Annotated in this window: 222 protein-coding genes, 5 tRNA genes and 1 riboswitch (2 of these 228 only partly in view); of the genes, 96 read left to right on the top strand and 131 right to left on the bottom strand. The window is 61.5% G+C overall.

Features of this window, described 5'->3' with window-relative positions:
- From C5F53_RS10330 to queC, 3 genes are all read left to right on the top strand, one after another.
- Positions 1–79, top strand: partial view of a DUF4139 domain-containing protein gene (locus tag C5F53_RS10330; RefSeq protein WP_105261291.1) — the 3' portion only. It extends 1,364 nt beyond the left edge of the window; 79 of the gene's 1,443 nt are visible here — the last part of the coding sequence; the start codon falls outside the window, past its left edge; the stop codon is at positions 77–79.
- A gap of 371 nt (positions 80–450) precedes the next feature.
- The gene (locus C5F53_RS10325; RefSeq protein ID WP_105261290.1) at positions 451–795 is read left to right on the top strand and encodes a hypothetical protein; all 345 of its coding nucleotides are present in this window, start codon (positions 451–453) and stop codon (positions 793–795) included.
- Between the two features lie 56 nt (positions 796–851).
- The gene (gene queC, locus C5F53_RS10320) at positions 852–1,592 is read left to right on the top strand and encodes a 7-cyano-7-deazaguanine synthase QueC (RefSeq protein WP_105261517.1); all 741 of its coding nucleotides are present in this window, start codon (positions 852–854) and stop codon (positions 1,590–1,592) included.
- On the opposite strand, the gene C5F53_RS10315 is transcribed toward queC, so the two are convergent.
- The 4 genes from C5F53_RS10315 to gspF all read right to left on the bottom strand — a co-directional run bounded on the left by C5F53_RS10315 (position 1,547) and on the right by gspF (position 5,815).
- Complete coding sequence (locus tag C5F53_RS10315) at positions 1,547–3,337, bottom strand: ABC transporter ATP-binding protein/permease (RefSeq protein ID WP_105261516.1); 1,791 nt, start codon at positions 3,335–3,337, stop codon at positions 1,547–1,549. The two genes, queC and C5F53_RS10315, sit on opposite strands and share 46 nt — an antisense overlap.
- A 70-nt stretch (positions 3,338–3,407) precedes the next feature.
- The gene (locus tag C5F53_RS10310) at positions 3,408–3,623 is read right to left on the bottom strand and encodes a hypothetical protein (RefSeq protein ID WP_105261289.1); all 216 of its coding nucleotides are present in this window, start codon (positions 3,621–3,623) and stop codon (positions 3,408–3,410) included.
- A gap of 77 nt (positions 3,624–3,700) precedes the next feature.
- Positions 3,701–4,594, bottom strand: coding sequence for a 5'-nucleotidase (locus C5F53_RS10305; protein ID WP_105261288.1), 894 nt, complete (start codon positions 4,592–4,594; stop codon positions 3,701–3,703).
- A 6-nt stretch (positions 4,595–4,600) separates the two neighbouring features.
- Positions 4,601–5,815 (bottom strand): type II secretion system inner membrane protein GspF, encoded by a 1,215-nt coding sequence (gene gspF, locus C5F53_RS10300; protein ID WP_105261287.1) that lies wholly within the window; start codon positions 5,813–5,815, stop codon positions 4,601–4,603.
- A gap of 231 nt (positions 5,816–6,046) precedes the next feature.
- Here gspF and C5F53_RS10295 point away from each other — a divergent pair, with 231 nt between their 5' ends.
- On the top strand, positions 6,047–6,979 hold the full coding sequence (locus tag C5F53_RS10295; protein ID WP_105261286.1) for a triacylglycerol lipase: 933 nt from the start codon (positions 6,047–6,049) through the stop codon (positions 6,977–6,979).
- Positions 6,980–6,994: 15 nt separating this feature from the next.
- Entirely contained in the window at positions 6,995–7,963 is a 969-nt protein-coding gene (locus tag C5F53_RS10290; RefSeq protein WP_105261285.1) for a lipase secretion chaperone, read from the top strand.
- Positions 7,964–8,020: 57 nt separating this feature from the next.
- Here C5F53_RS10290 and C5F53_RS10285 read toward each other — a convergent pair whose 3' ends face one another.
- Positions 8,021–8,581: a DUF4148 domain-containing protein gene (locus C5F53_RS10285; protein WP_105261284.1), complete on the bottom strand. Its 561-nt coding sequence runs from the start codon at positions 8,579–8,581 to the stop codon at positions 8,021–8,023.
- Between the two features lie 201 nt (positions 8,582–8,782).
- Here C5F53_RS10285 and C5F53_RS10275 point away from each other — a divergent pair, with 201 nt between their 5' ends.
- The gene (locus C5F53_RS10275; RefSeq protein WP_105261282.1) at positions 8,783–9,715 is read left to right on the top strand and encodes a LysR family transcriptional regulator; all 933 of its coding nucleotides are present in this window, start codon (positions 8,783–8,785) and stop codon (positions 9,713–9,715) included.
- A gap of 12 nt (positions 9,716–9,727) precedes the next feature.
- Here C5F53_RS10275 and C5F53_RS10270 read toward each other — a convergent pair whose 3' ends face one another.
- From C5F53_RS10270 to gspG, 10 genes are read right to left on the bottom strand one after another with little or no spacing between them, the layout of a single operon-like run.
- The gene (locus C5F53_RS10270) at positions 9,728–11,116 is read right to left on the bottom strand and encodes a GspE/PulE family protein (RefSeq protein ID WP_105261281.1); all 1,389 of its coding nucleotides are present in this window, start codon (positions 11,114–11,116) and stop codon (positions 9,728–9,730) included.
- A gap of 3 nt (positions 11,117–11,119) precedes the next feature.
- Positions 11,120–13,246: a type II secretion system secretin GspD gene (gene gspD / locus C5F53_RS10265; RefSeq protein ID WP_105261280.1), complete on the bottom strand. Its 2,127-nt coding sequence runs from the start codon at positions 13,244–13,246 to the stop codon at positions 11,120–11,122.
- Between the two features lie 3 nt (positions 13,247–13,249).
- Positions 13,250–14,074: a type II secretion system protein N gene (gspN, locus tag C5F53_RS10260; RefSeq protein ID WP_105261279.1), complete on the bottom strand. Its 825-nt coding sequence runs from the start codon at positions 14,072–14,074 to the stop codon at positions 13,250–13,252.
- Positions 14,071–14,559: a type II secretion system protein GspM gene (gene gspM / locus C5F53_RS10255; RefSeq protein ID WP_105261278.1), complete on the bottom strand. Its 489-nt coding sequence runs from the start codon at positions 14,557–14,559 to the stop codon at positions 14,071–14,073. Before gspM ends, gspN begins: the two co-directional genes overlap by 4 nt.
- Positions 14,560–14,564: 5 nt before the next feature.
- Positions 14,565–15,824, bottom strand: a complete 1,260-nt coding sequence (gene gspL, locus C5F53_RS10250; protein ID WP_105261277.1) for a type II secretion system protein GspL — start codon at positions 15,822–15,824, stop codon at positions 14,565–14,567.
- Between the two features lie 46 nt (positions 15,825–15,870).
- Positions 15,871–16,827 carry a type II secretion system minor pseudopilin GspK gene (gspK, locus tag C5F53_RS10245; protein ID WP_105261276.1) on the bottom strand — a complete coding sequence of 319 codons (957 nt, stop codon included), beginning with the start codon at positions 16,825–16,827 and terminating at the stop codon, positions 15,871–15,873.
- On the bottom strand, positions 16,824–17,498 hold the full coding sequence (locus tag C5F53_RS10240) for a prepilin-type N-terminal cleavage/methylation domain-containing protein (protein WP_105261275.1): 675 nt from the start codon (positions 17,496–17,498) through the stop codon (positions 16,824–16,826). The genes gspK and C5F53_RS10240 overlap by 4 nt, the downstream gene beginning before the upstream one ends.
- Before the next feature lies 1 nt (position 17,499).
- Complete coding sequence (gene gspI, locus C5F53_RS10235; RefSeq protein WP_105261274.1) at positions 17,500–17,868, bottom strand: type II secretion system minor pseudopilin GspI; 369 nt, start codon at positions 17,866–17,868, stop codon at positions 17,500–17,502.
- On the bottom strand, positions 17,865–18,299 hold the full coding sequence (locus C5F53_RS10230; RefSeq protein ID WP_105261273.1) for a prepilin-type N-terminal cleavage/methylation domain-containing protein: 435 nt from the start codon (positions 18,297–18,299) through the stop codon (positions 17,865–17,867). The genes gspI and C5F53_RS10230 overlap by 4 nt, the downstream gene beginning before the upstream one ends.
- Positions 18,300–18,318: 19 nt before the next feature.
- Positions 18,319–18,750 (bottom strand): type II secretion system major pseudopilin GspG, encoded by a 432-nt coding sequence (gspG, locus tag C5F53_RS10225; RefSeq protein ID WP_105261272.1) that lies wholly within the window; start codon positions 18,748–18,750, stop codon positions 18,319–18,321.
- A 73-nt stretch (positions 18,751–18,823) separates the two neighbouring features.
- Here gspG and C5F53_RS10220 point away from each other — a divergent pair, with 73 nt between their 5' ends.
- Entirely contained in the window at positions 18,824–19,288 is a 465-nt protein-coding gene (locus C5F53_RS10220; RefSeq protein ID WP_146097335.1) for a general secretion pathway protein C, read from the top strand.
- A 39-nt stretch (positions 19,289–19,327) separates the two neighbouring features.
- On the opposite strand, the gene ilvA is transcribed toward C5F53_RS10220, so the two are convergent.
- Entirely contained in the window at positions 19,328–20,950 is a 1,623-nt protein-coding gene (gene ilvA / locus C5F53_RS10215; protein ID WP_105261270.1) for a threonine ammonia-lyase, biosynthetic, read from the bottom strand.
- Between the two features lie 124 nt (positions 20,951–21,074).
- On the opposite strand from ilvA, the gene C5F53_RS10210 reads away from it, so the two are divergent.
- On the top strand, positions 21,075–21,524 hold the full coding sequence (locus C5F53_RS10210; protein ID WP_105261515.1) for an OsmC family protein: 450 nt from the start codon (positions 21,075–21,077) through the stop codon (positions 21,522–21,524).
- Between the two features lie 6 nt (positions 21,525–21,530).
- On the opposite strand, the gene coq7 is transcribed toward C5F53_RS10210, so the two are convergent.
- Complete coding sequence (gene coq7, locus C5F53_RS10205) at positions 21,531–22,148, bottom strand: 2-polyprenyl-3-methyl-6-methoxy-1,4-benzoquinone monooxygenase (protein WP_105261269.1); 618 nt, start codon at positions 22,146–22,148, stop codon at positions 21,531–21,533.
- 241 nt (positions 22,149–22,389) lie between these two features.
- On the opposite strand from coq7, the gene C5F53_RS10200 reads away from it, so the two are divergent.
- Together C5F53_RS10200 and C5F53_RS10195 are read left to right on the top strand one after the other, a co-directional pair.
- On the top strand, positions 22,390–23,367 hold the full coding sequence (locus C5F53_RS10200) for a porin (RefSeq protein ID WP_105261268.1): 978 nt from the start codon (positions 22,390–22,392) through the stop codon (positions 23,365–23,367).
- Between the two features lie 304 nt (positions 23,368–23,671).
- Positions 23,672–24,763: a porin gene (locus tag C5F53_RS10195; protein WP_105261267.1), complete on the top strand. Its 1,092-nt coding sequence runs from the start codon at positions 23,672–23,674 to the stop codon at positions 24,761–24,763.
- Positions 24,764–24,881: 118 nt separating this feature from the next.
- On the opposite strand, the gene C5F53_RS10190 is transcribed toward C5F53_RS10195, so the two are convergent.
- Positions 24,882–25,730, bottom strand: a complete 849-nt coding sequence (locus C5F53_RS10190; RefSeq protein ID WP_105261266.1) for a MurR/RpiR family transcriptional regulator — start codon at positions 25,728–25,730, stop codon at positions 24,882–24,884.
- Between the two features lie 70 nt (positions 25,731–25,800).
- The gene (zwf, locus tag C5F53_RS10185; protein WP_105261265.1) at positions 25,801–27,267 is read right to left on the bottom strand and encodes a glucose-6-phosphate dehydrogenase; all 1,467 of its coding nucleotides are present in this window, start codon (positions 27,265–27,267) and stop codon (positions 25,801–25,803) included.
- Positions 27,268–27,409: 142 nt separating this feature from the next.
- Here zwf and tal point away from each other — a divergent pair, with 142 nt between their 5' ends.
- The 4 genes from tal (at position 27,410) to C5F53_RS10165 (ending at position 32,034) form a co-directional block, all read left to right on the top strand.
- Positions 27,410–28,357: a transaldolase gene (gene tal / locus C5F53_RS10180; protein WP_105261264.1), complete on the top strand. Its 948-nt coding sequence runs from the start codon at positions 27,410–27,412 to the stop codon at positions 28,355–28,357.
- Between the two features lie 48 nt (positions 28,358–28,405).
- Positions 28,406–29,974 (top strand): glucose-6-phosphate isomerase, encoded by a 1,569-nt coding sequence (gene pgi, locus C5F53_RS10175; RefSeq protein WP_105261263.1) that lies wholly within the window; start codon positions 28,406–28,408, stop codon positions 29,972–29,974.
- Between the two features lie 162 nt (positions 29,975–30,136).
- The gene (locus C5F53_RS10170) at positions 30,137–31,387 is read left to right on the top strand and encodes a winged helix-turn-helix domain-containing protein (RefSeq protein WP_105261262.1); all 1,251 of its coding nucleotides are present in this window, start codon (positions 30,137–30,139) and stop codon (positions 31,385–31,387) included.
- A complete protein-coding gene (locus tag C5F53_RS10165) occupies positions 31,384–32,034 on the top strand; it encodes an HAD family phosphatase (RefSeq protein WP_105261261.1) in 651 nt (216 codons plus the stop codon). The genes C5F53_RS10170 and C5F53_RS10165 overlap by 4 nt, the downstream gene beginning before the upstream one ends.
- Positions 32,035–32,259: 225 nt before the next feature.
- On the opposite strand, the gene groL is transcribed toward C5F53_RS10165, so the two are convergent.
- From groL to C5F53_RS10150, 3 genes are all read right to left on the bottom strand, one after another.
- Positions 32,260–33,906, bottom strand: coding sequence for a chaperonin GroEL (groL, locus tag C5F53_RS10160; RefSeq protein WP_105261260.1), 1,647 nt, complete (start codon positions 33,904–33,906; stop codon positions 32,260–32,262).
- 162 nt (positions 33,907–34,068) lie between these two features.
- Entirely contained in the window at positions 34,069–34,359 is a 291-nt protein-coding gene (gene groES / locus C5F53_RS10155; protein ID WP_105261259.1) for a co-chaperone GroES, read from the bottom strand.
- Between the two features lie 249 nt (positions 34,360–34,608).
- The gene (locus tag C5F53_RS10150; protein WP_105261258.1) at positions 34,609–34,890 is read right to left on the bottom strand and encodes a hypothetical protein; all 282 of its coding nucleotides are present in this window, start codon (positions 34,888–34,890) and stop codon (positions 34,609–34,611) included.
- Positions 34,891–35,078: 188 nt separating this feature from the next.
- On the opposite strand from C5F53_RS10150, the gene C5F53_RS10145 reads away from it, so the two are divergent.
- The gene (locus C5F53_RS10145; protein WP_105261257.1) at positions 35,079–36,053 is read left to right on the top strand and encodes a tripartite tricarboxylate transporter substrate binding protein; all 975 of its coding nucleotides are present in this window, start codon (positions 35,079–35,081) and stop codon (positions 36,051–36,053) included.
- A 38-nt stretch (positions 36,054–36,091) separates the two neighbouring features.
- Positions 36,092–36,183, top strand: a riboswitch (cyclic di-GMP riboswitch).
- 57 nt (positions 36,184–36,240) lie between these two features.
- On the top strand, positions 36,241–36,678 hold the full coding sequence (locus C5F53_RS10140; RefSeq protein ID WP_105261256.1) for a hypothetical protein: 438 nt from the start codon (positions 36,241–36,243) through the stop codon (positions 36,676–36,678).
- Between the two features lie 4 nt (positions 36,679–36,682).
- Here the strand turns inward: C5F53_RS10140 and C5F53_RS10135 are convergent, their stop codons facing one another.
- From C5F53_RS10135 to C5F53_RS10085, 11 genes are all read right to left on the bottom strand, one after another.
- Positions 36,683–38,614: a YhgE/Pip domain-containing protein gene (locus C5F53_RS10135; protein WP_105261255.1), complete on the bottom strand. Its 1,932-nt coding sequence runs from the start codon at positions 38,612–38,614 to the stop codon at positions 36,683–36,685.
- Positions 38,611–40,227, bottom strand: coding sequence for a mechanosensitive ion channel family protein (locus C5F53_RS10130; RefSeq protein ID WP_105261514.1), 1,617 nt, complete (start codon positions 40,225–40,227; stop codon positions 38,611–38,613). Before C5F53_RS10130 ends, C5F53_RS10135 begins: the two co-directional genes overlap by 4 nt.
- 84 nt (positions 40,228–40,311) lie before the next feature.
- Positions 40,312–41,439, bottom strand: coding sequence for an FAD-dependent oxidoreductase (locus tag C5F53_RS10125; protein WP_105261254.1), 1,128 nt, complete (start codon positions 41,437–41,439; stop codon positions 40,312–40,314).
- Positions 41,440–41,532: 93 nt separating this feature from the next.
- Positions 41,533–43,833 carry a selenide, water dikinase SelD gene (gene selD / locus C5F53_RS10120; RefSeq protein ID WP_105261253.1) on the bottom strand — a complete coding sequence of 767 codons (2,301 nt, stop codon included), beginning with the start codon at positions 43,831–43,833 and terminating at the stop codon, positions 41,533–41,535.
- A 39-nt stretch (positions 43,834–43,872) separates the two neighbouring features.
- Entirely contained in the window at positions 43,873–46,056 is a 2,184-nt protein-coding gene (locus C5F53_RS10115; protein ID WP_105261252.1) for an FAD-dependent oxidoreductase, read from the bottom strand.
- The gene (locus C5F53_RS10110; protein ID WP_105261251.1) at positions 46,053–46,658 is read right to left on the bottom strand and encodes a CDP-alcohol phosphatidyltransferase family protein; all 606 of its coding nucleotides are present in this window, start codon (positions 46,656–46,658) and stop codon (positions 46,053–46,055) included. The genes C5F53_RS10115 and C5F53_RS10110 overlap by 4 nt, the downstream gene beginning before the upstream one ends.
- An 18-nt stretch (positions 46,659–46,676) precedes the next feature.
- Positions 46,677–47,216 (bottom strand): TlpA disulfide reductase family protein, encoded by a 540-nt coding sequence (locus C5F53_RS10105; RefSeq protein ID WP_105261250.1) that lies wholly within the window; start codon positions 47,214–47,216, stop codon positions 46,677–46,679.
- Between the two features lie 62 nt (positions 47,217–47,278).
- Complete coding sequence (locus tag C5F53_RS10100; RefSeq protein ID WP_105261249.1) at positions 47,279–47,917, bottom strand: ATP-binding cassette domain-containing protein; 639 nt, start codon at positions 47,915–47,917, stop codon at positions 47,279–47,281.
- The gene (locus C5F53_RS10095) at positions 47,914–48,315 is read right to left on the bottom strand and encodes a Rieske 2Fe-2S domain-containing protein (RefSeq protein WP_161499921.1); all 402 of its coding nucleotides are present in this window, start codon (positions 48,313–48,315) and stop codon (positions 47,914–47,916) included. The genes C5F53_RS10100 and C5F53_RS10095 overlap by 4 nt, the downstream gene beginning before the upstream one ends.
- Positions 48,312–48,920: a TetR/AcrR family transcriptional regulator gene (locus C5F53_RS10090; RefSeq protein WP_161499920.1), complete on the bottom strand. Its 609-nt coding sequence runs from the start codon at positions 48,918–48,920 to the stop codon at positions 48,312–48,314. The genes C5F53_RS10095 and C5F53_RS10090 overlap by 4 nt, the downstream gene beginning before the upstream one ends.
- Complete coding sequence (locus tag C5F53_RS10085) at positions 48,917–49,456, bottom strand: peroxiredoxin (protein WP_161499919.1); 540 nt, start codon at positions 49,454–49,456, stop codon at positions 48,917–48,919. Before C5F53_RS10085 ends, C5F53_RS10090 begins: the two co-directional genes overlap by 4 nt.
- 169 nt (positions 49,457–49,625) lie before the next feature.
- On the opposite strand from C5F53_RS10085, the gene C5F53_RS10080 reads away from it, so the two are divergent.
- Positions 49,626–50,549, top strand: a complete 924-nt coding sequence (locus tag C5F53_RS10080; protein WP_105261513.1) for a ZIP family metal transporter — start codon at positions 49,626–49,628, stop codon at positions 50,547–50,549.
- 30 nt (positions 50,550–50,579) lie between these two features.
- Here the strand turns inward: C5F53_RS10080 and C5F53_RS10075 are convergent, their stop codons facing one another.
- Positions 50,580–52,229, bottom strand: a complete 1,650-nt coding sequence (locus tag C5F53_RS10075; RefSeq protein WP_236635333.1) for an ABC transporter permease — start codon at positions 52,227–52,229, stop codon at positions 50,580–50,582.
- 189 nt (positions 52,230–52,418) lie between these two features.
- Here C5F53_RS10075 and C5F53_RS10070 point away from each other — a divergent pair, with 189 nt between their 5' ends.
- The gene (locus tag C5F53_RS10070) at positions 52,419–53,171 is read left to right on the top strand and encodes an SDR family NAD(P)-dependent oxidoreductase (RefSeq protein ID WP_105261245.1); all 753 of its coding nucleotides are present in this window, start codon (positions 52,419–52,421) and stop codon (positions 53,169–53,171) included.
- 30 nt (positions 53,172–53,201) lie between these two features.
- Here the strand turns inward: C5F53_RS10070 and C5F53_RS10065 are convergent, their stop codons facing one another.
- Positions 53,202–54,065 (bottom strand): AraC family transcriptional regulator, encoded by an 864-nt coding sequence (locus C5F53_RS10065; protein WP_105261244.1) that lies wholly within the window; start codon positions 54,063–54,065, stop codon positions 53,202–53,204.
- A gap of 127 nt (positions 54,066–54,192) precedes the next feature.
- Here C5F53_RS10065 and C5F53_RS10060 point away from each other — a divergent pair, with 127 nt between their 5' ends.
- Positions 54,193–55,152 carry a phytanoyl-CoA dioxygenase family protein gene (locus C5F53_RS10060; RefSeq protein WP_105261243.1) on the top strand — a complete coding sequence of 320 codons (960 nt, stop codon included), beginning with the start codon at positions 54,193–54,195 and terminating at the stop codon, positions 55,150–55,152.
- Between the two features lie 126 nt (positions 55,153–55,278).
- Here the strand turns inward: C5F53_RS10060 and C5F53_RS10055 are convergent, their stop codons facing one another.
- Genes C5F53_RS10055 through C5F53_RS10045 form a run of 3 tightly spaced genes read right to left on the bottom strand, consistent with a single transcriptional unit; the run spans position 55,279 to position 57,129 of the window.
- Positions 55,279–55,911, bottom strand: a complete 633-nt coding sequence (locus C5F53_RS10055) for a LysE family translocator (protein WP_105261242.1) — start codon at positions 55,909–55,911, stop codon at positions 55,279–55,281.
- Between the two features lie 9 nt (positions 55,912–55,920).
- Positions 55,921–56,166, bottom strand: a complete 246-nt coding sequence (locus C5F53_RS10050; RefSeq protein ID WP_105261241.1) for a hypothetical protein — start codon at positions 56,164–56,166, stop codon at positions 55,921–55,923.
- A 21-nt stretch (positions 56,167–56,187) separates the two neighbouring features.
- Positions 56,188–57,129, bottom strand: a complete 942-nt coding sequence (locus tag C5F53_RS10045) for a class I SAM-dependent methyltransferase (protein WP_105261240.1) — start codon at positions 57,127–57,129, stop codon at positions 56,188–56,190.
- Positions 57,130–57,330: 201 nt separating this feature from the next.
- On the opposite strand from C5F53_RS10045, the gene C5F53_RS10040 reads away from it, so the two are divergent.
- Complete coding sequence (locus tag C5F53_RS10040; protein ID WP_161499918.1) at positions 57,331–57,915, top strand: outer membrane protein; 585 nt, start codon at positions 57,331–57,333, stop codon at positions 57,913–57,915.
- Between the two features lie 102 nt (positions 57,916–58,017).
- Here the strand turns inward: C5F53_RS10040 and C5F53_RS10035 are convergent, their stop codons facing one another.
- On the bottom strand, positions 58,018–59,058 hold the full coding sequence (locus tag C5F53_RS10035; RefSeq protein ID WP_105261239.1) for a DMT family transporter: 1,041 nt from the start codon (positions 59,056–59,058) through the stop codon (positions 58,018–58,020).
- A gap of 141 nt (positions 59,059–59,199) precedes the next feature.
- Here C5F53_RS10035 and C5F53_RS10030 point away from each other — a divergent pair, with 141 nt between their 5' ends.
- Positions 59,200–59,418 carry a DUF2835 domain-containing protein gene (locus C5F53_RS10030; RefSeq protein WP_105261238.1) on the top strand — a complete coding sequence of 73 codons (219 nt, stop codon included), beginning with the start codon at positions 59,200–59,202 and terminating at the stop codon, positions 59,416–59,418.
- Positions 59,419–59,525: 107 nt separating this feature from the next.
- Here C5F53_RS10030 and C5F53_RS10025 read toward each other — a convergent pair whose 3' ends face one another.
- From C5F53_RS10025 to ftsY, 7 genes are all read right to left on the bottom strand, one after another.
- Positions 59,526–60,785, bottom strand: a complete 1,260-nt coding sequence (locus C5F53_RS10025; protein ID WP_105261237.1) for an Hsp70 family protein — start codon at positions 60,783–60,785, stop codon at positions 59,526–59,528.
- Between the two features lie 2 nt (positions 60,786–60,787).
- The gene (locus tag C5F53_RS10020; RefSeq protein ID WP_105261236.1) at positions 60,788–61,459 is read right to left on the bottom strand and encodes an alpha/beta hydrolase; all 672 of its coding nucleotides are present in this window, start codon (positions 61,457–61,459) and stop codon (positions 60,788–60,790) included.
- A gap of 99 nt (positions 61,460–61,558) precedes the next feature.
- Positions 61,559–62,038, bottom strand: coding sequence for a DUF4410 domain-containing protein (locus tag C5F53_RS10015; protein WP_105261235.1), 480 nt, complete (start codon positions 62,036–62,038; stop codon positions 61,559–61,561).
- Positions 62,039–62,157: 119 nt separating this feature from the next.
- The gene (locus tag C5F53_RS10010; protein WP_105261234.1) at positions 62,158–63,270 is read right to left on the bottom strand and encodes an SMP-30/gluconolactonase/LRE family protein; all 1,113 of its coding nucleotides are present in this window, start codon (positions 63,268–63,270) and stop codon (positions 62,158–62,160) included.
- Positions 63,271–63,341: 71 nt separating this feature from the next.
- Complete coding sequence (locus C5F53_RS10005; RefSeq protein WP_146097334.1) at positions 63,342–64,799, bottom strand: cache domain-containing protein; 1,458 nt, start codon at positions 64,797–64,799, stop codon at positions 63,342–63,344.
- 15 nt (positions 64,800–64,814) lie between these two features.
- The gene (locus tag C5F53_RS10000; protein WP_105261232.1) at positions 64,815–66,014 is read right to left on the bottom strand and encodes an ABC transporter substrate-binding protein; all 1,200 of its coding nucleotides are present in this window, start codon (positions 66,012–66,014) and stop codon (positions 64,815–64,817) included.
- 60 nt (positions 66,015–66,074) lie between these two features.
- On the bottom strand, positions 66,075–67,187 hold the full coding sequence (ftsY, locus tag C5F53_RS09995) for a signal recognition particle-docking protein FtsY (protein ID WP_105261231.1): 1,113 nt from the start codon (positions 67,185–67,187) through the stop codon (positions 66,075–66,077).
- Between the two features lie 29 nt (positions 67,188–67,216).
- Between ftsY and C5F53_RS09990 the strand changes: the two genes are divergently transcribed.
- Together C5F53_RS09990 and C5F53_RS09985 are read left to right on the top strand one after the other, a co-directional pair.
- Positions 67,217–68,653 (top strand): pitrilysin family protein, encoded by a 1,437-nt coding sequence (locus tag C5F53_RS09990; protein WP_105261230.1) that lies wholly within the window; start codon positions 67,217–67,219, stop codon positions 68,651–68,653.
- 16 nt (positions 68,654–68,669) lie between these two features.
- Positions 68,670–70,010, top strand: a complete 1,341-nt coding sequence (locus C5F53_RS09985) for a pitrilysin family protein (protein ID WP_105261229.1) — start codon at positions 68,670–68,672, stop codon at positions 70,008–70,010.
- Between the two features lie 106 nt (positions 70,011–70,116).
- Here the strand turns inward: C5F53_RS09985 and C5F53_RS09980 are convergent, their stop codons facing one another.
- Complete coding sequence (locus C5F53_RS09980; RefSeq protein ID WP_161499917.1) at positions 70,117–70,815, bottom strand: GGDEF domain-containing protein; 699 nt, start codon at positions 70,813–70,815, stop codon at positions 70,117–70,119.
- A gap of 101 nt (positions 70,816–70,916) precedes the next feature.
- Here C5F53_RS09980 and rsmD point away from each other — a divergent pair, with 101 nt between their 5' ends.
- Genes rsmD through C5F53_RS09960 form a run of 4 tightly spaced genes read left to right on the top strand, consistent with a single transcriptional unit; the run spans position 70,917 to position 72,834 of the window.
- Positions 70,917–71,534: a 16S rRNA (guanine(966)-N(2))-methyltransferase RsmD gene (rsmD, locus tag C5F53_RS09975; RefSeq protein WP_105261227.1), complete on the top strand. Its 618-nt coding sequence runs from the start codon at positions 70,917–70,919 to the stop codon at positions 71,532–71,534.
- 26 nt (positions 71,535–71,560) lie between these two features.
- Positions 71,561–72,049 (top strand): pantetheine-phosphate adenylyltransferase, encoded by a 489-nt coding sequence (gene coaD / locus C5F53_RS09970; protein WP_105261226.1) that lies wholly within the window; start codon positions 71,561–71,563, stop codon positions 72,047–72,049.
- Between the two features lie 18 nt (positions 72,050–72,067).
- Entirely contained in the window at positions 72,068–72,511 is a 444-nt protein-coding gene (locus C5F53_RS09965) for a universal stress protein (RefSeq protein WP_105261225.1), read from the top strand.
- Positions 72,512–72,552: 41 nt separating this feature from the next.
- Positions 72,553–72,834: a YfhL family 4Fe-4S dicluster ferredoxin gene (locus C5F53_RS09960; protein WP_105261224.1), complete on the top strand. Its 282-nt coding sequence runs from the start codon at positions 72,553–72,555 to the stop codon at positions 72,832–72,834.
- A gap of 45 nt (positions 72,835–72,879) precedes the next feature.
- Here C5F53_RS09960 and C5F53_RS09955 read toward each other — a convergent pair whose 3' ends face one another.
- From C5F53_RS09955 to C5F53_RS09920, 8 genes are all read right to left on the bottom strand, one after another.
- Complete coding sequence (locus C5F53_RS09955) at positions 72,880–73,260, bottom strand: hypothetical protein (protein ID WP_146097333.1); 381 nt, start codon at positions 73,258–73,260, stop codon at positions 72,880–72,882.
- 4 nt (positions 73,261–73,264) lie between these two features.
- The gene (gene pth / locus C5F53_RS09950; RefSeq protein ID WP_105261222.1) at positions 73,265–73,909 is read right to left on the bottom strand and encodes an aminoacyl-tRNA hydrolase; all 645 of its coding nucleotides are present in this window, start codon (positions 73,907–73,909) and stop codon (positions 73,265–73,267) included.
- Positions 73,910–74,000: 91 nt separating this feature from the next.
- A complete protein-coding gene (locus C5F53_RS09945; RefSeq protein WP_105261221.1) occupies positions 74,001–74,630 on the bottom strand; it encodes a 50S ribosomal protein L25/general stress protein Ctc in 630 nt (209 codons plus the stop codon).
- A 104-nt stretch (positions 74,631–74,734) separates the two neighbouring features.
- A complete protein-coding gene (locus C5F53_RS09940) occupies positions 74,735–75,706 on the bottom strand; it encodes a ribose-phosphate pyrophosphokinase (RefSeq protein ID WP_105261220.1) in 972 nt (323 codons plus the stop codon).
- A gap of 77 nt (positions 75,707–75,783) precedes the next feature.
- A tRNA-Gln gene (locus C5F53_RS09935) sits at positions 75,784–75,860 on the bottom strand.
- Positions 75,861–75,891: 31 nt separating this feature from the next.
- The gene (ispE, locus tag C5F53_RS09930; RefSeq protein ID WP_105261219.1) at positions 75,892–76,782 is read right to left on the bottom strand and encodes a 4-(cytidine 5'-diphospho)-2-C-methyl-D-erythritol kinase; all 891 of its coding nucleotides are present in this window, start codon (positions 76,780–76,782) and stop codon (positions 75,892–75,894) included.
- 32 nt (positions 76,783–76,814) lie between these two features.
- Entirely contained in the window at positions 76,815–77,318 is a 504-nt protein-coding gene (locus tag C5F53_RS09925; protein WP_105261218.1) for an outer membrane lipoprotein LolB, read from the bottom strand.
- Positions 77,318–79,054, bottom strand: coding sequence for a tetratricopeptide repeat protein (locus C5F53_RS09920; RefSeq protein ID WP_236635332.1), 1,737 nt, complete (start codon positions 79,052–79,054; stop codon positions 77,318–77,320). The genes C5F53_RS09925 and C5F53_RS09920 overlap by 1 nt, the downstream gene beginning before the upstream one ends.
- Positions 79,055–79,093: 39 nt before the next feature.
- On the opposite strand from C5F53_RS09920, the gene mutM reads away from it, so the two are divergent.
- The 3 genes from mutM to mutY are packed head-to-tail and all read left to right on the top strand — an operon-like array spanning position 79,094 to position 82,985.
- Positions 79,094–79,909 (top strand): bifunctional DNA-formamidopyrimidine glycosylase/DNA-(apurinic or apyrimidinic site) lyase, encoded by an 816-nt coding sequence (gene mutM / locus C5F53_RS09915; RefSeq protein ID WP_105261216.1) that lies wholly within the window; start codon positions 79,094–79,096, stop codon positions 79,907–79,909.
- A gap of 50 nt (positions 79,910–79,959) precedes the next feature.
- Complete coding sequence (locus tag C5F53_RS09910) at positions 79,960–81,939, top strand: dynamin family protein (protein WP_105261215.1); 1,980 nt, start codon at positions 79,960–79,962, stop codon at positions 81,937–81,939.
- The gene (mutY, locus tag C5F53_RS09905; protein ID WP_105261214.1) at positions 81,936–82,985 is read left to right on the top strand and encodes an A/G-specific adenine glycosylase; all 1,050 of its coding nucleotides are present in this window, start codon (positions 81,936–81,938) and stop codon (positions 82,983–82,985) included. Before C5F53_RS09910 ends, mutY begins: the two co-directional genes overlap by 4 nt.
- On the opposite strand, the gene rapZ is transcribed toward mutY, so the two are convergent.
- From rapZ to C5F53_RS09890, 3 genes are read right to left on the bottom strand one after another with little or no spacing between them, the layout of a single operon-like run.
- Positions 82,977–83,861, bottom strand: a complete 885-nt coding sequence (gene rapZ, locus C5F53_RS09900; protein WP_105261213.1) for an RNase adapter RapZ — start codon at positions 83,859–83,861, stop codon at positions 82,977–82,979. The two genes, mutY and rapZ, sit on opposite strands and share 9 nt — an antisense overlap.
- Positions 83,861–85,510, bottom strand: a complete 1,650-nt coding sequence (recN, locus tag C5F53_RS09895) for a DNA repair protein RecN (protein WP_105261212.1) — start codon at positions 85,508–85,510, stop codon at positions 83,861–83,863. The genes rapZ and recN overlap by 1 nt, the downstream gene beginning before the upstream one ends.
- A 16-nt stretch (positions 85,511–85,526) precedes the next feature.
- Entirely contained in the window at positions 85,527–86,423 is an 897-nt protein-coding gene (locus tag C5F53_RS09890; RefSeq protein WP_105261211.1) for an NAD kinase, read from the bottom strand.
- 39 nt (positions 86,424–86,462) lie between these two features.
- On the opposite strand from C5F53_RS09890, the gene hrcA reads away from it, so the two are divergent.
- Both hrcA and C5F53_RS09880 read left to right on the top strand, forming a co-directional pair.
- Complete coding sequence (gene hrcA / locus C5F53_RS09885; RefSeq protein ID WP_105261210.1) at positions 86,463–87,467, top strand: heat-inducible transcriptional repressor HrcA; 1,005 nt, start codon at positions 86,463–86,465, stop codon at positions 87,465–87,467.
- 35 nt (positions 87,468–87,502) lie between these two features.
- Positions 87,503–87,579, top strand: a tRNA-Ile gene (locus C5F53_RS09880).
- Positions 87,580–87,634: 55 nt separating this feature from the next.
- Here C5F53_RS09880 and C5F53_RS09875 read toward each other — a convergent pair.
- Together C5F53_RS09875 and C5F53_RS09870 are read right to left on the bottom strand one after the other, a co-directional pair.
- Positions 87,635–88,456: a hypothetical protein gene (locus tag C5F53_RS09875; protein ID WP_105261209.1), complete on the bottom strand. Its 822-nt coding sequence runs from the start codon at positions 88,454–88,456 to the stop codon at positions 87,635–87,637.
- 174 nt (positions 88,457–88,630) lie between these two features.
- Positions 88,631–88,951, bottom strand: a complete 321-nt coding sequence (locus tag C5F53_RS09870) for a hypothetical protein (RefSeq protein ID WP_105261208.1) — start codon at positions 88,949–88,951, stop codon at positions 88,631–88,633.
- A gap of 233 nt (positions 88,952–89,184) precedes the next feature.
- On the opposite strand from C5F53_RS09870, the gene C5F53_RS09865 reads away from it, so the two are divergent.
- Positions 89,185–91,257 carry an AsmA family protein gene (locus C5F53_RS09865; RefSeq protein WP_105261207.1) on the top strand — a complete coding sequence of 691 codons (2,073 nt, stop codon included), beginning with the start codon at positions 89,185–89,187 and terminating at the stop codon, positions 91,255–91,257.
- A gap of 72 nt (positions 91,258–91,329) precedes the next feature.
- Here C5F53_RS09865 and C5F53_RS09860 read toward each other — a convergent pair whose 3' ends face one another.
- Both C5F53_RS09860 and C5F53_RS09855 read right to left on the bottom strand, forming a co-directional pair.
- A complete protein-coding gene (locus C5F53_RS09860) occupies positions 91,330–91,812 on the bottom strand; it encodes a MerR family DNA-binding transcriptional regulator (protein WP_236635330.1) in 483 nt (160 codons plus the stop codon).
- Positions 91,802–92,098 carry an SCP2 sterol-binding domain-containing protein gene (locus C5F53_RS09855; protein WP_105261205.1) on the bottom strand — a complete coding sequence of 99 codons (297 nt, stop codon included), beginning with the start codon at positions 92,096–92,098 and terminating at the stop codon, positions 91,802–91,804. The genes C5F53_RS09860 and C5F53_RS09855 overlap by 11 nt, the downstream gene beginning before the upstream one ends.
- 151 nt (positions 92,099–92,249) lie before the next feature.
- Here C5F53_RS09855 and C5F53_RS09850 point away from each other — a divergent pair, with 151 nt between their 5' ends.
- The 13 genes from C5F53_RS09850 (at position 92,250) to greB (ending at position 109,199) form a co-directional block, all read left to right on the top strand.
- Entirely contained in the window at positions 92,250–93,860 is a 1,611-nt protein-coding gene (locus tag C5F53_RS09850; protein WP_105261204.1) for an acyl-CoA carboxylase subunit beta, read from the top strand.
- Between the two features lie 30 nt (positions 93,861–93,890).
- Positions 93,891–95,057, top strand: a complete 1,167-nt coding sequence (locus C5F53_RS09845; RefSeq protein ID WP_105261203.1) for an acyl-CoA dehydrogenase family protein — start codon at positions 93,891–93,893, stop codon at positions 95,055–95,057.
- Positions 95,058–95,274: 217 nt separating this feature from the next.
- Positions 95,275–96,741, top strand: coding sequence for a site-specific integrase (locus tag C5F53_RS09840; protein ID WP_105261202.1), 1,467 nt, complete (start codon positions 95,275–95,277; stop codon positions 96,739–96,741).
- On the top strand, positions 96,734–98,659 hold the full coding sequence (locus C5F53_RS09835; RefSeq protein ID WP_105261201.1) for a hypothetical protein: 1,926 nt from the start codon (positions 96,734–96,736) through the stop codon (positions 98,657–98,659). Before C5F53_RS09840 ends, C5F53_RS09835 begins: the two co-directional genes overlap by 8 nt.
- Positions 98,656–100,707 carry a hypothetical protein gene (locus tag C5F53_RS09830; RefSeq protein WP_105261200.1) on the top strand — a complete coding sequence of 684 codons (2,052 nt, stop codon included), beginning with the start codon at positions 98,656–98,658 and terminating at the stop codon, positions 100,705–100,707. Before C5F53_RS09835 ends, C5F53_RS09830 begins: the two co-directional genes overlap by 4 nt.
- Positions 100,700–101,110: a hypothetical protein gene (locus tag C5F53_RS09825; RefSeq protein WP_105261199.1), complete on the top strand. Its 411-nt coding sequence runs from the start codon at positions 100,700–100,702 to the stop codon at positions 101,108–101,110. The genes C5F53_RS09830 and C5F53_RS09825 overlap by 8 nt, the downstream gene beginning before the upstream one ends.
- 38 nt (positions 101,111–101,148) lie before the next feature.
- Positions 101,149–103,401: a P-loop NTPase fold protein gene (locus C5F53_RS09820; RefSeq protein ID WP_105261198.1), complete on the top strand. Its 2,253-nt coding sequence runs from the start codon at positions 101,149–101,151 to the stop codon at positions 103,399–103,401.
- 211 nt (positions 103,402–103,612) lie between these two features.
- Positions 103,613–104,452: an enoyl-CoA hydratase/isomerase family protein gene (locus tag C5F53_RS09815; protein ID WP_236635329.1), complete on the top strand. Its 840-nt coding sequence runs from the start codon at positions 103,613–103,615 to the stop codon at positions 104,450–104,452.
- A gap of 135 nt (positions 104,453–104,587) precedes the next feature.
- On the top strand, positions 104,588–106,549 hold the full coding sequence (locus tag C5F53_RS09810; protein WP_105261196.1) for a biotin carboxylase N-terminal domain-containing protein: 1,962 nt from the start codon (positions 104,588–104,590) through the stop codon (positions 106,547–106,549).
- Positions 106,546–107,424: a 3-keto-5-aminohexanoate cleavage protein gene (locus C5F53_RS09805; RefSeq protein ID WP_105261195.1), complete on the top strand. Its 879-nt coding sequence runs from the start codon at positions 106,546–106,548 to the stop codon at positions 107,422–107,424. The genes C5F53_RS09810 and C5F53_RS09805 overlap by 4 nt, the downstream gene beginning before the upstream one ends.
- Positions 107,425–107,519: 95 nt before the next feature.
- Positions 107,520–107,596: transfer RNA gene (locus C5F53_RS09800), tRNA-Arg, on the top strand.
- Between the two features lie 128 nt (positions 107,597–107,724).
- On the top strand, positions 107,725–108,549 hold the full coding sequence (locus tag C5F53_RS09795; RefSeq protein ID WP_105261194.1) for a GGDEF domain-containing protein: 825 nt from the start codon (positions 107,725–107,727) through the stop codon (positions 108,547–108,549).
- An 86-nt stretch (positions 108,550–108,635) separates the two neighbouring features.
- Positions 108,636–109,199 (top strand): transcription elongation factor GreB, encoded by a 564-nt coding sequence (gene greB, locus C5F53_RS09790; protein ID WP_105261193.1) that lies wholly within the window; start codon positions 108,636–108,638, stop codon positions 109,197–109,199.
- On the opposite strand, the gene C5F53_RS09785 is transcribed toward greB, so the two are convergent.
- The 4 genes from C5F53_RS09785 to C5F53_RS09770 form a co-directional block, all read right to left on the bottom strand.
- Positions 109,196–111,430: a bifunctional (p)ppGpp synthetase/guanosine-3',5'-bis(diphosphate) 3'-pyrophosphohydrolase gene (locus C5F53_RS09785; RefSeq protein ID WP_105261192.1), complete on the bottom strand. Its 2,235-nt coding sequence runs from the start codon at positions 111,428–111,430 to the stop codon at positions 109,196–109,198. The genes greB and C5F53_RS09785 overlap by 4 nt on opposite strands.
- Positions 111,431–111,516: 86 nt before the next feature.
- Positions 111,517–111,720, bottom strand: coding sequence for a DNA-directed RNA polymerase subunit omega (gene rpoZ / locus C5F53_RS09780; protein ID WP_105261191.1), 204 nt, complete (start codon positions 111,718–111,720; stop codon positions 111,517–111,519).
- A gap of 16 nt (positions 111,721–111,736) precedes the next feature.
- On the bottom strand, positions 111,737–112,357 hold the full coding sequence (gene gmk / locus C5F53_RS09775) for a guanylate kinase (RefSeq protein WP_105261190.1): 621 nt from the start codon (positions 112,355–112,357) through the stop codon (positions 111,737–111,739).
- Positions 112,358–112,395: 38 nt separating this feature from the next.
- The gene (locus C5F53_RS09770; protein WP_105261189.1) at positions 112,396–113,313 is read right to left on the bottom strand and encodes a YicC/YloC family endoribonuclease; all 918 of its coding nucleotides are present in this window, start codon (positions 113,311–113,313) and stop codon (positions 112,396–112,398) included.
- Positions 113,314–113,392: 79 nt separating this feature from the next.
- Between C5F53_RS09770 and C5F53_RS09765 the strand changes: the two genes are divergently transcribed.
- The 6 genes from C5F53_RS09765 (at position 113,393) to C5F53_RS09740 (ending at position 118,704) form a co-directional block, all read left to right on the top strand.
- On the top strand, positions 113,393–114,400 hold the full coding sequence (locus C5F53_RS09765; RefSeq protein WP_105261188.1) for a serine/threonine-protein kinase: 1,008 nt from the start codon (positions 113,393–113,395) through the stop codon (positions 114,398–114,400).
- Entirely contained in the window at positions 114,397–115,314 is a 918-nt protein-coding gene (locus C5F53_RS09760) for a PP2C family serine/threonine-protein phosphatase (protein WP_105261187.1), read from the top strand. The genes C5F53_RS09765 and C5F53_RS09760 overlap by 4 nt, the downstream gene beginning before the upstream one ends.
- A gap of 91 nt (positions 115,315–115,405) precedes the next feature.
- The gene (gene rph, locus C5F53_RS09755; protein ID WP_370446725.1) at positions 115,406–116,083 is read left to right on the top strand and encodes a ribonuclease PH; all 678 of its coding nucleotides are present in this window, start codon (positions 115,406–115,408) and stop codon (positions 116,081–116,083) included.
- Positions 116,084–116,125: 42 nt separating this feature from the next.
- Complete coding sequence (locus tag C5F53_RS09750; protein WP_105261185.1) at positions 116,126–116,731, top strand: non-canonical purine NTP pyrophosphatase; 606 nt, start codon at positions 116,126–116,128, stop codon at positions 116,729–116,731.
- Between the two features lie 6 nt (positions 116,732–116,737).
- A complete protein-coding gene (gene hemW / locus C5F53_RS09745; RefSeq protein WP_105261184.1) occupies positions 116,738–117,976 on the top strand; it encodes a radical SAM family heme chaperone HemW in 1,239 nt (412 codons plus the stop codon).
- A gap of 41 nt (positions 117,977–118,017) precedes the next feature.
- Positions 118,018–118,704, top strand: a complete 687-nt coding sequence (locus C5F53_RS09740) for an HPP family protein (protein ID WP_161499916.1) — start codon at positions 118,018–118,020, stop codon at positions 118,702–118,704.
- A 17-nt stretch (positions 118,705–118,721) separates the two neighbouring features.
- Here C5F53_RS09740 and C5F53_RS09735 read toward each other — a convergent pair whose 3' ends face one another.
- From C5F53_RS09735 to ureE, 8 genes are all read right to left on the bottom strand, one after another.
- On the bottom strand, positions 118,722–119,951 hold the full coding sequence (locus tag C5F53_RS09735; RefSeq protein WP_105261182.1) for an MFS transporter: 1,230 nt from the start codon (positions 119,949–119,951) through the stop codon (positions 118,722–118,724).
- Positions 119,945–120,835 (bottom strand): FecR family protein, encoded by an 891-nt coding sequence (locus C5F53_RS09730; RefSeq protein WP_105261181.1) that lies wholly within the window; start codon positions 120,833–120,835, stop codon positions 119,945–119,947. Before C5F53_RS09730 ends, C5F53_RS09735 begins: the two co-directional genes overlap by 7 nt.
- Before the next feature lie 16 nt (positions 120,836–120,851).
- Positions 120,852–121,964, bottom strand: coding sequence for a FecR domain-containing protein (locus tag C5F53_RS09725; protein ID WP_105261180.1), 1,113 nt, complete (start codon positions 121,962–121,964; stop codon positions 120,852–120,854).
- 9 nt (positions 121,965–121,973) lie between these two features.
- Positions 121,974–123,329 (bottom strand): surface lipoprotein assembly modifier, encoded by a 1,356-nt coding sequence (locus C5F53_RS09720; RefSeq protein ID WP_105261179.1) that lies wholly within the window; start codon positions 123,327–123,329, stop codon positions 121,974–121,976.
- A gap of 160 nt (positions 123,330–123,489) precedes the next feature.
- Positions 123,490–123,579: transfer RNA gene (locus C5F53_RS09715), tRNA-Ser, on the bottom strand.
- Positions 123,580–123,633: 54 nt separating this feature from the next.
- Complete coding sequence (ureG, locus tag C5F53_RS09710) at positions 123,634–124,293, bottom strand: urease accessory protein UreG (protein WP_105261178.1); 660 nt, start codon at positions 124,291–124,293, stop codon at positions 123,634–123,636.
- 57 nt (positions 124,294–124,350) lie between these two features.
- Positions 124,351–125,028: an urease accessory protein UreF gene (locus C5F53_RS09705; RefSeq protein WP_105261177.1), complete on the bottom strand. Its 678-nt coding sequence runs from the start codon at positions 125,026–125,028 to the stop codon at positions 124,351–124,353.
- A gap of 8 nt (positions 125,029–125,036) precedes the next feature.
- Entirely contained in the window at positions 125,037–125,663 is a 627-nt protein-coding gene (gene ureE, locus C5F53_RS09700; RefSeq protein WP_105261176.1) for an urease accessory protein UreE, read from the bottom strand.
- A gap of 64 nt (positions 125,664–125,727) precedes the next feature.
- On the opposite strand from ureE, the gene C5F53_RS09695 reads away from it, so the two are divergent.
- Positions 125,728–125,952 carry an AbrB/MazE/SpoVT family DNA-binding domain-containing protein gene (locus tag C5F53_RS09695; protein ID WP_105261175.1) on the top strand — a complete coding sequence of 75 codons (225 nt, stop codon included), beginning with the start codon at positions 125,728–125,730 and terminating at the stop codon, positions 125,950–125,952.
- On the top strand, positions 125,949–126,335 hold the full coding sequence (locus tag C5F53_RS09690; RefSeq protein WP_105261174.1) for a type II toxin-antitoxin system death-on-curing family toxin: 387 nt from the start codon (positions 125,949–125,951) through the stop codon (positions 126,333–126,335). The genes C5F53_RS09695 and C5F53_RS09690 overlap by 4 nt, the downstream gene beginning before the upstream one ends.
- A gap of 3 nt (positions 126,336–126,338) precedes the next feature.
- Here the strand turns inward: C5F53_RS09690 and C5F53_RS09685 are convergent, their stop codons facing one another.
- The 5 genes from C5F53_RS09685 to ureA are packed head-to-tail and all read right to left on the bottom strand — an operon-like array spanning position 126,339 to position 129,781.
- Positions 126,339–126,797, bottom strand: coding sequence for a GNAT family N-acetyltransferase (locus C5F53_RS09685; RefSeq protein ID WP_105261173.1), 459 nt, complete (start codon positions 126,795–126,797; stop codon positions 126,339–126,341).
- 6 nt (positions 126,798–126,803) lie between these two features.
- Entirely contained in the window at positions 126,804–128,522 is a 1,719-nt protein-coding gene (gene ureC, locus C5F53_RS09680) for an urease subunit alpha (protein WP_105261172.1), read from the bottom strand.
- On the bottom strand, positions 128,522–128,851 hold the full coding sequence (locus C5F53_RS09675) for an urease subunit beta (protein ID WP_105261171.1): 330 nt from the start codon (positions 128,849–128,851) through the stop codon (positions 128,522–128,524). Before C5F53_RS09675 ends, ureC begins: the two co-directional genes overlap by 1 nt.
- A gap of 10 nt (positions 128,852–128,861) precedes the next feature.
- Positions 128,862–129,455 carry a HupE/UreJ family protein gene (locus tag C5F53_RS09670; RefSeq protein ID WP_255413704.1) on the bottom strand — a complete coding sequence of 198 codons (594 nt, stop codon included), beginning with the start codon at positions 129,453–129,455 and terminating at the stop codon, positions 128,862–128,864.
- Positions 129,456–129,478: 23 nt separating this feature from the next.
- Positions 129,479–129,781, bottom strand: a complete 303-nt coding sequence (gene ureA / locus C5F53_RS09665) for an urease subunit gamma (RefSeq protein WP_105261169.1) — start codon at positions 129,779–129,781, stop codon at positions 129,479–129,481.
- A 101-nt stretch (positions 129,782–129,882) separates the two neighbouring features.
- Here ureA and C5F53_RS09660 point away from each other — a divergent pair, with 101 nt between their 5' ends.
- The 12 genes from C5F53_RS09660 to C5F53_RS09610 all read left to right on the top strand — a co-directional run bounded on the left by C5F53_RS09660 (position 129,883) and on the right by C5F53_RS09610 (position 139,865).
- Positions 129,883–133,395, top strand: a complete 3,513-nt coding sequence (locus tag C5F53_RS09660; RefSeq protein ID WP_370446724.1) for an ATP-binding protein — start codon at positions 129,883–129,885, stop codon at positions 133,393–133,395.
- A complete protein-coding gene (locus C5F53_RS09655) occupies positions 133,376–134,359 on the top strand; it encodes a response regulator (protein WP_105261168.1) in 984 nt (327 codons plus the stop codon). The genes C5F53_RS09660 and C5F53_RS09655 overlap by 20 nt, the downstream gene beginning before the upstream one ends.
- Positions 134,360–134,429: 70 nt before the next feature.
- Positions 134,430–134,906, top strand: coding sequence for a GNAT family N-acetyltransferase (locus C5F53_RS09650; protein WP_105261167.1), 477 nt, complete (start codon positions 134,430–134,432; stop codon positions 134,904–134,906).
- Positions 134,907–134,922: 16 nt separating this feature from the next.
- Entirely contained in the window at positions 134,923–135,210 is a 288-nt protein-coding gene (locus C5F53_RS20775) for a DUF1697 domain-containing protein (protein ID WP_370446721.1), read from the top strand.
- Positions 135,207–135,419: a hypothetical protein gene (locus tag C5F53_RS20770; protein ID WP_370446720.1), complete on the top strand. Its 213-nt coding sequence runs from the start codon at positions 135,207–135,209 to the stop codon at positions 135,417–135,419. Before C5F53_RS20775 ends, C5F53_RS20770 begins: the two co-directional genes overlap by 4 nt.
- Before the next feature lie 28 nt (positions 135,420–135,447).
- Entirely contained in the window at positions 135,448–135,711 is a 264-nt protein-coding gene (locus tag C5F53_RS09640) for a VF530 family DNA-binding protein (protein ID WP_105261166.1), read from the top strand.
- Between the two features lie 129 nt (positions 135,712–135,840).
- Positions 135,841–136,419 carry a cytochrome b gene (locus C5F53_RS09635; RefSeq protein ID WP_105261165.1) on the top strand — a complete coding sequence of 193 codons (579 nt, stop codon included), beginning with the start codon at positions 135,841–135,843 and terminating at the stop codon, positions 136,417–136,419.
- A gap of 44 nt (positions 136,420–136,463) precedes the next feature.
- A complete protein-coding gene (locus C5F53_RS09630; RefSeq protein ID WP_105261164.1) occupies positions 136,464–137,036 on the top strand; it encodes a YceI family protein in 573 nt (190 codons plus the stop codon).
- A gap of 56 nt (positions 137,037–137,092) precedes the next feature.
- Positions 137,093–137,665 carry a YceI family protein gene (locus C5F53_RS09625; protein ID WP_105261163.1) on the top strand — a complete coding sequence of 191 codons (573 nt, stop codon included), beginning with the start codon at positions 137,093–137,095 and terminating at the stop codon, positions 137,663–137,665.
- Positions 137,666–137,822: 157 nt separating this feature from the next.
- On the top strand, positions 137,823–138,479 hold the full coding sequence (locus tag C5F53_RS09620) for an ATP-binding cassette domain-containing protein (RefSeq protein WP_236635324.1): 657 nt from the start codon (positions 137,823–137,825) through the stop codon (positions 138,477–138,479).
- A gap of 20 nt (positions 138,480–138,499) precedes the next feature.
- Positions 138,500–139,303: a class III extradiol ring-cleavage dioxygenase gene (locus C5F53_RS09615; RefSeq protein ID WP_105261162.1), complete on the top strand. Its 804-nt coding sequence runs from the start codon at positions 138,500–138,502 to the stop codon at positions 139,301–139,303.
- Positions 139,304–139,451: 148 nt separating this feature from the next.
- The gene (locus C5F53_RS09610; protein ID WP_105261508.1) at positions 139,452–139,865 is read left to right on the top strand and encodes a hypothetical protein; all 414 of its coding nucleotides are present in this window, start codon (positions 139,452–139,454) and stop codon (positions 139,863–139,865) included.
- A gap of 218 nt (positions 139,866–140,083) precedes the next feature.
- Here the strand turns inward: C5F53_RS09610 and C5F53_RS09605 are convergent, their stop codons facing one another.
- Positions 140,084–141,019, bottom strand: coding sequence for an AraC family transcriptional regulator (locus C5F53_RS09605; protein WP_105261507.1), 936 nt, complete (start codon positions 141,017–141,019; stop codon positions 140,084–140,086).
- A gap of 227 nt (positions 141,020–141,246) precedes the next feature.
- Between C5F53_RS09605 and C5F53_RS09600 the strand changes: the two genes are divergently transcribed.
- Positions 141,247–142,356, top strand: a complete 1,110-nt coding sequence (locus C5F53_RS09600; RefSeq protein ID WP_105261161.1) for an alpha/beta hydrolase — start codon at positions 141,247–141,249, stop codon at positions 142,354–142,356.
- Here the strand turns inward: C5F53_RS09600 and C5F53_RS09595 are convergent.
- On the bottom strand, positions 142,290–142,520 hold the full coding sequence (locus C5F53_RS09595; RefSeq protein WP_105261506.1) for a LysR family transcriptional regulator: 231 nt from the start codon (positions 142,518–142,520) through the stop codon (positions 142,290–142,292). The two genes, C5F53_RS09600 and C5F53_RS09595, sit on opposite strands and share 67 nt — an antisense overlap.
- 108 nt (positions 142,521–142,628) lie before the next feature.
- Between C5F53_RS09595 and C5F53_RS09590 the strand changes: the two genes are divergently transcribed.
- Entirely contained in the window at positions 142,629–143,396 is a 768-nt protein-coding gene (locus tag C5F53_RS09590; protein ID WP_105261505.1) for an SDR family oxidoreductase, read from the top strand.
- A gap of 213 nt (positions 143,397–143,609) precedes the next feature.
- On the opposite strand, the gene C5F53_RS09585 is transcribed toward C5F53_RS09590, so the two are convergent.
- The gene (locus C5F53_RS09585; RefSeq protein ID WP_105261160.1) at positions 143,610–144,383 is read right to left on the bottom strand and encodes an SDR family NAD(P)-dependent oxidoreductase; all 774 of its coding nucleotides are present in this window, start codon (positions 144,381–144,383) and stop codon (positions 143,610–143,612) included.
- A gap of 101 nt (positions 144,384–144,484) precedes the next feature.
- Here C5F53_RS09585 and C5F53_RS09580 point away from each other — a divergent pair, with 101 nt between their 5' ends.
- The 6 genes from C5F53_RS09580 (at position 144,485) to urtE (ending at position 151,230) form a co-directional block, all read left to right on the top strand.
- Positions 144,485–145,393 carry a LysR family transcriptional regulator gene (locus C5F53_RS09580; protein ID WP_105261159.1) on the top strand — a complete coding sequence of 303 codons (909 nt, stop codon included), beginning with the start codon at positions 144,485–144,487 and terminating at the stop codon, positions 145,391–145,393.
- 207 nt (positions 145,394–145,600) lie between these two features.
- Positions 145,601–146,863 (top strand): urea ABC transporter substrate-binding protein, encoded by a 1,263-nt coding sequence (urtA, locus tag C5F53_RS09575; protein ID WP_105261158.1) that lies wholly within the window; start codon positions 145,601–145,603, stop codon positions 146,861–146,863.
- Between the two features lie 91 nt (positions 146,864–146,954).
- Positions 146,955–148,535 (top strand): urea ABC transporter permease subunit UrtB, encoded by a 1,581-nt coding sequence (gene urtB, locus C5F53_RS09570; protein WP_105261157.1) that lies wholly within the window; start codon positions 146,955–146,957, stop codon positions 148,533–148,535.
- Positions 148,532–149,647 (top strand): urea ABC transporter permease subunit UrtC, encoded by a 1,116-nt coding sequence (gene urtC, locus C5F53_RS09565; RefSeq protein ID WP_105261156.1) that lies wholly within the window; start codon positions 148,532–148,534, stop codon positions 149,645–149,647. The genes urtB and urtC overlap by 4 nt, the downstream gene beginning before the upstream one ends.
- Positions 149,644–150,525: an urea ABC transporter ATP-binding protein UrtD gene (gene urtD, locus C5F53_RS09560; protein ID WP_105261155.1), complete on the top strand. Its 882-nt coding sequence runs from the start codon at positions 149,644–149,646 to the stop codon at positions 150,523–150,525. Before urtC ends, urtD begins: the two co-directional genes overlap by 4 nt.
- Positions 150,526–150,537: 12 nt before the next feature.
- On the top strand, positions 150,538–151,230 hold the full coding sequence (urtE, locus tag C5F53_RS09555) for an urea ABC transporter ATP-binding subunit UrtE (RefSeq protein ID WP_105261154.1): 693 nt from the start codon (positions 150,538–150,540) through the stop codon (positions 151,228–151,230).
- On the opposite strand, the gene C5F53_RS09550 is transcribed toward urtE, so the two are convergent.
- The 10 genes from C5F53_RS09550 to C5F53_RS09505 all read right to left on the bottom strand — a co-directional run bounded on the left by C5F53_RS09550 (position 151,227) and on the right by C5F53_RS09505 (position 161,648).
- Positions 151,227–152,891, bottom strand: a complete 1,665-nt coding sequence (locus tag C5F53_RS09550; protein ID WP_105261153.1) for a tetratricopeptide repeat protein — start codon at positions 152,889–152,891, stop codon at positions 151,227–151,229. The two genes, urtE and C5F53_RS09550, sit on opposite strands and share 4 nt — an antisense overlap.
- A gap of 86 nt (positions 152,892–152,977) precedes the next feature.
- Entirely contained in the window at positions 152,978–153,808 is an 831-nt protein-coding gene (locus tag C5F53_RS09545) for an urease accessory protein UreD (protein ID WP_105261152.1), read from the bottom strand.
- A gap of 28 nt (positions 153,809–153,836) precedes the next feature.
- On the bottom strand, positions 153,837–154,310 hold the full coding sequence (locus tag C5F53_RS09540) for a nucleoside deaminase (RefSeq protein WP_105261151.1): 474 nt from the start codon (positions 154,308–154,310) through the stop codon (positions 153,837–153,839).
- Complete coding sequence (locus C5F53_RS09535) at positions 154,310–155,077, bottom strand: ABC transporter permease (protein ID WP_105261150.1); 768 nt, start codon at positions 155,075–155,077, stop codon at positions 154,310–154,312. The genes C5F53_RS09540 and C5F53_RS09535 overlap by 1 nt, the downstream gene beginning before the upstream one ends.
- 9 nt (positions 155,078–155,086) lie before the next feature.
- Positions 155,087–155,914, bottom strand: coding sequence for an ABC transporter ATP-binding protein (locus C5F53_RS09530; RefSeq protein ID WP_105261149.1), 828 nt, complete (start codon positions 155,912–155,914; stop codon positions 155,087–155,089).
- 3 nt (positions 155,915–155,917) lie between these two features.
- Entirely contained in the window at positions 155,918–156,946 is a 1,029-nt protein-coding gene (locus C5F53_RS09525; protein ID WP_105261148.1) for an ABC transporter substrate-binding protein, read from the bottom strand.
- Positions 156,947–157,022: 76 nt separating this feature from the next.
- On the bottom strand, positions 157,023–158,255 hold the full coding sequence (locus C5F53_RS09520; protein ID WP_105261147.1) for an ArgE/DapE family deacylase: 1,233 nt from the start codon (positions 158,253–158,255) through the stop codon (positions 157,023–157,025).
- A complete protein-coding gene (gene uraD, locus C5F53_RS09515; protein ID WP_105261146.1) occupies positions 158,252–160,072 on the bottom strand; it encodes a 2-oxo-4-hydroxy-4-carboxy-5-ureidoimidazoline decarboxylase in 1,821 nt (606 codons plus the stop codon). Before uraD ends, C5F53_RS09520 begins: the two co-directional genes overlap by 4 nt.
- A gap of 5 nt (positions 160,073–160,077) precedes the next feature.
- Positions 160,078–161,016 (bottom strand): allantoinase PuuE, encoded by a 939-nt coding sequence (puuE, locus tag C5F53_RS09510; protein WP_105261145.1) that lies wholly within the window; start codon positions 161,014–161,016, stop codon positions 160,078–160,080.
- Complete coding sequence (locus C5F53_RS09505) at positions 161,013–161,648, bottom strand: GntR family transcriptional regulator (RefSeq protein ID WP_105261144.1); 636 nt, start codon at positions 161,646–161,648, stop codon at positions 161,013–161,015. The genes puuE and C5F53_RS09505 overlap by 4 nt, the downstream gene beginning before the upstream one ends.
- Positions 161,649–161,715: 67 nt before the next feature.
- Here C5F53_RS09505 and uraH point away from each other — a divergent pair, with 67 nt between their 5' ends.
- Positions 161,716–162,081, top strand: a complete 366-nt coding sequence (uraH, locus tag C5F53_RS09500; protein WP_105261143.1) for a hydroxyisourate hydrolase — start codon at positions 161,716–161,718, stop codon at positions 162,079–162,081.
- Positions 162,082–162,088: 7 nt separating this feature from the next.
- On the opposite strand, the gene C5F53_RS09495 is transcribed toward uraH, so the two are convergent.
- Positions 162,089–162,619, bottom strand: a complete 531-nt coding sequence (locus tag C5F53_RS09495) for a hypothetical protein (RefSeq protein WP_105261142.1) — start codon at positions 162,617–162,619, stop codon at positions 162,089–162,091.
- Positions 162,620–162,708: 89 nt separating this feature from the next.
- Here C5F53_RS09495 and xdhC point away from each other — a divergent pair, with 89 nt between their 5' ends.
- From xdhC to C5F53_RS09465, 6 genes are all read left to right on the top strand, one after another.
- On the top strand, positions 162,709–163,533 hold the full coding sequence (gene xdhC / locus C5F53_RS09490; RefSeq protein ID WP_105261141.1) for a xanthine dehydrogenase accessory protein XdhC: 825 nt from the start codon (positions 162,709–162,711) through the stop codon (positions 163,531–163,533).
- Between the two features lie 24 nt (positions 163,534–163,557).
- The gene (locus tag C5F53_RS09485; RefSeq protein WP_105261140.1) at positions 163,558–164,790 is read left to right on the top strand and encodes a urate hydroxylase PuuD; all 1,233 of its coding nucleotides are present in this window, start codon (positions 163,558–163,560) and stop codon (positions 164,788–164,790) included.
- 256 nt (positions 164,791–165,046) lie between these two features.
- The gene (locus tag C5F53_RS09480; protein WP_161499915.1) at positions 165,047–165,463 is read left to right on the top strand and encodes a type II secretion system protein; all 417 of its coding nucleotides are present in this window, start codon (positions 165,047–165,049) and stop codon (positions 165,461–165,463) included.
- Between the two features lie 17 nt (positions 165,464–165,480).
- Positions 165,481–166,068 carry a PEPxxWA-CTERM sorting domain-containing protein gene (locus C5F53_RS20500; protein WP_105261138.1) on the top strand — a complete coding sequence of 196 codons (588 nt, stop codon included), beginning with the start codon at positions 165,481–165,483 and terminating at the stop codon, positions 166,066–166,068.
- Between the two features lie 75 nt (positions 166,069–166,143).
- Positions 166,144–166,500, top strand: coding sequence for a helix-turn-helix domain-containing protein (locus C5F53_RS09470; protein WP_105261137.1), 357 nt, complete (start codon positions 166,144–166,146; stop codon positions 166,498–166,500).
- On the top strand, positions 166,497–167,768 hold the full coding sequence (locus C5F53_RS09465) for a type II toxin-antitoxin system HipA family toxin (RefSeq protein WP_105261136.1): 1,272 nt from the start codon (positions 166,497–166,499) through the stop codon (positions 167,766–167,768). The genes C5F53_RS09470 and C5F53_RS09465 overlap by 4 nt, the downstream gene beginning before the upstream one ends.
- Positions 167,769–167,846: 78 nt before the next feature.
- Here C5F53_RS09465 and C5F53_RS09460 read toward each other — a convergent pair whose 3' ends face one another.
- The 24 genes from C5F53_RS09460 to epsA all read right to left on the bottom strand — a co-directional run bounded on the left by C5F53_RS09460 (position 167,847) and on the right by epsA (position 193,347).
- Positions 167,847–168,335: an FxDxF family PEP-CTERM protein gene (locus tag C5F53_RS09460; RefSeq protein ID WP_105261135.1), complete on the bottom strand. Its 489-nt coding sequence runs from the start codon at positions 168,333–168,335 to the stop codon at positions 167,847–167,849.
- Between the two features lie 99 nt (positions 168,336–168,434).
- Positions 168,435–169,871: a phosphomannomutase gene (locus C5F53_RS09455; protein WP_236635322.1), complete on the bottom strand. Its 1,437-nt coding sequence runs from the start codon at positions 169,869–169,871 to the stop codon at positions 168,435–168,437.
- A 118-nt stretch (positions 169,872–169,989) separates the two neighbouring features.
- Positions 169,990–171,312: a UDP-glucose/GDP-mannose dehydrogenase family protein gene (locus tag C5F53_RS09450; protein WP_105261133.1), complete on the bottom strand. Its 1,323-nt coding sequence runs from the start codon at positions 171,310–171,312 to the stop codon at positions 169,990–169,992.
- A 43-nt stretch (positions 171,313–171,355) separates the two neighbouring features.
- On the bottom strand, positions 171,356–171,856 hold the full coding sequence (locus C5F53_RS09445) for a GDP-mannose mannosyl hydrolase (RefSeq protein ID WP_105261504.1): 501 nt from the start codon (positions 171,854–171,856) through the stop codon (positions 171,356–171,358).
- Positions 171,846–172,604, bottom strand: a complete 759-nt coding sequence (locus C5F53_RS09440; protein WP_105261132.1) for a WecB/TagA/CpsF family glycosyltransferase — start codon at positions 172,602–172,604, stop codon at positions 171,846–171,848. The genes C5F53_RS09445 and C5F53_RS09440 overlap by 11 nt, the downstream gene beginning before the upstream one ends.
- Positions 172,597–173,727 (bottom strand): glycosyltransferase family 4 protein, encoded by a 1,131-nt coding sequence (locus C5F53_RS09435; RefSeq protein WP_105261131.1) that lies wholly within the window; start codon positions 173,725–173,727, stop codon positions 172,597–172,599. Before C5F53_RS09435 ends, C5F53_RS09440 begins: the two co-directional genes overlap by 8 nt.
- Complete coding sequence (locus tag C5F53_RS09430) at positions 173,724–174,350, bottom strand: CatB-related O-acetyltransferase (protein ID WP_105261130.1); 627 nt, start codon at positions 174,348–174,350, stop codon at positions 173,724–173,726. The genes C5F53_RS09435 and C5F53_RS09430 overlap by 4 nt, the downstream gene beginning before the upstream one ends.
- Positions 174,351–174,400: 50 nt before the next feature.
- On the bottom strand, positions 174,401–175,660 hold the full coding sequence (locus C5F53_RS09425) for an EpsG family protein (RefSeq protein WP_105261129.1): 1,260 nt from the start codon (positions 175,658–175,660) through the stop codon (positions 174,401–174,403).
- Positions 175,657–177,675, bottom strand: a complete 2,019-nt coding sequence (locus C5F53_RS09420; protein ID WP_161499914.1) for a right-handed parallel beta-helix repeat-containing protein — start codon at positions 177,673–177,675, stop codon at positions 175,657–175,659. The genes C5F53_RS09425 and C5F53_RS09420 overlap by 4 nt, the downstream gene beginning before the upstream one ends.
- 101 nt (positions 177,676–177,776) lie before the next feature.
- The gene (locus C5F53_RS09415) at positions 177,777–178,679 is read right to left on the bottom strand and encodes a glycosyltransferase family 2 protein (RefSeq protein WP_105261127.1); all 903 of its coding nucleotides are present in this window, start codon (positions 178,677–178,679) and stop codon (positions 177,777–177,779) included.
- A gap of 116 nt (positions 178,680–178,795) precedes the next feature.
- Positions 178,796–180,049: a glycosyltransferase family 4 protein gene (locus C5F53_RS09410; protein WP_105261126.1), complete on the bottom strand. Its 1,254-nt coding sequence runs from the start codon at positions 180,047–180,049 to the stop codon at positions 178,796–178,798.
- Between the two features lie 16 nt (positions 180,050–180,065).
- Positions 180,066–180,662: a DapH/DapD/GlmU-related protein gene (locus tag C5F53_RS09405; RefSeq protein WP_105261503.1), complete on the bottom strand. Its 597-nt coding sequence runs from the start codon at positions 180,660–180,662 to the stop codon at positions 180,066–180,068.
- Between the two features lie 16 nt (positions 180,663–180,678).
- Entirely contained in the window at positions 180,679–182,193 is a 1,515-nt protein-coding gene (locus tag C5F53_RS09400; RefSeq protein ID WP_105261125.1) for a lipopolysaccharide biosynthesis protein, read from the bottom strand.
- A gap of 7 nt (positions 182,194–182,200) precedes the next feature.
- Positions 182,201–183,187, bottom strand: a complete 987-nt coding sequence (locus C5F53_RS09395) for a GDP-L-fucose synthase (RefSeq protein WP_105261124.1) — start codon at positions 183,185–183,187, stop codon at positions 182,201–182,203.
- Between the two features lie 11 nt (positions 183,188–183,198).
- Complete coding sequence (gene gmd / locus C5F53_RS09390; RefSeq protein WP_105261123.1) at positions 183,199–184,314, bottom strand: GDP-mannose 4,6-dehydratase; 1,116 nt, start codon at positions 184,312–184,314, stop codon at positions 183,199–183,201.
- Positions 184,311–185,003: an exosortase-associated protein EpsI, B-type gene (epsI, locus tag C5F53_RS09385; RefSeq protein WP_201740828.1), complete on the bottom strand. Its 693-nt coding sequence runs from the start codon at positions 185,001–185,003 to the stop codon at positions 184,311–184,313. Before epsI ends, gmd begins: the two co-directional genes overlap by 4 nt.
- A complete protein-coding gene (gene xrtB / locus C5F53_RS09380; protein ID WP_105261502.1) occupies positions 185,003–185,902 on the bottom strand; it encodes an exosortase B in 900 nt (299 codons plus the stop codon). The genes epsI and xrtB overlap by 1 nt, the downstream gene beginning before the upstream one ends.
- A gap of 8 nt (positions 185,903–185,910) precedes the next feature.
- A complete protein-coding gene (gene epsG / locus C5F53_RS09375; protein WP_105261121.1) occupies positions 185,911–186,759 on the bottom strand; it encodes a chain length determinant protein tyrosine kinase EpsG in 849 nt (282 codons plus the stop codon).
- Positions 186,756–188,132, bottom strand: a complete 1,377-nt coding sequence (gene epsF / locus C5F53_RS09370; RefSeq protein WP_105261120.1) for a chain length determinant protein EpsF — start codon at positions 188,130–188,132, stop codon at positions 186,756–186,758. Before epsF ends, epsG begins: the two co-directional genes overlap by 4 nt.
- Positions 188,133–188,146: 14 nt before the next feature.
- Entirely contained in the window at positions 188,147–188,953 is an 807-nt protein-coding gene (gene epsE, locus C5F53_RS09365) for a polysaccharide export protein EpsE (RefSeq protein ID WP_105261119.1), read from the bottom strand.
- A gap of 24 nt (positions 188,954–188,977) precedes the next feature.
- A complete protein-coding gene (locus C5F53_RS09360; RefSeq protein ID WP_105261118.1) occupies positions 188,978–189,922 on the bottom strand; it encodes an EpsD family peptidyl-prolyl cis-trans isomerase in 945 nt (314 codons plus the stop codon).
- 14 nt (positions 189,923–189,936) lie between these two features.
- Positions 189,937–191,133: an XrtB/PEP-CTERM-associated polysaccharide biosynthesis outer membrane protein EpsL gene (epsL, locus tag C5F53_RS09355; RefSeq protein ID WP_105261117.1), complete on the bottom strand. Its 1,197-nt coding sequence runs from the start codon at positions 191,131–191,133 to the stop codon at positions 189,937–189,939.
- Between the two features lie 2 nt (positions 191,134–191,135).
- Positions 191,136–192,557 carry an undecaprenyl-phosphate glucose phosphotransferase gene (locus C5F53_RS09350; RefSeq protein WP_105261116.1) on the bottom strand — a complete coding sequence of 474 codons (1,422 nt, stop codon included), beginning with the start codon at positions 192,555–192,557 and terminating at the stop codon, positions 191,136–191,138.
- The gene (gene epsA / locus C5F53_RS09345; protein WP_105261115.1) at positions 192,550–193,347 is read right to left on the bottom strand and encodes an XrtB/PEP-CTERM-associated transcriptional regulator EpsA; all 798 of its coding nucleotides are present in this window, start codon (positions 193,345–193,347) and stop codon (positions 192,550–192,552) included. The genes C5F53_RS09350 and epsA overlap by 8 nt, the downstream gene beginning before the upstream one ends.
- 373 nt (positions 193,348–193,720) lie before the next feature.
- Between epsA and galE the strand changes: the two genes are divergently transcribed.
- From galE to C5F53_RS09325, 4 genes are all read left to right on the top strand, one after another.
- Positions 193,721–194,737 (top strand): UDP-glucose 4-epimerase GalE, encoded by a 1,017-nt coding sequence (gene galE, locus C5F53_RS09340; protein ID WP_105261114.1) that lies wholly within the window; start codon positions 193,721–193,723, stop codon positions 194,735–194,737.
- Positions 194,738–195,841 carry a sugar phosphate nucleotidyltransferase gene (locus C5F53_RS09335; RefSeq protein ID WP_105261113.1) on the top strand — a complete coding sequence of 368 codons (1,104 nt, stop codon included), beginning with the start codon at positions 194,738–194,740 and terminating at the stop codon, positions 195,839–195,841.
- Between the two features lie 29 nt (positions 195,842–195,870).
- Positions 195,871–197,316 (top strand): mannose-1-phosphate guanylyltransferase/mannose-6-phosphate isomerase, encoded by a 1,446-nt coding sequence (locus C5F53_RS09330; protein ID WP_105261112.1) that lies wholly within the window; start codon positions 195,871–195,873, stop codon positions 197,314–197,316.
- Between the two features lie 127 nt (positions 197,317–197,443).
- A complete protein-coding gene (locus tag C5F53_RS09325; RefSeq protein WP_105261111.1) occupies positions 197,444–197,959 on the top strand; it encodes an FxDxF family PEP-CTERM protein in 516 nt (171 codons plus the stop codon).
- Between the two features lie 69 nt (positions 197,960–198,028).
- Here C5F53_RS09325 and C5F53_RS09320 read toward each other — a convergent pair.
- Positions 198,029–198,105 (bottom strand) — tRNA-Pro (locus tag C5F53_RS09320).
- 24 nt (positions 198,106–198,129) lie between these two features.
- Positions 198,130–199,059, bottom strand: coding sequence for a polyprenyl synthetase family protein (locus C5F53_RS09315; RefSeq protein ID WP_105261110.1), 930 nt, complete (start codon positions 199,057–199,059; stop codon positions 198,130–198,132).
- A gap of 208 nt (positions 199,060–199,267) precedes the next feature.
- Here C5F53_RS09315 and rplU point away from each other — a divergent pair, with 208 nt between their 5' ends.
- From rplU to proB, 4 genes are all read left to right on the top strand, one after another.
- Positions 199,268–199,579: a 50S ribosomal protein L21 gene (rplU, locus tag C5F53_RS09310; protein WP_105261109.1), complete on the top strand. Its 312-nt coding sequence runs from the start codon at positions 199,268–199,270 to the stop codon at positions 199,577–199,579.
- 12 nt (positions 199,580–199,591) lie between these two features.
- Entirely contained in the window at positions 199,592–199,849 is a 258-nt protein-coding gene (gene rpmA / locus C5F53_RS09305; RefSeq protein ID WP_105261108.1) for a 50S ribosomal protein L27, read from the top strand.
- Positions 199,850–199,921: 72 nt separating this feature from the next.
- Entirely contained in the window at positions 199,922–201,013 is a 1,092-nt protein-coding gene (gene cgtA, locus C5F53_RS09300) for an Obg family GTPase CgtA (protein WP_105261107.1), read from the top strand.
- A gap of 54 nt (positions 201,014–201,067) precedes the next feature.
- Positions 201,068–202,204, top strand: coding sequence for a glutamate 5-kinase (proB, locus tag C5F53_RS09295; RefSeq protein ID WP_105261106.1), 1,137 nt, complete (start codon positions 201,068–201,070; stop codon positions 202,202–202,204).
- A 16-nt stretch (positions 202,205–202,220) separates the two neighbouring features.
- Here the strand turns inward: proB and C5F53_RS09290 are convergent, their stop codons facing one another.
- Positions 202,221–202,748 carry a CNP1-like family protein gene (locus C5F53_RS09290; RefSeq protein WP_161499913.1) on the bottom strand — a complete coding sequence of 176 codons (528 nt, stop codon included), beginning with the start codon at positions 202,746–202,748 and terminating at the stop codon, positions 202,221–202,223.
- Positions 202,741–203,367: an RNA pyrophosphohydrolase gene (locus C5F53_RS09285; RefSeq protein ID WP_105261104.1), complete on the bottom strand. Its 627-nt coding sequence runs from the start codon at positions 203,365–203,367 to the stop codon at positions 202,741–202,743. The genes C5F53_RS09290 and C5F53_RS09285 overlap by 8 nt, the downstream gene beginning before the upstream one ends.
- A gap of 91 nt (positions 203,368–203,458) precedes the next feature.
- Between C5F53_RS09285 and C5F53_RS09280 the strand changes: the two genes are divergently transcribed.
- Both C5F53_RS09280 and C5F53_RS09275 read left to right on the top strand, forming a co-directional pair.
- Positions 203,459–205,201: a proline--tRNA ligase gene (locus C5F53_RS09280; RefSeq protein WP_105261103.1), complete on the top strand. Its 1,743-nt coding sequence runs from the start codon at positions 203,459–203,461 to the stop codon at positions 205,199–205,201.
- On the top strand, positions 205,198–205,842 hold the full coding sequence (locus C5F53_RS09275; RefSeq protein ID WP_105261102.1) for a lytic transglycosylase domain-containing protein: 645 nt from the start codon (positions 205,198–205,200) through the stop codon (positions 205,840–205,842). The genes C5F53_RS09280 and C5F53_RS09275 overlap by 4 nt, the downstream gene beginning before the upstream one ends.
- Here C5F53_RS09275 and C5F53_RS09270 read toward each other — a convergent pair.
- Both C5F53_RS09270 and grxD read right to left on the bottom strand, forming a co-directional pair.
- Complete coding sequence (locus C5F53_RS09270) at positions 205,839–207,731, bottom strand: bifunctional diguanylate cyclase/phosphodiesterase (RefSeq protein WP_105261101.1); 1,893 nt, start codon at positions 207,729–207,731, stop codon at positions 205,839–205,841. The two genes, C5F53_RS09275 and C5F53_RS09270, sit on opposite strands and share 4 nt — an antisense overlap.
- A 75-nt stretch (positions 207,732–207,806) precedes the next feature.
- Entirely contained in the window at positions 207,807–208,133 is a 327-nt protein-coding gene (grxD, locus tag C5F53_RS09265; RefSeq protein WP_105261100.1) for a Grx4 family monothiol glutaredoxin, read from the bottom strand.
- 113 nt (positions 208,134–208,246) lie between these two features.
- On the opposite strand from grxD, the gene C5F53_RS09260 reads away from it, so the two are divergent.
- A complete protein-coding gene (locus C5F53_RS09260; RefSeq protein ID WP_105261099.1) occupies positions 208,247–208,723 on the top strand; it encodes a peptidylprolyl isomerase in 477 nt (158 codons plus the stop codon).
- 166 nt (positions 208,724–208,889) lie between these two features.
- Positions 208,890–210,623 carry a 2-isopropylmalate synthase gene (gene leuA / locus C5F53_RS09255; protein ID WP_105261098.1) on the top strand — a complete coding sequence of 578 codons (1,734 nt, stop codon included), beginning with the start codon at positions 208,890–208,892 and terminating at the stop codon, positions 210,621–210,623.
- Between the two features lie 24 nt (positions 210,624–210,647).
- Here leuA and C5F53_RS09250 read toward each other — a convergent pair whose 3' ends face one another.
- The 3 genes from C5F53_RS09250 to prmC all read right to left on the bottom strand — a co-directional run bounded on the left by C5F53_RS09250 (position 210,648) and on the right by prmC (position 212,790).
- Positions 210,648–211,478, bottom strand: a complete 831-nt coding sequence (locus tag C5F53_RS09250; protein WP_105261097.1) for an ABC transporter substrate-binding protein — start codon at positions 211,476–211,478, stop codon at positions 210,648–210,650.
- A 95-nt stretch (positions 211,479–211,573) separates the two neighbouring features.
- Positions 211,574–211,915 (bottom strand): zinc ribbon domain-containing protein YjdM, encoded by a 342-nt coding sequence (locus tag C5F53_RS09245; RefSeq protein ID WP_105261096.1) that lies wholly within the window; start codon positions 211,913–211,915, stop codon positions 211,574–211,576.
- A 59-nt stretch (positions 211,916–211,974) separates the two neighbouring features.
- On the bottom strand, positions 211,975–212,790 hold the full coding sequence (gene prmC, locus C5F53_RS09240) for a peptide chain release factor N(5)-glutamine methyltransferase (protein ID WP_105261095.1): 816 nt from the start codon (positions 212,788–212,790) through the stop codon (positions 211,975–211,977).
- A gap of 196 nt (positions 212,791–212,986) precedes the next feature.
- Between prmC and C5F53_RS09235 the strand changes: the two genes are divergently transcribed.
- The gene (locus C5F53_RS09235; protein ID WP_105261094.1) at positions 212,987–214,954 is read left to right on the top strand and encodes a methyl-accepting chemotaxis protein; all 1,968 of its coding nucleotides are present in this window, start codon (positions 212,987–212,989) and stop codon (positions 214,952–214,954) included.
- Between the two features lie 187 nt (positions 214,955–215,141).
- Here the strand turns inward: C5F53_RS09235 and prfA are convergent, their stop codons facing one another.
- Together prfA and hemA are read right to left on the bottom strand one after the other, a co-directional pair.
- Positions 215,142–216,251 (bottom strand): peptide chain release factor 1, encoded by a 1,110-nt coding sequence (gene prfA / locus C5F53_RS09230; RefSeq protein ID WP_105261093.1) that lies wholly within the window; start codon positions 216,249–216,251, stop codon positions 215,142–215,144.
- A gap of 71 nt (positions 216,252–216,322) precedes the next feature.
- Positions 216,323–217,582, bottom strand: coding sequence for a glutamyl-tRNA reductase (gene hemA, locus C5F53_RS09225; protein WP_105261092.1), 1,260 nt, complete (start codon positions 217,580–217,582; stop codon positions 216,323–216,325).
- Positions 217,583–217,658: 76 nt separating this feature from the next.
- Here hemA and C5F53_RS09220 point away from each other — a divergent pair, with 76 nt between their 5' ends.
- Together C5F53_RS09220 and C5F53_RS09215 are read left to right on the top strand one after the other, a co-directional pair.
- Positions 217,659–217,928 (top strand): hypothetical protein, encoded by a 270-nt coding sequence (locus C5F53_RS09220; protein ID WP_105261091.1) that lies wholly within the window; start codon positions 217,659–217,661, stop codon positions 217,926–217,928.
- A gap of 25 nt (positions 217,929–217,953) precedes the next feature.
- A complete protein-coding gene (locus C5F53_RS09215) occupies positions 217,954–218,616 on the top strand; it encodes an HAD family phosphatase (RefSeq protein WP_105261090.1) in 663 nt (220 codons plus the stop codon).
- A gap of 60 nt (positions 218,617–218,676) precedes the next feature.
- Here C5F53_RS09215 and ugpQ read toward each other — a convergent pair whose 3' ends face one another.
- From ugpQ to ugpE, 3 genes are all read right to left on the bottom strand, one after another.
- Positions 218,677–219,456, bottom strand: coding sequence for a glycerophosphodiester phosphodiesterase (gene ugpQ / locus C5F53_RS09210; RefSeq protein ID WP_105261089.1), 780 nt, complete (start codon positions 219,454–219,456; stop codon positions 218,677–218,679).
- Positions 219,457–219,459: 3 nt separating this feature from the next.
- A complete protein-coding gene (gene ugpC / locus C5F53_RS09205) occupies positions 219,460–220,488 on the bottom strand; it encodes a sn-glycerol-3-phosphate ABC transporter ATP-binding protein UgpC (RefSeq protein WP_105261088.1) in 1,029 nt (342 codons plus the stop codon).
- Positions 220,489–220,762: 274 nt separating this feature from the next.
- Positions 220,763–221,220, bottom strand: the 3' portion of a protein-coding gene (ugpE, locus tag C5F53_RS09200) for a sn-glycerol-3-phosphate ABC transporter permease UgpE (protein WP_105261087.1). Its footprint extends 394 nt past the window's final position; only the last 458 of its 852 coding nucleotides appear in the window; its start codon lies beyond the right edge, outside the window — the gene reads right to left on this strand; the stop codon is at positions 220,763–220,765.

Here is a 221,220-nt window from a genome sequence, read left to right as displayed (position 1 = left end):
CAATACCGCCGTCTGGAAGATCACGGTGCCTGCCGAAGGCAGCACGGTGCTGACCTACCGGGCTCTGGTGCGCTACTGACCCGAGCCCGCGCTGCGGGCGGATTTTTCGGGCCTTGGGGCCCAGGGTACCCTGGCGGTTTGCACCGCTTTGGTGCCTTTTTTGCATTTTGGGCGACCGGTTTCATCCATTTTTTTGAGAAATTTTAAAAATAGGCCTAAATAAGCCCCTAAATCTGCCGTTAAGAAACGTACGTCAACTCCTAAAAGTAACCGGAGGGGCCGCAAGGCCTACCCAAAATGCAACTGCCATCCATTGATCGAAACCCAAATGTGCGCCCCACCGGCGCAGATTTGGCTTCGTCTGGGGCACATAGGGTTATCCCAGTTGCTCCGGTCAACCCTGTCGCGAGCGCCAGCCCGTCGGTCGAGTCCTCCCCAGGAGTCATCGACATGGTGAACCCTGCACTCAAGAGTCCGGAAGGCCAGGCGCCCCGCGTCGTGGTGCCAGACCCTACGGAGCGCGGCGCAGAGGCGGCTACGGCACCTAAAGACTGGACGATCCATCGCCCAGAACCGGAAAAAGTGGAAGACCCACCGCCCAAGCCGATTTCGCAAGTGCTGCTGGACCACCTGAAAACCATGTGGACCGCCAGTGCCAGCGCCATCCAGATTGAGCAGGTCAAGATCCAGCTCACGCCACCGCAACCCCTGACCCCTGCCGAAGTGCCGGGTCAGCTCGCCAAAGAAGTGCTGGTCTACGCGCCCAGCAAGATCAAAAAGACCGAAAACATCTGAGCCCGGCACCGCCGGGCCCAGCCACGGGTCTTCCGCCTTGCTCTACCATGGCGGCCATGCACACCACCGCACTCGTCCTTTTCTCTGGTGGCCAGGACTCCACCACCTGCCTGGCCCATGCCCTGGCGCGCTACGAGCGTGTCGAAACCATTGCCTTTGACTACCGCCAGCGCCACAGCGTGGAGCTGGATGCACGCCTGAACGTGCTGCGCGAACTGCGTGCGCGTTTTCCGCAATGGGCGGCCAAGCTGGGCGAGGATCACCTGCTGGACCTGGCCGTGCTGGGCGAAGTGAGCGAGACCTCACTTACGCGCGACACCGCCTTTCAGATGGAGGCCAACGGCCTGCCTAACACCTTTGTGCCCGGGCGCAACCTCCTGTTCATGACGCTGGCGGCGGCCCTGGCCTACCGGCGCGGGCTGCAGGTCATCGTCACTGGCGTGTGTGAGACCGACTTCTCGGGTTACCCCGATTGCCGCGATGACACCATGAAAGCGCTGCAGCTGGCCTTGTCGCTGGGCATGGACAAACGCTTTCTGATCGAAACCCCGTTGATGTGGATCGACAAGGCGCAGACCTGGGCGCTGGCCCATGCGTTGGGCGAGCAGTCTGGTGTGCCCGGCGGCGGCGAGGCGCTCGTGGACCTGGTGGTGGAGCACACCCACACCTGTTACCTGGGTGACCGCACGCACCGCCAGGCCTGGGGCTACGGCTGTGGCAGCTGCCCGGCCTGCGAGCTGCGGGCCAAGGGTTATGTGCGTTTTTCGGACAAGGTGAACAAGGCCCCTTCGCCCTGACGGGGCGTGAGCACCCACTGCCGGCTGTGGAAGGCCGCCACGGCCGGGCGGTGGGCAATCGACACCAAGCCGCCGCCGCGTTGCGCCACCAGGTCGCTCAGGCGCTGGTACAGCGTGTGTTCTGCTGCTTCGTCCAGCGCACTGGTGGCCTCGTCCGCAAAAATCCATTGCGGTTGTTTGAGCAACACACGCGCAATCGCCAGGCGTTGTTGTTCGCCGCCTGAGAGTTTTTGGCTCCAGGCATCCACCCGGTCCAGATCGTCCACCAGCCCCGGCAGCAGGGCATCGCGCAGTGCCTGCTGCAGCTGGGCGTCGGTGTAGGTTGTGGGCGCCTGCGGGTAGGCCAGGGCCTCGCGCAGCGGGCCATTGGGAAAGTAAGGCCGCTGCGGGATGAACATGGTGTCGGTAGGCAGGTGCACCGCGCCGCTGGCAAACGGCCAAATGCCCGCCAGTGTGCGGAACAGGCTGGACTTGCCGCTGCCCGAGGGGCCCTGCAGCAGGATGCGGTCGCCGGGCTGCGCCTGCAGTTGGGTGGGGGCCAGCAGCACCGTGCCATTGGGCAGGGCCACCGACACATCCGAGCCGATCAAGGTGTCGGGTGATGCTATGGTTTCAGGAGCTGCTTGCGCAATATCCACGGGGGCTAAGGCCCTAAATGATGCTTCAAAGCTGGTCAGGCGGTCGGTGGTGGCGCGCCAAGTGGCCAGGCTACCGTAGTTGTCGACAAACCAGCTCAAGGCGCCTTGCACCTGGCCGAATGCACTGGAAATTTGCATGAGCTCGCCGAGTTGAATGGCGCCGCTGAAAAAACGCGGTGCTGCCACCACAAACGGGAACACCACAGCCGCCTGGCCAAAGAAGCTGGTGAACCAGATCAGGCTTTTTTGTGCCTTGATCAAGGCCAGGTAGTTGCCCAATACCTTGTCAAACCGGTCCCCAAGCTGGCGGCGTGCCACGGTCTCGCCACGGTCCAGCGCAATCGATTCGCTGTACTCGCGCACCCGGATCATGGTGTGGCGGAAGTCCGCCTCCACACGCTGCTGGGCAAAGTTCAACGGGATTTGTTTGCGGCCGATGTAGTGGGTGATGATGCTGCCTGCGGCGCAGTACAGCACCGCCATCCACACCATAAAGCCGGGAATGTTGTAGTCGTGGCCCGCCACGTTGAAGGCAAAACCGCCCGACAAGCTCCACAAGATGCCAATAAAACTGGCCAGCGTAACCACGGCGTTGAGCAGGCCCATGGTCAGCGAAATGGTGTAGCTGGTGAACTGGTTGATGTCTTCCTGGATGCGCTGGTCCGGGTTGTCGGGATTGGCATCGCTGTGGGCCGTATGGGTAAAGCGGGCCAGCTCCAGCCGGTAGAAGGCCTGGCCGCTGAGCCAGCGCTGCAGGTAGTGCGCCGTCATCCAGGCGCGCCAGCGCATTTCCAGCAGTTGGGTCAGGTAAAACTTGTAGACCGCAATGACGATGAAGGCGAATGCGAGGTAGGTGAAGCGGCCCAGTTGGGCCCAGAAGACACCGGCATTCTTCTCTTGCAGCGCGTCGTAGAACAGCTTGTTCCAGTCGTTGAACAACACCGCCATGTAGACCAAGCCCAGGTTCAGCGCCACGATGGCGGCCAGCATGCCGCGGGCTTTCCATTTGTCCTCGGAGTGAAAGTAGGGTTGGGTCAGCGCCCACACGCGGCGTGCAAACTGCCCAAACGCGCGGAGCTTGTCGCCCGCCGTTGCCACAAAAGCCATGTCCATCATCCTTGTTTGAAATGGCAGCGGCCAAGCGCCCTGCGAAGGGGCCATGGTAGCGGCTGCAAGCCTAGCGGTGGGAGGGAGTGTCGATGTCGCGCTGCAGGGGTGCGGGTTGCGAGGCACGCACCTGCTCTGCGGTGCGGTCGTATCCATCACGGGCCAGGCGGCGCCACATCTGCGCGTTGGCGGAGAGGGGAGGACTGTGCTGCAACTGTTCGACCGTGCGAATACCTTCTGCGACAGCGGCGGAGGGAACACGGGCAGACTTGAACCAAGACATCATGCGCCTAGCTTAGGCACGCGCCCTGGCCTTGTCAGCCAGTTTTACATTGGTTTACCAAAGCTTTTCGCGCCGTTAGCTCAGTTGCGCACGCCGCTGGCCACATGGCCCGACGGTACATGGCGTGCGGCGGATTCGATGTGGCCGGTCTGGTCGTCAAAGAAAAAGTCGGGCTCAAACTCGCGCAGGAATTCACCTTTGTCCAGCCCGCCCAGGAACATGGCTTCGTCCACCTCAATGTTCCAGTCCATCAGCGTGCGAATGGCGCGTTCGTGCGCCGGCGCGCTGCGCGCGGTCACCAGCGAGGTGCGGATGCGCATGTGCGGAATGGCCGCCTGCTGCATGCGGTGCAGCGCCACCAGCAAAGGCTTGAAGGGGCCGTCGGGCAGGGGCTGGGCCACGTTGTCGGTTTCGTGTTTCTGAAACGCAGACAAGCCGCCGCTTTGGTAAATTTGCTCTGCTTCATCGCTGAACAACACCGCGTCGCCGTCGAAGGCAATGCGCACTTCGGAAGGGTGGGCATCGCTGGCGTGGGCGCTGTGCGGGTACACCTGCGCCGCGGGCACGCCAGCGGCCAGTGCCGCGCGCACATCGCTCAGGTGGGTGCTCAAAAACAGGTTGGCGTGCAGCGGCTTGAGGTAGCGCCAGGGCGCCTCGCCGCGGGTGAACGAGCAGCGGATGATGGGCAGCGCGTAGTGCGCTGCGCTGCGCATGACACGCAGGCCGCTGACCGGGTCGTTGCGCGAGAGAATGACCACTTCCACCCGCTGGGTGTGCGCATCGTTGAAGGCCAGCAGCTTTTGCACCAGCGAAAACGCCACGCCGGGTTTGGCCGGAATGTCCAACCGGTCGCGCTGGAGTTGCATGTAGGCGCGGTCGTCGCCCTGCTCGAAGATCTGGTTCTCTTCTTCAAAATCAAAGAGTGCGCGGCTGGAGATGGCGACGACCAGTTTGCCGTCGAGGGTGAGTGCCATGGGTTGTTACTTCACTAATTGATTCAATTGAATGATCGGCATGAGCACCGCCAGCACGATCAGCATGACCACCACGCCCATGGCCACGATCAGCAGCGGCTCCAGCAGCGTGGCCAGTTGCAGGGCGCGGCGTTGCACGTCGTTGCGCAACTGCAGGGCGGCGCGGTCCAGCATGTGGGGCAGGCGCCCGGTTTGTTCGCCCAAGCGGGCGAACATGGCCAAGAGCGGCGGAAAACGTTTCTCGTGCGCCAGTGCGCTTGCTAGCGGCGCGCCTTCACGCACCAGGGTTAGTGCCTGCAAGGCATCGGCACGCATGGCGCGGTTGGACAGGGTTTCTGCCGCCGCCTGCAATGCCTTGAGGATGGGCACCCCCGCTGCCGCCAACATGGCCAGCGTGCTGGCAAAACGCGCAGCGTTGTAGCCCCGGGCCAAGCGACCCAGAATCGGCAGGCGCAGCCAGGTCGCGTCCACTTTTAAGCGAAATGAGGCTCCAGACCATGCCAGACGTGCGCCACCAGCTACTAAAAAAATAGCAATAAGGGCCGCCCATCCATACGAACGTACTGCCGCGCTGATGCCCAGCATGATGCGCGTGATCAGGGGCAGCGCCTGTTTGGAGCCCGCAAACACCCCCGCCACCTGCGGCACCACATAGGCCAGCAAAAACAGCACGATGGCCAGTGCCACCACGCTCACCACCGCCGGGTAGAGGGCGGCCCCCAGCAATTTGGACTGCAAGGCGTGTTGCTCTTCCAGCTCATCGGCCAGGCGCTCCAGCACCAGACCTAGCTGGCCGCTGTGTTCGCCTGCGCTGATCACGCCCACATAAATTTCGGAGAACTCACGTGGGTGCTGCGCCAGCGCCGCACCCAGGGTGGTGCCGCCATTGACCTCCGCGCGGATGGTGGCCACCACATCACGCTGGGCGGGGGTCTCGGCCTCTTCGGTTAGCGAGCTCAGTGCGCGCTCCAGCGGCAGCCCGGCCGACACCAGCCCGGCGAGCTGGCGTGTCCACACGGCGCGCTGGGTGTTGCTGAAGGCCCGACCACCGCGGCGCACCGGGCTGCCGGGAGTGGGGGCGGTGCTGAGTTCCTGCACGCTCAGGGGTACCAGTTGCTGCTGGCGCAGCTGGCTGCGCGCGGCGCGCGGCGCATCGGCTTCCAGCACGCCGCTGCGGGTTTTACCGTCGGCATCCAGGGCTGAGTACGTGTAGGCAGGCATGGCGCAATGGTAGCGGCAGCAGGGTGCGCGGGTTTTCCACCATGACAAGAAACACGGGGGGCTTTAAGCTTCATTAAAAGCACGACCGTGCTATTTTGAGTTTCACCCACCGACACAAACCGTGGGCCGCAGCTCGCCCGCGACAGCGCCCCCACCCCAGAGGTCGCACCGGTTATCCACCTTGACATCCCTTCAACACCATCGACCCTGAGAGGTCCCGAGGAGACAAGCATGAAGAGAATCGTGACGGGCTGGCTGGCGGCGTGCGCGCTGGCCATCGGCCTTTTCCCCGCCGCAGCGTCCGCTGCCGGCTACACCCAGACCAAGTACCCCATCGTGCTGGTGCACGGCCTGTTTGGCTTTGACAACATTGGCCCCGTGGAATACTTCTATGGCATCCCATCGGCCCTGCGCGCAGACGGCGCCAAGGTCTATGTGGTGCAGGTGGCCGCCGCCAACAGCACCGAGGTACGCGGCGAACAGCTGCTCACCCAGGTGAAGCAGATCTTGGCAGCCACGGGTGCCAGCAAAGTGAACCTGATGGGCCACAGCCATGGCGGCCCGACCACACGGTATGTGGCATCCGTACGGCCCGATCTGGTAGCTTCTGTCACCTCCATCGGCGGGGTCAACAAAGGCTCCACGGTAGCCGATGTGCTGCTGGGCGTGGCACCCGCGGGGACCTTCAGCAACACGGTGCTGGTGTCCATCACCAACGGCCTGGGCACCATCATCAACTTCCTGTCGGGTGGTGGTGGCCTCACCCAGAACTCCCTGGCTGCGGCACAGTCGCTCAGCACCGCGGGCAGCAAAAAGTTCAATGCCGCCCATCCACAGGGTGTGCCCACCAGTGCGTGCGGCGAGGGCGCCTACAGTGTCAACGGTGTGGCCTATTACTCCTGGAGTGGCGCCAAGCCCTACACCAACCTGCTGGACATTGCCGACCCCGCGCTGACACTGACCTCGCTGGCCTTCTTGGGGGCTAAAAACGATGGTCTGGTGAGCAGCTGTTCTTCGCGTCTGGGCAAGGTGATTCGTGATGACTATGCGATCAACCACCTGGACGAAGTGAACCAGACCGTGGGCTTGACCAACCTGTTTGAGACCAGCCCGGTCACGCTGTTTCGCCAGCAGGCCAACCGCCTGAAGAACGCGGGTCTCTAAGCCTTGCTGCCTTCGATGCGAAGCCCGGCGGGTGTGAGCCTGCTGGGCGGTGTGGTGGTAGCGGCAGCCTTGGGCTGGTGGGCCTGGTCATCCACGCCCGAGGCGGTGGTTCTGTTGCCTGCGCCAGGTGAACATGCCTCTGCCCTTGCTGCTGCGTCCCTGCAGGGCACGGTGCCGGATGGTGCTGCCAGTCTGCGCGGCCTCAACCCCCTGCCCGGTGCGGGCAGTGGTGGCCTGGCCTATGGCGCCTTGCGCCGTTTGTTTGACTATTACCTGAGCACGGTGGGCGAGTTGCCGGTGGAGGCGATTGCGCAGCAGATACGCAGCGAGCTGGACAAAACCCTGGCCCCCGAGCAGGCCGAAGCGGCCAAGCGTTTGTTGTTTCGGTATATGGATTTCAAACGCGAGTTGTTTGCGCTGGAGCAGCAGTTTGCCAAGCAAGCTGCAGGACCACACAGCCTGCGTCAACGTTTTGAAGGCATGCAGGCCCTGCGCTCCCGCTTTTTTAATGCCGAGGAAGAACACGCCATGTTTGGCTTGGAAGATGCTGCCGACCTGGATGCACTGGCACGCCTGGAGATTGCCAACAACCCGGCGTTGGATGCGACACAGAAAAAAGCGCAACTGGCCGCGGTGGATGCTGCCATGCCGCCCGCCTTGCGCGCAGACCGCGAGGTGCCACGTGCCCTGATTCATCTGGAAGATAAAACACGCACCTTGCGTGCACAAGGCGGCAGCGAGGACGATGTGTATCGCCTGCGGGCTCAGGCGCTGGACGCTTCTGCGGCTGCGCGCTTGGCCGAGGTGGACCGCGAGGAGTTGGCCTGGAAGGGACGTATTGACCGGTATGTGGCTGAACGCACACAGGTACTCAAGACGCTGGCGGATGCCCCGGAGTCAGAGCGCGCGGCGGCTTTGGCACGCCTCCAGCAAGACCAGTTCTCGGAGCTGGAGCGCAAACGGCTGGTGGCCTACGAGCCCTGACATAAAAAAGCCTCCACAGCGGCAAGGCTGTGGAGGCTGAGAAGAAGCGCTTGGCGCTTAGTTGGTGCGTGTGGCGGGGTAGAGGTTGGGGAACAGTTCGTTGAGCTTGCGGCCTGCACCGGACGCGTACTCGTCTGTACCCACATCTTTGCCAGCCACGATGTCGCCGGTGCGTTGGGCTTCGGCCAATTCGGCGCGGACTTGTTCACGGGTCTTGCCTGCTACTGCGGGTTTTGCAGGGTAGGCAGCAGGGTTCAACTCATTGAGCTTGCGGCCCACACCGGAGGCGAATTCGTCGGTGCCCATGTCCTTGCTGGCGGCGATGTCGCCGGTGCGCTGGGCTTCGGCCAATTCGGCGCGGACTTGTTCACGGGTCTTGCCTGCTACTGCGGGTTTTGCAGGGTAAGCGGTGGGGTTCAGCTCGTTGAGCTTGCGGCCGGCGCCGGATGCGAATTCGTCGGTGCCCATGTCCTTGCTGGCCACGATGTCGCCAGTGCGTTGTGCTTCGGCCAACTCGGCGCGCACTTGTTCACGGGTCTTGCCAGTGTCGGCGGCTTGGGCGTGGCCAGTGACCAAAGCGGCGACGGCCAAAGCGATAGATGCGGTTGCGTATTTCATGATTCAAATCCTTCTCTAGATGATTGATTCCGTTCGCAGGACACAGCGTCCTGTAAACGGTATCGAGGGGGCGTTTCAGGTTCGTCTCATCGATGGGTTGGACTTTAGAGAAAGCTGTGCATTTAAAAAATACCTCGTCAAGCAGTGGTGCATTACGTGGTTTGAAATAATCCAGACCTTGATTTGCGAAGAAAGAGCTCCATGGATCGATTGACGTCAATGCGGGTATTCCAGAAGGTGATTGACGAAGGGGGATTTGCGGCAGCGGCACGCGCGCTTGACATGTCCTCGGCCGGTGTGACACGGCAAATTGCGGATCTGGAGGACTACCTGGGCACGCGTCTCTTGCACCGCACGACACGCCGCGTGTCCCTGAGTCCGGCTGGCGAGACCTACCTGGGGCGGGTGCGCGCCATCCTGCAAGACATTGACGAGGCACACGAAGTGGCCAGCTCCCAGACGCATGGCCTGAGCGGTGAACTGCGCGTGTTGGCGCCGCCGGTGTTGGCCACACATGTGCTGGCGCCGCTGCTGGCAGGTTTTGGCACCGAGTACCCGCACATCACACTGAACATCGATGTGGAGTCGTTCCGCGAACCACAGATCGAGGACTACGACGTCACGCTGCTGCCTACCGAAGGTTTTTTTGATGGTGACGTGATTGCCCGCAAGGTGTCCACCACGCAGGCGGTGCTGGTGGCGTCGCCAGACTATTTGAAACGCAAGGGCGCCCCCAAAGACCCCACCGAGCTGCTGCAGCACGACACCTTGCGGCTCAAAACACCGAGCGCGGTGTTTGGCCAATGGCGTTTGTTGAACGCAGAGCAGAACGACGCGCCGAGCGACTTCGAGGTCAAACCCAAACTCTGGGCCAACCACACAGACACCCTGCTCAAAGCTGCGATTGATGGGGCTGGCATTACCTCCGCGGCGGTGGACCTGGTGGCGCCCTTGCTGAACCGCGGTGCCCTGGTGCGTGTTTTGTCGCCCTGGATTGCGGGGCGCCTCACGCTGTATGCGGCCTTGCCCAGCCGCAAGTTCATCCCGGAGCGCACGCGCGTGTTCTTGGAGTACCTGACCGAGCAAACCCGCATGCAGTCCGACGCAGCCATGCGCGCCTGTACGCACTGCTAGGGCGGGTGGGCCCTAGTCCCGCACCACCCGCACCAGCTCTTCACGGCTGGTCAAGCCGCTGTGCACCAGGCGTTCACCGTCGTCACGCAGCGCCACCATGCCATCCGCCAGGCCGGCCGTGCGGATCTCGGCCTCGGATGCGTTGTGGTGCACCAGCTCGGCAATCGCGTCGGTCACGCGCAACAGTTCGAACACCCCTGTGCGTCCGGTGTAGCCGGTGTGGGCGCAGGCTTCGCAGCCCTTGCCGCTGCAGCGTGTGCACAGCTTGCGCACCAGGCGCTGGGCGAGCACACCGCGTAGCGACGAGCTCAGCAGGAATGGCTCCACCCCCATGTCGATCAGGCGTGTGACCGCGCTGGCCGCATCGTTGGTGTGCAGCGTGGCCAGCACCAGGTGGCCGGTCAGCGAGGCCTGGATGGCGATCTGCGCGGTCTCGAAGTCGCGGATCTCGCCGATCATGATCACGTCCGGGTCCTGGCGCAGGATGGCGCGCAGGGCCTTGGCAAAGCTGAGGTCGATCTTGGGGTTGACCTGGGTCTGGCCCACGCCGGGCAGCTCGTACTCGATCGGGTCTTCGACCGTCATGATGTTCTGGCGCGCCGCGTCCAGCTTGGAGAGCGATGCGTAGAGCGTGGTGGTCTTGCCCGAGCCTGTGGGCCCGGTCACCAGGATGATGCCGTGTGGCTGCGCGATGAGGTCTTCAAAACGCTGCAGCACCGTGCCCTGCATGCCCACCGACTCCAGGCTGCGCTGGTCTTGGCTCTTGTCCAGGAGACGCAGCACCGCACGTTCGCCATGTGCACTGGGCAGGGTGCTCACACGCACGTCTACGGCACGTGTGCCAATGCGCAGGCTGATGCGCCCGTCTTGCGGCAGGCGCTTCTCGGAGATGTCCAGGTCGGCCATGATCTTGAGGCGTGAGATCAGCGCTGCATGCAGTGCGCGGTGCGCCTGCACCACTTCACGCAGCGTGCCGTCCACCCGAAAGCGCACGCTGCTGTGGCGCTCATAGGGTTCGATGTGGATGTCGCTGGCGCCATCGCGCGCCGCCTGCGTCAGCAACGCATTGAGCATGCGGATGATGGGCGCGTCGTCCGCGGTTTCCAGCAGGTCTTCCACCGCAGGCAGCTCTTGCATCATGCGGCTGAAGTCGGCCTCGCCCTGCACCTCGTTCATCACCGTGGCCGCGCTCGATTCACCCTGGGCGTAGGCCGCGCTGATGCGCTGCGTGAGGGTGGCGGCCTCTTGTGTTTGCACGCTCTGCACGCTGTGTTTGCGCATCACTTCACCAACGGCGGAGGGCGGCGTGGAGGTATGCACCCACAGTGTCAGGGCCTGGCCGTTGTCTTCCAGCAAGAGCTGCTGGCTGCGCGCAAAGGCGTAGGGCAGGGGGTAACGCATGGCTTACTGCGCGGCCGGTACCGTGGCTGCAGCAGGGGCCGCAGCGGGCGGGCTGGTCGGGCGCGCGGGGGCTGGCGGCAAGGCAGGCAATACGGGGGCCTCGTTGATGGGTACCAAGCTGCTGGGGGCTGGCTGGCCAGCCTGTTGGCCACTGCGCATTTGTTCGTAGCGGTCGTTAGACAGAGCCTGGGTGGCATTGGCGTCGCGTACCACCACGGGCCGCAGAAATACCATCAGGTTGGTCTTTTTGCGGCTGCGGGCCTCGCTCTTGAACAGGTTGCCAAAAAACGGCACGTCGCCCAGGCCGGGCACCTTCTCCTGGTTGCCCGCGAATTCGTCTTGCAGCAGGCCGCCCAGCACCACCACGGCACCGTCTTCCACCAGCACATTCGACTCGATGGTGCGCTTGTTGGTGGTGGGCCCATTGGTGGCGTTGGCGGTGGACGCCAGAACGCTGGACACTTCCTGGAAGATGGTCAGCTTGACGGTGCCGTTCTCACTGATCTGCGGCTTGACCTTGAGGGTCAGGCCCACATCCTTGCGCTCAATGGTCTGGAAGGGGTTGACCGTGCCCGTGCTGCTGCCGGTGTTGGTGAACTGCCCGGTCACAAAGGGCACGTTCTGGCCGATCACGATCTTGGCCTCCTCGTTGTCCAGCGTGAGCAGGTTGGGCGTGGAGAGCACATTGCCGCTGCCCGACTCTTCCAGAAAACGTGCCAGAAAGCCCAGCACGTAGACGCCATTGGTCTTGGTGGCGGCACCCAGGTTAAATCCCCGCGAGGGTGACACGGTGCCGGCCGCGCCCTGCGTGGCCAGGTTGATGATGTTTTTGCCTGCGCTGCCAAAGTTGGTGCCCAGGAGGCCAATCACTCCGTCGCCCGCGTTGCCCAGCGCACCCTGCCACTGGATGCCAAACTCGGCCGCCTTGTCGGCGCTCACCTCGGCAATCAGGCTCTCCACAAACACCTGGGCGCGGCGGGCGTCGAGCTTGTCGATGACGGCGCGCAGTTGGCGGTACTGCGGTTCGCTGGCGGTGATGATGAGGGAGTTGGTGGTCGGATCAGCCTGAATTTGGCCGCCCGTGCTGGGCTGGGCCGCCGCCGCTGTGTTGGCCGTTGCTCCGGCGGCTGGTGTGGCCGCAGCAGTGCTGCTGCCACGGGTGTCGGCGCTAATGGCAGCCCGCAGGGTGGTGGCCAGCTGCGTGGCGTTGGCGTTTTTCAGGTAGACCACATAGATGTTGCCGGCCGCCCCGTTGCTGGTGTTGGCGCTGGGCTGGTCCAGCCGCTGGATGAGCGAGCGGGCCAGCGCCAGGCGCGCCTGGTTGGCAGCCCGCACGATGAGGGCGTTGGAGCGCGGCTCCACCAGGATGGTGGTCTTGTAACTGGCATCGGCCTGGCCGCCAGGGGCGCTGCCGCCCGAGGTCTCCAGCAACCGTGTGGCCAGCTGGGCCAAGTCTGAGGCAATGGCGTGCTGCAGCGGAATGATCTCCAAGTCGGTTGCGTTGGGCACGTCCAGCGCCTGCACGATGCGCGCAATGCGGCGCAGGTTGTCGGCGTAGTCGGTGATCACCAGCGAGTTGTTGCCGGGGTTCACGTTGATGACGTTGTTGGGCGTGATCAACGGACGCAACACGGGCACCAGGTTGCTGGCGTTCTCGTGCGCGATTTTGAAAATCTGGGTCTGGATCTGGCCGGTGGTCACCGGTCCCTTGTTGCTGTCGTCCACCGACACCGCGGTGCCCTGCAGCTTGGCATCGGCCTCGGGCACTACTTTGTCCAGGCCATCCACCTGCACCACGGTAAAGCCCTGCATGCGCAGCGTCGTCAGGAACAGGTAGTAGGCGCGCGCCGGCGAGGCCGGGCTGTCGGTCACCAGCGTCATGGTGCCCTTGACGCGCGGGTCCACCACCACATTGCGCCCGGTCACCGTGGCCATGGTGCGGGCCACGGCCTCAATTTCGGCGTTGTTGAAGTTCAGGGTGACGGGCTCGGCACGCTTGGGGGTATTGGCCTGGGCCCAGGTTTTAGTGCCAAATAGGCCTGTAGCGCTCATGAATAGTGCGCAAACAGCTATCAAATGCATAGCATTTGACGGGCGCCCTGGGGGCCGGGTGACAGGAATGGTTGGCATGCGTTAACCCACTTGGATGACGGAGCGCGCGCCGTCGCGCCGTCCAATGATATTGAGCAAATTGGCCAGTGCCTCTTCGCGGCCTGCGGTGGCGCTGGCAAAGCCCGTAAATTGCAGGCGCCCGGCCTGCAGGCGGCCGCTGCCCTGCAGCTGCAATGCACCTTCCAGCGTTTGCAATTCCAGCGTGGGTTCGGCCCCGCCCTGCACGCGCAGCTGGTAGCTGCCGATGGGCTGCAGGGTGGACAGGCTGGTGGACAGGCCCAGGGCCTGCAGCTGCAGCTGGCCCTGCAGTTGCAGCTGCCCGGGTGCCAGCGACACGGCCAGCGCTTGGGTAGACAGGGCCAGCATGCCCTGCAACTGCAGGGTGTTCCACGGGGTGCCCAGGCTTGCCAACAGCTTGGCGGGCAGACGTAGTGCCTGCTGCGGGCTGCGGTCCTGGGCTTGTAATTGCAGGCCGCCACTCTGGGGTTGCAGAGTCCAGGCCCAGCTGCCGTCCAGGCAACAGGGCATTTGCAGTTCCAGGCGCAGGCCGCGCCAGCTTGGCTGCAGCTGCCAGGCCACGCGGCCAGGCAGGGCGCTGCGTGGGGCTTGGGGGTCGGCCGTGCCCAGGGTGAACTGGGCGGTGCCGTGCCAGACCGTGCCTTGGGCATCGTGCAGCTGCACGCGTTGTTGGCTGGCCTGTGCCAGGCCCCAGGCCAGCCAGTGCGCGGGTGCGGCCAGGCCCAGCACCAGAGCCAGGCCCAGCACCGATCCCACTGCGGCCCAGACCCAGGGCGCGCGGGCATGTGCAGCGGCTGTGGGTGTTGGCCTGGGTGCACGGCGGGTCATGTGGGCCCCAACAATAGGCGTACGGTGCCACTCCAGCCTTGTGGGCTGCGTTGCAACTGGGCTTCGTGCGGCACCAGGCGGGCGCTGGTGCGGGTGCGGGCCAGCCACTGGGCCAGCGCCTCGGGGCTGGCCTGGCGCAGGGTCACGGTGGCCACATTGCCCTGCACCTGCAAGCTGCCTTGGGCCCCCAAAACCTCGGTCACCGCCCGTTGCAGGGCTTGCTGGCTGCCCTGGGCGTTTAGTGTGGGCAGGGCTTGCAGGCGTTGCGCTTGTGCCTGCAGCTGCAGCATGCGCTGCAGCTGGGTGTCCAGCGCGCTGCGCTGGGCTTCAAAGCTGCGTACCGTGCGCCAGGCCGGGGCCAGCAGCTGGGTCCAGAGCAGAGCAGCGCCCAGCAGCAGGGCTGCGGCCAGCAGCAGGCGCTGTTCGCGCGGTGGGCGCTGGGCCCACCACGTGGCGGCGGCAGGGGGGGATGAAGAGCGGGCCATGGTGGTCAGGGTGTGGTGGCGCGCAGGCGCAGGCGGTTGCCTTCGGCCTGCAGGGTGTAGCCCACATCGGCGAGTTGGCGGCGCAGTGCCTCCACTGGTTCGGGGCTCAGGGGCAACGCATCTATACGCAGTTCGCCTGCTACAAATTCCATAGCTGCTTGCGCAGGTCCGGTATGCATCAGGGGCTCAAAGTTCTCTGATCCGCCGAGTGCTGCGAGCAGGCTTTCCAGGTCGCCGCGGGCGGCATTGCCGCCCGACTGGCGCAGGCTGGCCACTGCACGCTCCATTTGCAGCGGGGCGTCAATCACCACGGTGGTGGCCGGAAAGGTGGTTTGCAGCACGTTGTGCAGTGCAGTGCGGCGCTGGGCCAGCTGTTGCTGCGCCCACCAGGCGTAGCCCTGCACACCCAAGAGTTGCACCAGCACCAGGGCCAGGGCCGCCCAGCGCGCCGGGCGCCAGGCCGGGGCTTGCCACAGGCTGACCAGGCTTTGCCGCAGGCTGCCCCAGCCCGGGTGGCTGGGCGTCAGTTCGCCCTGCGCCAGGTTCCAGGGGCTGTGGCTACAGTCCAGCAGGCGCTGGGCGCGAGGCTGCACCTGCACTTCGCGCTGCAGGCTGTGTTCTGCGTTGGCGGCCAGGGGGGCCTCGGCCCACACCGGGCCCTGGGTCGCCTCGTCGGGCAGGGCGGGCGGGCTGTGGCCGTCCCAGGGGCGGCGGTGCACGCCTTGGTCGTTGATCCATACCCAGTGGGCATCGTGGTCATTTCCCGTGCACCACAGGCCACTGGCGTCGTCGCTAGGCGCCCACTCGGGCACGATGGCCTGGATGCGGTGGCCCGCGTGGGCCAGTGCTGCCAGATGGTTGCGCAGCCACTGCTGCCGGCACACCGCCACCCACATTGGCGCGGTGTCTTTGGCGTGGGGCGGCAGGGCGAAATGCAGCTGGGCGGGCTCGTCCAGCAGCTGGTCTTCTAGCAAACCTTCGAGGATGTTGCGCAACCGGCCAGCGCCACTGCTGCGCCAGCCACCTCGCAAGGTGCCGGCGGGCAGTTGCACGCGGTGCCATGACAGGGCTGCTGCCGGCACGATGGCTACGGTTTCTGCGGTGCTGGCCCGGTGGGCTAAGACGGGCAATTCGGGCAGGGCCAGGTGTTCGGTGGCATGCAGGCCGTCAGCACTGCGCACACTTTCCCACAAGCCATCGGCCTGCACGCTGGTGCCCGCAGGCACGTCCTGCAGCAGGGGGAGCAACACGGCGTGGCGGGTCATGGAGATACAAACATCCTGGGGTGGGCAGTGGGGGCTGGGTTGCGCTTCATTGTACGGACGCCCCCTGTGGCGTCTCCCGTGTGGTCCATAGGGCTTTCACCAGCAGGCCTTCGCGTTGCATGCGGGTGTGTTCCTGGCTCAGCACGCTGCCCAGCCGCAGGCGCACGCGCACATCGAAGTAACGCGAGCCCACGCTGTGCATGCCGTCGTTCAGGGCCAGTTCGGCAATACCTGATGCCTGCACCACATCAGCCAGGGACCGAAAGTGGTTTTGTGCCCGGCTTTGCACCAGGCGTTGCGCGAGAGCCAGGTCCAGCGCCGGGATGCTGGCGTGCAGCACCAGGGCCGAGGCGGTATTGAGGTTGACCGGGGTGCGCTCGGGCAGAACCACCACATGGGTTTGCAGGCGCGCCACGGTGCCGGCCGAGAGGCCCAGCCAGGCCAACTGCTCGGGGCTGCGTGGCAGCAGCGGGTGCAGCAGGTTGCCCGCGGAGGTGCTGGTAGTGCTTTCTGGCGCGGCCAGTGCGGCCTGCAGCTGCGCTACCAGCACCATCAGTTCGGCAGGGGGAAGTTGCAGGGCTTCAAACAGACGCCCAAAGGCCTGCAGGGTGGGTGCGTGTACGCGGCCGTCCTGCACCAGGTTGAGCACATTCAGGCGGGACTGCAGGTCGGTGATTTGCCCCGAGAGGTAGGCGCCTTGCAGGTTCTCGCCCAGGGCCTCGGTGCTGTTGCCCAGAAAGCTGGAGAGTTGTGCCTCTTGAAGGGTCACGGCCCAGGGTTCTCCCAGGTGGTCTACCGTTGCGTTGCGTGCGTCTTCGCGCAGGATCAGGCGGGCCCAGTCGGCCGCCCCCTGCAGCAGCCAGCGCGACTGGGCGCTGGCGCGTTCGGCCGTCTCGACCTCGATGGCGCGCCACTGCTGCCACAGGGCCGCCGCACTCAGCGTGGCCACCAGCGTGACCAGCAACATGGCAGTGAGGATGGCGGCGCCACGCTGCGCTTTCATGGCATGGCCCCCGCGCTGTGTTTACGGGCCCAGTCCCGCACCAGCGTGCCGGGCAGGGCGTGGGCGGCGGGCAGCGTCAGCACCAGGCGTATGCCTTCGGGCAGGCTGGCGTTGGCCTCACCGCCGGGGCTGCTGCCGGCGCTGGAGAGCGGGTTGCTCCAAGCGCCGGTGCGGTAGTAAAACAGCTGCCACTGCGGCATCGCGGTGATGCGGACTTCGCGCGTGCGGGTGCTGGTGTCGGCCCCTTGCACCCAGGCGTTGGCCGCGGCCCAGGCGGTGAGCCAGGCCTCACGCGTGGACACGGGGGCCGACTGCCAGCGTAGCCACTGGGCTACGCCATCGCGTTCGGCGCGTGTCCAGCACACCACCACAGCACCCTCGTCACCGGGCAGGCGGCGCGTCAGGCGCAGGGCGCGGCCGTCCCATTCCAGCGTGCGGGTCTGGGGCAGGGCGACCAGGGCGTCCAGGTCGGCGCTCCATTGGCCTAGTCCGGCCTCCAGGGTGAGCACGGCATCGGCATGCTGGCGGTTCACCTCCAGCGCGGTTTGCATGCCGGCCAGCACGCGCCAGGCCATGCCCGCCATCAGCGCCATTAGGGCCAGCGCCACCAACAGCTCGACTAAGGTGAAGCCGGCCTGTCGTCCATGGCGTTCGCGTGTGATTCCGTGCATGTCAGAAGCGCCCCACCACGGTGCTGAGTTGCAGCAGCGGCGTGCCATCGCGCGCCAGGCGCGCCTCCACGCGGCGGAAGTTGGGGTTGGGCGTGGTCTGCACCAGCAGGCGCAGCTCCAGCACGCGGCCGGCCTGCTCGCAGGGGCGAGTGCTGTCACTCACGTCGGGCAGTTGCTGGGATAGGCGTACCTGGGCCAGCGCGTTTTCGGCGCACAGCTGGGCCAGCAGCCGGTCGGCCTGGCGCTCGGCGTTGCGCGTGAGGGACGAGGTGGCTTGCAAGCCGGCCAGCAGGGTGACCGCCACGATGGCCAGCGCCACCAGGACCTCCACCAGCGTGAAGCCCGCCATGGGCCGGTGGCGGGTGGTCATGGCGCGGTGTTCTGCACGGAAAAAGGCCGCAGACCATCGGTGGCCACCCACAGGCTGCGCGTGGGCGTGTCCTGCAACCACAGCCGCACCTGCTGGGCGCCAATCAGGGGTTCGGGGCCCAGCACTACGGGGGCGCTGCTGTGGGCCTGGGTTTCGGGGTGCTGCCAGGCGGTGGGCAGTGCGGTTGTGCCAGCTGCCGATCCATCGAACACAAACCCTTGGGGTGTCACGCGCCAGCGCATGGGCACACCGCTGGCGCGGGACTGGGCGCGGCCGGACTCCAGCAGGGCGGCCAGGCGCTGGGCCTCGCGGTCCAGGCGGGTACGCGAGGCATCTTGCAGGCTGAACGCGACACCTGCTGAGGCGATGGCGACGATGGCCACCACGACGAGCAGTTCGAGCAGGGTGAAGCCTGTGGCGCGCCGGGGCATGGGGTGCGCGGCGGTGGCCCTACCAGTTGCCGATGTCGGCGTTTTTGCCTTCGCCGCCAGGTTGGCCGTCGGCGCCCAGGCTCAACACGTCAATCTCGCCTTTGAGGCCGGGGTTCATGTACAGGTAGGGGCGTCCCCAGGGGTCGTTGGGCAGCTTGTCCACATAGGGGCGCCAGTTGGGTGGCACCACCCCTGCCGTGGGCTTTGTCACCAGGGCTTGCAGGCCTTGTTCGCTGCTGGGGTAGCGTTGGTTGTCCAGCTTGTAGAGCTTGAGCGCCTGGCCCAGGTTGGCAATGTCGGTTTTAGCGGCGGTCACGCGGGCGTCGTCGGCACGGTCCAGCACATTGGGCACGATGAGCGCAGCCAACACGCCGATGATGACCAGCACCACCATCAGCTCGATGAGGGTGAAGCCCCGCGTGGGGATGCGTGAAGGTGACAAATGGCGCATGGCTGGTGGTGGTGAAAGAGTGGATGCGGGGCACACAGGGTGCGAGGGCTTGGCTTCCATGATAATGCGCCGCATGGCACTGTCTGTAACCCTTGGTACATCGCTGTGGCCAGCCCGCTTGGCGGCGCTGTTGCTGTCGGCCGCTGCGGCGGCCAGTGCGGCGTATTGGGCGCTCAAGCTCAGCGGCCCGGCCCCCGGCCCGGCTGTAGCGGCGGTGCAAGCACCCGAGGCGACGCTGGACACCGGTTTGGTCGCGCGTGCGCTGGGCGGCGCTGCCAGCGATGCTGGCGTGGCGTCCGCAGCAGGGGCACCTGTGCCGGTGGCCGAGTCGGCACGCTTTGTCCTGATGGGTGTGGTGGACCAGCAGGCCGGCGGTGCTGCGCTGATTGGGGTGGATGGCAAGGCGGCCAAACCGGTGGCGGTGGGCGCTCCCGTGGCCGACGGCTGGATGCTGCGCGCGGTGCAGGGCCGCAGCGCCACGCTGGAACGCAGCGGTGCCCAGCTGCTATTGGAGCTGCCGCCGCGCGTTAAGGGTTAAATCAGGCTCTAGCCCGCATGGAATATGCGCGAGCAGCTATCATTTTTGTAAAAACATCCGGTATACCGGGTTGTCGGTTTCTTCCACATAGGGGTAACCCAGCGTCTCCAGAAACTGCGCGAAGGCCCGGTCGTCTGCCTTGGGCACTTGCAGGCCCACCAAAATGCGGCCGTAGTCGGCGCCCTGGTTGCGGTAGTGGAACAGGCTGATGTTCCAGCCCGGGCGCATCAGGCTCAAAAACTTCATCAGGGCCCCAGGTCGCTCGGGGAACACAAAGCGCAGCAGGCGTTCGTCCTGCGCCAGGCTGGAGATGCCGCCCACCATGTGGCGGATGTGTTCTTTGGCCAGCTCGTCGTGCGTGAGGTCCAGGGTTTTAAAGCCGTGTTTCTCGAAGTTTTTGGCCACCTTGGCCGACTCGCCTTTGCCCTGCGTGCTCAGGCCCACAAATACATGCGCTTTGGCGGCGTCGCTGATGCGGTAGTTGAACTCGGTCACATTGCGCGTGCCCCCGGGCAACTCGCCAATCAACTCGCAAAAGCGCTTGAAGCTGCCTCGTTCTTCGGGGATCGTGACTGCAAACAGCGCCTCACGCTCCTCGCCCACCTCGGCCCGCTCGGCCACAAAGCGCAGCCGGTCGAAGTTCATATTCGCACCGCACAAGATGGCGGCGTAGGTTTCGCCCTTGGTCTTGTGGGTGGCCACGTATTGCTTGATGGCCGCCACCGCCAAGGCGCCCGCGGGCTCCACGATAGAGCGGGTGTCGATAAAGATGTCCTTGATGGCCGCGCAGACCGCGTCAGTGTCCACGGTCACGTAGTCGTCCACCAGGTTGCTTGCGATGCGAAAGGTTTCTTCGCCCACCAGCTTCACAGCGGTGCCGTCGGAGAACAGGCCTACATCCGGCAAGGTCACGCGTTGCTTGGCGCCCACCGACTGGATCATGGCGTTGGAGTCGTTCATCTGCACGCCGATGACTTTCACGCCCGGCGCCACGGCCTTGATGTAGTTGGCCACACCCGAGATCAGGCCGCCACCACCAATCGCCACAAACACCGCGTCAATGCCAGGGCCGGTTTTGCTGCCGGTTTTGTGGCCGGACTTGGCCGCCTTGTCGGCGCCTAGCGTCTGCACTTGGCGCATGATTTCCATGGCCACAGTGCCCTGGCCGGCAATCACGTCCGGGTCGTCAAACGGGTGTACAAAGGTCAGGCCCTCTTTGGCCTGCAAGGTCACGGCGTGGCCGTACGCATCGGAATAGCTCTCGCCAAACAGCACCACCTCGCCACCAAAGCCACGCACGGCGTCCACTTTGAGCTGGGGGGTGGTGGTTGGCATCACGATGACTGCGCGCACGCCCATGCGGCTGGCCGACAGGGCCACGCCCTGCGCATGGTTGCCGGCAGACGCACAAATCACACCTTTCGCAATCTGCTCTGGAGGCATCTGCGCCATCTTGTTGTAGGCGCCGCGCAGCTTGAAGCTGCGCACGGGTTGCTGGTCTTCACGCTTAAACAGCACGGTGTTGTGCAGGCGGCGGCTCAGGGCGCGTGCTGGTTCCAGGGCTGTCTCGCTGGCCACGTCGTACACGCGGGCGGTCAGAATCTTCTTGAGGTAGTCCGCCGGGGTGAGGTGGGGGGTTGGGGGCGGTTTGGGAGAACTCACGGGGCTACACTCCGGTATGGATATGCGAAAACGCAATTAACCAGCTCCGCGCGGGGCTGTTTAATTGCATTGTAGCGAACTATTTTTGGCCCCGCGCGGGGCAATTTATTGAAGGATGAACACCATGGAATGCACAGTGAGCTGGACCGGCGGCTTGAATACCCGCTCTGGCATGGGTTTTGTGGCTGAGACGGGCAGCGGCCACACCTTGATGATGGATGGCGCGCCGGATGCGGCCAAGCCCGAAAACGGCGGCCAAAACCTGGCACCCCGCCCGCTGGAAACCGTGCTGGCCGGCACCGGTGGCTGCACCGCCTATGACGTGGTGCTGATTTTGAAGCGTGGCCGCCACGATGTGCAGGGCTGCACCGTCAAGCTCACGGCCGAACGCGCTGAGGTGGATCCCAAAGTGTTCACCAAAATCCACATGCAGTTCACCGTGACTGGCAAAGGCATTCCCGCCAGCGCCGTGGAGCGCGCCATTGCCATGAGCCACGAAAAATACTGCTCTGCCAGCATCATGCTGGGCAAAACCGCCGAAATTACGACCGGGTTTGACTTGGTCGAGGCGTAAAAAGCCCTAGATCCGCTCCGCCACGGTGGTCATCACTTTGGCGGCGGCGCGCATCATGTCTTTGACAGGTTGCGGCAAATCTGCGGCACCGGCTTCTTCTGCTTCATGCGCGTGGCGCAACTCGTCATCGTGCATTTGCGCCACGATGGCGCGAGAGGCATGGTCACCTTCGGGCAGCAACTCCAGGTGACTTTGCAGGTGGGCGCCCACCTGTTTCTCGGTTTCCACCACAAAGCCCAGGCTGATAGCGTCACCCATACGGCCCGCCAGCAGCCCCAGGCCAAAAGCGCCCGCGTACCACAGGGGGTTCAACAAAGAGGGGCGAGAGCCCAGTTCCTTGAGCCGCTGCGCGGTCCAGGCCAGATGGTCGGTTTCTTCTGTGCAGGCTTGGGTGAAGTGCTCGCGCAACGCCTTGTTGGGCGTTGCCAGGGCCTGCGCTGTATAGAGTGCCTGTGCGCAGACTTCACCCACGTGGTTCACGCGCATCAGTCCCGCTGCTTTGCGTTTCTCGGTGTCCGTCAGCTGGGTTGCATACTCAGCTACGGTGGGACAGGGGGTAGCAGCATGTGGCTGTGCAAACAGGGTGCGCAGGGCCGTATCTGCAGCGGTGAAGAGTGCGTCCATTGGGTGCTTTCCAGTATGGGAAGAGTCTACCGGGGATGACGTTAAGGTGAGCTGGATGACAGTCAAACAATTTGTTGCAACCCAACAACGGTAACTCGTAGGAACCCTAATATTTCAGGCTTTTCCTTTGCCAAACGCCCCCCCGTCTGGTGCAATACATCCAACTTCCTGAATAGGAGGTTGGCCCGGAGTTCCGAACAATCGGTCCGGAGCTCTATGTTTAACCTTGGAGTATTTCTACATGAAAAAGACCCTCATCGCCCTGGCCGTTCTGGCTGCTTCCGGCGCTTCTTTCGCTCAAGTGACTATCACTGGTAACTACACAGCTGGCTACCGCGCTTCCTCCGCACCCGCTGGTGACACCTCCGGTTTGGGTAACGACACTTCCTTGGTGACTTTTGAAGCCAAAGAAGACTTGGGTGGTGGTATGGCTGCTGGCGCCAAGATGGCTATCGACGGCTTGACCCGCGGTGGTGTTTCTGGTGGCGATTCCGGCATGTACATTTCCGGTGGCTTCGGTAAGATTGCACTGGACACTGGCCGTGGTTCTGACTACCTGTCTGGCGGCACCTCCGGTGTTGGCGGCGTTGGCTTGGATGACAAAGTGTTTTCTCGTCTGGACGCTTCCGACTCTATCTCCTACTCTTCTCCTTCTTTTGGTGGTTTGACTTTTGGTTTGAGCCACGACGAAGGCGCTATTAATCGCGCTTCTGAACTGACTTCCCCCGTTGGTCTGGGTGTTGGCGCCACTGGTACTCCCGTTGGTGACACGTACCAACGTGGTGCAGGTGTGACCGTTGGTTACGCTGCTGGCCCATTGGCTGTGAATGGTAACTACAAGGTTTGGGATCAGTCCGGAACAGTTGCAAATAACAGCAAAAACCGCATCAGCATCCGTGGTTCTTATGATTTCGGTGTTGCTAAGTTGGGTGCCGGTTTTCGTAACCAGCAATTCGTGACTGGCACACGTCAAGATACATTCTTGGCTGTTGGCGTTCCATTGGGTGCCTTGACTCTGGGTGCTGACTGGGGTAGCCGCGTTCAGAACGATCGTGCTACTGCTACTGATAACGGTACACGCACTGGCTACGGTTTGAAGGCTGAATACGCTTTGTCCAAGCGCACTTCCCTGATCGCTTCTTACGCTAAGTGGGATGCTACAGTTGGCCCAGTTTCGGCTAACACAGAAACCAACCTGTTGGTTTCCCACTCGTTCTAATTTCTCGCTGGCGTAAGCCAGCTTGAGATTTGAAAGTTAAAACCTGCTGCAGAAATGCGGCAGGTTTTTTTACGTCTTAAATCTCAAAAAGTTCACAATGTGGAAAAAATATTGATGTTGGTGCTAATACAACAAAATTTGTTTTTTGAGGTTGGCACCTACGTTTTGTCCCTTCAATTACATGACGTGAATGTGAATTTTTGTTTCAATACAAGCTACTTCTGAATTAAGAAGTAGGAGCTGCGGCTGTTGTTCTTTGTGGCAATGGCTGCTCACCATCTAACTCAAACTGAAGAGACACCACATGAAAAAATCTTTGATCGCATTGGCAGTTTTGGCTGCTTCTGGCGCTTCTTTCGCGCAAGTCACCATCACTGGTAACTTCACTACCGGCTACAAACAAACATCTATCGCTGCTGCGACCACTACAGCTCAAGGCGTCACGCAAAATTTGGCCGGTGGTACTGGTGGTAATGCTGCTGGTGACTCGTCTGGCTTGGGTATTGATACATCTCTGATCACTTTCTCCGCAAAAGAGGATTTGGGCGGTGGCATGAGCGTAGCGGCGGAAATGAGCATCGATGGATTGAGTCGTGGCGGTGTGGCCGGCGGTGACTCTTCCTTAAAGCTCACTACATCTGTTGGTCGTGTCACGTTGCAAACTTACAAGCCCGTTGACTATTTGTCGGGTGGTATCTCTGGTGTTGGTGGTGCTGGTATGGACAACAAAGTGTTTCCTGCTCGCAGTCTGAAGGACGCCATTGGTTTTGATACCAAGATCGGCCCTGTATTTGTGGGCATTGCGCACATGGAGCAAGCTTCCACTTCTGGGGCCAGCGGTACCACTGGCGTTGGTGCTGGTTTGGGTGTTGGTGCCAGTGGTTCGGCTACCACTGTCGGTCAGCGTTTGAACAGCTTTTCTGTGACCTATGTTGGCGGACCCCTGATCGCTAACTTGAACTACTTGGTGTACGACAACCGCTCTGACGGCAATTTGGGTAACGTGTCTTACAAAGACGTGATTCGTACTGCAGCTTCGTATGACTTTGGGTCATTCAAGCTTGGTGGCGGCTTTTCTCAACTGACAACTGTGTCTGGTGCAACTTTGGCTGACGGCTTGGTGGCTGTTTCGGTCCCTGTGGGCAAATTGACACTGGGCGCAAACTTTGCATCTGAAACCGCAAATGGATTCACTGCTGGTGTGTACTCTGGCTCACCATTGATTGTCTTGGGTGCAGGTGCTGTCGACCAATCTCGCACCGGTTATGGTTTGTCAGCAAGTTATGCTTTAAGCAAGCGCACCAGCTTGATCGCAAATTATGCAAACTGGCAAGCTTTCAACGGTGCAAGCCAGCGAAACAACGAAACCAATTTGCTGGTTTCCCACTCATTCTAATTCCCGTACTGGCATAAGCCAGTTGTCGGTTTAGATAAAAACCCCGCAGTAGCGATACAGCGGGGTTTTCGTTTACTGAACTGTCGTGAATATGCAGGAGGCAGGTTGACTTGGTGATTCAGGCGTATCGCTTGTTCCGTAAATTGTGCTTCATCTCGCGCAGCAAGGGTTGCAGCTTGTTGCTGCCGATGCGCAGGGCGACGCAGGTGGCGAGGATGTCGATGATCATCAGGTGCAGCAGGCGTGAGACCATGGGGCTGTAGCGGTCGAAGCCTTCGGGGTGGTCGGCGCTCAGGTGGATGTGGCCGGCACTGGCCAGCGGCGAGCCGCTTGCGGTGATGACGATGGTGGTTGCGCCATTTTTACGGGCAATGTCGCAGGCGTCCATGAGGTCACGGGTGCGGCCGGAATTGCTGATGACGACCACACAGTCGCCAGGGCCCAGGATGGAGGCACTCATTACCTGCATATGGCCGTCGCTGTAGGCGGTGGTGTTGATACCCAGACGGAAGAACTTGTGCTGCGCGTCTTGCGCCACGATGCCGGAATTACCGACACCAAAGAACTGGATTTGCCGGCCCGCACCGTAGGCGTCTACCAGTGCCAACACGGCTTTTTCAATCGCCATCGTGGATGCATCGTTGCGATATTTGAGGAAGGCGGCCACCGTGTTGTCGATGACTTTGACCATGACATCGCCCGTCTTGTCGTCCGTGTCCACACTGCGGTGGATGAAAGGCACACCTTCGTTCACAGTGCCTGCCAGCTTCAGTTTGAAATCCGAGAGGCCGTCGTAACCCACGCTGCGGCAAAACCGCACCACGGTAGGTTTGCTCACATGGGCGCGGTCGGCCAATTCACTGACAGGCAGTTTGGCAAACGCGCGCGGGTCTGCCAGGCAGAGCTTGCCCACCCGTTGCTCGGCGGGGGCCAGCGATGGCAATGAGGCTTTGATTCGGTCCAACATAGTCACAGTTCCTCAGGCAGCAGCCTGTGGCGGAAGGCCACAGCACTGCTACACAACACAGTTCAACAACTCAGGACTCTTCGCTCCAGCAAAAGCCGTCGCGTGCAATCATGGCGCTCGATGCACTTGGGCCCCATGTGCCAGCTGCATACAGGCGTGGGCCTTGTGTATCGGCAGCCCAGTGTTCCAGCATGGGTTCAACCCAGCGCCAAGCTTCTTCCTGCTCATCGCTGCGCACAAACAGGTTTAGGCGGCCGTCAATCACGTCCAGCAACAGGCGCTCGTAGGCGCCCACACGTTCGGAACCGAAGCGCTTGTCAAAGTCCAGGTCCAGCTGCACCGGCGCCAGCGTTTGCGAGGCAGTGCTGCGCGACTGGCGGTTGTCCTGGCCCTGGGCCAGCAAATGCAGCTCCAGGCCGTCCTTGGGTTGCAGGTTGATGATGAGGCGGTTGGCCGCACCTTCGTTGGAGTCGTAGATGGCGTGGGGCGTGGGGCGGAAGTTGATGACGATGCGTGCATCGCGACCCGCCAGGCGTTTGCCGGTGCGGATATAGAAGGGCACGCCAGCCCAGCGCCAGTTGGCGATCTCGGTGCGCAGGGCGACAAAGGTTTCGGTATTGCTCTTGGGGTCAACCCCGGTTTCTTCGCGATAGCCGGGTACTTTGTTGCCGCCGCTGGTGCCTGCGGAATACTGGCCGCGCACCACGTCCTGTTTCAGCGTTTCCGCCGTCCAGGGCTTGAGGGAACGCAATACCTTGAGTTTTTCGTCGCGGATGGCATCGGCGTGTGAATTGATCGGAGGTTCCATTGCAATCGCGCACAGCAGTTGCAGCGCGTGGTTTTGCACCATGTCGCGCAGGGCGCCCGTGGTCTCGTAGAACGCGCCGCGGCTTTCCACGCCCAGGTCTTCTGCGATGGTGATCTGGATGTTGGCGATGTGCTCACGGCGCCACAGCGGCTCAAACAGAGCGTTGCCAAAACGCATGGCAAACAGGTTTTGTACCGAGGGCTTGCCCAGGTAGTGGTCGATGCGGAAGATCTGCTTTTCTTCAAAGAAGCGGCGCACGGTCTGGTTGATCGCGCGGTTGGAGGCCAGGTCATGGCCCAGTGGTTTTTCTAGCACCACGCGGGTTTTGGGCGTGTTCAGACCCGCGGCGGCCAGCTGCTCACACACATTGGTGAACAGACTGGGTGCGGTGGCCACGTAGATCACCACGCTGTCGGCATTGCGGGCGTTCAGGGTTTCGGCCAAGGCCGCGTAGTCATCCGGCTTGGACAGGTCCATGCGCTGGAATTCGAGGATGGCGGCAAAGCGGGCAAACTCTTCGGCACTGGGGCGCTTGGCCAGCTCCACTTTTTCGAAGCGGGACTGGATCAGGGCGCGGTATTGCTCGTGGCTGAGGTTGTCACGGCCGACGCCGATAATGCGCCCACCCTCTGGCAGCGAGCCATGGCGAAACGCCTGAAACAACGCGGGCATCAACTTGCGCCAGGCCAAATCGCCGGTGCCGCCAAACATGACTAGATCAAAGCTCATAAGACAGGTGGTACGTTTAAGAGTTACATGAAAGATGACGTTGTAATGTAACTTTGTTTCATTGATAATTCAAGGGAACAAACCACAAGAAATTGCTGGTTTTCCCCTAGTCTTCAACCTTGGCCTTTGGCCCGCGCCCTCCATGAACCAACTCGACGCACTCAAACAATTCACCACCGTGGTGGCCGACACCGGCGACTTCAAGCAGCTCGACGCCTTCAAGCCGCAAGACGCGACCACCAACCCGTCGCTAATCCTGAAGGCCGTGCAGAAGGCCGACTACGCGCCGCTGGTGAAAGACACGGTGAACCAGTTCCGTGGCCGCCCCATGGACGAGATCGTGGACCGCTTGCTGGTGCGCTTTGGCTGCGAAATCCTCTCCATCATTCCCGGCCGCGTGTCCACCGAAGTGGACGCCCGTCTGAGCTTTGACACCAACGCCACCGTGGCGCGTGGTGAACGCCTGATCGAGCTGTACCAGGCGCAAGGCATCCACTCCGACCGCGTGCTGATCAAGGTCGCCTCCACCTGGGAAGGCATCAAGGCCGCCGAGCAGTTGGAGCGCAAGGGCATCCGCACCAACCTGACCTTGTTGTTCGCGTTCTGCCAAGCCGTGGCTTGCGGCCAGGCCAAGGTGCAGCTGATTTCCCCGTTCGTGGGCCGCATTTACGACTGGTACAAAAAGAGCGCCGGCGCCGCCTGGGTGGAAGCCGATAACGCGTTGGCCAACGACCCCGGCGTGAAGTCCGTGGCGCAGATCTACAACTACTACAAGAAGTTCGGCATCAAAACCGAGGTGATGGGCGCCAGCTTCCGCAACGTAGGCCAGATTACGGCCCTGGCCGGCTGCGACCTGCTGACCATCAGCCCCGACCTGCTGGCCATCCTGGCCGCCACCGACGCACCATTGACCCAGGCCCTGAACGCCGACACGGCCAAGGACTTGGCGCTGGAACCCATCAGCTACGACGAAGCAAGCTTCCGCCTGGCGCTGAACAACGACGCCATGGCCACCGAGAAACTGGCCGAAGGCATCCGCGCGTTCTGCGTGGACGCGGTGAAGCTGGAACAGCTGTTGCTGGCGGCTTGATACTTTGCGGGACAGACCTTCAGCTCTGTCCTCAACTGATTAAAGACTATGACACGTACCCGTTGTGACCGAACGCCCGCCTGGGGCGCCCTGCAAGCCGCTTATGACGCCACCGGCAAGGCGCTGGATGTGCGCGAGGCCTTCAAGGCGGACGCCCAGCGCTTTGGCCGCTTCAGCCAGGAGGCGCCCTATGTGTTTGCCGATCTGTCGAAGAACCGCATCGACGCGGCGACTGAAGCCTTGTTGTTCGACTTGGCGCGCCAAAGCGGCGTGTTGGAACACCGCGACGCCATGTTCGCCGGCCAGAAGATCAACAACACCGAGCAGCGCGAGGTGTGGCACGTTTTGTTGCGTAATCCGCCCGGAGCCCCCGTCAACTATGCGGGAGCAGCTACCGAATTTGTAGCGGGCGAGCAGGCCAAGGTGCACAGTACGCTGGACGCCATGCTGGCCTACGCCGAGAAGGTGCGCGCCGACAAGGCCATCACCGACGTGGTGAACATCGGCATCGGCGGCTCCGACCTGGGCCCGCAGATGGCGGTGCTGGCGCTGGACGCGTTTGCCACCACCGGCAAGCGCCTGCACTTTGTGAGCAATGTGGACGGCCATGAACTGGCCGCCAAGTTGCCGCACCTGAAGGTGGAGAGCACGGTCTTCCTGATTGCCAGCAAGACCTTCACCACCATCGAAACCATGACCAACGCCGCCTCGGCCAAGGCCTGGTTCGAAGCACAAGGTGGTACCGACATTGCGCGCCACTTCGCCGCGCTGACCACCAATGTGCCGGCGGCCAATGCCTTTGGCATCACTACCACCTTCGGCTTCTGGGACTGGGTGGGCGGCCGTTACTCCATGTGGTCGGCCATCGGTCTGCCCTTGGCGATTGCCATTGGCGCTGCGGGCTTCCGCGAATTTTTGGCCGGTGCCCATGCGATGGACGAGCACTTTCGCACCGCGCCGCTGGAAAGCAACCTGCCGGTGCGCCTGGGCTTGCTGGACGTCTGGTACCGCAACTTCCACGGCTTCACCAGTCGCAGCATTGCGCCGTACCACAGCGCGCTGCGCCGCGTGCCGGCCTACCTGCAGCAGCTGGAGATGGAAAGTAACGGCAAGCGTGTGGACGCATCGGGTGAAGCGCTGCCGTTTGGTACCTCCCCCGTGCTGTGGGGCGAGCCCGGCACCAACGGCCAGCATGCTTACTTTCAGATGCTGCACCAGGGGACCGATGTGGTGCCCATGGAGTTCATCGCCGTCAAGAAGGCGCGCCATGATCTGAAGGGTCACCAGCCGCTGTTGCTGGCCAATGTGCTGGCGCAAGCCCAGGCCCTGTTGCAGGGCAAGAGCGATGCGGGTGGCCACAAGCATTTCACGGGCAACCGCCCCAGCACTTTCCTGTTGCTGGACGACCTGACCCCGGCCGCGCTGGGCGCCCTGATTGCGCTGCAGGAGCACCGCGTGTTTGTCAGCGGCAGCCTGTGGGGCATCAACAGTTTTGACCAGTGGGGTGTGGAGCTGGGCAAGGTGCTGGCCAAGGAGATTGAGCCGCGTCTGGCTTCCGGTGATGTCACTGGGTTGGATGGTTCCACCGCCGGTTTGCTGGCGCGCCTGCGGAGCTGACCTTTTGCCTGTGCGTTGTCTGGCACTCGCACAGCACGCAGGCGCACGGCGGCGGGCTCATACTGCCGAACCGCAGAAAACGCAGTTTCGGCGAAGCCAAATCGCCCGCCACCGCGCCCCTGCATGCTGCGGGGCGTTGGGTGGCCTAGGCTCCATGCATCCATGAGTATTTCTCTCTCGCTTGCGCAAGCCCGCAACCTGCACCTCGCAGTGCAGGGCCTGCTGCAGCCGCCCACGCGCGTAGCCAAACGCGCTGATGTTGCGGCCTGCATCCAGCGCATGGCGCTGCTGCAGATCGACACCATCCATGTGGTCTCGCGCAGTCCCTACCTCGTATTGCATTCGCGTCTGGGTGACTACCCGCGTGAATGGCTGGAAGACACGCTGGCTACCGCCAAGGTGTTTGAAACCTGGGCGCACGAGGCCTGCTTTGCGCATGTGGACGACTTGCATGTTCACCGCGCCTACAACCGGCACGCCCGCCAGCATTGGGGTGTGGCTAATGCACGCAAACTGGCCTCAGCGCAGCGCCCGCACCTGGACAAGCTGCTTGAGCACATCCGCACCAACGGCCCCGTGAAGTCATCCGACTTTGAGCGACCCGAGGGCAAGGGTGGCGCCTGGTGGGGCTGGAAGGACGAGAAACGTTGGCTGGAGGCATTGTTCGGGCTGGGTGAGCTGATGATTGCGCGGCGCGAGAACTTCCACCGCGTCTACGACCTCAGCGAGCGCGTGGCGCCGCAGCTGCAGCAGCAGGCTCCCCAGCACAGCGAGGCCACACTGCACACCCACCTCATCGAAAAAGCCATCGCCGCACTGGGTATCACCCAGGCGCGTTGGGTGAACGACTACTTCCGCACCAAACCGCGTTTCAAAGATGTGGACCTGGACGCGCTGGTGGACGCCGGCACCGTGCAGCGCGTGGCGGTGGAGGGCTGGGACGCTCCCGGCTATGTGCACACCAGCCACGCCGCGCTGCTAAAAAAGGCCAGCGCTGGCAAGCTACAGGCCACGCACACCGCGCTGCTCTCGCCGTTTGACCCCGTGGTGTGGGACCGCGAGCGCGCCTCCACCTTGTTTGACTTTGACTACCGGCTGGAGTGCTACACGCCCGAAGAGAAGCGCGTGTACGGCTACTTTGTGCTGCCCATCCTCTGCCGCGGTGAGCTGATTGGCCGGCTGGACGCAAAAGCGCACCGGGCCGAGGGCGTGTTCGAGGTGCGCGCACTGTATGCCCAGCCCGGTCTGGTGTGGACCAACGATCACCTGACCGATGTGGCCCAGGCCATCCAGCGCAGTGCTGACTGGCACGGCACACCGCAGGTGCGCATCACGCGCACCCAACCGGCCAAGCTGGCAGCGCCGCTGCGGCGCGCCCTGAAGAATCTGAAACTTGAAAGACCTGACGCATGAATGTGGTGTTTGACTTTGGCGCGGTGTTATTCACCTGGCGCCCTGTGGACCTGGTGACCGAATGTTTTCCCGACCACGCGCCCACACCGGCGCTGGCCGGCCATCTGGCACACGAGGTGTTTGGCCATGCCGACTGGCAGGGGTTTGACCGCGGCACGGTCTCCATGCCCGAGGTGATTGACCGTACCGTGGCCCGCCTCGGGCTGGACCGGGCGGCGCTGACCAAGCTGGTGGAAGGCATTGGCGAACGCCTGGTGCCCATGCCCGAGTCAATCGCGCTGCTGAACCGGCTGGACGCGTTGCGCACCCAGCAGCAGGCCAACGGTGGCGAGCCGCTGCATCTCTACTTCCTGTCGAACATGCCTGTGCCCTACGCGCGCACGCTGGAGCGCCTGCACTCCTTCCTCAAGGCGTTTGACGGCGGCATTTTTTCGGGCGATGTGCTGCTCATCAAACCCGAAGCGGCTATCTACCAGCTGCTGCAAAACTGCTACGCGCTGGAGCCCGCCAAGACCATCTTTATCGACGACTTGCTGGGCAACATCGAGGCCGCACAGGCACAGGGCTGGCACGGCATTCACTTCAAGAGTGCACCGCAAGTCACACAGGCGCTGCAAGCCGCAGGTTTAAGCAAAATAGGCCTCTAGCCCACGTCGATACTGCGCAATTAGCTATTAAAAACATAGTAAACCAGACGTAAAAAAGCCCCGCAAGGCAAAACCTTGCGGGGCTTTTTATTTGGCGTAGGGTCGAGCGCAACAACGCTACAACGACGCAGCATGAGGGTGCAGGGCAAGGCGCAAACGCGCTGACAGTACCTCTGGTACGGCAAGCGTTTGCAACGCCGCCATGCGCCCTCAGGCAAGGAGCAATTACATGCCCATGCCGCCCATGCCGCCCATTCCACCCATATCAGGCATACCGCCACCGGCAGCGTCATCCTTCGGGGCTTCAGCAACCATGCACTCGGTCGTCAGCATCAGGGATGCCACGGATGCCGCGTTTTGCAATGCAGTACGTGTCACCTTGGTGGGGTCCAGGATACCCATTTCGATCATGTCGCCGTAGGTTTCGTTCGCAGCGTTGTAGCCGTAGTTGCCTTTACCGGCCAACACAGCAGCCACCACCACGGAAGCTTCGCCGCCGCCGTTGAACACGATCTCGCGCAGAGGCGCTTCGATGGCCTTCAACACCAGCTTGATACCGGCTTCCTGGTCCGCGTTGTCACCCTTGATGGCGCCAGCAGCTTGCTTGGCGCGCAGCAGAGCCACACCACCACCAGCCACAATGCCTTCTTCCACAGCAGCGCGGGTAGCGTGCAGAGCATCTTCCACGCGGGCTTTCTTTTCCTTCATTTCGACTTCGGTGGCAGCGCCCACCTTGATCACGGCAACACCGCCAGCCAGCTTGGCCACGCGCTCTTGCAGCTTTTCACGGTCGTAGTCGGAAGTCGCTTCTTCGATTTGCACGCGGACTTGTTTCACGCGGGCTTCGATGTCAGCAGCAGCGCCAGCACCGTCGATGATGATGGTGTTTTCCTTGCCCACTTCGACGCGCTTGGCGGAACCGAGGTCGGCCAAAGTCACTTTTTCCAGGGTCAGGCCCACTTCTTCAGCGATCACCTTGCCGCCGGTCAGGATGGCGATGTCTTCCAACATGGCCTTGCGGCGATCGCCGAAGCCAGGAGCCTTCACAGCCACAACCTTCAGGATGCCACGAATGGTGTTCACCACCAGAGTTGCCAGGGCTTCGCCTTCGACATCTTCAGCAATGATCAGCAGGGGACGGCCAGCCTTGGCGACTTGTTCCAGGGTAGGCAGCAGGTCACGGATGTTGCTGATCTTCTTGTCAAACAACAGCACGAAGGGGTTGTCCAGCAAGGCAGCTTGCTTTTCGGGGTTGTTGATGAAGTAGGGGGACAGGTAGCCGCGGTCGAATTGCATGCCTTCAACGACATCCAGTTCGTTTTGCAGGGACTTGCCGTCTTCCACGGTGATCACGCCTTCTTTGCCCACTTTGTCCATCGCGTTGGCGATGATTTCGCCGATGCTGGAATCAGAGTTGGCGGAGATAGAACCCACTTGGGCGATTTCCTTGGAAGTGGTGGTGGCCTTGGAAGCCTTCTTCAGCTCTTCGATCAGGGCAGTCACTGCCTTGTCGATACCGCGCTTCAGGTCCATGGGGTTCATGCCAGCGGCAACGTACTTCATGCCTTCGCGCACGATGGCTTGTGCCAGCACGGTAGCGGTAGTTGTACCGTCACCAGCGTTGTCAGAAGTCTTGGAAGCAACTTCCTTGACCATCTGCGCGCCCATGTTTTGCAGCTTGTCTTTGAGTTCGATTTCCTTGGCCACGGACACACCGTCCTTGGTCACGGTGGGGGCGCCGAACGAGCGCTCCAGAACCACGTTACGGCCTTTAGGGCCCAGGGTTACCTTGACCGCGTTGGCCAAAATGTTCACGCCTTCAACCATGCGTGCGCGGGCTTCGCCGCCGAAAATTACGTCTTTTGCTGCCATGTTATGACTCCAAATTTAAGTGAAATATGCCGCTAGCCCGCATAGATATTGCGCAACCAGCTATTTATTTGATAGTGACTTGTTTTTGGTTCTGGCCGGGGCTTTGCCCCTTAACTTTGCTTCGCAAAGTGAGCCGTCACCGAAAGTAAATCGCTATGCGATTTACTTTTCAACAACCGCGAACAGGTCGTCTTCTTTCATCACCAGCAGCTCGTCGCCGTCGATCTTCACGGTCTGGCCGGAGTACTTGCCGAACAACACACGGTCGCCAACCTTGACGGTCAAAGCCTTGGTTTCGCCCTTGTCGTTGGTCTTGCCGGGGCCTACAGCCAGCACTTCGCCTTGGTCAGGCTTCTCTGCAGCGTTGTCGGGGATGTAGATGCCGGAGGCAGTCTTGGTTTCGCTTTCGACGCGTTTGACGATCACGCGGTCTGCCAAAGGACGCAGTTTCATGAGGAATCTCCTAGGTTTTGAAACGAGAAAGGGAACAGGTGCCCACCCGGGGGCGAACACACATGAACTTGTAGGATGGGTGCTGTTAGCACTCCACACCAACGAGTGCTAATGATAAGGCCTTTTGTGGACGTTTCAAGGGCACGGACTTTGATCCGACCTTCCCTCTAGGGCCAGAAGTGCCGCCATGCCGTTCTTGCAGGCATAAAAAAAGCGCCCCCAGGAGGGCGCTTTCAGGGGCGCGGGCGATCAGATGTTGTGCGCAGCAATGGCCGCGCGTTCCACGCGGTCGGCCAGGGCGTACAAGTCTTGGGCAAAACCAGGGTCGGACGCTGCGGCATCGTCGGCCATGGCACGCAGTTGGCTGGCTTCGTCCAACTCCACGGGCGCCGTGGCTTGGCTCTGGAAAGCGGCTGCCCACAGGGCCACACTCAGGGCGCGTGCAGACACCAGCAGGTCGCGCAGTGCCTGGCCCACGCTGGGCTGTTGGGCGGGGGCGAAATGGGGGGTACGGATTGCAGTGCTGGCCATGGTGAAACCTCCAAAATGAACGATGTTGCACTGCAGTATAGGGTAAACCCTATATGCCTTCAAGTCTGCTGTTGCACTGGCCGCACACGGTGTGCGGGTATCCCGCAAGATGAAACTTTGGTCCTTGGGGCAGAATCGCCCGGCGCGGGGTCCAAGGCCCGTGCCCTCATTTTTCTGGAGAAATTGCCATGTTGTTGAAGAAGCTGTTGGTGTGGAGTCTGGTGTCTTTGGCGGCGGTGAACGTGGCCCATGCCCAAAACGCTGCCTACCCGACCAAACCCATCCGCCTGATCATTCCGTTTCCTCCTGGCGGCGGCACCGACATCCTGTCCCGCCTGGTGGCACAAAAGCTGACCGAGGCCAACAAGTGGTCCGTGGTGCCCGACAACCGCGCCGGTGCAGGCGGCACCATCGGCATCACCGAGGCGGTGAAGGCGGCGCCCACGGGTTACGACATCGTGATGGGCCAAAAGGACAACTTGGTGGTGGGCCCCTGGCTGTATGGCAACTTGCCCTGGGACCCGACCAAGGACCTGGTGGCCGTGGCCCATGTGGCTTACACCCCGGTGGTGATTGCCACCAGCGCCAATTCCAAGTTCAAGACCTTGGCCGATGTGGTGGCCGCGGCACGTGCCAACCCCGACACCATCACCTACGGTTCGCCCGGCAACGGCACCACCATCCACCTGGCCGGCCACTTGTTTGAGAAAGCCGCCAATATCAATATCCGCCACATCCCCTATAAGGGCTCCAACCCCGCGCTGATGGACGCACTGGCGGGTAATGTGGACTTGCTGGTGTCCTCCGTGCCTTCGGCCATGGCCCAGATCAAGGCCGGCAAGCTGCGCCCCCTGGTCGTGACCTCGGCCGCGCGCAGCAGCTCCCTGCCCGATGTGCCCACCGTGGCCGAGTCGGGTTACAAAGACTTTGACGTGAGCACCTGGTACGGCCTGCTTGCGCCTGCTGGCACGCCGGCTGCCGTGGTCACCACGCTGAACACCGAAGTGAACAAGCTGTTGGCCAACCCCGAGGTCAAGGCCGCCATCCTGGCGCAGGGCGCCGAGCCCGTGGCCATGAAAGTGGACCAGTTCTCCACCCTGCTCAAGACTGACTACGCCAAGTGGAAAGGCATCGTGCAGGCCTCGGGCGCCAAAGTCGAGTAGCGTTTGACGCGCGATTTTTCTACAATCGCGCTTTAGCAAAAAAATCCGGGCAAACCTGCCGAAAGGCAGGGACGCAAAGCCTCCGGTCCCCGTCCGCGCTTTGCACGGAAGGGATAGCGGGGTTGCCAGCAGTGTTCCATTGCTGTGGCAATGCGTGTGCGCCTGGATCTGTACCAGGGAGCCGCACATGAAACAAACCAAACCCTTTGGGCGGGCGTATTTGCCCGCCGCCAGTACCGCTGCATCTGCTGCCGTGGACGCTGAGGACGAGCCCAGCACCATTCTCGAAACCCATGCCGCCGGTGTGGAGCTGTTCAGCCTGGGGGCCGGCCATTTGCCACAGACCCCGCAGGTTCCTGCCGCGCCCTGGCGCAAGGCCGCACGGGATGCTTCCGCGCTCTTGGTGCTGGTGGTGGTGGCCTTGGTGATTTATGTGGGCATGCGCGACAGCTTGATGCTGGCCAATTTGCTGCAGCAAGTGTCAACAGAAGACACTGTGATGGTGTGCAAAGATGGCAAGGTGCAGTACGCCGATAACAGCATTGCCGACCGCCTGTTGGACCGCGGGCACTTTGTGTGCACGGAGTGGAAGGTCCAGCCCACCTTCATGCGGCTGCCGCGCTAGCTGCCTAAATGTCCACCGCCGGGCGCATCGCCGTGGTTTTGACAAAGCGCCAGCGTCCCACCACCATGGACAGCAACATGGCGGCAACCCCAGACGCCGCCACGTAGACCAGGGGGCGGGCCCACTGCCCATCAAACGCGCCAAACAGGCTCGCCTTGACCGCCCGCACTACCCAGGTCATGGGTAGCCAGGGGCTGATCTGGGTGAACAGGCCCCCGCTCAGCTCCACCGGCATCACCCCGCCCGATGAAGAAAGCTGCACCGCCAGCAGCACCATGGCCATGGCCTTGCCCGCATCGCCAAAGGCCTTGGTCAGCAGCAGCACCATGGCTAGAAAACTCAGGCCCGACACCACCAGCGTCAGCATAAAAGCCGGGCCGTTGGCCACGCGCATGGTCAGCACCCCTTGTGCCGCCAACCCCAGCAGCAGCGCCTGCACCACCACCACCGCAGCGGGCAAGCCCATCTTGCCCAGCAGCTGTGCCGGGCGCGAGAAATGCTGGGCCCGCCGGGGCAGCGTGCGCACATGGATGAGGAAGGCCGCAATGCCGGCGCCCAGCCACAGGGCCGCGGGCAGGATGTTGGGAGCAAAACCACTGCCGCTGTTGGACACTGGGGCGCTGAGCTCCATCACCGGTTGCACCGAGCTGGCCATGCCTGCCGCGCTGCCGCCGGGTGTGTCCAGCGCGGCGGGCAACGAATTGGCCAACAGGTCCAGCCCGCCCGAGAGGCCCTGGGAGCCTGCCCGGATTTTTTGCAACCCGTCGGCCAGTGCAAAGTTGCCATTCGCCAGAGCACTGGCGCCGCGGTTCAGTTCATCCAGCTGGGAGTCTTCAGGCAGCTTGCCCACGGCGGTGCGAATGCCACCGTTGAGCGTGCGCATGCCAGTAGTTAGTGCGCCCACACCCACGCTGACCTTGTCGGCCCCATCCGTCAGCTCACGCTGTGCGTGGGCGGCGCTCTTCAGGCCCTCGTCGAGCTGGTTCACACCGTTGACCAGCTGGTTGGCGTTGTCTTTCACGCGGGTCGACACCAGCAGGCTGCCATTGGCTTCTTCCTGAAACCCGGCCACACCCTCGCGGATTTTTTGCGACCCCACCTGCAATTCATCCAAACCACGGGACAACTCGCCGTGCCCGGCCGCCAGGCTCTCGGCACCTGCTTTGAGCCGGTTGAGTTCGGAGTTGGGCGGGCGGCGCGCGTCCATGGTGCGCAGGCCGGTGCCTAGTTGGCGCATGCCGTCGGTCAGTTGCTCCACACCGCCCTGCAGCTTGCCAGCGCCGCCGGAGAGTGTTTTGGCCGCACTGGCGGTTTGTTCGCTGCCGGTTTTGAGCTGTGCCGCACCCAGGCGCAGCTGTTCCACCCCTTGCCGGAGTTGGTCCACACTGTGCTGGGATCCCGCCGCATTGCTCAGCACCAGGGCCCAGCGCCGTTCGTTCAGGCTTTCGTTCACCTCGTGGCCCAATTCGGTGGCGAACTGGCGGGCAATCACCGCGGTTTCGTAGTTGTTGCCCTCGGCGCTGTAGATCACCAACTTGCCACCGCCCGGTTGTGCGCCGGGAATGGCGTTGGAGCTGAAGTCCTTGGGGATGATGAGCGCAAACGCCAGGGTGCCCTGGCGCACCCGGTGCCGGGCTTCCTCGGCATCGTGCAGGTCCACATAGCCAAAGCGGTGGCTGCTGCGCAGTTTGGACACCACCTGCCAGCCCACGTTGAACACGTGGTCGCGGTACTCCACCCCTTCGTCCAGGTTCACCAGCGCTACCGCCAGCGACTGCGTGTTGGAGGCCGGGTCCCACACGCTAGAGAGATAAATCAGCGCGTACAGCGCCGGTAGCAGGGCCACGGCTGCGGTGGCCACCAGCATCTTGGGGTAACGCACAAACGCCCGCAGCTCAGTGCGAACGATGTAGGCGATTTGCTGCGCTGGCGTCATGGGCGATGGGGGTGAGGGGCCGGTGCGGGGTACCACTGGTCCGGCGGCACCTGTTTGGGCGCTTGCGGGTCGGCAATGTACTGTGGCGACATGATTTGTACGCCATAGGTGTTGAACACGTCCTGGATGTTGGCGTGCAGCGCACTTAGCAGCAGCGCGCGCGGGCGTGGCTCCGAAGGCACGGCCTGGCACACCAGGCGGTACACCGGGTACCAGTCGGACAGCGCCGTCTGGAAGACTTGCGGGGCCGGTGTGGTCAGCACCCCTTCGGTCCGTGTGGCGGCTTCTTCCAGCATGGCATGCACCTGGCGCCACGGGGTGTCATAACCAATGGTGACCGTGGTGTCCAGCACATACCCCGCGCCCTGCACGGCACGCGAGTAGTTTTTGGTGGTGCTGCCCAAGATGGTGGTGTTGGAGATGGTGACCTCTTCGCCCAGGCCGGTGCGGATGCGGGTGGCAAACATGCCCACGTCGGTCACCGTGCCCTCCTGGTCGGCAATGCGTACATATTCACCACGGCGAAACACCCGGCCGTAGGTCAGGATCAGCCCACTGGCCGCCTGCCCCACCAGGTTGGAGGCACCCAGTGAAATCATCAGCCCCACCAGCACCGACAGGCCCTTGAACGCCTCGGTCTGCGCACCGGGCAGGTAGGGGTAGGCCATGGCCAGGGCAAACAGCCACACCACGGCGGTGGCAATGCGCCGCGTGGGTACGGCCACATCGGCATCCAGCCAGGCCAGGCTGTGTTCACCCTGCTGGATGCGGTCAAAAAAGCGGCCCAGCATGCCGGTGGCGGCACGGGCCAGGTAGAAGATCACCACTGCGGTAAACAGGCCCGGAACCGCGCCCACTACCGCGCTACCGATCAGGCCCAGCAGGTTCAGCAAATAGCTGTTGAGCGTTTCACCCCAGGCGCGGGTGAACGGAAACCGCGCCAGCACAAAACTCAGCCACTCGTACACCAGCAAGAGCAGCACCAGGCTGTGCACGCCGCCCAGCAGCTTGCGCACCACGGTGGCGGCACGTTCGCGCTGCAGCAGTTCTATACCGCCCCACTGCAGCTTGCGCGAATGCCATTCGGACAGCGTGACTAGGCGCCGCGCCAGTGCCGCGTGGCCGTGCCGCAGCACCCAGGCCAGTGCCAGGGCCAATGCGGTGGCCAGGGCCGACCAGCCCAACGCCCGCACCATGGCCTGCCAGTCGCGGGCCTCGCGGCTCTCGGCAATCACCAGGTCCAGCGCCTGGGCCGCGCGCTGGGCACTGGCCTCCAGGGTTTCCTGCTGCAACACGTCCACGTCGTTCGCGGTAACCACAAAGGTGGTGGCGCCGTTAATCTGTACCAGCACCCCCATGGCATCGGGCTTCTGGCTGACGCGGTGGGGGCCTTGGCCGCCGAGTTGTTCGCGCAGCCGCGCGGCAGCCCGTTGGGTGCGGTCTGCCGCCGACACCCCGGACAGCGCACTGCGGAAGGTGAACACCGGGCGGTTGAAGTAGTGCAGGGTGCTTGCCGCATCAACCGTGGTGGCGGGTACAGGCAGGGATTCAGCAGACCAGCCGGTGCTGGCCATGGACAGGCCCAGGCAGCAGGCAATGAGGAGTCGTTTCATGGTGAAAATCATTGTCGCTCAAGGGAGCGAATCCCGGGTTACCGGGCAGCAACAGCTGGCGCACGGCACTGCCGCGCCCACGCTTCAAGGCGTGTTTTGCAAGTACCGCGCCACAAAGCGGCGGTCGGCCCATTCCTTGAGCCAGCTGATGGGGCGGCCCTGGGCGCTGTAGGTGCCCCAGCCGGCCACCGCCTGCTGTGCACCACCAAACAGCAGGTGCAGGGCGTTGGCCTCGTTGCGGCTGGCGTGCAAGGTGCCGCCGGTGGTGGCGGCCGGCAGGTTGCGTGCCAGTGCCATGCTGTTGTCGGTCACGGCAAACACCTGCGGGTGGCTGGTGCTGCGCTGGTAGTGGTCGGTGACGATCTGGCCTTGTGGCGACAGGGCCAGGGCGCTTTGTGCCTGCCAGGCCGGGGTCTGGCCTTCGATGGCCAGCAGCGGCACATCACAGGCCAGGCGGGCACCACACCCCAACTGCACCTCGTCGGCTTTCAGACCCACCGCGGTGTCATGCAACACGGTGATGCGCTGCGCCTTCATGGTGGTACTCAGGCGCTGCTGCAGCGGGCTGGGGGTGCTGGCGCCATCGGCCAGCGGGCCGGCCACCAGTGTGACGGCGCTGTTAGGCAGGCGCTGGCGCACGGCCATTGCCAGTTCCATGGCTGCCGTGCCCGCACCGATGACGGCAATGCGCAGCGCCCGTGTTTCGCCCAGCTCACACACACGCGGCCACAGGGCGGCAAAGGTCTCCATGGGGTGCACAAACAGGCCGTGTTCACGCGCACCGGGCATGTCACGCTCAATCTGCTCGCGGTTTTGCACCGGCCCGGTGTTGACCGACAGCCAGTCGTAGTGCTGGGTGCTGCCGTCGTCCAGCAGCAGGGTTTGGGTGGCGGCGTCCAGCGCTTTCACATTGCGCTGCAGCCAGCGGATGCCGGCACGGCGCACCAGCGGCTCCAGCGGGATGGCGCATTCGTCCAGCGCGTAGTGGCCCGCCACAAAACCGGGCAACATGCCGGGGTAAATGCTGCGGGGGTGGGGCGCCACCAGGATGATGCGCATCTCGGCCAGCGGGTGCGCGGCCAGGTTGGACAACACCTGCAAATTCGCCATGCCACCACCCAACAAGACCAGCTGGCGCGGCTGGTAACCCCGTGCGTCGTGGTGCGGCACAGAGTCCACATGGTTCTTGAGGTGCGCGGCCAAAGCGTTCATGGCGCTATTGTTTCACGAGTTTGGGGTTTTTAATAGTCAAAAAGGCCTCTAGCCCATATGGACTATGCGCAAGCAGCTATTGAAAACATAGCGTTACAGGGCTACCAGCACCGGCGCCTGCCCGGCCGGCAGGGCCTGCACCTGGCCGATGGCGCAGGCTGCGGCGTAGCCTTGTGCCTGCAGCGCGGCCAGGCAGGCGGAGGCCTGTGCGGCGGGCACACTGGCCAGCAGGCCGCCTGCGGTTTGCGGGTCCACCAGCAACGGCCAGCGCACGTGGGCCATGGCCTCGCTGGCGTTCTGCACCCCATGCTGTTGGCGCGCATTGGCGCTGTGCAGGGAGCTGAGCAGGCCTTGCTGCACACAGTCCAGCGCGCCGTCCAGCAAGGGCAGGGCGTTCACGTCCAGCACCACCTGCACGCCGCTGGGGCGCGCCATTTCCACCGTGTGGCCGATCAGGCCAAAACCGGTCAGGTCGGTGCAGGCGGTGGCACCATACACGCGCAGGGTGTCGGCGGCAGCTCGGTTGCTTTGCACCATGCTTTGCAGAGCGGCCTGCACCCAGCGCCCGCTGGCAGCTGCTCGTCCGTGGGCAGCAAACAGGGCGCCGGTGCCGATCGGCTTGGTCAGCAGCAGGACATCGCCCGGCTGCATGCCGCCCTTGCGCATTACGCCGGTCAACTGTCCGTTCGTATCGATATCCACCAGTCCATTCACGGCAAAACCCAGCGCCAGCTCGGTGCCTTCGCCGCTGTGGCCGCCTATCAGCGTGCAGCCCGCGGCATTGAGCACCTGCACCGCGCCGGCCATCATCTGGCGCAGCGTGGCCTCCACCTGCCGGTCCACGCCGGGGGGCACGGTGGCTATTGCCGATGCCGTGTGCGGCTGGGCACCCATGGCAAACAGGTCGCCCAGCGCGTGGTTGGCGGCAATCTGGCCGAAGACAAACGGGTCGTCCACAAAGGCCCGGAAAAAGTCCACGCTGTGCACCAGCGCCTTGCCCGCGGGGATGCGCACCACGGCGGCGTCGTCGGGGCTGTCCAGGCCCAGCAGCACATCGGGGTTGGGCGCCACCCACAGGTCTTGCAGCGCACGCGACAACACGCTGGCGCCCACCTTGGCACCGCAGCCGCCGCAGCGCATGGCCACAGCGGCCTGGGCCTGTTGGGATTCTTCGGCAGAGAGTTGCAGGGGCGCAGGAGCGGCAGCTGCGGCCAGCGCTGACATGCCCGCTAAACCGTTGGCTCCTTGCACGCTAAAGCGCTGCATAAAGCGCCGGTCTATCCAATCCTTCCAGCGCCAGACCCAGGCACCGGCAAACCCGAGGGCGCCGCGCGAGGCCACGGCATATTGGTCGCCGGTGCTGATCAGGGCCAGCCAGCGGCGCTGCGGCCGGTAGGGCGCAAGCGAAAGGCCCTGCACCGCGCGCTGCAGGTTGCGCGCCAGCGGCATGCCCATGCGCACGGCAAACACCCCGGCTTTTTCCAGCGCAAAATTTTCCATGGCCGCCACATCGCCCGCCGCAAACACGCGCGGGTCGGTGATGCTTTGCAGTGTGTTGTGCACGCGCACGCAATGCTGGGCGTTCAGCGCCAGGCCGGTGCCCTGCAGCCAGGCGCCGCCGCCGGCCTGCGTGACCCACAACACTTCATCGGCGGCAAACCAGCTGCCCTGGGCACTGCGCAGGCGCCCGGCCTGCACTTCGGTAATGGGGGTGTGCTGGTGCACCTGCACACCGCGTTGCGCCAGCACGCGCGCAAAACGGCCGCGCACGCCGGCGTTGTGTGTGGGCAGCAGGCCTTCGGCGGTGAACAGCTGGAACTGCAGGGTTTCGGTATCACGGCCGGCGGCCTGCAGCACGGCGCGCAGCCGGTACTGCAGGGCCAGGCACAGCTCCACGCCCCCCGCACCACCGCCCACCAGGGCGATAGCCAGCGGGCCCTGGTGCTGCTCCACCCGCGCCAGCAGCGCCAGCCAGCGCTGCTGGAAACCGGTGATGGGTTTGACGGGTACGGCATGCGCCGCCGCACCCACCACCAACATTTGCGGCGTGGAGCCGGTGTTGATCGACACCAGGTCGTAGTCCACATCGGGCCGGCCGCGCAACTGCACGGTGCGGGCCTCGCGGTCCAGCCCGGTCACCTCGGCTTGGATAAAACGTGCCCCGGTGGCCGCGCACAGGCGGACCAGGTCGATGTGCACCTCGTCATACGTGTAATGCCCCGCCACATAGCCCGGCAGCATGCCGGAGTAGGGCGTGTGGGCGTCGGTACAGATGAGGGTGAGGCGCACGCCGGGCAGCGGGTGCATGGCGAAGTGGCGCAGCACACCCACATGGCTGTGGCCGCCGCCCACCAACACAATGTCTCTAACAATGGGTGTGGTGGGTATCTGCATGGGGCCCGATTGTGCCGCGGCCGCTGTGCCGCCTCTGGGCTAGCCTCGTCTCCAGTCGTGGAACTTGCGCACCCAGGCCAAGAGTGTGTGTGGCTGGTGCGCGCGTTTCCATTCGCCTGCGGCGTATTTGTTGGCCTCGGCCAGCGTGGGGTAGGTGTGGATGGTGCCCAGAATTTTGTTCAAGCCCAGGCCGTGTTTCATGGCCAGCACGTACTCGGCCAGCAGGTCGCCCGCATGGGTGCCGACGATGGTGACGCCGAGAATTTTGTCTTTGCCCGGCACGGTCAGCACTTTCACAAAACCGTGCGCCTCGCTGTCCGCAATCGCACGGTCCAGATCGTCGATGCCGTACTTGGTCACCTCGTAGGCAATACCTTGTTCCTTGGCATCCTGCTCGTTGAGGCCCACACGCGCGACCTCGGGGTCGATGAAGGTGGCCCAGGGGATGACGGAGTAGTCGGCCTTGAACTTCTTGAAGTCCCCGAACAGCGCATTCACCGCCGCATACCAGGCCTGGTGTGCCGCGGTGTGGGTGAACTGGTAGGGCCCGGCCACATCGCCCGCCGCAAAAATGTTGGGGTAGATGGTTTGCAGGTACTCGTTGGTTTGCACCGTCTTGTGCGTGGGGATGCCCAAGTCTTCGAGGCCATAACCGGTCAGGCGCGCGCTGCGGCCTACGGCGCACAACAGCTGGTCAAACGCAATGCGTTTTTCCACGCCCGCGTGCTCCACCACCAGCACCTTCTCGCCATTCATCAGCTCGCAGCGTAGGGCCTTGTGGCCGGTGAGCAGGTCCACACCATCGGCGCGCAGGGCTGCAGCGGCCAGCTCGGAGACTTCTTCGTCCTCCCGCGCCATGATGCGCGGCGCCATTTCCACCTGGGTGACGTGTGAACCTAGGCGCGCAAAACTCTGCGCCAGTTCGCACCCAATCGGCCCGCCACCCAGCACCACCAGCCGTGGCGGTACCGCGTCCAGCTTTGCGAACACGTCCCACAGGGTGTCGCTGGTCACGTAGCCCACATTCTCCAAGCCCGGCAGCGGTGGCACAAACGGCCGCGCACCGGCCGCGATGACGATGCTGCGTGTGGTCAGGGTTTGTTTGTTGCCATCGTTGAGGGCAATCTCCACCGTCCACGGGTTGGTGATCTTGGCGTAACCCTGCAGCACCTCCACACCCAGGCCGGTGTAACGTTTCACGCTGTCATGCGGCTCAATGGCGGCAATCACGTCGTGGATGCGCTGCATCACTTTCTTGAATGAAAAGAGTGCTTGGCCCCCGTCCTCTGTGCGCAAGCTGCTATATAAACCATAGCGCTCTGCGTGCTGCATCTGGTGGGCCAGCTTGGCGCTTTTGATGAGGGCCTTGCTGGGCACGCAGCCGTAGTTGAGGCAGTCGCCGCCCATTTTGTGGGCTTCCACCAGCGTCACCTTGGCTTTGACGGCGGCCGCAATGTAGGCCGACACCAACCCGCCTGCGCCAGCACCGATGACGATCAGGTTGCGGTCAAAACTCTTGGGGCGCACGGCGTTCCAGCGCGCGTAGACCTTGCGTTTCTGGAGGTAGTTCATGGCAGCCTTTGCAAACAAGGGGAACAAACCCAGCAGCACCAACGCGCCCAGCAGCCCGGGGCTGGCCACGTCCTGCAGGCTGCGGATGTCGGCCAGCTGCGTGCCGGCATTCACATACACCGCAGTGCCCGCCAGCATACCCAGCTGGCTGACCCAGTAAAAGGTCCAGGTGCGCAGCGTGGTCAGGCCCATGGCCAGGTTGATCACAAAAAACGGCACCACGGGAATCAAGCGCAGGCTGAACAGGTACAAAGCGCCCTCACGCGCCACCCCGGCGTTGATGTCGGCCAGGCGTTTGCTAAACCGCGCTTGCACCGCGTCACGCAGCACAAACCGCGCGGCCAGAAACGACAGCGTGGCACCGATGCTGGAGGCAAACGACACCAGCAGCAAGCCCCAACCCAGGCCAAAAATGCCGCCGCCGGCCAGCGTGACAATCGCCGCGCCGGGCAAGGAAAGACCGGCCACGGCCACGTAGATCGCGAAGTACGTAGCCCGCACTGTCCACGGCTGCTCGGCATACAGCGCGGCAAACGCCGCCTGGCTGGACTGCAGGTAATCCAGCCGCAGAAAACGGCCCAGGTCCAGCCATACAAACGCCGCAATGGCCGCGGCCACCACCGCTAGCAGCAAGATTTTGGACAGCTTCATTGGAAGGTTCTCCAGCCCCACCAGATGCGGGTGACGATGGTGATGCCGCACAGCGCGGCAAAGGCATAGGCCAAGGTGGCAAAGTGCGCGGGCCACAGGCACATGGCCACAAAAAAGGCCAGTGTCTCGGTGGCCTCGGTCAGCCCGCCCAAAAAGTAAAACGACTTGCCCGGCGTGGCCAGGTCTTGCAGTCCGCGTTTGGCGGCCAGCACCGCAAAGGCCAAAAAGCTGCTGCCCGTGCCCATAAACGCGGCCAGCAGCACGGCGGCTGGCAGTGCGTTGTCGGCTGGCTGGGCGATGGCAAATGCCAGCGGAATGCTGGCGTAAAACAAAAAGTCCAACGTGATGTCCAGAAAACCCCCGGCGTCGGTGGCCTGCGTCTGGCGCGCCACGGCACCGTCCAGTCCATCACACAATCTTGAAGCCAAAATGGCCAGAGCACCCATGGCATATGCGCCACTAGCTATCAAAATAGCAGCAAAAATGCCAATGCCAAAACCCAACAAGGTGATGGTGTTGGCGCCCAGACCGGCGCGCACCAGTACGCGGGCGGTGGCGGTGAGGGGGGGGCGAATCAGGGCAATGGCGTAACGGTCGAGCATGGGTGAGAGGGGCGGGGTTCAGGGCAGGAGTTCGGCCACGCCGTCCCACACCTCGGGGGCCAGGCGGCCTTCAAAGCGCTGAATGATCTTGCCCTGGGTGTCTACCAGCAGGGTGAGTGGCAGGCGCTGGCCTGTGGGCGCCGCACCCTCCAGCCGCAGCGACTGCCAGTTTTTCGCCGGCATCAGCGTTTGCCCCACCAGCGTTTCGTAGCGGCTCCAGTCCTCGGTGCGCGCGTCCACATTCACCGCCAAGAGCGTGAACGGCTTGGCCTGCCAGCCCGCGGCGTTGGCGCGCAGCTCGGGCAGGCTGTCGCGGCACACCGCGCAGCCGGTGGACCAGACAAATACCACTACCACCTGTTTGCGCAGCTTGGCCACATCGAGGCGCTGGCCTTTGGCGTCGACCGCATTCAACGCCAGCATGCTGCCCTTGGTCCACAAGGGGGCTGTGGCCTGGCTGTGGGCCGGGGCGCTGGACAAGGCTGCAGCAGCGGCCAGCAGTGCCGCCAGCATCCAGCGCAAGGGGGAGGTAGACGGCGTGGCGGTGTTGGTGTGCATGAGGGGGCAGTCTAGGCGAGGTGGTTCGGATCTGCCTATAGGTCGCGCAAAACCGGGGTTTCTTACACCGTGCCGGGCGGGCGCAGCTGCGTCAGGCACTGGGTGTCGGCCACATCGGCGGCATCGTGCGTGACCAGCAGGGCCGGAATCTGGCGGCGCTGCACCAGGCCAAACACCAGCGCACGCATGCGCTCGCGCAGCGCGGCGTCCAGTTTGGAAAACGGCTCGTCCAGCAGTAGGGCCTGTGGCTGGGCCAGCAGCGCGCGCGCCAGCGCCACGCGGGCACGCTGGCCGCCTGACAGCGTGGCCGGGTTGGCGTGCAGGAAGGCGCCCATCTCCACATCGGCCAGCGCGGCCAGCACTGCCGCTTCGCGCGCAGGCTGCGGCCCGGCGGGCACGGCAAACAGCAGGTTTTCGCGCACCGTCATGTGGGCGAACAGCAGGTCTTCCTGAAACAGAATGCCCACCTTGCGGGCCTGCGTGGGCAGGGTGTCGATGCGTTGGCCGTTGAGCGTCACTGTGCCGTTCCACTGCAGGGCCTCGTCCAGCGTGCCACACACAGCCGCCAGTACGCTGCTTTTGCCCGACCCGCTCTCGCCCATCAGCGTGTGTACGGTGCCCGGGGCCACGCGCAGGTCCAGGCCCTGCATCAGCGTATTGGTGGGGGTGGTCAGGTGGGCGATGTGGATGTGCAGGCTCATGGGCTGGGGGCAATACAAATGCGACCTTGCGCGTCCACCACCACGGGAATCGGCAGCAGACCCACGCCATCACACTCGCCGCCGGCACAAGCGCCGTCGCTCCAGCGGTAGCGTGCGTAGTGCACATTGCAGGTGATGCTGGTGTGCGGCACAAAGATCAGCAGGTCCTGCCGCGCCGCCAGCGGGACACCAAAGTGGGCGCAGCGGTTCACATAGGCCTTCACTTCGCTGCCACTGCGCAGCAGCAGGTAACGAAAGGGCGGCTCGGTGCCGGCCTGAGGGGCGGGCAGCGCCTGCAGGGTGGCGCTGCCGTCGGCCAGCGCGTCCAGCCGGCCCAGCAGTGTGCCGACCGGCGGGGCATGGGGCAGCTGGTGCCAGTGGGTGGGGGTGTCGCTCATGCCGCCGCGGGGGGGGGGAGCACGCTGCGCAGCCATTGGCGCGCAGCCTGGGCTTGCCGGTCCACCAGGGTCGGGTCGCGAAAGGCGTGGGCCATGACTGCGGCGCCTTGCAGCAGCGTGAGCAGGTGCTCGGCGTGGGCCTGCGCGGCGTCGGGGGGCAGGGCCCGCGCAAACTGCGCACCCAGCCAGTCGGCCAGCGCCTGCAGGATGCGCGAGGCATAGGGCTGCAGGCTGGGGTCGGTCTTGCCCAGTTGGCTGGCCAGGGTGCCCACGGGGCAGCCCACGCGGGCCAGTTCATGGGCCGAGTCCTGTGTCACCTGCACAAAGGCTTCCAGCGCTTGCAGGGGGGTGGGGTCGGCTGGCAGGCGCTGCTGCAGCCGGCCAAACAGCTCCTGCATGCGCGCCTCGGACACCGACTCCAGCATCTCGGCCTTGGTCTTGAAGTAGTAGGACAGATTGCCCTTGAGCAGACCGGCGTGTTCGGCCACATCCCCAATCGAGGTCTCGGCGTAGCCGCGCTCCATGAACAGGTGCAGCGCCGCCTCAACAATGCGCTGCCGGTTGGCCACGCCCTTGGCGGGCGGTGGTGCCAGAGGGGGTATCAAGGGTGCTGGGTGCGGAGCCATTGCGCAATGGTACCCAGTGGCACGTGGTCATCAATATGGCTGCCGTAGTGCGCCAGCGCAATGCGGCCTTGTGTGTCGATCAAAAAGTCTGCCGGTGTGCGCTGGAAGGGGCCGTCTACCCGGCCTGGCAAAAAACCTTGGCGAAACGCTTTCAGTGCCGTCAGCATGCCCTTGGGCGACAGCAGGCCACTCCAGTGGGCCTCGACCCCGAAGCGCCGGTACAGCGCCATGCCGGGGTCGGGCACGATGGGAAAAGGCGCGTCCTGGCGGCCCACGTATTGGGCGATGGACTCGGTGGGCGACTGGAACACCGCAATGACAGCCAAACCCTGGGCCGCCCACTCCGGGTAGGCCTGGATGATGGAGTGCATGCGCAGGTTGCACACCGGGCACGAGGCATAGCGGTAAAACGATAGCAGCACCGGCCGGCCGCGTAGGGCGGCTAGGTCGACAGGGTCGCCCAGGAAGTCGAGGGTGCTGAGGGCGGGTGGGATGGAGCCAACGGGGAGCTGCATGGGAATCCTTTTATGGTTTGGTCGGTTGTCCAAATATATCAGGACATCCGTCCAAATCTGCATACATTGAATTCCCCTATTCATAGTTTTAATAAATTGACTTATACAAATTAATGTCAATTAACTACCATCTGGCTCACCCGCCTTTGGCGCACCTGGACTTATGCCCATGCACACCGCTTCCACCGTCCCCTCCTGGTCCCAGTCACTGAGCGCCCATGCCCGCGCCCATCCTCTCGCGCTGGCCGGCCTGGGGGTGGCGGTGCTGGGCTTGCTGGCCCTGTGGGTCCAAGGTGGCGTAGTCCCCGCGGGTCAGAGCAGCCAGTTCGTCGCCTGGGCGCTGCTGGGTGGCACTGCGGGTTTGGTGGCCACTACGGTGGGGGCCTTGCCCGCCTTGTTGTTTGGCAGCCTGCAGCAAAAGACCGAAGACGTGATGCTGGGCTTGGCCGCCGGCATGATGCTGGCCGCCGCGGCCTTCTCGCTTTTGTTGCCGGGTATTGCAGCCGGGCGCGAGCTCACCGGTAACGCTGGTTTGGGCGCGGGCCTGGTGGTGCTGGGCATGGCCCTGGGGGTGTTGCTGATGCTGGGGCTGGACGCTTTTACGCCGCACGAACATGACCGCAGCGGCCCCTGCGGCCCTGGCTACGCGCGTTGCAACCGGGTGTGGCTGTTTGTGTTTGCCGTGGCCATCCACAACCTGCCCGAGGGCATGGCGGTGGGCGTGGCGTTTGCGCAGGGCGACATGGGGGTGGGCCTGCCGCTGGCCACCGCCATTGCGCTGCAAGACATCCCCGAAGGCCTGGCCGTGGCCATGACCCTGCGCTCCATTGGCACCCCGGCCTGGAAGGCGGTGGGCATTGCCGCGCTGGGCGGGTTGCTGGAGCCGCTGGGCGCGCTGGTCGGCATCAGCCTGGTAGGCAGCTCCGCGCTGGCCTACCCGGTGGGCCTGGGATTGGCGGCGGGCGCCATGCTGTTTGTGGTCTCGCACGAGGTGATTCCAGAGACCCACCGCAACGGCCACCAGACCGCGGCCACCCTGGGCCTGATGGCTGGTTTTGCGCTGATGATGGTGCTGGACACCACGCTGGGCTGAGCCCGCCCCATCCAACGCTGCCGACACTGTTTAGAAGCGGCGCGCCCGGCCCAACCGCGCAGCCACAGCAAACACCAGCACCGGCAGCAGCCACTGCAGCCAGGCAAAGGCGGCGGTGAGTGAGCGCTGGCCACCGGCGGCTAGCGTCACGGCCTCGGTGGTCACGGTGGTAAAGCGGCCCGCACCTACATACAGCGTGGGCAGGTACTGCGCCACGCTCACCGCAAAGCCAATCGCCACGCTGGCTGCCAGTGCACTGCGCAATAGGGGCCATTTCACCCGCAGCAAAAACACGGCGTGGCTGTGGCCCAGGCTGGCGCTCACGTGGCGCAGGCGGGGGTCAAAGCCCTGGTAGGGCCCCTGCAGCGCAATCAGCACATAGGGCAGCGCGGCCAAGGTGTGGGCCAGCCACAGGCCGGTGCCCGTGGTGTCCAGGCCCCAGGCCAGGCTGAGCCGGTGCAGGCCCACCACCCACAACACGGCCGGCAGCACCAGCGGCAGCATGAGCACAGGGCGGGCGCGTAACTGCCAGCGTGCGGGCGCCCATTCCAGCCAAGCCACGGCCCACAGCAGCGCCGCCATGCTGCTGGTCAGCGCCAGCCACACGGTGGTCCACAGGGTGTGGCTGCTGCGCGCCACGCCCAGCCAGGCGGCCCCGGTGAAGGTATCGGGCAGCAGCTGCGGAAACGGCCAGGGTCCGATCACGCTGCCTAGCAGCAGCGCCAGCATCACTGCGCCGTACACCCCTAGCAGCCATGCCAGCGCCGTGGGTCCATCCGCTGTGAGGGCGCGGCTTGTGTGTTCAGAGGCACCACGTGTCCAGCGCCGGCGCCTTAACGGCGTGTGCAGTAGCCCCCAGGCCAGCGCGGCGCCCAGCACCAGCACGATCGCCAGCAGCCACGCGGCGGCGGCGCCTTGCGCGTTGACGGCCGGGCTGGCATCCTGCAGCCACTGCCAGGCCAGCACCGCCAGCGTGGGCGGTGTGCTGGGCCCAATGAGCAGCGCCACGTCCACCACCGTCAGCCCATAGGCCAGCACCGCCAGCAGGGGCGCAGCCAGGCGCGGCAGCAGCTGTGGCCAGCCCACGCACCACCAGGCCGCATGCGCGCTGTAACCCAGCGTGTGCGCCAGCCGCAGCTCCTGCTGCAGGCGGCGCGCTACATCGGGCCGCTGCAGGTGGGCCAGTGCGGCCCACAGCAAAAACGGAATCTCTTTGCACACCAGTACCGCAATCAGGCCCAGGCCCCAGGGGTCTTGGGTGGTGGGCCAGGGGGGGGGGGCGCTGAGCCCGGTGGCCCAGGGTGACAACAGGCGCATTAGCCAGCCGCTGGGTGCCAGCAGTGCCAGCAGCCCAATGGCAAAGGCCGCGTGCGGCACCGCCAGCAGCGGTGCCAGCAGGCGTGTGAGCCGGTTGCCCTGTGCCCTGCTGTGCAACTGCCCCACCGTGGCCGCCAAGATGCCTGCCGTGGCTGCGGTAGCCAAGAGCGTGGAGGCCACACCGGTCCACACACTGGCGCCCAGCGCTGCCGCGGTGTGCGGCGCCCGCACCAGCGCGGCCCAGGCCGCAGCGTCTAGCCCGGCGGCCACGGCGCCCCACAGGCTCCAGCCCAGCGGCAGCAGCACGGCCGCCAGCAGCGCAAGGGCTACGGGGAAGCGGTGAGTGGGGTGGGCGCGCTGCATCGGTAAATAGTAGTCAAATTGGCCTCTAGCCCTTTTGGAATATGCGCAAGCAGCTATTGAAAATATAGCAATATGGTGCCCTCTCCAGATACTTTCCCTGCGCTGCATCAATGTGCGGTGGGCAACAGTTGAAGACGATAGACGCTGTCATTGTCGGATCGTTCCCTTACACACTTCAGGAGAAACACCATGCGTTTGCAGGGCAAGAGCATTTTGGTCACGGGCGGCGCCAGCGGTATTGGCCTGGCCACGGTAGAGCGCTGCATGCAAGAGGGCGCCAATGTGGTGATGGCCGACCTGGCTGGCACCCAGGGTGCCAAGCTGGCAGAGGCGCTGGCACAGATGTATAGCGGGCGATGCCTCTTCATGAGCGCTGACGTGGCGTCCACGTCCCAAGTGGACCAACTCATCGCAGACACGGTGACTGCCTTTGGCCGTCTGGACGGCGTGTTCAACAACGCCGGCATTGGCGGCATGAGCCCCGCAGAGGCGTACACCGACGAAGACTTCTTGCGCATCATCGACATCAACCTGATGGGCGTGTTCCGCGTCGCGCGGGCTGCGCTGCGCCCGATGTACGCACAGGGCAGCGGCAGCATCGTCAACTGCGCGTCCATCCTCGGGGTGTTCGGCCAAAGCATGACGGCGGCCTACAGCGCGGCCAAGGGCGGTGTGGTCAACATGACGCGCACCCTGGCGCTGGAGGCGGCGGTCAAAGGCGTGCGCGTGAACTCCGTGGGGCCGGGCTACATCGACACGCCCCTGCTCGCCGGGCTGGATGCGGCCATGAAACAGGGGCTGATTGCTCTGCACCCGCTGGGGCGCCTGGGACGGCCCGAAGAGGTGGCCAACCCGGTGCTGTTTTTGCTGAGCGACGAGGCCAGCTTTATAACCGGCGCCAACCTGCTCGTGGATGGCGGCTTTACGGCCGGCAAGTCCTAGGCCTTGCGTCCCCGCTTGTGCGGGCGGTGGCTAGGCTGCGGCCCCTTGGTAGCTGGCACGAAACGCGCGCGGTGTCATGCCCTTGCGCGCCAGAAACTGGCGGTTGAAATGCGCCAGCGTGCCGTAGCCCACATCGCTGGCAATCACGTTGATGGGCAGCGGGGTGTTGATCAGCAACTGGCAGGCCTGGCCGATGCGCAGCTGGGCTACGTAGTCCAGCACCGTCATGCCCGTATGGCGCTTGAAAAAGCGGTGGAACGCGCCGACCGACATCGCCACTTCCGCGGCCAGTGCGGGGGCCGACACCGTGTCTGCCGGCTGCGCATGCAAGCGGTGCAGGATCTTGCCGATGCGATGGCCCACCTTGTCGCCCGCGGGTGTGTAGGCATGCGTGGCCAGCGGCCGGGCCGCTGTGTCCTTGGCCAGCAGCGTCAGGATCTGTAGCAGCGTGGGCAGACGCAGCGCAGGCTCTTGCGCCTGCAGTGAGAGGATCAGCGGCTCCACCTGCGCACGCGCTGCATCCGAGAACTTGAGCCCGCGCCCGGCCTGGGCCGACAAGGCTTGCAGCCCACCCAGTTCGGGCCAACCGGCCAGCGCGCGCTCCAGCCAGTCGGTGGTGAACCACATCACCACGGCCAACATGGGTTGGCGGGTATCGGGCCGCTCGGTCGCGGCCCAGGTGTGGGGCTGGTTGGGGCCGGTGAGCACCAGGTCGCCGGACGTGAAGTCTTCCAGACTGTCGCCCACATAGCGCTGGCCCTGGGCGTTCAGCGTCAGCGTCAGCTCGAACTCGGGGTGGTAGTGCCACAGAAAGGGCAGCTCCGGCAGCTCGCGCCACAGCAGGCTCCAGGACTCGCCCAGCGGTACGGTGACCTGCTCAAACTGTGGTTTCATGACCTTGGTTGGGTTAATTTGGTCAGAATCGTACCAGTTTCAGGCAGTCTGCAGGTACTCCAAAAGCGAGCGTGTTTCCACAATTCACTCCATCCCCACCACGCAAAACAACCTGCAGGAGACCGACATGAACGACCGCTACCGCTACGGCGACCAACGCCCCGGCAACCCCACCCTCTCGTACACCGCCAACGAACAGCTGCGCGACATCCAGAAGCAATTGCCGCTGCGCGTGTTGTCCGAGGCCGACTTTGCGCACTGGCAAACCTATGGCTACGTGGTCATCAAACAAGCCATCCCGGCGGAGCAAGTGAAGGTCACCACCGATTTCCTGTGGGCGTTTCAGGACTGGGACCCGAAAGACCCCAGCACCTGGAACCAGATCGAGCGGCGCGGCCACGAGATGAAAGAGCTCAACGGCTCTGGCATGGTGGAGACCTACCAGCACCAGACCCTGTGGAACAACCGGCAGACGCAGCGTGTGTACGACGCGTTTGTGGACATCTGGGACCGTGAAGACCTGTGGGTCAGCATCGACCGCGCCAACCTCAACACGCCCAACCGCGGCGCGCGCCAGTTCACCGGCTTCATCCACTGGGACGCCGACACCACACTGGACCCGCTGCCCGTCAACGTGCAGGGCGTGCTGGCCTTGTCCGACACCAGCCCGGAGAGTGGTGGTTTTCAGTGCATCCCCGAGCTGTTCAAAAATTTCATCGCGTGGCGCAAGACCGCGCCCGCCGACCGCAACCCCTGGCGCCCTGATGTGGACAGCCTGCCCTGGCCGGTGCAGTTCATCGCCATGCAGGCGGGTGACTTGCTGATCTTCAACAGCCTGCTGGCCCACGGCATCCGCCCCAACACCAGCGACCACCTGGTGCGCGCCGCGCAGTACATCGCCTTCACCCCTGCCAACGAGGGCGACGCCATGCTGCGCGATGCACGCGTGACCTCTTGGCGCGAGCGCGAAGCTCCCCAGGGCTACGCCTTTCCGGGGGACCCGCGTGAGTGGGAAAAGAAGAAGTACCCCACCGCCACGCTCACCCCGCTGGGCGAGCGCATCCTGGGATTAACCGACTGGCCTTGAGTGCTGCGAGCGCAAACCCTCCGAGAGTCTGGGGGCTGGGCGTTCTGCGCAGGTAAAGGAGGAGCCCGCGCAGCGGGCGGGGGACACGGAGCAGAACGTCCGGCCCCCAGGCTCTGGCGCTCTAGCTCACACGCTGCGTGACTTGAGCGTGAGCACCGTGAGGCCAGAGGCGATGAAGGTCAGCCCTGCACCGATGTTCAGGCCCGAGGTGACGCGCGGGTGCGCCTTGAGCCAGGTCGCCAGGCCATTGGCAAAGCTGCCGATCAGCGCAAACAATACCGTGGTCATGGCGGCAAAAATCGCGCCATACACCAGCATCTGCACCGGCACCGAGCCGCGCTGGGCATCCACAAACTGCGGTAGGAAGGCCAGCACAAACAGGCCCGGCTTGGGGTTGAGGATGTTGGACAACGCGCCACTGATGAAGATGCGGTGCAGCGGCAGGTGCGCCGCTGGCGTGAAGGTGATGAGGTTCTGGGCGCGTAGCGCCTTGTAGCCCAGCCACATCAGGTAGACCGCGCCCACCACCTTGATCGCCCAGAACGCGGTGGCCGAGCTTTGCAGGATGACCGACAGCCCCAGCGCCGCCGTGAGCGTGTGGAACAGAATGCCCACCCCCGCACCCAGCGCGGACAGCGCCGCCGCCGCACGCCCCTGGCTCAGGCCGCGGCCAATGGCCAGAATGTTGTCAGGCCCGGGCGCCAGCACCACCAGCAGGCAGGCGGCCAGGTAGGTCAGCAATACGTCGGTGGGAAACATGGCGTGGCCTCAGGTAATTTTGAAAACGGTGAGCACTTTTTTGCCGCCGGCCTTCTCTTCAAAAGCCGACCACTGCTTGATGCCTTTGACCAGCACCGTGTTGCTCACGTCCTTGACGGGCTGTTTGGCCTTGAGTTTGGCGGTCACCCAGTCCTGCACATGGGGCAGCAGCGGGCCTTCCTGTCCCGTGGGGACGAGCAACAGTTTGCCGGCCACGGTGCCGGTTTGGGTGACTTTGAGTTCGGTAGCGGGCATGGTGATTTATACGTCAAAGCCTTAGAGGGTGGCCAGTTCCGGCGCCTGGTACACCAGCACCTTGAGCGCGCGCTCGGGTGCGGCATCGGCAAACGTGGGTGGGTTGGGCAGGCGCTGCAGCATGCGCAGTTCAGGCGCCTGCTCTTGCATATGGGTTTGCAAAAAGGCGGTGTCCAGCTCGGGCGCGTTAAGGCACACCAGCGCGTGGCCGCCGGGCGTCAGCAGCTCGGGCAGGCGGCGCAGCAGGCGGGCGTAGTCTTTGGTGGCGACAAAGCTGCCCTTTTGGTAGCTGGGCGGGTCCAGCACGACCAGGTCGTAGGGCCCGCCGCGTGTGATCTTGCCCCAGGTCTTGAAGATGTCGTGGGCCAGAAAACTGGCGCCGGTATTGAAACCATTGAGCCGGTGGTTTTGCTGGCCAATGGCCAGTGCACCCTGGCCCATGTCCACATTCACCACATTCTTGGCGCCCGCCTGCAGCGCCACCACCGAGAAGGCGCAGGTGTAGGCAAACAGGTTGAGCACCTTGAAGGCGTACGTCTTGGGGTGCGCCGCCACGTGCTGGCGCACCCAGCGCCGGCCTGCGGCCATGTCCAGAAACAGACCATGGTTCTGCCCGCGCAGCACGTGCACCTTGTACTGCGTGCCATCTTCCGTGACCACATGCGGGTCGGGCACGGCACCGGCCATCAGCCGGGTATCCGCATGGCCCTCGGCCCGGCACTGAAACACCCAGTTCAGCGGCTGGTCTGGCGCAATCTGCGCCCAGCGTGCAGCCAATGCCGCGCCCAGGGTGGCAAGTGTGTCGTCGTCGACTGGCTGAAAGCTGGTGAGCACCAGCACCGGCGGATAAAAGTCCAGCGCCCACTGCTCGCAGCCAGGGTGCAGGCCACCGCGGCCATGAAACAGGCGCTGGGCGTCAAAGGGCAGGTCCATCGTGGCGATGGTGTGGAGAAGGGCTTGCACGGGCGGGTGTTGTTCAGAAAAGGTTGCCAAGTGTATGCAAGGCTGTGCGGTATGCGCAGCGAAGTGTCGGGAACCCGCTTCACAAACTTTTACAGCGCACGCACGCTTGTTTACGCGCTTTTGCCAAACAGCCACTGCAGATTTACACGGCGTCGCGACCATGGAGGTCCCTTAACTCGGACCCTTCACCCGGTTCACTCCATGAAAAAACTCTTTCTGACGACTGTTGCTCTTGGTGCTTTTGCCGCCTCTTCCGCCTTTGCCGCGGGCCCGGCTGATCTGTCTGGTTTCAGCATCGGTACCAACGCTGAACTGTCCACCGGATCAACCAGCGCGACCGACGGAACGTCGGACACCGGAAAGACCACCGCCCTGGGCCTGCAAGCCCGTTACGACTGGGCACTGGCCCCCAACTTCGCCATCGGCCTGGGCGGCTCTTACAGCTCGGGCAACCACCAGGCTGGCACCTATGCCAACGGTAGCGCGGCCAGCATCAACAACCGCTACTCGATTGATGTGATCCCCACCGTCGCGCTGGCCAACAACTTCCAGCTCTACGGCAAGCTGTCGTCCATTTACGGCTCCGCGGCGTCCAACGACGGCAGCGGCACCAACGATGTGCAAGGCGTGGGTTACGGCATCGGCGTGCGCCAGATGCTGGACAAAAACATGTACTGGCAAGCCGGTTACGACCTGAACCAGTTCCGGGACGTGACGTTTGCCACGGGCACCACGTCCAGCCTCAAAGAGAACGTGTTCTCGTTTGGTATTGGCTACAAGTTTTGATGTGACGGCTGTGTGATGGACGCCCAGGCCTCGCGGAGCTTGCTTCGGGAGGCTGAGGGTGTTCCCATGTGAGCGCGCTTGTTGTGTAAGTCACGCTCACTTTCAATGGGCGTGCTGGTGGTGCGCGTCCGGCACATGCGCGTGGCTGTGGCGCAAGGGCTCATGGCTGTGTGCATGGCTGTGCGGCCCCGCAGGCATGGGGTCGTGCAGGTGGTTGTGATGCCCATCGTTATGGTTGTGGGCATGCTCATGTTCTGTGGGCGCATGCACGTGTTCATGGCCATGGCTTTCCACCAAATGCAGTACCACGCCACTCAGCATAAGGAGGCCACCTACGGCCATCAGCACCCCTGAGGATCTGTCCCCCATGGCGAAGGCCAGAAAAGCCCCGATGAACGGTGCAAAGGCAAACACGGAGCCTGTCCGGGCAGCGCCGAAGGCTCTTTGTGCAAGCAGATAGAAGCGCAAGCTCAATCCATACCCCGTGGCACCCACGACGAGCAACCCCATGGCTGCGAACACGCCAGGCATGGGCTCCCCGTTGAACCAAGCCAGTGCCGCTGTGAATGCGGTGCCTATCGCAGCTTTGCCCATCACCACCTGGCCGGGGTCTCTATCTGCAAGCTCGCGCGACAGGGTGTTGTCTATGCCCCAGGAAGCGGTGGCCACCATGACCGCCAGCAACCCCATCAATTGCACCCCACCGATCAGCCCCTGGTCCAGCACCAGTGCCATGCCACCGGCCAACAAGAGCAACATGGCCAGCCAGACCCTGCGGTCCATGGTTTCGCCATACAGACGCCAGGCCAGCACTGCAGTGAACAGCGCTTCCAGCGTCAGCATGAGGGACGCACTGGCCCCGCTGGTGCGTTGCAAACCCCAGGCTAGGGCCACAGGCCCCATGGCCGCGCCAAAAATAGCCATGGCGGTTAATCGCAGCACATCGGCCCTTTGCAGTCTGGCCTCTTGCTCCCGGGGCCGCCGGGTCAATGCGCCCACCACGGCCGCGCCGCCATACAGCAATGCGGCCGTGCTGAACGCACCCAATCCCACCCCCAGTTGTTGCACCAGCGGCGTGCTGATGCCAAACAAGGTGGCTGCAAGCAAAGCCAGCAGCCCCCCGCGCAGGGCGGGTGCATTCATAGAGGTGGGCACGGTTTTACTTTCCTGTGAAGTTGGCGGCAATGACATTGCCGATCAAGCAATAGAACATGTAGCGCGTTTGTTTGGCAGCGTCAATTTGTCCGGGGTTTGGCCGTTCACCCACGCGTTAGCATCCTCCCCATGCTTCGCTTCGAATTCGGCCTCAACATTCCTGCCCAAGACTATCTTCAGTACTACCGTGGCGAAGTCAAAAATGTATTGGCCCGCTGTGCCGATGGCCGCACGGTGCAGTTCCCGGCCACGCTGCTGATCCCGTTTGTGAGCAGCGGCGGTATCCGCGGCAGTTTTGTGTTGACCTGTGATGAAGGCGGCAAGGGCGCGCAGCTGCAGCGCAGCTAAGGCCCGGGCAACTGACGTGCGTGCCTGCCCCAAGGGCACACTTCGGCATCAAATAGGCCTCTAGCCCCCGCGGAATATGCGCGAGCAGCTACTAAAACAGTAGCAAACTAAAACTGCTGCACGGCACCCGCCCAGGCCAAACCGGCGGCCACGCCGCCAAAGCGGTTGCCTTCCACCAGCGTGGCCTGCGGCATGGCCTGGCGCAGCGCCTCTATCAGCGTGCGCAGGGCCGACGAGCCGCCGGTGAGGTAGACCGCATCTACGCCCTGCAGGCCGGCAGCCGCCACACATTCCTGTGCGCACTGCACCACCTGGGCAATGGAGCTGTGCAGGGCCAGCTCCATGTTTTGCGCGTCGATGGTGGGGGTGAGCGCGCGGTCCAGAAAATCCAGGTTCACCACGGCGCTGTCGCCGCTGATGGAACAGGCAATCTTGGCCGCCTCCACACCCGCCAACATGCGGTGGCCGTGTTGTTCTTCCAACGCGTCCATCAGGCGGCGGTGCAGGGCTTGGTCGCTGTAGTCGGTCCACAGCTCTTTGGCAAAGTGCATGGCTTTGCGGGTGTAGGCTTGGTGGATCAGGTGCCAGGTGCTCAGGTCAAAAAACACGCTGCTGGGCACAATGCGCCCGCCGGTGCCCACGTGTTTGTAGCCCAGATGTGGCATCACCGCGCTCAGGTCCAGCAGGCGGTCAAAGTCGGTGCCGCCGATGTGGACACCGGTGGTGGCCAGGATGTCCGCGCTGCGGTCGCTCTGCGTGCTGCGCGTCGGGTTCAGGCGGATGACGGTGAAGTCGGACGTGCCGCCACCAATATCCACCACCAGCGCGGTGGTTTCCTGCGTTACGCGTTGCTCGTAGTCCAGTGCAGCGGCAATCGGTTCCATCTGGTAGGCGATGTGGGTGAAGCCGGCTTCCAGCGCGGCGCGGCCCAGGGTTTCTTGCGCCAGCAGGTCGCGCTCGGCATCGTCGTCCACAAAGTGCACCGGGCGGCCCAACACGGCGTGCGTCAGGGGCTGGCCCACATGGGCTTCGCAGCGGCGCTTCAGCTCCTTGAAGAACAGCACCACGATGTCAAAGAAGCGGACGCTCTTGTCGCCCACCGCGGTGTATTCGTCCATCAGGCGGCTGCCTAGCAGGCTTTTGAGCGAGCGCAGCAGGCGCCCTTCGGTGCCGTTGAGGTAGGCCTGCATGGCGGCTGCGCCGTAGAGCACGGTGTGTGTCTCGCTGGCAAAAAACAGTGCTGTGGGCATTTCTGCCTTGGCGCCGTCCAGCGGAATCACTTGCAGGGTGCCACTGGTGTCAATCAGTGCGCAGGCGGAGTTCGACGTGCCGAAGTCAATGCCCAGCACCAAGGGGCGTGCACTCATGTTCACGCGGGCAATACTTGCTTCAGGAAGGCGGCAATGTCCGCAATCTCGCGCGGGTGCACGCTGTGGGGCATGGGGTAGGTGTGCCACTGCACCTTGTGGCCCATGGCGGTCAAGGCGTCGCGGGAGTCTTCGCCGCGCTTCAAAATGACCACCGGGTCTTGCGTGCCGTGCGCCATGAAGATGGGGGTGTCGGCGTTGGCGGCGTGGCGTTCTGCGGCAAAGTGGTCGGCCAGCGGCAGGTAACCCGACAGGGCCATGACGCCGGCGATCTTGTGCGGCAGGCGCAGCGCGGCGTGCAGTGCCATGGCGCAGCCCTGGCTGAAGCCGGCCAGCACGATCCGGTCAAACGGAATGCCACGTGCCACCTCATGGTCGATGAGGGCGCGAATGTCCGCCTCGGAGCGTTGGATGCCGGCCGCGTCCTGCTTGCTCACCAGGTCCATGCCGTACAGGTCGTACCAGCCGGGCATTACATAGCCGCCGTTGATGGTGATGGGGATGCTGGGCGCCTGCGGAAATACAAAGCGGATGGGCTGGCAGCCCTCCAGATCCAGCTCGGGCACCAGGCCCGCAAAGTCGTCGCTGCTGGCGCCCAGCCCGTGCATCCAGATGACGGCGGCGGTGGGGTTGGGGGCGGATTCGAGTTCGATACGGGGGAGGAGGGCTGTCATATGCGCGGGGTAGTCACCAATTCGGGAACCAGTGATTGTCCGCGAAAGCTGAGGGCGGGACGTGAAAAAGCATCCGGCTCAGCTTCTCCTCGCGTCTCTTTAACCGCGTTTTCCTTTCAGCGTTTGAACCACGGTGTCTGCATGCTCTTCAATGAGTCCACGAGAGGTTCCCCACGCACTCGGGTTGGTTGACTCCACAGCAAACTCGGAGATCGTGCCTACATTGGTTGCGTCCTTGATTTTTGTTGTGCTCTGGATGTTGTCTTTACCAGCAAAGATGCCAGCTAGGGCACGCGCGGAGCCGTGACGCATACGGTAGTTCGTCACATTTACTTCAAGCGTGCGTGCGGAAGCATCTGACTCCGGTGCAAGCAAACCATTTTTGGCAAGCTGATCGGTTAACCGATTACGGAGAATCGTGACAGCTTCCTGGTTGGTATCAGTCGGTGTGTTGAGCCGGAGTTTGAATTTGTCGTTGGGCTGCAGCTGATATGAGGACTGTGTTTTGGCAGCGGTGCCGGCACAGCCGGACAGAATGGTTGCCGCGGCCAAGAAAAGGGAAATCGTTATCTTATTCATTGATAGTGATGAGAGTTGAAAAACTGCACAAAGAGTGCAGGGCAGGAGTTTATGTGTGTAGTTTGGGTTTGCCCATCCCTCGAACGGGTGAGTCTGCGCAATTCTTCGCACGCCCTACACTATTTGACCGCCAGCCAGCCCAGCCCGTGCGCATGCAGGCTTTGCACATACAGCCGGTCTTTGGTCTCGGTGATGGCCGTGGTCTCGGGGTAAGCGCCAGTGGGGTCCTGCAGGTCGGCCACCACCTTGCCGTCTTCAGTGAAGGCCATCACGTGGCCATAGGCCTTGGGAATGGGCCACAGGGTGCGTGGCAGGCGCAGCGTGAGGCTGCGCAGCCAAGGCTTTTGCGCGAGCTTGTCGATTGTGGGGTTGCGGGGTTTGGCCAGGCCCAGCCAGATCTTGCCGTTCAGGCCTCGCATCAGGTTGTCGGGGTAGCCGGGCAAGTTGTCCAGCAGCACGCTGGCCTGGGCACTGGGCTGGCGGGCCAGGGTGCTGATGTCCAGGTGGTTAGCGGTTACGGCAATTTTCCAAACACGGTACTTGCCGGTTTCGTTCACAAACAGGGTTTGTTCGTCTTGGCTCAGCGCTACGCCATTGGCAAAACTGATGCCACTGGCCACCACGCGCGTGGTTTTAGTGGCGGGGTCGAATTCGAGGATGCGGCCGGTGCTGGCTTGTTCCAGGATGTCGAGCACGCTGGCCTCAAAGGTGCCGCCCCAGTCTTTGGGCGCAAAGCGGCTTGACGCGTCACTCATGTACATCTTGCCGTTTTTGGCCACCACCACGGCGTCAGCATAACGAATCGGGTCGCCATTCACGCGCTCGGTCAGCATGGTGACTTTGGCATCGGGGGCGATGGACAGCAGGCCCTTCATCGCATCGGCCGCAATCAGGTTGCCCTTCGCGTCAAAGTCAAAGCCCAGCACGCGCCCGCCAGTGTTGGCAAACACTTGTTGCTCGCTGCCGTCGGCGTTCATGCGCAGGATGTTGCCGCTGGCCACAGTGGTGTAGAGCTTGCCGTCGGGTCCGAACTGGATGTGCTCGGGGCCCACCTCGCCCTTCAGGTCAATCATCTGTAGATTGGCCAGTTTGGTGTTGGTGGCGTGTGGACCGGTGTACCCGGGCGCTGCGGGGGCATCCCACACCACGGGGCTGATGGGTACGGGCCAGGCCAACAGGTACAGGGCGGCCATGGCCAGTAGCGTTAGGACAAAAAGCGCGATTTTTTTCATGGTGTGTCTCCCGGGTTGGAGCGGCTATTTTGAGTGGATAAGCCGTCCGACCCTGGCACCCGCGCGACGCCTTACTCGGGCAGCGGGTTGGGGCGCGTGGGTTTTTTGCTGGCGCCTTGCGCAGCTTGCGCATCGGCCAGCGCGGCACTGAGCTGGGCGTAGGCGCTGCGCAGCTCCCCGGCGCGCAAGGCCAGTTGGGCTTCGTGTTCGGCGGCGGTGTTGCGCAGGTCGACGATGTGCTGGGCGGCCTGGTTTTCCAGCTGCGTGGTGCGCTGGTGGGCGCCCATCACCTGGTCGCGCCGCTGCAGCGCCAGGCGGGCTACGCGGTCAAACCAGGGCTTCCACAGGGCGGGCACTGGCGGCGGGCGTTTGATGCTGGGGCCCTCGGTTTGCTGCACGTACTCGGCCAGTTGCAGGGCGGGTTGTGTGAAGCGTCGGCTCAGCCAGAGGCAGGCCACCAGCAGCGCCAGCAGGCCGGCCACGCCGGTGGCCAGCATGGGCACCATCTGGGCCAGTGTTTTACGGGTGACCACGCTGCCGGGTGCGTGCACCAGCAGGCTCCAGTCGGTGCCGCGCAGGGCAAAACGCAGCCAGCCCGCGTCTGGCACATAGGGGCCTGCGGGCAGGGCGCTGGGCTTGGCTTCGCTGCTGGCCAGCACCTGGCCCTGGCTGTTGACCACCCAGGCCTGGCCCATGGGCAGGGCGCGTTGCAGCAACACGGCGCTTAGTGCGTCCAGCGTCAGGTCAGCCCCCACTACGCCTGCATAACGTTCTGCGCTGTACACCGGGGCCAGCACCGACACCACGGCGGTTTTCTTCAGCGGGTCGGTGTGGGCGGCGGTCCACACCAGTTCTTTTTGCGGGTTGCGGGTGGGGCCGGCTGCGTCCAGCGGTGTGGTGCCACCGGCGTCCCACAGCGTGGCCAATGCGCCTGCCATGTCGGCCTGGCCGGTGGCGGTGAGCAGGTCTTCGCGCGATTGGGCGGGGTAGACCCAGCGCCACTGCTTTTGCGCGTCGTAAAAATAGCTCCATTGCAGGCGCTGGTGCTGACTGTGGGATGCCGCCACCTGGGCCAGTGCGCCCAGTGGGGCCTCCACACCACGGCGGTAGGCGGTGGCGTCGGCGCCGGGGTCTACGTGTACGGCACCCACTTCTTTCACCAAGTCTTGTGGCAGGCGGTCCCAGGGGGCGTCGCGCAGCGGGGCCAGGTTGCGCCGCTCCAGGCGGTCCACCAGGCTGGTGTCGGCCAGCAGGGGCTGGCGCAGGTTGCGCTCGGTGGACTGGCGCATGCCACTTACATGGCTGCGTGCCACGTCCAGGGTGTCGTTCAGGGCCAGCTGGATTTGTTCGCCCTGGCTGCTGAGGCCCCACCACAGGGCGGCGCGCTGGCGTGCGTACACGCTCCAGCCGTAAGCCAGCAGGGCCACAGTGAAAACGGCCATCACGATCGCCAGTGCGGTCGCGTGTTGGCGATGGATATGCCGTGCCGACGGAGCCGGCGCCTCGGTGTGCGGAACAGTGTCAGACATGCCCGCCATTGTGGACTAAGCGCCGTAGCGCCGGGTCCATTCCTTCTCCAACGGATCGACCCAGCTGCCGTGCGGTTCGGGAATGGCCGGTGCGCTTTTCTCCACCTGGCCGGGCAAGGGTTTGGCCGCGAATCGGGCGCGCTCGGCGGGGCTGAGTTTGTCCAGCGCCAGCACGGTGGGGTCGCCCCAGAGGGCGATGTCGGCCTTGCGGGCCTGGGCCTCGGCGCCCAGCAGGAAGTTGGCAAACACCTGCGCGCCTTCGGGTGCAGACGCGTTGACGGGAATGGCCACAAAGTGGGTGTTGCCAATCGTCCCACTACTGAATTGATAGCTTGTCACGCTGTCAGGAAGCCGCTTGGCGGCGATTTCGTTGGCAGCATCGTTGGGGTTGAAGGTCAGTGCCAAGTGCAACTCACCATCGGCCAGCATCTGGCGCATCGCTTCGGCGTTTTGCGGAAACTGCTTGCCCGCACGCCACAGGTGGGGGTGCAGTTGGTCCAGCGCAGCCCACAGCGGCGCGGTGGCTTTGGCAAAGGCTTCGGGGGTGACCGGTTTGTAGAGGGCGTCCCGGTTGGCATTCACGTCCACCAGCAACTGTTTGACGAAGGTGGTGCCGTGGAAGTTGGGCGGGCGCGGGTAGGTCACGCGGCCAGGGTGGGCCTTGGCAAAGGTTTGCAGCTCGGCCAGGTTCTGGGGGGGCAGGGGCGTGCGTTTGCGGTCCGCCATGAAAGTGAGCTGGGCCATGCCCCAGGGCGCTTCCATGCCGTCCACGGGTTCGGAGAAATCGATGCGTGTGGTGGGCTTGCCCTGCACGTCCACCTTGGCATACGCGGGCAGGCGTTCGGCAAAGGGGCCGAACAGCAGGCCCTCGCGTTTCATCGCCAAAAAGTTCTCGCCGTTGATCCACACCAGGTCCACCGTGCCGGCCAGTTTGCCGGCGGCTTTTTCGTTGCGCACCCGTTTCACCACATCGGCAGTGTCCGTCACCTTGACGTGTTCCACCTTCACGCCAAACCGCTTTTCCACCTCGGTCGCCGCCCACCGGATGTAGGCGTTGATGTTCTCTGCGCCGCCCCAGGCGTTGAAGTACACGGTCTGGCCTTTGGCCTTGGCCTCGATGGCGCTCCAGGCGGCTGTGTTTTGGGCAAAGGCAGGGGTGGCCAGGGTGGCGCCCGACAGGGCCAGGACATTGCGGCGGGAAAGGGTGTGTGTCATGGTGCGTGCGTGAGTGAAAACGGTTGGTCGGGCGTGGCGGTGCGTTTCTTACTGACAGGCTCAGGCCAGCAGGGCTTGCGCAAACTCGCGCGCGTTGAAGGTTTCCAGCTCGTCGAGTTTTTCACCCACGCCGATGAAGTACACGGGAATCGGCCGCTCGCGCGCAATGGCCGCCAGCACGCCACCCTTGGCGGTGCCGTCCAGTTTGGTGACGATGAGGCCGGTCAGGCCCAGTGCGTCGTCAAAGGCTTTGACCTGCGCCACGGCGTTTTGGCCCGTGTTGCCGTCAATCACCAGCAGCACTTCGTGCGGAGCGGTGGCGTCGGCCTTGGCGATCACGCGTTTGATTTTTTTCAGCTCTTCCATCAGGTGCAACTGTGTGGGCAGGCGGCCTGCAGTGTCGATGAGCACCACATCTTTCTTGCGCGCCTTGCCGGCGGTGACCGCGTCAAAACTCACGGCAGCGGGGTCGCCGCCCTCCTGGCTCACGATCTCCACTGTGTTGCGGTCGGCCCAGACGGTGAGCTGTTCGCGCGCCGCGGCGCGGAAGGTGTCGGCCGCGGCCAGCAGCACGCTGGCGTTGCTGTCGGCCAGGTGTTTGGTGAGTTTGCCAATGCTGGTGGTTTTGCCCGCACCGTTGACGCCCGCCACCATGATGACGGTGGGTGTGTGTTGGCCAATCACCAGCGGTTTTTGCAGCGGCTGCAGCAGCTCGGTCAGCTCGGCGATCAGGATGTTTTTCAGTGCAATGGGGTGTGTCACGCCACTGGCCTTGACCTTTTTGCGCAGCGCGCTGGTCAGGTGCTCGGTAGCCGCCACACCGGCGTCCGCCATCAGCAGCGCGCCTTCCAGGTCTTCGTACAGCGCTTCGTCAATTTGGCTGCCGCCAAACACACCCGAGATGCTGCTGGCCGTTTTGCCCAAGCCCGCCTTGAGTTTGTCCAGCCACTTTTGCCGCTCGGGCGGGGTGGCGCTGGGCAGGGGAATCTCGATGGGCGCGACCAGCGCGCTACCAATCAGCGAACCTGCGGGCAAGGGGCTGCTGGGCGTAGAAACGGGGGCGGGCGCTGCGGTGGGGGCCGCTGGCGGCACCTCGGCCACGGGCGCACTGGGCACCTCGTTGGGAGTGGGCGCGGGGGAGGAAGAGAATTTTTTCTTGAAAAAACTGAACATGTGGGGCGTTCTTAGAATCACAGCATTCTATGAAACACCCATTCCACAGGCTGGGGCGGCGCGTGGCTGCCTGCAGTCTGCCCCTGGCGCTCGCGCTTCTCTCCCTCACGCTCCCCCTCCGCACCCAGGCCGCACCGCCTGCCGAGGCCCAGCAGTTCACGCTGAAAAACGGCATGGTGCTGATCGTGAAACCCGACCGGCGCGCCCCCACTGCGGTGCACATGCTGTGGGTGCGCGTGGGCTCCATGGACGAGGTGGACGGCACCAGCGGCGTGGCCCATGTGCTGGAGCACATGATGTTCAAGGGCACGCCCACGGTGAAAGCGGGCGACTTCTCGCGCCAGGTGGCCGCCCTGGGTGGGCGTGAGAACGCCTTCACCAGCAAGGACTACACGGGCTACTACCAGCAGATTCCGTCGGGCAAGCTCGAAGACGTGATGCGCCTGGAGGCCGACCGCTTTGCCCACAACCAGTGGAGCGACGCGGTGTTTGCCAAGGAGCTGGAGGTGGTGAAGGAAGAACGCCGCCTGCGCACCGACGACAACCCCCACGCCCGCCTGCACGAGGCCATGACCGCCCAGATCTACCTGGCACACCCCTACCGCCGCCCCATCGTGGGCTGGATGAGTGACTTGGACGCGCTGACTGCGCAAGACGCGCGCGACTTCTACCAGCGCTGGTACACGCCCGCCAATGCGGCCGTGGTGGTGGCCGGGGATGTGGACGTGGCCCAGGTGCGTGCCCTGGCCGACAAGTACTACGGTAGCCTGCCCACCCGCGCCGTGCCGCCCCGCAAGCCGCGCGAGGAGCCCGAGCAAGGGGGCCTGCGCCGCATGGACTTCAAGGCCCCGGCAGAGCAGGCCTATGTGGCGCTGGCTTTCAAGGTGCCGGGCCTTACGCCCGCGGCCCTGGCCGACGCGGGGCCTGCCATCGATGACAGCTTGGCCCTGACGGTGCTGTCGGCGGTGCTGAGCGGGTTTGACGGTGCCCGCTTGCCCCGCGCGCTGACGTTGGACGCTAACCCCGTCGCCGACAGTGCGGGCGCCTACTACGGCCTCACCGCCCGTGGCCCGCAGCTCTTCACGCTGTACGGTGTGCCCGCCGCTGGCAAGACCGCGACCGAGGTGGAGCAAGCCCTGCGTGCCCAGGTGGCGCGGGTGGCCCAAGACGGTGTGACCGAGGCCGAATTGACCCGGGTGAAGAACCGCTGGGTGGCAGGCGAGGTGTACAAGCAGGACAGCGTGTTTAACCAGGCCCGCGCGCTGGGGGTGGGTTGGATCAACGGTTACCCGCTGGGCAGCGACCAGCGCCTGCTGGAGCGCCTGCGCACCGTCACCGCCGCCCAGGTGCAAGCAGTGGCTGCCAAGTACTTTGGCGACGACGCCCTGACCGTGGCCACACTCTTGCCCCAGCCCGTGGACAAGACCCGCAAACCCCGCCAGCCCACGGCCGGTTCGCGCCACTAAGCACCAGATTCACGCCATGATCACTATCAAATCAGTAGCTGCTCGCGCAGTATTTACGGGGGCTACAGCCCTGTTTTGTATAAATTTTGCCTGGGCGGGCATTCCTATCCAGCAGTGGACGCAGCCCAGCGGCGTGCGTGTCTACCTAGTGGAGAGCCCGGCCATCCCCATGGTGGACGTGCAGATCGACCTAGACGCGGGTGGCCGCCGTGATCCGGCCGACAAGCCGGGGCTGGCCAGCCTGATGGCCTCCAGCACGTCCAACGGCGTGCGCGCCACGGCCACCGAGCCCGCACTGGACGAACACCAGCTCAGCGAGGCTTGGGCCGACCTGGGCGCGGCCTTTGGCGGCAGCGCGGGCAGCGACCGCATGAGTTTTGGCCTGCGCAGCCTGACTTACCCCGACCTGCTGGACAAGGCCGTAGTGCTGGCGGCGCGCCAGTTGGGCGAGCCGTCTTTCCCCGAAGCGCCCTGGCTGCGCGACCGGCCCAAGCTGATTGCCAGCCTCAAGGAGGCCAACACCCGCCCCGCCACGCTGGCGGCACGCGCCTTCAGCCGTGCGGTGTATGGCAGCCACCCCTACGGCAGGGAGATGACCGAAGAGAGCCTGCTGCGTACCAGTGTGCAAGACCTGCGCACCCTGCACGCCAGCGCGGTGCGGGCCTGTGATGCGAAGGTGAGCATCGTGGGGGCGTTGACCCGCGCGCAGGCCGATGTGCTGGTGACGCGCCTGCTGGCACGCCTGCCCCAGAACGCATGCACACCGCAGCCTGTAGTGCCCGAGGTGCAGGCGCTCAGCGCCGCGTCTGAACAGCGCATTGCCTTTGCCTCGGCCCAGGCCCAGGTGCTGCTGGGCCAGCCTGGCTACAAGCGTAACGACCCCGACTTCTTTGCACTCACCGTGGGCAACCACATCCTGGGCGGTGGTGGGTTTACCGCGCGCCTGACCGAAGAGGTGCGCGAGAAGCGCGGTCTGACCTACAGTGTGTACAGCTACTTTGCGCCTGGACTGCATGCGGGGGCCTTCACCATTGGTCTGCAGACGCGGCCCGACCAGGCCGACCAGGCCCTGGGCCTGGTGCGCGAGGTGCTGGCCAAGTTTGTGGAGCAGGGTCCGACCGAGAAGGAACTGCAGGCCGCCAAGGACAACCTCATCGGCGGTTTTGCCCTGCGCTTGGACAGCAACAAAAAGCTGCTGGACAACGTGGCCAACATCGCCTGGAACGGCCTGTCACTGGACTACCTAGACACCTGGACGCAGCGCGTGCAGGCGCTTTCGGTGGCCGACGTGCGCGCGGCGTTTGCACGCAAGGTGCAACCTGACACCTTGGCCACGGTGGTGCTGGGGGCTCCTTAGGGGCTAGGAGGATGGAGGGCAATTTCCCGCCGGGCCGCCCCAAGGGAAATTAGCCCCCTCGGGGGGCAGCGACCCGCGCAGCGGCGGAGCGTGGGGGTAGCGAACTCTAGCGCAGCTCCATCAGCCCGGAGGCCTTGCAGTCGTACATGCCCTGGTCGGCGGTTTGCAGCAGGTCGTCCAGCCCTGCGCCATGGCGCGGGAACAGGCCAAAACCCACGCTGGCGCCCACATTCACGGTGCTGCCGCTGGGTAGGGTGATGTCCTCGGAGATGGTGGCAATCAGCTTGCGGCCGATGTGCACCAGCTCATCGGGGTCTTCAAACGACTCGATCAGCAGCACAAATTCGTCGCCGCCTATGCGCGCCACCGTGTCGGAGGCGCGCACCGCCGAGAGCAGCCGCCGGGCCACGGTGCGCAACACGATGTCGCCTGCGGCATGGCCATAGTGGTCGTTGATGATCTTGAAGCCATTGAGGTCCACCATCAGCAGCGCAAATTCCACCCGGTTGCGTTTGGAGCGCTCCAGCGTGAGCTGAAACCGGTCTGCCAGCAGCAGGCGGTTGGCCAGGCCGGTGAGGTTGTCGGTGAAAGCCTGGGCTTTGAGGTGCTGGGTACTGCGCTCCAGGGTGGCCATTTCGCGCTGCAGCACGGCCTGTTGGCCCAGCGCCTTGCGCAGCCGCAAGCCCAAACGCAGCACCACCGCGGCCAGCGGCGGCAGCGCCGCATATGGCGAAACCACCAGACACAGGGCCGCAATCAGCAGGGCCAGGGCTTCGAAGCGGAAATGGGTGAGCAGAGACTTCATCGGCCGTCCATTTTGCGGGGGTGACCTAGGGTTTGTACTAGGTAATTTGTTACCAAACATGTCGGGCGGCCCTTCGCAGGCCCATGCGGTAAGCTGCTTGTATGAAAGCCAAAGCCCCGAAACCGAACGCTGCCAAGCGTCCCCCCCGGCCCCGCGCCGTCCAGACCCACGAGATCCGCATCATTGGCGGGCTGTGGAAGCGCACCAAACTCAAAGTGGCCGACAAACCCGGCCTGCGTCCCACACCCGACCGGGTGCGCGAAACCGTCTTCAACTGGCTGGGCCAAGACCTGAGCGGCCTGCGCTGCCTGGATGCTTTTGCCGGCACCGGCGCGTTGGGCTTTGAAGCCGCCTCCCGCGGTGCGCAAGAGGTGCAACTGGTGGAGTACGACAGCGCGTTGGCGGACCAGCTCAAGAAGACCCAGACGCAGCTGCAGGCCAGCGCGGTGCACGTGGTGCGCGGCGACGGCGTGTCGGCCATTCGCCAGGCCGCCCCCGGCAGCCTGGATGTGATTTTTATCGACCCGCCGTTTGACGCACCGTTGTTTGAACCCGCGCTGGGCGCCTGTGCCCGCGCGCTGGCGCCCGAGGGCTGGGTCTACCTGGAGGCGCCCATCGCCTACACCGACGAACTGCTGACCGCCGTGGGGCTCACCGTGCACCGGCACCTCAAGGCGGGTGCGGTGCATGCCCACCTGCTCAAGCGTAGCGCCGCATAATTTCTGCTTACCTGTCTGGAGCGCCCATGCCCAATTCCGTGATCGCTGTGTTCCCCGGCACCTTCGACCCCATCACCATGGGCCACCAAGACCTGATCCGCCGCTCGGCGCGCCTGTTTGGCACGGTCATCGTGGCGGTGGCGGCGGCCCACCACAAGAAGACGATGTTCACGCTGGACGAGCGGCTGGAGATGGTGCGCGACGTGTTCGCGCCGCTGGACAACGTGCAGGTGGAAAGTTTTACCGGCCTGGTGCGCGATTTTGCGGTGGCCCATGGGGCCAAGGCCATGGTGCGCGGCGTGCGTTCGGTAACCGACTTTGACTACGAAGCCCAGCTCGCGGGCATGAACAAGGCGCTGGCGCCCGAGGTGGAAACGGTGTTTCTCACGCCGGACTCGCGTTATCAGTTCATCTCGAGTACGCTGGTGCGTGAGATCGCCACATTGAAGGGTGATGTCACCGCCTTTGTGGCCCCCGTGGTCCATGCCCGCCTGATGGACAAATTGCCCACCTGACACCGCAAGGAGGTCGCCATGAAAGTTCTGTTACCGGTAGATGGTTCGGAGTTGTCCATGGAAGCCGTGCGCCTGGCGCTGCGTATGCGGCAAGACGGGCTGGCCCTGACCGCCGTGCTGGCCAATGTGCAGGAGCCGGCCAGCCTGTACGAGATGCTGGTGGCCCACGACCCGGATGTGATTGACCAAGTGAGTGCCGAGGCTGGCCTGCATGCGCTGCAGCCTGCCCAAGCCTTGCTGGATGCGGCCGGGGTGGACTACGAGTGCGAGGTGGCCAAGGGTGACCCGGCACACACGCTGATCGATATTTCGGAGCGTTTTGGCTGCGACATGGTGGTCATGGGCGCGCGGGGTGCCAATGCCCTGCGCAGCGCCATGCTGGGCTCGGTCTCCAACGAGGTGCTGCACGCCAGTTTGGTACCGGTGGTGATCGTCAAACCCGCGGACGAAGAAGGGCTTTGAAGGGCCTGCGGCGATAATCAGGCCATGGAGCGTGAACTGCCGTGGCACTGTTAATTACCGACGAATGCATCAACTGCGATGTGTGCGAGCCCGAGTGCCCGAACGAGGCGATTTACCTGGGCGAGCAGATTTATGAAATCGACCCGCACAAGTGCACCGAGTGTGTGGGGCATTTTGACGAGCCGCAGTGTGTGCAGGTCTGCCCCGTGTCGTGTATTCCTGTGAACCCGGCGTTTGTGGAAGACAAGGAAACGCTGTGGCAGAAGTACCGCCGCCTGCAAACCCAGGGCAGTGCAGCCGTGGCGCCAACACCGTCTACCTGACACTGCGAGGCGATGTTTCCCCAACCCAAGGCCGCTGTTGCGGCCTTAGTTTTTGGGCGCTGGCACCGGTTTGGCGGTGAAGTACTCGGGCTCTTTACTTTTCTTCTTGGCGGCGGGTTTGCTGTCGGTGGGGTCCTTTTTGCTGTGGGCTTTGGCCAGCGCCTGGCCGGCGGCCCGGGCTTGGGCTTCGTCTTTTAGCCGTTCCTTTTCCAGCACCTGGGCCTGTTTCGCCTGGCTCTTGCTGGTCTGGTTGGCCGCGGTTTTTTGTGCGCTGGTGCGGGTATCGCTTGCTTCTACCGCCACGCCATCCGGGCACGGAATCTGGCTGTAGCTGCTGCCACATTTATAGACTTTTTGGGTCATAGCCCCCGTAGGTACTGCGCAAGCAGCTATCAAAATAAGAGCGAACTTGAGCGAAACGGTCATAGGTTTACTCCACAGAGGGTATGGTCGGCACGGTTGCCGGGGCATCGGCGGGTGGCCGGGGAGGCTTGGGCCGTGGTGGTTTGCTGGTGTGGATCAGCATGGTGGCCTTGTCCATCTCGCCGGCCAGCAAATGGGGCAGGGCCTTCATGGAGCGGTCGATGCACTGGTCAATCGCAATGCGGTGGTCCAGCGACGGTTTCTTCAGCACCCAGTGCACCACCTCCGACTTCACACCGGGGTGGCCCACACCCAGACGCAGGCGCCAGTAGTCCCCGGTGCCGAGCTGGGCATGGATGTCACGCAGGCCATTGTGGCCCGCGTGGCTGCCGCCAAACTTGAGTTTCACTTCGCCGGGAACTATGTCCAGCTCGTCGTGCGCCACCAAAATTTCATCGGGCTGGATTTTGAAGAAACGTGCCAGCGCCCCGACCGACTTGCCCGAGAGGTTCATGAAAGTCTGCGGTTCCAGCAGCCACACCGTGTGGCCCTGTACCGTGGTGCGCGCCATGAGGCCGTGGTAACCCCGGTCCATGGACAGGTTGACCTTGAGCTCACGCGCCAGCGCATCCACCCACCAAAAGCCTGCGTTGTGACGGGTGGCGTCGTATTCGGGGCCGGGGTTGCCCAAGCCAACAAACAGTTTGATCATCGGGAAAATTATGGCTTACAAAAAGCATGCAACACAAAAGCAAACGGCCCACCGAGGTGGGCCGTTTGCAGCGAACTAGCGCAAGGCAGAATTACTTCTTGCCTTTGCCCTTGCCCTTGGCGTCAGCAGCGGGTGCAGCGGCAACGGGTGCAGCCACTTCTTCCACTGGGGCCACCACGGCCACGATCACGGGGTTGGCCTTGCCATGGGTCACCACTGTCACGCCCTTGGGCATGGTCAGGTCAGCAGCGTGCAGGGACTTGCCCTTCACCAGACCGGACAGGTCCACCGCGATGAACTCGGGCAGGTCGGCAGGCAGGCAAGCCACTTCCAGGTCGGTCACCACGTGGTTGACCAAACAAGCGTCTACCTTCACGGCAGGCGAGTTTTCTTCGCCGTTGAAGTGCAAAGGCACCTTCATGCTCAGCTTGGTGTTGGCTTCCACGCGTTGGAAGTCGATGTGCAGGATCAATTGCTTGAAGGGGTGCATCTGCACGTTGCGCAGCAGAACCTTGCTTTCCTTGCCAGCCAGTTCCATGTCCAGGATGGAGGCGTGGAAGGCTTCCTTCTTCAGGGCGTGCCACAGAGCGTTGTGGTCCAGTTCGACCAACAATGGCTCGGCGGAACCGCCGTAAACGATGCCGGGGGTACGGCCAGTAATGCGGAGACGGCGGCTCGCACCCGTGCCCTGCTTAGCGCGCTCAAAAGCGACAAATTTCATATCTAACTCCAGTGAGAGTCCACCGCGACCAGTGTGACTCCGATTTAAAAAGACGCCTGCCAACCCGGTGGGTCAGCGGCGTCGGCTTTTTGCCCCGATCCGACTTAAGCGTCTTGATCCGAGAACAAACTCATGACCGACTCTCCGCGGGCGATGCGCTGGATGGTGTCTCCAATCAGCGGTGCCACGGACAGTTGGCGAATCTTGGTGCACTGCGCGGCGGCAGCGCTCAAAGGAATGGTGTTGGTCACCACCACCTCGTCCAGCGCGTCGCCGCTGGAAATACGTTCAATGGCCGGGCCGGAGAAGATGGGGTGTGTGCAGTACGCGTACACCTTCTTGGCACCCCGCGCTTTCAGCACTTCAGCGGCTTTCACCAGCGTGCCGGCGGTGTCAATCATGTCGTCCATGATCACGCAGTTGCGGCCTTCGATCTCACCGATCACGTGCATCACTTCGGACACGTTGGCCTTGGGGCGGCGCTTGTCGATGATGGCCAAATCGCAGTTCAGCTGCTTGGCCAGCGCACGGGCACGCACCACACCGCCCACGTCGGGCGAGACCACGATCAGATCTTCGTAGTTTTTCTGGCGCAGATCGCCCAACAGCACGGGGGACGCATAAATGTTGTCCACCGGGATGTCAAAAAAGCCCTGGATCTGGTCGGCATGCAAGTCCATGGTCAACACGCGGGCCACGCCCACGGTCTGCAGCATGTTGGCCACCACCTTGGCGGTGATGGGCACACGGCTGGAGCGGGGGCGGCGGTCTTGGCGCGCATAACCAAAATAGGGAATCACGGCGCTGATACGTTCGGCCGACGCACGTTTGAGTGCATCCACCATGATCAGCAGTTCCATCAGGTTTTCGTTGGTGGGCGCGCAGGTGCTTTGCACCACAAACACATCACGTGCCCGCACGTTCTGGTTGATCTCGACGGTGACTTCACCATCGGAGAAACGACCGACAGTGGCGGCACCCAGGGAAATGCCCAGGTGTTTTGCAATGTCAGCGGCCATACCAGGATTGGCATTGCCAGTGAAAACCATGAAATCAGGGGGAGTGAATGCCTGCATGTGGGATCCAGCGAAGAGATTGGGTTTATGTCGTCACTATGCGCATGCTGAAGCGGGATGTGTCCCGAACAGCAATTTGGCAGGGGAAGAAGGATTCGAACCTTCGCATGCTGGAATCAAAATCCAGTGCCTTAACCAACTTGGCGACTCCCCTACACAGGTTGACAGCGCAATGCTGCCCACCGCTAAACCTTAATTTTGCCGTCGCTGTTTGCCCACCCCAACAAAGGATGAACATCCAAACTGCTGCACAACCTGACTTGAAGCGCACCAGGCGCATCCATCAACATATTTCCCACATCGATGTCGTGCTGCAAGTGCGCAAACACCGCACTTCCAGAGCCTGTCATCCTGCCACTTAAACCCTTGTCATCGAGCCACTGAAGGGCTTGATTTACACCGGGGCACAGCTTTTGGGCAACGGCTTGCAAGTCATTTCGGCCAAACCCAAATGGTATTTGTGTTTTTCCGGCGGCGTCTGCAGCGAAGCCTGTGATTGTAGCAGGCTCTGAGTCGCGTTTCAACTCCGGATCAGAAAAAATCAACTTTGTGTCCAAACCCGCATCGGGTTTGACCACCGCCCATCGTCCAGCGGGCAGGGACAGCGGTGTGATTTTCTCACCAATGCCTTCGACCCAGCCATGGCCACCACTCAGGAAAAAAGGCACGTCGGCCCCCAGCGCCAAACCAATCACCGAGAGTTGCTGCACCGAGAGTTTGAGGTTCCACAAACGGTTCAGCGCCAGCAGCGTGGACGCTGCATCCGAAGAGCCGCCGCCCATGCCTGCTTGGGCCGGTATGGATTTCAAAACGCCAATGTGTGCGCCCTGTGTGCAGCCCGTGGCCTGCTGTAGCGCGCGGGCGGCGCGCACATTCAGGTCATCGGCGGGCAGGGGCACGTTCAGGTCTTCGCGGCTGATCTGACCATCGCTGCGCCGTGCAAAGTGCAGGGTGTCACACCAGTCAATCAGCATGAAGGCCGATTGCAGCAGGTGGTAACCATCGGTACGCCGCCCGATGATGTGCAAAAACAGGTTGAGTTTGGCTGGGGCGGGAATGTCGTAGAGCGACTGCATGGCCCGAATTATCGGTGCAGCACTGCGTGTGCTCAGCGTTCCAGAAGGATTTTGAGTTCCACCGCGGGGGCGCTGTCGGCGCTGCGGCGTGCTTGCAGGCGCCCTTCGGGCAATTGGCTCAGGTCGGCGTCCCAGCCGGGTGCCGGGGTGGCGGTGCCACGCAACCAGTCAAACAGCGCAGTCACCGGCAATTCGGTGCCGGTGGCCTGCTGGGCCAGGGCCGAGAGTGACTCAAACTTGCGCACCTCACCGCCATTGCGCAGCTGCGCCAAACCGGGTGCCCATTGCATCTGCGCCACCGTGGTGCCCAGCGGGGAGAACAGAGCCAGGGTGCCGGCTTCGCCCTGGCCGTCGAGTTCAAAGTCCGCAGAAAAGGCCTGGGGTGGCGTGCTTAAGACCTTGATGGCAATACGCCCCTGCCAATGGGTTTTGGCATCAAATGTGCCCGGATCCCTTGTTGGCGTTGCGCAACCAGCTATCAAAAATATAGCAAACAAAAACCACAGGCGCAGGCCTGCCCAGCCCCAGCGCTGCATCACAGTGCGCCACGCAGGCGGCGCACGGTTTCCTGCAGGGTGTCGTTGTCCTTGTTTTCGTCCAGGGCCTTGCGCCAGAGGGCGGTGGCTTGGTCGCGCAGCCCCATGGCCCACAGCACCTCACCCAGGTGCGCCGCAATCTCGGCGTCCTGGCGGTTGGCGTAGGCCTGTTCCAGCAGGCGTTTGGCCTCGCCGAGGTTGCCGCTGCGAAACTCCACCCAAGCCAGGCTGTCCACAATGAAGGGGTCGTTGGGCGCAAACTCCAGTGCCTTGGTGATGAGCTGACGCGCTTCCGGCAAGCGCAAGTTGCGATCGGCCAGCGAATACCCCAGCGCGTTGTAGGCGTGGTGGTAGTCGGGCTGCTCGGCAATCACTCGGCGCAGCAGCTGTTCCATCTCGGGCAGTTTGTTCAGCTTCTCGGCCAGCATGGCCAAGTCATAGGCCATGCCCACGTCTTTGGGGAAGCGCTGCACACCTTCCTGCAGCAATTGGTAGGCGGCGCTGAATTGTTTGAAGTCGCGCAGCAGTTGCACCTCGGTGCTGAGTTTGGCGCGGGCATCATCGGCCTGGGTTTCGGGGGTGGCACGGATCAGGGCACGGGCTTCGTCCAGCTTGCCCTGGCGGGCTAGCAGTGTGGCGCGCCGGGTTTGCACACGCAGGGCGTCTTGCGGGCTGTTGATGCGGGCCAGGTAGGCGCTGGCTTCCTCGGGGCGCTGGGTTTGCTCAGCAACCTGGGCCAGCAACAACAATGCTTGCACCATGCCACGCCCGGTTTCGGTGTCGTCCGGCGCGGCTTCCTGGGGGGCGCTGAGCTGCAGGTATTGCTTGAGCGATGCCTCGGCATCCCCCAGTTTTTTGTCTTGCAGCTCCAGCGAGCCCTTCACCAGCCAACCATCGGCAAACGCCGGCGCCTGCTGGGTCAGCGTTTGCATCTGCATCAGGGCTTCGGCGTAACGTGCGTTGTCAATCAGCTTGCGGCCATAGGCCATACGCAGCTCGGGCATGGGCTTGCCGTCCAGGTATTTGCGCAGCAAGGGCTCTGCTTGTGCCACCTTGGCTTCCATCAGGTTCAGCGCCAAGATGGCCACTTCGTCAGACTGGTTGTCCAGCGCCGCACCGCGTTGGGCTGCCTCCAGCGCGGTTTCGGTATGGGTTGCACCCAGGCGCAGCATGCCTACAGCGGCCCAGGCCGCGGGGCCTGTGGCCTTGGTGCCCAAGTCGGGTGCCAGCGCCTGTTCTACCTGCTGTGCAGCCAGGGCCTTGTCGGTGACCCGCGCAAAGTAACGTGGCAGCAGGCTGATGGCGGCAATGCGCTCTTTGCCGGCGCTGCCGGCCAGTTCGCGCTTGAGCGGCTCCAGCGTGTCACTGACCCTGTTCATCCCAATGAGGATTTGCAACACATAACGGTTGGCTTCTTTGGAGGCGGGCAGGGCGCGCTGCCAGGCACGGGCGGCGTCCAGTGCAGCGTCGGCGCTGCGGGCGCGCAAGGCCAGTTCCACAGCGCGCTCAAACAGCTTTTCAGAGTTGGTTTTGCGTGCCGCGTCCAACATCAGGGCGTAGGCATTGCCGGCGTCACCGTTGTTGGCGCTCAACTCGCCAAGTAACAATTGGTAAAAAAGTTCGCGGTTGAGTTCAGAGTTTTGTACCGGCTCTGCTTCCGCAGCCCACGTCAAGGGTCCCAGACCCAAACAGGCCACCAGAATGCTCAGGGAAACAAGGCGTTTGGATGGGTTCATCAGACCATAATAATCCAACCCGAATAGCCAGAAGGCCCCATGCCTGAATTACCCGAAGTTGAAGTTACCCGCCTGAGTTTTGCCGACCGCATCGCCGGTGGTGAGGTGCAGGCCGTGCACCTGGGCAAGCCCCTGCGCTGGCCGCTGGGCTGCGACCCAGACCACCTGGTGGGGCAACGCGTGCTGCAGGTGCGCCGGCGCGGCAAATACCTGCTGCTGGACCTGGATGCGGGCCTGCTGCTGGTGCACCTGGGCATGTCGGGCAGCGTGGCCTTTGGCGGGCGCATGCCGCCGCCCGGCACACACGACCACTTTGACCTCGTCACCACCCGCGGCACCCTGCGCCTGAACGACCCACGCCGCTTTGGCGCGGTGGTGTTTGCGGCTGGCGAAGCCGACCCGGCTGCGCAGAAGCTGCTGGGCCACCTGGGCGTGGAGCCGCTGGGCGAGGATTTTGGGCTGGTCGATTTTCAGTGGGCCATGGCGCAGCGTAAGGCGCCTATCAAGCAGGTACTGCTGGCCGGAGAGGTGGTGGTGGGTGTGGGCAATATTTATGCGTCCGAGGCCTTGTTTCTGGCCGGCATCCGCCCCACTACGGCGTCCAACAAGGTCAGCAAGCCGCGCCTGGCCAAGTTGCACACCGCCATCTGCGATGTGCTGGCCCGTGCGGTGCAGAAAGGGGGCAGCACCCTGCGGGATTTCTCCAATGCCAAGGGGGAAAGCGGTTACTTTCAGCTGGAGGCGATGGTGTATGGTCGTGAAGGCGAGCCCTGCAGGGTCTGTGGCGGGGCGATTCGGAGTATGCGGCAGGGGCAGCGCTCCACGTTCTTCTGCCCCACTTGTCAAAAACCCTGAGCGCCGCTTGGGGGCGTCAGTGCTATATTGAATGATTCCACGGGGGATTCTTGGCTACTTCATTTAACGATCAGTTTGACCAGCATGGCACATGGCGCCGTGAATTTGCCCTGCGCCTGAAATTGCTGGGGGAGTGGATGAAAGACCACGACCTGCTGGACGCTGGCGTGGAAGAGCGATTGCGCCGCCTCGAAGGCCAGGTGCGTTCCGACAAAGTTATGGTCGCTTTTGTGGCCGAGTTTTCGCGCGGCAAGTCCGAGATGATCAACGCTCTGTTCTTTGCAGGGTACGGCCGGCGCATCATGCCGGCCAGCGCGGGCCGCACCACCATGTGCCCCACCGAGATGGGTTATGACGCCGATGTGCCACCCTGCCTGCGCCTGCTGCCGATCGAGACCCGTCTGCAGCCCCAAGCGCTGATGGAGTGGCGCATGGCGCCCGAAAAATGGACCCGCATCGACCTCGATGTGAACAACCCTCAACAACTGGCCAAGGCCTTGGAAAAAGTGGCCGAGACTCGCAAGGTCACGCAAGACGAAGCCCGTGCCTTGGGCTTCTGGCACAGCCAGGCCCCTGAAGACAACCCCCTGCAAGACGCCCAGGGCATGGTGGAAGTGCCCAAGTGGCGCCACGCCCTGATCAACATTGCCCATCCCTTGCTCAAGCAGGGCCTGGTGATTCTGGACACGCCTGGGCTCAACGCCATTGGCGCCGAACCTGAGCTGACCGTGAGCCTGATTCCGCAGGCACATGCCGTGGTCTTCATGCTGGGGGCGGACACCGGCGTGACCAAGTCCGACCTGGCCATCTGGCGCGAACACCTGATCACCGAGTCCACCGACCCCGATGCGCGCCTGGTGGTGCTCAACAAGATTGACACGCTGTGGGACGCGCTGAGTACGCCCGCACAAATCCAGACCCAGATCGAGCGCCAGAAGGCCAGCACCGCCGAAATCTTGGGCCTGCCCAAAGACAAGGTGATTGCCGTGTCGGCCCAAAAAGGCCTGGTGGCCAAGGTCACCGAAGACGACGAGCTGCTCAAGCGAAGCTGCCTGCCGCTGCTGGAAGACGTGTTGGGCCGCGGCATGATGGGCAAGCGCCAGAAAATTCTGGGTGCGGCCATGGCCGATGGCATCACCGGCCTGCGTACCGAGACCGGCCGCGTCATCAACATCCGCAAGCGCGACCTGACCGAGCAGACCATGGAGCTCAAGGGCTTGCAGGGCAAGAACGCGACGGTCATCAAGCACATGCGCAACCGCATCTCGCAGGAGCAGGCCGAGTTTGACCAAGGCGGCGCCAAGATCCATGCTGTGCGCTCAGTGCACCTCAAGCTGCTGCGCGAAGTCTTTGGCATTCTGGGTTCCAGCGCGCTCAAAAAAGAGATGGCCCAGCTCAACGACTCGCTCATGCAAAAAGGCCTGAAGCTGGGCGTGAAGCGCGCCTACGGCGAGACCTTTGACCGCCTGCGCGGCAACCTGCAAAAAGTGCAGACCCTGTGCGCCGAAATCCAGAGCATGCTGGTGGCCAGCTTCAAACTGCTCAACGGCGAGTACGGCTTCTCGTTGCAAGCGCCCGCCGAACCGGCCATGGCCCACTTCATGGCCGAGCTGGACACCATCGAACGCAACCACTTGCAGTACCTGGGCGTGGGCAATGCCTTCAAGCTGGCCCAGCCCGAGTTCTCCGACCGGCTGGTGCGTGCGCTGTCTACCCGCCTGCGCTCGGTGCACGAAAACGCGCTGGGTGAGGTGGAGCTATGGAGCAAATCGGCCGCTGCCCAACTGGACGCCCAGCTGCGCGAACGCCGCCGCAACTTTGCCCGCCGCATCGAGGCCATTGACCGCATCTCGCAGGCTGCGGGTGGGCTTGACGACCGCATTGGCGAGATTGAGCAACAAGAAGTGGCGCTGGACCAGTTGGACAGCAAGCTGGCCGAGCTGACCGCCTACCTGATCGCTGCCCAAGACGCTGCCAAGCTGCTGGCTGTGGCCGCCGCCACCTCCTCGGTGGACGTGGTTATTGCCTGAGCGTGGCGGGTAGCAACTTCGCCACCCAGGTGGTGGCTTGGCAGCGCCAGCACGGCCGCAACACGCTGCCCTGGCAAAACACCCAAGACCCCTACCGCGTGTGGCTGTCCGAGATCATGCTGCAGCAAACGCAGGTGGTCACCGTCATCGGCTACTTCGCCAAATTTCTGGAGCGCTGCCCCACCGTGGCCGACCTGGCCGCCGCCAGCAGCGACGAGGTCATGGGCCTGTGGAGCGGCCTGGGCTACTACAGCCGCGCACGCAACCTGCACCGCTGTGCGCAGCTGGTGGTGGAGTTGCACGGCGGCCAGTTCCCGCGCGACGCGGCCACGCTGACCACGCTGCCTGGCATAGGCCGGTCCACCGCCGCCGCCATTGCCTCGCTGTGCTTCGGCGAGCGCGTGGCGATTCTGGATGCGAATGTGAAGCGCGTGGTAACGCGTGTGTTGGGCTTTGATGCCGACCTGGCCTCTTCTGCGAATGAGAAGAAGCTGTGGGACGCCGCCACCGGCCTGCTGCCCGTAGCCAAAAACGCGGCCACAGATATGCCGCGCTACACCCAGGGCATGATGGATTTGGGCGCCACCGTGTGCAGCCCCAAAAAGCCCAGCTGCCTGCTATGCCCCGTGCACAGCCACTGCGTGGCCGCCAAGGCCGGTGACCCCGAGCGCTACCCGGTGCGCACCCGCAAGCTCAAGCGCAGCAGCCAGAGCCTGTGGCTGCTGTGGGCACAGCGCGCCGATGGCGCGGTGTGGCTGGCCAAGCGGCCCACGCCCGGTGTGTGGGCGGGGCTGCAGTGCTTCCCTCTGTTTGACAGCGAAGATGCCTTGCGTGCCGCGCTGCCAGCACCGCTTGCCACGCGCGTGGAGATGCTGCCCGTATTCACTCATGTGCTCACGCATAAAGACCTTTTTATGCACGCAGCCCAAGTGGATATTGCGCAAGCAGCTATAGATTTAGGAGCGGGTGCCTGGTTCTTGCCAGCGGAGTGGGCTGCGGCGGGCCTGCCTGCGCCGGTGCGCAAGCTGCTGGAAAAATCAGCCTAGACCGGACTGCAGGGCGTCCATCTCGCGGTGGCGCTTGAGCGTGCTCCAGCTGCTACCAAAGCGCTGGGCCAGCTGCTCCACCAGGTACACAGACCGGTGTTGCCCGCCCGTGCAGCCAATCGCCACGGTCACGTAGCTGCGGTGGTCGCGTGCCAGGGCGTCCAGCCAGTTGTCCAAAAACTGGCTGATGTGGTTCAGCATGCGGTCCACATCGTCCTGCGTTTTCAGGAAGTCGATCACCGGTTGGTCGCGCCCGGTCAGGTGCTTGAGCGCGGGGTCGTAGTGCGGGTTGGGCAGCATGCGCACGTCGAACATATAGTCCGCATCTGTCGGCACGCCGCGCTTGAAGGCAAAGGACTCAAACACCAGGGTGAGCTGCCCGCCCGGTGCGGCAATCAGTTCTTTGACATAGCCCTGCAGCTGCGAGGGGCGGATGATGCTGGAGTCGATCACATGGGCCTGTTCGCGCAGGTCGGCCAGCAGCTCGCGCTCCAGTTCAATGGCGTCCACCAGCGCACGGCGCTCGTCGCGTTCGCCGTGGTCCGAGCTGTTTTGCGAGAGTGGGTGTTTGCGCCGGGTCTCCGAATAACGACGCACCAGGGTGTCGGTGGTGGCGTCCAGAAACAGAGACTTGACCCCCACGCCCAGCGCACGCACGGCGGCCAGTTGCTTTGGCACCAGGGGGAGCGAGGTGGCACTGCGCACATCCATGGCAATCGCCACGCGCGGCGCGTTGTGCTGCTGCTCCAGCTCCACAAAGGGCAGCAGCAGCTCGGGCGGCAGGTTGTCCACGCAGTAAAAGCCGGCGTCTTCCAGCGCGTTCAGCGCCACCGATTTGCCGGAGCCGGACATGCCGGTGATCAGCACAATCTCCATCACAGCCCCGCTTGCAGCATTTCCTTGGCGTGGGCCAGGGTGGTGCTGGAGAGTTTTTCGCCGCCCAGCATGCGGGCAATTTCGCCCACGCGCTGCTCGCCGTGCACGGCGGCCACGGTGCTGAGCGTGGCCTTGCCTTGCAGGGTTTTGGAGACGACCAAGTGGTGGTCTGCACAGGCGGCCACCTGGGGCAGGTGGGTCACGGCCAGCACCTGGCGGTCGCTCCCTAGCTGCTGCATGAGGCGGCCCACGGTTTCGGCCACGGCGCCGCCCACCCCGGAATCCACTTCGTCAAAGATCAGCGTTTGTGCGGTGCCCAGCTGGCTGGTGGTGACCGCAATGGCCAGCGCCATACGCGACAGCTCGCCGCCCGACGCCACCTTGCCCACAGGGCGTGGCGTGCTGCCGGCGTGGCCCGCGGCCAAAAACTGCACGTCTTCCAGCCCGCTCTGCTGCGGCTGGGCCAGTGGCTCCAGCGCCACCTGAAACTGCCCGCCTTGCATGCCCAACCCTTGCATGGCCTGGGTGATGCTCTGGGCCAGCAGGGGTGCGGCCTTGGCGCGTTGTTTGGAAATGGCCTTGGCTTCAGTCAGGTAGGCGGCCTGGGCCTTGCGCTCGGCGGCCTGCAGACCCTCCAGGTCGGCGGCGGCGTCCAGTGCGGCCAGCTCGGTCTTCCACGCGGCCAGCACCTCCACCAGCTCTTCGGGCGGGCGCTTGTAGCGGCGCGCCAGGCTCACCCACAGCGACATGCGCTGGTCCAGCTCGGCCAGGCGGTCGGGGTCCAGCTCGGTGCGGCGGGCGTAGCTGCGCAGGGTGTGTACGGCGTCTTCCACCTGCGCGATGCTCGATGTCAACGCCTCCACGGGGTCTTTGAATTCAGCCTCCAGGTGCACCTGGGCCTGCAGCAGCTGCAGCGCGGCGTGCAGCGGGCGCAGGGCGTTGCTGTCCTCGTCTTCCAGCAGGTTGACGGCGCCTTCGGCCGCGTCCAGCAGAGCCTGGCCGTTGGACAGGCGGCTGTGGCTGGTGTTGAGCTCGTCCCACTCGTGGGGCTGGGGCGCCAGCTTGTCCACCTCGCCAATTTGCCAGGCCATGCGTTCGCGTTCGCGCTGCAGGGAGTCTTGTGCTGCGCTGGCCTGGGTCAGTGCGGTTTGGGTTTGGCGCCAGGCGGTCCACAGCTGCGTCAGCGTGGCGGTGTTGATCTTGGCGTAGGCGTCCAGCAGGCCGCGCACGGCCTCGGGGCGGGTCAGGCTTTGCCAGGCGTGTTGGCCGTGGATGTCGAGCAGCTGTTCGCCAATGGCGCGCAGTTGCTGGGCGGTGGCGGGGCTGCCGTTCACCCAGGCGCGGCTTTTGCCCTGGGTGTCCACCGTGCGGCGCAGCAGCAGGCTGTCGCCGCCTTCAAAGCCGGCCTCATCCAATATGGCTTGCACGCCGGGGGCCGTGTCGAATTCGGCGGACACATCGGTGCGCGCCGCACCTTCACGGATCACGCCGGTGTCGGCGCGTGCGCCGGTGACCAGCTGCAGCGCGTCGATGAGGATGGACTTGCCCGCGCCGGTTTCACCGGTCAGTACCGAGAAGCCTGACTCCAAGTCCAGCTCCAACTCGCTGACGATCACAAAGTCTCTGAGAATAATCCGTTTGAGTGCCATATCTCACCACGTGGCCTCAGGCCACGCCTTCATTCCAATGCATTTTCTGGCGCAGGGTGTCAAAGTAGGTCCAGCCCTTGGGGTGCAAGAAGCGCACCCGGTGCTCCGACAGCGTGACCTCGATGCGGTCACCGTGCATCAGACTGGCCAGGCTTTGCATGTCAAAGTTGGCGCTGGCATCGCGTCCTGCTACGATTTCGATAGCTATCCGCGCAGTGTTGGGGAGGGCTATGGGCCTGTTTGACAATGTATGCGGGGCGATGGGCACCATCACCCAGCCGGGGATGGAGGGGTGTAAGAGTGGCCCACCGGCCGACAGCGAATAGGCGGTGGAGCCCGTGGGCGTGGCGATGATGAGGCCGTCGGCGCGCTGGTTGGACACAAAGTTGCCGTCCACCTCCACGCGCAACTCGACCATGCCGGAGGTGGCGCCGCGGTTCACCACCACATCGTTCATGGCCAGCGCCGAGAACACGCAGTGCCCGTCGCGCATCACGCGGGCGTGCATCAGGCTGCGGTCGTCCAGCTCGTAGTGGCCGGCCAGCATGGGCAAGAGGGTGGTTTTGTACTGCTCGAAGCGGATGTCGGTGATGAAGCCCAGGCGACCCTGGTTGATACCGATCAGCGGCACCTTGTACTGCGCCAACTGGCGCCCTATGCCCAGCATGGTGCCGTCTCCGCCCACTACCAGCGCTAGGTCGCAGCTGGCGCCAATGCCGGCCACGTCCATGGTGGTGTAGCCGGTCAGCTCGGTGTTGGTGGCGGTGTTGGCCTCGATGACGATTTCGCAGCCCTGGTCCATGAGGAAATGGGCGATCTCATCCAGCGACTCACGCGATGAGGCGCCGACGGCGCGGCCCCCCGTGGATTGGTACTTGCCAATGAGCGCAACCTGTCGGAATTTGGACAACATCCGCAAATTAGACACTAAATAGATCACTAGAATGGACCGATGCTCGATGATCGTTCCAAGTTGTTGTTGAAAGCGCTGGTAGAGCGCTACATCGCCGATGGACAGCCCGTTGGCAGCCGCACATTGTCCAAGGCTTCGGGCCTGGAACTCTCGCCCGCCACCATCCGCAACGTCATGTCGGACCTGGAAGAGCTGGGCCTCATCGTCAGCCCCCACACGTCCGCCGGCCGCATCCCCACGGCGCGCGGCTACCGCCTGTTTGTGGACACCATGCTCACCGTGCAGCCCGGTCAGTTCCAGGCGCACAGCCTGGCGCCCGACCAGCCGCAGCGCGTGCTGTCCAATGCGGCCAACCTGCTGTCCAACCTGTCGCAGTTTGTGGGCGTGGTCATCTCGCCGCGCCGCACCTCGGCGTTCCGCCACATCGAGTTTTTGCGCCTGTCGGAGAAGCGCCTGCTGGTCATCATCGTCTCGCCCGATGGCGATGTGCAAAACCGCGTCATCTACACCGAGGTGGACTACGCCCAAAGCCAGCTGGTGGAGGGCGCCAACTTCCTGAACACCCACTACGCCGGGCTGGAGATTGAAGAGGTGCGCAAGCGCCTGCAAAACGAAGTGGACAGCCTGCGCGGCGAAATTGCCACGCTAATGCAAGCCGCCGTGCATGCCAGCTCTGAGGCCATCAACGAATCGCAGGACGAGGTGGTGATTTCTGGTGAACGCAACCTGCTGTCGGTGTCCGACTTCTCCAGCGACATGGGCCACCTGCGCCGTGCGTTTGATTTGTTTGAGCAAAAAGCCCAGCTCATGCGCTTGCTGGACGTCACCGGCCAGGCCGAAGGCGTGCGCATCTTCATTGGCGGCGAGAGCCAGGTGGTGCCGTTTGAAGACCTGTCCATCGTCAGCAGCCCGTACGAGGTGGACGGCAAGGTGGTGGGCACGCTGGGCGTCATCGGCCCCACGCGCATGGCCTACGACCGCATGATCCAGATCGTGGACATCACCTCCAAGCTGGTGAGCAACGCGCTAAGCCACCACAAATAGGCCCACGCCGCCCCGGTACAATCCGCGCTTCGGTTGGGGCGTTAGCTCAGTTGGTTAGAGCAGAGGACTCATAATCCTTTGGTCCACGGTTCAAGTCCGTGACGCCCTACCAATGATAAAAAAGCCTGTTACTCGATCGAGTAACAGGCTTTTTCTATGGCTGCAGATCAATCCAGTGTAATTTTGGATGTTTCGGGTGGTTGTGTCGGTGCACTGGTCTTGCTCACGCTGACGCGCCAGGTTGGAATTCCGGCGAAGGCATCCACTTTTTGCTTCAAAGCATCGTCCATGCGGGTCTGAAAATTGAGCGCCCAAGCGGTCAACGCATCGATGTACTGTTTTTTCGCCGGGTCTTTGTACGCCATGACTTTGTGCCACGGATTGCGTCCCCACTCTGCTTCGCTTTCCCTCGCGAATCCCGCCAGTTCAGGGTTCACCCATAGATTGAATGTTAGGGTCCGCAAGCTTAACGCGTTGCGTGTGAACTGGATGAGTAAAACAGTGGGTGGCAACTCGATGTTCTGTTCTTTCAACACGGCATACAGTTCCGCTGACTTGCCACCTGGGTTGCTCATGTAGCGCGTGATGTGGTTGATGGTCACACAGTTGTCTTCACGCCCACCACTTTTTTGGGACTTGAAGAGCATGTCGTCACGCTTGCATGGTTCTCCTGTCCAGTAGCCGTTTCCTGTGCGGAGGTTGCTTTTGACTTCCATCGCGGCAACAAAGTTCTTGCCTTCTGTTTGAAAAAATCGCCCGGTTCCCATTGGAATGGACTCTGCCGAACCGCCGCTATCGGCGCGAATGATGTCAACAATCCGCCACTTTCCTTCGCCTGCCCATATGGGATAGCCTCCAATCGTTGCATCCGCTTCAAGTTTGTCTGCGAGAGAAAATGGCCTGGGTTGCTCGTTGACGAAAAGGTCGGCGGCGTAAGTGGTCGATTGGCAAAGTGCTAGCGCCAAGGCTAGCGTCTTGATGAGTTTCATTGTTTCATTCCCTGAATGTATTGACTGTTTTCATGCCACAGAGCGCACATTGCGCATCTGAGGCTGTCAAGATTCTAAACAGCGACGCGACATGATTGTCGGCAGGTATCCGGTGTGCTTGTCTGCCGTTAGTGCAGTGTTGACAGAGCGCCTGTCACTGCTACTTCGCAAAGCCTAAGGTCTGCGCTGATTCAACTTCGACCCCGCTGCCGCCGGGTGCTGGCCCACAAACAGCGTGGTCACGCCCACCATCAGTGTTTGGGCGCGGGTTTCGCCTTGGTGGTCGCACAGGGCTTGCATGAGTGCGGAGCGCAGGTACCAGAGTTCGCCGGCGTCGCGGGCGTAGTTGATTTTGAACTCCAGATGAAAGTCCGTCGCGCGGCAAGAGCTGCGCACCACGCTGAGCATGGCGTTGCGGATTTTCTCGAGGGCGTCCTCGGGGCTCTCTACGGGCTCGGGGCCCAAAAAATTCCAGAAGCTGTTTTTGATGCGCATGTCGTCAGTCCTTGTGTGTGCCGACGCCGCACTCGGGTGCGTTGTGGTATCCCATGCGCACAGTGTGCCCTGCGCATGTGAAGGCTGTCTGACAAAAGCGCGTTTTGGCAAAGCGTTGTGTCAGCAATTACAAAGCGTTACTGCGCAATACCGCACATGCGGGGGGCGGCCTGTGCGCACTGCAGAAATAGAATGGTCCGCATCGGGTTCATCCCTCTGCACAAGGACTCTCCATGAAGGTGCTTCGCGTTGTCGGTATTGCTGTCATTGCCATCGTGGGCCTGCTGGCCCTTGCCGTGGGGGTGCTCTACGCCCTGTTTGACGGCGACAAGATCAAAGCCGAGATCAGCCGCACGGTGCTGGAGCAAAAGCAGCGCACGCTGGTGATTGCGGGCCAGCCCAAGCTCTCCGTCTGGCCCAACGTAGGCATTCAGCTGGACGGCGTGACCTTGTCCGAGCACGCGAGCAAAGACGAATTTGCCGCGCTGCAATCGGCCCGCATCTCGGTGGCGCTGATGCCGCTGCTGAGCAAGCAGGTGCAGGTGCGTGCGCTGGACATCGAGGGCTTGAAGCTCACTCTGGTGAAGAAAAAAGACGGCACGCTGAACATTGCCGATCTGTTGGGCCAGCCCACCGTGCCCGAGGCCGGCAAACCCGCTGAGCCTGCCAAGCCAGCCGATCCCTTGCAGATTGATATTTCCAGCATCCGCATTGCCAACGCCCAATTGACGTGGCGCGACGAGAAGGCAGGCACCAGCACCGCGCTGTCGAACCTGAGCCTGTCCACCGGCCAGGTGCTGGCCGATACGGGCAAGAAGACGGCCGCCGTGGACAAGCTCAGCCTGTCGGCCAAGGGCCAAAGCGGCACCGATGCATTCACGCTGGCGCTGGATGCACCCAAGCTGAGCCTGTCGCCCGAGAAGTCGGGGGGTGAGGCCATCACGCTGTCGGCCACGCTGCAGGGAGCGGGTCGCAATGCGACGGTGAACCTGGTGCTGAATGGCGTGGAAGGCAATGCCGATGCGCTGAAGATTGCCAGCCTGGCGCTCAAGCTGGATGCCAAGGCGGGCGACGCGGTGGTGAAGGGCCAGCTGAGCTCGCCCGTGGCGGTGAACGTAGCCGGGCAAAGCGTGGTGCTGGCCAAGCTGGCTGGCAGCTTGGACGTGGCCCACCCCAGCATGCCCATGAAGAGCGTGCCCCTGCCTATCAACGGCAGCCTGAAGGTGGACGCACAGCAGCAGACTGCGGCGCTGGAGCTGGCCACGCAGTTTGACGAATCCAAGATCGCCACCAGCGTGAAGGTGGCCAAGTTTGCGCCGTTGGTGCTGGCATTTGACCTGGATGTGGACAAGCTGAACGTGGACAAATACCTGCCGCCCAAGCCCGCCCCCACCACGGTGGCAGCCAAAGAGGCTGCTGTGGCCAAGGAGGCCCCCATCGACCTGAGCGCGCTGAAGGGCCACACGGTGAACGGCACCATCCGCATCGGCGCACTGCAAGTGTCCAACTTGAAGTTGGAAAAGATCAACGCCAAGTTGGCACTGGCCGGCGGCAAGCTGGAGGTGGCGCCTCTGTCGCTGAACCTGTACGAAGGCAGCACCAGCGGCAGCCTGTCGGTCAACGCCAATGGCAATGCCGTGGCCATCAAGCAGGCGCTGGTGGGTGTGAGCATCAACCCGCTGATGAACGACCTGGTGGCCAAGGACCTGCTGGAAGGCCGGGGCAATGTGGCGCTGGACATCAATACCCGCGGAGACACGGTGACGGCCATGAAGAAGGCGCTGGGCGGCAGTGCATCGCTGGCGCTGAAAGACGGCGCGATCAAGGGCATCAACCTGGCGCAAAGCCTGCGTGACATAAAAGCCAAACTGGGTCAGGCCGATAGCACACAGGCCGCCAATGCCAACCAGAAGACCGACTTCTCGGAGCTGACTGGCAGCTTCAAGATTGCCAACGGCGTGGCGCACAACGAGGACCTGGCGATGAAGTCTCCCTTCATCCGCCTGGGCGGCGCGGGCGACATTGATGTGGGCGCAGGCCAGATGAACTACTTGGCCAAGGCCACGGTGGTGGCCAGCGGCGAAGGCCAGGGTGGCAAAGACCTGGGCCAGCTGAAGGGCCTGACGGTGCCTGTGCGGCTGACCGGCCCGTTCGACGCGCTGAGCTACAAGATCGAGTACGGTGCCATGCTGGAGGACGCGACCAAGGCCAAGGTGGAAGAGAAGAAGCAGGAGATCAAGGCCAAGGCCGAAGAGGCCGTGCGCGACAAGGCCAAGGACTTGTTCAAGGGCTTGCTGGGCAAGTAAGTCGCCTCATGGGTTGTGCGGGTTGCTCCTGTTTTAGGAGCTTCTTGCGCAGTATCCACGTGGGCTAGAGGCCTATTTGGCTTGGTTTTTGTCTATGCGCTCGCGTTCGGCCAGGTGGCTGCGGCAGCTGGTGTTGATCACGCGCAGCTCCGCCAACGTGGCGTCGATCTGGGCGCGTTTTTTTTCCAGGTCGGCAATCTCGGCGTCGGTGCGGTCGATGACGTACTGCAGCTGCTGCACGCGGCCTTCGCCGTGGTCGCCATACAAATCCAGGTAGCGCTTGATCTCGGACAGCGGCGAGCCGATGGCCTTGGCGCGCAGGATCAGCGCCAGGCGGGCGCGGTCACGCCGGGTGTAAACGCGCGCACCGTTCACGCGGCGCGGGCTTAGCAGGCCCTTGTCTTCATAAAAACGCAGCGCGCGCAGCGTGATGCCGAACTCCCGGCACAACTCGGTGATGCCGAACAACTCGGTCGTGCCCTCGTCGCGGTGGGAGGCGACAAACGCTTGCGCGTCTGCCACCTCGGCGGCGGTGGCCACGGTCTTAAATGACACGTTGCAGGCGCATGGCAACGCCCATGTCGCCGCTGACCTTGAGCTTGCCGGCCATGAAGCCGGTGGCGGGTTCCAGGTCGCCGTCCAGCAGGGCTTGCAGGTTTTCCAGCGTGATGCCCACGGTGCAGTCCACATCGGTGTTGTCGTTGCTCACGCTGTTGGGCGTGCTGGCACCGTCGATGACGATGACGCCGTCGGCACCCATGTCGAACTTCAGGGTGGCGTTGAGGCCGCTATCGGCGCCCACTTTGGCACGGATGGCTTCGGTTGCGGTGGCGAGGGACATGGGGTTTCCTTATGGGTGAGTGGAGTCTGCGGGCTGGATGTTATCGCTACAGCATAACGTAAGGCATAGTGAAAACACCTATGCGGCAACAGGTTGACGTTAACGTCACCATGACCTCTAATGCCGCAAGACCTTTGAAGGACCTGTTGCCATGCCCGCTCTCCGCTCCAAGATCAACCCCCGCTCGGCCGGCTTTGCGGCCAACGCCCAGCGCATGGCCGAGCTGCTGACCGAGGTGCAGCGCCTGGAAGGCTTGGTAATTGCCGAGTCCGAATCCAAGCGCGAAAAGTTTGAGAAACGCAAGCAGCTGTTGCCGCGCGAACGCGTGGCCCGTCTGCTGGATCGTGGCACGCCGTTTTTGGAGCTGAGCCGTTTGGCCGGCCTGAATATGCATGACGACGATGGCAAAAAAGCCGTACTCGGCGGCGGCTCCATCGTCGGCATTGGCGTGGTGGCGGGGCGGCGCTGCATCGTGTCCGCCAGCGACAGCGCGGTCAAAGGCGGCACCGTCGCACCCATGGGCCTGAAGAAGGCGCTGCGGGCGCAAGAGATCGCGCTGGAGAACAAGCTGCCCGTCATCTACCTGGTGGAAAGCGGCGGCGCCAACCTGATGTACCAGGCCGAGATTTTTGTCGAAGGCGGCCGCAGCTTTGCCAACCAAGCCCGCATGTCGGCCGCCGGCATCCCGCAGATTGCGGTGGTGCACGGCTCGTCCACGGCGGGCGGTGCGTACTTGCCCGGCCTGTCGGACTATGTGGTGCTGGTGCGTGGGCGCAGCAGCATCTATTTGGCGGGCCCGCCGCTGGTCAAGGCCGCCATTGGCGAAGACTGCACGGACGATGAGCTGGGCGGCGCCGAAACCCACGCGCAGATCACCGGCTTGGGCGAGTACTTGACCGAAGACGACGCGCACGCCATCGCCATGACGCGTGAGCTCATGGACAAACTGAACTGGGACACCACGCCCGCCGCTGCGCCGTTTGCCGCGCCGCTGTTTGACGAGCAGGAACTGATGGGCATCGTCCCCGCAGACGAGCGCGAGCCCTACGATGTGCGCGAGGTCATTGCGCGCCTGGTGGATGGCTCGGACTTCCTTGAATTCAAGGCTAGCTACGCCCCTGAAATGATGTGTGGCCACGCGCGCATTGAGGGGCGGTTGGTCGGCATTCTGGGCAACAACGGGCCGATTCAACCCACGGGCTCCACCAAGGCCGCGCAGTTCATTCAGCTGTGTGACCAGAGCGGCACGCCGCTCATCTTTTTGCAGAACACCACGGGCTACATGGTGGGCTCCGCAGCCGAGCGCAGCGGCGCTATCAAACACGGCAGCAAGATGATCCAGGCCGTGGCCAACGCGCGCGTACCCAAGTTCACCGTGGTGCTGGGTGGCTCGTATGGCGCGGGCAACTACGGCATGTGTGGCCGCGGCTTTGACCCTCGCTTCATCTTCAGCTGGCCTACGGCGCGCACCGCGGTGATGGGTGGCGCACAGGCCGCCAAGGTGATGGACATCGTGAACCGCGCCAAGATTGAGCGCATGGGCATGGAGGCGAATGACGAGGCTTTGAAAGCCATGTCCGATGGCCTGCGCCTGCGACTGGACAAAGAAAGCGCCGTGCTGTTTGGAACCGCCCGCCTATGGGACGACGGAATCATCGACCCGCGCGACACGCGCCGCCTACTGGGCCTGTGCCTGGCGCTCGCCGCCGAGGCCGAGCAGCGCACGCTGCGCGGCAACACCTTTGGTGTGGCCCGCCTCTGATTTTTTATAACAAAGACCCGAGAAGACACCATGAAATTCACTCCTGAACACACCCAAATCTCTGACACAGTGCGCAAGTTCGTCGCCAACGAGATCAACCCCTTTACGGCCGAGTGGGAAAAGGCCGGCATCTTTCCCGCGCACGAACTCTTCAAGAAGATGGGCGATCTGGGCCTCTTGGGCATCAAGTACCCCACCGAGTTTGGCGGCATGGGGCTGGACTTCAGCTACTCCATGGTGGCTGCCGAAGCGCTGGGTGACTGCAATGTGGGCGGCGTGCCCATGGCCATTGGCGTGCAGACCGATATGTGCACGCCAGCGCTGGCGCGCTTTGGCAGTGACGAGCTGCGCGCCGCCTACTTGGCCCCGGCCATTGCAGGCGACATGGTGGGCTGCATTGGTGTGAGCGAGGTGGGGGGCGGGTCTGATGTGGCCGCGCTCAAGACCACGGCACGCAAGGACGGGGGTGACTACGTCATCAACGGCTCCAAGATGTGGATCACCAACGGCATGCAGGCCGACTGGTGCTGCCTGCTGGCCAACACCAGCGAAGGCGCGGTGCACAAGAACAAGTCCCTCATCATCGTGCCCATGGATGCGCCCGGCATCACACGCCAGAAGATCGAGAAGATCGGCATGCACAGCAGCGACACGGCACAGCTGTTTTTTGACAATGTGCGCGTGCCGCAGCGCAACCTGATCGGCCAGGAGGGCATGGGCTTCATGCTGCAGATGCTGCAGTTCCAGGAGGAGCGCCTGTACGGCGCGGCCGGCAGCTTGCGATCGCTGGACAACCTCATCGACCAGACCATTGCCTACACGCGCGAGCGCAAGACCTTTGGCCAGCCCATCCTGAACAACCAGGTGGTGCACTTCCGCCTGGCCGAACTGCGCACCGAGGTGGAGTGTCTGCGCGCGCTGACCTACCGCGCGGTGGAGTCGTATGTGGGCGGCAAGGACGTGACCAAGCTGGCGTCCATGGCCAAGCTGAAGGCCGGGCGCCTGTCGCGCGAAGTGGCCGACAGCTGCTTGCAATATTGGGGCGGCATGGGCTTCACGGCGGACAACCCCATCTCCCAGGCCTACCGCGACAGCCGGCTGATCTCGATTGGCGGCGGCGCCGACGAGATCATGCTGGGCATCATCTGCAAGCTCGACATGGGTATTGACCCATTTCCATCAAGACATGTAAGTTAATTGAAATGGACAGGATGGATCATGCAGACGTCTGTATTTTTCCATCTTCAGATCCCGTCCATGTCATGAATTCCGTCTCCAATAATTTTGAAAATGGCTGTTTGGCAAGCGAAGCGCGTCAGCTCCAGTGTGGGTATGTGTGTCAACCTGGTATGCCAGGTTGTCCACATATCCATCACGGGCGCATTGAGAAACTTGACGCAAGTGGGGTTGGTCAGTGATTGAGCTCCGGCGCAAAATTCTGATCCCTTCATTCAGGCTCACAGAAGTCTGCGAGGTTGATGACCCGCTAGCCATCAAGCGGGAGATCAGGGGTGGCAAGGGCCGTGAAGCGTTGACCTATTACTGCCGCCCGGTGGTGGAGCCGCACAGCGAGAGTCGATTCAACTACAACCTCTTTCCGATTCCATTGGATCGTGCCGGTAGGCCCTGGGGGTTGGCGACAAACTTTCTGTTGTCGCGGCTGGAGGGTGAAAGCAGGCCAAACATGGTGACGTACCACTCATTGGCCGATGATCTAGGAGCGTTCAAGGAGTGGCTGGATCAGTCCGATAGGCCCGATGAATTGCTGTTTGACTTTCCAAAGATGAAGTTGCGGCGCTGTACCTATCGGTACAACGGATTCCTCAAGCAGCAGATGTTCGCTGGGGAAGTCGCCCAAGGAACAGCCAAACGGCGCATGTCTACCGTGATTGCCTTCTATCGTTGGCTTATCCAGGAAGAAGTTTTTGAACCCGAAAACGAACCGTGGGAAGAGCGTGGCTACTCCCTGACGTTTAAGGGTGAATACGGTGCCGTCATTTTCAAAAAGGGCCTAACGACAGATGTGGGCATCAAGGTGGCTAAAGCCGAGGATGCTCTAGAGGACACCATTCAAGACGGCGGAAAATTGCGCCCGCTGCCAAAGGATGAGCAGCAATGGGTCATGGAGGCATTGAATGCCCTTGGTAACCCTGAGATGTACCTTATTTGCCTGCTCATGATTGCCACAGGTGCACGTGTCCAGACCGCAACCACCCTACGGGTCAAGCACCTGACAGGGAAGTCGCCGGTATTCTCCAATGCCCTTTCCGGAGGTGGGTCGGTCTTCAAGTTGAAGTGCGGTCCCGGTACAGGAATCGATACCAAGGGAGATAAGCAAGGCTTGCTGCAGATCCCGTTGCCTTTGTATCAAGCTTTGCAGACATATGTTTTGTCCGCACGGGCGACCCGTAGGCGTGAAGCCGCTATTGGTGGCGTTTCCGGTGAGCAGTATCTGTTCCTGACCCAGCAAGGCAGTCCTTACTACCAGGCCAAGGATGAGGCCGTCCAGTTTGATCCCGAGTTCAAAGAGCGTTACCGCAAGGCGGGGGGAACTATTCGTCAGTTTCTGGCTGACCGCCTTATCCCTCACGTACGCAAGAACCACGATCCCAAGTTTCACTTCAGGATTCACGATCTGCGAGCGACGTTTGGTATGAACCACACCGACATCCAGATGGACCTTGTGGACAGTGGCAAAGTCAGTTTGAGCCAGGCACGCAACATCGTGCGACAGCTCATGTGGCACAAGAACAGCGCGACCACTGATCTGTATCTTGATTACCGCCGCCGTCTGGAGCAGGTTTACGCTGCCATCAATGGTTATGGTGAACAGGTGCAAACATGGATTGATCAGGCTATGACGGGGGTGCTGGATGACTAAGCAACCTCCAATACTGTTCACCGAGCGCCCTGTAGTGATTTTTGAGTTGCCACTGGCAGCGAATACTCGCCTCTTGAACCCCGATCAGGTGATGCTGAAAATTGGTAAACACGTGCACGATGTAGGCGCGTTCTGTTACACCATTCGCTCTGACAAAAAGCGCAAGGCAAATGGGTCACGCCATGTCGTACTTAGCTCGTTCCGAAAGGAGCGCATTGTCCAGATCCGTCAAGTGATCAAGGTTTTCTCCAGCTTGCTTGAAGACGCAGGGATGAGAACGAGCAGCGTGAGCAATCTACTGAATTTCTTCAAGTTATTTATGGACTGGGCGGATGTCAACGGCTGCGTCGATTGCCTGGCTGGCGGCGATGCGACCCAACGTGCGTATGGACTATTTGTTCAGGATGTCGAGGACCGGTTTCGTCGACATGAATATGAAAGTTCCAATGCTTCGCGCCTTCAACACAAGGTGTTGAGCCTGTTGGAAGCATTTACGGGCTGCTCCGACCTGGGCAATGGCATCCGATTCGTCAAGGATAGAAGTGGTCAAAAAGGTGGGACTGAACCAGCAAGTCAACATGATTTCGCGCACGCCTTGGCCTTGAATGACTCCTTGTTCCAAGGTCTGTGCGACTTGATACTTGAAAATCGCCCGTTTCCATTTCTTCTTGCGATGCCGAAATCACTGGGATGGCAGGATGATTTCTTGTGGGTTTTTCCAACTAATCGTTGGTTTCTCCCACCGCATCAATGGGGTGAAGCGCGAGCGCAATTGAATGCCCCAAGTTGGGCTTACAACTATGAGAAAGGCAGACTTTCAACTCTCGATGAAATTTGGCGGCATTACAAGGGTATAGACAAGCAAAAGTTGGCGAATGCACGTAGATGCATCACCGATGCAGCACTGTCCTTTGATGTCGCCAATAGTGATTCGCGCAATCACCACCGACGGAGCCTCGCCATGCTTGCGCACAACGCCTTTTACTTCCTGTTTCTGGCCAATACAGGTGGGAATGCGGCGCCGGTGAGTGACATAGAAACCGATGGAACATTGGAAGAAGCGACGGCCAACCCTGGTTATCGGACCATCAAGTGGCGTGCGCAGAAAAAGGTAGTTAGCGTGATCGTTCCAGTTGCCTTTGTACCATCGCTGCGTCGTTACATGGAACTGCGAAAGTACCTCTTGGATGGCAAGGCGTTCCCGTATTTGTTCATGAGTCTTGGGATGGGAAATAAGGATTTCCCATCGCAGATTCACGATCAGCTTCTGCAGAGTCAGTACCTAACTCTTCGACGTATCGACCCAGAACTGCGAGCAATGTCTGCGCGAAAAATTCGGGCCACAGTGTCCGATTACTACCGGCGCAAGCACGACTCGATCATTGAGGCGGCGGTCCTGCAGCACAAGGAAACAACTGCCGAGACGAGCTACAACGCTGGAACCGCTGATGACCACCATTTTGAGATAAGCCTCGTTCTCGGGAAAATTGCACAGAAGGCGAAACAAGAGATAGTTGCCAAAAACAGCAACATTGAGGCCAGGCAGCTTGAAGAAGGTGGCGTATGTCCTTCCTATGGTCAGCCAGAACCGTTGGACGAAAGTGTGTCGGTCAAGCCGAACTGCAAGTCGGGTTGCATCTTTTGTTCCAAGCGTGTGCTTGTCGCGGGGGAGGAAGATGCACGAAAGATCGCGTCTGCCGCTTACTTGATGGAGCAGTTGATCAATGGGCCTCAATCGGAGGCAGAGTTTAGGCCGCAGATCGTTAAATGCGATGAGGATCTCGAAAAAATACGAGCCTTCGATGGTTGCGCAAACATAGTGGATCGCGTCAAGAAAGACGTTTTTGAAAACGGAAACTTGACACCCTACTTCGCCGACAAGTTTCAGTTGTTCCTGTCATTGGGAGTCCTGGGATGACCAATTTGCACAGCGCACAAATTGATTTGCCATCAGGTGCCCATGCGCCTGATCCGTGGGACCACGGTGGCGGCGTGCAGTTAAAACTTGGCCACGTGATAAGCAAAGATGCCGAAGGGAAGCCGCTGTCCTTGGTAGGCGACTTCGTGTGGAACTGGACCTACTGCACCGCGAGGAGAACTAGATCATCCTTGCCTTTTTACTTCTGGAAGACGAAAGGTAAACAGACAGTTCGCGGAGGCGATGTCACTGCGCAGCGTCTGGCGTTGATGCGCGAAATGCAGTACCTCATGGTTCTGCGCGTCTACCATGCGCAACGGATGCTTGGGTTCCGTTCTTTGGGAATCGATTTGTTTGCCCTTGGAAAATTCGCCCGTTACGCGCATGAAAAACGGTGCTCATTGAGAGACGTGTTGGAGCAAGTTACGTTGTTGGATGGGTACATAACATCTGTACCTGAAAGCCAGTGCCATAACGTTGTAAGGTGGCTTACCTTTCTTCGCGAAGAGGTAACTGAGGCTCAACTCGGCTTCGTGGTAGCAATGCCTAAAAAGTGGGCGGAGTTGAAGAAGCGTGCGAATGCCTACGGTCGATCACAGTCGCAGACGGCACCCTTGCCGACCAACATCTATTTGGCGCTGATCAACGCGCTTGACAGTGAACTTGATGATATTGAGAAGCACCAGGATCGCCTACTCGCTGCGCTGCGTGAAGCGGTGATTCTGCACAGTGAGTTCAAAGCCAAGGGTTTGAAAATGGGTGCTTCCTTCGGCCCCGAACTCATCGCAAAACACGGTTTAGTTGAGTTTCTGACCCGAAAGGGGGTTGAAGCGGACCTCGGCGGTCTCACGAGCGCACTGACAAACATCCAGCGTGTCTGCAAGTTGCAGATTCATACTTTCTCCGGAATGCGAGACGAAGAGGCCGAAAATTTGCCCTATCACTGTATGGAGACAGTTAAGGCTGGACATGGGCGAAAACACAGCCTGTTCGTCGGGGCCACGACTAAGTTGAATGGAGCCCGCTTCAAAAGAACGCGGTGGGTCACTACCGATGCTCAGGGGTTCCGAGCAGTTAGGGTGGCACAGTCCTTTGCTGATGTGATTTACAAATACCTCGGAGCTGAGCCCAGCAGCATAGAGAAAGCGAAAGACAGCTACCCATTGTTTGTTTCCACCTCCTACCTGCCTTGGGTGGCAATTTTGGAGATACCCAAAGATTCCCAATATGCGCCGGCTCGGGCGTTGCATATTTGCGCAATGTCAGAAATTCTCAAAGTAGCAATGTGTCCCACAATTGAGGCGGCGGACATCGCTGAGTTGGTGGCAATTGACGAATTTCGAGATTGGGGTACGGAGCCTGACTTTGCCATTGGTATGCCATGGCCACTTAAGTATCACCAGTTGCGCCGTTCGTTGGCGCTTTACTGCAATGCAAGCGGTCTGGTTAAGGCATCGTCACTGCGACGCCAGTTGCAGCACATCACCCGGGAAATGTCAGAGTATTACGGGCGAGGTAGCGTCTTCGCCAAAAACTTCCTTCGCGATGATCCAGTGGAGTACAAGAACCACATCATCCTTGATTGGCAGGACTCGGAACAGGAGGCCCAATGCTTAGCCTTCACCCGAGACGTGCTCAACAGTGATGAACCGCTCTGTGGCCCCGGAGGATTCTTCTATGACTTGAAAAAGCAACGCGGCGAAGTGATGTCGTCCAAAGAAGTCAAAGACCAGCTCAAGATGGGACGCATGGCTTATAAAGCCCATCCATTGGGTGGCTGCAATCACGTTGGTACTTGTGACAAACAAAAGGGATTGCGGCTTACAAGTGGCATTTGCATCTCGGAGAACTGTAAATCCTTGATTGGCAAGCATTCCAAAATCATTGAGATCATTCCACTTCAGAGGCGGATCGTGGCAAACCTTCAGCCTGGGTCGATAGCTTTTGAAATGGAAAAAGAAGAGTTGGACATTCTGGTGGATGCCGAGGTCAAGTGGAGGTCTGGAAACAGGCCTATGAGCGCGTCCCAGGGAGCACGACATGCGTAAGGTACTGAGCGATTACTTTGACGCGCTGGAGCGGTTAATCAAGGACCGCCCAACCAATGTTCCAAAAGGATCAAAGATCACCAACGACAACGTCTCGCTTGAGGCTGGCCGCAAAAAGGGGACGATTAAGAAATCACGCCCGGTCTTCAAGGAGTTGATCAACGCGATAGATGCAGCGGCTACAGAAAGCCGACAGCCGCAGGACGTTGCCAAGGCCGCACTGGATGCTGCGAAAGCGGATGCTGCTAAGTACCGGGCTCTATGGGAGGAGGCCTTAAGTCGTGAGATTTCCTTGGTCAAGCAACTCTGGGAAGAACAACGACAGTGGGCGAAAGAGAAGGCCGCGTTGACCGGCGAGAAAGTCACATCGATCAATACCCGAAAACTCATTGGCCGGTCGTAGTGCGATTTGAAGCCACATAACAATCAAGGAGGACACAAATGAATCGCATCACATCCCAGACTGGTCATGACGCTCCGATTGCAGATCGTGCGGAGGACTTCTATGATCGCTGGCCTGTTGCTAAAAGCATCTCGCGCATCATCGCGACAGCACCCTCAAAGTGGTCTACCCGCATCGGTCTTTTTGCACCTTGGGGAGACGGTAAGACGTCCGTATTGAACTTTGTTGAACAGCAGCAACTAGAAGCGGGGAATATCGTCATCAGGTACACCCCATGGGGCGCATCAACCCCGGATGAGGTGTGGAAGGACTTCGGAAAAGTGCTAATTGCCGGGCTCCAGCGCAATGGGGTCAAGGTTAGGTGGTGGGCTGCTCCCATCCATTGGGTGAAGTCGTTTGGAGTGGAGAAGGTGAAGGCCGCGATCAAGGCATTGGGCAAGATGATCGAATCGTCTGGTCATGCTCCAGGCGCATCAGTGGGGGCCAATGTGGCTTCGATGCTGCTAAGCAAAAAGTTGACCTTCTCCAGCAAAGACATGCTGAGGGTGACTGACCAACTTGGCGATCGAAGGGTCGTAGTCTTCATCGACGACCTCGACCGCGCGGCGCCAGCAGTTGTTCCTAAATTGCTTTTGGTGCTTCGTGAGCTTCTCGATTACAAACAGTTCGCCTTTGTTTTGGCGTTTGATCGAAAGGTCGTCGCGACCGCGCTGGAGCAAAGCAATGAAGCCTGGGGGAAGGAGGGTGAAACCTTCTTGGATAAGGTCATCGACTTCCGGGTAGATTTGCCCCAGCCTACAGCAGACCAAGTGCGCCGATTGGGATTGTTTCAGTTTGGCGCACTGTGCTCATTCGTCCCGAGGGAATCCGTCGATGCAATTGTGAAACTACTTCCGTCCAACCCCCGAAAGCTCAAGCTATTCGTACGGATGATTGCCAGTATGCAGAAAGAGGTCGAGCGCCACGAGGATGCTGAGCTGGATTGGGGCGTCATACTGCTTCTGGCTCTAGTTAGGACCGAAAGTGAAGGGCTTGCTAGCCGTCTCCTTGAAAACACTATTGGCAATGTCGAATACGACTTCATGGAGGGGTATGAGGAAGCCGAAGACAAAAACGCCCGCAGGGCAAGGGAACTTGATCTACTACTAAAAGAGTTTCCCGAACTAGTTCCTCGGACAGCGCGAGTCCAAAGGCTGATTGAAGCATGGAGAGCGGAAATGCCAAGACACCCAGGTGAGCGGGTCCGGTATCAAGCCAGCTTTGCGCTCGCTCCCCATAGCATCACCTGGTCGGAATTTAAACAGTTCTTCGCCAAATGGCAGGCAGACCGACGCGCAAGTGTCATTGCCAACTTCCTCGCCGAACAAGAAAAAGAGTCAGAGGCGCGAGCGGAAACCGTTCAGAGTGAATTGGCAGAAACGATAGTCTCCCACTACGGAACGATCTTAGAGAACGCGTCGCACTTTAATTTAAAGGTCGGTCACCAATCACAGTTAAGCCATGCAGCCGACGCTCTTGACCTACTCTTGCAGAGCGTTGGCGGAACTGCACCTGTATGTGCGCTGACACCCGAGCAATTATCTAAGCTGTGGGAGCGCTTGTACGGCTTGGCGTTGGAATGGTGCCATTTTGATGCGAACGAATCAGACGCTCAGCTTCGAATAAAGGAACGTCAGACTCTTATAGAGCTTGGGAAAGCTACTGGTGATCACATGCCGATCTACGAAATGCTAAAGCCAGGACAATCGCATGAGGACGTCTTTGACGGGCGATCTACAAAGTTGAAGAACGCGTTGAGTGACGCCCTTCGTCAAGTGTTTGAGCCCCAAGCATGTGCCGTTGCGCTGTCTTATGTGAAGACGCCAGGTGAGATTCGACGACTCCGATCACGCGGGGAGCGCCGCGCCGCTAGATATCTGCTAACCACTCCCAGTAGTCCAATGTTTACCACTCACAAGACTGACCTGTTGGAGGCATGGACGGGACGAAGGAACACCTCAGAGGCGGTCAGTGATGCAAGTGAATACTTGAGTCTGCTTTTACGCGCCATTGGTCATGGAGATCAAGAGTACTGCACTTCGGAAGAGCGAAAGGTCTTCATCAAGGCGCATTCGGACCTCATGGGAATGATATGGAACCTCAGCGTGTCGGAGCCCAGTCAATTTCGCATGCTCCAAGATTTGCGCAAGCAAAGAGACTTACTTGTTGACTTGGGAGTCCCCGTGTCAGATCTCGATATGCCTGACTGGCTTAAAAGTCAAAGCGCGATCCCTCTATTGAAGAACGAGTAAGGAGCCTGAGATGAAAAGACTGAAGAATCTTCCTAGGAATGAATGGACAGCGACGACTGCACATGTCCATTTGTATGGGTGTCGCGATGGACAGGTCGCCGGAAGGCAAGTTGTTGATTCTGCTGGGAAAGGTGGTTGTCCATTTAAGGACAACTTGAGTGTGATTCAGGAAGGCACGCTGCCGGGCAAGGCCTGAGGCCAGAGGAATACCATGCAGCAAGTCATAGATGCTATGCAATTAGGAGCTGTTCACGCAGTATCTACGGGGGCTACCCTGCATATTTATTTGAATCGCGCCGAGGTGCGCAACGCCATGTCGCTGCAGATGGTGGCCGAGCTGCAGCAGGTGCTGCGCGCGGCCGAGGCCACTGCCGGTACGCCCGGTGCGGTGCGCGTAGTGGTGCTGCGCGGCGAGGGCGGGCACTTCAGCGCCGGGGCCGATTTGAAAGATATGGCTGGTGCGCGCATGCGTGCCATGCAAAGGGCCGAAGGCGCGCCCGACCCGATTGCCGAGGTGAATGCCGCTTTTGGCCACCTGTGTGCCGCCTATGCCAACACACCGCTGGCCGTGGTGGCCGTGCTGGAAGGCACGGTAATGGGCGGCGGCTTTGGTCTGGCCTGTGTGGCCGATGTGGCCATCGCCAGTGAGACCGCAGCCTTCCGTTTGCCCGAGACCTCGCTGGGCGTGGTACCCGCGCAAATCGCGCCGTTTTTGGTGGAGCGCCTTGGCTACTCGCAAGCCAAACGCCTTGCCGTAACAGGTGGTCGCCTCGATGCGGCGGGTGCACTCGCCGTGGGGTTGGTGCATGAGGTAACGACTACCGAAGGCATAGCCGCCTCGCTGGACAAGACGCTGGCCGACATATTGGCCTGCGCCCCCGGCGCACTGGCTGCTACCAAGGCGCTGATGCGCAAGGCGCGCTTTACGGCTGCGGCCGACTTGGTGGAAGAGGCTGCTGCCATCTTCTCCCAAGCGGCCCAAGGCCCCGAGGGGCAAGAGGGCATGACGGCCTTCATTCAGAAACGTAAACCGCAATGGGCTGTGACATGAACTTTTCAAAACTACGGATGACTTCGCGGAGTCTGGGCGGCAGAGCGTTTTGCTTCGTGTCCCCCGCCCGCTGTGCGGGCTCCTCCTTTACCTACGCAAAACGCTCTGCCACCCAGTCTCTCAGTGAGGTGTTGGATGTTTAGCAAAATCCTGATCGCCAACCGCGGCGAGATCGCCTGTCGCGTCATCCGCACCGCACGCAAGCTGGGCTACCAAACCGTGGCTGTCTACAGCGATGCGGACCGCAATTCGCCCCACGTGGCGCTGGCAGATGAAGCCGTGCACATTGGTGCGTCCCCCGCTGCAGAGTCGTATTTGAAGATCGACGCGATTCTGGACGCTGCGCGAAAAACTGGTGCCGATGCGCTGCATCCTGGATACGGCTTCCTCAGCGAGAACGCCGCCTTTGCGCAGGCCTGTGCAGATGCACATCTCGTCTTCATTGGCCCTCCGGCCAGCGCCATCACGGCCATGGGCGACAAGGCCCTGGCCAAGCGCCGCATGCTGGAGGCGGGCGTGCCCTGCGCACCGGGCTATTTGGGTGCAGACCAAAGCGATATGGCGCTGACCACCGAGGCCAAGAAGCTGGGCTACCCGTTGCTCGTCAAAGCCGTGGCCGGTGGCGGCGGGCGCGGCATGCGGCTTGTGCGCAGTGATGCCGAGTTGCAGCAAGGCATAGACGGCGCGCGCCGCGAAGCGACCAGCGCGTTTGGCGACGGCACGCTGATGCTGGAGCGTCTGATCGACAACGGCCGCCACATCGAGATCCAGGTGTTTGCGGACGCCCATGGCAATGCGGTCTACCTGGGCGAGCGTGATTGCACCGCCCAGCGCCGCCGGCAAAAAGTGATTGAAGAAGCGCCGTCGCCTGTGGTGAGCCCCGCCATGCGGGCCGCCATGGGCCAAGACGCGGTAGCTGCCGCGCTGGCCGTGGGCTACCGCGGCGCGGGCACGGTGGAGTTCATCGTCGATGACAAGCTGAACCACTACTTTCTGGAAATGAACACGCGCCTGCAGGTGGAGCACCCGGTGACCGAGTGCATCACGGGCTATGACCTGGTGGAGTGGCAACTGCAGGTGGCCGCAGGCGATGTGCTGCCCGCCAGGCAGGAAGACATCACGCTTACCGGCCACGCCATAGAGGCCCGCCTGTATGTAGAAGACCCCTACACCGGCTTCGCACCGCAGACCGGCACGGTGGCCTGGTGGCAGCCCGAGCGTGCTTTGGTCGAGGGCACTCGCGTTGACGACGGCATCCGTCAGGGCAGTGTGGTCTCGCCCTTCTACGACCCCATGGTCGCCAAGATCATCGTGCATGGCCGCGACCGGGACGACGCCATCCGCCGCCTGCGTGCCGCGTTGGCGAACACGCCTTTGCTGGGGCTAAAGAACAACGGCAGCTTTCTGAGCGATCTGGTGGACCATCCGGCTTTCCGCAAAGCCGAGATGACCACCACGCTGATCGACCAGTGGCTGGAGCAGGGTGAGCCGCTGCTGCAGGCGCCCGTGCCCAGCGATGCGGCATGGACCGTGGCGGCGGTAGCCCTGGCCACGCAACACGGCAGCAGCTGGCGCGCCAACAGCGTGGCCGCCTACGGCTTCCAGCTGCAGACGGGCGACACGGTGCGCGCAGTGCGTGTGCTGCCGGACCGCCATGGGGCGGTTGCCGTTACTTGGGATGGCCACACCACGGCAGCCCGCGTCTTGCAGTTTGAGGACGGCGTGTTGCGGATTGAAATCGATGGTGTGGCACGAACTGCCATTGCCGTGTTTGCAGGCGCCGAATTGCATCTTGCCCATGCCGGCCACAGCCATGTGTTCACCGAGGTCTCCGCCTTCCCCAATGCCGACGCCCTCAAAGACGCGAGCCGTGCCCGCTCCCCCGTGGCCGGCAAGGTCACCCAAGTGCTGGTGGCAACTGGCGACACCGTGCAGGAGGGCCAACAGCTGGTCTGCGTGGAAGCCATGAAGATGGAAATGTGGCTGTGCGCCGAAAGTGCAGGCGCGGTCAAAGCAGTGCACGCCAAGGCGGGCGACCAAGTGGAATCCGGTGCTGTGCTGGTGGAGCTTGAACTCAACACGAAGAAGGAAGCATGATGGACAAAGCCATACTTACCTGCGCGCTGACCGGCGTGCTGACCAACCCCAAGCAGCACCCCGTGCCGGTGACCCCGGCGCAAATGGCGTCTGAGGCACGCGACGCTTTCAACGCGGGCGCCAGCATCATGCACATCCATATGCGCAGCCAGGAAGAGGGCATGGGCCACATGCCCTCGTGGGACCCGGATGTGGCGCAGAGCATCGTGAATGCGATCCGCGCAGCCTGCCCCGGCGTCATCATCAACTTGACCACCGGGGTGGTCGGCAAAGACATCAGCGGTCCGCTGGCCTGTATCCGCCGCGTGAAGCCCGAAATTGCCGCTTGTAACGCGGGCAGCTTGAATTACCTCAAGCTCAAGGAAGACGGCAGCTGGGCCTGGCCACCCATGGTCTTCGACAACCCGGTAGCCAAGGTGCAGCAGTTTCTGGACGTGATGGAAGAGGCGGGCACCCACCCTGAGTTCGAGTGCTTTGACGTGGGCATCGTGCGCTCGGTGACCATGTACCTGAAGAACGGCATGCTGAAGCCCGCCATGGGCCGCGCCGAGTACAACCTGGTGATGGGCGTAGCCTCGGGCATGCCGTGCGACCCGGAGCTGCTGTCGCTGCTGCCCAAATACATGGCCGTGGGCAGCGTCTGGCAAACCACGCTGATTGGCCGCACGGAGATCTGGCCGGTACACCAGAAGACGGCAGACCTGGGAGGTATGTTGCGCACGGGTCTGGAAGACACCTTTTACTTGCCTAGCGGTGAACGCGCTGCGGGGAACGGTGCCCTCATCACCGCACTGGCCGCCTGCGCCCAACGTGCAGGCCGTGCGATTGCCAGCCCGGCGGAGGCGCGGGCCTTGCTAGGGCTGCGCAGCGCGTAAACTGGGTGCTGGCGCCTCTGGAAATCGGAATTCGCAAAAGTTTCTACGGGTTTTCCATCAAGCCCTAAAAACTTCGTGCTAGAATACGAAGCTTAGCGGCTGTAGCTCAGTTGGATAGAGTACTTGGCTACGAACCAAGGGGTCGTGGGTTCAATTCCTGCCAGCCGCACCAAACGACAAACCCTAGAACAGAAATGTTCTAGGGTTTTTTCGTTTCTGAGGCCCGCCAGCGTGTGCCTGCGCACAGACCGTTGGTGCGGGGATTGATAGCCTGAGGGGATGTCCCATCCAGGTAAATCCATGAACAATCCCACGCCGCCGTCCAGCACAACTCCCAACGAATCCCTCAACAGCGTTTTGGGGCAGGCAGAGCATGTGCAGGCCTTGGTGGAACAAAGTGCCTTGGAGCTATCTACCGTGAACTCCGTGCTGGGGCAACAGGTTGGCGCGCAGGCGCAGTCGCCAGAGGTCAAGCAGGCTTTGGCGCAGAGTCAGGCCGTAGAGGAGAAGGTTCAAGACGCGTCAGACAAGTTGGCGCTGGTAACCCACGCGCTGGAAGGCGAGATCAACGAGCGCAAAGCCATCGATGCGGAGCTGGTCCTGGTCACGCAGCAGGAGGAGCTAGCGCGCTACGCTGCAATGCACGACCCTCTGACCGGTTTGCCGAACCGCACGCTGTTCCACGACCGCCTGGAGCATGGCTTGGCGCAGGCGCGGCGGCATGATCTGGCGCTGGCCGTGATGTTTCTGGACCTGGATGGTTTCAAGCAAGTCAATGACACCCATGGACATGATGCTGGCGATGCGGTGTTGCAGACGATTGCAGCGCGGCTCAAAGAGAACACGCGGGATGACGACACCGTCAGCCGCCTGGGGGGCGATGAGTTTTTGTACCTGTTGATGGGGGCGACGGATGAGCAGACGGTTGCTAACCTCGCCCAGAAAATCGTCAACCGGGTTCAGCGGCCATGCCAACTCGACACCGGGGACATCAGTGTCTTTTTAAGCATTGGTATAGCGCTCTTTCCAAGACACGGCACAACAGCGGATTCCCTCATCAAAGAGGCGGACGCTGCGATGTACGTGGCCAAACGCGACCGTACGGGCTACGCCTTTGCCAAGTAACAATGCGTGGTCCATCGTGGCGCACAGGCGTGCGTCGCTAGAATGAAACCAGCCACGGAGTGCCGTGGACTGCATTGAACGGAATCATGAGCAAGGCCTTTACCAAAGAGTCTGACACGGGCATTGACGACGATGAGTTGCAACTGCCTGCGTTGCCGGCGGGTGGAAAAAACTACATCACCCCCCATGGCTACGCTGTGTTGCGTGACGAGTTGCTCGACTTGATCGACAACGAGCGCCCCAAGATCGTGGAAGTGGTGCACTGGGCTGCCAGCAATGGCGACCGCTCCGAGAATGGCGACTACCTGTATGGCAAAAAACGCCTGCGCGAGATCGACCGCCGCATCCGTTTTCTGACTAAGCGCCTGGAGATCGCCGAGGTGTCGGACCCCTCTTTGCACCACGGGAACGACCAGATCTTTTTTGGCGCCACCGTCACCTATATAGACGATGCCGATGTGGAGCGGACGGTCACCATCAAAGGTATTGACGAGTCCAACAGCGCCGTGGGCGAGGTGAGCTGGATTTCTCCGATTGCGCGCACCCTGCTCAAGGCCCGCGAGGGCGATGAACTCAAGCTGGTGATGCCCGACCGTGTGGCCACCATCGAGGTGCTGCGGGTGGTCTACCCCGCACCCCTGTCCGCCTAGGCGGTGGCGCTATTGCTGCTGCGGTCGGCCCGCAGCACGGAGGGCGTACGGCGCAAGTTGCGCAGTGCGGTTTCCAAGTGGGCGGTGTCGCGTACGGCCACCACAAAACGCAAATCTGAGGCGTCTTGCACACCGTCCTGCCCCATGTCGATGTGCAGGATGTCGGCCTCGGCCGAGGCCAGTGCCGCAGCCACTTTGGCCAGCACGCCCTTGCCGTTGTTCACGGTCACCACGACGCCGGTTTCGAACGGGCGAATCGGTTCGTCCGACCATTCCACACCAATAAAACGCTCGCTGTCCTTGTTTTGCAGCTTGCGTGCGATCTGGCAGTCTTGCTGGTGCACCACCAGACCTTCGCCGCGGCCCAGGTAACCCACGATGGTGTCGCCAGGGATGGGGCGGCAGCAGGGTGCAAACTGCACCGAGGCGTTTTCGCTGCCATCCAATGTGATAGAGCCCAGCGAGGTGGATTCGTGGGCGGTGAAGCGTTCGCGCGTGAGCAGCAGGGCATCAGGGCGCTCACCGTTGTCAGCCAGCAGGCTCACCATGCGTTTGGCCACGATGTTGGCAATCCGTTTGCCCAAACCGATGTCGGTCAGCAATTCCTGGCGTGTTTTGTTGCCGGTGAAGCGCAGCAGCTTGTCCCACAGCGTGCTGTAACTGGGATCATCATCTGGGAAACGCTCTATACCTTCGGAGCGCAGGGCCTGCTGCAGCAGTTTGCTGCCCAGGCTTTCGGATTCGGTCTGCGCCATGGTCTTGAGGTGGTGGCGGATCTTGGAGCGGGCCCGTCCGGTGCGCACAAAGCCCAGCCAGGCCGGGTTGGGCGTGGACACCGGTGCGGTGACCACTTCCACCACATCGCCATTCTTGAGTTCGGTGCGCAGGGGGACTTGCTCCCCGTTGATGCGCGCGGCCGTGGTGCGGTCGCCAATATTGCTGTGGATGGCATAAGCAAAGTCCACCACCGTGGCGCCGCGCGGCAGCGCCATGATCTGGCTCTTGGGCGTGAACACATACACCGCGTCGGGGAACAGGTCCACCTTCACGTGGTCCCAGAACTCAGCGGCGTCGCGGGTTTCATCCTGAATGTCCAGCAGCGACTGCAGCCACTTGGTACCCAACCGGTCATTGGATGCGTCGTCGGGGTTGTTGACCTTGTAAAGCCAGTGGGCGGCCACGCCCGATTCGGCCACCACGTGCATGGCCTCGGTGCGCATCTGGAATTCAACGTTAATGCCAGCTGGCCCCACCAGCGTGGTGTGCAGCGATTGGTAGCCGTTGACCTTGGCAATGGCGATGTGGTCCTTGAACTTACCGGGCAGGGGCTTGTAGAGCTGGTGCAGCAGGCCCAGCGCGGTGTAGCAGTCCGTCACTTGGGGCACCAGCACCCGAAAGCCATAAATGTCCGTGACCTGGGCAAAGCTCAGGTGTTTGTCGTCCATCTTCTTGTAGATGGAGTACAGCGTTTTTTCGCGGCCCGCGATGCGCACCGGCATGTTGGCGGCGGCGAACACGGCCTCGACTTCTTTTTGTACCTTCTGGATCAGGTCACGGCGGCGGCTGCGTGCCTTGGCCACGGCCTTGGCCAGCGTGGCGTAGCGCCAGGGGCGCAGGTGCCGGAAGGAGAGGTCCTGCAGCTCGCGGTAGGTCTGGTTCAGACCCAGGCGGTGGGCAATGGGGGCGTAGATGTCCAGCGTCTCCGACGAAATGCGGGCCCATTTAGAGCGCGGCACGTCCGAGAGGGTGCGCATATTGTGGCTGCGGTCGGCCAGCTTGATCAGGATGACGCGCACGTCGCGCGCCATGGCCAGCAACATTTTGCGAAAGGACTCGGCCTGGTTTTCTTCGCGCGTGTTGAACTGCAGCTTGTCCAGCTTGGTCAGGCCGTCGACCAGCTCGGCCACGGGCGAGCCGAATTTTTCGATCAGTTCGATCTTGGTGATGCCGCAGTCTTCGATGGCATCGTGGAGCAGGGCCGCCATCAAGGCCTGGGCATCGAGCTTCCAGTCGGCGCACTGGGCGGCCACGGCAATCGGGTGGGTGATGTAGGGCTCGCCGTTGTTGCGTAACTGGCCCAGGTGGGCCTCGTCGGCAAAGCGGTAGGCCAGGCGCACTTGCTCCACATCGCTGGGGCTCAGGTAGTCCAGTTTGGCCGTCAATCCGGCAAAACTGGCTGCCGCGGCGTTGGCGGCAGCGGCCGGTGAGGTGAGGTGTGGAGTACTGCCCATGGCTTAAATGTAGCGCGCCCCATGCAGTGGCGCAGGCCAAACGCAAAAAAGCACCGCAAGCGGTGCTTTTTCAGGAGAGTAGGCGATTACAGCGGTACTTTTTTCAGCATCTCGATGCCGACTTTGCCTGCTGCGATTTCGCGCAGTGCGGTCACGCCAGGCTTGTTCTTGCTTTCGATCTTGGGCGTGTGGCCTTGGCTCAACATGCGGGCACGGTAAGTGGCTGCCAATACCAATTGAAAGCGATTGGGGATCTGCACGAGGCAGTCTTCAACAGTAATACGGGCCATGGAAATCTCCGGGAAACTAGAGGATGTTCAGCGCTTGGAATGTTTCGGCACGGGCGCGGCGCTGTGCCGAAATCTTGAGCCGCTGAGAGTGAACAATGGCTTTCAGGTCGAAAAGCGCACGGTCGAATAACTCGTTGATTATAACGAAGTCGAATTTCGCGACCTGGGCCACCTCGACCTGGGCATTTTTCATGCGCATGTCGATGATCTCGGGCGAGTCCTCACCGCGGCGCTCCAATCGGGAACGCAACTCTTCCCAGCTGGGGGGCAGGATGAAGATGCAGATGGCGTTGGCAAACACGTTCTTGATCTGCACGGCACCCTGGAAGTCGATTTCCAGAATCACGTCCGCCCCCATGGCCATGCGGTCTTCGATGGCTTTTTTGGAGGTGCCGTAGCGGTTGGCGTGCACATGGGCCCACTCGACAAAGGCGTCAGCGGCCACCATGGCGTCAAATTCCTGCTGCGAAACGAAAAAGTACTCGCGGCCATGCTTTTCCTGGCCGCGCGGTGGGCGCGTGGTGTGCGACACCGAGGGCTGCAGCCGCGAATCCAGTTCCAGCAGCGCCTTGCACAGGCTGGACTTACCCGCCCCGCTGGGGGCTGCGACGACAAAGAGGTTTCCGGGGTAGTCCATTGACATTGGCTCCGATAAGGCGGGTAGCTGAAGTCGCCTTATTCTAAGTTCTGAACCTGCTCGCGCATTTGCTCGATCAGCACCTTCATGTCCACCGAGATGTGGGTCAGCTCCAGCGCGGCCGATTTGGAGCCCATGGTGTTGGCCTCGCGGTGCAGTTCCTGGATCAAAAAGTCCAGCCGTTTGCCAATCTCGCCGCCCTTTTTGATCAGGCGTTCCAGTTCGTCCAGGTGGGAGCTCAGACGGGTGATTTCTTCGGCCACGTCAATGCGAATGGCAAAGGCGGTGGCCTCGGTCAGGGCCCGGTCTTGTGCGGCCTCGGGCAGGGTGGCACCGTCGGTCAGGGCCATGGCCTCTTTCCAGCGCTCCATAAAACGGGTGCGCTGCTGCTCCACCAGCTTGGGTACCAGCGGGCCGGCTTGTTCGGCCAGGGCACGCAGCTGGGTGATATGGCCCAGTAGCATGGTGGCCAGGCGGGCGCCTTCGCGCTGGCGGGCGGCCAGTAGCTCTTTGAGGGTCTTTTCGGCCAGCGGCATCACGTCAGCGCTCCAGTCGCGCTGGCCGCCTTGTTCGCTGGCGGCCAGGCGAATGACGTCGGCCACGCTCAGCGGGTTGGCGTTGGGCAGCCAGGCGCGGATGTTGTCTTGCGCTGCGTTCAGGCGCTGCAGCAGTTTGGGGGTGGGGTCGGGGATGCTGCTGGTGCTGGTGGTTTCCACCGAGGCGCGGACTTCAATCTTGCCGCGTTTGAGCTTGCTGCCCAGCAGCTCGCGCAGGGCGGGCTCGAACTGGCGCAGGTCTTCGGGCAGGCGAAACGTGAGGTCCAGAAAGCGGCTGTTGACCGAGCGGATCTCCAGTCCGAGCTGCGTGGTGGGCTGGTTTTTGGGCTCGCCTTCCGGGGCGCTGGTGGCTGTGCTGTGCTGGGCACTGGCATAGCCAGTCATGCTGTAAACTGGCATCACGGGTTCTCGCTGCGTTGAAACGGCCCCGAGAATAACCCGGTTCACACGCAACCGACGAGCCCTTACCCCGCAATTTATGTCAAAGGTCAAGCCAGCACCGTTACCCCCCGATACCACGATTGGCGGCTACCGCATTATTCGCAAGGTGGCGGCCGGAGGCTTTGGCTTGGTGTACCTGGCGCTGGATTCGGAAGGCCAGCAGGTGGCGGTCAAGGAATACCTGCCCTCATCGCTGGCCAGCCGCGCACCCGGTGAGCTGTTGCCTCAGGTGCAGCCCGAGAAGCTGTCGCTGTACCGCTTGGGCCTGAAAAGCTTTTTTGAAGAAGGCCGCTCGCTGGCGCAAATCTCCCACCCTTCCGTGGTGAGCGTGCTGAATTTCTTTCGTGAAAATGAAACCGTTTACATGGTGATGAACTACCTGGAGGGCGCGGCCCTGCAGGATTTCATCGTCACCGCGCGCGACCAGAAGAAGAGCAAGGTGTTCCGCGAGTCCACCATCCGCTCGCTGTTCGACGAGATTTTGCGCGGCCTGCGCATCGTGCACCAGCACAAGATGCTGCACCTGGACATCAAGCCGGCCAACATCTTTATTACCGACGACAACAAGTCAGTGTTGATCGACTTTGGCGCGGCACGCGAAGTGCTGAGCAAAGAAGGCAACTTCATCCGCCCCATGTACACACCCGGCTTTGCCGCCCCCGAGATGTACCGGCGCGATGCCTCCATGGGCCCGTGGACCGATATTTACGCCATTGGCGCCTGCATCTATGCCTGCATGCAGGGTTACCCGCCCAACGAGGCACCGCAGCGCCTGGAAAAAGACCGCATCACCACGGCACTGGCGCGCCTGCGCGGTGTCTATTCCGACAACCTGATCGAGGTGGTGGAGTGGTGCATGTCGCTGGATCCCTTGTCGCGCCCGCAGTCGGTGTTTGCCTTGCAAAAGGAGCTGTCGCGCGAAGGCGAGCGACGCTACACCAAGCTCTCGGTGGGTGAGAAGGTGCGCATGCAGTTCGATTCCATGGTGGCTGACACCAAAAAGACAGTGCAGGGCGCTGTCGCGGTGCCGGCCAAACCCAAATGAAATTTTCCGTATTCCAGATCAGCCGCAAAGGCGGCCGCGAAAAAAACGAAGACCGCATGGGGTATTGCTATACCAAGGCGTCGGGCTTGTTTTTGCTGGCCGATGGCATGGGCGGCCACCCCGAGGGAGAAGTGGCTGCGCAGATGACGCTGCAAGTGATTTCGGCGCTGTACCAGAAAGAGGCCACGCCCGAGATCGAGGACGTCAGGGCGTTCTTCCAACGCGCCATTCTTGCGGCCCACCGCCAGATCCTGCGATACGCTACCGAAAAACACCTGATGGACACTCCGCGCACCACGCTGGTGGCGGCCATTGTGCAGGGGGGTGCAGCGCACTGGGTGCATTGCGGCGATTCACGCCTGTACTTTGTGCGCCAGGGCGAGTTGCTGGCGCGCACGCGCGACCACTCCTACATGGAGCAGCGCGAGGGCGACCGGCCTCTGGCCCACGCTGCACCTGCGGTGTTCAACCGCAACGTGCTCTACACCTGCCTGGGCTCTCCGACCAAGCCGGTGTTTGACATCACCGGCCCGGTGCCCCTGCAGCAGGGCGACCGCATCATGCTGTGCTCGGACGGGCTGTGGGGCACGGTGGACGATTCCACCATCGTCTACCACCTGGCACAAAAGCCGGTCACCGATTCGGCCCCCGACCTGGTGGAGCAAGCGCTGGCCAATGGGGGCACGCACTGCGACAACGTGACCCTGATCACCATGGAGTGGGAAACGCCGGACAGCTTCGAGTCCACCCGCGGTGCCATTTCTACCGACAACATCGAGGACGGCGTGTTTGCCTCTACCGTGCAGGCCGGCTGGCTGGACTCGCAGGTGGATGACCTGGATGACGCCGCCATCGAGCGCTCCATTGCCGAAATCAACGAGGCTATTCGGCGCTCCGCGGCACGTCGGGGCTAAACGCACCGCCGTGCGAACGGCCATTTCCTGAAAGACTGCCATGACTGAATTCGTTCGCAGCGGTGCGCGCGCCGCTAACGCGTTGCGCCCTGTGCGCATCACGCGCCACTACACCATGCACGCCGAAGGCGCGGTGCTGATCGAGTTTGGCAACACCAAGGTGTTGTGCACTGCGTCGGTGGAAGAACGCGTGCCACCGCACAAACGTGGCAGCGGTGAGGGTTGGGTGACCGCCGAATACGGCATGCTGCCGCGTGCCACCCATAGCCGCAGCGACCGCGAAGCCGCCAAGGGCAAGCAAAGCGGCCGCACGCAAGAGATCCAGCGCCTCATCGGCCGATCGCTGCGCGCCGTGTTTGATTTGAAGAAGCTGGGCGAACGCACCATCCAGCTGGACTGTGATGTGATCCAGGCCGATGGTGGTACGCGCACCGCGGCCATCACCGGCGCCTTTGTGGCGGCGCAAGATGCGGTGAACGGCCTGCTCAAATCCGGCAAGATTAATGAGACACCGATCACCGCCGCTGTGGCCGCCATCAGTGTGGGCATTGTGCAGGGCACGCCGCTGCTGGACCTGGAGTACACCGAAGACTCCGCCTGCGACACCGACATGAATGTGGTGATGACCGGCGCGGGCCATTTTGTGGAAGTGCAGGGCACGGCCGAGGGCGTGGCGTTTACGCGCGCCGAGATGGACCAACTGCTGGGTTTGGCGGAAAAAGGCATCACCGAGCTGATGGCCTTGCAACAAGATTCACTATCAAAATAATAGCTGCTTGCGCAGTATTCATAAGCGCTAGAGGCACTTTTAATGCAAATTGTTCTCGCATCCAACAACCAGGGCAAGCTGGCCGAACTGCAGGCCATGTTTGGCGCGCTGGGCTGTACGCTGGTGCGCCAAGGCGACCTGGGCGTGCCCGAGGCGCCTGAGCCTTACCGCACCTTTGTAGAAAACGCGCTGACCAAGGCGCGCAACGCCGCCCAGCACACCGGCCTGCCCGCGCTGGCCGATGACGCTGGCCTGTGCATAGACGCGTTTGGTGGCTTGCCGGGCGTGGACACGGCCTACTACGCCACCCAGCATGGCTATGCCAAGGGGGACGACAACAACGTCACCGCGCTGCTGGAGCAGATGCAAAACATAGACAACCGCCGCTGTGCCATGGTCAGCACGCTGGTGGCGGTGCGTTCGCCCGAAGACCCGGAGCCGCTGATCGCCGTGGGTCGGGTGGTGGGTGAGGTGGCGCGGGAGCGCCTGGGCAGCAACGGTTTTGGCTTCGACCCCGTGATGTGGATTCCCGAGTTTGGCCAAACCTTTGCCCAGCTGCCCGTGGAGGTGAAGAATGCGAACAGCCACCGCGGCCGTGCCGCGCAGGCCATGGCGGCGCTGATCCGCAGCAACTGGCTGGGTGGCTGAGCGGCCATGATTCCGATCACGCCAGTTAACGAAGGTGCGACAGAGGCCGCGGTGCAGCGCGACATTCAGCACTACATGCGGCCCGGCACCCTGCAGTTGGCTGCGCTGCCGCCCCTGTCGCTGTACGTGCACCTGCCCTGGTGCCTGAAGAAGTGCCCGTATTGCGACTTCAATTCCCATGAGCAAAGCGCACAAGGCCTGCAAGAGCAGCGCTACATCGACGCCGTGATTGCCGACCTGGAGGCGGCGCTGCCGCTGATATGGGGCCGCACGGTGCACAGCATCTTCATCGGCGGCGGCACGCCCAGCCTGTTTTCGCCGCAGTCCATCGACCGCCTGCTGGCCGATATCCGCGCACGCCTGCGGCTGGAGGCCAACTGCGAGATCACCATGGAGGCCAACCCCGGCACGTTCGAGAAGGACCGCTTCAAGGCCTTCCGCAGCGCCGGTGTCACGCGCCTGTCGATTGGTGTGCAGAGCTTTCATGACGACCACCTGAAAGCCCTGGGCCGCGTGCATGACCGCGCGCAGGCACTGGCCGCGGTGGAAGAGGCCGCGCAGTCGTTTGACACGTTTAACCTGGACATCATGTATGCGCTGCCTGGGCAGACGATGGAGCAGTTGGACGCCGATGTGAAGCTGGCATTGCAGTTCGCACCACCGCACATCTCCATCTACCACCTGACCATCGAGCCCAACACCTATTTCGCCAAGTTCCCGCCGCAGATTCCCGAGGACGACACGGCCTACGCCATGCTGGACCACATCACCGAGCTAACTGGGGTGGCGGGGCTGGAGCGTTACGAGGTGTCGGCCTACGCCCAGCCCGCGCACCGCTGTTTTCACAACCTCAACTACTGGCAGTTTGGTGATTACCTGGGCATAGGTGCAGGCGCACACAGCAAGCTGAGCTTTGCACACCGCGTGGTGCGCCAGGTGCGCTTTCGCGACCCTGCGCGTTATATGGAACAGGCGTTGGCCGGTAACGCACTGGCGCAGGACAACGAAGTGGCGCGCGCCGACCTGCCGTTTGAGTACATGCTCAATGCGCTGCGCTTGCGCAACGGCTTTGGCCTGCGCGACTTTACCGAGCGGACCGGCCTGGCCATCACCGCCATCGAGGCCAGCCTGCAGGAAGCTGAGCGCAAGGGCCTGATTGAACGTGACTTCGCGCGCGTACGTCCCTCCGTGCGAGGTTTTGACTTTTTGAGTGACTTGCAGGCGCTTTTCTTGTCCAATTCATAGGCATGGGGCTCCTGTGGGCTCCGCATGCTGGGGAGTCCACCATGTTTTCGGTTTACGGTAAAGCGGGGCGCGTGTTTCGCGGATCATTGGAAGAGCTGCGCCGTGTGGGGGCGGCCACGGGTCTGGCACGCACGCGCCATGTGGCCCCGATTGGCCAGGACGGCCGTGACCATGCCGGCGGTTCCAACTTTGCGGACCTTATCGCTGACACTCCGACACCGCCTCCTGCCGATGTGGCCCACCGCGTGGCACTGGCCGCGTACGAAGAGGTGCGCAAGGCCGACACACCACGCCAGCCACTTACCAAAGTGCAAGCCATCATGAGTGCCGAGGTGGTGACCGTGCCCGGCAGCTTTGATGTGGAACAGGCCTGGGCCCTGCTGGGCCAGCACGGCATTGGCCAGGCGCCTGTGGTGTCAGAGGCTCGGGTGTTGGTGGGGCTGCTGGCACGTGCCGAGCTGATGCGGGCAGACCGCCTGCCCAAGGCTGACAGCCACCCCTTAGTGTGGCGCGCCCTGCTGGCGCAGCCGGTCACCGATGTGATGTGGACCCCGGTGCCCAGCGTGGCCCCAGACACTGACATTCGCCGCGTGGCACGGGTATTGTTGGACACCGGCTTGCCCGGTCTGCCGGTGGTGGACGATGAGGGGCAGGTGATAGGTTTTGTGTCGCGCTCCGACATCCTGCGAGCCGTGGTGGCCGACCCGCCGCTGGACCTGTGGACCTGAGTCTGGGCGACGCGGCCCTAGTCTTTTTCCATGCGGTCGCGTTGTGCCAGTGCCGGGAACAACCGGAACCACAGGCCCGCCACCAGCATGGTGCCCACGCCGCCCATCACGACTGAACCCACCGGGCCCCATAACGCGGCAGTGGCACCTGATTCAAACTCACCCAGTTGGTTGGAGGCGCCAATAAAGATGGAGTTGACGGCCGATACGCGTCCGCGCATGTCGTCCGGGGTGTCCAGCTGCACCAGGGTGTTGCGGGTCACCACGCTGATGCAATCGGCCGCCCCGGTGACGACCAGGGCCAACATGGACAACCAGAACGAGGTGGACAGGCCAAACACCAAGGTGGCCAACCCGAACACGCCCACCGCCATCAGCAGCCGCGGCCCCACCTTGCGCCGCAGGGGCCAGCGCGTGAGCACCAGCGACATGGCCAAAGCGCCCACCGCCGGTGCCGAGCGCAGCAGGCCCAGGCCCGCAGGGCCGGTGTGCAGAATGTCCTTGGCGTAAATCGGCAACAAGGCGGTCGCACCGCCCAGCAGCACCGCAAACAGGTCCAGCGACGTGGCCCCCAGAATCACCTTGCGCCGCCAGACAAAACCGATGCCCGCAAACAGGGACTGCCAAGTGGCCGCCGCTTGCGGCGGCTTGTGCTGGTAGCGCACCAGCATGGTCAGCACGCTGGCACTGAGCAGCAGGGCCATGCAGGCGATGTAGACATAGCGCGGGCCCAGGGCGTAGAGCAGGCCACCCAGCGCGGGGCCTCCAATGATGGCCATTTCCATGCCGGTGGAGCTAATGGCAAAGGCCCGGTGCAGGAGGCTGGCGGGCACCAGCAGGGGAATTAACGCTTGCTGCGCGGGCATCTGGAAGGCACGGGCCACACCCAGCACCACGGCCAGACCCAAAATCAGTTCTCGCGTGGCAAACCCCTGCGTGGTGGAGACCAGCATGAGCGTGGCCACCAGCGCCTGCAAGGCCATGCAGCAGGCAAAAATGCGCCCGCGGTGCACCCTGTCCGCCAGGTGGCCGGCGGGCAGCGTCATCAGCAGGGCCGGAACAAATTGGAAGAGTCCCACCAGCCCGAGGTCCCAGGCGCTGGAGGTGATGTCGTACATGTGCCAGGCCACTGCCACCATGAGCATCTGGTTGCCCATGATGCCCGCGAGGCGGGCTAGCCAGAAGCGGACGAAACCGGCGTGTTGAAAGAGTCGTGGGCTTTCGGTCCCGTGGGGTGTGCTTAACAAGTTCTCGTAATTTTGCAGGAGACGACTGGCAGTTTAGGGGGCTGCAGTGTGATTGGAGGGGCGGTGATGATGATTTGTTTGGGTGGCGGTGGGGGTAATGGCGCCAATACCAGCGTAGTTTTGGGCAGAGTGTCCAGGCTTGTGGTGTTCAGGATGGGGCTTGTCACTGGAGCCACTACTTTGCTGTCAATCGCAGGGGGCTGCAGCGTTGTGCTGCCGGTGCTCAATACAGCGGTTTTGCTGGTCTCTAGCGTGCCGGTGGCCGGCAGTGCCAGCTTGCTGCCAAAGAGCTCCGGGATACTGGAGGTGAGGGTGACCGGGGCCAGGTTGGCGCTGCCCACAAAGCTCACCTGGCGCGGGCTCAGTGGTTCGACCAAGCTGCCTTTGCCAATGCTGGCGTTACCTGTGATCAGGCGGCTGTAGCTGCCGGGGTCGACGGTGCCACGCTGCTTCTCGTCCACCACAGTGGTTTCTACATCCCCGCCTTTGAGGCGCAAAGTGGCTTGTCCGCTCATGAGGGTCATGGCAGAGGGGCGTTTGCTGTCCATCAACTCGGAAGCAATCACCCGCACGGAGCCCTGCAACAAAGACACCGCGGTGGGGGCATTGCCCGCAGGTGCGTCAAAGCGGAGTTCGGTTTGCGGACGCACGCCCAGGATGCTGCCATCCAGCATGAGCACCTGGGAGATGCCCCCGGGCGGGGTCCGCAGTTTCTCACCGTGTTGCAGCACATCTCCACGTTGTGCCGGGCGGGGTACGCCATTGGCGTCCACGATCTGGCTGCCCGTTTGGGTGAACAACACCGTGCCGGCCGGTGCTGCCAGTGCACAGCTGCCCAACAGGCAAAGCGCTGTTGCAATGGGAAGGGGGGTGATGCGTGCCATGGCGACTCTCCTTGCGCTACTTCAGAAGCGGCGTAGTGGTAATGATGGTGGTGGTTTTCGGTGCAATCAACGTGGTCGTTGGGCTCACCGTCGTCGTGATAGGCGTCACGGTGGTGATGGGGCTGATGACTGTTGTGGTCGGGGCGATGGTTGTGGTGGTGATCGGTGTCAGGGTTGTGGTGGGGGCCAGGAGTGTGCTGGTGCTGAGCGTGGGCGAAGTCAGGATGGTGGTCGTGGTGGGTTCTTTGACCAATGTGGTGGGCTGCACCACGGTGGTGGAAAGCACCGGCGCAATTTGCAGCGTGGTGGCGTCCAGCGTTTTAGTTGTCTCCACTTGTTTGTCCGTCAGCACCGCCTCTTTGCGGATGGCCAGAGATGGACGCAACAGTGCACCCTTGGGCAGGGTTCGTGCATTGCCCGGTTTGTCCTCTGCTGTGTCCTTGCTGTCACGGCCGTCGGTCTTGAGTTCCAGCTTGTAGAAGTCCGGTATCTTTTGCAGCATCTGGGGCGCTATGTCCGGTTTGGCGGGTGCAAAGCCCACATCACCCCGCTTGAGTGAGAGCACGCCAAACTTGTTCTGGATGAAGGTTTCGCCGTCGTTCACCTTGTCGTAAATGCCTGGCAGCATCGAACCCGAGGGACCCGCCAAACCCTCAGGCACCACCATGGGTTCGTGGTCAGTGCCGCGGATGCCCAGCGTGGCTGTGGTGGTGCGGATCTGGTAGGCCGCAGGGTTGGTGCGCCCGATCAGGCCAGTGATGGAGCGAAAGCCTCCGCGCACCAGCGACACCAAAAAATTGGAGTTGGTTGCATTTTTTTCGTCGTAGACAAAGCGGTCAATCACCATTTCAGTGGACGGGCGTACCGACAGGTAGCCGCCATCGTTCAGGCGCATTTGTACCAAGCCGCCTTCTGCGGTGACGATTTTGTCGCCGGCAAACACCTCGCCGCCTTTTTCCAGGTTGCGTTCCTGCCCTTGTGCATTGACTGCTTTGGCCGTGCCATTAACCACCATCACACGTGCGGCACTGAGTTGGGCCCAAACAGGCATACAGGCCATCAGGCATACCAAGCCCAGCCATCGGCCGCTGGCAGAAAGGAAGAGAGGGGCGAGGCGGGCGGTTGGCATGGCGGGGTCTCAGTAGTCCAGGCGCAGGTTGATGGAGGCGTCGGTTTTGTCGTAGCTGTACAGCTCGGCGTTGCTCACGTTTTTCACGTAGCTCAGCTGGGGCCGCAGTGACAGGCCTTTGCTGAACGACCAAGTGAGGCCTAGCGCCAAGTCATACAGCGACTCTTCGCGGTTCAGGTTGTAGAGGGAGTTGGTGCCGCTGTACTTGGAAAAGCTGGCGCCCGCGGTGATGTAGCCGCCCAGGCTGTTGTTGAAGCTTTTTTGCAGCAGCACGCGCGGACCGGCAAACTGCTTGTTGCCATCGTCCCGGCCGCCCACGGCCAGCTCGACCCCGGCGGTGGCGGTCAGGCTGAAGATGGCATCGCCCTCGCCCAGCGAGGTGAGCCAGCCTGCGGTGACGAGGTTAGTCTGCGTGTTTTGGGTGGACTGTCCGGTGGCCAGGTACTGCGCCTGCAGTGCACTGGCGCCCAGCGACAGCTGGTTGCCATTGGCCAGCGCCATGCGCCAGTCGGCGGTCAGGCCAGTGGTGTCGCGGTAGGTCGCGTTATTCAGGGTGTAGTTGCCGCCCACTAAGCCAGTGCGCAGCAACCAGGCGCCGCCGGAATAACTCATGCCCAGGCGACCGTCCACCGTGGCATTGCAGGTGTTTTCGCAGTAGCGGTTGTAGGCCCGGCCGCGGTAGTCGCCACCCAGGTACAGGCCCCATTGCTCATCAATGCGGTGGTTCAGCTCCGCACCCAGGCCCAGGGTGGCGTAGTTGTCGGACTTTGCGTCGGGCGTGTAGGTGTTGGCCGCCACTGTGGCACTGCCCGGGTAATTGAGAGAGGCCGCCTGGTTGGCACTGCCAATGTTGGTATCGTGGCCCAAGCCCATTTCCACATAAGCACTGACGACCGTGCGTTTGTCCTGGGCACGTGCTTCTGCAGCCTTGGCGTATTGCTCCACCGTGCTGCGCAGGTCTTGTGGCAGGTTCTGAAAGGTCAGCACCGTCTCGAACTCGATCTTGGCACGGCCAAAATCGCCCAAGGCAAAGTAGGCGCGGCCCATATCGGCGCGGATGCCTACATAGTCGGGCGTGACGGCCAGAATGCGCTCGTACACAAAGGTGGCTTTGCTGGGGCGCTTGCTTTCCAGTGCCGCAGTGCCCAGCAAAAAGTCGTAGACCTGATCGCCGGCCGCCTGCAACTCCAGCGGCTCCAGCAATTGGTAGGCCTCTTCGGCGGCCCCGGCCTTGAGCAGGGCGTCGGCTTTCTCCAGCACGGCCTGGTTGATTTCGGCATGTGCCAACGAGGTGCTGAAGGCCAAACACAAAGCCCAAGCCATGGTGGAGAGCCGGTGGGAAAACGTGTCGTTGGAAGTGCGCATCCGGAAAATCCTTGGTCTGTTCACCCTGTATCGGCAACTTTACGCGCTGACCGTATGGAAACAGTATAGGAAAGACGGCTGATTTGCGCTGTGTAATTTGCCGCAAAACCGGGGGAAGGCGATGGACGGCAGCCCTTCGGAGGCTGCGCGGAGCGGGAGATGGCGGAAGCGGTGAGATTCGAACTCACGGAGGACTCACATCCTCGCCGGTTTTCAAGACCGGTGCCTTAAACCACTCGGCCACGCTTCCAGAGCTGCGTATTCTAACTTCACCTCGGGGCGGCCCAGCGATGAAGCAGTGCCTTTATGCCGCCTTGAGCATGCCCTTGGTTTCGATAAAGGCGATCACGTCCTGCAGGCCGGTCAGGTCTTTCAGGTTTGTCATCACAAAGGGCTTGAGGCCTTTGGGCGTGGTGCGCATGCGGGTGGTGTCGGCGTGCATCACGTCCAGGTTGGCGCCCACGTAGGGGGCCAGGTCGGTCTTGTTAATGACAAACAGGTCGCTTTTGGTGATGCCAGGGCCGCCCTTGCGCGGGATTTTTTCACCGGCGGCCACGTCGATCACGTAGATGGTGAGGTCGCTCAGTTCGGGGCTGAAGGTGGCGGCCAGGTTGTCGCCACCGCTTTCGACGAACACGATGTCAGCGTTGGGGTGGTCCACCAGCATGCGGTCAATCGCTTCCAGGTTGATGGAGCAGTCTTCGCGGATGGCGGTGTGCGGGCAGCCGCCGGTTTCCACACCCATGATGCGGTCCGCCGGTAGCGCGCCGCTGACGGTCAGCAGGCGCTGGTCTTCCTTGGTGTAGATGTCGTTGGTGATGGCGACCAGGTCGTACTGGTCGCGCATGGCTTTGCAGAGCATTTCCAGCAGCGTGGTTTTGCCGGAGCCCACGGGCCCGCCGATGCCCACGCGCAGGGGAGGCAGGTTCTTGGTGCGGTTGGGGATATGGTGCAGGGTAGACATGGGTTTGCTATGAATATAGGAGCTTCTTGCGCAATAAAGACGTGGGCTAGAGGCTGATTAGGATCTAAAAAGCCGTGAATACTGCACTTCATGCTGGCTGCTCAAGATGGCCAGCATAGGGGCAAACGCCTGGCGGCTTTCGTCGGTGACCGCCAGTGCGTGGTCGACGGCGGCGGGAATCTGTGCGGCGAGGGCGGACAGGATGCGCTGGCCTGCGCTTTGACCCAGCGGCACCGATTTGATGGCGGCCTGGGTCATGTTCTCGGCCCAGCCAAACGCATAGGCCAGCAGGCATTCGCGCACCGGCGCTTGTGTGGCGCTGGCGGCCAGCGCGTAGGCGATGGGGTAGGTGGGTTCTTGCCTGGCCAGCACGGCAATTTGCGCGGGCGTGGCGGTGGTGTGGTTCTTCAGCCATTCCAGCAGGCTCTTGCCCATTTGTTCGGTCTGGGCGCGCAGCTCGGCGCTTTCGCGGGTTTGCAGCACCCAGGCGTTGAGGGCGGCCACGCGCAGCATGTCCTCGGAGCGCCAGGCGGCAATGCCTTGGGCCACGGCAGGCAAGTCAGAGCGTGCCAGCGTCAGTTGAAGCTGGTCGACCAGCCAGCCGGATGCTTCACTTTCTGTAGCGGCTCGCGCAGTATCCACGGCGGCTTCCAGGCATTCGGAGTACGAAAACCCGCCAATGGGCAAGGCAGGCGAGGCCAGCCACATGAGTTGCATCAGGCTGCTGTCGAGCATGCGTATCTTCAGTGGTCGTGGCCGCAGCCAGGGCCATGCACATGCGGTGCAGCAGCGGCAATGGGGATGGCGGCCAGTTTGGCCTTGGCACTGGGCGCTGCAGCTGCGTGGGAGTGCCCATGGTCATGGCCATCACCATGGGAATGGTCGTGCCCGTGGTGGTGGCCCCCCGTGTGCCCGCCGGTGGCGTAGGCGCCGTTCTCGGGCTCAAACGCTTCGTCCACGGCGTGCACGATCAGGTGCATGGCGCGCAGCATGTCGGCCAGCACGTGGTCGGGTTCGATCTTCAGGTGGTCGGGTTTCAGCTCAATCGGCACATGGCGGTTGCCTAGGTGGTAGGCCGCGCGGATCAGGTCGTACGGCGTGCCGTGGTCGCTGCAATGCGTGATCTTCAACACCGATTGCGGCGCGGCAACCACCTTGACCAGCGAACCATCTTCGGCCACCAGCACATCGCCACCGCGCACGGCGGTGCCGCGCGGTAGAAACACGCCCAGCGTGCGGCCAGTGGAGTCGGTGGCGTCAAAGCGGCTTTTCTGGCGCACATCCCAGTCGAGTTCGACCGTGGCAGCGCGTTTGAGCAGGACGGAGGCCAGGCCCTGGCCTTGGGGAATGCATTTGGAGACTTGGAGCATGGGACTTGCCGATGACAGAGATGTTGTCTAATATAACAAACGTTATAACTTGGAGGCTTGGGCCATGTCCGCTTTAAAACTTACCCAGATTGGCAATTCCGTGGGGGTGATCTTGCCCAAAGAGGTGCTGGCGCGGCTCAAGGTGGAGAAGGGCGACACGCTGTTTCTTACCGAGGCGGCCAACGGCGTGACCCTGACACCATACGACCCGAGTCTGGAGGAGCAACTGAAGCTGGGGCGTGAATTCATGCGTGAATACCGCGACACCTTCCACCAGTTGGCCAAATGAGCCAGTGGAACTGGGTTAACCGCCAAGTGCTGCTGCTGTTGCACGACGAAAGTTTGGCGGAGCATGGCGGTGCGCCCGGGGTGCGTGACGAGAGGCTGTTGGATTTGGCCTTGGCCCGTCCTGTGAATCTTGCGCTGTACGAGCAGCCGGATGTGGCCCAACTGGCCGCTTCGTATGGAGTGGCGTTGGCCAAAAATCATGCCTTCATCGACGGCAACAAGCGGGCCGCGTTCCTCGCCATTGGTCTGTTTTTGGCTGTGAATGGACATCGCTTGCGCGCGACACAGGCGGATGCCACCTTGACGGTCATGGATGTTGCCGCAGGCCTTACGGATGAGGTTGCACTGGCGCAGTGGATTCGCACACATATCGAACCTCGTTGACACTCAGGCCAGGGCCTTGGTCATGAACATGCTGTAAGGGTCCAGCACGTAGTCGGCAAATGGGCCGCACGCCACAAAGCCTTCGTTGGCGTACAGCTTTTGTGCAGCAGCAAAAGGCGCGTGCGGACCGGTTTCCAGGCTGATGCGCTGTATGCCGCGCGCACGGGCTGCTGACAGGATGTGCTGCAGCATGGCGCGTGCCACACCTTTGCGCAAATGCGCCTGGGTCGTGCGCATGGACTTCAGTTCCGCGTGCGTTGCATCCAGCTGCTTGAGTGCGCCGCAACCCATCAAGCTATCCCCATCCCAGGCAGTCCAGAACGTGATGGACGGATGGCGCAGTGCCTCCAGATCGAGCGCATGCACGCTCTCCGGTGGCGAGTGCTCGTACATCGCATCGAGGTGTACTTGCAGCAAGGCCTGAATTTGCGCGCCTTGCAAATCGTCGATGCGAATCTCCATGCGGGGTCAGAACAAAAAGTAGCGCTGCGCCAGCGGCAGGCTCACCGCAGGCTCGCAGGTCAGCAGCTGGCCGTCGGCACGCACGCTGTAGGTCTGCGCGTCGATTTCCATGGTGGGCAGGTAGCTGTTGTGCACCATGTGTTGCTTGCGCACGCCGCGGATGTTCTTCACCGCCGCCACGTTCTTCGCCAGGCCAAAACGCTCCTTGACGCCCGCATTGAAACCGGCTTGTGACACGAAGGTGAACGAGCCCTTGGCCAGCGCGCCGCCAAAGGCGCCGAACATAGGCCGGTAGTGCACGGGCTGGGGTGTGGGGATGGAGGCATTGGGGTCACCCATGGCCGCAAAGGCAATGAAGCCGCCCTTCAAAATCAACGCAGGCTTCACGCCGAAGAAGGCGGGTTTGTAGACCACCAAGTCGGCCCATTTGCCAACCTCGATCGAACCCACTTCATGGCTGATACCGTGCGCAATCGCGGGGTTGATGGTGTACTTGGCGATGTAGCGCTTGGCGCGGAAGTTGTCGTTGCGGCTGCTGTCCTCCGGCAGGCTGCCGCGCTGCGCTTTCATCTTGTGCGCGGTCTGCCAGGTGCGGATGATGACCTCGCCCACGCGGCCCATGGCCTGGCTGTCGCTGCTCATCATGCTGATGGCGCCCATGTCGTGCAGGATGTCTTCGGCCGCAATGGTTTCCTTGCGGATACGGCTTTCGGCAAAGGCCAAATCTTCGGCAATGCCGGCGTCCAGGTGGTGGCACACCATCAGCATGTCCACATGCTCGTCCAGCGTGTTCACGGTGTAGGGCATGGTGGGGTTGGTGGAGCTGGGTAAGAAGTTGTCTTGCCCCACCACACGCAGAATGTCGGGGGCATGCCCGCCGCCCGCGCCTTCGGTGTGGAAGGCGCACAGGCCGCGGCCCTTGGTGGCGGCAATGGTGTCCTCCACAAAGCCTGATTCGTTCAGCGTGTCGGAATGGATGGCGACCTGCGTGTCCGTTTCGTCCGCCACGTCCAGGCAGTTGCTGATGGCGCTGGGCGTGGTGCCCCAGTCTTCGTGCAGCTTCAGGCCAATCACGCCCGCGTTGATCTGCTCATGCAGTGCGCCAGGCAGGCTGGCATTGCCCTTGCCCAGAAAGCCCAGGTTCATGGGGAAGGCGTCTGCGGCCTGCAGCATGCGTTCGATGTTCCAGGGGCCGGGTGTGCAGGTGGTGGCAAAGGTGCCCGTGGCCGGGCCAGTGCCGCCACCCAACATGGTGGTCACGCCGCTGGCCATGGCCTCTTCAATCTGCTGCGGGCAGATGAAGTGGATGTGGCTGTCGATGCCGCCGGCGGTGACGATATTGCCCTCGCAGCTGATGACCTCGGTGCCGGGCCCGATGATGATGTCCACGCCGGGCTGGGTGTCGGGGTTGCCGGCCTTGCCGATGGCGACGATGCGCCCGCCTTTGAGGCCAATGTCTGCCTTGACGATGCCCCAGTGGTCCAGGATCAGCGCGTTGGTCATCACGCAGTCCACGGCGCCTTCGGCACGCGTCTTTTGCGACTGCGCCATGCCGTCGCGGATGGTCTTGCCACCGCCGAACTTCACCTCTTCACCGTAGGCACCAGCGGCCAGGGTGTAGTCCTTCTCCACCTCGATGAGCAGGCCGGTGTCGGCCAAGCGCACGCGGTCACCGGTGGTGGGGCCAAAAATTTCCGCGTAGGCGCGGCGTCCAATGGTTGCCATTACAGTTTTCCCTCGACGCTTGTGTCGATTGGTCCTTGAACAAGGCCGCGAAAGCCATAGACCACGCGGTCACCGGCCAGGTCCACCAGTTCCACGGTGCGTTGCTGCCCCGGCTCAAAGCGCACGGCCGAGCCCGAGGGGATGTTCAGGCGCATGCCTTGGGCGGCCGCGCGGTCAAAGCCCAGCGCGCCATTGGTCTCGGCAAAGTGGTAATGCGAACCGACCTGGATGGGGCGGTCCGCTGTGTTTTGCACCACCACGGTCAACGTGCGGCGGCCGGTGTTGAGGGCGTGTTCGCCCTCGTCGCAGAGAATTTCTCCGGGAGTCATGCGGAGGCCCTCAGACTTGGGTGAAGAGGTAGACGCCTGCCAAGCCAAGGGAGCCGCCCAAGGTGGTGAGCACAGTGCCACTGCGTTCCGTCAGCCACCGGCGGATGCTCAGACCCATGCCCACGCCACCCAAATGCAGCGCGGCCGTGGTCAGCAGGAAGCCAGCCGCGTAGCCGGCAAAGCCGGTTGCCGGTGTTTCCGCACCGTGGGCCAGGCCGTGCAACGAGGCGGCTGCGGCTATGAGTCCCAGGCCCAAGGCTTTGGGCAGGGGCTTGGCTGCCACGATGAGCATGGCGCCGAAAAGCACCACGGACAGGGCAACCGCGTGTTCCAGGTACGGCAGCGTTACACCGCTGGCACCCAACATGGCGCTTGCCACCAGGGCCAGCAGGAAGGTGGCGGGGCCTTGCCAGGCCTGGCGGGCGGGCAGGGCGCTTACGGACCAAACGCCCACGGCCAGCATGGCCAGCAGGTGGTCGGCGCCGAAGGGATGGGCCAGGCCTTCCATCAGACTGTGCGTTCCATGGCCAGTATGGGCACTAGCCCCCGTGGATATTGCGCAAGCAGCTATCAAAAGAAGAGCATTTTTCAACGAGGGTCGCATACGGTCTCCGTGGGCTGGGTGTTTCATACGATCGGTTGGTGGACGGTGACCAGCTTGGTCCCGTCAGGAAAGGTGGCTTCCACCTGGATGTCGGGGATCATTTCGGCGATACCGTCCATCACGTCATCGCGTGTCAGCACCGCGCGGCCTTCGCTCATGAGTTGGGCGACCGTCTTGCCGTCGCGCGCGCCTTCCATCACGGCGCAGCTGATCAGGGCGATGGCTTCGGGGTAGTTGAGCTTGAGGCCGCGGGCCTTGCGCCGCTCGGCCAGCAGGCCGGCGGTGAAGATCAGCAGCTTGTCTTTCTCTCGGGGCGTGAGTTCCATAACGTTCTCGGAAGGTGGCAGGTCGGTATTCGGGAGTTTGCACTGTAAGCAATCCCTGTGCCTTTCGCCATACGCCAAACGTCCCAGGCTGGTGGCATGAAATCTGCACCCCATCCGGCGTGACCACCCCGCCGCTGCCCCCTTCCGCTGACGAAGCGCCCGCCCAGCGGGTGGTGAAGATCCGCCGTGACTACAACAACTGGGTGGCCTCCGAGACCATGGAGGACTACGCGCTGCGCTTCACGCCGCAGCGCTTTCGCAAGTGGTCTGAGTGGCGCGTGGCCAACACCGCCTTTGGCGCGGCGTCCTTCCTGATCCTGGAAGCGGTGGGTGCCACGCTCTTGGTGCAATACGGTTTTGTGAACGCGCTGTGGGCGATTCTGGCCACCGGGCTGGTCATCTTTCTGGCCGGCCTGCCGATTAGCATCTACGCCGCACGTTACGGGGTGGACATGGACCTGTTGACCCGCGGCGCGGGTTTTGGCTACATCGGCTCCACGCTCACCTCGCTCATTTACGCCTCCTTCACTTTCATCTTCTTTGCGCTGGAGGCGGCCGTCATGGCCTATGCGCTGGAGCTGGCACTGGATATCCCGCCCACCTGGGGCTACCTGATCTGCGCGCTGGTGGTGATTCCGCTGGTCACGCACGGCGTGTCCACCATCAGCCGCCTGCAGATTTGGACGCAGCCGCTGTGGTTGGTGATGCTGGTGGTGCCCTTTGGCTTTGTTTTGGTGCGTGACCCCCAGGCCTTTGCGGGCATCACGCACTATGCTGGTGAATTTGGCGTGCCTGGTTCGTTTAATTTGCACCTGTTTGGTGCCGCATTGACCGTGGGCATCGCCCTGATTACCCAAATGGGGGAACAGGCCGACTACCTGCGCTTCATGCCCGCGCAAACCACCGCCAACCGCGGCCGCTGGTGGCTGGGCGTGCTGGTGGGCGGGCCGGGCTGGGTGATTCTGGGCGTGATCAAGATGCTGGGCGGCGCCTACCTGGCCTACCTGGCCATCAGCCATAGCGTGCCGACCGACCGCGCGGTGGACCCGAACCAGATGTACCTGGCGGCGTATGAATATGTGTTCCCCACACTGGGCTGGGCGGTGGCGGCCACGGCGGTGTTTGTGGTGGTGTCGCAGCTCAAGATCAATGTGACCAATGCCTACGCGGGTTCGCTGGCCTGGAGCAACTTCTTCTCGCGCCTGACCCACAGCCACCCGGGACGTGTGGTGTGGGTGCTGTTCAACAGCCTGATCGCCTTCATGCTGATGGAGATGAACGTGTTCCAGGCGCTGGGTGACGTGCTGGGCCTGTACTCCAACATCGCCATCGCCTGGATCATGGCCGTGGTGGCCGACCTGGTGATCAACAAGCCGCTGGGCCTGTCGCCCAAGGGCATCGAGTTCAAGCGCGCCTACCTGTATGACATCAACCCCGTGGGTGTGGGCGCCATGGCACTGGCGTCCGTGCTGTCGATTGCGGCATATCTCGGCTTGTTTGGGGATTTGGCCAAGGCCTTCTCGGCAGTGGTCGCGCTGGTCACGGCCATGCTCACTTCGCCCCTCATCGCATGGGCCACCAAGGGCAAGTACTACCTGGCACGCCAGCCTATGGAGGCCTCGGCCCAGGGCAGCTACGCGCGGCTCACCGTGCGGCGGTGTGTGATCTGCGAGCGTGAATATGAGGGCCCCGACATGGCCCATTGCCCGGCCTACCAAGGGCCCATCTGCTCGCTGTGCTGCACGCTGGACGCGCGCTGTGGCGACATGTGCAAGCCGCACGCCAACCTGTCCACCCAGTGGTCGGCTACGCTGCGCTGGCTGCTGCCCAAACCGGTGTGGCCGTTTCTGGACACGGGACTGGGCCACTTCATCCTGCTCATGCTCATCATCGTGCCGCTCTTGGCCACGGTGTTTGGCATGTTTTATATGCAGGAGCTGGGCGCCATCACCGCGGTGGGTGAACAGCAAACTGCCATGCAGGCCTCGCTGCGCTCGGGCTTCAGCAAGGCCTTTGCGGCGCTCATGCTGATGTCGGGCATCGTGGCCTGGTGGCTGGTGCTGGCGCACAAGAGCCGGCAGGTGGCGCAGGAAGAATCGAACCGGCAGACCCATTTGTTAATGCGCGAAATCGAATCGCACCGCCAGACCGACGAAGCGCTGCAGGACGCCAAACTGCTGGCCGAGCGCGCCAAGCAGGCCGCCGAGGCCGCCAACCAGGCCAAGAGCCGCTACATCAGCGCCATCAGCCACGAGCTGCGCACGCCGCTCAACAGCATCCTGGGCTATGCCCAGCTCATGGGGGAGGACGCCTCCATTCCCGCGCACCGCAAGCAGGCGGTCAGCGTGATCAAGCGTGGTGGGGAGCATTTGCTCTCGCTGATCGAAGGCACGCTGGACATGGCCCACATCGAGAGCGGTAAGCTCACGCTCAATGTGAAGCCCATGCAGTTCGCCAGTGGCATGCACGAGATGGCCAGCATGTTCGAGCTGCAGGCCGCGGCCAAGGGCCTGAGCTTCCGTTTTGAGGTGCAGGGCAGCATTCCCGACTGGGTGCGCGCCGACGAGAAACGTGTGCGCCAGATCTTTTTCAACCTGCTGGGCAATGCCATCAAGTTCACCCAGACTGGCGGTGTGACTCTGCGCCTGCGTTATGCGCGCGAGATGGCGCAGGTGGAGGTGGTGGACACCGGCCCCGGCATGGCGCAGGACGACTTGGACCGCATCTTCGACCCCTTTACCCGCGGCGCCAGCGCAGCCGGTGGCACCACCGGCTCCGGCCTGGGCCTGACCATTGCCAAGATGCTGACGGACCTGATGGGCGGTGAACTCTCGGCCAGCACCACACTGGGCCAGGGCTCGGTGTTCCGCGTTCGCCTGTTTTTGCCCGAACTGCACCTGCCGGCCAGCGCAGAGCAGCACGCCGTGGCTACGCCGCGCAAGCCACGCCTGGGCTATGCCGGCGCGCGCCGCAAGGTGCTGGTGGTGGACAACGAAGAGGCCGACCGCGAACTGCTGGTGAGCCTGTTGGAGCCGCTGGGTTTTGAGGTGCGCACCGCCGCCAGCGGCCATGACTGCCTGGACCTGCTGGCCGCCGGCCTGCACCCCGATGTGGTGCTGCTGGACCTGGCCATGCCCGGTATCGACGGTTGGGAAACACTGCGGCGTATTCGCAGCAACCCGGCACTGGGCGGTATGCAGCCCAAGGTGGCCATCGTCTCGGCCAACGCGTTTGACCGCGGGCTGGACAACGGCCTGGGCCTGCCGCCCGAAGATTTCATCGTCAAACCCGTGCGCCATACCGAGCTGCTGGACTGGCTGGAGCGCAAGCTCGCGCTGGAGTGGGTGGATGCACTCAGCGCGCCCGAACCTGCGGCCGCTGCCACCGGGCCCAGCGCGGTAGTGATGCCGAATGTGGCCGATTGCCAGTCCCTGTTGGACTTGGTGCGCTTGGGCTTTTACCGCGGCATCGTCAACAAGCTCGACGCCATTGCCGCTGCCCAACCGCAATGCCTGGCCTTCACCCAAGCCATGGCCGCGCTGGCGCGCCAGTACCAGTTCGAGGCCATGGCCACCCAATTGCAGAAAGCGCTTGATGCCAGCCCTCCCCATTGACGACGCCATCGACACCCTGGACCGCGCCAACAGCGACGTGGTGCTCATCGTCGACGACGTGCCCGACAACCTGTCGGTGCTGCATGACGCGCTGGACGAGTCGGGCTACACCGTGCTCATCGCCACCTCGGGCGAGGCCGCGCTGCAGCGCGCCGCCCAAGGCTTGCCCGATGTGATCTTGCTCGACGCCATGATGCCCGGCATGGATGGTTTTGAAGTGGCGCGTCGCCTGAAAGCCGCGCCGCACACCACACACATCCCCATCATCTTCATGACCGGCCTGACCGAGACCGAATACCTGGTGGCGGCACTGGAGAGCGGCGGCGTGGACTATGTGACCAAACCCATCAAGCCCAAAGAGGTACTGGCCCGCATGGGCGTGCATCTGGCCGGCGCGCGCGAACGGCGCCAGACCCGCAACGCGCTGGACGCCTTTGGTTACGCCACCATCACCGTGCGCGCGGCTGACGGTTGCCTGATGTGGCAAACCCCGCTGGCGCGTGAACTGCTGGAGCGCTACTGCGGCACGCAGGCCCCACACACACCACCCGAGCTGCTGACCTGGCTGCAGGCCTGCCTGCAAACGGTAGCGCGCGGCGGCGAGCCGGCCAAGCTGAGCCTGGAGCGCGGCCCCAAGCGACTCACCTTCCGCCTGCACCAGCAGATTGGCGATAGCGACGCGGGCGGCGACTGGCTCATCGTCATGCGCGAGGTGTCGGACACCGCCGTCATCGAAGCCATGAGCCTGTCCTTCAAACTCACCGCCAAAGAGGCCGAGGTGCTCTACTGGGTCGTCAAGGGCAAGACCAACAAGGACATTGGCGACATTTTGGGCAGCAGCCCCATGACCGTGAAGAAGCACCTGGAACGCGTGTTTGTGAAGCTGGGGGTGGAGACCCGTACGGCGGCGGCGGGTATGGCCATGTCACGCATCCGGCAGCTGCATCCGCAGTTCGAGGGCTAGCCAGTGGCGGCCTAGAATCATTCGATCTCACGCTTCGTGGGAGAGGACGGTTCGAGGGGAGGCTACTTTGATGGATATCCGGATTGCTGTACCTGCAGACGCCGCGGCGATCTGTGAGGTCGTTCGTCGATCTATCGCAGAGTGCTGCCATGCCGACCATGGGGGCGATCCAGCAGTAATGGCCGCCTGGTTGGAGAACAAAACTCCCGACAACATCTTGGCTTGGCTTCAGGCCACCAATGCTGTGGCGATCGTGGCTGTCCGAGGTGGCAGCGTGGTGGGATTTGCGCTGGCCCATTCAGACGAATTGGCGCTGCTCTATGTTGTGCCTGAAGCACTCTACCAAGGCGTTGGCAAGGCACTTCTTCGTACGATGGAAACGCACCTCGATGGGCCGGTTCACTTGAAGAGCACGCGTACCGCGCGCGACTTTTATACGCGCAATGGATTCCGTGTTTCTGGCCCCAGCCAAGTCTGGGCAGGCTTGGAAGGGCTGCCCATGGTCAAGCTGTTGGGGAAAAATTCGGGTTCTGAGCGCGCACACTAGCTGGTAGCAAAACACCATGTCCAGATACGTTGCCTTCCTGCGCGGGGTCAGCCCCATGAATGCCAAGATGCCCGAGTTGAAGCGGGCGTTTGAGGCGGTGGGGTTCACCAATGTCAAAACCGTGCTCTCCAGCGGCAATGTGGTGTTTGATGCACGCAAGGCCACCGAGGTGGCGCTGGAGCGCAAGGCGGAAGCCGCCATGCAGCAGGCACTGGACCGCACGTTTTACACCATCATCCGGCCCGTCAGCGCCCTGATCCGTATGCCCATGCCAGGCTGGCGCCGCAGTCCAAACGTGTGGTGAGTTTTTTGCGTGACGCCCCGCAGGTTGTGCCCAAACTGCCCGTGGTGCTGGAAGACGCGCAGATCGTGAACGTGATCGGGCGTGAGGTGTTTTGCAGCTATGTACCGGGCGACACGGGGCCGGCGTTCATGCGGCTGATCGAAAAGACCTTCGGGAGCGACATCACCACACGAACCTGGGAGAGCATGCGCAAGTGCGCGGCCGCCTGAACCATCACGAAGCGGCGACAATCCCCGCATGAGCACCGAAGCCCCCAAGCCCGCCCCCGCCAAGCAAGCCAATAACCCCCTGCACGGCAAAACGCTGGAGGCCATCGTGACCGAGTTGGCCGAGTATTACGGCTGGGATGGATTGGGCGAGCGGGTGCCGGTGCGCTGCTTCACTTTTGAGCCCAGCGTGGGCTCCAGCCTCAAGTTTTTGCGCAAAACCCCCTGGGCGCGCGAGAAGGTGGAGGGGCTGTACTTGTTCATGCTGCGCGAGATGCGCCGTTCAGGGCGTTAAGTCCGACCATTCGTCGTGTTTTTCCTGTCCAAACGGACTAGCCGGGGAACTTGGGCGTTCACATTATTTGAATCTGATCATCAATCAAATTCAAAATAGGGAAACCCGTGGCCCCCTAGACTTGTGGCCATGGCTTCTGTAACCACTTCCTCCTCCAAGGCCCCCGCGCACCGCTACAGCCACACGGCCATAGTGTTGCACTGGGTATTGGCTTTGGCCATTCTGGGCCTGTTTGGCGTCGGCCTGTACATGACCAGCCTGCCGTTTTCGCCGACCCGGCTCAAGCTCTACAACTGGCACAAGTGGGCGGGTATCACCATCCTCACGCTGTCAACGTTGCGTTTGTTGTGGCGCGTCACACACCGCCCGCCCGCGTTGCCTAACGCGATTGCCGATGCCATGCCCACCTGGCAGCACTGGGCGCACCACGGCACACATTACGCGCTGTACGCCTTGTTCTTTCTGGTGCCGCTGATTGGCTGGGCCTATAGCTCGGCGGCGGGGTTTCCCATCGTGGTGTTTGGCGTGTTGCCCTTGCCCGACTTTGTGCCGGTGGACAAAGCGCTGGCAGAAATGATCAAACCTTTGCATGAACTAAGTGCGTTTGCCTTGATCGGACTGGCGGGTTTGCACATCGCTGCGGCGCTCAAACACCAGTGGATCGACAAGGATGGCCTGCTCAAACGCATGCTGCCCGGCCGCCACTGAAGCGCCACTCCCCACATCTGCTACTTTTTTTGATAGGAACACCCATGTCCGTTTCCCGTATTTTGGTGTCTGCCCTGGTGGCCGCATCGGCCTTTGGCAGCACGCTGGCACTGGCCCAGCAAAAGCTGGTGCCCGCCCAGAGCGAAATCGTGTTTGTGAGCAAACAGATGGGCGTGCCCGTGGAAGGCCGCTTCAAGAAATTTGATGCACAAATTGCCTTCGACCCCGCCAAGCCCGACGCCAGCAAAATTGCGTTCACCGTAGATATCGCCAGCGCCACTTTGGGCGTACCCGAGAGTGACGCCGAGTTGCCACGCCCCAACTGGTTCAACACCGCCAAGTTCCCGCAAGCCACCTTCCAGTCCACCACGGTCAAAGGCCTGGGTGGCGGCAAGTTTGAGGTGAGCGGCAAGCTCGCCATCAAGGGCGCCAGCCGCGATGTGGTGGTGCCTGTGGCACTGACGCAGAGTGGTGCCACTACCACCGTGACCGGCACCTTTGTGCTCAAGCGCCTGGCCTTCAAGATTGGCGAAAACGAGTGGGCCGACACCTCCATGGTGGCCGACGACGTGCAGGTCAAGTTCAAGCTCGCGCTCACCGGCGTGGGCAAGATTTAAGTTTTTTGGTTCCCGTAGTTTCTTTTTTCACCCAACCCGCAAATCAGGAGTTTTCCATGCGTACATCCCTCATCGCTGCCGCCCTGGCACTTTCCGCCTTCGCCGGTGCTGCCAGCGCCCAGTCCGCCACTTACGCGATTGACACCTCGCACACCTTCCCCCGCTTCTCGTACAGCCACTTTGGCCTGTCCACCCAGCAAAGCCGCTTCAACAACACCACCGGCACCGTCACCTTCGACAAGGCCGCCAAGACCGGCGCCGTGGACGTGCTGATCGACATGAAGGGTGTGGACACCGGCTTCACTGCGTTCAACAGCCACATCCAGGGCGAAGACTTCCTGGACACTGCCAAATTCCCCACCGCCACGTTCAAGTCCACCAAGGTGGTGTTTGACGGCGACAAGCCCGCCAGCGTGGAAGGCAACCTGACTATCAAGGGCGTGACCAAGCCTGCGACCCTGAAGATCGTGAACTTTGTGTCCACCACCCACCCCATGAACAAGAAGGACGTGATCGGTGCGGAAGCCACCACCACCATCAAGCGCACCGAGTTCAACGCCGGCAAGTTCGCACCGTACGTGGGTGACGACGTGACCATCACCATCGCGCTGGAAGCCATCAAGCAGTAAACCTGCGGCCCCCTGCCTCGGCAAAAGCCAGCCCGAGGGCTGGCTTTTTTATTGCGAGTTTGGTGCCAAATTGGCCTCTAGCCCCCGTGGATATTGCGCAAGCAGCTCCTGTATTGGTAGCAAAATAGACCCTTGTTACCACCCGTTGACTGCCACCATGCCCTCTGTGTCCTCCGAGTCTCCTGTCCCCACGCCCGCCCCGGTGGCGCAGGCCCGGGCGTTGCGCTGGGCGCCTGCGGGTGTGCCTGTGCTGGACTTGCCCGCCTTGCAGATTCCGCCCGGTGTGAGCTGGGTGGGCGGTGGGGAAGGGCGGGGCAAAAGCAGCCTGTTGCGCTGCCTGGCGGGTGACTTGCTGCTGCCCGGCAGCCACCTGCAGATTGGCGCCACGGTGCTGGCCACCGCACCCGGGGCCTACCGCGCGCAGCTGTTCTGGATGGACCCGCGCACCACAGCGCATGACTCCATGCGTGGCGTGGACTTTCTGGCCAGCACGGCCGCGCGTTACCCGGGGTGGAACGCTGCGCTGCTGGCCGACCTCACGGAGGCGCTGGACCTGACGCCGCATCTGGAGAAGCCGCTGTACATGTTGTCCACCGGCTCCAAACGCAAGGTCCGGTTGGCTGCGGCGCTGGCGTCTGGCGCCGTGCTCACGCTGCTGGATGAGCCGTTTGCGGCACTCGACAAACGCTCCATCCGCTGCGTGCTGGACCTGCTGCGCGAAGCCGCCAGCCACACCACACGCGCCTGGGTGGTGGCCGACTACGAAGCCCCCGCGGGTGTGCCCCTGGCCCAGCACATCGACCTGGGCGACTGATTGTTTGAAGGAGACCCACCATGTCCCAACGTTTGCCCACCTACTTCATCTCACACGGCGGCGGCCCCTGGCCCTGGATGCCCGAGATGGCCCCTGCCATGCAGCCGCTGGCCCAGTCGTTAGCCGACATTCCCAGCCAACTGGGCCAAACGCCCAAGGCCGTGCTCATGGTCACCGCGCACTGGGAGGCGCGTGCCTTCACGCTGGGCAGCAGCCCGGCGCCCGGCATGGTGTACGACTACGGTGGTTTTCCGCCCCACACCTACGAGGTGGTCTACCCCGCGCCCGGCGCACCTGCCTTGGCGGCACGGGTGCAGGGCCTGTTGGAAGCGGCCGGCCTGCCGGTGGCGCAGGACCCGCAGCGCGGCTACGACCACGGCACCTTTGTTCCCCTGGCTGTGATGTTCCCCGACGCCGAGGTGCCGGTGTTGCAAATGTCCTTGCGCACCGGGCTGGACCCGGCACAGCACCTTGCCTTGGGCCGTGCCCTTGCGCCGCTGCGCGGCGAAGGTGTACTCATCGTGGGCAGTGGCCTGAGTTACCACAACCTGCGCGCCTTTGGCCGTGCAGGTCAGGCGCCTTCGGCGGCCTTTGATGCTTGGCTGCAAACTGCCTTAGCCGCCGCGCCCGCGCAACGCACCCAGCACCTGTTGGACTGGGAGCAAGCGCCGGCGGCGCGCCTGTGCCACCCGCGCGAAGAGCACCTGCTGCCGCTGATGGTGGCCGTGGGTGCGGCCGAGGCTGACAGCGCCGTCTGCGTCTACCACGAGGACGCAATTTTTGGCGGTGTGACGGCGTCCAGCTTCCGGTTTGGGGAGGTCTAATTGCTGCGCACGTGCTTGGTATCAGCCTGCCTTTTGCAGTTGTTCAGTTAAAGTCCGTCCCCGCACGATGCGGGTTGTCCAGGTTACACACTGCGCATCTCAGGGGCATCGGCTCCCCGGTGGCTTATGGAATTACAAGGAAAACGACATGCTGTTAACGGATATCGCCGTAGAGCACACGCTAACGCCCGTAAAGGGAGGGCCTCGTGTGACGTTGGTGCTGCATCCCTTCACGAATACCCAACGCGACTCACTTGGCAAATTCGAGATCGTTCGTGGCATCGGTGAGCCAGGGGGCAAAGAAGTGAGGCGGTCAACATTCGTGTCGTTTCAGCAATTGGCGGAGTTGTACGCGAAAGGTGTACTCGACGAATTCGGGTTCTCCGTTCGCATGTGTCCTGCGGATGGCAAGTACCCCACTACGAATCCCTTAAAAAAAGTACTGCCAACCAACATCAGACCAGGCTCACAGTTCAACCTTGCGGTGCAAGGCGTGGATGTTTCAAAACCGGCCAGCCGCGAGTTGAGAACAGCGCTGCTGCGCACGAACGTCAAGCTTTGAGGGTACCGTGCATCCATCTGTCGGCCATGCGGATTGGGTAGAGAGCAGCCTATTTTCCGACGCCTGTCCTTGGTGGCTGCCCCCAAACTGGACCCGGCCCATTGCAGTATCCGGCCCAGAGCGGATATTCACTCCATTGAAATCAGTGACGTATAGCAGCCGTTTGGAATGGGCAGCTACGAATACCAGCCGGGCGAAACCATTTCATGTGAATAGCATCACGTCACATTGCTGCGCCGTAATCCATTGATGTCCCGTTTGGGAGTCACACCGAAAAGACGAGCGTATTCACGGCTGAACTGCGAGGGACTTTCGTAACCGGTTTGGAACGCAGCATTGGCTGCGTCGAGGTGCTCATTGAGCATCAAACGCTTCGCTTCGTTCAAGCGCAGCCATTTCTGGTACTGCAGGGGACTCATCGCCGTGAGCAAACGAAAGTGGTGATGCAGCGTAGATGGACTCATTTGCACATGCGCTGCAAGTTCGTCAATGCGAAGTGGTTGGGCGTAATTTTCTCTGAGCCAGTCAACGGCGCGCACAATCCGGTGGCTCTGGCTTCCTACGGATGCCATACGCCAAAGACGTCCGCCGAGGTCACTCTTCAGCAGACGAAAGTGAATTTCCCGCTCAATCAGTGGCGATACAACCGCAATCGCATCAGGCTCCTCAAGCAACGCCAACAAGCGACTTACCGGCTCCAACAATGCGGGCGTGACGGTGCCGATTGCCGTGCTGCCGTCGGCGACTCGATCACGCGGTGGTGGCATGCCAGTTTGCGCAATGATGTCTGCCATGACGCGCAGGTCCAGCCTGATCATCAAGCCCAGGCAAGGTCGATCGGGGTTTGCTCTAAGGACCTGTGAACTGGCGGGCAGATCCAGTGAGTTCAGCAGGAAATGCTCGGTGTCGTAGGCAAAGGCTTGTTCACCCAGTAGCAATTGCTTTGCACCTTGCACCACAAACAGCACGCTGGGCTCGATCGTGCAGGCACAAGGCACGCTGGGGGCTTCGCGCCGGAAAAAGAGCAGATTTTTGATCGGGGTTAAACAGTCTTCTTTTCCCTTCGTCCAGCGACCGATGACCTCCGTCATGCCTGTGTGCAGGGTTTTGAGCGTCAGATCAGAGCGTTGCTTGGTCAGATCTTCAGAAGTCATGGTGTGTCTCGGAATTTTCCATGGCGCGATGATAAGACGCATGCTCTGTAAGGCCTACCCGGGAATCCGCCATGGCGGAGGATTAGGCAAGAAAGGCGCAGTATCTTGCTATTGAAACTCGGGTTTGATCGAGAGAATCATGTCCATTGTCGCTGCATGAGGACGAACAAATTCGCTGAAACGACGACGATGAAAACACCGATACAAGCCCCACCAGAGAAATGAACATGAACAAATTCAATGAGCCAAACAATGAAGTCACCCGCCAAGATACAACCGACATGGGACGCCGTGGCGTATTGAAAATGACTGGCACCAGCATTGCCGCTTTGAGCGTCGGTATGGCCGCCACAGGCCAAGCCTCCGCGCAGTCAGCACTTCCACTCAGCCCGGCATGGGACAAGACCTTTGCCAAAAGCGACAAAGTGGAGCATAAAAAAGTCAGTTTCACAAACCGCTTTGGCATAGCCTTGGCTGCAGACTTGTACCAGCCCAAAAACGCCCGCGGCAAGCTGGCGGCTATCGCTCTCGCTGGCCCCTTTGGCGCGGTGAAAGAGCAGTCGTCGGGACTCTATGCGCAGACCATGGCGGAGCGCGGATTCGTCACCCTGGCCTTTGATCCGTCCTTCACCGGCGAAAGCGGCGGCACGCCTCGCCATATCGCCTCGCCTGACATCAACACCGAAGATTTCAGCGCAGCCATTGATTTTCTTGGTTTGCAATCTTCCGTGGATCGCGAGCGTATCGGCGTCATCGGCATTTGCGGTTGGGGTGGCTTGGCATTGAATGCTGTTGCTGTGGACAAGCGCGTCAAGGCGGTTGCGGTGAGCACCATGTACGACATGGCCCGCGTCTTGACCAAGGGCTACAACGACAGCACGACAGCTGAGCAGCGTGCGCAGATGCTGGGGCAGATGAGCCAACAGCGGTGGAAGGATGCAGAAAGCGGTAGCCCGGCGATGCTCCCGATGTTCAATGTGCTCAAAGGTGGCGAGCCGCAATTCATGGTGGAGTACGCCGACTACTACAAGTCTCCCAAGCGCGGTTTCCACCCACGGGCCATCAATTCGAATGGTTCCTTTACGGTAACTGGCATCCTGCCTTACCTGAATGCACCGCTGATGACCCACATTGCCGAAATTTCACCCCGTCCTGTTTTGTTCATCCATGGCGAAAAAGCCCATTCGCGCTACTTCAGCGAAACCGCCTACGCAGCAGCTGCGCAACCGAAAGAGCTCGTGATTGTCCCGGGAGCTGTCCACACCGATCTCTATGACCGAGTGGACGTGATCCCGTTCGACAAGCTAACCACTTTCTTCCGGACAAATCTCAAGTAAAGCGCGCCATGCCATTTGTCACACTGACGCCTACCCACTTCTGTTTCCAGCAATTGGACGATGGTCGACACACGGCCTTTTGCCATGTTGAGATGCTCGGCCGCCTTGGTGAAGCTGGTGAGTTCGGCAACACGACAAAAAATCCGTAAATCGCTCAGATCCAATTGTTCCTCCAAGGAAAACAGTAAGTTAAATTTTAGCTACTTTATCTACTGCTTTAAGAACCGTAAATTCCTCCCATCCCAACCAACCTTTAGGAGAACTTTATGAACATGACCACAAAACCCAACCGGATTGCCTTGGTCACCGGTGCAAGCCGTGGGATTGGACGCAGTACCGCTTTGAGCCTTGCTGCACAAGGCGTCGACGTGATCGTCACCTACTTGAGCAGTGCCGACGAAGCGATGGCCGTTGTCAAGCAGATCGAAGCCATGGGACGACGCGCCGTTGCACTGCCCCTCGATGTGGGCTCTGCTGGCACGTTTGCCGACTTTGCTCGCGATGTGAAGACAACGCTGCAAGAGACCTGGCAGCGCGAGCGTTTTGACTATCTCGTCAACAACGCCGGCACTGGTGTGTATGCCCCTCTTACCGATACGACCGAGCAAGAGTTCGACTCGATGATCAACATCCATCTGAAGGGCACCTTCTTTCTTACGCAGAAGATGCTGCCATTGATCGAGGATGGCGGGCGCATCCTCAACACGTCGTCAGGTTTGACACGCTTTACTTTCGGCGGCTATGCAGCCTACGCTGCGGCGAAGGGCGGCGTCGAGGTGCTGACGCGGTTTATGGCCAAGGAATTGGGGGCGCGCAACATCAGCGTCAACGTGATTGCACCGGGCGCCACCGAAACAGACTTTGGTGGCGGCGCGCTGCGTGACAACAACGACCTCAATACGCAATGGGCCGGTATGACTACGCTGGGTCGCAACGGGCTGCCGGATGACATTGGTGGTGTGGCTGCAGCGCTACTGTCCGAAGGCACGGGTTGGCTCAATGGCCAACGCATCGAAGCTTCCGGCGGCGTGTTGCTCTGATCCAGCGAAGCGAATAAGCGCTTAGTCGTTATTGGTGACTTCATCCATGTCGCTGCAGTGCAGTTGGATTAGCTGGGTATCACTGTCGGTTTCGACGTCGATATCAAGGCCGCAGCTGCAACTCGCTCCAAGGTGTTTTCTCGACTCGCCAAAGACGGCGCGCTGGTCGGTGCTGTGCCTGTCACCAGTGCGCCTCAGCGCACCGCTGGGGTCTTACAAAAACATGCCACCCGAGGCCTCGATGCGCTGGGCATTCACCCAGCGGTTAGCCGGGGTCAGCAGCGAGGCGATCATGGCGCCAATGTCGTCGGGCACACCGGTACGGCCCAGTGCGGTGTTGCTGGCCACAAAGGCGTTGAGCTGGGCGTTGTCGCGTACTGCGCCGCCACCAAAGTCGGTCTCAATCGCGCCGGGCGCCACCACGTTGACCGCAATGCCGCGCGGGCCCAGCTCCTTGGCCATGTAGCGCGTGAGCGTTTCGATGGCACCCTTCATCGTGCCGTAGGCCGCGTAGCCGGGCAGCGCAAAACGGGCCAGGCCGCTGGAGAGGTTGACGATGCGTCCGCCGTCGTTCATCAGCGGCAGCAGTTTTTGGGTGAGGAAGAACACGCCTTTCACGTGGATGTTCATGAGCGTGTCGAACTCGGCTTCGGTGGTTTCCATCAGGCTGGCGCGTATGCCCACACCGGCGTTGTTCACCAGGTGGTCAAAACGTTCGCGCTGCCAGGTGGTGGCCAGCACGGCCTTCACCTGCTCGGCAAAACCTGCAAAGCTCGTGCTGTCGCCGGTGTCCAGCTGCAGGGCTACGGCGCGGCGGCCCAGCGCGGTGATCTCGGCCACCACGGCCTGCGCTTCGGCAGCCTGGCTGCGGTAGGTAAGGATGACGTCGCTGCCGTTCTTCGCAAGGTGCAGCGCCGTGTTTTTGCCCAGGCCACGGCTGCCGCCGGTGACGAGTGCGATGGGGGTGGAGGAGGGGGTGGTAGACATGCAGGCTTCCTTGGTGGGTTGGTGATGGATGCGAGTCTATTGAGCGGTTTGGATTTGATAAATATCTATAAAGTGATTGATTTGTTCGTAATAATTGAACAATGAGCACATTGGACCGCATGTTGATCTTCACCCGCGTGGCTGAGCTGGCCAGCTTTACGCAGGCGGCCGACGCGCTGGGCCTGCCCAAGGCCAGTGTGTCCACCGCCGTGCAACAGCTCGAAGCCGAGTTGGGCACGCGGCTTTTGCACCGCACCACGCGCAAGGTGCAGCCCACGCAAGACGGCCAGGTGTTTTACGAGCGCTGCAAGGATCTGCTGGCCGATGTGGACGAGGTGCAAACCATGTTCCAGCAGCAGGGCGTGCAGAACCTGCGGGGCCGCGTGCGCATCGACATGAGCACCAGCATGGCGCGCCACGCCGTCATTCCACGCCTGCCAGAGCTGCTGGCGCAGCACCCGCTGCTGGAGCTGGAGATCAGCAGCACCGAGCGCCGGGTGGACCTGGTACGCGAGGGCTTTGACTGCGTGCTGCGCTCGGGCACGGTGGGCGACACCAGCCTGGTGGCGCGGCCACTGGGAAACATGCGCATGGTGAACTGCGCCAGCCCTGCCTACTTGCGGCAGCAGGGCACGCCGCTGCACCCGGCCGATCTGGCCTCCCACCACCTGGTGCACTACACCAACACCCTGGGCGCCAAGCCCGATGCGTTTGAGTACCTGGAGGGTGGGGCGCTGCTGTCCGTGCCCATGCAGGGTGCCGTGACGGTGAACAACGCGGAAGCCTATGCCTCTGCCTGTGCCGCAGGGCTGGGCATCATCCAGGTGCCGTGTGTGGGCGTGTTGGACTTGCTGCGCCGCGGCCTGCTGGTGGAGCTGTTGCCGCAGCATGTGGCGCCGCCCATGCCCTTGACGCTGGTGTACGCCAACCGGCGCAACCAGTCCAAACGCGTACGCGTGGTGATGGACTGGCTGGCACAGGTGGTAGACGACTATTTACAAGCCATTTAGGCCTCCAGCCCTTATGAGATTTTCGCAAACAGCTACTAAATTAATAGCATAAACGCGTTGCCCCTGATCGCCATGTTGTACGCCACACGGCGTATTTCGGTTTCTGCCCCGGGTCCCTAAAGTCACCTCATCGCATCCAACCAGCGCTTCGTCAGCGAAGCACGGTTTGGGCGAGACAGATTTTTTTAACCCCACGGAGAAGCCCACATGCAACGTCGATTTTCTTTGAAGGCCTTGACCGCTGCGGTCGCCTTGACCACCCTGTCTGCTTTGCCAGCCTACGCTGCCGACACCATCAAGGTTGGCATTTTGCACAGCCTGTCCGGCACCATGGCCATTTCGGAAACCGTGTTGAAAGACACCGTGTTGATGGCCATTGACGAAATCAACGCCAAGGGCGGCTTGCTGGGCAAGAAGCTCGAACCCGTCATCGTGGACCCCGCTTCCAACTGGCCCCTGTTTGCTGAAAAAACCAAGCAGCTGCTGACACAAGACAAGGTCGACGTGATCTTTGGTTGCTGGACCTCGGTGTCCCGCAAGTCCGTGTTGCCCGTGGTGGAAGAACTGAACGGCCTGCTGTTTTACCCCGTGCAGTACGAAGGTGAAGAGCTGTCCAAAAACGTGTTCTACACCGGTGCTGCGCCCAACCAGCAAGCCATTCCCGCAGTGGACTACCTGATGAGCAAAGAAGGCGGCGGCGCCAAGCGTTGGGTGCTGCTGGGCACTGACTATGTGTACCCCCGCACCACCAACAAGATCCTGCGCGCCTACCTGAAGAGCAAGGGCGTGAAGGACACCGACATTGACGAGAAGTACACCCCCTTCGGCCACAGCGATTACCAAACCATCGTGGCGGACGTGAAGAAATTTGCTGCCGGTGGCAAGACCGCCGTGGTGTCCACCATCAATGGTGACTCCAACGTGCCTTTCTACAAGGAACTCGGCAACGCCGGCCTGAAGGCCAAGGACGTGCCCGTGGTGGCCTTCTCGGTGGGTGAAGAAGAGTTGCGCGGCGTGGACACCAAGCCGCTGGTGGGCCACTTGGCCGCCTGGAACTACTTCCAGTCGATCAAGAATCCTGCCAACACCGACTTCATCAAGAAGTGGTCTGCCTACGCCAAGGCCAAGGGCATCGCCGGTCACAAAGACAAACCTTTGACCAACGACCCGATGGAAGCCACCTACATCGGTATCAACATGTGGAAACAAGCCGTCGAGAAGGCCAAGACCACCGAAGTCGACAAGGTGATTGCCGCCATGGCTGGCCAGACTTTCAAGGCACCTTCCGGCATCGTCTCCAAGATGGACGAGAAGAACCACCACTTGCACAAGAGCGTGTTCATCGGCGAAATCAAGGCCGACGGCCAGTTCAACGTGGTGTGGAAAACACCCGGTCCTGTGAAGGCTAAGCCATGGTCTCCGTATATCGAAGGCAACGACAAGAAGCCTGACGAGCCCGCAAAGAAATAAGGCGAAGGCAGGGAGAAGCTAGTTTCTAGCTTTAGCCGCCACAGCCTTTGGGCCGTGGCGGCTTGTTCCATTCAACCGGAGACATTGGCGTATGCCAAAGCAATTCATCCAGCTCCTGCTGCTTGCTACGATTTTTGTAGCTGCCAGCGCACACGCTTTAACGGCCCAGGAGGCCAAAGCCATCACATTGGGCGAGAGTGATGACCGCGTGGCGGCCCTGCAAGCGGCTGTGGCCAAAGCCGACGAACGCACCGTGCGTTTTATCCAGGCCCTGTCGGACGACAGCGTGAAACTGGTGGGCGAAGCGCCCGTGATGGTGGTGGACGGCAAAGGTGTGGACCCGGTGACCAACGCCGAGGTCGAGCTGCCCGACACCGCCGAAGACGTGATGAACAACAACCGCATGCGCGGCGAGCTGGACAACGCGCTGGCCGCCGTGAAGCTGCTGTCCAGCGACGTGGCGGTGCGCCGCGCCGCCGTGGCCACGCTGCAAGGCAATGTGGACATGGACAAGCTGCCCTTGCTGGACAAGGCGCTGGCCGCTGAGACCGTGGCCGACATCAAGGACCAACTCGCGCTGCTGCGCGCCTCGGCCCTGCTGTCTAGCGAAGACCCGGCCAAACGCCTGGAAGCCGCCACCCTGCTGGGTGACAGCGGCCTGGCGGCCACCAAGACCCTGCTGAGCGAACGCCTGCAGGGCGAGACCGAAAGTACCGTGAAGGTAGCGCTGCAAAAAAGCCTGAGCGCCGTGGAAAACCGCCTGGCCTGGGGCGACCGGCTGGGCGCCATGTTCAGCGGCATCAGCCTGGGTTCCATCCTGTTGCTCGTCGCACTGGGCCTGGCCATTACCTACGGCCTGATGGGTGTGATCAACATGGCCCACGGCGAACTCATGATGATCGGCGCCTATGCCACCTATGTGGTGCAGGGCCTGTTCCAGAAATACCTGCCCGGCGCGTTTGACTGGTACCTGCTGGCCTCGGTGCCGGTGGCCTTTATGGCGTCGGCCCTGGTGGGTGCGGCGCTGGAGCGCAGTGTGATTCGTTTCCTTTACGGCCGCCCGCTGGAAACCTTGTTGGCCACCTGGGGTATCAGCCTGATGCTGATGCAACTGGTGCGCACGATTTTTGGTGCGCAAAACGTGGGGGTGGAAAACCCGAGCTGGATGAGTGGGGGTGTGCAGGTGCTGGGCAATTTGTCCCTGCCGTACAACCGCCTGGTCATCGTCGGCTTTGCGCTGGCCGTGCTCGGCGGTGTGGCCTTCCTGATCAGCAAGACACGCCTGGGCCTGTTTGTGCGTGGTGTCACGCAGAACCGCCCGATTGCCAGTTGCATGGGCGTGAACACCGCGCGCATTGACACCTACGCGTTTGCACTGGGTAGCGGCATTGCCGGTCTGGCCGGTTGCGCGCTGAGCCAGGTGGGCAACGTCGGGCCCGATCTGGGCCAAGGCTACATCGTCGACTCGTTCATGGTGGTGGTGCTGGGTGGTGTGGGCCAACTGGCCGGCACCGTGTACGCCGCGCTGGGCCTGGGCGTGCTCAACAAATTTCTGGAAGGCTGGACCGGCGCCGTGCTGGCCAAGATTGCCGTGCTGGTCTTCATCATCGTCTTTATTCAGAAACGTCCCCAAGGCATTTTTGCCATGAAGGGTCGGAGCGCAGAAGCATGAGTACCCCGTTTCCAACCCTCGTTCTTCCTACCCCCCAACCGCTGCTCACCCGCACCGGCTGGGTTTCCTGGCTGGGTGCTCTGGTGGTGCTGTGCGCCCTGGTTCCCGTGCTCAACCTCTGGGTGCCCGAAGGCAGCGCCTTCCACCTGAGCGACTTTGCCGTGGCACTCACGGCCAAGATCATGTGTTACGCCATCTGCGCCATGTCCATGGGCCTGATCTGGGGCTACACCGGCATCCTGAGCCTGGGCCACGGCCTGTTCTTCGCACTGGGAGGGTATGCCATGGGCATGTACCTCATGCGCCAGATCGGGCTGGACGGCAACTACAAAAGCGCGCTGCCCGACTTCATGGTGTTTCTGGACTGGAAAGAGCTGCCTTGGCACTGGGCGCTGTCGGACAGTTTTGTGGCCACCCTGTTCCTAGTGGTGGCGGTGCCGGGGCTGGTAGCCTTTGTGTTTGGCTACTTCGCCTTCCGCTCGCGCATCAAGGGCGTGTATTTCTCCATCATCACCCAGGCCATGACCTTTGCGGCCATGCTGCTGTTCTTCCGCAACGAGACCGGTTTTGGCGGAAACAACGGCTTTACCGACTTCAAACGCATTCTGGACATCCCGATTGCCACCACGAGCATGCGCATGACGCTGTTTGTACTGACCGCCGCCATTTTGCTGGGCTTCTTTTTGCTGTCGCGCTGGTTGGTCAACAGCAAGTTTGGCCGGGTGCTGCAGGCCGTGCGCGATGCCGAAACGCGTGTCATGTTCAGCGGCTACAACCCCATCGGTTTCAAGCTCACCATCTGGACCATCTCGGCCATGATGTGTGGCGTGGCTGGTGCCTTGTATGTCACGCAGGTGGGCATCATCAACCCCAGTGAAATGAGCCCCGCCAACAGCATCGAGATCGCCATTTGGGCCGCGGTGGGTGGACGGGCCACGCTGATCGGCCCGGTGGTGGGCGCCTTCATCGTCAACGGTGCCAAGAGCTGGTTGACCGTGACCTACCCCGAGTTCTGGCTGTACTTTTTGGGCGCGCTGTTCATTGGCGTGACCCTGTTCCTTCCCGATGGAGTGGTCGGTTTGATCAAGAAACTCAAAGGGAGCAAAACATGACTCCCGATCTGCTGGAACAAGGCGAAAAACGCGTTCAGGCGCACATGGCTGCCCTGGCAGCGAACAAGGGGCAAACCGAGTCCGGCGGCCGCGCAGCAGGTTTCTCACGCGTGGCCAAGGCCGGTGAGGTGGATGTCACCCACGGCCGCATCCTGTACCTCGAAGACGTGAGCGTGAGCTTCGATGGTTTCAAGGCCATCAACAAACTTTCGCTGGACATTGCGCCCGGCGAGTTGCGCTGCATCATCGGCCCCAACGGTGCAGGCAAGACCACGATGATGGACATCATCACCGGCAAGACGCGGCCCGATTCAGGCACTGTGTTTTTCGGTAGCACCATCGACCTGCTGCGTTTCAAGGAAGCCGAGATTGCGCAGCTGGGCATTGGCCGCAAGTTCCAGAAGCCCACGGTGTTTGAGCAGCTCACGGTGTTTGAAAACCTGGAGCTTGCGCTGAAGACCAACAAGGGCGTGAAGGCTTCGATGTTCTTCAAGCTGGACTCTGCGCAGAGCGACCGTTTGGCCGAAATCCTGCACACCATCCACCTGGCCGACAGCGTGGGCCGCCTGGCCGGCAACCTGAGCCATGGCCAGAAACAATGGTTGGAGATTGGCATGTTGCTCATGCAAGACCCCAAGCTGCTGCTGCTGGACGAACCCGTGGCTGGCATGACGGATGAGGAAACCGAACGCACGGCCGAGCTGTTCCTCACCCTCAAAGGCAAACACTCGCTCATGGTGGTGGAGCACGACATGAGTTTTATCCGCACCATCAGTGACATCGTCACCGTGTTGTGCGACGGCTCGGTATTGGCGCAAGGTACGCTGGACCAGGTGCAGGCCGACGAGCGGGTGATTGAAGTTTATTTGGGTCGCTAAGGTTGTGAGCACATGCTGAAAATCAACAACGTCAACCAGTACTACGGCGGCTCCCACATCCTGCGCGATGTGAGCCTGGAGGCCGAAATTGGCAAGGTCACGGTCATCCTGGGCCGCAACGGCGTGGGCAAAACCACGCTGCTCAAGTCCATGATGGGTCTGGTGCCCATCAAGTCCGGCAGCATCGAATTCGATGGCAAACCGATCCAGAAACTCACGCCCTACGAGCGGGCCCGCCTGGGCCTGGGTTTTGTACCGCAAGGCCGCGAGATTTTTGCGCGCCTGACGGTGGAAGAAAACTTGCGCATGGGTCTGGCCTACAAAAGCGCAGGCACGCCGATTCCGGCAGAGCTGTTTGATCTGTTCCCCGTGCTCAAGCAGATGCTGAACCGCCGTGGCGGTGACCTCTCGGGGGGGCAGCAGCAGCAGTTGGCGATTGCACGTGCGCTGGCGGCTGGCCCCAAGGTGCTGATTCTGGACGAGCCGACCGAAGGCATCCAGCCCAGCATCATCAAGGACATTGGTCGCGTGATTCGTATGCTGGCCGACCGCGGCAACATGGCCATTGTGCTGGTGGAGCAGTACTACGACTTTGCCCAGGAACTGGCCGACCAGTACGTGGTGATGGAGCGTGGTGCGGTGCTGGCACGCGGCATGGGCCAGAACATGGAAATCGACGGCGTACGCAGCCTGGTGGCGATTTAGGCCGCTGTGGGTGTGGCCTCGGTGGCCGCACGTTTGCCGGTACGCAGCGCCAAGCCCCCGGCTTGGCGTTTTTGCTCTCCCAGCGATGCACGGTTGACGGTGGGGCCGGTTTTTGCCCGCAGCTCTTCCACCATGGCTGTCAGCGTGAGCGCTTCCGGCACCTTGGCCGCGTGTTTCTGCAGCAGTTGGTAGGCGTTGTCCACCAGCCGGGCGTTGAGGGTTTCGCGGCCGTGCAAGATCAGGTTTTTGACCGCCGCCGTGGGGTTGCCCGACATGCTGAGGGACATGGCTGTTTCCGCATACTCCAGCACCTGCGTCTGCGCCACGCGAATGGTGTCTGCATACGGTGGGTAGCTGCTGGCGCTGGCGGCCAGCAGCTCAGTCAGCGAGCGGTTGCTGCAAAAACGCTTGGCCAGCGTGTCCACCGTGGAATCCACCTCGTTGAGCTGAATCGCCTTGTGCGCCAGCTGTGCCAGCAGGGCGACCAGATTGCAGGCAGATTCAAAGTCAAACAGGGGTTCCCGCACGGTTTTGGCCAGGTCACGTACTGTTTCCACCGCCCGTGCAAACTGGTGTTGCTGGATCAGGTTCAGCGCATCAACGATGCCCGCCAGGTGTGGCAAGCGCGGGTTTTCCGGGTCTTTGTCGATCAGGCGTACAAAGTCGTCATGGCAACGCTGCAGCCCTTTGCGGTCGGCCAGCTCCAGCCGGGCGAAGGCGAGCAGCACCAGAGTTTGTGCGTCAAACATCTTGGACTCCAGGCCCAGGCGCACCGTCTTGTCCAGCAGCTTCTCGGCCTCTTCATGGTCACCGGCGTAGTAGGTCATCATGGCCAGGTTTTGCAGGCGGCTGATGGAGGCCGGCGTCAGCGTGGCGGCCATTTTGTAGGTCTCCAGCGCCTTGTCAAAGCGGCCCAGCTCAAAGTGGGCGCGGCCCATCACATCGTAGGCGTCGGCATAGTTGGGGTCTTCACCGATCAGGCGCTCCAGGGTGCTTGTGGCCTGGTTGATCTGCCCCGCCTCTAGCAGTGAGCGGGCCACGCCCAGCTTGGCCCAGGGCAGGGTTTTGGCCTCCACCACCGCCTTGTACAGGGTTTGGGCATCGGCGCAGCGGCCCACCCGCAGCAGCAGCTCGGCGCCTACGCGCGCTGCGTACAGCCAGAACATGCCCTTGCTTTCAAAGCGATCCAGGCACAGCTTGGCCGCGTCTTCAAACCGCTCGTCCTCAATGGCGCTGAAGATCTCTTGCAACGACACCTTGCGGATGCGGGCGGCCACCAGCCGGTCGCCCAATTGCGTGGCCTTGTGGGGCTTGAGCATGTAGCCGTCCAGCGCCGACTCGGCGGCCTCGGCCACCTTGGCGTAGGTGGCTTCACCGGTGATCATGATGAAGACGGTGGAGAAGGGCAGCAACTGGTTGCGGCGCAGGTCGTCCAGCAAGTCCTGGCCCGAGGTGTTGTCACTAGGAAAGTGCTGCTCGCAGAGCACAAAGTCAAAGGTTTTGAATTCCAGCTGCCGGCGCGCATCCACAGGGCGTGCCGCCTGGGCCACGGATGCCACGCCGAAATCACGCAGCTGCGACACCAGAATCGAGCGCGAGGTGGGGTTGCCGTCCACGACCAGGGCGGAGCAGGCGGAGAAGTCGTTTTCTAGCGCAGCCATCAGGTGTCTTGCCGTGCGCCCTGCAGGGTGGGCGTTGGTCTATCGATGGCGCATTATGGGCGCTGCGCTACAAAAAAGGTAGCCTGTTACATCGCCCAGATGCGCGGGTCCGCCGCCTCCAGCGCCCACTGCTGGGCGCGCCAGGCACGGCGCACGCTGCGCAGCAGTTGCATGGCCGGCTCCACATGCGGTGCCAGCACGCGTAACACCACCAGTTGCGGGTGGGGGCTGGTGGCACCTGCCGTGCCGGCCAGCGGGTGGTCTTGCAGGCAGGCCCGGGCCGTGTCCAGCAGTGCCTCTTTGCGGTCGCGCGGCAGTGGGCTGCCGGCGGCAAAAAAGAGCGTGGCCAGGCAACGCTGCCCCGCCATGCCCGCGGGGCTGTTAAGCAGGCGGTGGTCCTGCCCATCGATCTGCCCACGCTCCAGCCACACGCCCGGGAACTCGATGTGTTGTTCCAACTGACCCTGGGTGAATGGCAAGTTGGCCATGGGCAGGCCCAGCACCGTGGTGTCCCAGCCCAGGCATTCCGCACCGGGCGCCAGCTCCAGGCGCAGCTGGTTGCGGGCCTGGCAGGCGTCGTAACAAATGGCCTCCAGCGGCAGCCACTCCAGGCGGGCGCCGGTCTCCAGGCTCAGCCGGGTGGTCTGCGTGGCCCAGGGGCCGTCAGATCGGTAAAAGCGTGTGGCTCCGGGTGTGGTGATCAGGCCGTGCGCACCCGCCCCGGCGTGCACACGCAGGTCCAGCGTGTCGCCACCCACCAGCCCACCGGGCGGGTGCACCAGCACGTTGTGGCAAATGCCATCCCCCTCGGGGTACAGGCTTTGCAGAATGCGCAGCGGCCCGCTGTGCAGGTGGCGCGCAACGGTGCGGCCTGTTTCAAGCCGGTAGTTCAGGTCTAACTGGGCGTGCCACACCATGACGGGTTCGTCTGCCGAGGCGTGGGCCTCAGTGCTTCCAGAAGTTCAGGTGCAAGGCGGCAATGGCCTCTTCGACCGCAGGCACGGGGCCTATCACCTGCACCTGTTTTTGCCCGGCTGCCAGCACGGTGCGGCTGGGCAGGTCCATGGTGGGGTTCTCGGCGTGGTTGCCGGTTAACTCCAACAGGCGCTGCTCGGTCATGCCAAACACCAGGGTGCCGATGTTGGCCCAGTACTGGGTGCCCGCACACATGGCGCAGGGTTCCACCGTGGTCACCAGCGTGCAGCCCCACAGGTACTCGGGGGTGAAGTTGGTGGCTGCGGTGCGGGCCAAGGTGGACTCGGCATGGTTGACCGTGTCTACATTGCCTTGCTCGGCCAGCACTGTTTCGCCATCCGGTGCCACAAGGATGGCGCCGAAGGGGTGTTTGTCCAGGCCAATGGCACGTTGGGCCACGGTATTCGCGCGCAGCAGATGGCGCTCTATCTGCTCAGGTGTCATCAAGTGTTTTGCGAGCCGCGATGGGCCCAGCCGGTGGTGTGTTTTTCAATTGCACTGAACAGCTCGTACATCACCATCGCCATGGCACCCACCACCACCAGGCCGGCAAAGGCCAAGCCCATCTGCATGGCCGAACCTGCGCTGATCAGCAGGTAACCAATGCCTTCGTTGGCGGCCGTCATCTCGGACACCGTGGTGCCCACAAAAGCCAGCGTGATGGCGACCTTGAGCGAGCCATAGAAGTAAGGCATGGAGCGTGGCAGGCCGACCTTGATCAGCACATCCCAGCGTTTGGCACCCAGCACGCGCAGCACGTCTTCGAGCTCGGGCTCCAGCGTGGCCAGGCCGGTGGCAATGTTCACCATGATGGGGAAGAAGCTGATCAGGAAGGCGGTGAGGATGGCCGGGCCCACACCAATGCCAAACCACACCACCAGGATGGGTACAAAGGCAGCTTTGGGCAGCGCGTTGAACGCCGTCATCAGCGGATACACCGCGGCATAAGCCAGACGAGAGCTGCCAATCACAAAGCCCAGCAGCACGCCCACCACAATGGCAATGCCAAAGCCCACCATCGTGACCCAGAAGGTGCGCCATGCGTGCGCGCCGATGATGCCTTTGAATTCCCAAAACTGGGTCCAGATGCGCCAGGGGCTGGGGAAGATGAATTCGGAGACTTCAAACGCCGAGCACAGGATTTGCCACAGCATGATCACGACGACCAGCAGGATCCAGGGCGACCACATCTCCACTTGTTTTTTGTTCATGGGAGGACCTTATTGGTTGATGGTCGCGCCGGTCTTGCGCATGGCACCAATGTGCCCGCGCAGCTCGTGCACGATGTCGGTGAATTCTTTGGTGTAAGTGATTTCAAGCTCGCGCGGGCGCGGCAGTTCTATCTCTTTTTTCACCACAAAACGGCCTGGGCTCTTGCTCATCACATACACCGTGTCGGCCAGGAATACCGATTCGCGCAGGTCGTGCGTCACCAGAATCACGTTGAACTGCTGTTCGGTCCACAGGTCGCGCAAGATGCACCACAACTCTTCGCGGGTGAACGCGTCAAGCGCGCCAAAGGGCTCGTCCAGCAGCAGCATCTTGGGCTCATGGATCAGCGCGCGGCAGATGCTGGCGCGCTGCTGCATGCCACCCGAGAGCTGCCAGGGGAACTTGTCTTCGTAACCCGCCAGGCCCACCTTTTGCAGCAGCTTGCGGGCACGTTCCTCGTATTCCTTGCGCTTTTGCTTGAACGTGGAGCGGTAGGGCTCCACGATCTCCAGCGGCAAAAGCACGTTGTCGACCGTGGTGCGCCAAGGCAGCAACGAAGGCGCCTGAAACGCCATGCCCGAAATTTTGAGTGGCCCGGTCACCGGCTGGTTGTCGATCAGGATTTTGCCCATGGACGGCATCTTCAGGCCGGTGGTGAGCTTCATGAAGGTGGACTTGCCACAGCCCGAAGGGCCGACGATGGCGATGAACTCGCCTTTGCGCACCTTCAGGTCAATGGCTTCTACCGCGAAGTGGTTCTGCTTGAGCAGCTCTTCGTTGTAGGCCAGCCAGACATCCTGAAAATCGACAAACCAGGGGGACGCGGGTGCACTCATGGCTTACTTCTTGGGCAATACGTCGAGCACGGCCTTGGTGGGCAGGTAGCTGCCGTTCCACACCACATCGGGGTTCACGCGGCTCTTGGTGTTGAAAGCGTCGGACACCTGCGATGCCATCAGCGACAGGCGCGGGCCATTCACCTGGCCAAAACCTTCGGCACGTGCGTTGGCGCTGTTGATGACGGTGTCGATGGCGAGCTTCAGGCGGCGGGTTTCGAGTTCGGCGTTGATGATGCCGTCACGTGCCTTCACGTCGCCAATGGCGGCGGCCGGGTTGCCAATCACATCTTTCATACCCTTGGCAAACGCGGCCAAGAAGGCTTTCACGGCTTCGGGGTTCTCTTTCAGGATCTTGGGCGAGGCAATGATGGCATTGCCATACAGCTTCACGCCAAACTGCGGGTAGGGCAGCACCACCACGTCTTCGGCCTTCACGCCGCGGGCTTCCAGGTTCAGCAACGAGGTAAAGGTGAAACCGGTGATCGCGTCGATGTCACCACGCGCCAGCATGGTTTCTCGCAAAGGGGGGTCCATGGCGGTCCACTGCACACCGCTGATGTTGTTGGCCTTGGCAAAGATGGGGAAGGCGCGGCGGCCAGCGTCAAACACGGGGGCGCCGAGCTTCTTGCCGTTCAGGTCGGCCGGGGTTTTGATGCCGGACTTTTTGAGCGCCATGACCGAAGCGGGTGTGTCGTTGTAGACCATCATGATGGCCACAGGTTTGTTGGGCGCATCCGCGTTGTTGGCGTGGAATTCCATCAGCGCGGCCATGTCGGCAAACCCCATGTCGTAGGCGCCAGAGGCCACACGCGTCACGGTGCCGCCGGAGCCGTTGCCCGCGTCAATCGTCACGTCGAGCTTGGCGTCCTTGAAATAACCTTTGGCGGCAGGTGTCAGAAACAGGGCAGCAGGGCCTTCAAAACGCCAGTCCAGCTGGAACTTGATGGGGGTGGCTTGGGCCAATGCGGAGCCTGCGGCCAGCGTGGCAGCAGCGAAGGCAATGGCGTGGAGAAACTGGCGCTTTTTCATGGGAACTCCTTCAAGGTATACAGATGGAATAGGTGTAGCAAGAAAAATGCCCAATATTGGGGCGTTTCGCCAAAGCTCAGGGCTTCAGCAAATCCAGTAGTGTCCGTGCTACCACTTTGGTAGCACGGCGTAGATCTTCCAGGCTCACGCGCTCGTCGGCGCGTTTGGCGTGCGACTCCAGCACGGTGCGCGGGCCGGCGCCGTAGATGACGCCGGGGATGCCGCGCTCGGCAAACAGTCGTACATCGGTGTAGAGCGGTGTGCCCATGGCGGGGATGGGTTCGCCAAACACCGCTTCGCCATGTTTTTGCAGCGCATCCACCAGCGGTTTATTGCCGGCCAGCGGCCGCATGGAGTTGGCCAGCAGCAGGCGCTTGATGTCCACCGTGATGCCCGGGCAGGTCGCGGCTGCGTCGGCAATCACCTTGCGGATGGAGGCTTCCACTTCGGTGGGGGTTTCCTCGGGGATCATGCGGCGGTCCAGCTTGAAGACCACTTTGCCGGGGACCACATTGGTGTTGGTGCCGCCTTCGATACGGCCTACGTTCAGGTAGGGGTGGTTGATGCCGTCCACGTCCGAAGTCACTTGCTTATAGAGCGTGTTCTGGGCGTACAGCGCGTTGAGGATGTGCACTGCGCCTTGCAGAGCGTCCACACCGCTTTCTGGAATGGCGGCGTGGGCCATCTTGCCGTGTACGGTCACTTCCATTTGTAGGCAGCCGTTGTGCGCAGTGATCACTTGGTAGGAGAAACCGGCAGCCAGCAACAGGTCGGGTTGGGTCAGGCCTTTTTCCAGCAACCAGCCGGGGCCCAGTTCGCCGCCAAATTCTTCGTCGTAGGTGAACAGCAGCTCCACGCCGCCCTTGAGCGGGAGGCCCAGCGATTCGAGGGCGCGCACCGCAAAGGTGTAGCTGGAGAAATCGCTCTTGCTGACCGCCGTTGCGCGGCCAAACATCTGTCCGTTCTCAATCTCACCGCCATAGGGGTCATGCGTCCAGCCTTCGCCCGGAGGCACCACGTCGCCGTGGGCATTCAAGCCGATGGTGATGCCACCGGCGGCATAGGGGCGGCGCACCACCAGGTTGGTGATGCTTTGCATACCGGCAGCCTGCACCTCGCTGGCGGGCACGCTGTATTTTTCTGCCTGCAGGCCCATGGCGGCAAGCAGATCCGCGGTGCGGTCTGCGTGGGGGGCGTTGTTGCCGGGCGGCGTGTCGGTGGGCACGCGCACCAGTTCCTGTAGAAAGCGCACCTGTTCGTCAAAGTGCGCGTCAATCCAGGCGTCGAGTTGGTTGTAATGGGTGGTCATGGGGTTCCGTGTTCTTGGGCCAGTTGGTGCAGCAGGTGGCTGAAGGCGTCGACCGCGAGTTGCATGTCGTCGCTGGTGCTGGATTCCAGCGGGTTGTGGCTGATGCCGGAGTTCAGGCCACGCACAAACAGCATGGCCTGGGGCAGGATGGTGTGCAGCTTCATGGCGTCGTGGCCGGCGCCACTGGGCATGCGGTGCAGAGGGACGCCCAGGGCGGCCACAGCCTGTTCCCAGCGTTGTTGCCAAGCCGGTGCGCTGGGGGCAGCACTGGCCTGCATGGTGCGGGTGAGGCTGTGGTGCAGACCACGGCGTTCGCAAATCAGGCGCAGGCCGGCGAGGACTTTTTCCTCCAGCGCATCGCGCTGCGCGTCCGACGGTGCGCGCAAGTCCATCGAGAACTGGCAGCGCCCCGGGATCACGTTGATAGAACCGTTGGGCACTTGCAGTTGCCCGACGGTGCCGACCGAGTCCCCGTCTTGCGTGGCCAGATGCTCCACCAGCAGCACCAATTCAGCCACCGCTGCAGCCGCGTCGCGTCGTTGGCCCATGGGCGTGGTGCCGGCGTGGCTGGCCATGCCGATCACCTCGCCCACATAACGCACGCTGGCGTTGATGGAGGTGACCACACCCAGCGGAATGTCCAGCGCGTTGAGCACTGGGCCCTGCTCGATGTGCACTTCCACAAAGCCCTGGTACTCGGCAGGGTCGCGGCGGATGGCAGGGATGGCATTCACGTCCAGCCCGGCATGGATCATGGCATCACGCATGGTGATGCCATCGGCGTCGGTCTGGTCCAGCCAGGCAGGGTCAAAGTCGCCGGTGAGCGCGCCCGAGCCCAGGAAGGTGGCCTTGTAGCGCTGGCCTTCCTCTTCAGCAAAGCCCACCACCTCCAGCGCGTAGGGCAGGCGCTTGCTCTGTGCTTTGAGCGCCTGCACGCAAGCCAGCGGCACGTAGATGCCCAGGCGGCCGTCGTACTTGCCGCCGTTACGTACGGTGTCGTAGTGGCTGCCAGTGAGCAGCGTTTTAGAGTCTTTTGGGGCTTGCAGGCCGTGGTTGCTGCGCGACCAGCTATCACTTTCATAGCGACCCACCACGTTACCCACGGCGTCGATGACGGCACTCTCGCATCCTGCCGCCAGCATGTCGGCCTGGATCTGGCGGGCGCAGGCACGGTGCGCGTCGGTCAGGTAGGTAACGGTGAGCTGGCCCAGCTCGGCGTAGCCGGGGTCGGTGTGTTGTGCCAGCGCCTCTTGCCAGTCCCACACCTGGTGGCCCTGGGTGGGCGTGTAGCCAAACTTATCGTTGAGGCGAATCTCGGCAATGCGGTGCACATTGCGCAGGCATTCGGCCAGCTCGAACTCGGGGTGACCCTGCACGCGGCGTTCCAGCGTGGCGATGATCTCGGCCTTCAACAGGCCGGTGCCGCGCGGGCCACGCACGGCTAGGATGAAAGGGAAGCCAAAGCGCGCGTTGTACTGCGCGTTGAGCTGCTGGATCTTCTCGAACTCGGCCGGCGTGCAATGCGTGAGCCCCGCCTTGTTTTGCTCATTAGTGCTCTCGGCCGTGAGGCTCTTGTCCACCATGGCTTTGCCAGCGAGTTCGGGGTGGGCACGCAAGAGCGCAAGCTGCGCATCGCGCCCGCCATTCGCCACTTCCAGCACCATGGCATGTTTGAGCTGGGCCAGCGACACAAAGGGGCGCTTGGCCAGGGCCGCGCGTGCAATCCAGGGCGAGTGTTCGTACAGGCCGTCCAGCAGCGCTGCCGCCTCGTCCAACGAGGCGAGGTTGAGTTGGTCCAGGGTCAGGGGTGTTGCCATGGGGTTCAACCTTGATAAGGGTGTGTGGCTTTCCAGTGCCGCGCGATGTCAAGGCGCCGCGCCACCCACACGCGCTCATGCTGACCAATGTGGTCCAGAAAACGCTGCAGCGCGGTAATGCGCCCCGGACGGCCCAGCAGGCGGCAGTGCATGCCGATGCTCATCATCGATGGTCGCTCGTCGCCTTCGGCGTACAGCGCATCAAAGGTGTCCTTCAGGTACTGGAAAAATGGGTCGGCGTGCGAATAACCCTGGGGCAAGGCAAAGCGCATGTCGTTGCAGTCCAGCGTGTAGGGCACGATGAGCTGGGGCACCACGTTGCCGTCGGTCTTCTGCACCTTCATCCAGAAGGGCAGGTCGTCGCCGTAGTAGTCGCTGTCGTATGCAAAGCCGCCATAGTCGGCCACCAGGCGGCGCGTGCGCGGGCTGTCGCGCCCGGTGTACCAGCCCAGCGCGCGCTGGCCGGTGAGCTTTTCGATGGCCGCCATGCCCAGCTGCATGTGTTCACGCTCGGTGGCTTCGTCGACGTTTTGGTAGTGGATCCAGCGGTGGCCGTGACAGGCAATTTCGTGGCCCAGCTCCACCAGGCGGCGTGTCAGCTCGGGGTGGCGTTCCAGCGCCATGCCCACGCCAAACACAGTGAGCGGCAGACCGCGCTTTTCGAATTCACGCAGGATGCGCCATACGCCGGCACGTGAGCCGTATTCGTAAATGCCTTCCATGCTGATGTGGCGGTCTGGGTAGCTGGCGGGGTTGAACATTTCCGAGAGAAATTGTTCGGAGCCAGCGTCGCCATGCAGCACGCTGTTTTCGCCGCCTTCTTCGTAGTTGAGGACAAACTGCACGGCCACGCGGGCCTGGCCTGGCCACTGCGCGTGGGGCACGTGTTCGCCGTAGCCAATCAGGTCACGCGGGTAGGGTTGGGTGCTGTCGTAGGTGCTCATGGTGTGGCGGTAAGGGTCAGGGTGGCTTCCACGTTTTGCAGGTGTTCGTCCATCAGGCGCAGGGCCAGGGCCTCGTCGCGCGCCTGCAGCGCATCGACGATGGCCGTGTGTTCTTCGTGCGAATGTGCGGCTGCTGCGCTGGACTGGTACATCAGCGTGATCAGCGCGCAGCGCGAGAGCAGGTCCATCATCAGCAAGGCCAACACCTCGTTGCCCATGAGCTGCGCCATGCAGACATGGAAGTCACCCAGCAGCTCGGTGCGGCTGGAGACATCGCCACGCTGGACTGCGTGTTTTTCTTGGGCAATATGGTCATGCAGGGCTTCGATGTGGGCGTCGGTGGCACTCTGGATGAATGCACGGACCATGCCCGCTTCGAGCATGCGGCGCACCGCAAACACCTGGCGCGCCTCGGCCACCGAGGGCGCGGACACAAAGGCACCACGCGCAGGCTCCATGCGGATCAGCCGGTTTTGTGAGAGCTGAAACAGGGCCTGGCGGATCAGGGTGCGTGAGACACCGAACTGGTCGGCCAGCTTTTGTTCCCCCAGTTTCACGCCCGGTGCCAGCCGGTGCTCCACGATGGCGCGTGTGATGGCCTCGACGATGAAACTGGTGGTGGTGGGCTCCATGCGGCCATGATACCGAGAATGCCGAAAAGTGTATACACTTTGAATTTTTCAGCGAAGGGGCAGCAACATGGGCTTGAGCACACACGTACTGGACACCATGCACGGCAGCCCGGCAGCGGGCATGGCGGTGGCGCTGTACACCACACAGGCCGGCCCGCAGGGCGACACCGCCACACTGGTGAAACGTTTTGTACTGAACACCGACGGCCGCAACCCCGACGGCCCGCTGTACGACAACGCGAGCCTGCGCGTGGGCACCTACCGGCTGGTGTTTGATGTGGCGGGCTACTTCAAGGCCCGCAACGTGGCCCTGCCCGAACCCAATTTTTTAAACCAGGTGAGCCTGGACTTTGGCGTGGCCCACGTGGACCAGCACTACCACGTGCCGCTCCTGGTCAGCCCCTGGAGCTACTCCACCTACCGGGGCTCTTGAGAGCTGGCTAGAGCTGTCCTTCGGTCAAGGTATCCAATTGAAAACGTCCGCTTTTGTGCCACAACCAAGTGTCCGTGTAAGTGACCTTGCCCATGCGCACGGGTGCGGGGAAGGGGGCCGCTGCGCGCACCGAGCGCTCAATGTCGGCCATCACCTCGGGGGCATGGCTGGGCGCGCGCATCCAGCGGATGTCGGTGACCTGGCCCATGCGGTCAATGTCTACCTGCAGCACACCCACGGCGTAGAGCAAGGGTGGCAGCTTGCCAGCGTAAATGCGCTGGGTGTTGCGTGCATAGAGGTGGCTGGCGGCATCGCGCCGGTAGTCGCGCGGCGTGGGGGCTTGCGAGCTGTGCGCGGGTTCGGGCAGCGCCGGGGGCACCACAACGGCGACCGGGGGCGGTGCTTCGGGCACGGCGGCTGCCGGTGGGGGCTTGGGCGGCGGGCTGGAGCAGCCCGCCATGGCAGCCAGCAGGCCGGCGCAGAAGGCCTGTTTCCAACGGATAGGTGCGCTGGTGCGCACGCTCGAAATACGGTGCATGGTGTGTCTCCGGTCGGTGCGTTGCCGATGTACTGTGACGCAAATTATGGCCTGAGCCCGTGGCATCCGGCTGCAAAAGGTATCCGATTGTGAAATGGCTTCCCCTGCTTTTGGCGCAACTCGCCCGGGCCGACGCGGTGCTAGTGCGGGTGCACAGCAGCCGCGGCTCGGTGCCGCGCGAGGCCGGGGCCTGGATGGCGGTGTTTGCCGACAGCGTGCTGGGCACGGTGGGCGGCGGGCGGCTGGAGCTGGATGCGATCGCCGCAGCCCGCAATCATTTGTTGCAATTGGGCGCGGCCCCTTTCACTCAGCGGTACGCGTTGGGCCCCAGTCTGGGCCAGTGTTGTGGCGGCGAGGTGCACTTGCAGTTTGAACGCATCACCGCGCAAGACAGCGAAGGGCTTCAACAACGCCTGCAACCACCGCGCCTGCCCGTGGCCCTGTTTGGTGGCGGCCATGTGGGCCAGGCGCTGGTGGATGTGCTGGGCAACCTGCCCTTTGCGGTGGAATGGATTGACAGCCGCGACGGCATCTTTCCGGCCACGCTGCCCGACACCGTGCACTGCGAACACTCCGAGCCGGTGCAGGCCGCGGTGGCGGGCCTGGCACCGCAGTCGCGCGTGCTGATCATGAGCTTCAGCCACGCCGAAGACCTGGACATCGTGGCGGCCTGCCTGACCCGCCAGCGTGCGCAGGGCGATCTGCCCTACATCGGCCTCATCGGCAGCCAGACCAAATGGGCTACCTTTCGCCACCGGCTGGAGGCGCGCGGTTTTAGCGCGGCCGAGCTGGCCCACGTCACCTGCCCCATTGGGGTGCTAGGCATCCACGACAAGCGCCCCGAGGTGATTGCAGTGGCCGTGGCGGCCCAACTCTTGCAAGTGCAAGACCCTGAACCCAAGGCTGCGGCCTGACCTGAATCCTAGGAGAACCACCGCATGGAAAGTTATTTACTCGACTGGGCCAACCTGCTGCTGCGCTGGGTGCACGTCATCACCGCCATTGCCTGGATTGGCTCCTCGTTCTACTTTGTGTTTCTGGACAGCAGCCTCACACCGCCGGTGGATGACGACCTCAAGAAACAGGGCGTGAGCGGTGAGCTCTGGGCTGTGCACGGCGGCGGGTTCTACCACCCGGTCAAGTTTGCCGGTGCACCGCCCAAGCTGCCCGAGAACCTGCACTGGTTTTACTGGGAGAGTTACAGCACCTGGCTGACCGGCTTTGCGCTGTTTACCGTGTCGTATCTGTGGAGCGCGGGCACCTACCTGATTGACAAATCGGTCATGGCCTGGCACCCCCATGCTGCCATCGCCGTGGCGCTGGCGTTTTTGGTGGTGTTCTGGATTGCGTACGACGTGATCTGCCGCCTGTTCGGGCAACGCAAAAACGGCGACATGATCGTTGGCGCCGGGGTCGCAGTCCTGGTGTGTATTGCGTCCTGGTTGGCCTGCCATTGGTTTGCGGGGCGTGCGGCATTTTTGCTGGTGGGCGCCATGATGGCGACGACCATGAGCGCCAACGTGGCGCATTGGATCATTCCGGGCCAGCGCAAGATGGTGGCCAGCATCAAGGCGGGCCAGCCGGTGGACCCGATCCACGGCTGGCGCGGCAAGCAGCGCAGCGTGCACAACACCTACTTCACGCTGCCCGTACTGTTTGCCATGCTGAGCAATCACTACAGCTTCACCTACAGCCACCCGCAGAACTGGCTGGTGCTCATCGTCATGATGTTTGCGGGCGCCGCCATTCGCCAGTTCTTTGTGTTGCGCCACGGCTTCAAGCTGGGCCGCAACCGCCACCCTTGGCCCTACGCCGCCGCGGGTGTGGTGGCCATCATCGGCATGCTGGTCTGGCTCAAGCCCGCACCGCCTGCGCAAAATGCTATTAATTCAGGAGCTGCTAGCGCAGTATCCACGGGCGCTACAGCCCCCATTGGCTATAAAGAACTGCAGCCCATGCTGGCCCAACGCTGCTACATGTGCCACGGCGAAGCCGTGCAAATGAAAAACGTGCGCCTGGACTCCCCCCAAGCCCTGGCCAGCCACGCGCAGACCGTGTACCAACAAGTGGTAGTCACCAAAATCATGCCTATGAGCAATGCCACCAACATGACCGACGCCGAGCGCCTGATGGTGAAGCAGTGGTTTGAGGCGGGGGCGAAGACGGAGTAGGTGTAGAGGAGTTAGGGACTTGCCGTTGTAACTCAGTACCAGCAGACCTTGCACGTTGCCTTTCGCATCGGTGGTACTTACCCTTGATGTCGCGGTACAGCTCGCTGGTTTGTACTCGTTGCTTGACTAGCCGGTATTGCAGCGGTTGGTCGTGACCTCCCCTAGTTCTGCCGGACTATTTGCGCGCAGGCCATATGCGCCTATCATGCGTAACAATTTGTTACTCATGGCCTCAGGGCAGTGTTTTGTTCGCTTCATGTTTCTGATTTTTCCAGCTTCCTCTGCCCGCCGTGTTGCTTTGCAGCGTGGCTTCACGCTCATCGAGCTGGTCATGGTGATTGTGATTTTGGGCGTGCTGTCAGCGGTGGCTATTCCCAAGTTTGTCGATTTGCGGTCAGACGCCCAGTTGGCCGCCACCCAAGCCATTGCGGGTGCGGTTTCGTCGGCGTCCGCCATTAATGTGGCGGCCCGGAGGGTGAATGGCGGCAACGGAGTGGTGGTGGACGATTGTGCGGATGCGGGCAGCCTTCTCGAAGGTGGTTTGCCTGCTAATTACTCCACCGGACCGGTGGGGTTGCCGCTACCCATTGCCAATGGCGATACGCGGTTATGTACCGTGTATGGCCCCAACAACACCACGCAGGCGCAAGCCAGTGTTACCGGAATTTTGTGACTATGAGGAAGCTTTTGATGTTCAAACCACACTTGGCCTTGAGCCGTAGTTTTGTATTTTTGGGCCTTGGCGTACTCCTGTCGGGTGCTGCTCAAGCCGCAGTGACGTTTGACGATCTGGCAGCCCCAGTGCCGTTTGGCAGCACGTCGTCTTTTACTAGCGGTGGTTTGACGTTTTCCACGACCAGCACTTACACCGTGACCACCGATTTGGGCTATCCAGCCCCTAATCCTGGCAAATTTCTGGCCTACGACAGTGGCGGCACCGTTTCATTTGCGTCGGCTGCCCCCTTCAATTTACTGAGTCTTGACTTGGGTGGCTGGGTCGGATTCGGCTCCAACCCAAGCCCGTTGCGAATCACCGGGCTGCGCGCCGCAGGCCCCGAGGTGTTTGTTGATGTGATGGTCAGTCCCTCTGCATTTTCCAGTTACACCTTCAGCGGGTTTACCAATCTGCAGTCCGTGCGTTTAGGCAGCACCAATGGTTTTTATCTAGGGGTGGACAACATCGAAGTATCCCCGGTACCAGAGCCCACCACGCTGGCCATGCTCTTGGCTGGTTTGGGCTTGGTCGGAGCTACTGTGCGGCGGCGCCAAGGGCTGTAAAACTCAGACCTGCCGACGGCGGGCTAACGTGTTTTATTATGGACAAATTTATTGGTTTTTGTCCATAATAGAAAAATGCCACGCAAACCGCCAGTCATCTTTCCTACAGAACAGAAGTTGCTATCGCAGCTGGGCGAGCGGCTCAAGCTTGCTCGAATGCGGCGTAAGTTGAGCAACACAGTGGTCGCTCAACGGGCAGGTATTTCCCGATCCTCCCTCTACAAAACCGAGGCCGGCGACCCCGGCGCCACCATGGGGACGTACTTGCGTGTGATGGCGGTGCTGGGGCTTGAGACAGACATCAATGCGCTGGCGGACGATGACAAAGTGGGCCGCAAGTTGCAAGACTTGGCGCTCGAAACCCCTGTATCGCCCCCTCGCCGCCGACGCGCGACACCGCCATCGCCGGGCAGTGCTGGGGACACACAGTGAGCGGCCGAGAAAGCAGCCTGGAAGTCTGGCTCGACTGTGACCTCGGCCCGCCGTGCCTAGTGGGCACACTTGCACATGACCGCGGTCAGATTCGTTTTCATTACGAGCGAGCTTGGCTGCGCGATGCGCGAGCCTTTGCTTTGGACCCGGATCTGTCGCTAGACGACGCCCCATTTTTTCCAAAAGCTGAACAGGGTAACTTCGGCATCTTCTTGGATTCATCGCCTGACCGCTGGGGCCAAACGCTGATGAAGCGGCGCGAGGCACTGCAAGCCAAGGACGAAAACCGCCCCCCGCGAACCCAGTACGCCTGGGATTTCCTCATCGGCGTCCAAGACTTCACCCGGCAGGGCGCACTACGTTTCCGCCGTCCTGGCACCGAAGAGTTTTTAGGTAATGAGAAGATGGCCGCTCCACCCATCACAACGCTGCGAGAGCTGGAGGCGGTTGCCTACCAGTTAAGCAGCCGCCGTATTGACGACCTAGATGCCCTGCGCAAGTGGCTTGCGGTGTTGGTGGCGCCCGGCGCCTCACTGGGTGGGGCGCGACCCAAAGCCAACTTTACCGAAGCGGACGGCACTTTGTGGATTGGCAAATTTCCCGCCCGTGATGATGACCGAGACGTCGGTGCATGGGAGCACGTTGTGCATGGCCTGGCCGTGAAGGCCGGAATCCGAGTTCCAGCCGCCAAGGTCATACGCCTGAACAATGAGTTCCATACATTCTGTGTGCAGCGGTTTGACCGTTCCAGCGCTGGGCGATGTTTTTATGCCTCTGCAATGACCTTGCTTCGCAAAGAACAAAGCGAAGGAACCAGCTACGTTGAGTTGGCGCAGTTTCTTCGTGCTGCCGGAGACATTACCTACGTCGACGCGGACCTAGAGCAGCTTTTTCGCAGGGCAGTCTTCAATGTGGCCGTGGGCAACCGGGACGACCATCTCAGAAATCACGGCTTCATACTTGGCACAACCGGCTGGCGGCTCGCACCAGCGTTTGACGTCAATCCCAACATCGACAAGGCAGAACACGTCCTGAACATCGACGATTCGGACAACCGCCCCAGTGTTACATCGGTTCTATCGACCGCGGCCTTTTATGGGCTTTCGCCTGAGTGCGCCGGGCACATCGTTGAGGAAGTCCTTCTTGTGGTCGACGACTGGCAAGACGCAGCCAAAAAAGCGGGAATCGCACGCGCCGACGTGGAACTCACTGCCGGCGCATTCTCGGCACATTTTGAATATCGTTCAAAACCGACCAACTTATCTTAGGGTTCACACATAAAAAAGCCGCATCTCTATAAAGAAATGCGGCTTTTGAATCAGCCCAAGTATCTGTAGCGCTGCTGATTACACAGCGGCGGCTGCGGCCTTGCGGCGGCGGGCAATGGCGCCCATGACACCCAAGCCCGCCAGCAGCATGGCAAAGGTTTCGGGTTCTGGCACGGGGGTGATTTCCAACTGGGCAGTGGCGTAGCCGATATTGCCTGTGCCCACACCTGGAAACACGGTGCCAGACGCGTACAGGCTGTAAGAACCTGCGCCCAGATTGGCAAAGTTGAATGTGTTGCCGAGCTGCGTGCTGCTTAGCACGTTGCCCACATACAGAGACACAGAGCTGAAGGTGATCTTGGGCAGCGGGTAGGCAGAGCCCAGCACGTTGTAGCTGTCCACGTGGGTAGCAAAACCTGTCAGGTTGTAAGCGCCACCCAGCGTAATGTCGGCCAACAGCACATCGGCAAACGAGCCCTGCACCGCAACGGGGAAGGTAATAGCAGCGTTTGCTGCCACGGAGCCCAGTGCCAACACGGCGGTGGCGATTGCAGTTTTGTAGTTCATATGGTGGTCCCTTGGAAATTTGGGGCTGCTTATACAGCCAGCGCCATACTAGGGTTAGCCCTTGCCGCCGTAAATAGTCCGTTCGGCCTTGTTGCTGCCTTAGCCCGCCACCTGCAGCACCCGCAGCAGGCAGGCATCGCACAGCTTGCGGGCGTTTGCGGCCGTGCTCGATTCGGCGTAGCAGCGCAGCTCGGGCGCGTTGCCCGATGGGCGCAGGTGCACGATGTCTCCCGACGCAAAAAACGCGCGCAAGCCATCGGTCTCGTCCAGCGCCTCCAGTGGGCCCGAGTGGGGCGCCAGCAGCTGGCCCAGCAGTGCGGTGTCGTGCTTCAGCCGGGCAATCAGCGCCTGGCTCGCCTGCGTGGCCACGTTTTGCAGCCGGTCGCTCGCGGTAAAGCGCTTGGGCAGCTTGTAGCCCAGCTCCGACATCTTGAGCCCCCGCTCTTTGGCCGCGCACAGCAGCGCCACAATGGGCAGCACCGCGTCCCGCGTGGGCAGCGGCCCCAGGCGCTGGCCGTTGCGCAGCACCTGGCTGCCCAGCAAAAAGCCGCCATTCGCCTCGTACCCCACCACCAGCCCGGCGCCTTGGGCCAGCGCGTCTTCCATGCCCGCAATGACATAGGGCGAGCCAATACGCGTGCGCAGCACCTGGCCAAACGCCTGGCTGCGCTCCAGCGCCGTGTTGCTGCTTACCGGCGTTACCACCGCCTGCGCCTGCAGGTACTGGGCGCACAAAATGCCCACCACATCCCCGCGCAGCCATTCGCCGGTTTCGTCGCCAATCAGCGGGCGGTCGGCATCGCCGTCGGTGGACACCACAGCGTCAAAGTCGTGCACAGCGGCCCACTCCAGCGCCCGCTCCACGTCCTCGTGGCGCACGGCCTCGGTGTCTATGGGTACAAACTCGTCCGACCGGTCCAGCGGCAGCACCTCGGCCCCCAGCCCTTCCAGAATTTCGCGCAGTACATCGCGCCCCACGCTGGAGTGCTCGTACACCGCCACCGTCATGCCCTCTAGCGCCTGCGCGCCAAAGAAATTCACGTAGCGGTCCACATACGCCTGGTGCACCGCAGCCAAGGGCGCGGGCAGCGGGGCGGGCTGCAGGTTTTTGGGCAGGCCCACCAGGTAGCTGAGCATGGCCAGCTCGTCCGCCTTGCTGATCTCACCGTCTTCGCGGTAAAACTTGATGCCGTTGCGGTCAAACGGAATATGGCTGCCGGTGACCACAATGGTGGGCGCACCGGTTTGCGCGCCATACAGCGCCAGCGCCGGGGTGGGCAGGGCGCCGGCGTACACCACCGTCAGCCCCTGGTCGCGTACCGCGGCGGCACAGGCTGCAGCAATGGCCGGGCTGCTGGGGCGCAGGTCGTGGCCCAGCACCACATGGGTGGCTTTGGGGGCCACGGCCAGCAAAAAGGCGGTGGTGTAGGCATGGCACAGCGCGGGTGTCATGTCGGCCACCAGGCCGCGCGCACCGCTGGTGCCAAACGCCACGCCCGACTGGGTGGCTATCTCTTGCAGGGTCATTACATTCATGGGGTACCGATCCTAAAAGCGCCCGCGGCCGCAGTCTATAGTTCCTTTGGTTTTAGTGCCAAATTGGCCTATAGTTCGCGTGGATATTGCGCAAGCAGCTCCTATTTTTATAGCAAATTCACCGGCCAATCGCTTGGTACTCAATACCCATGCTGCGCACCAGCTTCGGGTCGTACAGGTTGCGGCCGTCAAAAATCACCGGCTGCTTCAGCTTGGCCTTGATGGTGTCAAAGTCCGGGCTGCGGAACTCGCGCCACTCCGTCACGATGATCAGCGCATCTGCACCTTCCAGCGCCGCGGTCTGGCTCTCGGCGTAGGTCAGGCGGGCCTCGTTGGGAAAGCAGTGCTGCGCCTCCTTCATCGCCACCGGGTCATACGCCGTGACCGTGGCGCCCGCGTCCAGCAGGTCCTGAATCACATCGCGGCTGGTCGCCTTGCGCATGTCGTCGGTATTGGCTTTAAAGGCCAGGCCCCACAGCGCAAAGTGCTTGCCCTTCAGATCTGCGCCAAAGCGCTTGATCACCTTGCCGCCCAGCACCCGCTTTTGCGCGTCGTTGGCCGCTTCCACCGCCGTCAGCACCTGCAGCGTGATGCCCGCGTCGTCCTGCGCCGTCTTCACCAGCGCCTGCACGTCCTTGGGAAAGCATGAGCCGCCGTAGCCCGCCCCAGCGTACAAAAAGTCGTAGCCAATGCGTGGGTCCGAGCCAATGCCCTTGCGCACGTTTTCAATGTCGGCGCCCAGCTTCTCGGCCAGGTTGGCCAGCTCGTTCATAAAACTGATGCGGGTGGCCAGCATCGCGTTGGCGGCGTACTTGGTCAGCTCCGCACTGCGAATGTCCATCACGATAAGGCGGTCGTGGTTGCGCTGAATGGGAGCGTACAGCGCACGCATGTTCAGCGCGGCCTGCTCGTCCTCGCAGCCCACCACAATGCGGTCGGGCCGCATAAAGTCGTCAATGGCGGCGCCTTCCTTCAAAAACTCGGGGTTGCTCACCACGCTAAAGGGCGTGCTCACACCGCGCTTGGCCAGCTCGTCGGCAATGGCCGCCTTCACCCGGTCCGCCGTGCCCACGGGCACCGTGCTCTTGTCCACCACCACCTTGTAGTCGGTCATGTACTTGCCGATGTTGCGCGCCGCCGCAATCACATACTTCATGTCGGCCGAGCCATCTTCGTCCGGGGGCGTGCCCACCGCGATGAACTGCACCGTGCCAAAGTGCGCCGCCTTCTCCACATCGGTGGTGAAGTGCAGGCGCCCTGCGGCCACATTGCGCTTCACCATCTCTTGCAGGCCGGGTTCATAGATAGGGATGCCCCCGTCTTCCAGAATCTTGATCTTGGACGGGTCTACATCCAGGCACAGCACATCGTTGCCCACATCGGCAAAACAAGCGCCCGACACCAGGCCCACATAGCCGGTTCCAATCACGGTAATTTTCATCACTCACTCCCTCTTAAATTTAAACAAAATAGGTCTCTAGCCCTTATGGAATATGCGCAAGCAGCTTCTCTTTTGATAGCAATATGGCGTCCACATAGTCCTTGGTAAAGCGGTGCACTTCGCTAGACGCCTGTGCCTCTGGCAGCGGCCACCAGCGCAGGGCGCTGTGTTGGGCGTCTGCTGCGGCCAGCTCGGTGCCGGCGGGCAGCTGCACCAGGTTGCCCATCACCACATAGTGGGTAGACACGCCCGCGTCGCCTGCAAAACAGTCGGCATAAAAATGCTCAAACGCACCCATGTGCACCGGCGGCTGGGGCAGGGTGGCCAAGTCTAGCCCCAGCTCGGCCTGCGCTACCCGCGTTAGCGCCGCCTGCATGGGCTCGTTTTTGCGAATGCGCCCGCCCGGCACAAACCAAAAGCCCTGCGCCGGCCGGTTGTTGCGCAGGCCCAGCAAAATCTCGGTGCCGCCGCGCACCACCACCAGGTCCATGGCCACCAGCGGCGCAGCATCCACCACGCCCAAAAACACTTCTTTACTCAGCATGGCGGTGCGTGAGCAGTTGGCGGGCCGCGCCCGCAATGAACAAGGTGTTGGTTACCAAATAACGCTTCCACAAGCGCCGGGGTTCTGACACCAGGCGGTGCAGCCACTCCAGGCCCGCGTTTTGCATCCACAGCGGCGCGCGCTGAATGGTGCCCGCGTGGTAATCAAACGCAGCGCCCACCCCCACCATCACCGCCTGAATGTGCCCGCGGTGCGCCGCCATCCACAGCTCTTGCTTGGGGCAGCCCAGGCTCACCCACACCGTACCCGCGCCCGATTTATTGATGCGCTCCACCACCGCAGCGTCCTCAGCGTCGGTAAGCGCCCGAAACGGCGGCGAGTACGCCCCCGCCACCCGCAGTGCAGGAAAAGCCGCCGCCAGCTTGGCCTGCAGAATGGTCAGCGTGTCTTCTGCACCGCCATACAGGTAGATCGACTCGTTGCGCTGCGCTGCCTCTGCACAGTATTTCCACATCAGGTCCGGCCCGTTGATGCGCTGCTGGCTTGTAAACCCCAGCTTGCGCATCATCCACGCCACCGGGGCACCGTCGGGCGTGGCCATGTCGGCCTGCGCCACCACCGTGCCAAAGGCCGCGTCTTGCCCGGCCGTCACCACCGAATGCGCGTTGCAGATACACACATAACGACTCTCTTGCGCTGCGGCCCAGGCGCCAATGCGCGACAGCGCCGTGGACCAATCCACCGCATCAATAAAGGCGCTCAACACCTTGTGCCCTGTTTTAGCCATGCACTGCCGCCTCAATGCCATCGGCAAACCGCTGCACCATGTTTTCCAGGGTGTAGTGCTCACTGTCGGCCAGGGCGCTGGCCTTCATGCGTGCCAGCCGGTCCGTGTCTTCAATCACGTCCAGCACCGCCTGGCTATAGGCCTGCGGCGTGTCGTCGCCGTACACCCCGTTTTCGCCATCGCGCAGGTAGGCCACTTCTGGCGAATGGCGGGCCGTGCGGGTAGTCATCATCACCATACCCGCGCAAAACGCATCCACAATGTGCAAGCCCACCAGGCCGGGGTTCAACATCACGTCCCCCATGCGGAAGTACAACGCTTTCTCGCGCCCCTTGCGCACTCCCAGCAAATGCATCCATGGCCGGGTGGCGGCAGCCTCCCGCATCTCTGGCATAGACGGACCATCGCCAATCACTACCAATGCAAAGTTGGGCATGCGCTGGCGAATCAAATCGGCAGAGGCCACCAGCAAGCCAAGTTTTTTGTCCGGGTAGAGCGATCCGCAGAACACACCCACAGGTGCGTTGCCTGCAATGCCGAGTTGCTGCTTAGCGGCCAGCACCTCATCGGTGGACCAAGACGCCAGATCAGCCTTGAAGCTGCTGGTGTCTATGGCGTTGTCCAGGCAAGTGATTTGTGCAGCGGGGTAGCCCGCTTTGGTCAGAATATCTACCGTCATCCCGGTGTAGGCAAACCACCAGTCCACACGCCGGAGCAAAAAATTCTTCCACTGCTCGCGCAAGCCTGCGGGAGCATCGCTTTGAAAGTTTTTGCCATGGCCCCAGTACCCCACCTTGCGCGCAGACCACAGGCGGCTCAGCAGCAGCGGGTAGTTGGACAAAATGCGGCTTTCTTGCATCACGACCACCAGATCGGCGTCTTTGAGCTGTTTGGGGAAAGGTTGCCAAATGATGTCCCGCTCACCCAGCTCCCAGACCGTGTTCACAACCTTGCGCGCCCAAGCCAAAGTACCTTCGTCCTTTTTTATCGACTCGCGACGAGAGGCTTGTCCGTGCACCAGTTCGATCTGTATCCCTTTGGCCGCACCGGCGGTGCGCAGTTGCTCGAAGAGCTTGGTGCGGTAGTGCAGCAAACGATGCTGAAGAATGACAACTTTTTTCATGGTCTATCTGTTGGTGTGGCCGCTGGTTCAATCACACAGTGGTCGTAACCTCGCTCCGAAAAGGCAAAGCGCCCGCTAAGAATCGCAGCCTCGTGTCGAGCAATGGTTTGCTCGTCAGCAAATCGCAGGGCGACCACCTTGGCAGGCACCCCCGCGGCAATTGAATAGGGTGGAATGTCCTTGGTGACCACGCTGCCCGCAGCAACAACCGAGCCACGACCAATGGTGACGCCTGTCAAAACCACCGCACCAAAACCAAGCCACACGTCCGATTCGATGACGGCCTTGTCCTCTCTGTGTGGGCTGGGGAATCGCTTGCTCCCAATCCACGGTGCATATCGCATTGGAAAACCAACCGCCGTGTAGTCGTGGTCGTTCCTGCCAATGATGGCGACGCGATTGGCAAGCAGACAGTAGTCGCCGATTTCGCAGTTGGCTTCAATATGTACCTGCTTGCCGATATAGACATGGGAGCCAATTTCTATTGAATCAGGTGCCCAAAGTCTAGTGCCTATACCGATATGAATGTTTTTACCAAAGGTCAAGAATTCGCTTTTATTCATAACCAAAGCCATGGTCTGAATTCTTCGAGAAAATGCAATTAATAGAGAAATAATTTTCATCGCTTAGATACTGAATATGAAGTTAACACAGGTGTTTTAAATATTCTTTTTCAAAAAAATGCAAAAGGCCTCAGTAGGTGTGCCGTGAAGCCGCCAAAATAATAAAATGGAGAAGTAAGAAGACGCGCTTCTATGTAAGCAAATGCCAGAATCAATGCTGGCAAGCCCATCAGCAGCGCATTGCGTAATTTTAAAATGGCAATCATAAGAAGAATCAAAATGGCGACACGAAAGAAATCCATGTAAAAATACATTCGCAACAATAGTAGTGGCGCTGGCGCTACTGCGATGATAAATGTCACGTAGGCTGTTAGCGAAGCAATGAGTATTTGCGTGAATTCTTTTAGATCATTTAAATTTTTGCGGAAAAAAAGAAGTACACCAATTAGTAAGGTATCTAACAAATAAATTGAGACTGAAATACGGCCATCATTTTGTTGGGATATATAGTAGTTTTCACCACTTGGTGACAATATTAACCCCCCCCCAAGTACACCACCGCACAGCACAGTTAACGGTAGCCAATGCTTTATTGGCATACGAATTTTTATGACGCACCATGCAGAGAAAATAATACAAAGCGCAGGAAACGCTGCAGAGTTGTGTGTAAGTAATGCAAGTCCAACAAAGAGCCAGCCTGTTTTCTTATCTTTTGCCCACAGCATGGCGAGGCCCATAAAAAGAAATGATGCAGCGATTTCTTGTCTGACCAATTGCGCAGTTAATGTAAAAGTGATGCCTACAGAAAGTGGAATCCAAGTAAGCAATACGGCTTCAAATGGTGATTTGATACGGCCCTGCGCTAGCTTAGCTATACCAACGGCTACGCTACCGTAAATTATTGAAGTAACAACCAGCGCCAAGACAGAAACGGAGCCAAGCGAAATACGCGAAACCATGGCAGAGATCGTGTGATAAACGGGCTCACTTGATTTAATGGTCATGCCATTAAAGATATGCCCTAAATAGCTAGTGAGCGGCATTTCCTCAAGCCAGCGGTAGTGGGTGGTGTACCAGAGCCAATCATTCATTGGCACTTTTTCCATATTCATCCAACCAAAAATGAATATGACATTAACTGCAGATATTGCGATGGTTGCGCTAGGGTTTTTTGGTAAAAATGCCATAAGCATCAACCATAGGAACAAAAATAGTGCAGGTAGATATAAACTAAAAATGACGCTACCGATTAATACTGTCGCAGTTAATGCTGTTGTAGCTATCTTTTTTAAAATAGATGTATTAAATACTTTTGAACTAAGAATTTTTCCCGTGATTGTGGTGACTGATTTGTAGTAAGCCGTGTTCATGGAATATCCTTGGTGGCTTCACGCGGAGTAACACTCTCGGAGCTGCTGGTAAGCTTGGCTCGAAGCAGCAGGAATTCTTGTGGTGTGAGTGATTTCGTTCTATCTTCTAAACCAATAGGTTGTGCGATATACGTTGTGCCAATTTTTATTGCACCTTGAGCTGGCTGTTTTATGGTGTATGACGTAATGCATTCCGTAAAAATATTGTCGTTAGCAACATTGTTGCCGGCATGTCCTAAAGCCTGTGTACCGTTAGCCAATAAATCCGGGTAGCGAGCTGTGTACTCAGGCCCCGCACCGTTTACATCGATAAAGCTTTTGCGCAAACTAGGGTTTGCCAGTGCTCCCCGGAGCTCGATTTCCCGGGTACCTCTTGAATCAAGATAAATACCATCACTGCAACCCAGAAATACATTTCCCTCCACCTTATTGTCACGTCCCCCACCAATCATTACGCCTCTATGGCTGTTTATGATTAGATTTTCTTTGACAATGATTCCGCTGGCTTGGTCGTCCAAATATATTGCGTTTGCACCGTACTTGCTTTTAGGCATGCCCAAGTTGCGTAAAAAATTGCCACGAATAATCGTTCCACGTTCGGTCCAGTCTTGTCCTGTGTAGATTGCTCCGGCGTCATCTGTTTCCAGCACAAAACGCTCAATCAAGTTGCCTTCGATGAGGTGGTCATTTCCATGGAAAAGTATGGCCGCATGCGGGCCATCGCTGAGTCGGCAGTTGGAAACTTCGTTTCCAACGCCTGCAATCCCAACGGCTACTTTGTAGGATTTACTCAGACGTCCAACTCTTTCGACAGTGCAATTTCGAACGGCCACGCGCCCAGGACTCAAGGTGATGCGATTGCCTCCACTTATGGAAACTCCGCCGGCACCAGTGTCAGCGACAGAAAGATCATTGGCGACAACGTTTCTGCCATTCAAACGTATTCCAACCCCTCCACTATTGCGTATGTGGATCCCTTTTAGGGCGATATCCAAGCCTTCATCCACTCTGATAGCGTTGTCCCGGAAGCTCGTAAATCCAATATCTTTGACGAGTACATTCCAGACTTTATTGAAGACAATACCTTCCAGTGATTTGGAAACTTCAAAGTTAGTGCTTGCCTGATTGGCTTCTGGGAGCACATATATAGATTGACTTTCGGGGTCATAGGCCCATTCACCCGGGGTGTCGATATCGCTAAGTGCATTTTCAAACCAAACCCGCTGACCTATCTTGACGCCGTAGCTAGGCAAATTCTGCAAAAACCGAACCCCTGACACATCGATAGCGCCTGCCCTGAGTGTCTCGTCTGCCCAATCGTGTGCAAAGTAGCCGCCCAGCATCAAAGCAGGCTCGGTGGCATAACGGCGAACATCCTGTCCGCGTACAGTGAACCTTACGCCCCCAAGTTCTTCAACAGTTGCAACCGCTCCAAAGCCAGTGTTTGGCCAGCGAGACCGTGGCAATCGATTTCCATTGGAAAATAATTCGAAGTCAGGCAAAACAGATTTGCCAAATCGGTATTCGGACAGTTTCTCTGGGGGCGTGATACCAAGATTTTTGAGTGAGATTCCTACAACGCCTTGTTGCAGTTTTTTATTAGCTCTGTCACCTTCTGGCAGTGTCGCCGTCGGTGCCGTCACCGCACCAGAAACGACGGTTTTGCTGGCGCCAAGTCCTTCAATTGTCAGCTGCCGTCCGCCGCTTCTCCATGCCGTTGCGTCTATGACGATAGGGCTTGCTAGCCTGTGTAGGCCTTCACCAAGACGCACCAATACATCTTCCGAAGCATGTCCCTGCGCATCGCGTTTCACGTTCTTGCGAAGCCAGTCGGGGAGTGCACTCAGAGGAATACACGCTGAGAGTGCAGTTGCAACTGGCTCGGGAGTGATACAAATCTCTTGAGCTGACCATGCTTTGCTCGCCGTAGCAAGCACAGATGCAAATATCGCTATCGAAGCGGCTTTTCGAAGCTCGCTCGCAAGCCCTGCATTGATGTAGCTCGGGTTGGGCATGCTTGTCCGCATCGTTGTATTTTCGATTTGGGCTGCATCCTCGTTAGATGCAACGCTATGGCGAGTTGAAAAGCGAGTCATCTTTATTCCGCAAGTGGCCACTATTTTGTTGACCGACTTTTATAAAAACCGAGGACGAGGCTTAGGTACGGCCAGACAAAGTAGAGTGGCCATACGGGGCCAGCATGCCGACTTGTAAGCGCCAGCCAAGAGCGCCAAGGCAAACCTTTGCGATGCATCATGAGTGTCCAGCGGCGTCGCAATGGCAAGCTGGAATCCATATACGTACCAACTAATGAGTTATTGCTGCACGTTCCGTAGATACCGGGCGCCACCCAAACTGATGCACCGAGTTTGTTCGCCCGTAATGCGTAGTCTGTGTCTCCCATGGCGTGCTCAAACACTGGATCTAAGTTGCCCACCACTTCCACAGCCTGTTTAGACAAAAGAACCAAGTTGCCATTCATTGCATCACAACGCTGGGCTACATTCGTGGGCTGCATACGCGCGAAGCGCATACGTTTCAAGCCTGCGAGCCGAATACATCCACCATAGGTCAAGGCGCCTGTGCTTTCATCGACGGTGCTGCCTACCACCACAACCGGCTTGCCGACAGCCGCGCGCAATTGCTGCTCTGTCTCAATAAGCCTTGCGAGCGCATTCGGCTGCAGCATGGTGTCGTCGTTAAGCCATACATAGAGGTCGGGGTTGGATCGTTGGGCAATCTCAAACGCCTGGTGCATACCACGGCACCAGTACAAACTTTCTGCAGAGCGTTCAACGCGCACCCAAGGGTACTTCTCAGTCAAGGCCTCTGCTGTGCCGTCGGAGCTTCCGTCGTCTACTACTACTGCTGTTAAATCAATACCAGAAGGCAGTACGTTAGCTTGGAGTGCAGCAAAACAAGCGAGAGTTTTTTCCTTGCGATTAAAGCAGGTCAGTAGTATGCAGACACGTTGTTTAGCTACTTGCGGAAAATTAGTGCTTTGCAATATCTTTGACATATAAATTTATGAAGTCACTTATGAGCAAGCGCGATGTTGTTAGTAACTAGCGATTGATTTTTTTTTGAATGCATACTTGTTGCATCGATATATTTACAACCTGCAGCAGGTTGCTGTCATTCCACAACCCCTTTGGTGGCCGAGTTCGTGTGATCCGTTGGCCAAGCTGATATTGCAGCTTTATAAATTGCAAAAAATTCGTTAGTGACTGCGGTTGTCGTGAAACGATTTTTTATGGAATCGATTCCACTGCTGGAAGATGCTGCATATCTTTGTGCAGATAGCGCTTCAACTAGTGCTGCAGCTATATCGTCAGAATCCCTGATGTTGCATAGCATGCCGCTGTCTCCAACCACCCAGGGGACAGCACCGCTAGCGTTACCCGCCACAACTGGTAGTCCCATTGCCATCGCCTCGGCAATCACCATGCCAAACGACTCTTCGATGGATGTGTGCAGAAGGAGGTCATGTCTTGCTAATTCTTTTAATAGCTGTTTGTGCTGCACTGCGCCGTGAAAATGCATGCCATTTTCAATACCTTTGGCTTTGCACCAAGTCTCCGCAGTTTGATTGGGACCAAAGTCGTTGCCATACAGGTGCATTGTTGCGCCGGGCATCTTTATCTTCAGTTTGGTGAATGCAAGTAGACCCGGTTCAGGATTCTTCCGCGCATCCCATCCATTGCAAACCATCACGATGGTTGGGCGGTTATTGGACTGTCTGCGCTCGGCAAGCGCGAGCGCACAATCGTCAACTGGATTTGGTATGACTTGAACTTTGCATCTAGTTATGGGTTGAATCTTGTCTCTAAGATACGGTGAGACAGTAGTCACGTAATTTGCTCTTCTAAGCACATTTTTAGCAATTAATGTGCGAAGCCATCGGTATGCACAAATAGTTAATTTTTCACTATTAGAGATTCTTGCAATATCGAATGGAGAGTCATGACTGGTAATTACATGAGGATATTTCACTGAAATTGCTGCGGCACCAAATTCATACGCCCAATGGGCATGTACCACATCAGGTTTCGCTTCATTTATTGCGGCAATAAGTAGACGTTTTTCAAGAGCAAAGAGATCAACTATTCGACCTGGCATAAAACGATTGGGCGCCCATGCTCGCGGGCGCATCACACAATAACTTATCGAAAAATTGGGTCCATATGCTTTGACGAACCCTTTTTCATCTAGTGCGATGTCTTTAGATAAGGTAATAGCAGAAACCGTATGTCCTCTTTCTATCAAACTCCCAATCAGTGAAGCAAGTAGAGGTGCGCCCGAATAGCCAACAGGTAGTTTTTCATGAGATCCATTTAAATATTGTTGAATATCATTCGTGGCTATTGGTCCGACAATCGCAATGTGCATAAAAATACAGCCCTAATTAGTCTAGTAGCTTTATAACTCTGGCCGGGTTGCCTGCGACTACGCAATTTGATGGAATGCTTTTTGTGACAACCGATCCGGCGCCGATAACAGAATTTTCACCAATGGTTACTCCTTTTAATATGATGGAGTTTGCGCCAATGAATACGTTATCTCCTATTTCGACGGGCGATGATGCTATCGCATCTTGGTTCGTCGTGTAACGCCTTTCCTTTGAGCGCGAAGGATGAAAGTCAGAGTCGGATATTGTTACATTGGCTCCAATTAAACATCTGTGTCCGATTTTCACAGATAACGCTGAGCAAATGCTGCCGCCGCTGATGCCTGTATGGTCACCTATAACAATACAGGCTCCCTCTCGTAGCGTGCGAATAACTGTTGGATGATTGACCCCTAGCGCTGTGTAAAAGGATGATGAACAAATAGTACTTGCATTGCCGATTTGAATAACACTATTTTTGAATAAAGAGATTATGGGTTTTCCATAGAACTTGATATTCACTCCTAGTAATACACCTGAATAGCGCAAAGTTGGGGCGATTGTTGCAATCCACCATATTTGCTTCGCATAAGTTGGGAACTTGTTAACGCGCATTAACTTTCTAAATATGCTATTTAGCATTGTTGTCGCTTGTTGGGTTAATAAATTTATGCAGTATTTTCAGGAGATTCGATCTGTTTCTATTGTTCGTAATCGTATTCATAAATTCATCTCCAATTAAAGAGCGTGGGTACGTCCTTAAAATGAATAGGCTGCTAATTAGCAAAATGGTGAGTTTAATTATCTCTTTGAACCAACTCGACTCTAGTTGAAGTGTTAGGGTGTGGTTTATTATGGTTTCTATGAAAATAACCATGCATGTCATGATCGCTCCACCCTTTGACGCTTGAATTAAACTTTTCGTACTTAACTTTAAATGCTGATAAAGAACTGAATAAACTAATCCAAAGCGGATGAAGTAGATTACTGGAATGATCCAAACTGCCACATTAAGTGGATATGACTTAAGAAAAAATAATCCAGATAACAAAAATATTGCTGAAATTAGTTGAGGTTTGAATTCGCTTTCGGGCCTGCCTATGGCCCATAGTAGAGGTCCAGTTATCGATAGGAGAACATAGAAAGGGATTGCAATGCAAAATGCTGCAAAAAGTGGTCCAGCATCTAGCCACTTATCGCCATAAAGTAAATTAATGATTAGATTGGCTTTGAAGGCAAGAAAAGTGGCTAGAGGAAACGTAAGGAGGCTAGTGGCTGTAAGCAGTAAGTTGTAGCCCTTACGAACTTGATTTGGATTTTCTTGAGCTCGCGATGCGGATGAAAAAGTCACTGCTTGTAGTGAATTCACTAGCAGTGATACAGGCACTCTAGACAAATTTGCTGCTGCTGAGTAATTGCCTAGCGCGGTGATTCCCCACTGGCGGCCAATGAAAAAACGGTCAAGGCTTTCTATAGACCAGTTAGCGACATTGGTTGCTAAAACTCCAAAGCCAAATTTTCGCAATGAAGAATCGCCATGAAGTGTTGGTTTCAAGCTGTGGCGAACGATACTGTAGCCAGCTATTAAGGTGATAAGTGTTTGCGCTAAAAAACCAATGACCAGACTCCATACGCCAAGACCTAAGAGAGCTAAGCCAATGGCAATTACGCCAAATCCAATTACATAGGCAGTTAACTGAATAATTTGGTTGCGCTTCATGTCCAGATTTCTGCGCAGAATCGAAGCACTTATATTCGAAAGCGCCTGCAGCGAAACTATTGGGCCGCAGGCCATTATTGGCCAAGTCAGGCTAGCGTCACCCATGGCACGCGCAATCCATGGAGCCAAAAATACTATCGAGGTGCAGGTTGCAGTTGATAGTAAAAGTACCCATCCAAGTACATAAGAAACATCTTTGTCTTGAATTTCTTTCTTTTGCACTAATGCTGCCCCAAAACCACTGTCAGCTAGGAGCCATCCAATCCCGATAACTATAAGTACTGCGGCATATTGTCCGAAGACGACTGGCCCTAGCATTCGTGCCAGAAATACTTGAATAACGAGTTGAGCTGCAATTTTTCCTGCAGCACCGAAATAGCTCCAGAGAACTGCATGCACACTTCGGCGCGCCAAGTCATGTTGCATGAATTCTCTAAGTTGGAGTGGTATCTGTCTGGAAGTCTTGGTAGGCAACTTTCAATCCAGCCTCAAGGCTGGTGGGCGCTTTCCAACCCATGCTGTTAAGCCGGGTTACGTCCATAAGTTTGCGTGGTGTGCCGTCGGGTTTGGTGCTGTCAAAGACGATGCCACCGTCGTAACCCACAACAGCTTGAACCGTTTGCGCCAGCTCTTTGATGGTGACGTCGTTGCCCACTCCAATGTTGATAAGCGGGGGCTCAAATTTCCCAGACTTCGATTCGTCACTGCCCAGCAAGTGCTCGTACTGGTCATCGGGGAGTTGCATCAGGTAAACGCAGGCATCTGCCATGTCGCTGCTGTACAAAAATTCGCGCTTGGGGGTGCCGGTACCCCATACCGTGACGGTGGGGACGCCGCTGACTTTGGCTTCGTGAAACTTGCGGATCAGTGCAGGGATGACGTGGCTGTTGTCGGGGTGGTAGTTGTCGCCCGGGCCGTACAGGTTGGTAGGCATGGCGGCCAGGTACTTGGTGCCGTACTGGCGGTTGTAGCTCCAGCACATTTCCACGCCTGCAATCTTGGCCAATGCATAGGGCCGGTTGGTGGGCTCCAGCGGGCCGGTGAGCAGGTGCTCTTCCTTCATGGGCTGGGGGGCCAGCTTGGGGTAGATGCAGCTAGAGCCCAAAAACAGCAGGCGCTTGACCTGGTTCACATAGGCGGCGTGGATGATGTTGCTTTGGATGAGCAGGTTGTCGCGGATGAACTCGGCCGGGTAGATGTTGTTGGCCAAAATGCCACCCACCTTTGCTGCAGCCAAAAACACGTAGTCTGGCTTTTCTGCTGCAAAGAAGGCTGCGGTGGCGGTTTGGTTGGTCAGGTCCAACTCTGCGTGCGTGCGCAGCAGCAGGTTGGTGTAGCCCGCTGCTTGCAGGTTTTGCACAATGGCAGAGCCCACCAGGCCGCGGTGGCCCGCCACGTAGATTTTTGCGTTCTTGTCCATACGGCTGGGGCTTACTCGTGGTGGTCGTAGGTTTGAAAGCCGGCCAGCTTGACCAGTGCGTCACGCTTGGCGCTGGTGAAGTCGGCTTGCACCATTTCTGCCACCAGTTCTTGCAGGCTGGTGGTGGGCACCCAGCCCAGTTTTTCTTTGGCCTTGGTGGGGTCGCCCAGCAGGGTTTCCACTTCGGTGGGGCGGTAGTAGCGGGGGTCCACTTTCACAATCACATCGCCCACTTTGCACTTGGCTTCAGAGCCGGTAATGGCCACCACGGTGCCAATTTCGTTTTCGCCTTCGCCAGTCCAGGCGAGTGTGATGCCCAGCTCTGCCGCGGCAAACTCCACAAACTGGCGCACGCTGTATTGCACACCGGTGGCAATCACAAAGTCTTCGGCGTGGTCTTGCTGCAGCATGAGCCATTGCATTTCTACATAGTCACGGGCGTGGCCCCAATCACGCAGGGCGCTCATGTTGCCCAGGTACAGGCAGTCTTGCAGGCCCAGCGCAATGCGGCTGATGGCGCGGGTGATTTTGCGGGTAACAAAGGTTTCGCCGCGCAGGGGGCTCTCGTGGTTAAACAAGATGCCGTTGCAGGCGTACATGCCATAGGCTTCGCGGTAGTTCACCGTGATCCAGTAGGCATACATCTTGGCCACGGCGTAGGGGCTGCGGGGATAGAAGGGGGTGGTTTCCTTTTGCGGAATTTCTTGCACCAGGCCATACAGCTCGGAGGTAGACGCTTGGTAAAAGCGGGTCTTTTTCTCCAGGCCCAGGATGCGGATGGCTTCCAGAATACGCAGGGTGCCCATGCCATCGGCGTCTGCGGTGTATTCGGGCGATTCGAATGACACGGCCACATGGCTCATTGCGCCCAGGTTGTAAATCTCATCGGGTTGCACCAGTTGGATGATGCGGATGAGGTTGCTGCTGTCGGTCAGGTCGCCGTAGTGCAGCGTGAAGTTGCGGGCCGACACATGGGGGTCTTGGTACAGGTGGTCAATGCGGTCGGTGTTAAAGCTCGATGCGCGGCGTTTGATGCCGTGCACCTCGTAGCCTTTTTTGAGCAACAGCTCTGCCAAATAAGAACCGTCTTGGCCTGTGACGCCGGTGATAAGTGCTACTTTTTTCATGATGCGTTGGGTGTAGAAATGCCTGAAAGAAATTTACGGTGTGATGCGGGAATGGCTGCTAACAAGTCGGTCACAAATTGCGCTTGCAACTTGTAAGCCAGCTCGGTGTCGCGGGTGATGGAGGAGACGCGGAAGATCAATCCGTCGGGAATTTGGCCCTGAAAACCATAACGAAGCTGAGCCAGTTTGGTTTCTGTTCCGCCTTGCACCACCGCGTCGCCAATGGTAGCCCAGTAGGTAAGGGGTTCTTTGCGATTGCCCAGCTCGGTTTCAAGCCGTTTGACGCGGATAGGGCCAAGGTTGGTGGGCAATGTTCCGAACTGGCTGGAGGTGACTTTAAAGCCTTGGGCGGGGTAACAAACGTCGGGGTAGTGCAGTGCCAAGCCATCGCTTTGGTTGTTGCCATACGCAATGGACAGCATGACGATGCCGCCATCGGGCCGCACATAGGTGCGCGACAGGGTTTGCGAGTAAAGCTTTTGCAGTAGCTCAGTTTGCTGGGGGTTGATCACCAACCTGCCGGAGCTTTGGAGCTCGCGCCATTCGCCAAATTGGGTGGGGATGATGGTTTCGAGCTTGGTATCGCCCCGGGAGGCGGCCAGCAGTTCGGTGGGTTTGATGGTAGTGGCTGCGATGCTGGTGGCAACCATGAGCACCAGGGCCAGCCAGCCTTTGATTTGTCGGTTCATCATGTTGCTACCCGTGATGTGTGTGCCTTGGTGCGTGCACGGAACGCTTCAAAGGTTTGCAGCACGGTGTCAAAGCCAATGATGAGCAGCAGCGCACTGAGAAAGAGCACCATGCCCGCAAAGCCGTGCAAGAAACCTTGGCCCGCTTCGTCGCCAAAGTGGTAGGTGATGAGGCTGAGCGCCATAACGCGAATGACGTTGGCCGTGAAGGAGATGGGCACGATAAGGATGGCCAAGCCGACGTTGCGCACGAGGGAGTCGCGCCGCACGATGTTGAGGTACAGCAGGCCCAAGGCTTCTAGCGTTAGCAGGGTGTGCAGGCCTGCGCAGGCGTCTGCCACCAGCAGCATGTATTGGCCAATTTGCAAAATGACGCCATTGCGGCCAATGGGGTAGCCCACCCAAAACAGCACCTGCTCGGCCACATACGACACGGCCATCTTCATGGGCATGGTTACGGTGTCTACCACCGCACCAGGCAGGGGCACCATAAACAGCATGAAGAAGAGCGCAAACCACTGTGCCTTCAGGGCCTTGGGGCCCAGGTTGAGCAGTGTGATGCTGACCAGCAGCCAGAGGACGGAGCCGACCTCGAAAATCAAGATGTCTTGTGAGCGACCCAGCGCATACAGCAGCAGGCCGAAGGCAAAAACAGGCCAGCCCCAGGCGCTAGGTTTTTCGCCATGGCTGGCGGTCAGCATGTCGGGCCAGCCACGGTAGATGAGCCAGCACGAGATGCCTAGCACTATGGGGCCGTGCATTTGGGCGTCACTCGCCCAAATGCCGGTGAACAGGTCGTGCAAAGTTGGCAGGTACAGCGCGGCCAGCCCGAGCATGACCGGGAGCCAGGCCAGCAGCTCGGCCTGCAGGGTGGGTTTGCCGCGGTAGATGCGGGGCATGGTGGCGCTCATGCGTCGTTGAGCACGGAGCCCACCAGTGCAACGCCGCTGTCTTGCAGGCGCCGAGCCAGTTGGTTGGCCTGGGGGACCAGGCTTTTGTTTTTGCGGGCCACCAGCAGGGCTGCGCCAGCACGGGCGGCGGTCACCTCTGCGTCGGCAAATTCGGTGCCGGCGGGGGTGTCGATGATGATCACATCAAACTGCTGGCTGGCAATGCGGAGCAGGTCGCCAAAGGCGGGGCGGCCCAGCAGCTCTTGGGGGTTGGGCGGGGTGGCACCGGCGGGCAGCACGGCCAGGCCGGGCAGGCCGGGCACGAGCTGGGCCACTTCAAGCCCCGCACGGTTGGCCAAGATGCCAGACAGGCCGGCGCTTTTGCCAAGCTTGAACAAGGCGTTTTGCGCACGCGCAGGTTTGGCGCGCAGGTCGGCGTCTATCAGCAAGGTGCGCTCGCCTTGTTGGGCAAACACGATGGCGAGGTTGGCGGCAATGAAGCTGCGGCCTTCGCCGCTGCCGGGGCTGACGATGGCGATGACTTTGTGCGCGGGGTCGGTGTTAAACCAGCGCAGCATGAGCTGGCTGCGCACGGCGCGCAGGTTTTCGCCCACACGGCTAAAGGGTTTGTAGGCGGCTACCAGTTCGTGGCTGACGGAGTCGTCTTGGTCGCTAAGGTAGGCGTAGTCAAACTGTTTGCTCAGGGCAAAGTCGATGTCGTCTTTGGTCAGCACCTTCAGGGCCAGGGCGGCGTCGCCAAACTGCACTTTGTCGGCGTGCTGGCGCTCCACAATGCGGGCGGCATCGTCTTGGCTCAGGCGGCCGGTGGCTACCAAAATGTCGCCAATGGTTCTAACCTGGTTCATGCGCTAACTCCAATGGCGGTGCGTTTAAACATGCCCGATGCCGAGCTGATGGCGCCCAGTACGGGCAGTTCCAGGGCTTCGACCAAATCTTCGGTAGAGCGGACGCGGCGGTTCATTAGCTCCAGCAGCAGTGCCAGACCAACCCCGAGCAGGGTGCCCAGGAAGACGGACACCAGCACATTCAAAAACACCCGTGGTTTGGATGGTGCGGGTGGCGCAATGGCAGGGTTAAGCACCGCAATATTGGTTTGGTTGGTTTGGCTCTCAATATTGGTTTGCGAGGCGCGTTGGCTCACGATCTCGAACGCGCGCTGGGCGGATTCGATGTCGCGGCGCAGCACGTTCAGCTCATCGCGCTGTTTGTTGAGCACGAGCACGCGGGCTTTTTGGGTGGCCAGGGCGCCTTGCAACTGGGCTTCGCGCTGTTTGCTGACCTGGTAGGTGGTTTCAATGGAGCTGGTGATCTTGCGGGTTTCGGCGTCTAGCTGGGCGCGCAGTGCGCCCAACTCAGACTCGGTGCGCTGGATTTGGGGGTGGTTGGCACCGAGGTTGACTTTGCTTTCGGTGAGCTTGGCTTCCAGGCGGGCAATGTCGGCTTTCAGGCCGTTGACCAGCGGGCTTTGCATGACTTCGGCCAGGGTGTCGGCTTTGGTGCTGCTGCGTTTGCTTTGGCTGTCGGTGGTTTGGCCTTGCACGCCGGTGAGCTGGCTGCTGGTTTCGTTGAGCTTGGCGGTTTCAAAGTCTAGGCGTTCGTCGGTGCTGGTAATGCCGTTTTGCTGCTGGTAGTCAGACAGGGCTTGCTGGGCTTTCTCCAGCTTCTCGCGGGCGGTTTTGGTTTGTTCGTCAAAAAAGGTGGCGTACTGACGGGCTGGGGCTACGCGCAGGTCCAGGTTCACGTCGATATAGGCCTGTGCAAAGGCGTTGGCCACGGCGGCGGCAAAGTCGGGGTCGGCACCGGTGTAGTTGATGCTGATGACGTTGCTTTCGCGGCTGGGTTTCACGTCCAGGCTTTTTTGCAGCAGCGATGCCAGCCAGTCGCGCAACTGGCCTTTGCCTTGGGTGGCTTCGCGCCACTGGGCCTGAATGGCCGGGCTGTTTTCCATGCCCAGGCCTTTGACCACGGCTTGGGCCACACGGTCGCTGTTGATGATGTCAACCTGCGTGGCCATGTAGCCGGGGGCCATCATGCCTTGGAGCATGAGGCCGCTTACGGGGTCGGGGGAACGCACGTCCACCACCACGGCGGCGCTGGCGGTGTATTGCTTGGCCATGAGCATGCTCACCACGACGGTAGTAGCCACGGTGAGTGCAAAGGCGAGCAGCGCAATCTTCCAGCGGGCCCGGAGGATGAGTAGAAACTGTTGAAGTGTCATAACGGGGGCCGGGTTTAGAAGATGCTTTCTTTGACGTAAATCACGTCATTGGGGAGCACGGGGTCGGTGAGCTGGGGTTCGAGCTGTTGAATGCCGCCGCTGTCTTGTTTGCGGTGCAGGCGCAGGCGCTTTTCGGACCCGCGGGCGTTGGGGCCGCCGCCTTGCGCCAGGGCTTGCATCACCGTCATGCCGCGTTCAATGCGGTAGGAGCCGGAGCGCTGGGCTTCGCCATAGATGTAGAACACCGGGGCGCGGTGCACGTAGATGGTGTCGCCGCCTTGCAGGAGCATGTTGTCTTGCAGTTTTTCTGCCAAAAAGATGGAGGGGATATCCACCTCTTTGCGGAACAGTTTGCCGTCGCGCACGCCGGTGACGATGGCTATGTCGTCGCCCCCCGATGTGGCACCACCGGCGTTGGCCAGCATGTCGCTGAGGCGGGTGTTAACCGTCTCTAGCGGAAAGCGGCCGGGGCGGGCTACTTGGCCCAGCACCGAGACTTGGTTGCCACGGATCTGGATGAGTGCGATGTTGACTTGGGGTTTTTGGATAAAGCCGCCGGTCTGCAGGGCATCGGCAATTTTCTTTTCGGCCGCGGCCACAGAGAGGCCACCCAGCTCGACCGCGCCAATGAGCGGGTAGGTGATGCTGCCACGCTCGGAGACGCGGGTTTCGATGGTGAGGTCGGGGTTTTGGAAGACCTGCACGCGAATGGTGTCGCCCGCGCCCAGCGGGTAGTCGGCCTGGCCTTGGGCGTGGGCGCCCAGGCTGGCCAGTGCCAGCAGGGCAGTGGCCAGAAAGCGGGGGAGGCGAAATGTTGTCATGGGTGGTACCTGGTGGGCTGGGGTTTATTTCAAACCGGCCACGCCTTTTTCGATGGTGGATTTGGCGGCGGCTGCGTCGGGTGCAGGCGCGGCAGCGGGGGCGGCCACGGGTGCTGTAGCTGCGGCAGGCGCGTTGGCAAACTCGCCCATGTAGGTCACTTTGGTAGAGGCGCGCAGTTGCTTGAGGTTGGCGTTGACGGCTTCACCGGCGCGCTGGTTGAGCAAAAACTGTTCGATGCGGGGCAGGGCAGCCTCTTGCGCCACGGGGGCAGACTGGGAGGACACCACGCGCAGCAGTGTGATGGTTTGGGGGGCCTCTATCAGCGTGCTTTGGCCGTCTTTCAGGGCGTGGATGCGGGGCAGAATTTCGAGCGGGATTTGCTCTGCAGCGCGGGTGGCGCTGCCGCCGCCAAACTGGATGTTTTTGCCTTTGAGCAAAGCAGCCGCTTCTTCAATGGGGCGGCCCGCGGTGGCCAGGGGGCGCAGTGCATCGGCCACGCCTGCAGCGTTGGGCACCACAATTTCTTGCACGTTGTAGATGCGGCGCTCGCTGAACAGGGCGGGGTTGTCGGCAAAGTACTTTTTGGCTTCGTCTGCAGTGGGCTTGGGGGTGGATGCGGTGATTTGCTGGATGTAGGCGCGCGCCAGGATGTCGCGGCGGGCGGCTTCAATTTGGCCCACGACTTCGGGGGAGCGGTGCAGCTTGTTTTCGGTGGCTTGGTCTACGGCGAGTTGCTGGTCAATGAGCTTTTCCAGCACGTCGCGGCCCATGGCTTGCGCGTTGCCAGCGCCAGCGCCGGAGCGGCTGAGCACTTGGTTGATCTGGTGCACCGAGATTTCTTCGGAGCCCACTTTGGCGGCAACTTGGGTGGCAACTTTTTTGTCGTCTTTGTTGCCGCAAGCGGCCAGGCCCAGGGCCATGGCGGCAGCCAGTACGGTGGTGGAGATGTGGCGGGGTGTGATGCGCATGGTGGTGTCTCGGTTTAGTAGGTAATTTGGGCGGTAAAGAGCAGTTGGGTGCTGTCGTAGTCCAGGCCCGTTTGGTTGGAACCGCGCGAAGCACCTTGTAGTGCTGCGCTGAGTGCGAGTTGTTGGTAGGGTTGCCAGTTGATGGAGACCGAGGTGTCGCGGGTGGTGTCGCGCCGGGTGCTGGCGGTGGCGCCTGGCGAGCCCAGGTAGTCGCGCTGGGCCCAGTCGTAGCGCAGGCGCAGTGCAGCTTTGGGGCTGAACTGCCAGACGGGGCCGATGCTGATTTTGTCGGTCTGGCTGTAGTTGCTGTTGGCGGTGGCGTAGGCGTCTAGCGCGTGGCTAAAGCCGACGTTGAGGGCTGTTTTGCCGCTGATGGCCCAGTCCAAGCTGGCGCCGGTGTTGAAGCCGTTGTAGTCGCGCTGGCCGTAGGTGGGGTGGGTGCGGTTGATGTGGGTGAGGTAGAGCTCGGCGCTGCTGTTGCCGCCCAGGGCCCAGCGCAGGCGCAGGTCGTTGTCGAGTTGTTTGAAGTTGTCGTCAAACTGGCCGGCGTTGGGTACGGTGCGGTTGAGGTAGCTGCCGCTACCTAAGCGGGCCACGTAGCTGATGCTGCTGCCGGAGGCAAAAGCGTATTTCACCCCGGCGTTGGCGGTGTTGCTGGTGTAGTCGCTACCGGCCAGCACGGCTTGCTGGTTGGCCTGGCGGGTGGTGCTGATGCCGCCCAGCAGGCGCCAGGTGCCATCGAGCTGGTATTCGGCGTTGAGGCCGGTGCTGGTGTCAATGCGCTGGTTGCGCTGGGTGTAGCTGTTGAAGTCGCTAAAGCTGTTGAGGGTTTCTTTGCGGCTGGAGGTCAAGCTGCCGGTTAGCGCAGGGGTGAGGGCCCAGCGCCATGCCGCGTTGTAGTTGCTGGCGGTGAAGCTGAGGTAGTTGAAGTTTTGGTATTTGTAGTCCACCAGGTTCAGGTCGAACTCAAACTTTTGCAGGCTTTGGTAGGTGTTGAGCCCAAAGCCCACGGTGGTGACGCCAATTTGTTCTGCGGCGCTGTCTTTGCCAATGAGCGCTTGGGTGTTTGCGCTGGAGGGCAGGCGAAACAGGTTGCTGTCGGTCTGCACGGTGTAGCCAGCGGTGAGTACCAGCGGGGCTTCTTGTGCGACGGCCGCACTGGCGCAAGCGCATAGCGCCACGGCAACGTGGAGGGTGGGCTGCGCGCGCATGCTCAGTAGGCCTGCTGGTCTTTGACGACCAAGCGCACGGTTTTCAGGATGATGTGGATGTCCAGTCGCAGGGACCAGTTGCGCAGGTAGTCCAGGTCGTAGTCGATACGGCCTTGCATTTTGTCCAGTGTCTCGGTTTCGCCGCGGTAGCCGTTGACTTGGGCCCAGCCGGTGATGCCGGGTTTGACCTTGTGGCGGACCATGTAGCCCTTGATGAGTTTGCGGTATAGCTCGTTGTGGGCGACGGCGTGCGGGCGGGGGCCCACGATGCTCATGCGGCCTTGCAGCACGTTGATGAACTGGGGGAGCTCGTCGAGCGAGGTTTTGCGCAAGAACGCGCCTAGTGGGGTGATGCGGGAGTCGTTCTTTTGGGCTTGCTGGATGGCGCCGCCGTCTTCGGTAACGGTCATGGACCTGAATTTGTAGACCAAGATTTCTTCACCATCGAGGCCGTAGCGGCGCTGTTTGAAGATGATGGGGCCGGGTGAGCTCATCTTGACGGCGATGGCAATCGCCAGCAGCACGGGGGTGATCATCAGCAGGATGAGCAGGGAAAAGACGACGTCGCTGATGCGTTTGATGGCACCGCTGAATCCGCGGAATGGGGTTTCGCACACCGAGATGACGGGCATGCCGCATACGGCGCTGGGGTGGCCCTGGATCAGGTCGGTGACGAACATGTCGGGCACAAAGTAGATGGAGGCGGTGGTGTCTTTGAGCTCGTCCAATATGGCCAGGATGCGTGGTTGCGAGGCCATGGGCAGCGAGAGGTAGATGACCTGTATGCGGTTTTGCTGGGCAATGCAGGCCAGTTGGTCAATCTTGCCCAAGAGGATGTAGGGGCTGTCGGGGTGCAGGCGGTCGGTGCTGCGGCTGTCGATAAAGCCGGCAAGTTCGATGCGGGAGTAGGGGGAGTCTTTGAGTTTGGTGGCCAGGGCGAGGCCTTGTTCGTTCATGCCCACAATAAGGGCGCGCTGCTTGGGGCCCTGGAGTTTGAGCACCATGGGGGCCACGAGCCGCAGGCCAAAGCTGGCCGCAACTTCGGTGGCCGGTGCGGCCCAGAGCCAGGCGATGAGTGCGTCTTGCGAAAACTCGCGGATGTAGCCGGTGGCATAACCGGTGACGCCCAGGAGGCCTGCGATCCAGATCCAGTTGAGGACGATGTCTAGCAGAACGGTACCAACGCTGGTTTGCAAGCGCGATTCACCCGGAAAGGTGAGTGCGAAGGTGAGCACGGCCAGCAGCAGATAGGCGGGCAAGATGCTGCCTTCGAAGTAATACGCCAAGGCCCAGAGTGACGAGACCAAGGCGGCGGGGCAGACAGCGGATTCGAACAAGCTGAGCAGGTTGTCTTTGCCCAGTGTGGGGTGCTCAACGCCCCGGTTGAGGGCAGCGGCGGAGAGGGTGACGTGGGCTTTAGACATGGTTCATCCACGCTCGAAATTTGCCTACGGCCTGGGCACGGTTGGAGACATCGAGTTTTTTGAAGACGCGTTGCATGTGGTTTTTGACAGTGAACGCGCTGATTTCCAGGATGCAACCGATCTCGGGGTTGGTTTTGCCCAGGGCGACCCATTTGAGGATTTCTGCTTCGCGGTCAGACAGGTCGTGGTCGCCTTTGAGCAGGGCGTCATTGAAGGTGGTGGGGGCGGTTTGCACCTGGGCCTGGTGGGGCAGGTGCTCCACTTGGCGCAATGCAGTGTCGATGTAGGGAAGCACCATGGCCATGGCTCCGCGCTCCATTTCTGTGAACTGCTCTTTGGCGCTAAAGGCGACGTAGAGGCAGTCGTGGCTGCCACGCTCGTCGCGGATGCCGTGCACCGCAGCGGAGCGCATTTTTTGCAATGCCCCCCCCAAAGCACTTTTCAGGCCAGAGTCTTCGAGCAGAAAGCCGCTTTCGCCGGTGTTGAGGCTGAAAGGTTTGTTGCTGAATTCGGTCCAGCGGTTAAACAGCTGAACCAGCAAGGGGGTGATAGCGCCTGCGTGGGAGGCGTGGGAGCGCACGCCGGCCAGGGCCGAGATGATGTCGTGTTGCACGGCGCCGGTAGAAAAATCTCCCCACGCGGCCACCAAAATGTCGTGCGGCAGGTAGCGCTGCATGTCACCCTGAAGCCAGATCAGCACGTCAAAGTGACTGCGCACTTCCACCGAATGGGTGACGACCCGGTGGTAGTGGTGCAGGTCCTCGGAGGAGAGCGAGGGGAAAAATGACATGGGGTGGAGTGGCCGGAGCTTAGGGTTAACGCTAATTACGTAAGAAGTGGCGGATGTTACGGATCCAAATGGACTATGCCTATCCCCCAAACGGGTGAATTTGCTTCAAATGGTGAGATCTCAACAAATAAATGTGAACTAGTTCACATTTATGAGCTTCGTTCAGCCATTTGTGCAAAGGCGCACTGTGGTAGGCGATCAATTCAGGTAGGAGTTGCTGAGAGACCGGATTTTTGAGCCGCTTGTATGACGTGCATGTGACGCCGGTTGGCACTCTTTTTGTATGGTGTTTGCATCTGGTTACGCGCTGTTTAGTCCATATGGACTAGGGGCTGACGCATACACTCACGTAGATAAAAAATGGGAGTTGTGAATGATTTTTGTGACTGGAGGTGCGGGCTACATCGGTTCGCATACCTGTGTGGAGTTGTTGATGGCGGGGCACGATGTGACCGTCTACGACAACTTTTCCAATAGCCAGTGGGAGGCCACGGAGCGCGTGCAGCGCATTGCGGGGCGCACTATGGCTGTGGTGCGTGGAGACATCCGCGATGGAGCTGCTTTGCAGGCGGCCTTGCACGCAAGTGGTGCGAAGGCTGTGGTGCACTTTGCCGGGCTGAAGGCGGTGGGCGAGTCGGAAGCTGAGCCGTTGAAGTACTACGACAACAATGTGCTGGGTACGGTGCGTTTGTTGGAGGCAATGGCGGCTTGCGGGGTGAAGACGTTGGTGTTCAGTTCATCGGCCACGGTGTATGGCGTGCCAGAGGTGCTGCCGTATCGCGAGGACCACCGTTTAAGCGCGACCAATACCTACGGCATGACCAAACTGGTTGTCGAGAACATGCTGCGTGACCTTCATCGCAGTGATGCGGACTGGCGAATTGGCATCCTGCGTTATTTCAATCCGGTGGGGGCGCATAGCAGTGGTTTGATTGGTGAGGACCCGCAAGGCACGCCCAATAATCTGATGCCGTATGTGGCGCAGGTGGCCGTCGGGCGCCGGGAGTTTTTGAACGTGTGGGGCAACGATTACCCCACGCCGGATGGCACAGGTGTGCGCGACTACATACACGTGGTGGATTTGGCTCTGGGGCATGTGAAGGCGCTGGATTACCTGGGCGCGAATACCGGATGCGTTTCTGTCAATCTGGGGGCGGGTGTGGGGCACAGTGTGCTAGATATGGTGCGCTCTTTTGAGGCAGCCAGCGGGCGCCCGGTTCCCTTCAAAGTGGGGCCCCGCCGAGCCGGAGATCTGGATGCCTATTGGGCAGATGCCTCTTTGGCGCAAGCGCTGTTTGGCTGGCGTGTTGAGCGCGGGCTGGACGTTATGTGTGAGGACACTTGGCGCTGGCAGAACATGAATCCGAATGGTTACAAGGGAGAGAAATAAATGGCAAAAGGAATGATTTTGGCGGCGGGGCAGGGTACCCGTGTGCGACCTTTAACCAAGGATTTGCCCAAGCCGATGGTGCCTATTTTGGGTAAGCCGGTGATGGAGTATTTGATCGAGCATTTGGCGCGGCATGGCATCAAAGAGATCATGGTGAACGTGGCTTACCACCACCAGCGCATTGAGCAGTATTTTGGCGATGGCAGCCGCTGGGGCGTAGAGATTGGGTACTCCTACGAAGGTGTGCGCGAGCATGGAGACATCTTGCCACGGCCGCTGGGGTCTGCGGGCGGTATGCGCCACATTCAGGATTTCAGTGGGTTTTTTGACGAGACCACCTTGGTGCTGTGTGGTGATGCACTGATTGATTTGGACATTACCGCCGCCTTGGCGGAGCACAAGGCCAAAGGGGCCATGGCCAGCGTGGTAGCGCTGGAGGTGCCGCGCGAGGAGGTGCAGTCTTACGGCATGGTGGTGGCGGATGCGGATGGGCGCATTCAGTCGTTCCAGGAAAAGCCAAAACCGGAAGATGCCTTGTCGACCTTGGCCAGTACGGGCATCTACATCTTTGAACCAGCGGTGCTGGACAAGGTGCCGGCAGGGCAGGTGTACGACATCGGCTCGCAGTTGTTTCCGCAGTTGGCACAGGACAAGTTGCCGTTTTTTGTGCAAAACCGGCCGTTCAACTGGCTGGACATTGGGCGTGTGAGTGACTACTGGTCGGTGTTGCAACGCGTGCTGAAGGGCGAGATTGACTACATGCGCATGCCGGGCAAGGAGGTGAAGCCGGGAGTGTGGGTGGGGCTCAATACGCAGGTTCCTTGGGACCAAGTCAAGATTGAGGGGCCTGTCTACATCGGCTCCAGTGTGAAGATTGAGCCGGGCTCCACCATCATTGGGCCTGCCTGGATTGGCCATGGCAGTGTGATCCGAACCGGTGCGCGTATTACGCGCGGGGTGTTGTTTGAGTACACGCGTATTCCTGCTGACATGCACTTCTTCGAGATGATTGTGTCGCGCCACTATTGCGTCAATCGGCACGGCGAGACGCTGTACCGTGGCGACGATACGGCCCGCCTGCGCTGGGGCGATGCCCGCGCCTGACCAATAGTTTTTAAATTTCAGGATTACCTATGTTGATTCAACCAGTGGTGTTGTCGGGCGGCTCTGGCACGCGTTTGTGGCCCTTGTCGCGTGAAAAATATCCCAAGCAACTTTTGCCGCTGATTGGTGAAGATTCGTTGCTGCAGGCCACGGTGCGCCGCGTGGAGGGCATTGCCGGCTTAGAGGTGGCCGCGCCGCTGGTGGTGTGCAACGAGGAATACCGTTTTGTGATTGCAGAGCAGTTGCGGGTGATGGGCAAGCCGGGCACGGTGGTGTTGGAGCCTTTGGGGCGAAATACGGCTCCAGCCCTTACCCTTGCTGCGCAAGCAGCTATCAAAAACGGAGCAGATCCGGTGTTGTTGGTGATGCCGGCCGACCATGTGATTGTGAACACCCAGGCCTTTCAGGCGGTGGTGCGACAAGGCGCCACGCTGGCCGCAGCGGGGGCGGTGGTGACCTTTGGCATTACGCCCGATGCACCCGAGACGGGTTATGGCTACATCCAGTCTGGCGATGCGTTTGGTGCAGATGGTGCCAAGCGCATTGCCCGGTTTGTGGAGAAGCCCGATCTGGCTACGGCCCAAGCCTATTTGGACGAGGGCACGTATTCCTGGAACAGTGGTTTGTTCATGATGCGCGCCTCGGTGTGGCTGGCGGCGCTGGAGGTGTGCCGTCCCGATATTGCGGCGGCGTGCCAGATGGCCTGGGCGCAGGGGCGCGAGGATGGTGAGTTTGTGCGTGTGGGCAAAGAGGCGTTCAGCCAGTGTCCCAGCGACTCGATTGACTATGCGGTGATGGAGCGCATTGCGGTGGGCCATGCCCAGGCTGCAGCGTTGCCGGTGGGGGTGGTGATTCCACTGTCGGCAGGCTGGTCAGACGTGGGCGCTTGGGAGGCCTTGTGGAATGTGCTGCCCAAGGATGCAGAGGGCAATGTGGCACAGGGCGATGTGCTGATGCAGGACAGCCGCAATACCTTGGCGCTGTCTGAGGGGCGCCTGATTGCATGCGTGGGGGTGGACGATCTGATTGTGGTGGAGACCGCCGACGCGATTTTGGTGGCGCACAAGAACAAGACCCAGGATGTGAAGAAGATTGTGGATCGCCTGAAGCAGGCTGGGCGCAGCGAGGGACAGACCCACCGCAAGGTGTTTCGCCCCTGGGGCTGGTACGACAGTGTGGACAGTGGCGAGCGGTTTCAGGTCAAACGGATTGTGGTCAAACCTGGGGCGGCGCTGTCGCTGCAGATGCACCACCACCGTGCGGAGCACTGGATTGTGGTGAGCGGTACCGCCAAAGTTACGGTGGGGGACAAGACCCTGCTGCTGTCAGAGAACGAGTCGACCTACATCCCTCTAGGTACCACACACCGGCTGGAAAACCCCGGCAAGTTGGCGCTGGAGATGATCGAGGTGCAGTCGGGCAGTTACCTGGGCGAAGACGATATTGTGCGTTTTGAAGACGTGTACGGGCGTTAACCTGCTCTATTTGGCGTGCTAGTCCGATCAGGCTATAGACCTGAGCCACTGTTCCATCGAGACTCCGTTTGCCTCGCTGGGCTCTGGGGTCCACGGGCGGTTTCTCCAATACACAACAGGGATAATTATGCAAATCAATAAAACTTTGGTGGCGAGCCTCGTGGCCGCTGCTCTCTCGGTGGGCATTGCGCATGCCGACACCCGTAGCGTCGGAACCATAGGTTCCACCACGCAGGTGTTCACTCATGCTGCTGGCAGCTTTGAAGACACCATCAATTTCTCAATCGCTAGTGCCTCCACGCTCAGCGGCACGGCCAGTAATCTGGTTTTGTCTTTTGGCAACTTCAGCGTACTCAATATTTCCAATTTGATGGTCAACGTTTGGAATAACAGCCATGCAGCCGGAAATGTTTGGTACGGTTCGTTTGCTGGCAACACCCAAACGTACACCTTTAACCTGCCTGCCGCAGGCAACTACCATGTAGACATCACCGGCATCGCCAATGGCGCTTCCGGCGGTACCTACGGTATTGCTCTGAGCGCAGCCCCCGTACCCGAGCCAGAAACCTTCGCCATGCTGTTGGCTGGCCTGGGCTTGGTGGGGACGATTGCTCGCCGCCGCAAGACTGCACAAACTGCCTAATACGCTGTTTGCATAAAGCAAAAGGGCTTGTCGAAAGACAAGCCCTTTTTGTTTGTATGGACCCAATGGTGGTCGGGGTGAGAGGATTTGAACCTCCGATCTCTTCGTCCCGAACGAAGCGCCTTACCGGGCTAGGCCACACCCCGATGCGTGTGATTTGGCCGCAAAAATCAGTGATTTCGCGCTAGCAACTGCGTCGCCAATTGTACCAAGCAGTCGGTGTGCGGGCCGGCCGGCAGCCGCTCCGCTGCAGCAATGGCGCGTTGTGCTTCTGCGTGTGCGGCTGCTTGCGCCACATCTAGCGCGCCGGTCTTTCTGACGATGGCAATCACTTGGTCCAGCATGCCGACTTCACCGGTTTCAATGGCGGTTTGGATGGTTAGGCGTTCGGCTTCGGTGCCGCGTTGCATGGCCGCAATGAGTGGCAGGGTGGTTTTGCCTTCACGCAGGTCATCGCCCAGGTTTTTGCCCATTACCGCGGCGTCGCCGGTGTAGTCCAGTACATCGTCAATCACCTGGAAAGCGGTGCCCAGCGCTTGGCCGTATTCGGCGCAGGCTTCTTCCTGGGCTGCCGTGGCATGGGACAGGATGGCGCCTACGCGCGCGCTGGCCTCGAACAGCTTGGCGGTTTTGGAGCGGATGACTTGCAGGTAGCCGGCTTCGTCCAGTGCGGCGTTGTGCATATTCATGAGTTGCAGCACTTCGCCTTCGGCGATCACGTTGGTGGCATCAGCCAGCACTTGCATGATGCGCATGCTTTGGGCTTCGACCATCATCTGGAAAGCGCGGGAATACAAGAAGTCGCCCACCAAGACACTGGCGGGGTTGCCAAACTTGGCATTGGCAGTGGCATGGCCGCGGCGCAAGGCGGAGTCGTCCACCACATCGTCGTGCAGCAGGGTGGCGGTGTGGATGAACTCCACCACCGCAGCGAGGTTGTAGCGCTGGTCGCCTTGGTAGCCCAGTGCACCACAGCACAGCAGCAGCAATACAGGCCGCAGCCGCTTGCCACCTGCAGAGATGATGTACTGAGAAACGCTGCCGACCAATGGAACACCTGAGTCCAACCTCTGGGTGATGACCTTGTCAACGTGGCGCATGTCGTTTTCGACGATGGAAAGACCCGTCGAAGAGCCGGAAGTAGTGACTTGCAAGGCGATAAACCGGTTTGTTATGGCCTGATTATAGGGAGTCGCTTGGCGTGTCCGAGCCCGCTTTGGCGGCGCATTTGGCAGATTCCGCATTAAATGTTATACTGCCGGGCTCTGCGAAAATTCATTTGCAGATTTCCTAGTCGAAGAGGTCAACATGTACGCGGTCATAAAAACCGGTGGCAAGCAATATCGCGTTGCTGCTGGCGAAAAAATTAAAGTAGAACAGATTGCTGCGGACGTAGGCCAAGAGATCGTGATCGACCAGGTTCTGGCAGTCGGAAACGGCGCAGAACTGAAGGTTGGCACACCCTTGGTGTCCGGCGCAACAGTTACTGTCACGGTAGTGGCACACGGCAAGCACGACAAAGTCACCATTTTTAAAATGCGTCGTCGCAAGCACTATCAGAAACGTCAAGGACATCGCCAGCAGTTCACCGAACTGCAAATCGGCGCGATTTCTGCATAAGGGGCACAGGTCATGGCACAGAAAAAAGGCGGCGGCTCTACGCGAAACGGGCGCGATTCCAAGCCCAAGATGCTCGGTGTGAAGGCTTTCGGCGGTGAGTTGATCAGCGCTGGCTCCATCATCGTGCGCCAACGTGGTACCAAGTTCCACCCCGGCAATAACGTCGGTATTGGCGTGGATCACACTTTGTTTGCACTGGTAGACGGCCACGTGTCGTTCGCAGTCAAGGGTGCGATGAACAAGCACACCGTGAGCGTGACCGCAGCGTAATCTGCCCATGCTCCCCCGAGAAACCCTGCGCCCTTTGCGCGGGGTTTTTCATTTCTAACCTCGGTACATGCCATGAAGTTTGTTGACGAAGCCTACATTGATATCTCCGCGGGAGACGGTGGCGCGGGCTGCGTCTCCTTCCGGCACGAGAAGTACAAAGAATTCGGTGGCCCCAACGGGGGCGACGGTGGCCGTGGTGGCCACGTGTTTGCCGTAGCCGACATCAACCTGAACACGCTGGTGGACTACCGATTTGCGCGTCGCTACGACGCCAAGCGCGGCGAGCACGGCATGGGCTCTGACATGTTTGGTGCTGCCGGCGATGACATCACCCTCAAGATGCCGGTGGGGACCATCATCACGGATGCCGAAACCGGCGAGGTGTTGTTTGAGCTGCTGACCCCGGGTGAGGTCATCACCATTGCCAAGGGCGGTGATGGTGGTTTTGGTAATATGCGTTTCAAGAGCGCCATCAACCGTGCACCGCGCCAGAAAACACCAGGCTGGCCTGGTGAGAAGCGCAACCTCAAACTGGAGTTGAAGGTGCTGGCCGATGTGGGGCTGCTGGGCATGCCCAACGCGGGCAAGTCCACTTTCATTTCCGCCGTTTCCAACGCACGCCCTCGCATCGCGGACTACCCGTTTACGACTTTGCACCCCAACCTGGGTGTGGTGCGGGTGGGGCCGGAGCAGAGTTTTGTGGTGGCCGACTTGCCAGGCCTGATTGAAGGCGCGGCCGAAGGCGCCGGGCTGGGTCACCAGTTCCTGCGCCATTTGCAGCGTACCCGTTTGCTGCTGCATGTGGTGGACATGGCCCCGTTTGACGAAGGCGTGGACACCGTCGCGCAGGCCAAGGCCATCGTCAACGAACTCAAAAAGTACGACGAAAACCTGTACAAGAAGCCGCGCTGGCTGGTCTTGAACAAGCTGGACATGGTGCCAGGCGATGAGCGCCCCGCCTTGATCAAGGACTTCGTGAAACGTTACAAGTTCAAGGGCCCGGTGTTTGAGATCTCGGCGTTGACCCGTGAAGGTTGTGAGCCGCTGATCAAAGAGATCTACAAACACGTCAAGGCCCAGCAGCTGGCCGAGCAACCGCATGTGGAAGTGGACCCCCGCTTCCTGTCGGGTGCGGTCGATTCCAGCGATACGCCTTCGTATTAAACGCTATTGATTTAATAGCTGCTTGCGCAGTGGATACAAGGGCTACAGGCCAAAATGATTCAAAAATTCAGCTCCCCTGTATTGCGCGATGCGCGGCGTGTGGTGGTCAAGGTGGGGTCCAGTCTGGTCACCAACGAAGGCCGTGGGCTGGATGAGCAAGCGATTGGCGAGTGGTGCCGGCAGCTGGCTCACCTGATTCGTGATGGCCGCGAGGTCATCATGGTCTCCAGCGGTGCGATTGCCGAAGGCATGAAGCGCCTGGGCTGGTCGGTTCGGCCCAAGGAAGTGCACGAGCTGCAAGCTGCCGCTGCGGTGGGGCAAATGGGCTTGGCCCAGATGTACGAGACCAAGCTGCGCGCCAATGGCCTGGGCAGCGCCCAGGTGCTGCTGACGCATGCTGACTTGGCCGACCGCGAGCGCTACCTCAATGCGCGCTCGACCTTGTTGACGCTGCTGAAGCTGGGCGTGGTTCCCGTGATCAACGAAAACGACACGGTGGTCAATGACGAAATCAAGTTTGGTGACAATGACACCCTGGGTGCGTTGGTGGCCAATCTGGTGGAAGCTGACGCGCTGGTGATCTTGACTGACCAGAAAGGCCTGTACACCGCCGACCCACGCAAGGACCCTGCGGCCGAGTTTGTGCACGAAGCCAAGGCGGGTGACCTGGCGCTGGAGCTGATGGCCGGGGGCGCAGGGTCCAGCATTGGCCGGGGCGGCATGTTGACCAAAATTCTGGCGGCCAAACGTGCCGCGGGCTCGGGCGCGTCTACGGTGATTGCCTGGGGCCGTGAGGCCGATGCGCTTGTGCGCCTCACGCAGGGCGAGGCGATTGGAACTTTGTTGATTGCCCAGACCCAGAAAAACCAGGCCCGCAAGCAGTGGATGGCCGACCATTTGCAGATGCGCGGCGCGGTGGTGGTGGACGCGGGCGCCGCTGCCAAGGTGCGCGACGAAGGAAAAAGCCTGCTGCCCATCGGCATGGTGATGGTGGAGGGCGACTTCTCGCGTGGTGACGTGATTGCCGTGCGCGATGAGGCCGGGCAGGAGATCGCCCGGGGGCTGGCCAACTATTCCAGCTCGGAGGCGCGGCTGATCTGCCGCAAACCGTCTAGTGAATTTGAGCGCTTGCTGGGCTACGCCGCGGAGCCCGAAATGCTGCACCGGGACAACCTGGTGCTGACCCGCTGACCCGCTGCTCTGCGCGTCAGTCGAAGCTGGGTTTGGTGCTTCTTGGGTTTTTCTGGGTTTGCAAGGCCCGAAGAATATCTTCCAGCCGGTTGGCCACACGCACATCACACGCGGCCAATCGTGCAAACACAAAAGCGTGTTTGGAGGGCTGGTTGCCATTCACATCGCGCCATGGTGGCTCGACAGCGACAGTCCATTCGCCGGAGTTGCCGGCGCGCGCATAAGTCTTGACTTGGTCACTGGCGCAGCGAATGCCTTCGTATACCGCATTGACGGTTCCCGTTGCATTGCTCATCACCGCGACATAACGCACCACACCGTCCAGGCCGACCTTCACCGTCGTTGGGTCAATGCCTACGCGAACCGAGATGTAGTTGGGCATGTCCAGCGGCAAGACCTGGGTTTTGGAGAATGCTGGTGGAGGTGGCTCTTTCTCCTCCGCCCAGTCCAGGTTATCCAATCCGTTGCCGACCTGTCCCCAGGCCAACTGGGCGGCGCAGCAGGCCAGTGCTGCCGCCATTGATTTGTATGCCAACTTAGTCATGGTGCGGTGTTTGGTTGGTGCCTGGGTCGGGCTCAAACGACGCGCCCGGCGGCAATTCGATATGCGCACCCATGGCAGGTCCATCAGAGAGGTGTTCGGTACCGTGTGGACGGTGGTTATGGCGCAAAAAACGGTTGCGCGGCTCATGCCGTGGCAGGTAGCGCGCCAGTTCGGTCAGCGCCATTTCATAGACGCCGCGTTTGAATTCAACGACGGCATCCAGCGGCACCCAGTAGTCATTCCAGCGCCAGGCATCGAACTCCGGATGGTCGGTGGCGCGCAGGTTCAAATCCCAGTCGTGCCCCACCAATTGGAGCAAAAACCAGATCTGTTTTTGGCCCTTGTAGTGACCGCGTGCGTCACGTCGGATGTACCGGTCTGGCACCTCGTAGCGCAACCAGTCTCGGGTACGGGCAACGATGCTCACGTGCTCCGGCTGGAGCCCCACTTCCTCGTGCAATTCGCGGAACATGGCCTGCTCGGGAGTTTCGCCCCGGTCAATGCCGCCCTGCGGAAACTGCCACGAATGGGTACGTATGCGTTTGCCCCAAAATACCTGATTTTTCTGGTTGAGCAGGACGATGCCGACATTGGGCCGAAATCCGTCCCGGTCAAGCATAATCAAACCCCAATTTTTAAACTTCGTTCATTATGCACAGCGAAAGCGGTGCATCAAGCGCAGAACGCCCCCGTCGTCAGCGAGTTCCCCCATGAAAGCCTCCCAATTCCTTATCTCCACCCTCAAAGACGCGCCTGCGGATGCTGAGGTGGTCAGCCACAAACTCATGATGCGCGCGGGCATGATCAAGAAGCTGGGCGCTGGTATTTACAACTACATGCCCATGGGGCTGCGCGTCATCCGCAAAGTGGAAGCTATCGTGCGCGAGGAAATGAACCGCGCCGGCGCCGTGGAGCTGACCATGCCCGTGGTGCAGCCGGCCGAGCTGTGGCAGGAAACTGGCCGCTTTGACAAGATGGGCCCCGAGCTGCTGCGTATCAAGGACCGGCATGACCGCGACTTCGTCATCCAGCCCACCAGCGAAGAGGTGGTGACCGACATCGCGCGCCAGGAAATCAAGAGCTACAAACAGCTGCCCAAAAACCTGTACCAGATCCAGACGAAGTTCCGCGACGAACGCCGTCCCCGCTTCGGCCTGATGCGCGGGCGCGAATTCATCATGAAGGACGCCTACAGCTTCGACCGCGACCAAGACGCGGCCAAAGCCAGCTACCAGGTCATGGCCAGCGCCTATCGCAAGATCTTTGACCGCTTTGGCCTGCGCTACCGCGCGGTGGCCGCCGACAGTGGCGCCATTGGTGGCGATCTGTCCGAAGAGTTCCAGGTGATTGCCGCGACGGGCGAAGACGCCATCGTCTACTGCCCGGACAGTGAATATGCGGCCAATATGGAGAAGGCAGAGGCTTTGGCGCCCACAGCCCCCAGAGCTGCTGCGCAAGCTGCTATGGAAAAAGTAGCAACGCCGGGCAAGAGTACCTGTGAAGACGTGGCCGTCTATTTGAATCTGCCGCTGGAGCAGTCGCTCAAATCGCTGGTGGTTGCCACGGATGTGCGCGACGACAAGGGCGTGGTGGTGAAGTCCCAGGTCTGGCTGCTGCTGATTCGCGGCGACCGCAGCATGAACGAAGTCAAGGTTGGCAAGCTCCCCGGCTTGGCAGACTTCCGCTTTGCCACACTCGCCGAAATTGACGAGCACTTTGGTTGCGAGCCAGGCTATCTCGGCCCCGTCGGCTTGAAGAAGCCACTCAAAGTGATTGCCGACCGCGAAGTGGCGCTGATGGCGGACATGGTTTGCGGCGCCAATGAGGTGGACTACCACTTGAGCGGCGTGAACTGGGGACGTGACCTGCCTGAGCCCGATCTGGTGGCCGACCTGCGCAATGTGGTGGCGGGCGATGCCTCGCCCGACGGCAAGGGCGTGTTGGCGATTGAGCGCGGTATCGAAGTGGGCCATGTGTTCTACCTGGGCACCAAGTACAGCAAGGCCATGAACGCCACCTTCCTGGGGGAGAACGGCAAGCCCCAGTTCATGGAAATGGGCTGCTACGGCATTGGCATTACGCGCTTGCCGGCGGCAGCGATTGAACAGAACCATGACGACAAGGGCATCATCTGGCCTGACGCGTTGGCGCCCTTCACCGTGGTGCTGTGCCCCATCAGCCCCGACCGGTTTGCTGACGTGAAAGCTGCGGCCGATACGTTGTATGCCGAGTTGCTGGCGGCTGGTGTGGACGTGATCCTGGACGACCGCAACGAGCGCCCCGGTGCCATGTTTGCCGACTGGGAACTCATCGGCGTGCCGCATCGCGTGACGATTGGTGACCGTGCGCTCAAAGAAGGTGTGGTGGAGTACCAGCACCGCCGTGACACGGAAGCCACCAAGGTGCCCGTGGCGGAGATTGCGGGCTTGCTGCTGTCACGCCTGAAGGCATGAGTCTTCCGCCCGAAGCCAACACGCAGATCAATAGGCGAAATGGCCTGCAGCGCTTGCTGTTGGCGTGTGGTGCGCTATCGTTTGCAGAGCAGGCGCGGGCTGGTGGGCAGATTGAAGAGCCGCTGGTGGACTCGGTGCGTACCGCACTGTCCTCGGCTATCCAGAACGCTGCGCCACCCGTCCCCGAGTTTGCCGATACGGAGTCACGCCTGAAGTACCTGCGCTGGCTGGGGGCGATGAGCGAGCGCCTGAAAAAGAAGAAACCCGACTGGGAAACCCGCAAAGAGTTTTTGCAGACCGTTTGGTACGAGAGCAAGCGTGCCGGGCTGGACGTCTCCCTGGTCATGGGCCTGATCCAGGTGGAAAGTAACTTTCGCAAGTTTGCGGTGAGCCGTGTGGGGGCGCGGGGTTACATGCAGGTCATGCCCTTCTGGACGCGGGTACTCGGCGATGGGGACGCGGGCAAGCTTTTTCACATGCAAACCAACCTGCGGTTTGGCTGTGTCATCTTGCGCCATTACCTGGAGCGTGAGCGGGGCGACATGTTCATGGCCTTGGGGCGCTACAACGGCTCGCGTGGCAAGGCACCGTACCCCAGCGCTGTGATGGGTGCCAAGCGCAACTGGGACTGGGCGGTTTAGGGAGCCTCAGGCGTGGCCAATTGGGCGCGCCAGAAGGCTTCGAACTGGGCGGCGGGCATGGGTTTGGCAAACCAGTAACCCTGGGCCTGGTCGCAGTCCATGCGCTGCAGCGCGTCACGTGTCTCTACGTTTTCCACACCCTCGGCCGTCACCGTCAGGTTCAGGCTCTTGGCCAGATGGATGATGGCGCTGACCATGGCGACATCCTTCTCGCCGTTGAGCAAGCGGCGCACAAAGGACTGGTCGATCTTGAGTTTGTCGACCGCAAAGCGTTGCAAATAAGACAGGTTGGAGTAACCCGTGCCAAAGTCGTCGATGGACAGGCGGATGCCCATGGCCTTGATACGTTGCAGGGTTTGCATGAATTTGTCGGTGTCCTGGATCAGCGTGGACTCGGTCATTTCGAGCTCCAGCTGCGTGGGGTCCAGCCCGGATTGCTGCAGCGCATGTTCAATCACGGCCTCCACATCGCCCCGCCTGAACTGCACGGCCGACAGGTTGACCGCCACCATGAGCGCTGGTGCACCGGCCTGGCGCCAGGCCTGCATTTGCCTGCAGGCGTCTTGCAGCACCCACTGTCCGATGTCCACAATCAGCCCTGACTTTTCGGCCGCGGGGATGAACAGACCGGGCGATACCAGTCCCAGCTTGGGGTTTTGCCAGCGCACCAAGGCCTCGGCGCCCACCAAGCGGTTGTTGCCCAGGTCAAAGACCGGCTGGTAGTGCAACACCAGTTCGTTTTGTGCCAGCGCCTGGCGCAGGCTGGAAATCAGATGCAGGTTTTCGCGGATGCTGGTGTTGATCTCTTCGTCAAAAAAGCGGTAGGCATTGCGCCCTGATTCCTTGGCCTGGTACATGGCCAAATCCGCGTGGCGGAGTAATTCCTCGAAGGTGGCACCATCTTTGGGGTGCACCGCAATGCCGATGGAGCAGGTGGCCAGGATTTCGAGCCCGCGCAGGTGGAAAGGGGCCTGCATGCGCTGCAGCACCTGGGCCGCCACCTGGGCAATGCCCTGGGTGTCGCTGATGTCGGTCACACCGATCAGAAATTCATCGCCCCCTTGCCGGCACACGATGTCAGCGTGGCGCACGGCGTCGCGTAGGCGCAGGGCGACTTGTTTGAGAAACTCATCGCCGGCCGAGTGGCCCACCGAGTCATTCACATCCTTGAAGTTGTCCAGGTCCACAAACAGCAAGGCCACCAGCTGCTGGTGGCGCGTGCTGCTGGCAATGGCCTGCTCCACCAGCTCGCTGCCCAACACGCGGTTGGGCAGGTGGGTGAGGGCATCGTGCTGGGCCAGGTGGGTGAGGTTTTTTTCGGACTCCCGGAAGCGTGCAATCTGCACACGCAGCCCCATCAGCGCTTTTTGCATGTCATAGGCCAGGAACCAGACCAGCATTCCGTTCACCACCAGGATCGTGACGCTGTCGGTGAGCCGGTCTACGTCGGTGCCCGGCGTGGTGGCTCCGCGCCAGCCGTTCAGCGTGCCCAGCCCCACACCCACCACACACAGCACCATGGCTGCCAGTAGCCACCAGAACTGTTTGGGCTTGAGGAGCTGACCCGCAGCGATCAGGATGACGGGGTAACCCAACAAGGACGAGTCGCGCAGACCATCGCTGCGCCACATGATGCCGAAAAGGGCCAGTGTGGCCGAGCCCAGAATGAGGATGGAGGCGGCCTCGTACCGGCCGCGGTGGTTGAGCCACTGGCTGGGCAGCATCAAGGCTGCGGTGGTGCCCAGAATCAAGACCACGTCCCAGCGCTGCTGAAAGCCGTATTGCACGGCAGTGCCCATAAAGGCAACGAACAATAGCGCCGCAAACTGGAACAGACGCCGGCTGCGCAAGGCGTCGTCGAGTGCGTCAGTGGCGCTGTGGTCTGGCACGGTAGGGGTCCCTGGGGCTCCAGTGTGTGTGGTGGCGCCCCGGTTCGTGTGCCGGGACCTGCGCCGGCGCGAGAATTAGGCGGGGCTCTTGCCCAATGTCTGTGCCAGTTCGCCCGACTCGTACATTTCCATCATGATGTCTGAGCCGCCGATGAATTCGCCCTTGATGTAGAGCTGGGGAATGGTGGGCCAGCTGCTGTATTCCTTGATGCCCTGGCGGATGCCGTCGTCTTCCAACACGTTCACGGTTTTCACAGTCTTGGTGTCTACACCGCAGGCCTTGAGGATCTGGATGGCACGGCCCGAAAAACCGCACTGGGGAAAGCTGGCGGTGCCCTTCATGAACAGCAGGATTTCGTTGGATTTCACCAGGTCGTCAATGCGTTGTTGTGCGTCGCTCATGTTTCTGCTTCCAAGTAGATAGATACCCTAATTATTTCACCTTCCCCCGCCCTTGTGCGCGGGGCTGGCGCCATGGCGGGCGGTGGGCAGGGCTTTTTCGGATAATGGGGGCCATGAACATCACCAAAAACACCGCAGTCACACTGCAATTCAAAGTCTCCGACACCACCGGCAAGCTGCTGGACCAAAGCCAGGAGCCCATTTCTTACTTGCATGGCGGTTATGGCAACACCTTCCCCAAGATTGAGGAAGCGCTGGAAGGCCAGGGCGTCGGTTTTGCCACCACGGTAGAGCTGGCCCCGGCCGATGCCTTTGGTGAGTACAACGAAGCGCTGCTGCAAACCATACCAAAAACCCAGTTCCCCCCGGGTGTGAAGGTGGGCGGCCAGCTCGAAGGCCGTGCCGAAGACGGCAACACCATCGTCTTCACCGTGACCAAGATCAAGGGCCCTGTGGTGCACCTGGACGGCAACCACCCCCACGCTGGCAAGACCCTGCGTTTTGCCGTGAAGGTGCTGGAAGTACGTGCTGCCAGCGACGAAGAGATCGCCCACGGCCACGTGCATGGTGCCCACGGCCACCACCACTGATTGCAAGGTTTTCTGACCATGAAATGAAAAATTGCTGAGAATTATTATTCGAAGCAATTTTTGGTCTTTGTTTTGGGGTTGGAGCGGCATTCCGCAATCGCCTGCTCCTGTGCACGGCCTACGATAGAGCTATCTGTTCGTAGTGCCTGCTCCAGGAGTTCTTGCCGTGTTGTCCAACCCCGCCACCAAATACCGCGCTTTCCCCGCCATTGATCTGCCCAACCGGCAGTGGCCCACGCGCTCCATCACCCAGCCGCCGATTTGGATGAGCACCGACCTGCGGGACGGCAACCAATCCCTGTTTGAGCCCATGAATGCGGAGCGCAAGATGCGCATGTTCCGCACGCTGCTGCAAGTGGGGTTCAAGGAAATCGAGGTCGGTTTCCCCAGCGCCTCACAAACCGACTTTGACTTTGTGCGTGAGTTGATCGTGGGTGGCCACGTGCCGGATGGCGTGACCATCGAAGTGTTGACCCAATCCCGCGAGCATTTGATCCGCCGCACCATCGAGTCCCTCCAAGGCGCCCGCCGCGCCATCGTGCACGTGTACAACGCCACGGCCCCTGTCTTCCGTGATGTGGTGTTTGGCATGAGCAAGCCCGAGGTGAAGGAGCTGGCCGTGTCCTCGGTGCGCCTCATCAAAGAGATCACCGCCACCATGCCCGAAACCGAGTGGGTGTTGCAGTACAGCCCCGAGGTCTTCACCAGCACCGAACTGGAGTTTGCCTGCGAAGTGTGTGACGCGGTGACCGCCGAGTGGGGCGCTACGCCCACCAACAAGGTCATCCTCAACCTGCCGGCCACCGTCGAAGTGTCCACCCCCAATATCTATGCCGATCAGATTGAGTGGATGCACACCCACCTCGCACGCCGCGACAGCGTCATCCTCAGCCTGCACCCGCACAACGACCGCGGCACGGGTGTGGCCGCTGCAGAGCTGGGCATGATGGCCGGCGCCGACCGCGTGGAAGGTTGCCTGTTTGGCAACGGCGAACGCACCGGCAATGTGGACCTCGTGACTCTTGCGCTGAACCTGTACACCCAGGGCGTGAGCCCCGGCCTCGATTTTTCGGACATCAACGCCATTGCCCGCACCGTCGAGCATTGCAACCAGTTGCCCATCCACCCGCGCCACCCCTATGTGGGTGACTTGGTGTTCACCGCGTTCAGTGGCTCCCACCAAGACGCCATTAAGAAAGGTTTTGCCGCCCAAAAGGTAGCCGGCCCGGATGCGATGTGGAATGTGCCCTACATGCCGATTGACCCGGCCGATGTGGGCCGCAGCTACGACTCGGTGATTCGCGTCAACAGCCAGAGTGGCAAGGGCGGTGTGGCCTACCTGATGGAAGCAGAGTTTGGTGTGGTCATGCCGCGCCGCTTGCAGGTGGAATTTTCTGGCGAGGTGCAAAGTTACACCGACGCCCACGGCGGTGAAATGACGGCACAGAGCATCTGGAACCTGTTTGACGCCACCTACCTGAATGCGGCAACGCCCACGGTGCGTTACATGGAACACCATCTGTTTGAGCACCCCGGCCAGCCCGGAAAGGCCCATGTGCAGGGCATCCGTATCGGGGTGGAGGTGAATGGCCAGCCCATGCTGCTCAGCGGTGAAGGCAATGGCCCGATTGACGCCGCAGTGCACGCGCTGCAAACCATTGGTGTCAAGGTGCAGGTGCGCAGCTACGAAGAACGCAGCACCCGTGCCAGCACCGACGGTGGCGACGCCCAGGCCTGTGCCTTCCTGGAGCTGGTGTCGGGCAGTGGTGGTGCCGAGCGGTTTGGCGTGGGCATGGATACCAACATCGTCACGGCCTCGGTCAAGGCCTTGGTGAGTGGTGTGAACCGGCTGGGGCTGGACGCCGCGGTGCCCGCACAGGCGGCGCACAAGGCGGCCTGAGGGCCCCGGGGGCTGGGAGGCGGGTTAAGGCCCCGCCTGCTGGCGCCAGCGCTGGATATTGGTTTCCACCAGCTGCTTCATCACCTGGTCTTTGGTGAGTTTGTTGAGCGCCTTGGCAATACGCCCACGCAGCTCTCCGGTGTTGCAGGGCGACAGGTGGGACAGCGTGAGGTGCAGTCCCTCGTTGCTTACGGCCACGGCAGAGGTTTTTAGCTCGGTGTAGCCGAGCTTGGCGGCCAAAGCCCGCCCGGGGTCTTCCTCGTACACGATGTACTGGGCGCGGCCCACCCCCAACATGCGAAAGGCCTGCTCCAGCTGGGACACCTCGTCAATCTGCAGGAACTCTTTGGCGTAGCGGTCAAACCCTTCGCCAAAGCTGTTGTTGAGTACGGTCAGGCCTTTGCGGCCTTTGAGGTCGCTCCAGGCCTTGTAGGGGAAGGTGTTCTTGGCCGGCGTCCAGATCACCGTGCGGGTGCTGCGGAACGCCGGGTAGAAGTAATCCATGTAGTCCAGCCGTGGCAGCGTGAAGAAGGCACCGGCAATCAGGTCCACACGACCGCTTTTGGCCTGCTCTTGCACGCGGGCCCAGGAGCCCAGGTACTTCACCTCGATGGGCAGGCCAATCTCCTTGGAGAGCAGCTGCATCAGATCGGCATTGGCGCCTATCAGTCGGGTGTCATCGCTCGGGTCGCGCCACAGGTAGGGGGAATATTCGGGGTTGCCCGTGGCCACCAGGGCCTTGCAGGGCACGGTTTGTGCGGCGGCTTGGCCGGTGCACAGGCATAGCCATGCAAGCGCCCAGAGGCTGCGCCAGCCTCGGGCGGAAGCCTGTCCCACCGGTTGTGTCGTTTGCATGGCCTGTCACGGAAAGCGTGCCATATGGCCATTGCAGTCTAGCGGCAAGCTTTTGCCGCTGTAAACACCTAAATCGTTACGGTGTCGTTTTGTGTCTAGGCTTTCTTCAGGAAGCAGGCCTTGAGCATGAAGCTGCCGCCGTCCATCTTGCAGTCGACCTCGTGGTCACCACCGACCAGGCGGATGCTTTTAACCTTGGTACCTTGCTTGAGCACGGTGGAGCTGCCCTTGACCTTGAGGTCCTTGATCAGCACCACAGCATCGCCATCTTGCAGCGGCTGGCCATTGGAGTCTTTCACCACCGCGCTGTCATCGTCGTCGGCCTGGGCTGCGGCTTGGGGCCATTCAAAACCGCAGTCGGCGCAGACAAAGTTGCTGCCGTCAGGGTAGGTGTTTTCCAAAGTGCATTGGGGGCAGGCTGGTGCGGTTTGTGGCATGGGTAGGGATAGTGTGTTTGCTATTAAATTAGGAGCTTCTTGCGCAATAGATACGGGGTCTAGGGCCATATTCCACCACTACAGCGGGCAATGTCGGCCAGATCGTGGCGGTGTTGTACCTGGGCAAAACCGGCCTGCTGCAGCAGGGCACACACCGCCGGGGCCTGGTCGTGGCCGTGCTCCAGCAGCAACCAGCCACCGCTGCGCAGCCGTTCACGGGCCTGCACAACGATGGTGCGGATGTCGTCCAACCCGTCGGCCCCGGCGGTCAGGGCCTGGCGGGGTTCGTGGCGCAGCGCGGGCAGGTGTTCGTCGTCTTCGCGGATGTACGGCGGGTTGGACACGATGGCATCCAGAGGCCCGGTGATACCCGAGAGCCAGGAGCCCTGGTGGAAAGCCACCTGCAGTTGCAGACGCTCTGCATTGCCCTGGGCCACGGCCAGCGCACCGGGGCTGTAGTCCACCGCCTGCACCTGCAGGCTGGGGCAGCTGTGTTTCAGCGCCAGGGCAATGGCACCGCTGCCGGTGCCCAGGTCCACCACGCGGGCGCCGGGCTGGCGCTGAAGCACCTCTAGCGCCCAGTCCACCAGGGTTTCGGTGTCGGGGCGTGGCACCAGCACCCGGGCGTCCACCTGCAAGTCCAGGCCATAAAACTCCTTGTGGCCCGTGATGTAGGCCACCGGTTCGCCGGCCAGCCGGCGTTGCAGGGCCTGGTCCAGCCACTGCTGCGCTTGGGCAGGCACAGGCGCGTCGCTGTGCAGCAGCAGCCAGGCGCGGTCGTGCAGCGGGCGGCCCAGCGCGTGCAGCAGCAGCATCTGGGCATCCAGGCGGTCCAGGCCGTGTGTCAGAAAAGTATCAAGGGTGTGGGAGAGCATGGCAAAGAGGTGCTATCAGGTTTGTAGCGCAGGGCGCACCATTTGCGTGCGATGAGGGGAATGGGGGCACACGCAGCCGTTTTGCCCAGCACACACGGCACAGATGCGCTACGATGAACTCGCGAATAAAAGTACAAACAATCGCAGCACGTGGTGGTAGGTGAGGCGCCGGGACTGAACCTAAGGAATCAAGCATATGAGCCCCACATTGTCCTCCGAAGCCCGACCCGCCAGCCGCCTGCGCCCGGCCTTGTCGCTGAGTGCCAAGATCGGTCTGGCCGCCACAGGGCTGGTGGTGCTCAGCCTGGCCATCACGTCGATGGTGATTGGTTTCAAAAGCAGCACGGCGGCCGAAGACGCCACCATGGACCTGGCCCGTACCTCGGCGCGCGAAGCCGCTGGTGCCCTGCAAACCCGCATTCGCTCCAACCTGGCCAATGTCACGGCGCTGGCCGGTGCCATGGCCACCACCAAGGCGGCCAACCTGCCGCTGCAGCGGGAGCAGATCAACGAGATGGTCAAGTCCACGCTGGGCAGCGCCGAGGACTTCATTGGCGCTGCCGTGACCTGGGAACCCAACGCGCTGGACGGCAAGGACGCCGACTACGCTGGCAAAAAGCCGGAATACGACGACAGCGGCCGCTTCATGCCCTACTGGACCCGCAAGGCCGGGGGTGGCTTCCATGTGGACCCGATTGTGTTTGACCCCAAAACACCGGGTGCCAATGACTGGTACGACGTGCCCAAGAAGTCGGGCAAGGTCAACTTCACCGAGCCCTATCTCTACCCCATTGAAGGCAAGGACGTGCTCATGGCCACGCTGGCCGCCCCCATCCTGATCCAGGGCAAGTTCGAGGGGCTGGCCAGTGCCGACTTCACGCTCACCCAGCTGGGCAAAATTTTGACCGACCTGAAGGTGATGGACGGGGGCTCCTTGGCCTTGTTGTCCAACGGCGGCCTGTACGCCTCCCACCCCGAGGCCGAGCGCATCAACAAAAAGGCCGAGGACGTGCCGACCGACGGCTTGGCCGCCATTCAGGCGGGCAAGGCCTTTGAGTACCAGGATGCACAAGGCGTGTTGCACCTGCTGCAGCCGGTGACCATCCACCCCGACACGCTGCCCTGGAGCGTGCGCCTCAGTTTCCCGCGAAGTGTGGCCACGGCCTCGTCGCGGCAGCTGACGGCCTATGCGCTGGTGGTTGCGGTGGTGTGTGCGCTGGCCACGGCCCTGATTCTGGTGGCGGTTTTGTCGCGCCTCATGCGCCCCCTGCGCGCACTGAGCCAGGCCATGGTCAACCTGTCCAGTGGTGAGGCCGACCTGCGCACCAAACTGGATGTGCGTGGCAACGACGAGCTGGCCGCCATTGGTTCGGGATTCAACCAGTTTGTGGGCAAGATCCACGGCGTGTTGACCCAGGTGCGCGGCAGTGCCGATGGCGTGGCCAATGCCAGTGCCGAGATTGCCCAGGGCAACAACGACCTGTCGGCACGTACCGAGCACCAGGCCAGCGCGCTGGAAGAAACCGCGGCCAGTATGGAAGAACTGAACTCCACCGTGCAGCAAAACGCCGAAAACGCCCGCCAAGCCAACCAACTGGCCATGAGTGCGTCCACCGTGGCGGTGCAAGGTGGTGAAGTCGTTGGCCAGGTGGTGGAAACCATGAAAGGCATCAACGAAGCCAGCCGCAAGATCAGCGACATCATCAGCGTGATCGACGGCATCGCGTTTCAGACCAACATCCTGGCGCTGAACGCGGCGGTGGAGGCCGCAAGGGCCGGCGAGCAGGGCCGCGGTTTTGCGGTGGTGGCCTCCGAGGTGCGCAGCCTGGCCGGCCGTTCTGCAGAAGCTGCCAAGGAAATCAAGTCTCTGATCAGTACCAGCGTGGCACGTGTAGAGCAGGGCACGGCCCTGGTCGACAAGGCGGGCGAAACCATGACCCAGGTGGTCAGCAGCATCCGCCGGGTGACGGACATCATGGGCGAGATCAGCGCCGCCAGCAACGAGCAAAGCGCGGGTGTGGCCCAAGTAGGCGAGGCGGTCACGCAGATGGACCAGGCCACGCAGCAAAACGCTGCGCTGGTGGAAGAAATGGCCGCTGCGGCCAGCAGCCTGAAGAGCCAGGCCAATGAACTGGTGCAGGTGGTGGGCGTCTTCAAGCTCTGATCCGCCGCGCTTCCCCGTGCACCGCCCCGCAGGCACCTGTGGGGCATTTTTGTTGGAGCGCTGGGAGTCTGGGCGGCAGAGCGTTTTGCTCCGTGTCCCCCGCCCGCTGCGCGGGCTCCTCCTTTACCTGCGCAAAACGCTCTGCCGCCCAGACTCCCGGATTTTGCGAAGCTACGCTGCCCTCACCCTAATTCAGGTTGTTTTCCAGCGCCGCCAGTTGTTGCGCCGCCTCGTAGGCCTGCAACGCTTCCACCACGTCGTCCATGTCACCTTCCATGATGTTGAGCAACTTGTACAACGTCAGGTTGATGCGGTGGTCCGTCAGACGGCCCTGCGGAAAGTTGTAGGTGCGGATGCGGTCGCTGCGGTCCCCGCTGCCCACCAGGCTCTTGCGCTCAGCGGCATCTTTGGCGGCGCGCTCGCTGCGGTCTTTTTCGTGGATACGGGCGGTCAACACCTTCAGGGCCTGGGCCTTGTTGCTGTGCTGGCTGCGGCCGTCCTGGCACTCGGCTACGATGCCTGTGGGCAGGTGGGTGATACGCACCGCGGAGTCGGTTTTGTTGATGTGCTGGCCACCCGCGCCGCTGGCGCGGTAGGTGTCGATGCGCAGGTCCGAAGGGTTGATCTTGATGGCCTCGGCCTCGTCCTGCTCGGCCAACACGGCGATGGTGCAGGCGCTGGTGTGGATGCGGCCTTGCGTTTCGGTAGCCGGTACGCGCTGCACGCGGTGGCCGCCCGATTCAAACTTCAGCATGCCGTAGGCGCCGCAGGATCCGGCACTGGTGTTTGTGCTGCCTTCGATGCGCAACACCACTTCTTTGTAGCCGCCCAGCTCGCTTTCCGACGCGCTCATGATCTCGGTGCGCAGGCCCTTGGCATCGCAGTAGCGGGTGTACATGCGAGCCAGGTCGGCCGCAAACAGGGCGGACTCGTCACCCCCGGTACCGGCGCGGATTTCCACAAACGCGGGGCGCGCATCGTCCGGGTCTTTGGGCAGCAGCATGCGCTGCAGCTCGGTTTCCAGTTGCGCCAGTTCGGTCGTGGCACTGGTGATCTCTTCCTCGGCCATTTCCGCCATGTCGGGGTCAGATTGCATCTCTTGCGCGCTGGCCAGGTCGCTTTCGCGTTGCTGGTAGCGGCTCCAGCGGCCGGCCACGGCGGCCACGTCGGTGTGCTCGCGCGAGAGTTTGAGGAACTGCTCCATGTCTTTCATGATGTCTTCGCGGGACAGCAGAAATTCCAGCTCTCCCTGGCGGTCGGCGTAGCGGGCAAGTTGTTGGCGCAAAAAGGGTTTCATAACAATACTCAGACGGACATTGGGGAGAGCCCTTTGCGCTGCAAAGGGCAGTGCTGCGCAGGGCAGCGTCGCTAACGGCTGTTGCGCAAGAAAAAGTGCTGGATGGCGCTGCTGGCGCGTTCGCGCGCAGTCGCATCACCGGCATGCAGCTCGGCCATGGCGCCGTGCAGCATTTTTTGGGTGAGTCCCTTGGACAGGGCTTCGAGCACCGTATCCATGTCTTCCCCCTTGGCCAGCAGCTTGCGGGCACGGGTCAACTCGGCCAGGCGCCATTCATCGGCCTGGGCATTGAGCTGTTGGATCAGCGGCACGGCGCTGCGCTGGTCCACCCAGTGCATAAAACTTTGCACACCGGCGTCCACAATCGCTTCGGCCTGGGCCACGGCGGCCTGGCGGCTGGCCTGGGCGGTTTGCACCACGCTGGCCAGGTCGTCCACGGTGTACAGGTACACATCGCCCAGAGCTTTGACTTCTTGTTCGATATCGCGCGGCACGGCCAGGTCCACCATGAACATGGGGCGGTGTTTGCGTTTCTTGAGCGCACGCTCCACTGCACCCAAGCCAATGATGGGCAGCGTGCTGGCGGTGCAGCTCACCACGGCGTCAAACTCGTGCAGGCGATCGGGCAGATCGGCCAGGCGCATCACCTCGCCACCAAAACGGCTGGCCAGCTTCTCGCCGCGCTCCAGTGTGCGGTTGGCAATGGCAATGGTTTTCGGGTTTTTGGCCGCAAAGTGCGTGGCGCACAGCTCAATCATTTCGCCGGCCCCCACAAACAGCACCTTCACCTGGGCCAAGTCCTCAAACAGGTTGCCCGCCAGGCGCACCGCGGCGGCGGCCATGCTGATGCTGTGGGCGCCAATTTCGGTGGAGGTGCGTACCTCTTTGGCCACGGCAAACGAGCGCTGGAACATCTGCGAAAGCGTGGTTCCCAGAGCACCCGCTTCGTCGGCCGCGCGTACGGCGTCTTTGAGCTGGCCCAAAATTTGCGGTTCGCCCAGCACCATGGAGTCCAGCCCGCTGGCCACACGGAAGGCGTGGCGCGCGGCATGGCCGTCTTGCAGGCGGTAGGTGTGGGCGCGCAGTTCGTTGGGCGTCACGCCGCCGCTTTGTGCCAGCCAGGCCAGCGTGTGGTCCAGCGCGGCCTCGTCGCCCGCGCAGTAGATTTCGGTGCGGTTGCAGGTGGAGACAATGGCCGCTTCGGGTGGGCGCGCCATGCTCTGGCGCAGGCCGTGGAGCTGCGGGGCAATCTGGTCGGTGGCGAACGCAAACCGGCCCCGCATGTCCAGCGGAGCGGTGGTGTGGTTGATGCCTAATGCCCAGACTGCCATATGTTTAGACCCCGATTATAAAATCGAGACCCTACTGACCACCTGACGGGCCTGCTTTGGCCTTGCGCCACACCCTATGGGCCCTTTGGACCTGCTGAATCACCTGCTGAACTTTGTGGCCCCCGCCCTGGCGCTGGGGGCTGCATTGGCCTATCTGGCGCCTGTTTTTATGAAGAATAAGGCTCTAGCCCGTACCGGTACTGCGCAAGCAGCTATCAATTGTGTAGTGGGTGCGCTGGCCCTGCTGGCCGGGCTGGTGTTCTTTGGCCGTGACGGCAAGATGCTCAGCTACGCCGCACTGGTGCTGGCCACGGCCAGCAGCCAGTGGTGGGCCATGCGCCGCTAAACCCCGATTCACCAAAGTTTGACCTATGTCAATCCGTTTTCACGCTGTTCTTTTTGACCACGATGGCACCCTGGTGGATTCCGAGGGCCAGCACCTGGCCTTGTGGAACCAGGTGCTGGCACCCTACGACTTGGCGCTGACGCAGGCCCAATACAAAGATTTTTATGCCGGTGTGCCCACCGATGCCAATGCCGTGGACCTGGTCGAGCGTTTTGGCGTGAAAGAGGCCCCCACGGTGCTGGCCCGCCTGAAGAACGAAAGTGCCCAGGCCTATTTGCAGGTCAACGCCTTTCCGCTCATGCCTGGTGTGCGCGAATCCATGGCCCAACTGCAAGCCGCGCATCTGCGTATGGGGGTGGTAACCGGTGCGCGTGCCTACGCCATCCACGCCACGCTGCGCTCGCATAACCTGGCTGCCGCGTTTGAGACGGTGGTGTCGGCCGACGATGTGGTGCACAGCAAACCCGCACCCGACTGCTACCTGCTGGCGCTGCAGCGCATGGGCCTGCAAGCGCAGAACGTGGTGGCGTTCGAGGACACCGAACACGGTGTGGCCGCTGCCGTCGCCGCAGGTTTGGCCTGTGTGGCCATCCCCACCGAGATGTCGGCTAGCCACGACTTCAGCGCCGCCACGGTGACCCTGCCCAGCATGTTGGATGCGGTGCGCTGGGTGTTGGCCCAAAGATAGTATTAAATCGGGCTCTAGCCCGCTTAGAGTATGCGTGAGCAGCTATTGTTTATATAGCACTTAGACCGGGCTGAACAAGTCCACGCGGTCGGTGATGATGCCGTCGGTGCCCAGATCGATGAGGCGCTGCGCGGCCCAGTCGTCGTTCACTGTGTAGCTCAGCGTGCGAAAGCCCGCACTTTGGGCCTGGGTCACGGTGCTGCGGTCCCACAGTGCGTGGTTGCACACAATCGCTTGGCAGCCCAAGCCCAGCGCGGTTTCCAGCCAGCCCTTCCACAGTGTGTCCAGCAGCAGGCCGCGCGGCAGCTCGTGCTGTGTGGCCTGTGCGCCTTCCAGTGCCTCGGGGTCAAAGGACGTGAGCAGGGGGGGCACGGCCTGGCCCGCCCACAGGCGCGCGACGTGCTGGGCCACCACCTCGCCCGTATGGCGCTCGGTGCCAGGCGTGGGCTTGATCTCAATATTTAAAAAGTAGCCATTGCGGATGCAGTAGGCGGCCACCGCGTCCAGCGTGGGCAGGGTTTCGCCCGCATAGGCACGGCTGTGCCAGCTGCCGGCGTCCAGTTGCGAGAGTGCGCCCCAGGTATGGTCACCACCCACAGCGCTCTGGCCTTGGCCCAGCTTCGCACGCGCATTGGTGGTGCGCTGCAAGGTGGCGTCGTGCATCAAAAACGGCACGCCATCGCTGCTCAGCTTCACATCACACTCGAACATGCTGTAGCCGTGGCTGGCACCCAGACGGAAGGCGGCCAACGTGTTCTCCGGCGCCAGCTTGCCGGCACCGCGGTGGGCCACCCAGCGCGGGTAGGGCCAGTGAGGAAGGTCAGCGGGAGTGGGAGCCATTTTTTAGATACGTTTGCCAGTGTTGGCGTCAAAGTGGTGAATGCGGTCCGGGCGCGGTGTCACATGCAGGGTGGTGCCCAGCGCAGGCACGGCGGCAGACTCTTCGGTGCGGATGATCAGCAGCTCGTCGGCATCGGTCGCATGCAATTTGTGCGCCCATTTGCCGTAGATCAGGCGTTCGGCACCCAGCATTTCCACGGCCTCGACCTGCAGTGCCCAACCCGTGGGCGTGATGTCCAGATGTTCGGGGCGGATGCCGGTGATGAGACCAGGTTTGGCGTCAGGCGCATTTTTGAGCAGGTTCATGGGCGGCGAGCCGATGAAGCTGGCGACAAAGGTGCTGGCCGGGCGGGTGTACACCTCTTCGGGGGTGCCGAACTGCTCCATCACGCCGCCATTCATGACGATCATGCGTTGGGCCAGCGTCATGGCCTCGACCTGGTCGTGCGTCACAAAGAGGCTGGTGATACCGAGTTCGCGGTGCAGTTTCTGGATTTCCAGCCGGGTCTGGGCGCGCAGTTTGGCGTCCAGGTTGGAGAGCGGTTCGTCAAACAAGAACACCTGGGGCTGGCGCACGATGGCACGACCCATAGCCACACGCTGGCGCTGGCCGCCCGACAGGGCTTTGGGCTTGCGGTCCAGGTAGGGCGCCAGTTCTAGAATCTTGGCCGCCTTGTCCACACGCGCCTTGATCTCGTCCAGTGGCACGTTGGCAATCTTCAGGCCATAAGCCATGTTCTCGAACACGCTCATGTGGGGGTAGAGCGCGTAGTTCTGGAACACCATGGCGATGTCGCGGTCCGACGGCTCCAGGTCGTTGACGACCTTGCCACCGATGCAGACCTCGCCATCGCTGACTTCTTCGAGCCCGGCCACCATGCGTAAGAGCGTGGACTTGCCACAACCGCTGGGCCCCACGATGACGATGAATTCACCATCGGCAATTTGGGCGTTCACACCGTGGATGACCTGGTTGGCCGTTTTGCCGCTGCCGTAGCGTTTGATGACGTTTTTGAGTTCGATGGAAGCCATAAAGCAGAGGGTAATTAGTTGTGAACGTGAGCCAGGGAGCGAGGTTGGAGCCGGGTGTGGGCGCCGATTTCTGCGCGTTTGGCAGTATGAGGCGCCCACACCCGGCTCCGGCCTCGCGGAGTCACTGCAAGCGCGTGTCTGCAGGCCTTGGGGTGGGTGGCAGCACAGGGTGTCAGGCCCAGGCCCTCATACTGCCAAACGCGCAGAAATCGGGCCTGGACCTGACACCCTGCGCTGCTGCGTGGCGTGTGGGGTGGCGACGAGCTTGTCGGGCTCATTTTTCGGTGTCCACCAGGCCTTTGACAAACCACTTTTGCATCAACATGACCACCAGCGCGGGTGGCAGCATGGCCAGCATGGCGGTGGCCATCACGATGTTCCATTCGGTTTGTGCATCACCGCCCGAAATCATCTGTTTGATCCCCACCACCACGGGGTACATGTTCTCCTCAGTGGTCACCAGCAGGGGCCAGAGGTACTGGTTCCAACCGTAAATGAACTGGATCACAAACAGCGCCGCAATGCTGGTGCGCGACAGGGGCACCAGAATGTCTTTGAAGAAACGCAGCGGCCCGGCACCGTCTACGCGCGCCGCCTCCACCAGCTCATCGGGCACGGTCAGAAAAAACTGGCGGAACAAAAAGGTGGCCGTGGCCGAGGCGATCAGCGGGATGGTCAGGCCCGCGTAGCTGTTGAGCATGCCCAGGTCTGCCACCACCTGGTAGGTGGGGC

Origin of the sequence: Rhodoferax sp. TS-BS-61-7, from assembly GCF_002943465.1 — a bacterium.
GTDB lineage: Bacteria > Pseudomonadota > Gammaproteobacteria > Burkholderiales > Burkholderiaceae_C > Allorhodoferax.
This window is presented reverse-complemented; position numbering and strand designations above follow the sequence as displayed.

What these genes read in the sequence shown, in the direction of transcription:
- C5F53_RS10325 (WP_105261290.1), top strand. Translation starts at nt 451, where the DNA reads ATGGTGAACCCTGCACTCAAGAGTCCGGAAGGCCAGGCGCCCCGCGTC.
- queC (WP_105261517.1), top strand. Translation starts at nt 852, where the DNA reads ATGCACACCACCGCACTCGTCCTTTTCTCTGGTGGCCAGGACTCCACC.
- C5F53_RS10315 (WP_105261516.1), bottom strand. Translation starts at nt 3,337, where the DNA reads ATGGCTTTTGTGGCAACGGCGGGCGACAAGCTCCGCGCGTTTGGGCAG.
- C5F53_RS10310 (WP_105261289.1), bottom strand. Translation starts at nt 3,623, where the DNA reads ATGATGTCTTGGTTCAAGTCTGCCCGTGTTCCCTCCGCCGCTGTCGCA.
- C5F53_RS10305 (WP_105261288.1), bottom strand. Translation starts at nt 4,594, where the DNA reads ATGGCACTCACCCTCGACGGCAAACTGGTCGTCGCCATCTCCAGCCGC.
- gspF (WP_105261287.1), bottom strand. Translation starts at nt 5,815, where the DNA reads ATGCCTGCCTACACGTACTCAGCCCTGGATGCCGACGGTAAAACCCGC.
- C5F53_RS10295 (WP_105261286.1), top strand. Translation starts at nt 6,047, where the DNA reads ATGAAGAGAATCGTGACGGGCTGGCTGGCGGCGTGCGCGCTGGCCATC.
- C5F53_RS10290 (WP_105261285.1), top strand. Translation starts at nt 6,995, where the DNA reads ATGCGAAGCCCGGCGGGTGTGAGCCTGCTGGGCGGTGTGGTGGTAGCG.
- C5F53_RS10285 (WP_105261284.1), bottom strand. Translation starts at nt 8,581, where the DNA reads ATGAAATACGCAACCGCATCTATCGCTTTGGCCGTCGCCGCTTTGGTC.
- C5F53_RS10275 (WP_105261282.1), top strand. Translation starts at nt 8,783, where the DNA reads ATGGATCGATTGACGTCAATGCGGGTATTCCAGAAGGTGATTGACGAA.
- C5F53_RS10270 (WP_105261281.1), bottom strand. Translation starts at nt 11,116, where the DNA reads ATGCGTTACCCCCTGCCCTACGCCTTTGCGCGCAGCCAGCAGCTCTTG.
- gspD (WP_105261280.1), bottom strand. Translation starts at nt 13,246, where the DNA reads ATGCCAACCATTCCTGTCACCCGGCCCCCAGGGCGCCCGTCAAATGCT.
- gspN (WP_105261279.1), bottom strand. Translation starts at nt 14,074, where the DNA reads ATGACCCGCCGTGCACCCAGGCCAACACCCACAGCCGCTGCACATGCC.
- gspM (WP_105261278.1), bottom strand. Translation starts at nt 14,559, where the DNA reads ATGGCCCGCTCTTCATCCCCCCCTGCCGCCGCCACGTGGTGGGCCCAG.
- gspL (WP_105261277.1), bottom strand. Translation starts at nt 15,824, where the DNA reads ATGACCCGCCACGCCGTGTTGCTCCCCCTGCTGCAGGACGTGCCTGCG.
- gspK (WP_105261276.1), bottom strand. Translation starts at nt 16,827, where the DNA reads ATGAAAGCGCAGCGTGGCGCCGCCATCCTCACTGCCATGTTGCTGGTC.
- C5F53_RS10240 (WP_105261275.1), bottom strand. Translation starts at nt 17,498, where the DNA reads ATGCACGGAATCACACGCGAACGCCATGGACGACAGGCCGGCTTCACC.
- gspI (WP_105261274.1), bottom strand. Translation starts at nt 17,868, where the DNA reads ATGACCACCCGCCACCGGCCCATGGCGGGCTTCACGCTGGTGGAGGTC.
- C5F53_RS10230 (WP_105261273.1), bottom strand. Translation starts at nt 18,299, where the DNA reads ATGCCCCGGCGCGCCACAGGCTTCACCCTGCTCGAACTGCTCGTCGTG.
- gspG (WP_105261272.1), bottom strand. Translation starts at nt 18,750, where the DNA reads ATGCGCCATTTGTCACCTTCACGCATCCCCACGCGGGGCTTCACCCTC.
- C5F53_RS10220 (WP_146097335.1), top strand. Translation starts at nt 18,824, where the DNA reads ATGGCACTGTCTGTAACCCTTGGTACATCGCTGTGGCCAGCCCGCTTG.
- C5F53_RS10210 (WP_105261515.1), top strand. Translation starts at nt 21,075, where the DNA reads ATGGAATGCACAGTGAGCTGGACCGGCGGCTTGAATACCCGCTCTGGC.
- coq7 (WP_105261269.1), bottom strand. Translation starts at nt 22,148, where the DNA reads ATGGACGCACTCTTCACCGCTGCAGATACGGCCCTGCGCACCCTGTTT.
- C5F53_RS10200 (WP_105261268.1), top strand. Translation starts at nt 22,390, where the DNA reads ATGAAAAAGACCCTCATCGCCCTGGCCGTTCTGGCTGCTTCCGGCGCT.
- C5F53_RS10195 (WP_105261267.1), top strand. Translation starts at nt 23,672, where the DNA reads ATGAAAAAATCTTTGATCGCATTGGCAGTTTTGGCTGCTTCTGGCGCT.
- C5F53_RS10190 (WP_105261266.1), bottom strand. Translation starts at nt 25,730, where the DNA reads ATGTTGGACCGAATCAAAGCCTCATTGCCATCGCTGGCCCCCGCCGAG.
- zwf (WP_105261265.1), bottom strand. Translation starts at nt 27,267, where the DNA reads ATGAGCTTTGATCTAGTCATGTTTGGCGGCACCGGCGATTTGGCCTGG.
- tal (WP_105261264.1), top strand. Translation starts at nt 27,410, where the DNA reads ATGAACCAACTCGACGCACTCAAACAATTCACCACCGTGGTGGCCGAC.
- pgi (WP_105261263.1), top strand. Translation starts at nt 28,406, where the DNA reads ATGACACGTACCCGTTGTGACCGAACGCCCGCCTGGGGCGCCCTGCAA.
- C5F53_RS10170 (WP_105261262.1), top strand. Translation starts at nt 30,137, where the DNA reads ATGAGTATTTCTCTCTCGCTTGCGCAAGCCCGCAACCTGCACCTCGCA.
- C5F53_RS10165 (WP_105261261.1), top strand. Translation starts at nt 31,384, where the DNA reads ATGAATGTGGTGTTTGACTTTGGCGCGGTGTTATTCACCTGGCGCCCT.
- groL (WP_105261260.1), bottom strand. Translation starts at nt 33,906, where the DNA reads ATGGCAGCAAAAGACGTAATTTTCGGCGGCGAAGCCCGCGCACGCATG.
- groES (WP_105261259.1), bottom strand. Translation starts at nt 34,359, where the DNA reads ATGAAACTGCGTCCTTTGGCAGACCGCGTGATCGTCAAACGCGTCGAA.
- C5F53_RS10150 (WP_105261258.1), bottom strand. Translation starts at nt 34,890, where the DNA reads ATGGCCAGCACTGCAATCCGTACCCCCCATTTCGCCCCCGCCCAACAG.
- C5F53_RS10145 (WP_105261257.1), top strand. Translation starts at nt 35,079, where the DNA reads ATGTTGTTGAAGAAGCTGTTGGTGTGGAGTCTGGTGTCTTTGGCGGCG.
- C5F53_RS10140 (WP_105261256.1), top strand. Translation starts at nt 36,241, where the DNA reads ATGAAACAAACCAAACCCTTTGGGCGGGCGTATTTGCCCGCCGCCAGT.
- C5F53_RS10135 (WP_105261255.1), bottom strand. Translation starts at nt 38,614, where the DNA reads ATGACGCCAGCGCAGCAAATCGCCTACATCGTTCGCACTGAGCTGCGG.
- C5F53_RS10130 (WP_105261514.1), bottom strand. Translation starts at nt 40,227, where the DNA reads ATGAAACGACTCCTCATTGCCTGCTGCCTGGGCCTGTCCATGGCCAGC.
- C5F53_RS10125 (WP_105261254.1), bottom strand. Translation starts at nt 41,439, where the DNA reads ATGAACGCTTTGGCCGCGCACCTCAAGAACCATGTGGACTCTGTGCCG.
- selD (WP_105261253.1), bottom strand. Translation starts at nt 43,833, where the DNA reads ATGCAGATACCCACCACACCCATTGTTAGAGACATTGTGTTGGTGGGC.
- C5F53_RS10115 (WP_105261252.1), bottom strand. Translation starts at nt 46,056, where the DNA reads ATGAAGCTGTCCAAAATCTTGCTGCTAGCGGTGGTGGCCGCGGCCATT.
- C5F53_RS10110 (WP_105261251.1), bottom strand. Translation starts at nt 46,658, where the DNA reads ATGCTCGACCGTTACGCCATTGCCCTGATTCGCCCCCCCCTCACCGCC.
- C5F53_RS10105 (WP_105261250.1), bottom strand. Translation starts at nt 47,216, where the DNA reads ATGCACACCAACACCGCCACGCCGTCTACCTCCCCCTTGCGCTGGATG.
- C5F53_RS10100 (WP_105261249.1), bottom strand. Translation starts at nt 47,917, where the DNA reads ATGAGCCTGCACATCCACATCGCCCACCTGACCACCCCCACCAATACG.
- C5F53_RS10095 (WP_161499921.1), bottom strand. Translation starts at nt 48,315, where the DNA reads ATGAGCGACACCCCCACCCACTGGCACCAGCTGCCCCATGCCCCGCCG.
- C5F53_RS10085 (WP_161499919.1), bottom strand. Translation starts at nt 49,456, where the DNA reads ATGCAGCTCCCCGTTGGCTCCATCCCACCCGCCCTCAGCACCCTCGAC.
- C5F53_RS10080 (WP_105261513.1), top strand. Translation starts at nt 49,626, where the DNA reads ATGCACACCGCTTCCACCGTCCCCTCCTGGTCCCAGTCACTGAGCGCC.
- C5F53_RS10075 (WP_236635333.1), bottom strand. Translation starts at nt 52,229, where the DNA reads ATGCAGCGCGCCCACCCCACTCACCGCTTCCCCGTAGCCCTTGCGCTG.
- C5F53_RS10070 (WP_105261245.1), top strand. Translation starts at nt 52,419, where the DNA reads ATGCGTTTGCAGGGCAAGAGCATTTTGGTCACGGGCGGCGCCAGCGGT.
- C5F53_RS10065 (WP_105261244.1), bottom strand. Translation starts at nt 54,065, where the DNA reads ATGAAACCACAGTTTGAGCAGGTCACCGTACCGCTGGGCGAGTCCTGG.
- C5F53_RS10060 (WP_105261243.1), top strand. Translation starts at nt 54,193, where the DNA reads ATGAACGACCGCTACCGCTACGGCGACCAACGCCCCGGCAACCCCACC.
- C5F53_RS10055 (WP_105261242.1), bottom strand. Translation starts at nt 55,911, where the DNA reads ATGTTTCCCACCGACGTATTGCTGACCTACCTGGCCGCCTGCCTGCTG.
- C5F53_RS10050 (WP_105261241.1), bottom strand. Translation starts at nt 56,166, where the DNA reads ATGCCCGCTACCGAACTCAAAGTCACCCAAACCGGCACCGTGGCCGGC.
- C5F53_RS10040 (WP_161499918.1), top strand. Translation starts at nt 57,331, where the DNA reads ATGAAAAAACTCTTTCTGACGACTGTTGCTCTTGGTGCTTTTGCCGCC.
- C5F53_RS10035 (WP_105261239.1), bottom strand. Translation starts at nt 59,058, where the DNA reads ATGAATGCACCCGCCCTGCGCGGGGGGCTGCTGGCTTTGCTTGCAGCC.
- C5F53_RS10030 (WP_105261238.1), top strand. Translation starts at nt 59,200, where the DNA reads ATGCTTCGCTTCGAATTCGGCCTCAACATTCCTGCCCAAGACTATCTT.
- C5F53_RS10025 (WP_105261237.1), bottom strand. Translation starts at nt 60,785, where the DNA reads ATGAGTGCACGCCCCTTGGTGCTGGGCATTGACTTCGGCACGTCGAAC.
- C5F53_RS10020 (WP_105261236.1), bottom strand. Translation starts at nt 61,459, where the DNA reads ATGACAGCCCTCCTCCCCCGTATCGAACTCGAATCCGCCCCCAACCCC.
- C5F53_RS10015 (WP_105261235.1), bottom strand. Translation starts at nt 62,038, where the DNA reads ATGAATAAGATAACGATTTCCCTTTTCTTGGCCGCGGCAACCATTCTG.
- C5F53_RS10010 (WP_105261234.1), bottom strand. Translation starts at nt 63,270, where the DNA reads ATGAAAAAAATCGCGCTTTTTGTCCTAACGCTACTGGCCATGGCCGCC.
- C5F53_RS10005 (WP_146097334.1), bottom strand. Translation starts at nt 64,799, where the DNA reads ATGTCTGACACTGTTCCGCACACCGAGGCGCCGGCTCCGTCGGCACGG.
- C5F53_RS10000 (WP_105261232.1), bottom strand. Translation starts at nt 66,014, where the DNA reads ATGACACACACCCTTTCCCGCCGCAATGTCCTGGCCCTGTCGGGCGCC.
- ftsY (WP_105261231.1), bottom strand. Translation starts at nt 67,187, where the DNA reads ATGTTCAGTTTTTTCAAGAAAAAATTCTCTTCCTCCCCCGCGCCCACT.
- C5F53_RS09990 (WP_105261230.1), top strand. Translation starts at nt 67,217, where the DNA reads ATGAAACACCCATTCCACAGGCTGGGGCGGCGCGTGGCTGCCTGCAGT.
- C5F53_RS09985 (WP_105261229.1), top strand. Translation starts at nt 68,670, where the DNA reads ATGATCACTATCAAATCAGTAGCTGCTCGCGCAGTATTTACGGGGGCT.
- C5F53_RS09980 (WP_161499917.1), bottom strand. Translation starts at nt 70,815, where the DNA reads ATGAAGTCTCTGCTCACCCATTTCCGCTTCGAAGCCCTGGCCCTGCTG.
- rsmD (WP_105261227.1), top strand. Translation starts at nt 70,917, where the DNA reads ATGAAAGCCAAAGCCCCGAAACCGAACGCTGCCAAGCGTCCCCCCCGG.
- coaD (WP_105261226.1), top strand. Translation starts at nt 71,561, where the DNA reads ATGCCCAATTCCGTGATCGCTGTGTTCCCCGGCACCTTCGACCCCATC.
- C5F53_RS09965 (WP_105261225.1), top strand. Translation starts at nt 72,068, where the DNA reads ATGAAAGTTCTGTTACCGGTAGATGGTTCGGAGTTGTCCATGGAAGCC.
- C5F53_RS09955 (WP_146097333.1), bottom strand. Translation starts at nt 73,260, where the DNA reads ATGACCGTTTCGCTCAAGTTCGCTCTTATTTTGATAGCTGCTTGCGCA.
- pth (WP_105261222.1), bottom strand. Translation starts at nt 73,909, where the DNA reads ATGATCAAACTGTTTGTTGGCTTGGGCAACCCCGGCCCCGAATACGAC.
- C5F53_RS09945 (WP_105261221.1), bottom strand. Translation starts at nt 74,630, where the DNA reads ATGAAATTTGTCGCTTTTGAGCGCGCTAAGCAGGGCACGGGTGCGAGC.
- C5F53_RS09940 (WP_105261220.1), bottom strand. Translation starts at nt 75,706, where the DNA reads ATGCAGGCATTCACTCCCCCTGATTTCATGGTTTTCACTGGCAATGCC.
- ispE (WP_105261219.1), bottom strand. Translation starts at nt 76,782, where the DNA reads ATGCAGTCGCTCTACGACATTCCCGCCCCAGCCAAACTCAACCTGTTT.
- C5F53_RS09925 (WP_105261218.1), bottom strand. Translation starts at nt 77,318, where the DNA reads ATGCAGCGCTGGGGCTGGGCAGGCCTGCGCCTGTGGTTTTTGTTTGCT.
- C5F53_RS09920 (WP_236635332.1), bottom strand. Translation starts at nt 79,054, where the DNA reads ATGAACCCATCCAAACGCCTTGTTTCCCTGAGCATTCTGGTGGCCTGT.
- mutM (WP_105261216.1), top strand. Translation starts at nt 79,094, where the DNA reads ATGCCTGAATTACCCGAAGTTGAAGTTACCCGCCTGAGTTTTGCCGAC.
- rapZ (WP_105261213.1), bottom strand. Translation starts at nt 83,861, where the DNA reads ATGGAGATTGTGCTGATCACCGGCATGTCCGGCTCCGGCAAATCGGTG.
- recN (WP_105261212.1), bottom strand. Translation starts at nt 85,510, where the DNA reads ATGGCACTCAAACGGATTATTCTCAGAGACTTTGTGATCGTCAGCGAG.
- C5F53_RS09890 (WP_105261211.1), bottom strand. Translation starts at nt 86,423, where the DNA reads ATGTTGTCCAAATTCCGACAGGTTGCGCTCATTGGCAAGTACCAATCC.
- hrcA (WP_105261210.1), top strand. Translation starts at nt 86,463, where the DNA reads ATGCTCGATGATCGTTCCAAGTTGTTGTTGAAAGCGCTGGTAGAGCGC.
- C5F53_RS09875 (WP_105261209.1), bottom strand. Translation starts at nt 88,456, where the DNA reads ATGAAACTCATCAAGACGCTAGCCTTGGCGCTAGCACTTTGCCAATCG.
- C5F53_RS09870 (WP_105261208.1), bottom strand. Translation starts at nt 88,951, where the DNA reads ATGCGCATCAAAAACAGCTTCTGGAATTTTTTGGGCCCCGAGCCCGTA.
- C5F53_RS09865 (WP_105261207.1), top strand. Translation starts at nt 89,185, where the DNA reads ATGAAGGTGCTTCGCGTTGTCGGTATTGCTGTCATTGCCATCGTGGGC.
- C5F53_RS09855 (WP_105261205.1), bottom strand. Translation starts at nt 92,098, where the DNA reads ATGTCCCTCGCCACCGCAACCGAAGCCATCCGTGCCAAAGTGGGCGCC.
- C5F53_RS09850 (WP_105261204.1), top strand. Translation starts at nt 92,250, where the DNA reads ATGCCCGCTCTCCGCTCCAAGATCAACCCCCGCTCGGCCGGCTTTGCG.
- C5F53_RS09845 (WP_105261203.1), top strand. Translation starts at nt 93,891, where the DNA reads ATGAAATTCACTCCTGAACACACCCAAATCTCTGACACAGTGCGCAAG.
- C5F53_RS09835 (WP_105261201.1), top strand. Translation starts at nt 96,734, where the DNA reads ATGACTAAGCAACCTCCAATACTGTTCACCGAGCGCCCTGTAGTGATT.
- C5F53_RS09830 (WP_105261200.1), top strand. Translation starts at nt 98,656, where the DNA reads ATGACCAATTTGCACAGCGCACAAATTGATTTGCCATCAGGTGCCCAT.
- C5F53_RS09825 (WP_105261199.1), top strand. Translation starts at nt 100,700, where the DNA reads ATGCGTAAGGTACTGAGCGATTACTTTGACGCGCTGGAGCGGTTAATC.
- C5F53_RS09820 (WP_105261198.1), top strand. Translation starts at nt 101,149, where the DNA reads ATGAATCGCATCACATCCCAGACTGGTCATGACGCTCCGATTGCAGAT.
- C5F53_RS09815 (WP_236635329.1), top strand. Translation starts at nt 103,613, where the DNA reads ATGCAGCAAGTCATAGATGCTATGCAATTAGGAGCTGTTCACGCAGTA.
- C5F53_RS09810 (WP_105261196.1), top strand. Translation starts at nt 104,588, where the DNA reads ATGTTTAGCAAAATCCTGATCGCCAACCGCGGCGAGATCGCCTGTCGC.
- C5F53_RS09805 (WP_105261195.1), top strand. Translation starts at nt 106,546, where the DNA reads ATGATGGACAAAGCCATACTTACCTGCGCGCTGACCGGCGTGCTGACC.
- C5F53_RS09795 (WP_105261194.1), top strand. Translation starts at nt 107,725, where the DNA reads ATGAACAATCCCACGCCGCCGTCCAGCACAACTCCCAACGAATCCCTC.
- greB (WP_105261193.1), top strand. Translation starts at nt 108,636, where the DNA reads ATGAGCAAGGCCTTTACCAAAGAGTCTGACACGGGCATTGACGACGAT.
- C5F53_RS09785 (WP_105261192.1), bottom strand. Translation starts at nt 111,430, where the DNA reads ATGGGCAGTACTCCACACCTCACCTCACCGGCCGCTGCCGCCAACGCC.
- rpoZ (WP_105261191.1), bottom strand. Translation starts at nt 111,720, where the DNA reads ATGGCCCGTATTACTGTTGAAGACTGCCTCGTGCAGATCCCCAATCGC.
- gmk (WP_105261190.1), bottom strand. Translation starts at nt 112,357, where the DNA reads ATGGACTACCCCGGAAACCTCTTTGTCGTCGCAGCCCCCAGCGGGGCG.
- C5F53_RS09770 (WP_105261189.1), bottom strand. Translation starts at nt 113,313, where the DNA reads ATGCCAGTTTACAGCATGACTGGCTATGCCAGTGCCCAGCACAGCACA.
- C5F53_RS09765 (WP_105261188.1), top strand. Translation starts at nt 113,393, where the DNA reads ATGTCAAAGGTCAAGCCAGCACCGTTACCCCCCGATACCACGATTGGC.
- C5F53_RS09760 (WP_105261187.1), top strand. Translation starts at nt 114,397, where the DNA reads ATGAAATTTTCCGTATTCCAGATCAGCCGCAAAGGCGGCCGCGAAAAA.
- C5F53_RS09750 (WP_105261185.1), top strand. Translation starts at nt 116,126, where the DNA reads ATGCAAATTGTTCTCGCATCCAACAACCAGGGCAAGCTGGCCGAACTG.
- hemW (WP_105261184.1), top strand. Translation starts at nt 116,738, where the DNA reads ATGATTCCGATCACGCCAGTTAACGAAGGTGCGACAGAGGCCGCGGTG.
- C5F53_RS09740 (WP_161499916.1), top strand. Translation starts at nt 118,018, where the DNA reads ATGTTTTCGGTTTACGGTAAAGCGGGGCGCGTGTTTCGCGGATCATTG.
- C5F53_RS09730 (WP_105261181.1), bottom strand. Translation starts at nt 120,835, where the DNA reads ATGGCACGCATCACCCCCCTTCCCATTGCAACAGCGCTTTGCCTGTTG.
- C5F53_RS09725 (WP_105261180.1), bottom strand. Translation starts at nt 121,964, where the DNA reads ATGCCAACCGCCCGCCTCGCCCCTCTCTTCCTTTCTGCCAGCGGCCGA.
- C5F53_RS09720 (WP_105261179.1), bottom strand. Translation starts at nt 123,329, where the DNA reads ATGCGCACTTCCAACGACACGTTTTCCCACCGGCTCTCCACCATGGCT.
- ureG (WP_105261178.1), bottom strand. Translation starts at nt 124,293, where the DNA reads ATGTCTACCCTGCACCATATCCCCAACCGCACCAAGAACCTGCCTCCC.
- C5F53_RS09705 (WP_105261177.1), bottom strand. Translation starts at nt 125,028, where the DNA reads ATGCTCGACAGCAGCCTGATGCAACTCATGTGGCTGGCCTCGCCTGCC.
- ureE (WP_105261176.1), bottom strand. Translation starts at nt 125,663, where the DNA reads ATGCTCCAAGTCTCCAAATGCATTCCCCAAGGCCAGGGCCTGGCCTCC.
- C5F53_RS09695 (WP_105261175.1), top strand. Translation starts at nt 125,728, where the DNA reads ATGTCCGCTTTAAAACTTACCCAGATTGGCAATTCCGTGGGGGTGATC.
- C5F53_RS09690 (WP_105261174.1), top strand. Translation starts at nt 125,949, where the DNA reads ATGAGCCAGTGGAACTGGGTTAACCGCCAAGTGCTGCTGCTGTTGCAC.
- C5F53_RS09685 (WP_105261173.1), bottom strand. Translation starts at nt 126,797, where the DNA reads ATGGAGATTCGCATCGACGATTTGCAAGGCGCGCAAATTCAGGCCTTG.
- ureC (WP_105261172.1), bottom strand. Translation starts at nt 128,522, where the DNA reads ATGGCAACCATTGGACGCCGCGCCTACGCGGAAATTTTTGGCCCCACC.
- C5F53_RS09675 (WP_105261171.1), bottom strand. Translation starts at nt 128,851, where the DNA reads ATGACTCCCGGAGAAATTCTCTGCGACGAGGGCGAACACGCCCTCAAC.
- C5F53_RS09670 (WP_255413704.1), bottom strand. Translation starts at nt 129,455, where the DNA reads ATGCGACCCTCGTTGAAAAATGCTCTTCTTTTGATAGCTGCTTGCGCA.
- ureA (WP_105261169.1), bottom strand. Translation starts at nt 129,781, where the DNA reads ATGGAACTCACGCCCCGAGAGAAAGACAAGCTGCTGATCTTCACCGCC.
- C5F53_RS09655 (WP_105261168.1), top strand. Translation starts at nt 133,376, where the DNA reads ATGCCAGCCCTCCCCATTGACGACGCCATCGACACCCTGGACCGCGCC.
- C5F53_RS09650 (WP_105261167.1), top strand. Translation starts at nt 134,430, where the DNA reads ATGGATATCCGGATTGCTGTACCTGCAGACGCCGCGGCGATCTGTGAG.
- C5F53_RS20775 (WP_370446721.1), top strand. Translation starts at nt 134,923, where the DNA reads ATGTCCAGATACGTTGCCTTCCTGCGCGGGGTCAGCCCCATGAATGCC.
- C5F53_RS09640 (WP_105261166.1), top strand. Translation starts at nt 135,448, where the DNA reads ATGAGCACCGAAGCCCCCAAGCCCGCCCCCGCCAAGCAAGCCAATAAC.
- C5F53_RS09635 (WP_105261165.1), top strand. Translation starts at nt 135,841, where the DNA reads ATGGCTTCTGTAACCACTTCCTCCTCCAAGGCCCCCGCGCACCGCTAC.
- C5F53_RS09630 (WP_105261164.1), top strand. Translation starts at nt 136,464, where the DNA reads ATGTCCGTTTCCCGTATTTTGGTGTCTGCCCTGGTGGCCGCATCGGCC.
- C5F53_RS09625 (WP_105261163.1), top strand. Translation starts at nt 137,093, where the DNA reads ATGCGTACATCCCTCATCGCTGCCGCCCTGGCACTTTCCGCCTTCGCC.
- C5F53_RS09620 (WP_236635324.1), top strand. Translation starts at nt 137,823, where the DNA reads ATGCCCTCTGTGTCCTCCGAGTCTCCTGTCCCCACGCCCGCCCCGGTG.
- C5F53_RS09615 (WP_105261162.1), top strand. Translation starts at nt 138,500, where the DNA reads ATGTCCCAACGTTTGCCCACCTACTTCATCTCACACGGCGGCGGCCCC.
- C5F53_RS09610 (WP_105261508.1), top strand. Translation starts at nt 139,452, where the DNA reads ATGCTGTTAACGGATATCGCCGTAGAGCACACGCTAACGCCCGTAAAG.
- C5F53_RS09605 (WP_105261507.1), bottom strand. Translation starts at nt 141,019, where the DNA reads ATGACTTCTGAAGATCTGACCAAGCAACGCTCTGATCTGACGCTCAAA.
- C5F53_RS09600 (WP_105261161.1), top strand. Translation starts at nt 141,247, where the DNA reads ATGAACAAATTCAATGAGCCAAACAATGAAGTCACCCGCCAAGATACA.
- C5F53_RS09590 (WP_105261505.1), top strand. Translation starts at nt 142,629, where the DNA reads ATGACCACAAAACCCAACCGGATTGCCTTGGTCACCGGTGCAAGCCGT.
- C5F53_RS09585 (WP_105261160.1), bottom strand. Translation starts at nt 144,383, where the DNA reads ATGTCTACCACCCCCTCCTCCACCCCCATCGCACTCGTCACCGGCGGC.
- C5F53_RS09580 (WP_105261159.1), top strand. Translation starts at nt 144,485, where the DNA reads ATGAGCACATTGGACCGCATGTTGATCTTCACCCGCGTGGCTGAGCTG.
- urtA (WP_105261158.1), top strand. Translation starts at nt 145,601, where the DNA reads ATGCAACGTCGATTTTCTTTGAAGGCCTTGACCGCTGCGGTCGCCTTG.
- urtB (WP_105261157.1), top strand. Translation starts at nt 146,955, where the DNA reads ATGCCAAAGCAATTCATCCAGCTCCTGCTGCTTGCTACGATTTTTGTA.
- urtC (WP_105261156.1), top strand. Translation starts at nt 148,532, where the DNA reads ATGAGTACCCCGTTTCCAACCCTCGTTCTTCCTACCCCCCAACCGCTG.
- urtD (WP_105261155.1), top strand. Translation starts at nt 149,644, where the DNA reads ATGACTCCCGATCTGCTGGAACAAGGCGAAAAACGCGTTCAGGCGCAC.
- urtE (WP_105261154.1), top strand. Translation starts at nt 150,538, where the DNA reads ATGCTGAAAATCAACAACGTCAACCAGTACTACGGCGGCTCCCACATC.
- C5F53_RS09550 (WP_105261153.1), bottom strand. Translation starts at nt 152,891, where the DNA reads ATGGCTGCGCTAGAAAACGACTTCTCCGCCTGCTCCGCCCTGGTCGTG.
- C5F53_RS09545 (WP_105261152.1), bottom strand. Translation starts at nt 153,808, where the DNA reads ATGGTGTGGCACGCCCAGTTAGACCTGAACTACCGGCTTGAAACAGGC.
- C5F53_RS09540 (WP_105261151.1), bottom strand. Translation starts at nt 154,310, where the DNA reads ATGACACCTGAGCAGATAGAGCGCCATCTGCTGCGCGCGAATACCGTG.
- C5F53_RS09535 (WP_105261150.1), bottom strand. Translation starts at nt 155,077, where the DNA reads ATGAACAAAAAACAAGTGGAGATGTGGTCGCCCTGGATCCTGCTGGTC.
- C5F53_RS09530 (WP_105261149.1), bottom strand. Translation starts at nt 155,914, where the DNA reads ATGAGTGCACCCGCGTCCCCCTGGTTTGTCGATTTTCAGGATGTCTGG.
- C5F53_RS09525 (WP_105261148.1), bottom strand. Translation starts at nt 156,946, where the DNA reads ATGAAAAAGCGCCAGTTTCTCCACGCCATTGCCTTCGCTGCTGCCACG.
- C5F53_RS09520 (WP_105261147.1), bottom strand. Translation starts at nt 158,255, where the DNA reads ATGACCACCCATTACAACCAACTCGACGCCTGGATTGACGCGCACTTT.
- uraD (WP_105261146.1), bottom strand. Translation starts at nt 160,072, where the DNA reads ATGGCAACACCCCTGACCCTGGACCAACTCAACCTCGCCTCGTTGGAC.
- puuE (WP_105261145.1), bottom strand. Translation starts at nt 161,016, where the DNA reads ATGAGCACCTACGACAGCACCCAACCCTACCCGCGTGACCTGATTGGC.
- C5F53_RS09505 (WP_105261144.1), bottom strand. Translation starts at nt 161,648, where the DNA reads ATGGAGCCCACCACCACCAGTTTCATCGTCGAGGCCATCACACGCGCC.
- uraH (WP_105261143.1), top strand. Translation starts at nt 161,716, where the DNA reads ATGGGCTTGAGCACACACGTACTGGACACCATGCACGGCAGCCCGGCA.
- C5F53_RS09495 (WP_105261142.1), bottom strand. Translation starts at nt 162,619, where the DNA reads ATGCACCGTATTTCGAGCGTGCGCACCAGCGCACCTATCCGTTGGAAA.
- C5F53_RS09485 (WP_105261140.1), top strand. Translation starts at nt 163,558, where the DNA reads ATGGAAAGTTATTTACTCGACTGGGCCAACCTGCTGCTGCGCTGGGTG.
- C5F53_RS09480 (WP_161499915.1), top strand. Translation starts at nt 165,047, where the DNA reads ATGTTTCTGATTTTTCCAGCTTCCTCTGCCCGCCGTGTTGCTTTGCAG.
- C5F53_RS20500 (WP_105261138.1), top strand. Translation starts at nt 165,481, where the DNA reads ATGTTCAAACCACACTTGGCCTTGAGCCGTAGTTTTGTATTTTTGGGC.
- C5F53_RS09470 (WP_105261137.1), top strand. Translation starts at nt 166,144, where the DNA reads ATGCCACGCAAACCGCCAGTCATCTTTCCTACAGAACAGAAGTTGCTA.
- C5F53_RS09460 (WP_105261135.1), bottom strand. Translation starts at nt 168,335, where the DNA reads ATGAACTACAAAACTGCAATCGCCACCGCCGTGTTGGCACTGGGCTCC.
- C5F53_RS09455 (WP_236635322.1), bottom strand. Translation starts at nt 169,871, where the DNA reads ATGAATGTAATGACCCTGCAAGAGATAGCCACCCAGTCGGGCGTGGCG.
- C5F53_RS09450 (WP_105261133.1), bottom strand. Translation starts at nt 171,312, where the DNA reads ATGAAAATTACCGTGATTGGAACCGGCTATGTGGGCCTGGTGTCGGGC.
- C5F53_RS09445 (WP_105261504.1), bottom strand. Translation starts at nt 171,856, where the DNA reads ATGCTGAGTAAAGAAGTGTTTTTGGGCGTGGTGGATGCTGCGCCGCTG.
- C5F53_RS09440 (WP_105261132.1), bottom strand. Translation starts at nt 172,604, where the DNA reads ATGGCTAAAACAGGGCACAAGGTGTTGAGCGCCTTTATTGATGCGGTG.
- C5F53_RS09435 (WP_105261131.1), bottom strand. Translation starts at nt 173,727, where the DNA reads ATGAAAAAAGTTGTCATTCTTCAGCATCGTTTGCTGCACTACCGCACC.
- C5F53_RS09430 (WP_105261130.1), bottom strand. Translation starts at nt 174,350, where the DNA reads ATGAAAATTATTTCTCTATTAATTGCATTTTCTCGAAGAATTCAGACC.
- C5F53_RS09425 (WP_105261129.1), bottom strand. Translation starts at nt 175,660, where the DNA reads ATGAACACGGCTTACTACAAATCAGTCACCACAATCACGGGAAAAATT.
- C5F53_RS09420 (WP_161499914.1), bottom strand. Translation starts at nt 177,675, where the DNA reads ATGCCCAACCCGAGCTACATCAATGCAGGGCTTGCGAGCGAGCTTCGA.
- C5F53_RS09415 (WP_105261127.1), bottom strand. Translation starts at nt 178,679, where the DNA reads ATGTCAAAGATATTGCAAAGCACTAATTTTCCGCAAGTAGCTAAACAA.
- C5F53_RS09410 (WP_105261126.1), bottom strand. Translation starts at nt 180,049, where the DNA reads ATGCACATTGCGATTGTCGGACCAATAGCCACGAATGATATTCAACAA.
- C5F53_RS09405 (WP_105261503.1), bottom strand. Translation starts at nt 180,662, where the DNA reads ATGCGCGTTAACAAGTTCCCAACTTATGCGAAGCAAATATGGTGGATT.
- C5F53_RS09400 (WP_105261125.1), bottom strand. Translation starts at nt 182,193, where the DNA reads ATGCAACATGACTTGGCGCGCCGAAGTGTGCATGCAGTTCTCTGGAGC.
- C5F53_RS09395 (WP_105261124.1), bottom strand. Translation starts at nt 183,187, where the DNA reads ATGGACAAGAACGCAAAAATCTACGTGGCGGGCCACCGCGGCCTGGTG.
- gmd (WP_105261123.1), bottom strand. Translation starts at nt 184,314, where the DNA reads ATGAAAAAAGTAGCACTTATCACCGGCGTCACAGGCCAAGACGGTTCT.
- epsI (WP_201740828.1), bottom strand. Translation starts at nt 185,003, where the DNA reads ATGAACCGACAAATCAAAGGCTGGCTGGCCCTGGTGCTCATGGTTGCC.
- xrtB (WP_105261502.1), bottom strand. Translation starts at nt 185,902, where the DNA reads ATGCCCCGCATCTACCGCGGCAAACCCACCCTGCAGGCCGAGCTGCTG.
- epsG (WP_105261121.1), bottom strand. Translation starts at nt 186,759, where the DNA reads ATGAACCAGGTTAGAACCATTGGCGACATTTTGGTAGCCACCGGCCGC.
- epsF (WP_105261120.1), bottom strand. Translation starts at nt 188,132, where the DNA reads ATGACACTTCAACAGTTTCTACTCATCCTCCGGGCCCGCTGGAAGATT.
- epsE (WP_105261119.1), bottom strand. Translation starts at nt 188,953, where the DNA reads ATGACAACATTTCGCCTCCCCCGCTTTCTGGCCACTGCCCTGCTGGCA.
- C5F53_RS09360 (WP_105261118.1), bottom strand. Translation starts at nt 189,922, where the DNA reads ATGCGCATCACACCCCGCCACATCTCCACCACCGTACTGGCTGCCGCC.
- epsL (WP_105261117.1), bottom strand. Translation starts at nt 191,133, where the DNA reads ATGCGCGCGCAGCCCACCCTCCACGTTGCCGTGGCGCTATGCGCTTGC.
- C5F53_RS09350 (WP_105261116.1), bottom strand. Translation starts at nt 192,557, where the DNA reads ATGTCTAAAGCCCACGTCACCCTCTCCGCCGCTGCCCTCAACCGGGGC.
- epsA (WP_105261115.1), bottom strand. Translation starts at nt 193,347, where the DNA reads ATGTCATTTTTCCCCTCGCTCTCCTCCGAGGACCTGCACCACTACCAC.
- galE (WP_105261114.1), top strand. Translation starts at nt 193,721, where the DNA reads ATGATTTTTGTGACTGGAGGTGCGGGCTACATCGGTTCGCATACCTGT.
- C5F53_RS09335 (WP_105261113.1), top strand. Translation starts at nt 194,738, where the DNA reads ATGGCAAAAGGAATGATTTTGGCGGCGGGGCAGGGTACCCGTGTGCGA.
- C5F53_RS09330 (WP_105261112.1), top strand. Translation starts at nt 195,871, where the DNA reads ATGTTGATTCAACCAGTGGTGTTGTCGGGCGGCTCTGGCACGCGTTTG.
- C5F53_RS09325 (WP_105261111.1), top strand. Translation starts at nt 197,444, where the DNA reads ATGCAAATCAATAAAACTTTGGTGGCGAGCCTCGTGGCCGCTGCTCTC.
- C5F53_RS09315 (WP_105261110.1), bottom strand. Translation starts at nt 199,059, where the DNA reads ATGCGCCACGTTGACAAGGTCATCACCCAGAGGTTGGACTCAGGTGTT.
- rplU (WP_105261109.1), top strand. Translation starts at nt 199,268, where the DNA reads ATGTACGCGGTCATAAAAACCGGTGGCAAGCAATATCGCGTTGCTGCT.
- rpmA (WP_105261108.1), top strand. Translation starts at nt 199,592, where the DNA reads ATGGCACAGAAAAAAGGCGGCGGCTCTACGCGAAACGGGCGCGATTCC.
- cgtA (WP_105261107.1), top strand. Translation starts at nt 199,922, where the DNA reads ATGAAGTTTGTTGACGAAGCCTACATTGATATCTCCGCGGGAGACGGT.
- proB (WP_105261106.1), top strand. Translation starts at nt 201,068, where the DNA reads ATGATTCAAAAATTCAGCTCCCCTGTATTGCGCGATGCGCGGCGTGTG.
- C5F53_RS09290 (WP_161499913.1), bottom strand. Translation starts at nt 202,748, where the DNA reads ATGACTAAGTTGGCATACAAATCAATGGCGGCAGCACTGGCCTGCTGC.
- C5F53_RS09285 (WP_105261104.1), bottom strand. Translation starts at nt 203,367, where the DNA reads ATGCTTGACCGGGACGGATTTCGGCCCAATGTCGGCATCGTCCTGCTC.
- C5F53_RS09280 (WP_105261103.1), top strand. Translation starts at nt 203,459, where the DNA reads ATGAAAGCCTCCCAATTCCTTATCTCCACCCTCAAAGACGCGCCTGCG.
- C5F53_RS09275 (WP_105261102.1), top strand. Translation starts at nt 205,198, where the DNA reads ATGAGTCTTCCGCCCGAAGCCAACACGCAGATCAATAGGCGAAATGGC.
- grxD (WP_105261100.1), bottom strand. Translation starts at nt 208,133, where the DNA reads ATGAGCGACGCACAACAACGCATTGACGACCTGGTGAAATCCAACGAA.
- C5F53_RS09260 (WP_105261099.1), top strand. Translation starts at nt 208,247, where the DNA reads ATGAACATCACCAAAAACACCGCAGTCACACTGCAATTCAAAGTCTCC.
- C5F53_RS09250 (WP_105261097.1), bottom strand. Translation starts at nt 211,478, where the DNA reads ATGCAAACGACACAACCGGTGGGACAGGCTTCCGCCCGAGGCTGGCGC.
- C5F53_RS09245 (WP_105261096.1), bottom strand. Translation starts at nt 211,915, where the DNA reads ATGCCACAAACCGCACCAGCCTGCCCCCAATGCACTTTGGAAAACACC.
- prmC (WP_105261095.1), bottom strand. Translation starts at nt 212,790, where the DNA reads ATGCTCTCCCACACCCTTGATACTTTTCTGACACACGGCCTGGACCGC.
- C5F53_RS09235 (WP_105261094.1), top strand. Translation starts at nt 212,987, where the DNA reads ATGAGCCCCACATTGTCCTCCGAAGCCCGACCCGCCAGCCGCCTGCGC.
- prfA (WP_105261093.1), bottom strand. Translation starts at nt 216,251, where the DNA reads ATGAAACCCTTTTTGCGCCAACAACTTGCCCGCTACGCCGACCGCCAG.
- hemA (WP_105261092.1), bottom strand. Translation starts at nt 217,582, where the DNA reads ATGGCAGTCTGGGCATTAGGCATCAACCACACCACCGCTCCGCTGGAC.
- C5F53_RS09220 (WP_105261091.1), top strand. Translation starts at nt 217,659, where the DNA reads ATGGGCCCTTTGGACCTGCTGAATCACCTGCTGAACTTTGTGGCCCCC.
- C5F53_RS09215 (WP_105261090.1), top strand. Translation starts at nt 217,954, where the DNA reads ATGTCAATCCGTTTTCACGCTGTTCTTTTTGACCACGATGGCACCCTG.
- ugpQ (WP_105261089.1), bottom strand. Translation starts at nt 219,456, where the DNA reads ATGGCTCCCACTCCCGCTGACCTTCCTCACTGGCCCTACCCGCGCTGG.
- ugpC (WP_105261088.1), bottom strand. Translation starts at nt 220,488, where the DNA reads ATGGCTTCCATCGAACTCAAAAACGTCATCAAACGCTACGGCAGCGGC.